This window comes from Mycobacterium senriense, assembly GCF_019668465.1.
GTDB classification, from domain to species: Bacteria; Actinomycetota; Actinomycetes; order Mycobacteriales; family Mycobacteriaceae; genus Mycobacterium; species Mycobacterium senriense.
The window spans coordinates 5,536,766-5,764,818 of the sequence record NZ_AP024828.1 but is presented as its reverse complement, the minus strand read 5'-3'; the positions used below and the strand labels follow the sequence as shown (position 1 = coordinate 5,764,818).

The window sequence follows — 228,053 nt, the reverse complement described above, 5'->3', positions numbered from 1 at the left end:
GGCGTTGTTCAGCGGATCGGGGTGACCCTCGGGCGTCGGATCGGCGAGCACGTCGGCGCCCAGCTCGGTGGCCGCGGCCGCCGCGGCTTCGTCGGGCGTGATCACGGTGATCGAGCCAAGCGATCGGACGCGTCCGGCGGCGGCCAGCGTGTCCATCAACATCGCGAGCACCACGCTTTCCCGGGTGCGTGCCGAGAAGACCGGCGCCAGCCTGGTCTTGGCCGCGGCCAACCTCTTGACGGCGATGATCAACGCCACGTCGCCTGCGCCGTCGGCCGCGCGGTCGGCCCGTATGCCGCTCATGAGATGTCATCCTGCCAGCGCCGCGCCGCGGATCGCTCGCGAGCCGGGGCCGGCCCGCCCCCGCGCGCGGGACATGCCGGCTCGCGTGACGCCCGGTCCGTCGCTGATCTAGGGTGTAGCGGCTGCGCGTGCCGCGTGAGCAACACCGACCGCGGACAGGGGGTGGTAGATGACCAGCGCATCGTCGGGTGCCGTCGCGGTCATGGGTGCCGGGGCGTGGGGGACGGCGCTGGCCAAGGTGCTGGTCGAGGCCGGGGGACCGGAGGCCAGGGTCACGCTGTGGACCCGCAGGCCCGAGCTCGCCGAGCAGATCAATTCCACCCGGTCCAACCCCGACTACCTGCCCGGCACGGCGCTGCCGCCGGGCATCCGCGCCACCGCCGACGCCGCCGAAGCGCTGCGCGACGCCTCGACGGTGTTGCTGGGCGTGCCGGCGCAGACAATGCGCGGCAACCTCGAGCGCTGGGCGCCGCTGCTTCGCCAGGGCGCGACCCTGGTCAGCCTGGCCAAGGGCATCGAGCTGGGCACGCTGATGCGGATGAGCCAGGTCATCGTCTCGGTCACCGGCGTCGACCCGTCTCAGGTCGCGGTGATCTCGGGGCCGAACCTGGCCAGCGAGATCGCCGCATGCCAGCCCGCCGCCACCGTCATCGCGTGCAGCGACTCCGGCCGGGCCGTCGCCCTGCAGCGCATGCTGAACAGCGGATACTTCCGCCCGTACACCAACAGCGACGTGGTCGGCACCGAGATCGGCGGGGCCTGCAAGAACGTCATCGCCCTCGCGTGCGGCATGGCCGTCGGCGTCGGACTCGGGGAGAACACCGCGGCGGCGATCATCACCCGCGGCCTGGCCGAGATCATGCGGCTGGGCATTGCGCTCGGCGCCAAGGGCGCGACACTGGCCGGGCTGGCCGGCGTGGGCGACCTGGTGGCCACCTGCAGCTCACCGCGTTCCCGCAACCGCTCCCTGGGCGAACGGCTCGGCCGGGGCGCGACCATTCAGTCGCTGCTGGGCGGCACTCCCGACGGCGGTGACGGGCACGTCGTCGAGGGTGTGACGTCCTGCGAGTCGGTGCTGGCACTGGCCGCCAGTTACGACGTCGAGATGCCCCTCACCGACGCCGTGCACCGCGTGTGCCACAAAGGGCTGTCGGTCGACGAGGCGGTGGCCCTGCTCCTGGGCCGCAGCACCAAGCCCGAATAAAAGGCCGCGCAAAGGCCCGCCACCCGACCGGACCGAGTGTCACCCGGTAGCCTCTTGACATTGTGAATGCCAGCGAGCGGTCGACGCCGCACCCCGGCTCACGGGGTGTCGATCGGGTACGCGTCGCCGTCGTCTTCGGCGGCCGCAGCAGCGAGCACGCGATCTCGTGCGTCTCGGCGGGCAGCATTCTGCGCAACCTGGACCCGGCGCGGTTCGACGTGGTCGCGATCGGCATCACCCCGGAAGGCTCGTGGGTGCTCACCGACGGCGACCCCGCCGCGCTGGCGATCACCAACCGCCAACTGCCCGAGGTGACCGCCGAATCCGGCACCGAATTGGCGCTGCCGGCCGATCCCCGGCGCGGCGGCCAGCTGGTGTCGCTGGCACCGGGCGCCAGTGAGGTGCTGACGTCGGTCGACGTGGTCTTTCCGGTGCTGCATGGTCCCTACGGCGAGGACGGCACCATTCAGGGTCTGCTGGAACTCGCCGGTGTGCCGTACGTGGGGGCCGGCGTGCTGGCCAGCGCCGCCGGCATGGACAAGGAGTTCACCAAGAAGCTTTTCACCGCCGAAGGTTTGCCGGTCGGCGACTACGCCGTGCTGCGCCCGTCGCGGTCGAGGCTGCGCCCCGAGGAGTGCAAGCGGCTGGGCCTGCCGGTGTTCGTCAAACCCGCGCGGGGCGGCTCCTCGATCGGTGTGAGCCGGGTATCGAGCTGGGATCAGCTGGACGGCGCGATCGCCGCCGCACGCCACCACGACCCCAAGGTCATTGTCGAGGCCGCGATCGTCGGCCGCGAGCTGGAATGCGGTGTGCTCGAAATGCCAAACGGCACAGTCGAACCCAGCACGCTGGGCGAGATCCGGGTGGCCGGGGTGCGCGGTCGCGAGGATTCGTTCTACGACTTCTCCACCAAATACCTCGACGACGCGGCCGAATTGGATGTGCCCGCCAAGGTGGACGACGAAATCGCCGACACGATACGCCAATTGGCGGTCCGGGCGTTCCGGGCCATCGACTGCCAGGGGCTGGCCCGGGTGGACTTCTTCCTCACCGACGGCGGGCCGGTGCTCAACGAGATCAACACCATGCCGGGATTCACCACGATCTCGATGTACCCGAGGATGTGGGCGGCCAGCGGCGTGGATTATGCGACCCTGCTGGCGACGATGGTCGAGACCGCACTGGCCCGCGGCGTCGGCCTGCGCTAACGGGGCTGGCCCGGGTCGATGGGCGCCGCCGGGATGCTGTGGTCGATCACCTCGGACAGCCGCTGGATCGGCGTCGGGCCCGATCCGGTCGGCAGCGTAAGCGCCACATAGGTTCCGCGGTCCACCGCGTACCAGGTGGATCGGCCCACGTCGCCGGCGGACTGCTGTTCGGCACGCACCTGGAACCACTGCACCCGGTCGACGACCTGAATCGGGGAGCCGAGGACGAACTCGGCCGGGCGGTCCAGCCCGCAGCGCAACACCACCGGGTCACTGTCCGGCCCGCTGCGCCAGGCGGCGGCGCCCGGCGGGGCCGGCTGCTCGAGGGGCGCACGCTGGTAGTCCCCGAGCCGCTGGGGCAGCGCGCCCATCAGCGCCCGGCACGCGGAGCCGTCGGCCTGCGGCGCCGGGACCGCGGGAACGGCCACCGCACGCGGGGGGGCCTCGCGGGTGGCCGCGATGGCCAGGATCACGCCGATGGTCACGACGGCCACTGCGATCGCGGCGATGATCAGCGCGCGCGGCGGCCCGGCATCGGCGTCCGATTCGGCTGCCACCGCGCGTACCTCCTTTATCCCGCTAACCACTATCGCCTTCGTTTACCCGGGTGCCAATTTATTCTCGGGACGAAACCGGCCCGATGGGCGGCCGGCGCCCGCCGGCGCGGTGCGCGCCGCGAAGAGCCCTATCGTGGGTGGCGTGCAAGACGAATCGGGCGAGTCGCTGCGGCAACTCGGCGAGTTCGCCGTGATCGATCGCCTGGTGCGGGGCCGCGAGCAGCCCGCCGCGGTCGTGCTCGGGCCGGGGGACGACGCGGCGCTGGTGTCGTCGGGTGACGGCGGCGTCCTGGTGTCGACCGACATGCTGGTGCAGGACCGGCACTTCCGGCTGGACTGGTCGACGCCGCACGACATCGGGCGCAAGGCGATCGCGCAGAACGCCGCGGATATCGAGGCGATGGGCGGGCGGCCGACGGCCTTCGTGGTTGCCTTCGGCGCGCCCGGGGACACGCCGGCGGCGCAGGTGGACGCCCTGGTCGACGGGATGTGGGACGAGGCGCGGCGGATCGGTGCCGGGATCGCCGGTGGTGACCTGGTCCATTGCCCGCAATGGGTCGTCTCGGTCACGGTGCTGGGTGACCCGGAAGGGCGCGCACCGGTGCGGCGCTCGGGCGCGAAGGCTGGTGCGTTGATCGCCGTCAGCGGGGAGCTGGGCCGCTCGGCCGCGGGATTCGACCTGTGGGGCAACGGCATTGACGGCTTCGATGAGCTGCGGCGCCGGCACGCGGTGCCTCGGCCGCCCTACGGTCAGGGCGCGGTGGCCGCGGCCGGGGGTGCGCAGGCGATGATCGACATCTCCGACGGCCTGATCGCCGACCTGCGTCATGTCGCCGAGGCATCGGAGGTGGGCATGGATCTGTCCACGGCGGCGCTGGCCGCGGACCGCGACGCGCTTGCCGCCGCCGCGGCCGCCGTCGGCGCCGATCCCTGGCATTGGGTGCTCGGCGGCGGGGAGGACCACGCCCTGGTGGCGTGTTTCGCCGGTCCGGCCCCGGCCGGATGGCGCATCATCGGGCGGGTTCTCGACGGGCCGGCCCGGGTGCTGGTCGACGATCAGGAGTGGAGCGGCTACGCCGGCTGGCAGTCGTATTAGGGTGACGCGGTGACCGTTTTCGCGATCGCGCAGAGCCGATGATGACCGCGCGTCCGTTGGGTGAACTGGTCGAGCCGGGCTGGGCGAGTGCGCTGCAGCCGGTGGCCGACCAGGTGGCCGAGATGGGGCAATTCCTGCGGGCCGAGATCGCGGCCGGGCGCAGGTATCTGCCGGCGGGGCCGAATGTGTTGCGCGCCTTCACCTATCCCTTCGACGACGTCAGGGTGTTGATTGTCGGGCAAGACCCGTATCCGACGCCCGGACACGCTGTGGGGCTGAGCTTTTCGGTGGCACCCGAGGTACGGCCGCTGCCGCGCAGTCTGGCCAACATCTTTCAGGAGTACACCGCGGACCTGGGCCATCCGCCGCCCTCGTGCGGTGACCTGACACCCTGGGCGCAGCGCGGCGTGCTGCTGCTGAACAGGGTGCTCACGGTGCGACCCAGTAATCCCGCCTCGCATCGCGGCAAGGGCTGGGAGGCGGTGACCGAATGCGCCATCCGGGCGCTGACGGAGCGATCGCGTCCGCTGGTGGCGATCCTGTGGGGTCGCGACGCATCGACACTCAAACCGATTCTCGCCCAAGGAAATTGCGTAGCCATCGAGTCGCCGCATCCGTCGCCGCTGTCGGCGTCGCGCGGGTTCTTCGGTTCGCGCCCGTTCAGCCGCGCCAACGAACTGCTGACCGGGATGGGCGCCGACGCGATCGATTGGCGCCTGCCGTGACCGAGATGACCGCGCTGCGGGCGCACCGGCGGGGCGGCCCGGAGCAGCTGGTGCTCGAGCGGGCGCCGATCCCGGTGCCGGCAGCGGGCGAGGTGTTGGTGGCCGTGCACGCGGCCGGGATCACCTTCGACGAGCTGACGTGGGACGAGACCTGGATCCGCGACGGGGCCAGCCGTGTCCCGGTGATCCCGTCACACGAGATGTCGGGCGTCGTCAAGTCGGTTGCCGCCGACGTCACGGACTTCGCGCCCGGCGCCGAGGTGTACGGCTTGATCGGGTTCGATCGAGACGGTGCCGCGGCCGATTTCGTCGCGGTGCCCGCGGCCGACCTGGCCACCAAGCCGTCGACGGTGTCGCACGCCGTCGCGGCCGCGCTGCCGCTGGCCGGCCTGACCGCCGTGCAGGCGTTGGTCGACCACGCCGAGGTGCAACCGGGAGAGACCGTCCTGGTGACCGGAGGCGCCGGGGGAGTGGGGCTGCTGACGGTTCAGCTGGCCGCGCTGCTGGGTGCCCGGGTCACCGCGACCGTGCGCAGCGACACCGCCAATCTGCTGCGCGGGTGCGGCGCGCAGCGCGTGATCGACGTGCGCACCGAGGCATTCGACGAAACCGGCGCCGGTTACGACGTCGTCATCGACACGGTGGGCGGCCAGACGTTGGAGCGGTCGTTCGGCGTGCTGCGGCGCGGCGGCCGGCTGGTCACCTTGTCGGCACCGCCGCCGGCCGGCAGGGCCGACGAGTTGGGCGTCACCGCAACCTTCTTCGTCGTCACGCCGAATCGCGATCAGCTCGACGAACTCGCCGCGCTGGTGGACAACGACCGGCTGCACGTCGCGATCGCCCAGACGTTCGGCCTCGACGACGGCCGGGCAGCTTATGAAAGCCGCGACCACGGCAGGCGCGCCGGCAAGACGGTCCTCATCGTGCGGGACTGACAACCGCCGCGGAGTCGGCCGGTAAGCGGCGTCATGAGTCCGGGAAATTGACGTCCTTGGTGACCGACTTCCACTCCTCGATCGACGCCGACATCGCGGTGATCTTGTCCCGCATGGCCTTCAGCACGTCACGGCCGAGCAGCAGCCGCAGCGGCGGCTCGTCGAGCGTGGTCACCATGAGCACCGCGTCGGCCACCTTCTTCGGGTCGCCGGGCAGGTGATCGGCGAACTGCTTGATCAGGTCCTTGCGCGCGGCCACGTCGGCGTAATCGGGGATCGGGCTGCCGGATTCCTTCATCGATCGCGTCGCCCAATCCGTGCGGAACGCGCCCGGCTCGATCGCGGTCACCTTGATGCCCAGCGGGCGCACCTCGGCGGCCAGCGCTTCGGTCACCGCCTCCAGCGCGAACTTGGTCGACGAGTAGTAGGCGTTGGGCGGGTTGGCCACCAGACCGGTCATCGAGGAGATGTTGATGATGTGGCCCGACCCGCGGGCGCGCATGGCCGGCAGCACCGCCTTGATCATGTCGATGGCCCCGAAGTAGTTGACATCGAACAACTTTCGGACCTCGGCGTCCTCGCCCTCTTCAACCGAGGACAGGTAGCCGTGGCCGGCGTTGTTGACCAGGACGTCGATTCCGCCGAATGCCCGGTCGGCCGCCGACACCGCCGCCGCGACCTGGGCGGCATCGGTCACGTCGAGGGCCACCGCGACGGCCCGATCCCCGAACTCGTCGGCGATGTCGGCCACCGCCTCGGCCCGCCGCGCGGTCACCACCACGCTGTGGCCGGCATGCAGCGCGGCGCGGGCGATCTCGCGTCCAAAGCCGGTGGAGCAGCCCGTGATCAGCCAGCGCGCCATCGTCAGATCGTCCCTTCCGGCAGGCGCCGTAGATAGGCCTTGCGTCGCTGCGCCAATTGAGTCGCGCGCTCCTGGCCGCTCACCCGGGGCAGGTGCGGCACCTCGGCGTCGAGCCGGTCCAGCGTGACCACCCGCCCACGCGCGCCGAGATTTTCGTTTGGGCCCCCCGCGCCGAACTCGGCCATGCGCAGGGTCAAGATGGCCTCTCGCAGACCGTCGGAGTCAATCCAGTTCGCGACGCCGGGATCGACGGGTGAGATCACATAGGTGTACGAGCCGTCCTCGTTGGGCACCGACTGGGCCTTGTTGAGGCTGCCGGTGCGGTCGACGAGATCGAGCGTGGTGCCCCAGATGTTGCTCAGCGGCACCGTGAAGTATTCGGCGCCACCGTCGTTCAAGTCGACGACGAAAGCCTCGTCGGGGGCGAGGTCGAACCGGCCCATGACGTAAACCTGGTTGCGCATTGCGCCGACCTTGTCGGCCGACCAGGCCAGGTTGAAGTGGTTGGCCGGCATCTTGTAGACGCCGTGGCTGAGCTTGCCGGTGAAGTTCGCGAAGTAGCCCATCATCGCCGCGGTGGCCTCGGCCTGCTCGTCGAGCGTGCGCGCCGGGGTGGCCGGAGGACCGCCGAGCCGTTGCACCTCAATGTGATTGGGGTCGTCGCGGCCCCAGTCCAGCAGCACGTCGCGGATGTAGAACTCGTGGGCTTCCGCCGTGGTCTGCACGTGGTTGGGCCGGCCGTTGGCGGGGTCGGCGTCGACCGTGATGGTGTAGCCGCCATCGGAGTCGACCTGCATGGTGCGGCCGTTGAGCAAGGCGACGGTGCCCATCTGCGCGTCCCACAGCGTGAAGTAGTTCTCGGTCATGCGGTTTTCACCCACCCGGCCGCGGATCTCGTAGCGCTCGTCGCCCGAGATCGGGATAACCCGGTACACGCTGTCGGGATTGTCGATGCCCCAACGCGATCCCGGGATGCGGCGCCCGTCCACCGGGTGCGCAAGCCGGGTGATGCAGCTGACCTTCGGCCGCAGCTTGTCCTGATTGGACGACCACACCGCCGCCGAGAACATCACCTCGGCGAACGCGTCGTCGAACCGTTCGCGCATCGCGTCCGACGCCTTGGCCCGGCCCAGCCAGGTCTCGGCGACGGTGCGGTAGGCGGCCTTGACGGTCGGGTGCTCGATCAGGTCGAGGGCCGCCAGCTCCTGTTCGTGCTGGGACGCCGTCGCGACGGGGTCATCAGGCATGTGCTGTTCCTCCGATGTGCTGTCCGAAACGCCTGTTGTACAACATGAATCGCTCGTCGACCTGCTCGGGCCGCAGGCCGTAGTTCTCCAGCCCATAGGGCGGGCGCGGCATTTCCCGCGGGCGGTGCGCCAGCCAGCGCCGCATCGCGTCCTCGGCGTCTGCCGTCAGCGCCACCCCGATGGCGTCGTAGACACGCGCCACCTGACCGATCGGGTCGGTCACCGCCTCGTCGAATCCGATGTCGGTGACCACGGCACCCTCATCGGTCCAGCCGTCGCGGACTGCCATGGCCCGATCATTGGTCCAGCCCATCCGCTGCAGCCATTGCGCGCCGACCCGGCCCGCGTCGACGGTATCGGCGTGCATCGCGTGCAGGGTCGCGTTGAGGCCGGCCCCCGAGGCAATCGTGGTGCGCGGGTCGCGATGCATGTGCACGATGTGCAGGTCGGGAAACCGCGCCCGCAGCAGATCCAGATAACCCAGGTGCGCAGGCGATTTGAGCACCCAGCGCAGGCCGTGCACGCCACGCTGGCGTTTCTGCCACTGCAGGAACTGCAGCATGCGGTGCAGATAGCCGTAGGCGGGGGAGAAGTCCTGCTCGTCGAGCCAGGCTCGGTACCGCGGCAGGTGCGCACCCGATTCCGGGACGTGCGACAGGAATGCGTCGGCCAGAAAGACGATCTCCTCCTCGGCCTCCCGCGCGTACATCGGGTGGATGGCGAACAACTCGGGCGCAAGTTCGCGTGTCTTCGCTTCGCGCGCTTCGCTGATCGCGATCCGTGGATCGGCGGCCTGGGTGAACCGATGGTCCAGCCGCGGCGCGACCTCGACCACCTCCCAGCCGTAGGCGCAGACGAAGCGCGGGTCGGCGGCCAGCAGCCGCTGCAACAACGTGGTGCCGCTGCGCATCATTCCGACGACGACGATCGGCGCGGCCACGCGCTCGTCGAGGATCTCCGGGTGCCCGCGGATCCACTCCTGCGCGCGCAGCCGCATCCGCAGGCTGTGCAGCAGGCCCGACCGCAGGATGTGCACGCCGATGGCGTTGAGGTCGGCGCGGGCATAGTCGGCCAGCAACACGGCCACCGGGCCCTCGAATTCGCCGGGGCCCCAATCGGTGAGGCCTTCTTTGCGTTGCGCATCGGCCAGCACGGCGGCCGGGTCGAACGGGCCGTCGGACGCGCTCGGGGCTGCCACGGATCAGAACTTCAGATGCCGGCTGACGTCGCCGACCTGGTCGACGAACATGGTGCGGCTTTCGAAGCACCAGGCCCCGTCGACGCGGTGAAACGTGTCCTGGTAATGCCCGGTCACGATGACCTGCAGCGGCAGCTCCGGGGTGGCCTGCGTGACGCAGTAATACGAGGTGCTCCGCGCGGTCCCGGCCGCCTCGTCGATGTAGAGCTGCACGTTGGTCGTGTTGTGTTTGGTCTTCGGGGTGCCGTCTTCGTAGATCCGAGTGGCCATGTCATACATCTCCCGCACCCGCGCGGAACCCGCGAACACCGTCTCAGGCGGGCCGTTCTCCATGCCACAGATGCGGCCGTGCTCGAAGAGCCGGGCCACCCCGTCCAGGTCGCCGCCGTCGAGAAGCTGCGCATAGGTGTAGATGAGGTTGGTGATCTCGGTGGCGCTGTCACTCATCGTCGAACCGCCTCGGGGGTCTGCCGCTGTGTTCCGCAACAATGTTGGCAGAACCGGTCCAACTTACATAGAACCGACCATTACTCTTGATCGCCGTGACCTCACCGTGGACGCCGAGCAGACTCGGCAACCTCACCGGCAAACGCGTGATCGTGACCGGAGCGACCAACGGCGTCGGGCTCGGCACCGCGCGTGCGCTCGCCAAAGCCGGTGCGCACGTGATCCTGGCCGTGCGCAACACCCAACTCGGCGAGCAACGCGCCACCGAAATTGCTGCGATGGGCGGCTCAACCGCCGTGGTCAAGCTGGACCTCGCCGACCTGTCGTCGGTGCGCGCGTTCGCGGGCCTGATCGACGAGCCGGTGGACATCCTGGTCAACAACGCGGGGGCCCTGACCGACCGGCGCACCGAGACGGTCGACGGCTTCGAGATGACGCTCGGCACCAACCTGCTCGGGCCCTTCGCCCTGACCAATCTGCTGCTCGGAAGGGTGCGCTCGCAGATCATCAACGTCGGCTCCGATGCGCACCGTTCGGCGACGCTGCGGCTCGACGACCCGCACCTGCGTCAGCACAAGTGGACGCGGTTGGGCGCGTACGCGCAGTCCAAGCTCGCGGTCATGCTGTGGGGGCTGGAGTTGGACCGCAGGCTGCGCGCGGCCGGATCGCCGATCGTCACGCAGCTCACCCACCCCGGCTGGGTGGCCTCCAACCTGTCGAACCTGGGCGACTCGCCGCTGATGTCGCTGGCCCACAAGGGGGTCAAGGCGGTGGCCGACCGGTTGGCCAACGACATCGACGAAGGTGCGGCGCCCACGCTCTACTGCATCAGCGAGCCGATTCCGCCGGGCAGCTACGTCGGGGTCAGCGGCAGGTTCGGGCTGCGCGGCGGCCCGGTGCTCACCGGCCGCACGGCGCTGGCGTGCGATTACGACACCGCCGGACGCTTGGTGGCCTTCGCCGAGCGCGAGACCGGCACGACGATGGAGGTGTAGTCATGGGCGAATTCGACAACACGGTTGCCGTGATCACCGGCGCCGCGCGCGGCCAGGGCCGCAGCCACGCCGTGGCGCTGGCCGAGCAGGGCGCCGACATCATCGCCGTCGACATCTGCGCCGATCTCGAGGCGATTCCGTACTCGTTGGGAACCAAGGCCGATCTCGACGAGACCGTACGACTGGTCGAAGCCGCCGGGCGCAAAGCCGTGCCCGTCGTCGCCGACGTCCGCGACCTGGCACAGCTGGAGGCCGGGGTGCAGGGCGCGATCGATGCCATCGGAGAGGTGGACATCGTCATCGCCAACGCGGGAGTGGTCGCGATCGGTGACACCGACGCCCATTCCGAGCCGGTGTTCAACTCGATCGTGGATACGAATCTCAAGGGGGTCTGGCACACGCTGCTCGCGACGGTGCCGTCGATCATCCGCAAGGGCCGGGGCGGCTCGATCGTGATGATCAGCTCGTCGCAGGGTCTGACTGGGCGCGGCGGCGACGGCAGTTCCGCGATGTTCGCCTACGCCGCATCCAAGCACGGCGTGGTGGGGTTGATGCGTTCGGCCGCCAATGCCTATGCGCCGCACAAGATCCGGGTCAACGCTATCCACCCGGCCGGTGTCACGACGCCGATGATCCTCAACGACTTCGTCGTCAACCGAATGCTGGAGAACCCGAATCCTGCCGTCTCCCAGATGCTGCTGCCGGACGTGCCGCTGGTCGAACCGCAGGACGTGACTGAGGCGGTGCTGTGGCTGGCCGGCCCGAAAGCACGTTATGTGACGGGCGTGTCGGTGCCCGTCGACGCCGGCCACGTCGTCATGTGAACGACGGCTGCTCTGCGCCCCAATGGCGGCGACCCGCTTCGACCGGTCCCCCGCCCTTGCGATCGGCGCTAGCCTGAATGGCGGCGACCCGCTTCGCCCGGCTACGCCGCCCTCGCGATCGCCGCTAGCCCCGGACGACCTTGCCGGCCTTGATGCAGGACGTGCAGACGTTCAGGCGCTGCTTGTTGCCGCCCGGACGGGTGACGACGTGCACGGTCTGGACGTTGGGGTCCCACCGGCGGCTGGTGCGGCGGTGGGAGTGTGACACCGACTTACCGAAGCCGGGGCCTTTCCCGCAGATCTCGCACACAGCGGCCATTGTTCAAGCTCCTCAAATCTCGGGGGTCCGGCAATCTGGCCGGGACAGCCCGGGTTCGCCCGGGCTCAACCAGAATACCGACTGTGGTGGCAACCACCAAAACGGTCGCCAACGGTCTGACCCTGCGGCTATGTGGGGTCACGCCGGGTCAACTGTGTGCTGGAACCCCCCGCGCCGTCGACATGTAGTCGATCACAGTTGCCGGTCGCATCGGGGTTGCCGGGCGAACCGCCGCTAGGATGGCGTCGCCGCCGATGGTCGGTGCGGTCCCGTGTCAGGCGTGGACGGCGCGCCGCCCGTGGCTGAAGTCTTCTTCCCGGTGGTGCCGGCCCGCGCGGAGCTGCGGATGGGGCTGGGAAGCAATATCGGCAGGCTTTGAGGGGAGTGCGCGGAGTGGTTGCGCGCGCCGAAAACACCGCTGGTTCCGCCCGCGTCGAAAACCGACGCGGCTGTCCGGCGGGCGTACGACGGTTGGCATCGCGGTTGCGACGGGTCGCGGCGGCTTATCTGGTGGTCACGGCGCTGGGCAGCGTCGCTATGGGTGGTACCTCGGGCAACAGCCCGGCCGGCGGCTTCGGGCCGGGCCCGAAAGCGTCGTGGTCCGGCCGGGCCGGTGCCGCAGCTCTTTGGTGGCAGCCCGACGGCGCTCGTGCCGCGGTGCACGAGCCTGCCGCCGCCCCGCGCGGGATAGACCTGAGGCAGGTTGTTTTCGACGGTCGGGGAGCCTGGCCGGACGGACCGGACGCTGTCCGCGGCTACCTGGAAGAGGCGCTGACGCGGATAGGCATCACCGAGGCGCCGGCCCGCGGCCATTGGATCGAGGGAATGATGACCATCGCCGATCACGAAGCCCAGTTCCACTCGAATGCCATCAACCTGTCGGACAGCAATGCCTACGGGCCGCCCCAGCTCGACGGAGGCCCGCTGCACGCGACCCGGGGCCCGTGGCAGGTGATGCCCGATACCTTCGCGGCTTTTCACCAGGCGGGGACGTCGAACTCGGCATGGGATCCGGTGGCCGCCGCATGCGCGTCGATCAACTATCAGATGAGTCGCTACGGGGTGAGCCGCGACGGCAGCAATCAGCGCATGCTCGTGGGGCAGGCCAATCCCGGTATCAGGCAGGGCTATTAGGTCGGGCCGCGGTTTATTCTTGCGATGGTGAATGGCGTCGAGGACCACCTCGATCAGATGGATCTGGTGCTCGCTGCTCGGGCTTTCGCAACGGCGGCGAGCAACTGAACGCAGCGGCTCCATCGCACGGCTACGCTGGCGCCCACCCCAAAATTGGTGCGGAGGAGGTGGGTCACCCTGGGCACTGCTGACACGTCGCAGGATCGTCTCCTGGACGCGATCACCCTGCGCGACTGGGCGCACACCGCCGTCAGCGACCTGATCACGCACATCGACGAGATCAACCGGCTCAACGTCTTCCCCGTCGCCGACTCCGACACCGGCGCCAACATGCTGTTCACCATGCGTTCGGCCTTGGCCGAAGCCAAGGCGTGTGCCGTCGCCGAGGGCTCGACCTGCGCGGCGCGGGCCGCGGCGGCGCTGTCGACCGGCGCGCTGAACGGCGCGCGCGGCAATTCCGGGGTGATCCTGTCGCAGATCCTGCGCGGCATCGCCGACGCCACCGCGACGGCCGCGGCCGACGCCGGGGGCGAACTGGCCCACATCGACGCCGTCGTCCTCGGCGGGGCGCTGCAGCGCGGCGTGGAGCTGGTGATCAGCTCGATGGGCGGTGAGGAGGTCCCCGGGACCGTCGTGTCTGTGCTGCGGGCGGCCGCCGGTGCGGTTGCGCGGTGCGCCGAGGCCGGGGACGGGCTGGTGCCGGCGGTCATCGCCGCCGGTGACGCGGCGGTGGTGGCGCTGGAAAAGACCCCCGAACAGCTTGACGTACTGGCCGACGCCGGCGCCGTGGACGCCGGCGGGCGCGGTCTGCTGGTTCTGCTGGACGCGTTGCGATCCACCATCACCGGGCAAGCGCCCGCCCGCACGGTGTACGAGCTGTCGCCGCGAGCGCCGCAGCCGGAGGCGGCCGCGCAGCGCCCGGCATTCCAGTTCGAGGTGATGTACCGGCTGGACGGCTGCGAGCCCGCGGCGGCGGACACGCTGCGCGACCGGCTGGAGGAGCTGGGTGATTCGGTGGGCATCGCCTCGGCGCCGTCGTCGGCGCAGCGCACGTACTCGGTGCACGTGCACACCGACGACGCCGGCGCCGCCGTGGAGGCGGGGCTGGCGACCGGGCGGCTCAGCCGGATCGTCATCTCGGCGCTGAGCTCCGGCACGCCCGGCCTCCCCGCCGGGGGCTGGACGCGGGAGCGGGCGGTGCTTGCCGTGGTCGACGGCGACGGCGCGGCCGACCTGTTCGCCGGCGAGGGCGCCTGCGTGTTGCAGCGCGACCCGGCCGGGCACGATCCCGTCACCAACATCAGCGCGCACCAGCTGATGCGGGCCGTCGTCGACACCGGCGCCGCCCAGGTGATGGTGCTGCCGAACGGCTACGTGGCGGCCGAGGAACTGGTGGCCGGCTGCACCGCGGCCATCGGCTGGGGGATCGACGTGGTGCCGATCCCGACCGGGTCGATGGTGCAGGGGCTGGCCGCGCTGGCCGTGCACGAAACCGACCGGCAGGCGGTGGACGACGGCTACACCATGGCCCGCGCCGCCGGTGCGGCACGGCACGGCTCGGTGCGCATCGCCACCGAGAGCGCGTTGACCTGGGCGGGGCGCTGCCGCCCCGGCGACGGCCTGGGCATCGCGGGCGACGAGGTGCTGATCGTGGCCGCCGACGCGGTCGGGGCCGCGATCGGCCTGCTCGACCTTCTGCTGGCCTCCGGCGGCGACCTTGTGACGGTGCTGCTGGGCGCCGGCATCGACACCGACGGCGACGCCGGCGCCGTCGGCGACATCCTGGAAGAGCACATGCACGACCACCACCCCGGAACCGAACTGGTCACCTACCGCACCGGCCACCACGGCGACGCGCTGCTGATCGGGGTCGAGTAGCGATGGTGTCGCTGAGCGACCGGCTGGACTTCGTCGTGGGCGCCAAGGCCGCCGACTCCCTCGACGAGGTGTTCGGCATCCGGACCGTCGACGACCTGCTGCGCCACTACCCGCGCAGCTACACGGAGGGCGCCAGTCGCTGGGAAGCCGACGGCGAGCGACCCGAAACGGGCGAGCACATCACCATCATCGACACGATCGCCGAAACCAAGACGTTCCCGATGAAGAAGACCCCGAAGAAACTGTGCCACCGCATCACGCTGGGCGCCGGGCGCAGCAAGGTGACCGCGACGTTCTTCAACGCGAATTACTTGAAGAAGGACCTGGTTAAGGGCGCCAAGGTGATGCTTTCCGGCGAGGTCGGATTCTTCAACAACGTGATGCAGTTGACGCACCCGGCGTTCCTCATCCTCGACTCCCCGGACGGACGCAACCGCGGAACCCGATCCCTGAAGAACATCGCCGACGCCTCGGGCGCGACCAGCGGCGAAGAATTGCTGGACGTCTACGAACGCCACTTCTTCCCGATCTATCCGGCGAGCACCAAACTGCAGAGCTGGGACATCTTTTCGTGCGTGCGCCAGGTGCTCGATGTGCTCGATCCGGTGCCGGATCCACTGCCCGAGGGGCTGCGCGCGAAGCTCGGCCTGGTCTCCGAGGACGAGGCGTTGCGCGACATCCACCTGGCCGAGAGCGAGCCGCGGCGGCAGCGGGCCCGGGAGCGCCTCACCTTCGACGAAGCCGTCGGCCTGCAGTGGGCGTTGGTGGCCCGCCGGCACGGCGAGCTGTCGGAGTCGGGTCCGCCGGCACCGCCGCGTCCGGACGGTTTGGCCGCAGAACTGTTGGGGCGCTTACCCTTCGAGCTCACCGCGGGGCAGCGCGAAGTGCTCGGCGTGCTGTCCGACGGGCTCGCGGCGACCCGGCCGCTGAACCGCCTGCTGCAGGGCGAGGTGGGTTCGGGTAAGACAATCGTCTCGGTGCTGGCGATGCTGCAGATGGTCGACGCCGGCTACCAGTGTGCGCTGCTGGCGCCGACGGAAGTGCTTGCCGCGCAACATCTCCGGTCGATTCGTGACGTGCTCGGTCCGTTGGCGATGGCGGGGCAGCTCGGTGGCGCCGACAACGGGACCCGGCTGGCGCTGCTGACCGGTTCGATGACGGCCGCGCAGAAGAAGCAGATCCGCGCCGAGATCGCCGGCGGCGAGGTCGGCATCGTCATCGGCACCCATGCGCTGCTGCAGGACGCGGTGGAATTCGACAACCTGGGCATGGTGGTGGTCGACGAACAGCACCGCTTCGGCGTCGAGCAGCGAGATCAGTTGCGCGCCAAGGCCCGTCCCGGCGTGACACCGCACCTGCTGGTGATGACGGCGACGCCGATCCCGCGCACCGTCGCGCTCACCGTGTACGGCGATCTGGAAACCTCGACGCTGCGCGAACTTCCGCGCGGCCGCCAACCCATCACCAGCAACGTCATTTTCGTCAAGGACAAGCCCGCGTGGCTGGACCGGGCCTGGCAGCGCATCACCGAGGAGGTCGCGGCCGGCCGCCAGGCCTACGTGGTGGCGCCGCGCATCGACGAGAGCGACGACCCGGGTAACGAGGAGCAGAACGCCAAGGCCCCGGAGACCGCCGAGGGACTGTATGCCCGGCTGCGCTCGGGGGTGCTGGCCAGCCTGCGGCTGGGCCTGATGCACGGGAGGCTGTCGCCCGAGGAGAAGGACGCCGCGATGGCGGCCTTTCGGGCCGGCGAGGTCGACGTGCTGGTGTGCACCACCGTCATCGAGGTGGGCGTCGATGTGCCCAACGCCACCCTCATGCTGGTGATGGACGCCGACCGGTTCGGGATCAGTCAATTGCATCAGCTGCGCGGCCGGATCGGTCGCGGCCGGCACCCGAGCCTGTGCCTGTTCGCCAGCTGGTCCGCGCCGGGTTCGTCGGCCGGCCGGCGGCTGACCGCGGTGGCCGGGACGCTGGACGGGTTCGCCCTGGCCGACCTCGACCTCAAGGAGCGTCGCGAGGGAGATGTGTTGGGCCGCAACCAGTCCGGCAAGGCGATCACACTGCGGCTGCTGTCCCTGGCCGACCATCAGGAATTCATCGAGGCGGCCCGGGACTTCTGCGTTCAGGCCTACACCGACGACCGCTCCAACCGCGGCTTGGCCGTCCTGGCGGCGCGATTCACGGACACCGACCGCATCGAGTATCTGGACAAAGCGTGAACCGCAAAGTGCTGCTGTGGCTGGCCGCGGCGGCGGCGCTCGCACTGCTGGTGGCCTACCAGACCGTGGGCTCCTCGACGGACCGGCGTTCGGCCGAATACGCCGCGCGCGCCGACGTTCCGACGGTGCAGCCCGGCACCGACGTGCTCGCGGGCGTCGCCGTCGTGCCGCTGCGCCAACACCGCTACGACTACCTGCGGTCGGCGTTCGGCGACGCCTGGGACGACGACAACGATGCGCCGATGGGGCACAACGGATGCGACACCCGCGACGATATCCTCAACCGCGATCTCGTCGACAAGACCTACGTCTCGATCAAGCGGTGTCCGGACGCGGTGGCCACCGGCACGCTGCACGACCCGTACACCAACAAGACCATCGCGTTTGCGCGCGGGCCCAAAGTCGGCGAATCCGTCCAGATCGACCACATCGTCCCGCTGGCCTACGCCTGGGACATGGGCGCCAGCGGCTGGCCCGCCCCCGAGCGGCGGCGTTTCGCCAACGACCCGGCCAACCTGCTGGCCGTCGACGGGCAGGCCAATCAGGACAAGGGCGATTCGCCGCCGGCGCAATGGATGCCGCCGAACGCGGCGTTCGCTTGCCAGTACGCCATGCAGTTCATCGCGGTGCTGCGCGGCTATGCGCTGCCGGTGGACCTGGCGTCGACCGGCGTGCTGCGGCAGGCCGCGACGACCTGCCCGACGGGATAGCGGGCTACGAGCCCGTGTAGGTCTCCGGGTCCGGGCGCAGCCGGGTGCCGTCGTTGAGCGCGTTGAGCGCATCCATGTGCTCGGCGGCCAGCTCGAAGTCGAACACGTCCAAGTTGGAGGCGATGTGCTCGGCGTTGGCTGACCGGAAGACGACCGCGTTGCCCAGCTGCAGGTTCCACCGCAGCAGCACCTGCGAGGCGGTCTTGCCGTATTCATCGGCGACCGAATTCACCGTCGCGTTGTCGTTCAATTTGCCCAGCGCCAGCGGCGTGTAGGACTGCGTGAGCACGTTGTGCTCGGCGTTCGTCTTGCGCAGCGCTTCCTGGTTGAGCAGCGGGTGCAGCTCGATCTGGTTGACCGCGGGGGTGACGAAGGTGAGGTCGATGACTGTCGTCAGGTGCTCGTCGGTGAAGTTGGAGACCCCGATCGAGCGGGCCTGACCGTTGCCGCGCGACTGGATCAGGCCGCCGAAGGAGTTGACGTAGGTCCCCAGGCTCGGGGCGGGCCAGTGGATCAGGTAGAGGTCGACGTAGTCCAGGCCGAGGCGCTCGAGGCTGGCGCTGCAGGCGTCCATCGCTTTCTGGAAACCCTGGTCGGCCGTCGCCAGTTTGGTGGTGACGAACAACTCGGCGCGGGGAATGCCGGAAGCGGCGATGGCGCGTCCGACGGCGGCTTCGTTCCCGTAGGCCGCGGCGGTGTCGATCAGCCGGCAGCCGATTTCCAGCGCCGCGGACACTGCGCGTTCGGTCTCGTCATCCGACAATTCCGCGACGCCAAGGCCCAGGGCCGGGATCGTGTTTTCGTCGTTGAGAGCAATGGAGGGTAAGGCGGAGCCCGACTCGCCGGCCAAATTCATTCACCTGCCTGTGAAATTGAAGGTTCGAGATTGTGCACCGAGCCGGGTTCCGTCATCAACGAGAGACCAACGCCGTTCGGCGCCGAGTTCGAGGCGCTCAGTTCGATATCGAACACGTCGAAGTTGCTCGCAGTCTGATGACAGCTCACCGACTTGGGGATCACGATATTACCGAGCCAGTAAAAGCAACCTAATCAACACCTGGGCAGGTGTCCATCCGCGCCTTCTGCATCGAGTACGCCACCCCGTACAGTTAGTCGCGCGGCACACCGGAATCGGCAGCCGTTCGGCCGGTCCTGCGTAGGACGCGGGGGCGGCGGCGATGTCGATTTGCCGGTAACCGACGACGGCGGCGCTGATCGCGCGTTTGGTGGCCGCCGGGGCCGGCAAGCCTTGAGGCGATTGGGTAGCGGTAACCGAATCACCGTTCGTCGTCGAGCGTTAGCACGTGTTGTTTAAGGGGGTTGCCCATGACCAGGCCTCTGTCAGGCGCACCGGAGCTCGAGTTCGGCGCCGCCCGCGCCTCGATGCCGCTGGCCAGTCGCATCCAGGGCGCCGTCACCGGCGTCGGGGCCAAGGTCATCCCGTGGATCCCGACCGCCATCAGACGAGGGCTGGTCCGTGGCCGTTCGGTCATCATCGACGGCAACACGCTGGATCCGACGTTGCAGCTGATGCTTTCGGGCCTGCGCGCCGTCGGCATCGACGGGCTGGTCGTGGATGACGACGCGCAGGCGTCGCGCGCGCAGATGCGCGAGTCGACCGTCGGGTTCCCCGGCCCGCAGATCCACGTCGACGTGGACGAGCTGTCGCTGCCCGGCCCGGCCGGCGACATCCCGGCCCGCCACTACCGCCCGGCGGGCGGGGAGGCGGCGCCGCTGCTGGTCTTCTATCACGGCGGGGGTTGGTCGATCGGCGACCTGGACACCCACGACGCCCTGTGCCGGCTGACCTGCCGCGACGCCGGCATCCACGTCTTGTCGATCGACTACCGGCTGGCCCCCGAGCACCCGGCGCCGGCCGCCATCGAGGACGCCTACGCGGCCTTCACCTGGGCCTACCGGCACGCCGGCGAGCTGGGTGCGACGCCGGGTCGCGTCGCGGTCGGCGGCGACAGTGCCGGCGGCAACCTGGCCGCGGTCGTCAGCCAGATGGCGCGCGACGAGGGCGCCCCGGCACCGGTGCTGCAATGGCTGATCTATCCGCGCACCGACTTCACCGCGCAGAACCGGTCGCTGACCTTGTTCTCGCGCGGCTTCCTGCTGACCAAGCGGGACATCGACTGGTTCGAATCGCAGTACCTGCGGCGCTCGGAACTCGACCGCACCGATCCGCGGGTATCCCCGGCGCTGGCCGAATCGCTGACCGGCCTGGCTCCCGCGCTGATCGCGGTCGCCGGCTTCGACCCGCTGCGCGACGAGGGCGAGAGCTACGCCGAGGCGCTGCGGGCCGCCGGGGTCGCGGTGGACCTGCGGTACCTGGGTTCGCTGACCCACGGCTTCGCCAATCTCTTCCCTCTGGGAGGCGACAGCATGGTCGCGACCAGCGAGCTGATTTCGGCCCTGCGCGCACACCTGAGCCGGGTCTGATTCCTCGAGCGGCCGGCGCCGGTAATCTAGAGGCGCTTTGTCCGATCGCTTTGTCCGCAACCGGGCAGACCGACAACTCGTACCGAAAGATCAGGGAACCTGTGGCCGACAAACCCAAACGTCCCCCTCGATTCGACATGAAGTCGGCATCCGGCGGTAAGTCGAACCGGCTGGTTCAAATCGGCGGCACCGCATTCGTGGTGATCTTCGCGGTCGCCCTCGTCTTCTACATCGTGACGTCGCACCACAAGAAGACCGGTCCCACCGGCGCCGGCGACACCGTCCGGGTGACGTCGAGCAAGCTGGTCACCCAGCCGGGCAGCAGCAACCCCAAGGCCGTGGTGACGTTCTACGAGGACTTCCTGTGCCCGGCGTGCGGCAACTTCGAGCGCACCTTCGGCCCGACGGTGTCCAGGCTCATCGACCTCGGCGCCATCGCCGCCGACTACTCCATGGTGTCGATCCTGGACAGTTCGCGGAACCAGAACTATTCGTCGCGCGCGGGGGCCGCGGCCCTGTGCGTCGCCGACGAGTCCCAGGACGCGTTCCGGCGCTTCCACTCCGCGTTGTTCAGCACCGACATCCAGCCGAGTGAAACCGCCAAGACGTTCCCGGACAACGCGCGGCTCATCGAACTCGCCCGCGAGGCCGGAGCGGCGGGCAAGGTTCCGGACTGCATCAACAGCGGCAAGTACCTGTCCAAGGTCACCGGCGAAGCGGCGACCGCGCACATCAACGCGACGCCGACCATCAAGATCAACGGTGACGACTACGACCCGTCGACGCCCGATGCGCTGGTCAACAAGATCAAAGAGATCGTGGGCAACATCCCGGGCATCGACGGCGCGGTCGCGCCGGCATCCATGTGACCGGTGCGGTGTCCACGGCAGCCGCTGACCCCACGGGCGACCTGACCGCGGATATGTCGCCGGCGCCGCGAGTGCCGGCGCTCAGCGCCTGGTGGGTGCTGATCGCCGGTCTGATCGGCCTGGCGGCGTCGATGACGCTGACGATCGAGAAGATCGACATCCTGGAAAACCCGTCGTACGTGCCGTCGTGCAACATCAACCCGATCCTGTCCTGCGGCTCGGTGATGATCACGCCGCAGGCGTCGCTGCTGGGCTTCCCCAACCCGCTGCTGGGTCTGGTGGCCTTCACCGTCGTGGTCGTCACCGGGCTGCTGGCGCTGACGAAAGTGGCTCTGCCGCAATGGTATTGGGTGGGGTTGACGGTCGGGGTGCTGGTCGGTGCGGTGTTCGTGCACTGGCTGATCTTCCAGAGCCTGTACCGCATCAACGCGCTGTGCCCGTACTGCATGGTGGTCTGGGCGGTCACCATGTCGCTGCTGGTGGTGGTCGCCTCCATCGCCTATCGCCCGGCGCTGCAAGACCGCCAGACCGGTCCGGCGTGGGTCCTCTTCCAATGGCGGTGGTCGGTCGCCGCGCTCTGGTTCACCGCGGTGTTCCTGCTGATCATGGCGCGGTTCTGGGACTACTGGTCGACGCTGCTGTAGGTAGCTGCAGGTGACCCGGATCATTGGCGGCGCGGCCGGGGGCCGTCGCATCGCGGTCCCGCCGCGCGGCACCAGGCCCACCACCGACCGGGTGCGCGAGTCGCTGTTCAACATCCTGACCGCGCGCCTGGAGCTGACCGGGCTCAGCGTGCTGGATCTCTACGCCGGCTCGGGCGCACTGGGATTGGAGGCGCTTTCCCGCGGCGCCGCCGCCGCGCTCTTCGTGGAGTCCGACTCGCGCACCGGCTCCGTCATCGCGCGCAACATCGAAACCCTGGGCCTGCCCGGCGCGACGCTGCGCCGGGGAGCGGTGGCGACCGTGCTGGCGGCCGGGACCGCGGCCGCATTCGATCTGGTGTTGGCCGACCCGCCCTACGACGTCGACGCCGCCGAGGTCGAGGCCGTACTGGCCGCGTTGGCCGCACACGGCTGGGTGCGTGCGGGCAGCGTCGCGGTGGTGGAGCGGGCGGCCGGCGGCGCGCCACTGAATTGGCCGGCCGGGTGGTCGGTGTGGCCGCATCGGGTTTACGGCGACACCCGTCTGGAGCTGGCCGAGCGTCAGTGAGGCGGGCGTGTACCGTCATTCGTCATGATCGCCGATGGACGGAGACCACCCCTTCACATCGGAGCGCCCGCATGACCGGCGCGGTGTGCCCGGGTTCGTTCGACCCGGTGACGTTGGGCCACATCGACGTATTCGAGCGCGCGTCGGCTCAGTTCGACGAGGTGGTGGTGGCGATCCTCACCAACCCCGCCAAAAAGGGCATGTTCGACCTGGACGAGCGGATCGCGATGATCAACGAATCGACGACGCACCTGGCCAACCTGCGGGTGGAAGCCGGGCAGGGCCTGGTGGTGGACTTCGTCCGGTCGCTCGGCATGACCGCCATCGTGAAGGGGCTGCGCACCGGCACCGACTTCGAATACGAGCTGCAGATGGCGCAGATGAACAAGCACGTCGCCGGCGTGGACACCTTCTTCGTCGCCACCGCCCCGCGCTATTCGTTTGTGTCGTCCTCGCTGGCCAAAGAGGTTGCGATGCTTGGCGGTGACGTGTCGGAACTGCTGCCCGAACCGGTCAATCGTCGCCTGCGCCAAAGGATTTCGGATAAGTCCTGACGCTGTTGCCCGACGCCGAAAGCCCTGCGCGGCAATTGGATTGACGGGCCGGGCCGAGGGGCTGGAGTACCCGGGCGCGCAGCGGGTACCCGATGGTTTCGAGTTCTCCGTCGATTACCCACGAGTCCCTCGCAAGGGGCAGTCGACGGGTTCGAGCGCGCCACGCGGTCGCCGACGTCGATAGGAGAACGGCAGCCATGACGGTAGACAATCCATTCGACGTACCCGAGGCCGCGGCCGATCTGATCGCGCTGCTCGCCGACGAGGGAGTCGCGCACTTCTTCATCAACCCCGGAACGGATTCCGCGCCGATCCAGGAGGCACTGGCGGCGGCGCGCGCCGCAGGCACGCCGAGCCCGCAGGCGGTGTTGTGCGTGCACGAGAGCATCGCGCTGGCGGCGGCCATCGGCCATCACATGGCCAGCGGCCGCCCGCAGGCGGTCATGGTCCACGTCGACGCCGGGACGCTGAACCTGGGCTGCCAGCTGCACAACGCGCAGCGCAACGGAACTCCGGTGGTGATGTTCGCCGGGCGCACCCCCTACAGTTCGGCGCCGCAGGTGCGCGGTCATCGCGATACCTACATCCATTGGCAGCAGGAGCAACTCGACCAGCCGGGCGTGGTGCGCAACTACGTCAAGTGGCACATGGAGGTGCCCCGCGGCCGCGAGCTGGCCCCGATCGTGCGTCGGGCGTTTCAGGTCGCCCAATCCTGCCCGTCCGGTCCCGCCTACGTCATGCTGCCGCGAGAAGCGTTGATGGAACCCGGCATCGGTGCGTTGCCGCGCCGGTTGCCGCCGGCCGTACCGCCCGGTCCTGAGCCGGGCGCGCTCGGACGGTTGGCGGGAATCCTGGTGGCGGGCAAGCGGGTTGTCATCGTCACGTCTCGGACCGCCGCCGACCCGGGGACTGCGACCGTGCTGGGCCGCATCGCCGAGCTGCTCGGCGCGCCGGTGATCGATCAGGGTGACCGCGCCAACCTGCCGCCGGGGCATCCGCTGCACGTGGTGGGCGAGGCCGCCCCGCTCGAAAGCGCCGACACCGTGCTGGTGTTGGACTCCGAGGTGCCCTGGGTGCCGTCGGAGCTGGCGCCGCCCGCGGACGCCCGCGTGGTGCAGATCGACGGGGATCCGGTCAAACCGAGCATGCCGCTGTGGTCGTATCCGGTCGAGGTCGCGTTGACCGCCGACACCCGCGTGGCGTTGCTGCTGCTCGAGCAGACCCTGCTGCGGTTGGCCACCGACGAGATGCGGGAGAAGTGGGCCGCGCGTCGGCAGGCGGCGGAGGCCGAGACCGCCGAACGCGGCCGCGAAGCGATCCGCCGGGCCGCTTCCGACCAGCCCGCGGATGTCCCCGATGCGATGCTGGCCGCGCTGGGTCGCGCCCTACCCGACGACGCGGTGGTGGTCCAGGAGGCCGTGACCAACCGGGCCGCCGTGGCCCGGCAGGTGCGCCGGGCGCCCGGGCACCTGTTCGATACGGGCGCACCGGCTTTGGGGTGGGCGCTGGGCGGCGCCTTCGGGGTCAAACTCGCCCGGCCGGAGGCGCCCGTCGTCGCCATCTGTGGTGACGGATCGTTTCACTTCGGCGTGCCCACGGCCGCGTTGTGGTCGGCGCATCGCCACGGTGCGCCGTTCGTGACGGTCGTCTTGAACAATCGGTCTTATCTGGCTTCCAGACTGCCGGTGATGGGGTTGTACCCGGGCGGAGTATCGGTGCGGGAGAACAACTTCGACGAAACGTGGCTCACCCCGGACACCGATTATGCCGCCCTCGCCAGGGCATGCGGCGGCAGCGGACGCAGCGTGCACACGCCGGCGGAGATGAGCGAGGCCATCGGCTGGGCGCTCGGCGAGGCCGACCAAGGGCGTTGCGTGGTGCTCGACGTGCGGTTGCCAGAACAATGACCCCGGTCAGTGGTGATGTTGGGATTCGCCGGCGTCGGGGGAACCGCCCATCATGCGCACCATCGGCAGGCCCCCGGAGGTGAGGAACCGGGCGACCAGGATGGCCGCGAGCGCCAGGAACGCGATGTTGAGCCAGGTCGTGTAGTTCCACGAGATCGAGGCTTCAATTACCGTCGCGTTGCGTTGCGGGGGAATGAGATGGGTTGTGCCGAAGATCAATTCGACCAGATACCCGGCGGCGACCATCGCGGCGTAGAAGGTGCCCAGCAGGGTCAGCATCATCTTGGTGCCGTAGTACTTGCGGTAGATGTTGAGGATCGGAAGGATCAGCAGGTCGGCGTAGATGAACGCGATGACGCCGCCGAAGCTGATGCCGCCGTTCCACAGCACCGCGGCCAGCGGGACATTGCCGATGGAGCATACGAAGGACACGATCGCCGCGACGGGCCCCACGATCGGCCCCCATATCGCGGAGAGGCCCGGGTGGTCGGCCAAAAAGAAGACCTGCCAGAACTTTTCGGGCACCCAGGCCCCGATGGCGCCCGCGATCAGCAGGCCCAGGACGAGGTCGCGCAGGATCGCCAGCCACTCCATCACGAACACGTGCGAGACCGAGGTCAGGCCCGCGGGGGAGAACAGCCGTCGCCAGAACGAGCCTTCCCCCTGGATGGACATGTCCATGGCGGCGTGGCCTTCCATGGAGCCGGCGATTCCCCGCTCGGCCTGCTCGCGGGCGGCGTCGACGAGGCGCGCCCGGATGAACAGCCGGAACAACACGGCCAGCACCACGATCATCAGCGGGCCGCCGACGAACTCGGCGGCGGTGAACTGCCAGCCCATCAGCAGCGCCAGGATGATGCCCAACTCCACCACCAGGTTGGTGGATCCGATTTCGAACGCCATCGCGGCGGTGAAGTCGGCGCCCTTGCGGAACAGCGATCGCGCCAACGCCACCGCGGCGTACGAGCACGACGACGACGCCGCTCCCAGTCCGGCCGCGACGGCCAGGGTGCGCGGTCGGTCGTCACCCATCAGCGACACGATCGTGGCGCGGCGCACGACGGCCTGCACCACCGCGGAGAGCGCAAAGCCCAGGATCAGCGCCCACAGGATTTCCCACGTCATCGAGCCCGCGAGCGTCAGGGCGTGCCCGACCGCTGATAGCACCGTCACTGTGTCCTCCTGCCGGAAACGAGTCGCTTCGAGGGCCGCCGCGCCCAACGTGGAGTATACCCCTCGGGGGTATAGGTCACGGGCGGGATGTCGCCATGTTTGCCGTCCGCGACCTAGAATCGCTGCACATAGCCGGGCCCCGGCGCGTCGACGCAACTGCCGGGACAGTGGTCCACCCGCATCACCGGGACCCGGCAACGAATATGGATGAATCACCCCGCGCGGCCGTGACGGCCGCGCAAACAGCGTGAATGGGCGCTTCCTGATGACACTGACTTCCCACCGCCGGGCCGGAAACACCGGACCAGGGCGTTTGAGGCGCACCGAACGGGCTAATACCCGACACACCGGTGTCGCCACCGCAGTCACAGGGACAACACCAGGCACACTAGTAACAACAGGATCTTTGCAGACGCCAGGAGGGTGTGGCCGTGTATCGAGTCTTTGAGGCGCTGGACGAACTCAGCGCCATCGTGGAAGAAGCCCGTGGCGTTCCGATGACGGCCGGCTGCGTGGTGCCTCGCGGCGACGTGCTGGAGTTGATCGACGACATCAAGGATGCGATCCCGGGCGAACTGGACGACGCCCAGGACGTCCTGGATGCGCGCGACTCGATGCTGCAGGACGCCAAGGCACACTCCGAGTCCATGGTGTCCTCGGCGACCACCGAGTCCGAGTCGATGCTCAACCACGCCCGCTCGGAGGCCGACCGGCTGCTGTCCGACGCCAAGGCGCAGGCCGACCGGATGGTGAGCGAAGCGCGCCAGCACAGCGAGCGGATGGTCGGCGAGGCCCGCGAAGAGTCGATGCGCATCGCCACGGCGGCCAAGCGCGAGTACGAGGCCAGCGTCGGGCGCGCCCAGGCCGAAGCCGACCGGTTGCTCGAAAACGGCAACATTTCCTACGAGAAGGCCGTGCAAGAGGGCATCAAGGAGCAGCAGCGCCTGGTCTCGCAGAACAGCGTGGTGGAGGCGGCCAACGCCGAGGCCACCCGGCTCATCGACTCGGCGCACGCCGAGGCCGACCGGCTGCGCGGCGAATGCGACATCTATGTCGACAACAAGCTCGCCGAGTTCGAGGAATTCCTCAACGGCACCCTGCGGTCGGTGGGGCGCGGGCGTCACCAACTGCGGACGGCCGCCGGGACCCACGACTACGCGGTGCGCTAGCCCTTCGCGGCCGTTTGCTGGGCGGGCGGGCCCTGGAAATATGCGGTCAGCGCCGTAGGATTTCCGATATGACGCGGCAGCACAGCACACCATCGACTCGGTCACGCCTGGCCGCACCGATGGTGTTCGACATCATCCGGCTCGGGCGCCGCCCCGGGGCGATGGTGACGTGGCAGAAAACCGTGCCCAGTCCGTCGCGCATCGGGCTGGACATGATCGCGATCGAGGCGGACGCCCCACTCGAGCTGGATTTACAGATCCAATCGGTGTCCGAGGGCGTCCTGGTGACCGGGACGGTCACCGCGCCCACCGCCGGCGAGTGTTCGCGCTGCCTGACCAAGCTCGAGGGGCAGGTGCACGTGCGGCTCACCGAGCTGTTCGCCTACCCGGACAGCACCACCGAGGCGACCACCGAGGAAGACGAGGTGGGCCACATCGTCGACGACACCATCGACCTCGAGCAGGCGATCGTCGACGCCGTCGGACTGGAACTTCCGTTCTCGCCCGTCTGCACGCCGGACTGCCCCGGGCTGTGTCCCGAGTGCGGTGTTTCGCTGGCCGCCGAGCCGGACCATCAGCACGATCGCATCGATCCGCGCTGGGCCAAGCTCGCGGGCATGTTCACCGCGGAGTCGGACGAGCCGCGGGGTGAGCGGTGAGTTCACGCCAACAGCTGCTCGACGCCCTCGGGGTTGAGCTGTCCGAGGAACTGCTGTCCCTGGCCCTCACGCATCGCAGTTATGCCTACGAACACGGCGGCCTGCCGACCAACGAACGCCTGGAATTCCTGGGCGATGCCGTGCTGGGACTGACCGTCACCGACGAGCTGTACCACCGGCACCCCGACCGCACCGAGGGTGATCTGGCCAAATTGCGCGCCAGCGTGGTCAACACCCAGGCGCTGGCCGACGTCGCGCGCAAGCTGTGCGACGGGGGCCTCGGCGTCCACCTGATGCTGGGGCGCGGGGAAGCCAACACCGGCGGCGCCGACAAATCCAGCATCCTGGCCGACGGCATGGAATCGCTGCTGGGCGCGATCTACCTCGATCACGGCATCGACGTTGCGCGCGAGGTGATTCTGCGGTTGTTCGGCCCGCTGCTGGACGCCGCGCCGACGCTGGGGGCCGGCCTGGACTGGAAGACCAGCCTGCAGGAACTGACTGCGGCCCGCGGCATGGGTGCGCCCTCCTACGTCGTCACCTCCACCGGGCCCGACCACGACAAGGAATTCACCGCGGTCGTCGTCGTGGCGGAGATCGAATACGGCACAGGGGTGGGCCGTTCCAAGAAGGAAGCCGAGCAGAAGGCCGCGGCGGCCACCTGGAAGACGCTCGACGTGCTGGACCCCGCGGGGAAAACCAGCGTCTAGATGCCCGAACTGCCCGAAGTCGAGGTGGTGCGCCGCGGCCTGCACGCCCACGTCGTCGGCAAGACGATGACGGCCGTGCGAGTGCATCACCCGCGCGCGGTGCGTCGTCACGAAGCCGGGCCCGCGGACCTCACCGCACGGCTGCTGAACGCGCGGATCACCGGCACCGATCGGCGCGGCAAGTACCTGTGGTTGCTGCTCGACACGGAACCCGCTGGGCAGGAATCGGATACGGCGCTGGTGGTGCACCTCGGCATGAGTGGGCAGATGCTACTGGGCGAGGTGCCGCGCGCCGACCACGTCCGGATCTCCGCGCTGCTCGACGACGGGACCGTGCTGAGCTTCGCCGATCAGCGCACCTTCGGTGGGTGGATGCTCGCCGATCTGGTCGAGGTGGACGGCAGCGTGCTGCCGGAGCCCGTCGCACATCTGGCGCGTGACCCGCTGGACCCGCGTTTCGATGCGGATGCGGTAGTAAAAGTGTTGCGGCGCAAGCATTCCGAGATCAAGCGGCAGCTTCTCGATCAGCAGGTGGTGTCCGGCATCGGCAACATCTACGCCGACGAGGCGCTGTGGCGCGCCAAGCTGAACGGCGCCCGGATCGCCGACACGCTGAGCCGCAAGCAGTTGATCGCCGTGCTGGACGCGGCGGCCGAGGTGATGCGCGATGCGCTGGCCCAGGGCGGGACCTCGTTCGATTCGCTGTACGTCAACGTCAACGGCGAATCCGGATACTTCGACCGATCGCTGGACGCCTACGGCCGCGATGGCCAAGCCTGCCGTCGTTGCGGAACGGTGATGCGCCGGGAGAAGTTCATGAACCGCTCCTCGTTCTACTGCCCGAAATGCCAACCGCGACCTCGTGTTTGAGTGTGTCCCCTCAATCGAAGATGTCGCGGCGCAGCGTCCCAGTGGGCAACGCCGGGTCCACGAACCACTCGTGGCTGAACAGCGCACCGAACACCGGGGGCGGCAACCGGAGCAGCAGCCCGAACACCTTCGCGGCCAGGCGCGAAGCGCCGATCTGAGAGCGGTGCGCGGCGAATGCGTCGCGCTTCTGGCGCGCGAAGCGAAAGACGTTGACGCGATGGGTGATTGCTGCGCGTGGCGCGTACGCACCACGAACGATGTCACGCTCGTACGGCCCGGGCAGCCGCAACAGGTGGGCGACATCGCTGACGCGGAGCAGCATTTCGCGCGGCATGGTCACCTCGAGCACCCGCTGGATGGCGGCGAGTTCGGCGGCCCGCTTGCCGACGTGGTGCACCTGAACGTGGTCGCGGTGGCCGTAGCCGCCGTTGGGCTGGTAGCTGAGCAGCAGATCGGCACGTTCGTCGCGCAGGATGCCGGCCAGCCGCCCGGCGGCCTCGTCGAGATCGGCCCGCCCGAACCGGGTGCGCCCGGGCGGATCCGGATAGAACAACGGGCCGTAGCCGCTGTCGGCGTACCCGAGGCACTCCACCCGGTGCGCCCCGAGAATGTTTGCGCTTCGGCGTAATTCGTCGAGCCGGTAGTTGCCGTCCTCGTTGTGGACGCGCCCGTCGGTGGCCGTGACCACGACCACCCGGTGCCCGGCCGCGGCCGCCCGCGCCAGGGTGCCGCCGGTGAGCACGACCTCGTCGTCGGGGTGGGCGTGGAAAGCGACGACGGTGGCCATGCTTAGCAGTATGCCCGCGCATCCGAGTTCGGCGCGCCCGGTAGAAATAGGCCATGGCCGAACTATGGGTGGAACGCAGCGGAACTCGCCGCTACACCGGGTACAGCTCGCGCGGCGCGCAGGTGCTGATCGGTTCCGAGGACGTCGAGGGCGTGTTCACGCCCGGTGAGCTGCTCAAGATCGCGCTCGCGGCGTGCAGCGGGATGTCCAGCGACCTGCCGCTGGCCCGCCGGCTGGGCGACGACTACATGGCGGTGATCAGGGTCTCCGGTGCCGCCGACCGCGAGCAGGAGCGCTATCCGCTGCTGGAGGAGTCCCTGGAACTGGACCTGTCGAGCCTGGCCGACGACGAGAAGGAGCGCCTGCTGGTCGTGGTCAACCGGGCCATCGATCAGATCTGCACCGTCGGTCGCACGCTCAAGTCCGGTACCACGGTCAACTTCGAGGTCAGCTCCGAGGCGAAAGATGCCGGAGCCTGACACCCAACTCACCGCCTGGGTGCACGGCCGGGTCCAGGGGGTGGGTTTCCGCTGGTGGACGCGCTGCCGTGCGCTGGAGCTGGGCCTCACCGGTTACGCGGCCAACCAGGCCGACGGCCGCGTCCTGGTGGTCGCCCAGGGTCCGCGGGCGGCCGGCGAGCGGCTGCTGCACCTGCTGGAAGGCGGCACGGCCTGGCCGTCGCGGCCCGGTCACGTCGACAAGGTGGTCGCAGAGTGGTCGCAGCCGCAGGAGCGATTCGAGGGTTTCGTCGAGCGCTGACGACACGTCCGGGCCCGCGGCGGCCTTCCGTCCGTCACATCTGTCACACCGGCACCACCTGGAGCACCGATGGTCGAGTGTGAAACGCGCTAGCGCCGGCGCTAGCGTGATTCGGAAGGTCATAATCACCCGCTCTCCGTGGCGGATGTGACCACTGTGACCAGTGCGCCGACCGCTCGAAGCGCGACGATATTTCGGACCCTGCCGACACCCTCGGTGCAGCCGTCCGGGGTGATTTGAGCGGTAGTCTGGCTCGCCGTGTACCTCAAGAGTCTGACGCTGAAGGGCTTCAAGTCCTTCGCCTCGCCGACGACTCTGCGCTTCGAGCCGGGCATCACCGCCGTCGTCGGGCCCAACGGCTCCGGCAAATCCAACGTCGTCGACGCGCTGGCCTGGGTCATGGGGGAGCAGGGCGCAAAGACGCTGCGCGGCGGGAAGATGGAAGACGTCATCTTCGCCGGGACCTCGTCGCGAGCCCCGCTGGGCCGCGCCGAGGTCACCGTCACCATCGATAACTCCGACAACGCGCTGCCCATCGAATACTCCGAGGTGTCGATCACGCGGCGGATGTTCCGCGACGGCGCCAGCGAGTACGAAATCAACGGCAGCAGTTGCCGTTTGATGGATGTTCAGGAATTGCTGAGCGACTCCGGGATCGGCCGGGAGATGCACGTCATCGTCGGGCAGGGCAAGCTCGACGAGATCCTGCAGTCGCGGCCGGAGGACCGTCGCGCGTTCATCGAAGAGGCCGCCGGTGTGCTCAAGCACCGCAAGCGCAAGGAAAAGGCGCTCCGCAAACTCGACGCGATGTCGGCGAACCTGGCCCGCCTCACCGACCTGACCACCGAACTGCGCCGCCAGCTCAAGCCGCTGGGCCGCCAGGCCGAGGTGGCCCGTCGCGCCCAGACCATCCAGGCCGACCTGCGTGACGCCCGGCTGCGGCTGGCCGCCGACGACCTGGTCAACCGGCAGGGCGAGCGCGAGGCCATCTTCGAGGCCGAGGCCGCCATGCGCCGCGACTACGACCAGGCCTCGTCGCGGCTGGCCGTGGCGTCCGAGGAGCTGACCACCCACGAGGCCGCCGTCGGCGAACTGTCGAGCCGGGCCGAGTCGGTGCAGCACACCTGGTTCGCGCTGTCCGCGCTGGCCGAGCGGGTCGCCGCGACGGTGCGCATCGCCAGCGAGCGGGCCCACCACCTCGATGTGGAGCCGATCGCCCCCAGCGACACCGACCCCGACGCGCTGGAAGCCGAGGCCGAGCAGGTCGCGGTCGCCGAGCGGCAGCTGCTCGCCGAACTGGCCGGGGCGCGCACCCGTCTGGACGGCGCCCGTGCCGAATTGGCCGAGCGCGAGCGCGAAGCCGCCGAGGCCGACCGGGCCCACATGGCGGCGGTGCGCGCCGAGGCGGATCGCCGAGAAGGCTTGGCGCGCTTGGCCGGTCAGGTGGAGACGATGCGGGCGCGCGTCGAATCGATCGACGACAGCGTGGCGCGCCTGTCCGAACGCATCGAACAGGCCGCCGCCCGCGCGCAGCAGGCCAAGGTGGAATTCGAGACCGTGCAGGGCCGGGTCGGTGAACTTGATCAGGGCGAGGTCGGTCTGGACGAACACCACGAGCGCACCGTCGCCGCGCTGCGGCTGGCCGACGAGCGGGTGGCCGAGCTGCAGTCCGCCGAGCGGGACGCCGAACGCCAGGTGGCGTCGTTGCGGGCCCGCATCGACGCGCTCGCGATCGGGCTCGACCGCAAGGACGGCGCGGCGTGGCTCACCCAAAACCACGGCGGCACAGGGCTTTTGGGGCCGATGGCCAAGCTGGTCAAGGTTCGCCCCGGCTACGAGGCGGCGCTGGCCGCGGTGCTGGGATCGGCGGCCGACGCGCTGGCCGCCGAAAGCTTCGGCGCGGCCCGTTCGGCCGTCGCCGCCCTCAAGGAGGCGGACGGTGGCCGCGCCGCACTGGTGCTGGGCGACTGGCCCGCCGATCAGCCCCCGCCGCAGCCCGCCCCGGCGGGCGCGCGGTGGGCGCTCGACCTCATCGACGCTCCGGCGCGGCTGCGCGGCGCGATCACTGCCATGCTCTCCGGCGTCGCGGTGGTCGACGACCTGGACCAGGCGCTGGCCCTGGTGGCGGCGCACCCCCGGCTGCGCGCCGTCACGCTCGACGGTGACCTGGTGGGCGCCGGCTGGGTGACCGGCGGCTCGGACCGCAAGCTGTCCACGCTCGAGGTGACCTCGGAGATCGACAAGGCCGGCGACGAGCTGACCGCCGCGGAGGCCCGGGTCGCCCAGCTGACCGCGGCGCTGTCCGGGGCGCTGACCGAGCAGGCTGCCCGTCAGGACTCGGCCGAGCAGGCGCTGGCCGCGCTCAACGAGTCCGACAGCGAGATCTCCGGGATGTACGAGCAGCTGGGCCGGCTCGGCCAGGAGGCCCGGAGGTCCGAGGACGAGTGGAGCAGGCTGCTGCGGCAGCGGGAAGAGCTCGAGGCGGGCCGGACCCAGACCGTCGCCGAAGTCACCGAGCTGGAAACCCGGCTGCGCAACGCTCAGGAGAGCCAGGACGCGCCGACCGAAGAACCCGTGAACCGTCAGGAGATCGCTGCGGCGACCGAAACCGCCCGCAGCGTCGAGGTGGAGGCCCGGCTGGCGGTGCGGACCGCCGAGGAGCGTGCGAATGCGGTTCGCGGGCGGGCGGATTCGTTGCGCCGCGCGGCCGCGGCCGAACGCGACGCCCGGTTGCGGGCCCAGCAGGCGAGGGAGGCACGGCTGCGTGCCGCCGCGGTGGCGGCGGCGGTGGCCGACTCGGGGCGGCAGCTGGCGCAGCGCCTGAACGGGGTCGTCGATGCCGCCTCCAAGATCCGCGACGCCCTGACCGCCGAACGCCAGCAGCGGGCGACCGCGATGGCCGCGGTGCGCGACGAGGTGAACGCGTTGAACGCCCGGGTGGCCGCCCTGACCGATTCGCTGCACCGCGACGAGGTGGCCAACGCCCAGGCGGCCATGCGGATCGAGCAGCTCGAACAGATGGTGCTCGAGCAGTTCGGCATGGCGCCGGCCGACCTGATCGCCGAGTACGGCCCGGAGAATCAGCTGCCGCCCTCCGAGCTGGAGATGGCCGAATACGAGCAGGCCAAGGACCGCGGCGAACAGGTATTCGCTCCCGCGCCGATTCCCTACGACCGGCCCACCCAGGAGCGGCGGGCCAAGCGGGCCGAGCGTGAGCTGGCCGAACTGGGCCGGGTCAACCCACTGGCGCTGGAGGAGTTCGCCGCGCTCGAGGAGCGCTACAACTTCCTGTCCACCCAGCTCGAAGACGTCAAGGCCGCCCGCAGGGACCTGCTCGGGGTGGTCGACGAGGTCGATGCCCGCATCCTGCAGGTGTTCAGCGAGGCCTACACCGACGTCGAACGCGAGTTCACCGAGGTCTTCACCGTGCTGTTCCCCGGCGGTGAGGGCCGACTGCGGCTGACCAACCCCGACGACATGCTCACCACCGGCATCGAGGTCGAGGCCCGCCCGCCGGGCAAGAAGGTCACCCGGCTGTCGCTGCTGTCCGGCGGCGAGAAGGCGCTGACGGCGGTGGCGATGCTGGTCGCGATCTTCCGCGCCCGCCCGTCGCCGTTCTACATCATGGACGAGGTGGAGGCCGCCCTCGACGACACCAACCTGCGGCGACTGATCTCGCTGTTCGAGCTGTTGCGGGCGCGCTCGCAGCTCCTCATCATCACGCACCAGAAGCCGACGATGGAGGTCGCGGACGCGCTCTACGGCGTGACCATGCAGGGCGATGGCATCACCGCCGTCATCTCGCAGCGGATGCGTGGCCAGCAGGTGGACCAGCTGGTCACCAGTTCGTCGTAGCCGCGCGACGCGGGCCGGCGCCATCCGATTAGCGCGCCCGAGGTGGTGGCTGCCGGGCGGCCACGCTGCCCCTGAAACAATGTCAGCGTGTCACAAGGTCTTTGGATCGCCATCGCGGTCGTCGCTGCCCTGGTCGTCATCACCGCGCTGGTCCTGGGCCTGCTGCGGTATCGGCGGCGCCGCATCAGCTTCTCGACCCGGACCGAGCCCGGGGCGATCGACCGGTCCGGCGGCTACACCGCGTCCTCGGGCATCACCTTCAGCCAGACCACGACGGCCGACCGGCTCGACACCACCGGTCTGCCCTCAGTAGGCGACGACGCGGCCATTCCGCGCGACGCGCCGCGGCGGACCATCTCCGAGGTCGAACTCCCCGAACCCGCGCCCGCGCCCGAGGCCCCGGCTGCCCCGCCACCACCGACCGTTCAGGCCCCGCCCGCGCCGGAGGCCCCGCCCGCCCCGGAGGCACCGGCGCCCGAAGCCCCGGCGGGCCCCCAGATCGAGGAGATCGCGCCCACCGAGGGCCGGCTGGAGCGGCTGCGCGGCCGGCTGGCCAGGTCGCAGAACGCGCTCGGCCGCAGCATGCTGGGCCTGATCGGCGGCGGCGACCTCGACGAAGACGCCTGGCAGGACGTCGAGGACACGCTGCTGGTCGCCGACCTGGGCCCGGTGGTTGCCGAATCGGTGATCTCCCAGCTGCGCAGCCGGCTGGCCAGCAGCGACGTGCGCACCGAGGCCGACGCCAAGGCCGTGCTGCGCGACGTGCTGATCAAGGAGTTGCAGCCCGGCATGGACCGGTCGATCCGGGCGCTGCCGCACGACGACCATCCCTCGGTGTTACTGATCGTGGGCGTGAACGGCACCGGAAAGACCACGACCGTCGGCAAGCTGGCCCGGGTCCTGGTGGCCGACGGGCGGCGCGTCGTGCTGGGCGCCGCCGACACGTTCCGCGCCGCCGCCGCCGATCAGCTGCAGACCTGGGCGTCGCGGGTGGGCGCGGAAGTGGTGCGCGGGCCCGAAGGCGCCGACCCGGCCTCGGTGGCCTTCGACGCCGTCGACAAGGGCATCGTCGCGGGCGCCGACGTGGTGCTCATCGACACCGCAGGGCGGCTGCACACCAAGGTTGGGCTGATGGACGAGCTCGACAAAGTTAAGCGGGTCGTAACCCGGCGTGCCGCGGTCGACGAGGTGCTGCTGGTGCTCGACGCCACCATCGGGCAGAACGGGCTGGCCCAGGCCCGGGTGTTCGCCGAGGTGGTCGAGATCACCGGTGCGGTGCTGACCAAGCTGGACGGAACGGCCAAGGGCGGCATCGTCTTTCGGGTTCAGCAGGAACTCGGCGTGCCGGTCAAACTCGTCGGGCTCGGGGAAGGCCCGGACGATCTCGCGCCGTTCGAACCGGCCGCTTTCGTCGACGCGCTGCTGGGCTGAAACCCCTTACACCGGGAGCGGGACGTTAATCCCGCTGAAACACGGCGGCACCATCGCCGAAACAACAATCTCGCAATGTTCTGGACAGGTCATCAGACGCATGTCTGGCGGCCAGTTTGTGGGCCGACCGGAGGAGATTGCGAGTGACATACCCGATACTGGGCCAGCCCAATACCGGCGATACCGCCTGGATGTTGGCCAGTTCCGCGCTGGTGCTGTTGATGACGCCGGGCCTGGCGTTTTTCTACGGCGGTATGGTGCGCGCCCGAAGCGTGCTGAACATGCTCATGATGAGCATCAGCGCGATGGGCGTGGTCACCGTGCTGTGGGTGCTCTATGGCTATTCGCTCGCCTTCGGCGACGACGCCGGCGGCGTCGTAGGAAAGCCGACCTCTTTTTGGGGCCTCAAGGGCCTCATCGGGGTCAACGCGGTGGCCGCCGACCCGAGCAAAGGCGTTGCGGCAACGGATATCCCGCTGGCGGGCACCCTGCCCGCCACCGTGTTCGTGGCGTTCCAGCTGATGTTCGCGATCATCACCGTCGCCCTGATCTCGGGTGCGGTGTCCGATCGGCTGAAGTTCGGTGCGTGGCTGGTGTTCGCCGGCCTGTGGGCGACGTTCGTCTATTTCCCGGTCGCCCACTGGGTTTTCGCGTTCGACGGCTTCGCCTCCGAGAAGGGTGGCTGGATCGCGAACAAGCTGCACGCCATCGACTTCGCCGGGGGCACCGCGGTCCACATCAATTCCGGTGTGGCGGGCCTGATGCTGGCGATCGTGCTGGGCAAGCGGCGCGGTTGGCCCACCACCTTGTTCCGGCCGCACAACCTGCCGTTCGTGATGCTCGGTGCCGGACTGCTGTGGTTCGGTTGGTACGGGTTCAACGCCGGATCGGCCACCAGCTCAAACGGTGTCGCCGGGTCGACCTTCATCACCACCACGGTCGCGACGGCCACCGCGATGCTCGGCTGGATGCTCACCGAGCGCATCCGCGACGGAAAGGCGACGACGCTGGGCGCGGCGTCCGGCATCGTCGCGGGCCTGGTCGCCATAACCCCGTCGTGCTCGTCGGTCAACGTGCTGGGCGCGCTGGTGGTGGGCCTGGTGGCGGGCGTGGTGTGCGCGCTGGCTGTCGGCCTGAAGTTCAAGCTGGGCTTCGACGACTCGCTCGACGTGGTCGGGGTGCACCTGGTCGGCGGTCTGGCCGGCACCCTGCTGGTGGGGCTGCTCGCCGCTCCGGAGAGCCCGGCCATCAACGGCGTCACCGGGGTGTCCAAGGGACTGTTCTACGGCGGCGGCTGGGCCCAGCTCGAACGGCAGGCAGTCGGCGCGTTCAGTGTTCTCATCTACTCTGGGGTGGTTACGCTGATCCTGGCGTTGATCCTGAAGTACACCATCGGGCTTCGTCTCAACCCAGAAGCGGAAGCCACGGGTATCGATGAGGCCGAGCATGCCGAGAGTGGATACGATTTCGCCGTGGCTACCGGTTCGGTTCTCCCGCCCCGGGTCGCGGTGGCGGATACCCGCAACGGCCTGGAGGAGGAGCGAGTGGGCGACAAAGTGGAGGCAGAGCAGTCATGAAGCTGATCACCGCGATCGTAAAGCCGTTCACGCTCGATGACGTGAAGACCAGTCTCGAGGACGCGGGCGTCCTGGGGATGACGGTCAGCGAAATCCAGGGCTACGGACGGCAGAAGGGCCACACCGAGGTCTACCGGGGCGCCGAATACTCGGTCGACTTCGTGCCCAAGGTGCGCATCGAGGTCGTCGTCGACGACTCCATTGTCGACAAGGTCGTGGACAGCATCGTCCGGGCCGCGCGCACCGGCAAGATCGGCGACGGCAAAGTGTGGGTAAGCCCCGTGGAGACCATTGTGCGGGTGCGCACCGGCGAGCGTGGGACCGATGCGCTATGACATCCGCTGTCAATTGCTGATTCAACCCGGGCGGGCCGGGAGGGCATGACCCCGAACGACCCTGACTCGTCCGGGTACCTGAGCGGGACAGAAAGCGCCTGCGGGGCAGTCGATCTGGCTGCCTCGCGGCGCCAACTGCTGTCTGAGGGCAGCAAGCTGCATGCCGCCGAACTGCGGCATGCCTGGCTGGATCTGCACGAATCATGGTTGATGGCCAAGGCCGCCGAGATCGGGATCACCGACGGCAGCGGCTTTGCGGTCGTCGGGATCGGCGGCCTGGGTCGCCATGAGCTGTTGCCGTATTCCGACCTTGATTTAATGCTGTTGCACGACAACAAGTCCGACGACGTGCTGGGCAAGGTCGCCGACAAGTTGTGGTATCCGTTGTGGGACGCCAACGTTCGGCTCGACCACAGCGTGCGAACCGTGTCCGGGGCCCTCGGCGTCGCCAATGCCGACATGATCGCGGCGCTGGGCATGCTGGACGCCCGCCACATCGCCGGCGACGCGCGGCTGTCCGATGAGTTGATCGCCGGCGCACGCCGCCAGTGGCGCAGCGCAATTCGCTCCCGCATGAACGAGCTCGTCGAAATGACGCAGGCCCGCTGGGACCGGTGTGGCCGCATCGCGCAGCGCGCCGAGCCGGACCTGAAGTCGGGTCGCGGCGGCCTTCGCGATGTCCAACTGCTCGACGCGCTGGGCGTGGCTCAGCTGATCGACCGCCACGGCATGGCGCGCCCGGAATCGCCCGGGGGGTCCCTCGACGATGCCCACCTGACAATGCTCGACGTGCGCACCGAGCTGCACCGGGTGTCGGGACGCGGACGTGATCAGCTGCAGGCCCAATACGCCGACGAGATCAGCGCCGCCCTGCACAGCGGGGACCGATTTGACTTGGCGCGCAAGCTATCTGATGCCGGGCGCACCATCGCCTACCACACCGAGACGGGCATTCGGACCGCCGAGAACGCCCTACCGCGCCGCGGGGTGACGGCCCTGGTGCGGCGCCCCAAGCGGCGTCCGCTGGACGAGGGCGTCGTCGAATATGCCGGAGAGATCGTGCTTGCCCGCGACGCACGCCCCGATACCGACGTGGGTCTGGTGTTGCGGGTGGCAGCCGCATCGGCCGATACCGGGTTGCCGATCGGCGCCGCCACGTTGAGCCGGCTGGCCGCCAACGCGCCCGAGATGCCGGTGCCGTGGCCGCGAGAGGCGTTGGACGACTTGCTGGTTGTGCTGTCCGCCGGCCCGACCACGGTGGCGACGATCGAGGCGCTGGACCGCACCGGGCTGTGGGGCCGGCTGCTACCCGAATGGGATGCCATCCGCGACCTGCCGCCCCGCGACGTCGCGCACAAGTGGACGGTGGACCGCCACGTCATCGAGACGGCCGTCAACGCCGCACCGCTGTCCACCCGGGTGGCGCGACCCGACCTGCTCGCGCTGGGCGCGCTGCTGCACGACATCGGCAAGGGCCGCGGCGTCGATCACAGCGTGCTCGGTGCGGGCCTGGCGCTCGAGATCGGGCCCAGGCTGGGCATGCCGCCGGTCGAGGTCGAGCTGCTGGCACAACTGGTCCGCCACCATTTGCTGCTGCCGATTGTGGCCACCCGCAGCGACCTCAATGACCCCAAAACCATTGAGCGCGTGGTGAAATCGCTGAGCGGGGACGCGCTGCTGCTCGAAGTTCTGCACGCGCTGACCGAGGCGGATTCGAAGGCCACCGGTCCCGGGGTGTGGAGCGAATGGAAGGCGTCGCTGATCGAGGACCTGGTCCGGCGCTGCCGGCTGGTGATGGCGGGGGAGTCACTTCCCGAGGTAGAACCCGCTGCACCGCAATATCTTTCGCTGACCGGCGATCGCGGGGTGCAGGTAAACATCACGCCCAGCGGTGGTGAGCGCCTCGATGTGGTGATGGCGGCACCGGACCAGCGGGGGCTGGTATCGAAGGCCGCCGCGGTGCTGGCGTTGAACTCGCTGCGCATCCATTCGGCCTCGGCCAGCACCCACGAGGGGTTCGCGATCGTCGAATTCGTGGTGTCGCCGCTGTTCGGTTCGCCGCCCGAAGCGGGCCTGCTGCGCCAGCAGTTCACCGGCGCGCTGGCCGGCGACGTCGACGTGCTGGGCACGCTGGAGAAGCGTGACAGCGACGCCGTCAGCGCGGCGACCAGCCGGGCCGGCGAGGTTCAGGTCGGGGTGCCCGTCACCCGGTCCAGCGCGCCGCCTCGCATCCTGTGGGTCGACTCGGCCTCGCCCGACCAGTTGATCGTCGAGGTCCGCGCCATGGACCGGCTCGGACTGCTCGCGCTGCTGACCCGCGCGCTGGAACGGGCGGGCACCGACATCGTCTGGGCGAAGGTCAACACCTTCGGGTCGACGGCGGCCGACGTGTTCTGCGTGACGGTGTCGGCCGAGGCGGCCGACGCGGCCGGCGACGCCGAGCACGGCGCGCGGGACGTGGTCGAGCAGAGCCTGCTGGCGGTGCTGGGTGGGCCCGCGGTCGAGGTGCTCGAGGAACCCGTCGGCGACTAGGCCTGCTTACTTGCGGGCGGTCACGAATGCTCGGCGATGAGCTGCCGCACGGCGTCGATGCGCGCGCGCAGCTGTTCGCGGGTCGCCGCGGCGATCGGGGGGCCGCCGCAGCGGCGCCGCAGTTCGTTGTGGATCCAGCCGTGCGGCTTGCCGGTGCGGTGATGGGCGATCGACACGAGCGTGTTCAGCTCGCGGCGCAGTTCCCGGAGCTGGCCGTGCACGGTGGCCGGCGGAGCCTCGACCGCCGACAGCCTCCCGCCTTCCTTTTGCAGTTGGGCCCGCTTCTGCAGTTGCTCCTCCTGGCGCTGGTGCAGCAGCGCGCGCATCTGGTCGGCATCGAGCAGGCCCGGGATGCCGAGGTAGTCGGCCTCCTCGTCGCTGCCGGCCGCAGCGGCGGTGCCGAACGATGATCCGTCGAAGATGAGTTGATCGAGTTCGGCGTCGGCACCCAACGAGGTGAACCCCTTGTCGAGGTCGCTCTTCTCGTCCTGTGTCTTGGTGGCGGGATCGTCCTCCAGCGGGTCGCCCTCGGAGACGCGGTGCGGCTCGCCGAGCACGTGGTTGCGCTGGGCCTCCAGCTCGCTGGCCAGCTGCAGCAGGTTGGGGACCGACGGCACGAAGATGCTGGCGATCTCGCCCGGGCGGCGCGACCGCACGAACCGGCCGATGGCCTGGGCGAAGAACAGCGGTGTCGAGGCGCTGGTGGCGTAGATCCCGACCGACAGCCGCGGCACGTCGACACCCTCGGAGACCATGCGCACCGCGACCAGCCAGCGGCTGGTGCTCGCGGCGAAGTCGCTGATGCGCGCCGACGAGCCGGGGTCATCGGAGAGCACCAGCGTCGGCGCCTCGCCGGCCAGCTTGGTCAGCAGGACGGCGTAGGCGCGGGCCGCGGTCTGATCCGAGGCGATGATCATGCCGCCCGCATCGGGTATGTGCGTGCGCAGCTGGCGCAGCCGCAGATCCGCGGCGGTGATCACCGCAGGCATCCATTCGCCGGCGGGGTCGAGCGCCGTACGCCAGGCGCGGGCGGTCTGCTCGGCCGACAGCGGCTCGCCGAGGCGGGCCGCGTGCTCCTCGCCGGCGCTGTCGCGCCACCGGGCCTCCCCGGAGTAGGCGAGGAAGACCACCGGCCGGACCACGCCGTCGGCGAGAGCGTCGGTATAGCCGTAGGTGTGGTCGGCCTGCGAACGCCGTATCCCGTCGGGACCGGCCTCGTACGTCACGAACGGGATCGGGCTGTCATCGCTGCGAAAGGGCGTCCCCGTCAGGGCGAGCCGGCGGGTCGCGTCGCCGAACGCCTCGCGGATCGCGTCGCCCCACGTCTTGGCGTCGCCGCCGTGGTGGATCTCGTCGAAGATGACCAGGGTCTTGCGCTGCTCGGTGCGCACCCGGTGCAACGTCGGATGCGCGGCGACCTGGGCGTAGGTGACCATCACGCCGTGATACTCCGGGGCGATCCGCGCGTTGCTGTTGGAGAACTTCGGATCCAGGGCGAGGCCGTAGCGCTGCGCGGCCTGCGCCCACTGCACCTTCAGGTGCTCGGTGGGCACCACGACGGTGATGTGCTCGACGGCGCGCTGGCCGAGCAGTTCGGCCGCCACCCGCAGGGCGAAGGTCGTTTTCCCCGAGCCCGGGGTGGCCACCGCCAGGAAATCGCGCGGCCGGGCGGCGAGGTACTTGACCAGCGCCCTGCGCTGCCAACCACGCAGCACGCCGGTGTCGCTGGTGTCGCTGGGTGCGCTGTCGGCCTGCGCCTGGATGCTGCTGAGCGGCACCGACACAGGCCCCCCGTTCGTTACTCGTCGACGCGGCTGACTCGATTGAGTCGCGGCTGTGAAATCTAGCACGCCAACGCTTTTCGGCGCAGTAACGACTCGACTGGCTATCGTGTCGGGCTCTTCGTCTCGCGGGTCTGCAGCCATTCATGGATGCGTCCGGCAACGTCGGCCCAGCCCGGTTCGAGCATCATGTTGTGGCCCATCGAAAAGAATTCCGGTTCGGTCCGGTAGGCGCGCGCCGTGTTGCGCACCTCGCGGACGCTGACGAAGCCGTCGTACTCGGCGCCCAGCACCAGCATCGGCGTGGTCACCCGTCTGGTCCGCACGCGGCGGACGATCGGGTCGGTCATGGCGGCGCGAACGCTCTCGGCCCCGGCGCGCTGCCGGCAGGATTCGACGACGGCCTCGGGCGTGTCGGCGCAGAACAGGTACTCGCGGGCCAGCGCGGGCGTGGCGAGGAATCTCAGCAGCGTGGGATCGCTCCACGATTCCACCGTCATCGACGGCCGGCGGCGCCACACCCGCAACGCCAGGGTGAGCACGCCCTGCGGCGGCACCGAGCCCACCAGCACTGCGGCCGGAGCGCGGCGGTCTTCGAGGTAGCGCTGAATCACGAAGCCGCCCAGGGAATGGCCGACCAGCACCGGCGCGCCGCCCAGGTCGTCGGCCACCGAACGGACGTCGTCGATGTAGTCGGCGATCGACACCTTCGGCAGCGGCTTGGCCGTGGGGCTGGCGCCGTGCCCGCGCAGGCTCATCGCGACCGCGCGGTAGCCGGCGTCGGCGAAGAAGTCCAGGAAGTGTTCCCAGCACCATGCGCCATGCCAGCCGCCGTGCACGAAGAGCAGCGGCACCGGATGCTCGGCGGTGCAGGACCCCTTGTCGATCACCTCGAGCATCAGCCTGGCCCCTTCGTCATCTTCTTGGCGAAACATAAGCCACGGCGACGTTGCCCGGCCGGTCTTCTGCTTGATTTATGTGTCGCGGAGCCTGCGCCCGGCAAGCAGCCTGCGAACGACCACTAGGCTGGCGGGGTGTTTGAATCGCTGTCCGACCGTTTGACCGGTGCCCTTGCCGGGCTGCGCGGCAAGGGTCGATTGACCGACGCCGATATCGAGGCCACCACCCGCGAGATCCGGCTGGCGCTGCTGGAAGCCGACGTATCGCTGCCCGTGGTGCGGGCCTTCGTCACCCGGATCAAGGACCGCGCCAAGGGCGCCGAGGTCTCTGGGGCCCTCAACCCGGCGCAGCAGGTCGTCAAGATCGTCAACGAAGAACTCATCGGCATCCTGGGCGGACAGACCCGGCAGCTGGCGTTCGCCAAGACGCCGCCGACCGTGGTGATGCTCGCCGGTCTGCAGGGTTCCGGTAAGACGTCGCTGGCCGGCAAGTTGGCCTCCTGGCTGCGCGGCCAGGGGCACACCCCGCTGCTGGTGGCGTGTGACCTGCAGCGCCCGGCCGCGGTGAACCAGCTGCAGGTCGTCGGTGAGCGCGCCGGCGTATCGGTGTTCGCGCCGCATCCCGGCGAGTCGCCCGGATCCGGGCCCGGCGACCCGGTCGCGGTCGCGGCGGCCGGCCTCGCCGAGGCCCGGGCCAAGCACTTCGACGTCGTGATCGTCGACACCGCCGGCCGGCTGGGCATCGACGACGAGCTGATGTCGCAGGCCGCGGCGATCCGTGACGCGATCAATCCCGACGAAGTCCTGTTCGTGCTGGACGCGATGATCGGTCAGGACGCCGTCATCACCGCGGAGGCGTTCCGCGAGGGCGTCGGCTTCACCGGTGTGGTGCTGACCAAGCTGGACGGTGACGCCCGCGGTGGCGCGGCGCTCTCGGTTCGCGAGGTGACCGGCGTCCCAATCCTTTTCGCCTCCACCGGCGAGAAGCTGGAGGACTTCGACGTCTTCCACCCCGACCGGATGTCCAGCCGCATCCTGGGCATGGGCGACGTGCTGAGCCTGATCGAGCAGGCCGAGCAGGTCTTCGACGCCGAACAGGCCGAGGCCGCCGCCGTCAAGATCGGCAGCGGCGAGCTCACGCTCGAGGACTTCCTGGAACAGATGCTGGCCATCCGCAAGATGGGCCCGATCGGCAATCTGTTGGGCATGCTGCCCGGCGCCGGGCAGATGAAGGACGCGCTGGCCCAGGTCGACGACCGCCAGCTCGACCGCCTGCAGGCCATCATCCGCGGCATGACCCCCGCCGAGCGCGCCGACCCGAAGATCATCAACGCGTCGCGGCGGCTGCGCATCGCCAACGGGTCGGGCGTCACGGTGTCGGAGGTCAACCAGCTGGTGGACCGCTTCTTCGAGGCCCGCAAGATGATGTCGTCGATGCTGGGCGGCATGGGCATCCCCGGTCTGGGCCGCAAGTCGGCGACGCGAAAGTCCAAGGCGGCGAAGGGTAAGGCGGGCAAGAAGGGCAAGAAGGGCGGACGCGGCCCCACGCCGCCGAAGGCCCGCAACCCGCTCATGCAGGGCATGCCGGGCGGGTTCCCGGACCTGTCGCAGATGCCCGAAGGTCTCAACGAGCTGCCGCCCGGTCTGGCCGACTTCGATCTGTCCAAGCTGAAGTTCCCGGGCAAGTCGTGACGATCGCGAGCGCGGCGGAGCCGGGCGAAGCGGGTCGTCACCATTGGACCGGAAGCCGGTAGCCGCCCGGTGCGCATGCACGTACGGGGCGTTGGCCTGCCCGACGAAACCGAGATCGAACTGTGGATCGTCGACGGCCGCATCAGCGCCGAACCGGTCGCAGGCGCCGACACCGTCTTCGACGGCGGCTGGATCGTGCCCGGGCTGGTCGACGCGCATTGCCACGTCGGCCTCGGCGATCACGGCGAGATCCCACTGGACGAGGCGATCGCCCAGGCCGAGATCGAGCGCGATGTCGGCGCGCTGTTGTTGCGCGACTGCGGCTCGCCCACCGACACCCGCAGCCTCGACGACCGCGACGATCTGCCCCGCATCATCCGCGCCGGAAAGCATCTGGCCAGGCCCAAACGGTATGCGGCGGGCTTCTCGCGTGAGCTGGAAGACGAATGGCAACTGCCTGACGCGGTCGCGCAGGAGGCCAAGCGCGGCGACGGCTGGATCAAGCTGGTCGGCGACTGGATCGACCGCAGCGTGGGCGATCTGGCCCCGTTGTGGTCCGACGACGTGCTCAAGGCCGCGATCGAGACCGCGCACGCCCACGGTGCCCGGGTCACCGCGCACGTCTTCAGCGAGGACGCGCTGCCCGGCCTGATCAACGCCGGCATCGACTGCATCGAACACGGCACCGGACTTACCGACGACACCATCGAGCTGATGGTCGAGCACGGCACCGTGCTGGTTCCGACGCTGGTCAACATCGTGGAGAACTTCCCCGGGATCGCCGACGCCGCCGCGAAGTATCCGGCATATTCGGCGCACATGCGCGACCTGCACGCGCGCGGCCTGTCCCGCATCGCCGCGGCCCGCGACGCGGGCGTGCCGATCTACGCCGGCAGCGACGCCGGCACCATGGTGGCGCCCGGCCGCATCGCCGACGAGGTCGAGGCGCTCAAGAGCATCGGGATGAGTCCAACCGAGGCGCTGGGCGCGGCGTGCTGGGACGCGCGTCGCTGGCTCGGCCGGCCCGGGCTCGATCACGGCGCCTCGGCGGACTTGCTGTGCTACTCGCAGGACCCTCGCACGGGTTCGGCCGTGCTGAATCGACCCGATCTGGTGATCCTGCGCGGCAAGACGTTTCGCCCGGCCGCTTAGCCGCGCGCCGCTGCGCGCGGACGGATAGGATCGCCGAATGTCGTTGCCCAGCGGCGCGAGCTTCGCCGGCTACCTGGTGTCGCGAGGGCTGGGTTCAGGAGTGACGGGTGAGGTCTACCTCGTCCAGGAGCCCCGGTCGATGCGCCGGCAGGCGTTGAAGGTGCTGTCCCGCGAACTGTCGGCGGACGGCGACTTCACCGCGCGGTTCCGGGAGGAAACCCCGATCGTCGCCAACCTGCGCTACCGCAACATCGTCGAGGTGCACGAGCGCGGCCAGTTCGACGGCCGGCTCTACATCGCGATGGAATACATCGAAGGCACCAGCGCGGCTCAGCTCATCACCGACCGGTTCCCGGCCGTTTCGCCGGCGGTCGAGGTGCTGGCCATGCTCACGGCGATCGCCGGCGCCCTCGACTACGCCCACCTACGCGGGCTGGTGCATGGCGATGTGAAACCGGCCAACATCCTGCTGACCGATCGTGACGGCGGGAAAGAACGAATCCTGTTGACCGACTTCGGCATAGCCCGGCAACGCGCGCAGGCAGCTGAGCACGCGACGCACGTCACTGTTGCGTACGCGGCACCGGAACAGTTGAGCGGCGACGACGTCGACGGGCGCGCCGACCAATACGCGTTGGCGGCCACCGCATTTCACCTGTTGACCGGCGCGCCGCCGGTTGCGCTTGCCGACCCCGTGGCCGCGCTGCGCCGGCACCGCGACGGCAAGCTGGCGCGGCTGAGCGACCAGCGTCCCGAGCTGGCGCACCTGGACAGCGTCTTCGCCAAGGCGCTCGCCGAACGACCCGAGGATCGATTCGAAACCTGTCACGACTTCGCCTTGGCGGCAAGCGAACTGGCGGGCCTGTCGACGGGTGAACGCCCCGAATCCGAACCCGATCGTGAGCCCGGCCCCGATCCCGAGCCCGACGCCGACGTGCAGGACACGGCGGCAGGGCCGCAGGACGTCGCGGCCACGACAGAGGACGAACCGGACGTGCCCCGCAAACGCAGGCCGCGAAAGGTCTTGTTGGGCGCCGCGGCGGTGGCCCTCGTCGCCGGGGCGCTGGTTGCGGGCTTCGCCATCGGGCGCCACACTGGCACCACACCGAACCAGGTCGCCGCTCCGACGCCGACCACCCCGGCGCCCCCGCCGGCCCCACTCGACGGCAGCTACCGCATCGAGGCCGAGCGCACCAGGCAGACCTATAACTACGCCGCCGATCCGCAGCCGCCGGACGTCAGAACGTGGTGGGCGTTCCGGTCGTCGTGCAAGCCGGAAGGCTGCTCCGCCGCTGCGATGCAGCTCGACGACGACGACCACACGCAGGGGATGTCACCCGGCGGAGGATCCCTCTTCATGAAATTCACGGACGGCGAGTGGCAGTCCGCGCCGGTGGATCTCAACTTCCCGTGCGTCGGGCCGGACGGATCGCAGTCCACGCAGGGCACCACCATGGTGCTCGCGCTGCGGCCGCAGCCCAACGGCGAGTTCGTCGGCGAGCAGGTCGTCACCGTGCGAACGGATGAGTGCGGCCAGCAGTCGGCCGTGATCAGGGTGCCCACGGTGGCGAGCCGAATGGGCGAGGTGCCGCCGGCCGTGGCGGTGCCGGAGCCCGGCTCGGGTCCGCAGAGCCCGGCGCGGCACGCGCCCAGCGCCGCGCCGACGGCGGCGCCGTTTCGGCCGCAGAGCTGATTCGTTGACCTGGAGTAGCCAGCAGCGTTAATGCGTCGGCGTGTCTCCCGCGAAAAGATTGTGAGTGATCGCTATCTATGTTAGCGTTCCGGGCATCGACGACATGGAGGAAACCATGGCCTACGACGTGATCATTCGCGACGGATTGTGGTTCGACGGCACCGGCAGCGCCCCGCTGACGCGCACGCTCGGCATCCGCGACGGCGTCGTGGCCACGGTCTCCACCGAGCCGCTGGACGAGACGGGGTGCCCCGAGGTGATCGACGCGGCCGGCAAATGGGTGGTGCCCGGCTTCCTCGACGTGCACACCCACTACGACGCCGAGGTGCTGCTGGATCCCGGGCTGCGCGAGTCGGTACGCCACGGTGTCACCACGGTGCTGCTGGGCAACTGTTCGTTGTCGACGGTCTATGCCGATTCCCAGGATGCCGCCGACCTGTTCAGCCGGGTGGAGGCGGTGCCGCGCGAATACGTTTTCGGCGCGCTGGATTCCAACCGGACCTGGTCGACGGCCGCGGAATACGTCAAGGCGATCGACGCCCTGCCGCTGGGGCCCAATATCGGTTCGCTGCTTGGTCATTCGGACCTGCGGACCGCGGTGCTCGGACTGGATCGGGCCACCGACGCCATGGCGCGGCCCACCGAGGCCGAGCTGGCGAAGATGGCCGACCTGCTGGACGAGGCCCTCGACGCCGGTGTGCTCGGCATGTCCGGGATGGACGCGCCCATCGACAAACTCGACGGCGACCGGTTCCGCTCGCGCGCCCTGCCGTCCACTTTCGCGACATGGCGGGAACGGCGCCGGCTGATCAAGGTGCTGCGCAAGCGCGCCCGGATTCTGCAGAGCGCCCCCAACGTGGCCAAGCCGTCAACCGGAATGCTCTTCTTCCTGGCCAGCAGCCGGATACTCAACTGGGGCAAGGGCGTTCGGATGAGCATGCTGGTGTCCGCCGACGCCAAGTCGATGCCGCTGTCGGTATACGTGTTCGGCCCGGGCACTCGACTGCTGAACAAGCTCCTGGGTGCCAGCGTGAAATTCCAGCACCTGCCGGTGCCCTTCGAGTTGTACTCGGACGGAATCGACCTGCCGGTCTTCGAGGAGTTCGGAGCCGGAACGGCGGCCCTGCACCTGCGGGACCAGTTGGAGCGCAACGAGTTACTGGCGGACAAGGAATACCGCCGCAAATTCCGGCGCGAGTTCGATCGCATCAAGCTGGGACCGTCGCTGTGGCACCGTGACTTCCACGACGCGGTCATCGTCGAATGCCCCGATAACTCGTTGATCGGCAAGAGCTTCGGCGCCATCGCCGACGAGCGCAAGCTGCACCCGCTCGACGCGTTCCTGGACGTGCTCGTCGAAAACGGTGAGCGCAACGTCCGGTGGACGACCGTCGTCGCCAACCACCGCCCCAAGCTGCTGGATGCGCTCGCCACCGAAGACAGCGTGCACATGGGTTTCTCGGATGCCGGTGCGCACCTGCGCAACATGGCCTTCTACAACTTCGGGCTGCGGATGCTCAAGCGCACCCGGGACGCCTACCGGGCCGGCGCGCCGTTCATGTCGATCGAGCACGCCGTGCACCGGCTCACCGGTGAACTGGCCGAGTGGTTCGGCATCGACGCCGGCACGCTACGGCAGGGCGACCGCGCGGACTTCGTGGTGATCGACCCGGCCGGACTCAACGAATCCGTCGACGGCTACCACGAGGAGGCGGTGCCGTTCTACGGTGGCCTGCGGCGCATGGTCAACCGCAACGACGACGCCGTGGTCGCCACCGGTGTGGGTGGCGTGGTCGTCTTCGGCGGAAACCACGCCAAAGGCGAATTCCGGGACGGCTACGGCAAATCCGTGCGGTCGGGCCGCTACCTGCGGGCGGGGGAGCGCGCCCGCCGGGGGCGCAGCGCGATGAGCGTCACCCTCTGACATGGCCAGAACCCAGCAGCAGCGCCGCGAGGAGACCGTAGGGCGGCTCATCGACGCCTGCATCGCCACCATCATCGAGGTCGGCTACGCCCGGGCGTCGGCTGCGGTCATTGCCAAGCGGGCCGGGGTGTCGGTGGGTGCGCTGTTCCGGCACTTCGACACCATGGGCGATTTCATGGCCGCGACGGCCTCGGAGGTGTTGCGCCGTCAGCTGGAGTCGTTCACCAAGGGAGTCGCCGAAATACCGGCCGACCGCCCGGCGCTCGAAGCGGTGCTGGGGATCCTGGGGGACGTCACCAGCGGCCCGACCAACGCCGTGATCTACGAATTGACGGTCGCCGCTCGCACCGACGAAAAGCTCAGGGAGACTTTGCAACACGAGCTGGCACAGTACGCCGCGAAGATCGACGACGTGGCCCGCGCGCTGCCCGGCATCGAGGTGTTCCCCGAGGACACCTTCCCGGTCCTTGTGGCGCTGATGCGCAACGTCTTCGACGGAGCCGCGGTGGTGGAAGGCGTTCTGCCGCAACCGGAAATCGCGGCCCAGCGGATCCCGGTGCTGATGGCGCTGCTGACCGCGGCGCTGCCGGAATCCTGACGAACAGTTACAACGAGCCGATGCTGGACTGCGGGCTCTGCGCGAATCCCCAGTCGAACAGCGTCGCCGCCTGATCCCAGTACGTCGGCCCGCCCGCTTTGATCAGCCCGTACATCATGGCGATCACCAGCCGGCGGCCCCCGCGCGCGGCGGCCCCGACGAAGGTCTTGCGGGCGGCGTCGGTGAAGCCGGTCTTGCCGCCGATCGCGCCGGGATAGCGCTGCAACAGCTCGTCCTGATTTTCGATCGGGTGATCGCCGTTGTCGCCGGGGAACATCGCCGACGGCTCGGCGGTGATCTGCGCGAACACCGGGTTGGCCATCGCCGCGCGGAAGATGACCGCCAGGTCGTGCGCCGTCGACGCGCCCGAACCGCCGGGCCCGTCCAGACCGGACGGTGTCGCGGCGTGCGTGTTCGTGGCGCCCAGCGAGGCCGCCTTGGCGTTCATCTTGGCCACCGTGACGTCCGGGCCGCCCAGCATGTGCGCCAGCGTGTTGGCGGCGTCGTTACCCGAGACCAGCAGCAGGCCGTCCAGCAGTTGGCGCGCGGTGTAGGTGCGGCCCGGTTTGATCCCGACGCAGTTGCACTCCACCTGGGTGTCGGCGACGTCGGCGACCACGGTCGAGTCCAGGCTCACCGAGTCCAGCACCACCTGGGCCAGCAGCGTCTTGATGGTGCTCGCCGGCGGGTGGGCGACATCCTGGTCGCGGCCGGCCAGTACCTGACCGCTGTCGAGGTCGGCGATGATCCAGGTTCGGGCCGGCCCGTCGGGAATGGGGATCGAGCCGACCGGTTGCGAGTTATCCGCCCAGGCGGTGGACATGGTGACGGTGGCGGTGCAGGTACCGAGCGCGAGCAGGGTAGCGGCTGCGGCCGTGAGCTTCCGCATGGCCGCAAAGTCTAACTTCCGACTCTGTTCACGGCGGATCTTCAGTACTGTCCGATGCATGTTGAGCCTGGAAGAGATCTCGGATCGACTCGAGATCCAGCAGCTTCTGGTGGATTACTCCACCGCCATCGACAACCGGCGATTCGACGACCTGGACAAGGTCTTCACTCCGGACGCCTACATCGACTACACGGCGTTGGGCGGCATCGAGGGTCAGTACCCGGAGGTGAAGAAGTGGCTGGCCGAGGTGCTGCCCAACTTCCCGGTGTACGCACACATGCTGGGTAACTTCTCGGTCCGGATCGACGGGGACAAGGCCGCGTCACGGGTCATCTGCTTCAACCCGATGGTGCTGGGCGGTGACAAGGACCAGGTGCTGTTCTGCGGATTGTGGTACGACGACGAGTTCGTGCGCACGCCCGACGGCTGGCGCATGACCCGGCGGGCGGAGACCAAGGTCTTTCAGAAAGTGATGTGATCCCCGCGTGTCCGATGGCGGCGACCCGCCGCGCCCGGCTGCGCCGCGCTTGCGATCCCCGCGTGTCCGATGGCGGCGACCCGCCGCGCCCGGCTGCGCCGCGCTTGCGATCCCCGCGTCGCGCGATTTCTGATGATCGCGCCCGTTCTGGCACAATAGGCGGCTGTCCGCCGAGCGATCACGCGTCGCCGACCGGTCATACACGCGAGGCAAAACCGGATCCGGGCATCCCGCCCCGATCGCTGAATTGCAGCGTGACACACACAGGAGAATTCGCTTAACCATGGCTGTCAAGATCAAGCTCACCCGGCTTGGCAAGATCCGCAACCCCCAGTACCGCATCTCCGTCGCCGACGCCCGCACCCGCCGCGACGGCCGCTCCATCGAGGTCATCGGCCGCTACCACCCGAAGGAAGACCCGAGCCTCATCGAGATCGACTCCGAGCGCGCCCAGTACTGGCTGTCCGTGGGGGCTCAGCCCACCGAGCCGGTCCGCAAGCTGCTGCAGATCACCGGTGACTGGCAGAAGTTCAAGGGCCTGCCCGGCGCCGAGGGCCGCCTGAAGACCGCCCCGGCCAAGCCCAGCAAGCTGGAGCTGTTCAACGCCGCGCTGGCCGACGCCGAGGGCGGACCCACCACCGAGGCCGCGAAGCCGAAGAAGAAGGCCCCGGCCAAGAAGGCCGCCAAGGGCGCTGATGAGGCCGCCGAGCCGGAGGCCGCCGCCGAGACTCCGGCGGAGACCGCCGCTGCGGCCGAGGCGCCCGCCGAGGGCGGCGAGCAGGCCGAGCCGACCACCGAAAGCTGACCGCGGCGATGAGTACGGTTGTCGTTGACGCAGTTGAGCACCTGGTTCGCGGGATTGTCGACAACCCCGACGACGTCCGGGTCGACATGGTGACCAGCCGCCGCGGGCGGACGGTCGAGGTCCACGTCCATCCCGACGACCTGGGCAAGGTGATCGGTCGCGGCGGTCGCACCGCGACCGCGCTGCGCACCCTGGTCGCCGGCATCGGCGGTCGCGGCATCCGCGTCGACGTGGTGGACACCGACCAGTAGGCCAACGCTGCTCATGGAACTCCCTTGGAGTTGACCGTCGGGCGCGTGGTGAAAGCCCACGGCGTCACCGGCGAGGTCGTCGTCGAGGTTCGCACCGACGACCCCGACGCCCGCTTCGCAGCGGGTAACGCGTTGCGCGCCAAGCATTCCCGTGCCGGGTGGGAGCGTGAGCTCACCGTCGAGAGCGCGCGCGAACACGGCGGGCGGCTGCTGGTGCGGCTGGCCGGCGTCACCGACCGTGACGCGGCCGACGCGCTGCGCGGCACCCTGTTCGTCGTCGATTCCGGGGACTTGCCCGACATCGACGAGGCGGACACCTACTACGACCATCAGCTCGAAGGCCTGCGCGTGCGTACCACCGCGGGCGAGCAGATCGGTGTGGTGGCCGAGGTGTTGCACACCGCGGCCGGTGAACTGCTGGCGGTGCTGCGCGAGGAGGGCGACGAGAAGCGGGAAGTGTTGGTGCCGTTCGTGTCTGCGATCGTCACGTCGGTGTCGCTGGACGACGGCACCGTCGAGATCGATCCGCCCGAAGGCCTGCTGGACCTGTAGGCCTTCGAAATGAGAATCGACGTCGTCACGATCTTTCCGGCCTATCTGGACCCGCTGCGGCAATCGTTGCCCGGCAAGGCGATCCAGTCCGGCCTGGTCGATCTGCGGGTGCACGACCTGCGGCGCTGGACGTACGACGTGCACCGCTCGGTCGACGATTCCCCCTACGGCGGCGGCCCCGGGATGGTGATGAAGGCGCCGGTGTGGGGTGAGGCGCTGGATGAGATCGCCTCCGAGGAAACACTTTTGGTTGTCCCGACCCCCGCCGGGCGGTTGTTCACGCAGGCGACGGCCGCGCGCTGGAGCGCCGAGGCCCACCTGGTGTTCGCGTGCGGCCGCTACGAGGGCATCGACCAGCGGGTCATCGAGGACGCCGCGGGGCGGATGCGGGTCGAGGAGGTCTCGATCGGCGACTACGTGCTGCCGGGCGGCGAGTCGGCGGCCGTGGTGATGATCGAGGCCGTGCTGCGCCTGCTCGACGGGGTGCTCGGCAATCCCGCGTCGCACCGCGAGGATTCGCACTCGCCGGAGCTGGACCGGCGCCTGGAGGGGCCCAGCTACACCCGGCCGCCGAGTTGGCGCGGCCTCGACGTGCCCGAGGTGCTGCTGTCGGGTGACCACGCGCGAATCGCCGCCTGGCGCCGGGAGATCTCGCTGCAGCGCACCCGCGAACGCCGACCCGAACTGCTTGAGCCCGAAGGGGATTGAGCCCGTCAGAGCCCGCGACGGGGCGCCTCGATGCGGCCCTCGGGAAATATCGTCTTGACCGCCCGGGTGATGGTGTCGCGGGCGGTGGCGTCATCGGCGGGCTGCAGGGACTGGACCACCATGATGTAGCGGTGGTCGGCCCCGATCACGCCGGTGGACAGATGCATCCAGTCGCTGCCGATGCAGCACATCCAGCCCTGCTTGACCGCGACCGGCTCGGCGTACAGACCGTCCGGGATGCCGAACCGCTGCGGGTAGCCGTCGAGTCCGTTGGGGGTGGACTGCGCCAGGTCGTTCACGATGAGCTTGGCGTCATCGGCCGGCAGGCCGCCCGATCCGTCCAGCAGCATCTCGTAGTAGCGGATCAGGTCGGTCACCGAGCTCATCGTGTTCCACCACCGCCCGTCGCTGGGCGGGGTGGTGGAGGACAGGCCGTAGCGGGACGCGACCTCGGTGATGATCGCGGCTCCGCCGCCCTGCCCCCAGAACCTCTCGGCCGCGCCGTCGTCGGATGACTGCAGCATGATGTCCAGGGCCTGACGGTCGTCAGCGCTCAGCGGCGCCTTGCCTTCGGACTCGTGCAGCAGCAGATCGTCGGCGATGAACAGCTTGGCCACCGACGCGGTGCCGATGACCTGGCTGTTGCCGTTGGAGATCAGCTGATGGGTGGCGCGATCGAGGATGGCCACCGACAGGGCGGCGCCGCTGCCGGCGGCATCGTCGGCGGCCTGCTGGATGCGGGCCTGCAACTGGCCGAACCCCGGGCCCGGTAGCGCCTGGGCCGGCTGCGGGGGTGTGGCCGCCTCGAGCATCAGCGTGGTCGACTGTGCGGGAGTGGAGGTCGGCGGCGCGGGGACGACCCGGACGGGGGCGGTGACCGGCAGGCTGTAGACCTTCGCCTGGACCAGCGCCTCGGAACCGGCGGCAACCACCAACGTCACCGCCGCGGTGGCGGTGAGCAGCGTCAGGGGACGTACCCGCATGCCTCTCCTCCGGCGTGACCTCGACACAGCGCAACAGCGGGATCCTCGCGCCACCTGCACCGGCCATCACGCTCCCGCGCGGGCAGCGCGTTCTGACCCCAGTCATATGTACCATTTACCAGGGCGTTTGGCGCGTTACGAACCGCCGACGCGCTGTGATTTTCGCAGCACGCGCCCCGTCTGGCACAATTGACCAGTTGTCTCCAGCGGTTGCAGGCCGGTTGGGCCGATTTCCGCCCGCTGCGAGATACGCCAGAAAGCCCGAAACCATCGGCTGGGCGGCCGCCTCACACCTCGCGTGTGGGTAGCTGCCGTCGGCCGCGACCGCAAGGAAGTGTCTCGCATGAACCGGCTGGACTTCGTCGATCAGGCGTCGCTGCGCGACGATATCCCGGTGTTCGGCCCGGGCGACACCATCAACGTGCACGTCAAGGTCATCGAAGGCGCCAAGGAGCGTATCCAGGTGTTCAAGGGTGTGGTGATCCGTCGTCAGGGCGGCGGCATCCGCGAGACCTTCACCGTGCGCAAGGAAAGCTATGGCGTCGGCGTCGAGCGGACCTTCCCGGTGCACTCGCCCAACATCGACCACATCCAGGTGGTGACCCGCGGTGACGTCCGCCGCGCGAAGCTGTACTACCTGCGTGAGCTGCGCGGCAAGAAGGCCAAGATCAAGGAGAAGCGCTGAGCCGGGACGCCTTGGTGGCGCTGCAGATTCGTCCCGCCGTTTCTCCGGTGCGCCGGTTTGGGCGGCCCCAACGGGCGCTGGCTACGCTGATCTCGTGACCGATACCGCGGATTCATCGAAGCCCGAGCCCCACGCCGGCGAGTCAGATCCGAAGGTCTCTACCCGCAACCCGGAGACGCGCCCCGAGGACGCCGCGACGACGGCCGGAGCGGACCCCGAACCGGGGCCGGTGGCCGAGGCGCCCGACGAGGGCGAGCCGGAGGACCCCAAGCGGTCGACCTTGCGCGAATTCGCGCTCCTGGCGGTGATCGCCGTCGTCCTCTACTACGTCATGTTGACGTTCGTGGCGCGGCCCTACCTGATCCCGTCGGAATCCATGGAGCCCACGCTGCACGGCTGCACGGGCTGCGTCGGCGACCGGATCATGGTCGACAAGGTCAGCTACCGCTTCAGCACGCCGCACCCCGGTGACGTCATCGTCTTCAAGGGCCCGCCGCCGTGGAACCTCGGCTACAAGTCGATCCGGTCCAACAACACCGTGCTGCGCTGGGTGCAGAACGCGCTGTCCTTCGTCGGCTTCGTGCCGCCCGACGAGAACGACCTGGTCAAGCGGGTCATCGCGGTCGGCGGGCAGACGGTGCAGTGCCGGGCCGATACCGGGCTGACGGTCGACGGCAAGCCGCTGAAGGAGCCGTACCTGGATCGCAACACGATGGCCGCCGACCCGTCGGTGTACCCCTGCCTGGGCAGCGAGTTCGGGCCGGTTCACGTCCCGGCCGGACGGCTGTGGGTGATGGGCGACAACCGCACACACTCGGCGGACTCCCGCGCCCACTGCACCAGCGTGCCGACCGAGGCGCTCAAGGGTGTGCTGTGCACCGGCGACCCCACGTCGGGAACCGTGCCGGTGTCCAACGTGATCGGAAAAGCCAGGTTCATCGTGTGGCCGCCGTCCCGCTGGGGCGGCGTGGGATCGGTGAACCCGCAGCAGAATCGGTAGCCATGGCCACGACGTGGCCGCCGCGGACGGTGATCCGTAAAGCTGGAGGTCCGCGGGGACTGCGCACCTTCGAATCGGCGCTGTACCGCAACGGGTTGGGGCCGGTGGCCGGCGTCGACGAGGTGGGCCGCGGCGCCTGCGCCGGACCGCTGGTGGTGGCGGCCTGCGTACTCGGCCCGGGGCGAATGGAAAGCCTTGCCGCACTTGATGATTCCAAGAAGCTCACCGAGGCCGCCCGGGAGAAGTTGTTCCCGCTGATCCGCCGTTACGCGCTGGCCTACCACGTGGTGTTCATCCCGCCGGCCGAGGTGGACCGGCGCGGCGTACACGTCGCCAACATCGAGGGGATGCGCCGCGCCGTCGCCGGGCTGTCGGTGCGGCCCGGCTACGTGCTGAGCGACGGCTTCCGGGTGCCCGGGCTGGCCGTCCCGTCGCTGCCGGTCATCGGGGGCGACGCGGTCGCGGCGTGCATCGCGGCGGCCAGCGTGCTGGCGAAGGTCAGCCGGGACCGGTTGATGGTCGCCATGGAGGCCGACCATCCCGGCTACGGCTTCGCCCTGCACAAGGGCTACAGCACGCCAGCGCACAGCACGGCGCTGGCGCAGCTGGGCCCGTGTCCCGAGCATCGCTATTCGTTCATCAACGTGCGGCGCGTGGCCAACGGGTCGGGCAGCCGGCTGGTGGCCGACTGCCAACCGGACCCACCGCTGCAGCGCGACGGATACCGGTGAGGAAAGATGGGATCAGGATTCCCGCCCCGGCGAACGGCAGCTAGCGCCGGGATGCCCGGGGAAAGCTGTCTGGGAGAAGGACGTCTGAGCAGATGAGTGCAGAAGATCTCGAAAAGTATGAAACCGAGATGGAGCTCTCGCTGTACCGCGAATACAAGGACATCGTCGGCCAGTTCAGCTACGTCGTGGAGACCGAACGCCGCTTCTACCTGGCCAACAGCGTGGAGATGACGCCGCGCAACGCCGAGGGCGAGGTCTACTTCGAGCTGCGGCTGTCCGACGCCTGGGTGTGGGACATGTACCGGCCGGCGCGGTTCGTCAAGCAGGTCCGGGTGGTCACCTTCAAGGACGTCAACATCGAAGAGGTCGAGAAGCCGGAGCTGCGGCTTCCCGAGTAGCCTCCGCTACGTGTTCGGCGGAAGCTGGTTGTTGTCGCCGGGCACGGGCAGCTGACCGCGCTGCTCGATGACCTCGCGTGCGACGTCGGCCAGCTTGATGTTTACCGCCTGGGAGTGGCGCCGCAACAGGTCGAACGCGTCGTCCTCGCTCATCTCGTGCAGCATCATCAGCATGCCGACGGCCTTGCCGATTTCACGGTTGCTTATCAGCCCGCGGCGCAGGCTCGCCGCGTCCTCGCCCTTGTTGACGGCGTTGATCGCCACGCTGGCGAACGCGGCCAGCACCGCCGCCCGCCCGGCGGACTCAGCGTCGAACATGTTCGGCGCGTCGCTGAACAGGTTCAGCGCGGCCCCTTTGCGTTTGTCGACGAGCAGCCGAAATCCCATCGCGCCACGCACCGGGGTCTCGGCGACCAGGACGGCGGCCAGCTTGGGCCACAGCGACGGCGTGGTCAGGTCGGTGTCGATCTGTGGCGTCTCTTCCTCGATGGCGTCGATGCACGGGCCGTCGCCGGCGCGCCGTTCGAGCTCGTCGATGGCCTGGGCCAGCCGGTCACTGGCGCCGACGGTGACGTATTTATCGTTCTCGCGCACCAACAGGCTGGCGTGGTCGCAGCCGCGGACGGTGAGGGTTGCGGCGACGCAGATGGCGGCATACATCTGGTTGGCGTCCGAGCCCTGATAGATGATCTCGGCGAGGGCGGCGAAAACCGTCCCGGGGTCGGCCTTCTCCCCGCCAGTCGCGGACGCGGCCGCGCCGGTCCTCGATTCGTCGCCCATGTTGCGCCTCGTTTTCCTGCGGTGTCGGCGGTGTGACCGCTTCGATCGCCGTAGATTATCGGTCGCCGAGACCAGCCTTACACCCGGTTTCGTCTGGTTGCGGCTAATCAGCGGGCATCTGGCTGGTCACCGTCGACCGCCAAGCTACCGCTGACGAAGCGGGATGCCCGCACGTCCAGCCGCTCACGAATCGCGAGACGCTGGAAAGATGGTTCTATTATGCGGCGATCGCGCGCGCCGGGGGACTCGGTGAGGTTCGCACGCCGGGGTTTCGGCAGGCCGCGGGAGGGAAGGACGTTCTGATGGGAGTGACCGTCGCGGTGACCGGACCGACCGGGGAGATCGGCCTCTCCGCGGTGACGTCGCTGGAACGCGAACCCGCCGTCGACGCGATCATCGGGATGGCTCGCCGGCCGTTTGACCCGCCGTCACGCGGCTGGCTGAAGACCACCTATCAGCAGGGCGACATCCTGGACCGCGACGCCGTCGACGCCCTGGTCGCGCAGGCCGACGTGGTGATCCACCTGGCCTTCATGATCATGGGTTCGCGCGACGAGAGCGCCCGGGTGAATCTCGAAGGCTCCCGCAACGTGTTCGAGGCGACGGTGGCCGCCGAGCGGCCCCGGCGCCTGGTCTACACCTCGTCGGTGGCGGCATACGGCTACCACTCCGACAACCCCTCCCCGCTGACCGAGGACGTGCCGGCCCGCGGGTCCGCCGAGCACTACTACTCGGCGCAGAACGCGGCGTCCGAGGCGCTGCTCGCCGAGATCACCACGGACTCGCCGCTCGAGGTGTTCGTACTGCGGCCCTGCATCGTCGCCGGGCCCAAAGCCACCGCGCTGGCCGACGCGATGCCGTGGAATCAGCTACCCGGCCCGATGCGTGCCGTGGTCAAAGCCGTCCCGGCGCTGAAGCCGGTTGTGCCGGATCCGGGCTTTCCGCTGCAACTGGTTCACCACGACGACGTCGCGGCGGCGATCGCGCTGGCGGCCACCGCCCCGGCCCCGCCGGGGGTGTACAACATCGCCGGCGACGGGGTCGTGACGGTGGGCGACGTGGCCAGGGCGCTGGGCGGGCGCCCGGTGCGGGTTCCCGCCGTCGCCGCCACAGCGGCCTCCGCGGCAATCTCGCGGGTACCGCTGGTGCCGTCCATGCTGGAGTGGCTGCACACCGCGCGGACGTCGATGGTGATGGATACCACCAAGGCCAAGACCCAGCTGGGCTGGCGTCCGCTGCACTCGTCGGCCGAGACGCTGGAAGCGCTGGCCGAGGGACTGTGAGAGCGTTGTCCTGCTCGGCGGCCGGGCGCCGGCCGGGGTAGTTTGATCCGGTGGGTCTCCAGCGTTCCGCAACTTCTCGCGACGTCTCCGCCGGCGGTGAAATCGCCTAGTGGGGCACGTAACGTCGCGCCGGCGGGTCACGCATCTGACCGCCGAGAAGGCGATCACCCGACCGGAGACCCTGGTCGTCGAGGAACCGTTGGAGATCCGGGTCGACGGCTCGGCGATCACGGTGACGATGCGCACGCCGGGGTCGGATATCGAACTCGCCCAGGGCTTTCTGCTCACCGAAGGCGTCATCGCGGGCCGCGACGACGTGCACAGCATCCGGTACTGCGCCGGGCGCGACGACGAGGGCGCGAACACCTACAACGTGCTGGACGTGACGCTGGCCCCGGGCGTGGAGAAACCCGGCCTCGACGTCACCCGCAACTTCTACACCACATCGTCGTGCGGGGTCTGCGGCAAGGCGTCGCTGGATGCGGTGCGGCTGATCAGCCGCTTTTCGCCGGGCACCGATCACGCGACCGTCGCGGCCGCCACCCTCAAGGCGATGCCCGGCCAATTGCGTTCGGCGCAAAAGGTTTTCGACAGCACCGGCGGCCTGCATGCCGCCGCGCTGTTCGGGATGGACGGCGCGATGCTGGTGGTGCGTGAGGACGTCGGGCGACACAACGCGGTCGACAAAGTGATCGGCTGGGCGCTGGAACACGGGCGGATACCGCTACAGGCCTCGGTGTTGCTGGTCAGTGGGCGGGCATCGTTCGAGCTGACGCAGAAAGCCGTGATGGCCGGCACCCCGGTGCTGGCGGCGGTGTCCGCGCCGTCGTCGCTGGCGGTGTCGCTGGCCGAGGAGTCCGGCATCACGCTGGTGGCGTTCTTGCGCGAGGACTCGATGAACATCTACACCCGGGCAGACCGGATCACCTAGCCCGATGGCGGCGACCCGCCGCGCCCGGCCGCCGCGCTTGCGATCGCCGCAGCCCGAGGGCGGCGACTCGCCGGCTGTGGAGGGGCGCCGCACTGGGGATAGCCGGCCGTTGCGGGTGGCCGCGGGCCGCGATGGTGGCCCGTCCCGTCGGGGGCGCCGGGCACGGTGCCCCCATGACGACCGAAACGACGATGACCCGGATCCAGCTCGGGGCGATGGGCGAGGCGCTCGCCGTGGATTACCTGATGCGGATGGGATTGCGGATCCTGCAGCGCAACTGGCGCTGCCGCTATGGCGAACTCGACATCATCGCCCGCGACGACGCCACCTCGACGGTGGTGTTCGTGGAGGTGAAGACCCGGACCGGCGACGGATACGGGGGACTGGCCCATGCCGTCACCCCGCGCAAGGTGCTGCGGCTGCGCAGGCTGGCCGGCCTGTGGCTGGCAGGCCAGGAGCAGCGCTGCGCGGCGATCCGCATCGACGTGATCGGCGTGCGGGTCGGGCGCCGCCGCACCCCCGAGATCACCCACCTGCAAGGGGTCGGCTGATGGCGCTGGGACGGGCGTTCTCCGTCGCGGTGCGCGGTGTGGACGGACAGAGCGTGGAGATCGAGGCCGACATCACCTCCGGACTCCCCGGCGTGCACCTGGTCGGCCTACCCGACGCGGCCCTGCAGGAGTCGCGCGACCGCGTCCGTGCTGCAGTCACCAACTGCGGCAACACCTGGCCCATGGCGCGGCTCACCCTGGCGCTGTCGCCGGCGACGCTGCCCAAGATGGGGTCGGTCTACGACATCGCCCTGGCCGCCGCGGTGTTGTCGGCGCAGCGCAGGAACCCGTGGGACCGGCTGGAGAAAACGGTGCTGCTGGGTGAGCTGTCCCTGGACGGGCGGGTCCGGCCGGTGCGCGGGGTGCTGCCGGCCGTGCTGGCCGCCAAGCGCGACGGCTGGCCTGCCGTGGTGGTGCCGGTGGACAACCTCGCCGAGGCCAGCCTGGTCGACGGGATCGACGTGTGGGGAGTGCGCACCCTGGGGCAACTGCAGAAGTGGCTCAGCGGCTCCGGCGCCCTGGACGGCAGGATCGACGCGAAACCCCCCGACGGGGAGCCCGAGGCGGATCTGGTCGACGTGGTGGGGCAGACGCAGGCGCGGTTCGCGGTGGAAGTGGCCGCCGCCGGAGCGCACCACCTCATGCTGACCGGGCCGCCGGGGGTGGGTAAAACGATGCTCGCGCAACGCCTTCCGGCGTTGCTGCCGCCGTTGACGGATGCCGAGTCCCTGGAAGTCACCGCGATCCACTCGGTTGCCGGGTTGCTGTCGGGCGACACGCCCCTGATCACCAGACCGCCGTTCGTGGCGCCCCATCACAGCTCGAGCGTCGCCGCGCTGGTCGGCGGCGGGTCGGGGATGGCGCGCCCCGGCGCCGTCAGCCGGGCGCATCGCGGGGTGCTCTTCCTCGACGAGTGCGCCGAGATCCGGGTCAGCGCGCTGGAAGCGCTACGAACACCGTTGGAGGACGGCGAGATTCGGCTTGCCCGTCGCGACGGGGTGGCGTGCTATCCCGCCCGGTTCCAGCTGGTGCTGGCCGCCAACCTGTGCCCGTGCGCGCCGGCCGACCCGCAGGACTGTATCTGCGCGGCGGCCGCCAAACGCCGCTACCTGGGCAAGCTGTCCGGCCCGCTGCTGGACCGCGTGGACCTGCGCGTGCAGATGCATCAGGTCAAGGCCGGGGCGTTCGCGGGCCGAGCCGGTGAATCGACGGCGCAGGTCCGCCAGCGGGTGGCGCGGGCCCGCGCGGCCGCCGCCGAGCGCTGGTCATCGCACGGATTTCACACCAACGGCGAGGTCAGCGGGACACTGCTGCGCCGAAAGTTCCGTCCGAGCAACGCGGCGATGGAGCCGCTACAACGGGCGCTGGACGGCGGCCTGCTCAGCATCCGCGGCCTCGACCGCACGTTGCGGGTCGCGTGGAGCCTGGCCGACTTGGCCGGTCGCACCTCGCCCGGGACCGACGAAGTCGCCGCAGCACTCAGCTTCCGCCAGCCCGGGGCGCAGCGATGAGCGACGCAACGGAGCTGCCGGGCGCGCTACCGGCGCGCCATGGTCAGCCAATCGGTGTGCCCGCCCCGCACCGCTATCGCGACGGTCACCAGGATCGCGAACGCGCGTGCGAATTGGGCCAGGGCCCGGCCGCTTTCACCCCGCTGTTCCATCTCGCGCAACCCGATGCAGGCAAGGCCGATGCTGATGATCGGGATGGGAAACCCGATCCAGCTGACCAGGCTGAGCGCGAACGCCGCGACGGCCCACGGGTTCTTGGGACGCTCGGACACGCTGTCCACCATCGGCAGGTCGAGGATCATGGGTCGTTCCGTTCGTTGCGGGCCGGCGTGCGGCGGGCGGCTGACAACACCACGTTCGCGCGCGGGGCTGGAAGGATCCTTGGTGGCTTCTTGAAGCCGGGGGCACGGCGATGACGACGGCGCTCGACGATCCCGCGCTGCGCGCGTGGGCCTATCTGTCCCGGGTGGCCGAGCCGCCCTGCGCCGAACTCGCCGCCCTGGTGCGGCACGTCGGTCCGGTGGAGGCGGCGGAGCGGGTCCGCCGCGGACTGGTCGATGGCGACGTGGCGCGGCGCACCGAGGCCCGGCGCGAGATCGACCGCGGTGCGGCCGATCTCGAGATGCTCGCCCGTCGTGGCGGGAGGTTGATCACCCCGGACGACGACGAGTGGCCACGGCTGGCGTTCGCGGCCTTTCGCGGTGCCGCACCGCGACCCGGCGGCGGTGCGGCGATGGTTGCGCCGATGGCGTTGTGGGCGCACGGGCCCGTGCGGCTCGACGAGATCGCGCACCGGGCGGCCGCCGTGGTGGGGACGCGCGCGTCGACCACGTATGGCGAACACGTCGCCGGCGAACTGGCGGCCGGGCTGGCGCAGCGCGACGTCGCGGTGGTCTCGGGCGGCGCCTACGGCATCGACGGCGCGGCGCACCGCGCCGTGCTGGACTGCGACGGCGTCACCGTGGCCGTCCTGGCCGGCGGGCTCGACGTTCCCTACCCGAGCGGTCACACCGCGCTGCTGCACCGCATCGGCCAGCAGGGGCTGCTGTTCACCGAATACGCTCCGGGCATTCGCCCGGCCCGCCACCGGTTCCTGACCCGCAACCGGCTGGTGGCCGCCGTAGTGGGGGCCGCCGTCGTGGTGGAAGCCGGTCTGCGCAGCGGCGCGGCCAACACCGCGGCCTGGGCGCGGGCGTTGGGGCGGGTGGTGGCCGCGGTGCCCGGGCCCGTCACGTCGTCGGCGTCGGCGGGCTGCCACGCCCTGCTGCGCAACGGCGCCGAACTGGTCACCCGCGCCGACCACGTCATCGAGCTCGTCGGCCACATCGGCGAACTGGCGCGCGACGAGCCGCACCCGGCGACGCCGCTCGACGGTCTCAGCGACGCCGAACGCCGGATCTACGAGGCCTTGCCGGGCCGCGGCGCCGCCACGGTCGACGAGATCGCCGTCGCATCGGGCATGGTGCCCGAGCTCGCGCTGGGCCCGCTGGCGATGCTCGAGCTGGCCGGGTTGGTACAGCGACAGGACGGGCGGTGGCGAATCGTCCGCGCTAGCCGGGCTGTGACGGCGCCGCCGCCTCCGTGAACAGGATCAGGCGGAGAGCCGCTCACGGCCCCGGGGAAGGCGCAACGGAGGCGCGCGGTCACTATGCGCGATGGTCCGGCCGATTGCCGATCAGACCGCGGGAACGCTGCGGCTCGTGTGGTCGACGGGGGCCGGGAGTCGGCAGAAGAATAACTGTCTACCGGTCAAGCCGCCTGTTCAACCATTCGGTGCGGGAGGCGACGCTGAACGGTCTCGTCGACGCTGACGGTGAAGAGATACCAGCCCAGCTTGTCCAACCGAAGTACCGGAACGTTGACTGCCAAGGCAACTGACTGGGTTTCGTCGGCCTCATGACGGCCCAACTTGCCAATGTTGAATTTAAATTGAGCGCGGAACGGTTCACGTTTGCTCAACCGCTTCTGAACCTCAACCGCACGCCCGTCCGAGTCCAGTAGTTCAATGTCGACCGTGTGCTCTTGGTCGACCAGCCGTCCGCGGCACTTCGACGATAATTCCGAGGTCCACCGAGACGGTACATGGCTCCGAGTGTCCGGCCGGAATGATGACCTGATCTATGCCTCCCGCCGCGAGGTACAACAAGTTGTTTTGCGCCTCCGCGTGGTTACACAAAATTGCCGTCAACTGCATGTCGAGGCCAGTACGCAGAAAGCCTTACGGCAGTGAGTATTTGGCAGAACCGATCGCTATGCCGCCCCAGGACTGAACGAAGATGGGACTCAACGGAGTTCGCTGATTGGTCCTTTTCCGCTGCTCAGAAGTCTGTTGCCGATCCGCGGTCAAGGTTGACTGCGGCAGTGGTGATTGGGGCGGGCGGCGCCGCACCGGCGCGTTTGGCTCACTGACCGTAACGCGGCGAAAGACGTTTGAATGCATCGACTTCCGCCGATGTCTCATGCCACCCGGTAGTGCGGCGAGGTCGGGCCCGGCGCTTAGCTGGACCTCTTCGCCGATCAGGACAAAAGCCGAGCTGGCCCCGAAGTCCCGGCAGCCGTCGCGCGTTGGCAGTTCACCGAACGTCCGCCTCCGGTCACTTTGCGATACCGGTTTGCTTCCCGCAGCTAGTCCGCGAAACAAATCGCGCGGTTGACGCGCCAGCAAAATTTTGTTAAAGCTTAGGGAAACTATGCTACACGCGCACAATAGGAGCCATTGAGGTCAAAGGTCGAACCGGCGCAGTTGCAATCTTCTGACTTTGGGTCGTCACCCAATTAACTCAGTGAGAGAAGGCTATGGACTTTGCCGTGCAGCCCCCAGAAGTCAATTCCGCGCGCATGTACAGCGGCCCTGGGTCAGGGCCGCTTCTGGCGGCCGCGGCTGCTTGGGACGTGCTGGCCGCCTCGCTGGCCTCCACCGCCAGCGGCTACGCCACGGTGCTCTCGGAGCTGACCGGTCAGGCGTGGCTGGGTCCGGCTTCGCTGGCGATGCTGGCCGCGGCGGCCCCCTATGTTGAGTGGCTGGCTGCCACTGGCAGTCAGGCCGCGCAGACCGCCGCCCAGGCGTATGCGGCGGCGGCGGCCTACGAGGCGGCGTTTGTCGCCACGGTGCCCCCGCCGGCGATCGCCGAGAATCGGGCGCAGCTGGCGGCGTTGGTAGCGACAAATTTTCTGGGTCAGAACACTCCGGCGATCATGGCCACCGAAGCCCTCTACATGGAGATGTGGGCTCAAGACGCCGCCGCCATGTATGGATATGAGGCTGCTTCGACGGCTGCCAGTACCCTGACGCCGTTCGCCGAGCCTCCCCGCACGACCAACCCCGCCGGGCAGGGGGCTCGCGCGGGCGCGCTGGCTCGGGCCGCCGGCGACTCCACCAGCGCTCGAATCCAATCTCTGACGAAACTCAGCTCGCATCCATTCACGCAGCAGCTGGGCTCGCCGACCGCGTCTCAGCAACTGAACTCGACGACGGCCTCCCAGCAATTGGCCTCGGCCGCGGTGTCTCAGCAGCTCAGTTCGCCTGCCGCCACTCAGCAGCTGGCCTCAACGACGGCCTCCCAGCAGTTGACCTCGGCCGCGGTGTCTCAGCAGGTCGGTTCGCCTGCGACCACTCAGCAGCTGGCCTCCACGACGGCCTCCCAGCAGGTCGGTTCGAGCGCGGTGTCGCAGCAGGTCGGCTCTAGCGCGGTGTCACAGCCGGTTGGTTCGTCCGCTGTCTCGCCGCAGTCGAGCTCCACCACGGCCTACCAGGCGGCCGCGCCCGCCGCGTCCCACCAGCCGGTAATGACCGCCGCCTCTCAGCAGCTCGGCTCTACCACCGCGTCCCAACAGTTGGCCTCGCCCGCCGTGTCGCAGCAGTCGGCGTCGACGGCGGTCACTCAACAATCCGCGTCGGCGGCGGTGTCGCAGCAGTCCGCATCGACCGCAGTCTCCGAACAGGTCAGCACGACCGCCGCCTCCCAAGGGCTCACCGAAACCCACGTCATCATCAACGGCGTCGATCCGATTGCCCTTTCCGGTGACGTCACCGGCACCACGCATCTCACGGCCGGCAACAGCTACGTCGTCCTCGCCGGCAACACCGTCACTATCGACCCGGGCGCCAGCCTGATCGCCGACTCGGGCAGCACCCTCACCGTGGACGGCACCATCACCATCGACGGCGGAACGCTCGGCTCCGGCGGCACCCTGGTCGACAGCGGCGCCATCACCGTCGCGAACGGCGGGGCCGTCACCATCAACGGCGGAGCGCTTCTCGCCGACGGCGGCACTCTCACCGTCAGCAACGCCTTCACCGTCGCGAGCGGCGGTTCTGTCACCGTCAACGGCGGAGCTGTTGCCGGAGCAGGCGGCAGCGTGACAGTCGGCTCCGGCGGCGTCCTCACCGACGCCGGCAGCATCACCGTCAGCAGCGGAGGAGTTCTCGGCGCGGGTGGCACCGTGACCGACGGCGGCACGTTGACCGTCAGTGCCGGCGGAGTGCTCGCCGACGGCGGCACCGTAACCGTGAGCTCGGGTGGCACGTTGGCCGATGGTGGCACCGTGACCATCAGCTCCGGAAGCACGTTGACCGTCAGCTCGGGTGGCGCGTTGACCGACGGCGGCGCCTTGACCATCAGCTCGGGTGGCACGCTGACCGATGGCGGCACCGTCACCGTCACCGGGGGCGGCGTGCTCACCGACGGCGGCACTCTGACGAACGCGGGCGGGACCGTCATTGTCAGCACCGGTGGCGCTGATAGCGGCACGTTGACGGTCGGCTCCGGCGTGACCTTCACCGACAGTGGCACCGTGACCGTCGGTTCGGGTGGCACCCTGACCGACGGGGGGACTGTGTCCGTCGCCGGCGGTGGCACATTGACTGACGGCGGCACGGTCACCGTCGCCAGCGGTGCCACGTTGACGGATTCTGGTGCACTGACTGTCAATTCGGGTGGCGTGTTCACGGATAGCGGCTCGTTCACCGTGGGCGCCGGTGTCACGGTTGTCGATAACGGCACGCTCAACCTCAACAACGCTGTCACCCTCACCGGCAGCGCGATCAACGTGGGCCCCACTGGCGCGCTCAACGTGAATAGCGGCGGCACGCTCGCCACCAATCTGGGTGGCACGTTGACCGATAGCGGTGCTGTCACCATCAATTCGGGTGGCACCCTGACGGACGGCGGCACCGTGACCATCACTGGCGGTGGCACATTGACCGACGGTGGCACCCTGACCAATACGGGCGGGACCGTCATTGTCAGTACTGGCGGTACCGATAGCGGCACCCTGACCGTGAGCTCCGGCGTGACCTTCACCGACAGCGGCACCGTGACCGTCAACACCGGGGGCAACCTGACTGTCAACGGAGCGCTCACCGTCGGTCCGACTGGCACGTTGACCGACGGCGGTGCGGTCACGGTGAATTCGGGTGGCACTCTGACTGATAGCGGTGCGTTGACCGTCAATTCCGCTGGCACTCTGACTGATAGCGGCACCCTGGCCGTCAGCTCGGGCCATACCCTCACCGACAGCGGCACCGTGACCGTCAGCTCGGGTGGCACCCTTGCCGATAGCGGAACCCTCGCCGTGAACACCGGTGGCAGCCTGACGGACAGCGGGACCGTCACCATCGCCAGCGGTGGCACGTTGACCGACAGCGGAACGGTCACGGTGAATTCGGGTGGCGTGCTGACGGATAGCGGTGGGCTGACGGTGAATTCGGGCGGGGTGTTGACGGATAGCGGCTCGTTCACGATGAATTCCGGTGTCACCGTGGTCGATAACGGCACGCTGAATATCAACAGTGGTGTGAGTCTGACGGGCAGCACGATCAACGTGGGCTCCACTGGCGCGCTCAACGTCGATAACGGCGGGACGCTGACTGTGGGTGCCTCCGGCACGTTGACCGACGGCGGTGCGGTCACGATCAATGCGGGTGGCGCGTTGACGGATAGCGGCACCGTCACCGTCAACGGGGGAGCGGTTCTCGGCTCCGGCGCCACACTGACGGACAGCGGCACTGTCACCGTGGCGAACGGCGGTACCCTCTCCGTCAGCGGTGGAACGGTTCTCGGCTCCGGCGGCCTCCTCACTGACAGCGGCAGTCTCACCGTGGCGAACGGCGGCACCTTGTCCGCCAACGGGGGAGCGGTTGTCGGCTCCGGGGGCACCGTGACGATCAGTTCCGGTGGCACGTTGACCGATGGCGGCACCGTCACTGTCAGCAGCGGAGGGCTTCTCGGCTCAGGCGGAACCCTGACTGACGGCGGGACTGTGACGGTCAGCGCCGGTGGCACCCTGACGGACGGCGGCACCGTGACAGTCAGCGCCGGCGGCACCCTTACCGACAGCGGCACCGTGACCGTGGGCTCCAGCGCCACCCTGACCGACAGCGGCACGGTGACCCTCAGCTCGGGTGGCGCGCTGACCGATAGTGGCGCGATGACCGTTGGTTCGAGTGGCGTGTTCACCGATAGCGGTTCGTTCACGGTGGGTTCCGGTGTCACGGTGGTGGACAACGGGACGCTCAATATCAACAGCGGCGTGAGCCTGACCGGCAGCACGATCAACGTGGGTTCCACTGGTGCCCTCAACGTCAATAGTGGTGGCACGCTGAGCGTTGGTTCCTCCGGCACGTTGACCGATGGTGGTGTGGTTACGGTCAATGCGGGTGGGGTGTTGGCGGATAATGGTGCGCTGACGGTTGATTCGGGTGGGGTGTTGACGAATAGTGGTTCGTTGACTGTGGGTTCTGGTGTGACCCTTGTCGATGACGGCACGCTTGATATCAACAGCGGCGCCAGTGTCGCGGGGACGCTCGATGTGAGTTCCACGGGTGCGGTGAATGTCAATAGTGGCACGTTGACTGTGGGTGCCTCTGGCACGTTGACCGACGGCGGTGCGGTCACGGTCAATGCGGGTGGTGCGTTGAGTGATAGCGGTAGTGTCGCGGTCAACGGCGGTGCGGTGCTGGGTTCTGGTGGCACGCTGACTGACAGCGGCACCGTGACGGTGGCGAACGGTGGCACTCTTTCCGTGGACGGCGGAACGGTTCTCGGGTCCGGCGGCCTTCTCACGGATAGCGGCACACTGACCGTGGCGGATGGCGGTGCCCTTTCGGTCGACGGGGGGTCGGTTGTCGGTTCTGGTGGCACCGTGACGGTCAGTTCCGGTGGTGTGCTCACCGATGGCGGCACGGTGACCGTCAGCGGTGGAGGGGTTCTGGGGTCGGGTGGCACCCTGACCGATGGCGGGACTCTGACCATCAGCTCCACCGGGACGTTGACGGATGGCGGGACCGTGACCGTTACTGGCGGCGGCGCGTTGACCGATGGTGGCACCCTGACCAATACGGGTGGGTCCCTGGTGGTCAGTGCTGGTGGTAGCGATAGCGGCACCTTGACCGTGAGTCCTGGCGTGACCTTCACCGACAGCGGCGCGGTGACCGTCAACACCGGTGGCACCCTGTCGGATAGCGGAACCGTCACTGTCTCCAGTGGTGGGACGTTGACCGACGGCGGTGCGGTGACGGTGAATTCGGGTGGCGTGCTGACGGATAGTGGTGCGCTGACGGTGAATTCGGGTGGCACTGTGACCGACGGCGGCACGTTGACTGTCGACTCTGGGATCACGCTCACCGATAGCGGCACGGTGACGGTCGGGCAGGGCGGTGCTGTGACGGACAGCGGGACGCTGACCGTGAGCTCGGGTGGCAGCTTGTCGGACAGCGGGACGGTGACGGTCGCCAGTGGCGGCACGTTGACCGATGGTGGTGTGGTTACGGTCAATGCGGGTGGGGTGATGGCGGATAATGGTGCGCTGACGGTTGATTCGGGTGGGGTGTTGACGAATAGTGGTTCGTTGACTGTGGGTTCTGGTGTGACCCTTGTCGATGACGGCACGCTTGATATCAACAGCGGCGCCAGTGTCGCGGGGACGCTCGATGTGAGTTCCACGGGTGCGGTGAATGTCAATAGTGGCACGTTGACTGTGGGTGCCTCTGGCACGTTGACCGACGGCGGTGCGGTCACGGTCAATGCGGGTGGTGCGTTGAGTGATAGCGGTAGTGTCACGGTCAACGGCGGTGCGGTGCTGGGTTCTGGTGGCACGCTGACTGACAGCGGCACCGTGACGGTGGCGAACGGTGGCACTCTTTCCGTGGACGGCGGGTCGGTGCTGGGCTCGGGTGGTGTCGTCACGGACAGCGGCAGTCTCACCGTGGCGAATGGCGGTGCCCTTTCGGTCGACGGGGGGTCGGTTGTCGGTTCTGGTGGCACCGTGACGGTCAGTTCCGGTGGTGTGCTCACCGATGGCGGCACGGTGACCGTCAGCGGTGGAGGGGTTCTGGGGTCGGGTGGCACCCTGACCGATGGCGGGACCGTGACGGTCAGCGCCGGTGGCACTTTGACGGATAGCGGCGCGGTGACCATCCGTTCCACCGGCACTTTGACCGATGGCGGGACCGTCACGGTCGGCTCGGGTGGCACTTTGTCGGATAGCGGCGCGGTGACCATCGGTTCCACCGGCACTTTGGCAGACGGCGGGACTGTGACCGTTACCGGCGGCGGTACGTTGACCGATGGTGGCGCCCTGACCAATACGGGTGGGTCCCTGGTGGTCAGTGCTGGTGGTAGCGATAGCGGCACCTTGACGGTGAGTCCTGGCGTCACGTTCACCGACAGCGGCACGCTGACTGTCAATGCTGGTGGCGCCTTGTCGGATAGTGGAACCGTCACTGTCTCCAGCGGGGGGACGTTGACCGACAGCGGTGCGGTGACGGTGAATTCGGGTGGCGTGTTGACGGATAGTGGTGCGTTGACGGTGAATTCGGGTGGCACTGTGACCGACGGCGGCACGTTGACTGTCGACTCTGGGATCACGCTCACCGATAGCGGCACGGTGACGGTCGGGCAGGGCGGTGCTGTGACGGACAGCGGGACGCTGACCGTGAGCTCGGGTGGCAGCTTGTCGGACAGCGGGACGGTGACGGTCGCCAGTGGTGGCACGTTGACCGACGGCGGTGCGGTCACGGTCAATGCGGGTGGTGCGTTGAGTGATAGCGGTAGTGTCACGGTCAACGGCGGTGCGGTGCTGGGTTCCGGTGGCACCCTCACTAACAGCGGCAGTCTCACCGTGGCGAACGGCGGCGCCCTCAACGTCGATGCCGGAACGGTTCTCGGCTCCGGCGGAACGCTCAGTAACAGCGGCACCCTCACCGTCGGCAACGGCGCTACCCTCTCCGCAAACGGCGGCACAATCCTCGGCTCCGGCGGCGCCATCACCGACAGCGGCACCCTCACCGTCGCGAACGGCGGCGCCGTCTCCGTCAACGGCGGGGCGGTTGTCGGTTCCGGTGGCACCGTGACCATCAGCTCCGGCGGCACCCTCACCGATGGGGGCACCCTGACCGTCGGCAGCGGAGGGATTCTCGGCTCGGGCGGCACCCTGACCGACAGCGGCACTCTGACGATCAGCGCCAGTGGCACCTTGGCCGACGGCGGCACGTTGACCGTGGGCTCGGGTGGCACGCTGACCGACGGCGGCGCCCTGACCGTGGGCTCCGGCGGCGCCCTGACCGTCGACACCGGTGGCGCCCTGACGGACAGCGGCGCATTGACTGTGAGCTCGGGTGGCACCCTGACGGACGCTGGGACCGTCACCGTCACCGGGGGCGGGATGCTTACCGACGGCGGCACTGTGACCAATACGGGCGGGACCATCATTGTCAGTACCGGTGGCACCGATAGCGGCACGTTGACCGTCGGCTCCGGTGGCACCCTCACCGATAGCGGCACAGTGGCCGTGGGTTCGGGTGGCACCCTGACGGACAGCGGGACCGTCACCGTTGCCAGCGGGGGGACGTTGACCGACAGCGGGACCGTGACGGTCACCAGCGGCGGCACGTTGGCGGATAGTGGTGCGCTGACGATCAATTCGGGCGGCACGTTGACTGATGGCGGGACGCTCACCGTCGGTTCCGGTGTCACTCTGACAGACGACGGCACGCTCGACATCAACAGCGGCGTCAGCCTCAGTGGCACGATCGACGTGGGTTCCACAGGTTCGCTCAACGTGAATAGCGGCGGGGCCCTGGCCGTCGGCCCGGGCGCCACGCTCACTGACAGCGGCACCGTCACGATCAATTCGGGTGGCACGCTGACGGATAGCGGCACTGTCACCGTCGCCAACGGTGGCAGCCTGACTGATAGTGGTGCGCTGACGGTTGATTCGGGTGGGGTGTTGACGGACAGTGGCTCGTTTACTGTGGATTCTGGTGTGACTGTGGTGGATAACGGCACGCTGAATGTCAATGGTGGTGCCGTAGTTGCGGGCACGATTGATGTGGGTTCCACGGGTGTGGTGAACGTGAACGGCGGGGGCACGCTGAGTGTGGGTTCTACGGGTGTGTTGACCGATGGTGGTGTGGTGACGGTCCATTCGGGTGGCGCGTTGACCGATGGTGGGACTGTCACCGTCAACGGTGGGTCGGTTCTGGGGTCCGGTGGCACCTTCACGGACGGCGGCGCCGTCAGCGTCACGAATGGCGGAACTCTTTCCGTTGACGGGGGTTCGGTCCTGGGATCGGGCGGGATCCTCACTGACAGTGGCGATCTCACCGTGGCGAACGGCGGTGCTCTTTCTGTCAATGGTGGGTCGGTCCTCGGGTCTGGGGGGACGGTGACGGTGGGTTCGGGTGGCACGTTGACCGATGGCGGTACCGTGACGGTCGGCGGTGGAGGGCTTCTGGGCTCGGGTGGCAGCCTGACTGATGGCGGCACCGTGACGGTCAGCGCCGGTGGCACGTTGACCGATGGCGGGACGGTGACGGTCAGCTCGGGTGGCTTGTTGACTGACGGCGGGACGGTGACGGTCAGCTCGGGTGGCACGTTGACCGATAGCGGCGCCGTGGCGGTCAGCCCCAGTGGCATCCTGACCGATGGCGGCACGCTGACCATCAATGCCGGCAACACGCTGACGGATAGCGGGACCGTCACTGTCACCAGTGGCGGCGTCTTGACCGATGGCGGCACGTTCACGGTCAGCGCGGGCGGCACGCTCACGGACAGCGGCACGTTCACGGTCAGTTCGGGCGGCGCGCTGACCAACGGTGGCACCGTCACGGTCGGGGCCACCCTGGCCGACAGCGGCATCGTCACCGTCGGCTCTGGCAGCACCTTCACCGTCGATCCCGGCGGCGTCGTCCCCATCCTCACTGGCGGAAGCATCACCGTCGGACCCGGCGAGGTCATCACCATTGGCCCCGGCGGGAGTTACACCTCCACCGGCGTGATCGGCCCGGTCACCATCGCCCCCGGTGCGCCGGTGCCGCCCGTGCCGCCGGTCCCGTCGCCTGTGGTGGTCGGCATCTCTCCGAGCGGGCTTGCCGCCCCGGGCCTGTCGGGTCTCGCGGGGCTCTCCGGAATCCAAGGCCCGCAAGATGATTCGACGTTGGCCGCGTCTGGATCGGACGGTAGATCTTGTTGTCGATATATAGAGCTCAATGGAGGTCGGTGCTGCTGGGATCTCGACACGTCTGAGGTTGACTGATGGGTCCGGTTCACACAGGCGAGATCGCGGAAAGTGTTGGGCGAGGCGACGACTGGAACCCCAGGGCACCCGAGCCGGTGCAGTCCCCGTCGGGCGAGGCCTCCGGACGGCGCGGCAAGGCGATCTCGCGCGGGCCGTTATCGGTGCCGCTGAGCTGGTCCACGGCGGCCCCGCGGATCGAGACGGCTTCGCTGTTGTCCGTTGCTGCCAGCCGTAACGCCACCGCTCGGCACACCGCAGCGATCCCGATGGCAAGCACGTTCCTCAAGGGACTGATGGCAATGCTTGCCGGGCCGGGTGCGGTAACCGCAGCGACCCGTTCACCGGACTACCACAAGAGTGATGGAGAAAACGCCGAAGTTCGGCACGCCGAAACACGGGTCCAAGACGACGCCACCGCGGAAGCGGACGGCGCTGCCGTTGATTCCGCGTCCACGAGCGCCCCGATCCTGGGCGGCGAACCATCGCAGACCAATGATGCCCACGGGCAGGGCGCCCTTGCTCGTGCGGTGGCCCGGGCCGCAGCCAACACCACCGTCCGGAATGCAGGCCCCGCCATCGGCATCCGCATCCTGCAAGGTCAAACCGTCACCCTCCCGTATGGCAGCACCATCGCTCTCGCCGAAGGCACCAGCATGCTCGTCAACAGCGGCTCCATCACCGTGGAAGGCGCCGGGACCTGCGTAATGAACGTCCCCGTCACCATCAACGACGGCAGCACTGTCACCACCCTTGGTAGGTGTTACGCGGGCGGCGCCGTAATCCCTTCCAACACTCGACTACACGCCGGCAGCTACGGTCCGTTCACCCTCACCCAGTACCGCCGCGCCAAGGTCGAAATCGAGCTCTTCAGCGGCTCCGCCACCACGGGTGCCGGCCCACACGTGGGTGAGGTCATAACCCCCGCGCACCGAACCGCCACCGCCACCGTCGGCGCAGAGGGCGCCACCATCACCAACACCGAAGGTGCGATCACCGTCACCACCCGTCGGTATCCGCAACTCGGGTACTGCAACGGCGCGTCTTCGTCGGGTCGCGTACGCGCATAGCGCGGGGCGTGCTTCGACGCCTGGATGGCTCGCACCGGGCCGGGTGGCAGTCACGCGGATAGGGCATTGGCGCCGCCGCGTCGCCGCAGGCCAAGCCGCATCCACGACGCGACTCGTATAGTCGACCGGGGGTCGGGGTTTGACGAGGAGGACAAGTGGCAGGTCGACCACTGCAATGCTTCGAAGTTGTAGGTACCGAACAACTCACACCGCACATGGTGCGGATAGTGCTCGGGAGCAAGGACTTTGACGCTTTCGTGCCCAGCAAGTTCACCGACTCCTACGTCAAGCTGGTGTTCGTCGCCGACGACGTGGACGTGGCCGGCTTGCCCGAGCCGCTGACCCTCGACAGCTTCGCCGACCTGCCCCCGGAGAAAAAGCCCTCGGTGCGGACCCTCACCGTTCGCCACGTCGACATCGAGAATCGCCGCATCACGCTGGACATCGTCGTGCACGGTGAGCACGGCATGGCGGGTCAGTGGGCCTCGACCGCCCAACCCGGCCAAACGATCCACCTGATGGGCCCCGGCGGCGCCTACACGCCCGACCCGGCCGCCGACTGGCACCTGCTGGCCGGCGACGAATCGGCGCTGCCGGCCATCGCCGCGGCGCTCGAGGCGCTGCCCCCCAGCGCGGTCGGCAAGGCGTTCATCGAGGTCGCGGGCCCAGAGGACGAGCTCCCGCTGACCGCACCCGACGGCGTCGAGGTGCACTGGGTCTACCGCGGCGGCCGCGCCGACCTGGTTCCCGAGGATCGCGCCGGCGACCACGCGCCGCTGATCGAGGCCGTCACCAGCGCGCCCTGGCTGCCGGGACGGGTGCACGTCTTCATCCACGGCGAGGCCCAGGCCGTCATGCACAATCTGCGCCCCTACATCCGCAAGGAGCGGGGCGTGGACGCCAAATGGGCGTCGTCGATCTCGGGGTATTGGCGCCGCGGCCGCACCGAAGAGACCTTCCGGCAATGGAAGAAAGAACTGGCGCAGGCGGAGTCGGCGAACTCGTCAGCCTGACGGCCGCCTGGCATTGTCTATCGCATGGCTTTCGGCGACTACCAGAACGAGATCTACTTCAAGGGCCTGGGCGGGGTGGCGCCCGCGCTGCCGATGGCCTTCGCGGAGCTGGAGGCACGCGCCGAGCGGGCCATGTCGCCGTCGGTGTGGTCCTACGTCACCGGTGGCGCCGGAGACGAACGCACGCAGCGGGCCAACCGGGAGGCATTCGATCGCTGGGGCCTGATACCGCGCATGTTCGTCGGCGCCGCCGCCCGCGACCTGTCGGTGCAGATGTTCGGCCTGACGCTGCCGTCGCCGGTGTTCATGGCCCCGATCGGCGTCATCGGCATCTGCGCCCAAGACGGCCACGGCGACCTGGCCACCGCGCGTGCGGCCGCGGCCACCGGCGTCCCGATGGTCGTGTCCACCCTGACCGCCGACCCGATGGAAGACGTCGCCGCGCAATTCGGTGACACCCCCGGCTTCTTCCAGCTGTACACGCCGAGGGATCGCGACCTGGCCGCCAGCCTCGTCCAGCGGGCCGAAGCCGCCGGCTACCAGGGCATCGTCGTCACCCTCGACACCTGGATTCCCGGGTGGCGTCCGCGCGACCTCAGCACGGCCAACTTCCCCCAGCTACGGGGGCTCTGCCTGAGCAACTACACCAGCGATCCGGTCTTCCGCGCCAAACTGCAACGCCCTCCGGAGGAGGACCCGCGGGGCACCGTGCTGCAGTGGGTGACGACGTTCGGAAATCCCCTGACCTGGGACGATCTGGCCTGGCTGCGATCGCTGACCGACCTGCCGCTGATCATCAAGGGCATCTGCCACCCCGACGACGCGCGGCGCGCCAGGGACGGCGGCGTCGACGGCATCTACTGCTCCACCCATGGCGGCCGTCAGGCCAACGGGGGCCTGCCCGCCCTCGCGTGCCTGCCCGGAGTCGTCGAGGCGGCCGACGGGCTGCCGGTCCTGTTCGATTCGGGGATCCGCAGCGGCGCCGACATCGTCAAGGCGCTCGCGCTGGGCGCCACCGCCGTGGGCATCGGCCGGCCGTACGCCTACGGCCTGGCGCTCGGCGGCGCCGACGGCATCGTGCACGTGCTGCGCTCGATCCTGGCCGAAGCCGACCTCATCATGGCCGTCGACGGCTACCCGACGCTCAAAGATCTCACCCCGGACACGCTTCGGCGCGTCGACTAGAGCGCGCCGGGCCGTGCCTGCGACCGTGGGGGAGTGCAGGCGATCCTCGACGAGTTCGACGAGTACCTGGACTTGCAGTGCGGCCGTTCCGCGCACACCCGTCGGGCCTACCTCAGCGACCTGCGCTCGCTGCTCGCCTTCCTCGCCGACCGCGGCGTCGGCCTGGACGGGCTGAGCCTGCCCCTGCTGCGCTCCTGGCTGTCCACGGCGGCCGCGGCCGGTGTCGCCCGCACGACGCTGGCCCGCCGCACCTCGGCGGTCAAGGCCTTCACCGCCTGGGCGGTGCGGCGCGGCCTGCTCACCGCAGACCCGGCCGCGCGGCTGCAGGTTCCCAAGGCGCACCGCATCCTGCCCGCGGTGCTGCGCCAGGACCAGGCCGCCAATGCCATGGCCGCCGCCAAATCCGGTGCGCAGCAGGGTGACCCGATGGCGTTGCGGGACCGGCTGATCGTGGAGATGTTGTATGCCACCGGGATCCGGGTCAGCGAGCTGTGCGGCCTGGACATCGACGACGTCGACACCCATCACCGGCTCGTCAGAGTTCTCGGCAAGGGCAACAAGCAGCGCAGCGTGCCGTTCGGCCGGCCCGCCGGCGAGGCGCTCGGCGCGTGGCTGGCCGACGGGCGCCCGGCGCTGGTGAACGCCGAGTCGGGCCCGGCGCTGCTGCTGGGCGCGCGGGGCCGCCGGCTCGACGTCCGGCAGGCGCGCACGGTGGTGCATCAGACCGTCGCCGCGGTGGACGGCGCGCCGGACATGGGGCCGCACGGCCTGCGGCACAGCGCGGCGACACACCTGCTCGAAGGCGGCGCTGACCTGCGCATTGTCCAGGAGCTGCTCGGGCATTCCAGCCTGGCGACCACCCAGCTCTACACCCACGTCGCGGTGTCCCGGTTGCGCGCGGTGCACGACCAGGCCCACCCGAGGGCCTGACGCCCGCTCAGCGGTTCAGCGGTTTGAGCCGCACCGGCGTGGACTGCAGCAGGCCCAGCGGATCGACATAGTCCGCACCCGACGCCGGCCCCCACATCGCGCCCCAGTGCAAACACGCAACGGCCGGGCAGCCGCCATGCCCGCGCATCAACCCGCCGATCACGGTCGAAGCCGTCACGTGCTGGCCGACCCGGACGGTCGCCCGGACCGGCTCGTAACTGGTGTGCAAGCCACCGGGATGGGCCAGCGACACCACCGGCCGCCCGGCCAGCAGCCCGGCGAACACGACGGTCCCGTCGCCCGCCGCATACACCGACTGACCGGCGGCTCCGGCCAGGTCCACGCCCCGATGTCCGGGATTCCAGTTGGGCGACGGGGCGTCGAACCCCCGGGCGACGGCCGGCGGCGGGCGCAGCGGCCACTCCAGCCGATCCTCGGCGGCGCCCGCCGGCACCGCGCTGACCAGGCCCGCACACAACAGCAGCGCTGTCCACCGCATCCCGGCAGTTCAGCGCGCCGGCGGCCGGCCCCGCCAGCCGGTCGCGCCGGTTTTGTGGACGCGCGGCCCTGTTGGGGAAGCATGGCAAAAACCACCTGCTGAGTCGGTGTAAACTGCTGGTCGCAGCTCGTTCGCGGGCTGACTTCGCGCGTCTGCATCGCGTCTCCGGTTCCACCAGGAGAACGCAATCGCATGCCGGGCGGTCCCGTCCACGACGGGTCCGGCATCGCAGCAGCCGCCAGGGCCCGGCCTCAACCCGATGCCAGGCGACAACCGACACAGGTAAGGCACAACCATGGCCGTCGTAACCATGAAGCAGCTGCTCGACAGCGGCACCCACTTCGGGCACCAGACCCGTCGCTGGAATCCCAAGATGAAGCGGTTCATCTTCACCGACCGCAACGGCATCTACATCATCGACCTGCAGCAGACCCTGACCTTCATCGATCAGGCGTATGAGTTCGTCAAGGAGACCGTCGCCCACGGCGGCAGCGTGCTGTTCGTCGGCACCAAGAAGCAGGCGCAGGAGTCCGTCGCTGCCGAGGCGACCCGCGTCGGCATGCCGTACGTGAACCAGCGCTGGCTGGGCGGCATGCTGACCAACTTCTCCACCGTGCACAAGCGCCTGCAGCGCCTCAAGGAGCTCGAGGCGATGGAGCAGACCGGTGGCTTCGAGGGCCGCACCAAGAAGGAAATCTTGATGCTGACCCGCGAGAAGAACAAGCTCGAGCGCAGCCTCGGCGGTATCCGCGACATGGCCAAGGTGCCGTCGGCCATCTGGGTCGTCGACACCAACAAGGAGCACCTCGCGGTCGCGGAGGCGCGCAAACTGAACATCCCGATCATCGCGATCCTGGACACCAACTGCGACCCCGACGAGGTCGACTACCCGATCCCGGGCAACGACGACGCGATCCGTTCGGCCGCGTTGCTCACCAAGGTGATCGCCTCGGCGGTCGCCGAGGGCCTGCAGGCCCGCGCCGGAGTCGGCCGCGGCGACAAGCCCGAGGCCGAGGCCGCCGAGCCGCTCGCCGAATGGGAGCAGGAGCTGTTGGCCTCCGCTACCGCCACCGCCCCCACCGAAGCCGCTGCGGGCACCCCCGAACCAACCCCCACGGAAGGCTGATATGGCGAACTTCACCGCTGCCGACGTCAAGCGGCTTCGGGAACTCACCGGTGCCGGCATGCTCGACTGCAAGAACGCGCTGGCCGAGAACGACGGCGACTTCGACAAGGCCGTCGAGGCGCTGCGCATCAAAGGCGCCAAGGATGTCGGCAAGCGCGCCGAGCGCGCGACGGCCGAAGGTCTGGTTGCGGCCCAGGGCGGCGCGCTGATCGAGCTGAACAGCGAGACCGACTTCGTCGCGAAGAACGCCGAGTTCCAGGCGCTGGCCGACCAGATCGTGGCCGCGGCCGTGTCGTCGAAGGCCAAGGACGTCGACGAGCTCAAGGGCGCCAGCGTCGGTGACAAGACCGTCGAGCAGGCGATCGCGGAGCTGTCGGCCAAGATCGGCGAGAAGTTGGAGTTGCGCCGCGTCGCGAACTTCGACGGCACCGTCGAGACCTACCTGCACCGGCGAGCGGCCGACCTGCCCCCCGCGGTCGGCGTGCTGGTCGAGTACCAGGGCTCGGACACCGAGGCGGCCCACGCGGTCGCGCTGCAGATCGCCGCGCTCAAGGCTCGCTACCTGTCCCGCGACGACGTGCCCGAGGACGTGGTGGCCAGCGAGCGCCGCATCGCCGAGGAGACCGCCAAGGCGGAGGGCAAGCCGGAGCAGGCGCTGCCCAAGATCGTCGAGGGCCGGCTGAACGGCTTCTTCAAGGACGCGGTGCTGCTCGAGCAGCCGTCGGTGTCCGACAGCAAGAAGACGGTCAAGGCGCTGCTCGACGACGCCGGCGTCACCGTGACGCGGTTCGTCCGCTTCGAGGTGGGTCAGGCCTGATTCAGGCCTGACCGCCCGGCGCCGATGCGGCCCGGGCCGCGCACGAGGCGGGAAACCTCCCGGTGGCAGGCGTCCGCGGGTTAGCGTCAGTGCCATGCGACACGTGCACGCGTTCGGCGACGACGCCCTTGGCGACCTGGACGCGGTCGGCCTGGCCGATGCGCTGAAGTCGGGCCGGATCGGCAGGGCCGAGGTGGTCGAGGCCGCGATCGCCCGCACCGAGGCCGTCGACCCGCTGCTGAACGGGTTGGCGTACGCCGCCTTCGAGCAAGCGCGGGCGGCCGCGGCGGCCCCTTCGGGCGGTTACTTCGCCGGCGTCCCCACGTTCATCAAGGACAACGTCGACGTCGCCGGGCAGCCCACCATGCACGGCACCGACGCGTGGACGAGCTGGAATGCCGTCGCGGACAGCGTCTTCACCGAGCTGTTCCTGGCGACGGGGCTGACGTCGGTGGGCAAGACGCAGTTGTCCGAGTTCGGGTTCAGCGCGGCGGCCGAGCATCCGCGGTTGGGCCCGGTCCGCAACCCGTGGGACACCGACTACACCGCCGGTGCGTCGTCGTCGGGGTCGGGCGCTTTCGTCGCCGCCGGTGTGGTGCCCATGGCGCACGCCAACGACGGCGGCGGTTCAATCCGGATTCCGGCCGCCTGCAACGGGTTGGTCGGGCTCAAACCCTCGCGGGGGCGGCTGCCGCTGGACCCGACGCTGCGCCGGATGCCGGTCGGCGTGGTCGCCAACGGGGTGGTGAGCCGTTCGGTGCGCGACACCGCGGCCTTCTACCGCGAGGCCGAGCGGATCTGGCGCAACCCCAAACTGGCGCCCGTCGGGGACGTCACCGCGCCCGGCCGGCAGCGGCTGCGGATCGCGGTGCTGACCAGGTCGATACAACGCGAAAGCAGTCCTCAGACGCGGGAGTTGACGCTGAAGTCCGCCGGCCTGCTCGAGGAGCTGGGCCACCGCGTCGAACACCTCGACGAGCCCCCGGTCGCGGCCAGTTTCGTCGACGACTTCGTCATGTACTGGGGATTTCTGGCGCTGGCCCAGGTGCGCGGCGGGCGGCACATGTTCGGCGCCACGTTCGATCGCAGCAAGCTGGACAGCCTGACCCTGGGCCTGCTGCGGCACACCAGCCGCAACCTCCACCGCCTTCCGACGGCGATCGTGCGCCTGCGCCGCGCGCGCGGGCGCACCGCGCGGTTCTTCCGCACCTACGATGCCGTGCTCACCCCGACCGTCGCCGACGAGACGCCCCGCATCGGAGTCCTGGCGCCCACCGATTACCAGCAGGTGATCAGCCGGCTGATCGACTGGGTCTCGTTCACTCCGCTGCACAACGTCACCGGCGAGCCCGCCATCTCGCTGCCGCTGGCGCAGTCCGCCGACGGCATGCCGGTGGGCATGATGCTGTCGGCCGATGTGGGCCAGGAGACGCTGCTGCTCGAATTGGCCTATGAGCTCGAAGAAGCCCAGCCGTGGCCGCGCATCCACACCGCCGGGTGATCAGACTGATCGCGGCACGCGCGCTCGCGGCTAGTCGGAGCCGAGTTTCTCGAGCATCCTTTTGAATTCGCGCTGCTGAGGTTCGGTGAGCTTGGCCAGGATGCGGGCGTCGGCGCCGCGGACCGCTCCTTCGGCGCGCTTGAGCAGGGCGCGGCCCTGGCCGGTCAGGTTGGCCGGGAGCGCGCGCCCCGAGGACACCGACGACGGGCGTGCCACCGCCCCGACCTCTTCCAGCTTGCGCAGCACCGTGTTCATCGCCTGCGGGGTGACGTTGGTGTGGCGGGACAATTCCGCGCTCGACATCCCCGGGAACATCGAAAGTATGCGCAGGCAAACGAATTCGGGCAGCGTCAGGCCCAGCGGGCCCAGCGCGGCGGCAACTTCCGGGCGCAGCACCGCCCCCACCCGATAGAGCAGGTAACCCAGCGGAGCATCGTCGGCCTGAATCATGTCAACGATATTGACATATTTCCGCCGGGCCGTTGCGCACATCGTTCAGACGATTGTCCGCGCCGCGACGGGGTAACCGACCGGTTACCCGCCGCGTTTGCGGCACACGAGGAGGTTCGATGCCGAAGACGACGAAAGGCGGCGCGGCGAAGAAGAGCGAATTGCCCAGCACTCTGCAACGTTCCAGCGCCAAGGCCCAACGCACGTTCGCGAAAGCGCACGACGCCGCCGCCGAAGAGTACGGCAGCGAGGAGCGCGCCCACCGGGTGGCGTACGCCGCCGTCAAGCACAGTTTCGAAAAGGTCGGCGACCATTGGGAGGCCAAGGACGAGAAGGGCCCATCCGATGAGCGGGCCGAGCGCGGCGGCCTGCGGCCGACCGGGGAGTCGGCCGAGGGCGTCGACGCCAACGCCAGCAAGAAGCACCTGCTGGACCTGGCCCGCCGCCTCGACATCGCCGGCCGGTCCACCATGAACAAGGCGGAGTTGGTCGACGCGATCAAGAAGCACAACCGCCGGGTGCGGGGTCGCTGAGGCCATAGCACGACGAAACCGCTGCCGGCCGCGCAGCTTTCGGCTCGCCGGCCGCTTTCGTTACAGGATCGGTCGTCCGCCGGTCACCGCGACCCGTGCCCCGGAGATGTAACTCGCGTCGTCGGAGGCCAACAGCACGTAGATCGGCGCGAGTTCGGCCGGCTGCCCGGCGCGTCCCAGCGGCACGTTGTCGCCGAAGGATTCCACGCTATCGGGCGGCATGGTCGACGGGATCAACGGCGTCCATATCGGCCCGGGTGCCACGCTGTTGACGCGAATACCCTTGTCGCCCAACAGCTGGGCCAGGCTGGCCGAGAAATTGGCGATGGCCGCCTTCGTCGCCGCATACGGCGCCAGGGTCGGATTGGGCGTGTCGGAGTTGACCGACGAGCTGCCGATGATCGACGAGCCGGGTCCCATGTGCGGCACGGCAGCCTTCGCGAGGTAGAAGTACGCGCCGATGTTGAGGCGGAAGGTGTACTCCCACTCCTCGTCGCTGATCTCGTCGAGGCTTTTGCGCATCATCTGGTAGGCGGAGTTGCTGACCAGGATGTCCAGCCCACCCAAGTCCTGCACCGCCCGGTCGACGACCGCGCGGCAGTGCGCAGGCTCGGAAAGGTCGCCGGGCACGAGTACGCATTTGCGGCCGGCATTGGTGACGTAGCGGGCGACCTCGCGTGCGTCGTCGTCCTCGTTGAGATACGCGATCAGGACATCGGCGCCCTCCCGTGCGAACGCGATCGCGACCGCGCGCCCGATGCCGCTGTCCCCGCCGGTGATGATCGCCTTTTTGCCCAGCAGTTTTCCCGAGCCCTGGTAACTGTTTTCGCCACAGTCCGGAATCGGGTCCATCTGCGCCTGCACGCCGGGGACGGATTGTTGTTGCGCCACAAAGCCCATGCGATTTCCTCTACGGATTGTTCGGGTAATTCATAATCCGGACGAGCCGGGCAAGTGGCCCGCTTTTACCGGCCACCGCTTTACGATTCGCGCGGTGCCGGGCCGGCCGTCGGGACATCCGGGTCGTCGTCGGCGGGCGGTTCCGGGTCGCGCCATTCCTCGCTGCGGCTGGAACGATTACCGCGAATCGTGCCTTCCAATTCTTCCTTGAGAGCGTCGTCCTCGCGCGCCCCGTGCTTGGAGTTTCCGCGTTCCACCTGACTGCCCCCTTTTTTGCGGCTGTCTCGGTTTGCCCACGCTGACATGTCGATTGCCAGCTGAAGGCCTCAGCGCACCGATTACCCGTCAGCGCACGACCTAATCGCGATGGGCCACTGTGAGTATTGGTGCAATTGTTATCCACTGTTGCGAAAGATGCTGTCCAAGAATGCAACCCATTTCCGGTGGCTAACCGGGCGATATGCGCCTGACGAGGGCGCAGATGTTTAAAGCGGTAGTCGGATGGCTATTTGCTGCGTATATCCGCATGCCCTTCTGGGGGGCAATTGTTCGACACGAAAGGAATGAACAATGAGGGTCACCAAGATTGCTGCGACAGCTGCCGCTGCCGGGGGTATTGCGGCGGCAAGCGTTTTCGCGGCGACGCCCGCTTCCGCCGCGCCCAACATTCAGGGCTTCGGCACCAGCGAACAGCTGGTCGACGGGCCGCTCATCACCAACTACACGGTGAGCAACCTGCAGCCCAGCAACGTCGCCATCCCCGGCTACACGCCGAAGGGAACGCTGTACCAGGCTGACATCAGCGCCAGGTCGGACGGCGGGCTTGTCACCCCGATGGTCAACGACTTCATCGCCCGCGGGCCCAACGGCCAGAACTACCGGGTGATTGACAAGGTGGGCGTCCCGAACGGGCTGAACCCGGCGCCCATCGCCCAGGGCAACGAGTCGACCGGCACGCTGTACTTCGACGTGACGGGCGCGCCGCCTAACGGTGTCGTCTATAACGACGGGACGCAGGACGTCTTGATGTGGACGTCCAACGTGCAGGGTGGTTCGGCGCCGGCCGCGCCGAACAGCCCGGCGCCGGGCGCTCCGCCTGCGCCTGCCCCGGCTCACACCTAAGTCGGTTGTGAAATCTCCCCGCGCCACGCCACGTGACGCGGGGAGATTTGCGTCTGGGCGAATCGTGGGCGCCCGAATCGGGTATGCGATAAATCATGAGTAATCCGGATCACCGGCCGGCGCCGGTACGCGCCCAAGCGCAGCGGCACGCCGAAGAGGCCCGCGAGGCAATGGAAGAACGCCGCAGCAAGCAGAGCGGCGGGTTGAGCGGCTGGGTGGCCGAGCGCGCCGCCAGGTGGGATCTCTCCGGCCAGGACGAGACCGCCCTGCAGCGACAGAAGTATCTGTGGAATGTGCTGGTGGACTACTGGTTTCGGATGGAGATCGACGGCTGGGAGAACATCCCGGAGTCACCACCCGCGCTGCTGGTGGGGATCCACTCCGGGGCTCCGTTCGTCTGGGATGCCTGGACCGTCGGCCTGCAATGGTGGCGTCGGTTCGGCCAGGAGCGCACGTTGCACGGCACCGCGCACGATGCGCTGATGGCAATTCCGTTGTTCGGAAGGTACTTCCGGTCGATGGGGGTGCTGCCGGCGGCCCCCGACGCGATTGCCACCGCGCTGGCCGAAGGGCGTGACGTGGCGCTGTGGCCCGGTGGGGAAGTGGACTCTCTGCGCCCGTGGATGGAGCGGGATCAGGCCAACCTGGCGGGGCGGACCGGTTTCGTCAAGATGGCGATTCGTGCCGGCGTGCCGATCGTGCCGATCGCCACGGTCGGCGGCGCCGACGCGATGCCGGTGTTGATCCGCGGCGACCGGCTGTCGAAAGCGCTACGCCTGGACCGCATCCTGCGGCTCAAGGTGTTTCCGTTGGCTGTTTCGTTGCCGTGGGGGATCGCACCGGCGGCGCTGCCGCAGCTGCCCCTGCCGGCCAAGATCAGAACCCGGTTCATGCCCCCCGTCGAACTCGACAACGATCCCGCGCGGGCCGACGACGACCAATACATCGACCGCAAATACCACGAGGTGCAAGACGCCATCCAGGAAGGAATGGATGCGCTCGCCCGCAAGCGCGCGTTCCCGCTCTTCGGCTAGCGGCCCACCAAAACGATGCCGCTAAAAGCGTTAGGGCTCCAAGACCTCCGGGTTCGGGCGCCTTGGCGCGGACGCGGTGGTCGAGGTCCAGATCGGAGTCAGCGTCGAGCCGGCAACGACCCATTCCGGTTGCGGCGGCGTCGCCGCCCGGTAGCCGACGCCCCGGACGGTGTCGACCAGGAACTGGTGGCGGGTGCCCAGCTTGGCGCGTAGCCGCCGGATGTGCACGTCGACCGTACGGACCTTGCCGGTGCTGTCGTAACCCCACGCCTCCCGCATCAATCGCGTCCGGGTGAACGCCTGACCGGCATGCTGCACAAGGAAATTCAGCAATCTGAACTCGGTGAGGGTCAGGCCCAGGTCGTGGCCGTCCAGCGTCGCGGTGAAGCTGGCCGGGTGCAGCAGCAGGTCACCGAACTTCAGCGTGCCGTCGACCGCGCTGCGCCGGCGGCCGACGGCAAGGCGCATCCGTGCCTGCAATTCTTCGGCACCGGTGCCGGGCAGCATCACGTCGTCGAAGTTGCTGTCGACGTCGACGGCCGCACAATCCGCCGGGGCAACCAGGGCCACCACCGCGGTGCCGGGATTGTCGGTCGTCAGTCGATGGCTGACGGCCTGGGCCACGGCCATATTGCTGCGCGCGTCGATGATCGCGATGTCGGCCGTGGCGAAACGCCCGTCGGTTTCGGCCGCCAGGGTGATGCGGCGCATCGGCCGCGCGAACGTCGCCAGATCCGGTAGGGCCGATTCGAAATCGTCCTCATCGGTGAGCACCACCACGTCCAACGACCATCTCCAAAACTCGTGACGTCCCGGCTTCCCCCCGGTCCGTAGGCACCTCTGCGGAGATGTCTTACAGCGCTACGCCTGAATACCCGCCCCGCTTAAAACTAAGCAATCTCGTGCCGACGCGGCCCCTGAAAAACCTGAGAAAAGCGATGGGCCCGGCCCGTTTCCACGGACCGGGCCCATCGACTGAACAGCGTGCTACTGGTTCTTCTTCTGGCGCTCCTCGGCCGCCTCCGCGCCGCCGCGCGCGGCTTCGGCTTCGGCTTCCTTCTTTGCCGCGTCGCGCTGCGCCTCGGCCTTGTCCTGCTGCGCCTGGCCTTCGCGGGTGAGGTCATCACGACCGGCCACCGCGCCTACGGCCTCCTTCGCCTTACCTTTGGCGTCCTCGACGACGCCCTTGACGGCTTCGGCAGGTCCCGACTTGTTTTCTTCAGCCATGGAAATAGTCCTCCTCGTTGGCGTACTGCGAGCGATTTACGCTCGACGACGGCGATCGCGATCGATCGTCCGCTCATACGGCGAGGCTGGTCCTTATTGCTTAAGACCGCATGTTTCTGCCGCGTTGGTGCGGGTTCCCATGGCACCCGCCGCTCAAACGCCCGCCCGGCGAAACCACACAGGCGCCGGCCCATTCCGGTACCACGAGACTCGAAAATGGTCCGGTCGCCAACTATGCGCATAATGCACCCCGCCGACGCCGCATTGTGCTGCGATGAGGCAGGATGTGAAATGCCGTTCCGGGATAGAGATCGCCCGGGATGGCACTCTCATGCGAGGAGTCTGATGACGGAGTCCAGGGAGCCCCACGTCGCCGGCTCGGCGGCTCCGAGCCCGGAGCCGACACCCACCACCAGCAACGGCGTACCCGGCCAGGCACCGAGCCGGGCCAGGTATTCGCGAGTGTTGCTCAAGCTGGGCGGCGAGATGTTCGGCGGCGGCCAGGTCGGCCTGGATCCCGACGTCGTGTCGCGGGTAGCCCGGCAGATCGCCGAGGTGGTCCGCGGCGGTGTCCAGGTCGCCGTGGTGATCGGCGGGGGCAACTTCTTCCGGGGCGCGCAGCTTCAGCAGCGCGGCATGGAACGCACCCGGTCGGACTACATGGGCATGCTGGGCACCGTGATGAACAGCCTCGCGCTGCAAGACTTTCTGGAGAAGGAAGGCATCGTCACCCGGGTCCAGACCGCGATCACCATGGGCCAGGTCGCCGAGCCCTACCTGCCGTTGCGCGCCGTGCGCCACCTGGAGAAGGGCCGGGTGGTGATCTTCGGGGCCGGCATGGGGCTGCCCTACTTCTCCACCGACACCACCGCCGCGCAGCGCGCCCTGGAGATCGGTGCCGAGGTGGTCTTGATGGCCAAGGCGGTCGACGGCGTGTTCGACGCGGATCCGCGGCAGCACCCCGACGCGGAATTGATCGCCGCGATCAGTCACCGTGAGGTGATCGACCGCGGACTACGAGTGGCCGATGCCACCGCGTTCAGCCTGTGCATGGACAATGGCATGCCGATCCTGGTCTTCAACCTACTGACCAATGGCAATATCGCCCGGGCGGTCGCTGGTGAGAAGATCGGGACTCTGGTCACCACCTGAGGGGAAAACGCGATGACTTGCGCGTGCGAGGATGCGCAGCACAAGAGCAATGTGGGGGTACATCCCGCTTGCGGGGGAGAGGAGCGGCGCACATGATCGACGAGGCTCTCTTCGACGCAGAAGAGAAAATGGAGAAGGCCGTGGCGGTCGCCCGCGACGACTTGTCGACCATCCGGACCGGGCGCGCCAACCCCGGCATGTTCTCGCGGATCGTGATCGACTACTACGGCACGGCCACGCCCATCACGCAGCTGGCCAGCATCAACGTGCCCGAGGCGCGCCTTGTCGTCATCAAGCCCTACGAAGCCAGCCAGGTGGGCGCGATCGAGACGGCAATCCGCAACTCCGACCTCGGCGTCAACCCCACCAACGACGGCACCCTGATCCGCGTGGCCGTGCCGCAGCTCACCGAGGAACGCCGCCGGGAGCTGGTCAAGCAGGCCAAGAGCAAGGGTGAGGACGCCAAGGTCTCGGTGCGCAACATCCGCCGCAAGGCGATGGAGGAGCTGCATCGCATCCGCAAGGACGGCGAGGCCGGCGAGGACGAGGTCGGCCGGGCCGAAAAGGACCTGGACAAGACCACGCATCAATACACCACCCAGATCGAAGAGCTGGTCAAGCACAAAGAAGGCGAACTGCTGGAGGTCTAGCGACCTCAGCAGCTAAGTCCATTCAGGCCAGTGGCAACTCCAGAACCCGGCGCAGGCGATCCGCCTGACAATCCGCCGCGCGCCGCCAAGGGGACGATCCAGCAGCCGGCCAAGAAGACCTCGCGCGCCGGACGTAACCTGGGCGCCGCCATCGCGGTGGGGGCCGGTATCGGCGGCGTCCTGGTCGTGACGCTGGTGTTCGCGCCGCGCTTCTGGGTTCCCATCGTCGCCCTGGCCATCGTGGTGGCCACCCACGAAGTGGTCCGGCGGTTGCGCGAAGCCGGCTACGTCATCCCCGTCATCCCGCTGTTGGCCGGGGGCCAGCTCACCGTCTGGCTGACCTGGCCGTTCCACGCCGCGGGCGCACTGGCCGGGTTCGGCGTCACCGTGGTGGTCTGCAACATGTGGCGGCTGTTCATGCAGGACAACAGCAAAAGGCCCGAGCCGTTCGACGGCTCGCCGTCGGCCAACTACCTCCGGGACGCCTCGGCCACTGTGTTCCTGGCCGCGTGGGTACCGCTGTTCGCGTCCTTCGGCGTGCTGCTGGTCTACCCGCACGACGGCGCCGGGCGGGTGTTCTGCCTGATGATCACCGTCGTCGCCTCCGATACCGGCGGATATGCGGTGGGGGCGCTGCTCGGCAAGCACCCGATGGTCCCGGCAATCAGTCCGAAGAAGTCCTGGGAGGGCTTCGCCGGGTCCCTGGTGTTGGGAATCACCGCGGCGACGCTGACGGCGACCTTCCTGGCCCACAAGCCGTGGTGGATCGGCGCGCTGCTGGGCGTCGTCCTGGTGCTGACCAGCACGCTCGGCGACCTGGTGGAATCCCAGGTCAAGCGTGACCTCGGGATCAAGGACATGGGCAGGCTGCTGCCCGGCCATGGCGGCCTGATGGATCGGCTCGACGGCGTCCTGCCGTCGGCGGTCGCGGCCTGGACGGTGCTGACACTCGTTCCCTAGGTTCACCCCAACGTGACCGATACTGGACAGGTCATGGTTCAACAATTGGTGTTCTCCGAGCCGCGGCCCGGCAAGCCGCCGCGGCACCTGGCTGACCTCGATGAGGACGGCCGGGCGTCGGCCGTCGCGGAGCTGGGCCTGCCGGCGTTTCGCGCCAAGCAGCTGGCGCAGCAGTACTACGGCCGGCTGATCGCCGATCCGCGGCAGATGACCGACCTGCCGGCCGGCTTGCGCGAAGCCATCGCCGAGACGATGTTCCCGATCCTGCTCACCGCGGCCTCCGACGTGACCTGCGATGCGGGCCAGACCCGAAAGACGTTGTGGCGCGCGCTCGATGGGGTCACCGTCGAGTCGGTGCTGATGCGCTATCCGCAACGCAACACCGTGTGCATCTCGTCGCAGGCGGGCTGCGGCATGGCCTGTCCGTTCTGCGCGACGGGCCAGGGCGGGCTGACCCGCAACCTGTCGACGGCCGAGATCCTCGAGCAGGTGCGCGCCGGCGCCGCGGCCCTGCGCGACGACTTCGGGGACCGGCTGTCCAACGTGGTGTTCATGGGCATGGGGGAGCCGCTGGCCAACTACGCCCGGGTGGTCGCCGCGGTGCGGCGCATCATCGCCGCGCCGCCACACGGTTTCGGCATCTCGGCCCGTTCGGTGACGGTGTCGACGGTGGGCCTTGCCCCCGCCATCCGCAAACTCGCCGACGAACGGCTCGGCGTCACACTCGCGCTGTCGCTGCACGCGCCCGACGACGAAGTGCGCGACACGCTGGTGCCGGTCAACAATCGGTGGAAGATCACCGAGGCCCTCGGCGCCGCACGGTATTACGCCGACGTCACCGGGCGGCGGGTGTCGGTGGAGTACGCATTGATCCGTGATGTCAACGATCAGCCTTGGCGCGCAGACCTTTTGGGGCAGCGGCTGCATCGTGCGCTCGGGCCGCTGGTGCATGTCAACCTTATTCCGCTCAACCCGACCCCGGGCAGTGAGTGGGACGCCAGCCCCAAGGCGGTCGAGCGCGAGTTCGTCCGGCGGGTCCGCGGCAAGGGGGTGTCCTGCACGGTGCGCGACACCCGCGGCCGCGAGATCAGCGCCGCCTGCGGTCAGCTGGCCGCCGAGCGTGGCTGAACCGGGCGGCCGACGCGCACGTCTTTAAGGCATAACGCCAGCAAACGGGGGTGCGCCATGATTCGCTTGTTCTCTCCGCTCAGGTTGGTTGCCGCGGCGGTTTTGGCCGTGGCACTGATCGTCGTGCTGGGCGGCGCGCCACGCGCGCAGGCCGCCGACGACCGGCTGCAATTCACCGGGACGACGCTCAGCGGTGCGCCGTTCAACGGCGCCGGTTTGCAGGGCAAGCCCGCGGTGCTGTGGTTCTGGGCGCCGTTCTGCCCGTTCTGCAACGCCGAAGCCCCCGGCGTCAGCCGGGTGGCGGCGGCCAATCCCGGCGTCACCTTCGTCGGGGTGGCCGGGCACTCGGACGTCGGCGCGGAACAGACCTTCGTCGCCAAATACGGCCTGAACTTCACCAACCTCAACGACGCCGACGGATCCATCTGGGCCCGTTACAACGTCCCCTGGCAGCCCGCGTACGTGTTCTACCGCGCGGACGGCAGCTCGACGTTCGTCAACAACCCGACCTCGGCGATGTCGCAGCAGGAGCTCGCCGACCGGGTCTCCGCCCTGAGGTCCTGACTTGGCGGACCAGGGTCTGGTCGGTCTGGCCTTCGCCGCCGGGCTGGTGGCCGCGCTGAACCCATGCGGCTTCGCCATGCTGCCCGCCTACCTGCTGCTGGTGGTGCGCGGCCAGCGCGCCGGGGCCTCGTCGGGTGTGACGGCGGCCGGGCGGGCGCTGGCGGCCACCGTCGGGATGGCGCTGGGCTTCCTGACGGTGTTCGGCGTGTTCGGTGCGCTGACCGTCTCGGCGGCCACGACCGTACAGCGATATCTGCCGTACGCCACCGTGGTCGTGGGCGTGGTGCTGATCGGGCTCGGGGTGTGGCTCCTGTCGGGCCGGGCGCTGTCGGCCCTGACCCCGCGGCCGCTGGGGCCACGGTGGGCCCCCACCGCCCGGCTGGGCTCCATGTACGGGTATGGCGTCAGCTACGCGATCGCCTCGTTGTCGTGCACCGTCGGGCCGTTTCTGGCCGTCACCGCCGCCGGTCTGCGCGGGGGATCGATCGCCACCGGCGTGGCGATCTACCTCGCCTACAGCGCGGGGCTGACCCTGGTGGTCGGGGTGCTGGCGGTCGCGGCGGCGACGGCGAGCTCGGCGATGGTGGACCGGTTGCGCCGCATGCTGCCGTTCGTCAACCGGATCTGCGGCGCGTTGCTGGTGCTGGTCGGCCTGTACGTGGCCTATTACGGCGGCTATGAGGTGCGCCTGTTCGGCGCGAACGGCAACCCGCAGGACGCGGTGATCAGCGCGGCCGGGCGGCTGCAGGGCACGGTGGCCGGCTGGGTGCATCAGCACGGCGGGTGGCCGTGGGTGATCGCGGTGGTCGGGCTGGCGGTGGTCGTGATCGGCGGCGCCTGGCATCGCCGGGCGCATCGCTAGGGCGAACGGGGTGGCCGCTACCTGATCCAGCCGCGGCGGCGGCCCCACAGGTCGCGGATCAGCGCGACGAGGATCAGCGCCGCGAACGCGATCAGGAACCAGTTCTCGATGTGGCCGACGTGGTTGCCGCGCAGCATCGCCAGCAGGAATCCGAAGCCGATCAGGCCGGCAATGTGCCAGGTGCGGTGGTTGATCCTGCTCCAACCCCACGCTGCCGACGGCACCTCCACGTCGTCGACGCCGTTGAAGCGCTCCACCTCGGTACTGGCCACGGCAATCCCCTTCGGATCGGATTGGCTTGTCGAACCCAAATTCTGGCATACCCGCCGGCGGGCCTGCGGGGCGTGGCCCGCGTGGGCGCCGGGCGGCACAATGAATGGGTGACCAACCCGACGACCGATGGGCAAACGCGGGACCGCCTGCGTGTGCTGGTGCTGGGCAGCACCGGCTCCATCGGCACCCAGGCGCTGGACGTCATCGCCGCCAACCCGGACCGCTTCGAGGTGGTCGGTCTGGCCGCGGGCGGCGCCCACCTGGACACGCTGTTGCGGCAGCGCGCCGAGACCGGTGTGACCAACATCGCGGTCGCCGACGAGGGCGCGGCACAGCGGGCCGGCGACATCCCGTTCTCCGGCCCCGAAGCGGCAACCCGGCTGGTGCAGGAGACCGAGGCCGATGTCGTGCTCAACGCGCTGGTGGGGGCGTTGGGGCTGCGGCCCACGCTGGCCGCGCTGGAATCGGGCGCCCGGCTGGCGCTGGCCAACAAGGAATCGCTGATCGCCGGCGGTCCGCTGGTGCTGCGGGCCGCCCAGCCGGGGCAGATCGTGCCGGTGGACTCCGAACATTCCGCGCTGGCGCAGTGCCTGCGCGGCGGGGGCCCCGACGAAGTCGCCAAGCTGGTGCTGACCGCCTCCGGCGGCCCGTTCCGTGGCTGGACGGCCGCCCAGCTCGAGGACGTCACTCCGGAGCAGGCGGGCGCCCATCCGACGTGGTCCATGGGCCCGATGAACACGCTGAACTCGGCCTCGCTGGTCAACAAGGGGCTGGAGCTGATCGAGACCCACCTGCTGTTCGGCATCCCGTACGACCGGATCGAGGTGGTCGTGCACCCTCAGTCGATTGTTCATTCGATGGTCACGTTCGTGGACGGCTCGACGCTTGCCCAGGCCAGCCCGCCGGACATGAAACTGCCGATCTCGCTGGCCCTGGGCTGGCCGCAGCGGGTCCCCGGCGCGGCCGCCAGCTGTGACTTCAGCACGGCGTCTAGCTGGGAATTCGAGCCGCTGGACGAGGACGTTTTCCCGGCCGTCGAGCTGGCCCGGCACGCCGGGCAGACCGGTGGCTGCATGACCGCCGTCTACAACGCGGCCAACGAGGAGGCGGCGGAGGCCTTCCTCGCGGGCCGGGTCGGGTTCCCCGCGATTGTCAAAACCATCGCCGACGTGCTGCACGCCGCCGACCAATGGGCCGTTTCACCCGCTAACGTGGATGAGGTACTCGACGCGCAGCGCTGGGCACGGGAGAAGGCGCGGCGTGCCGTCGCGCAAGCCCAGCCCGCCAAGGTGTCAGCAAAAGCCTCCGGAGTGGCGTGAGAAAGGTCCTCGCAGCCAAATGATGTTCGTCATCGGCATTGTGTTGTTCGCACTGGCCATCCTGATCTCGGTGGCCCTGCACGAGTGCGGGCACATGTGGGTTGCGCGCGCGACCGGCATGAAGGTGCGGCGCTACTTCGTCGGCTTCGGTCCCACCCTGTGGTCGACCCGGCGCGGTGAAACCGAGTACGGCCTCAAGGCGGTTCCGCTGGGCGGCTTCTGCGACATCGCCGGCATGACCTCGGTGGAGGAGCTGGCGCCCGACGAGACCGACCGCGCCATGTTCAAGCAGAAGGTCTGGAAGCGAGTCGCGGTGCTGTTCGCCGGGCCCGCCGCCAACTTCATCATCTGCCTGGTGCTGCTCTACGTCATCGCGCTGATCTGGGGGCTGCCGAACCTGCATCCGCCGACCCAGGCGGTCGTCGGCGAAACCGCTTGTGTGGCGCCGGAAGTGGCGCCCGGCAAGATCGCGAACTGCACCGGGCCCGGGCCGGCGGCGCTCGCCGGAATCCGGCCCGGCGACGTCATCGTCAAGGTGGGCGACACCCCGGTGTCGACCTTCGACGACATGGCCGCCGCCATCCGCAAGGCGCACGGCAATGTCCCGATCGTCGCCGAGCGCAACGGCACCCCGATCACCACCTACGTGGACGTCACCACCACCCAGCGCTACCTGCCCACCGGGACCAACGGGCAGGGCGGCCAGCAGCAGCCCTCGACGGTCGGCGCCATCGGCGTCGGCGCCGTCAAGGTCGCGCCCACGCACTACGGGGTGTTCACGGCGATCCCGGCCACCGTCGCCTTCGCCGGTGACCTCACCGGCGAGGTGGGCAAGGCGCTGGTCGCGATCCCCACCAAGGTCGGCGCGCTGGTGCATGCCATCGGCGGCGGGCAGCGCGACCCGCAGACGCCGATGAGTGTCGTCGGGGCCAGCATCATCGGCGGCGACACCGTCGACCACGGGTTGTGGGTGGCGTTCTGGTTCTTCCTGGCCCAGCTGAACCTCATCCTGGGCGCGATCAACCTGGTGCCGCTGCTGCCGTTCGACGGCGGCCACATCGCCATCGCGGTGTTCGAGAAGGTCCGCAACCTGGTCCGGTCGGCCCGCGGCATGGTCGCGGCCGCGCCGGTGAACTACCTCAAACTCATGCCCGCGACGTACGTCGTGCTGGTGTTCGTGGTCGGCTACATGCTGCTGACCGTGACCGCCGATCTGGTCAACCCGATCAGGCTTTTCCAATAACGAAACCGAAGGAATCAACACAGTGACCACTGGCCTGGGCATGCCGCAGACTCCGGCGCCCACGCTCGCTCCCCGGCGTCCCACGCGCCAATTGATGGTCCGTGACGTCGGGGTCGGCAGCGACTATCCGATTTCGGTGCAGTCGATGTGCACCACGAAGACGCATGACGTCAACACGACGCTGCAGCAGATCGCCGAACTGACCGCGGCCGGCTGCGACATCGTCCGGGTCGCCTGCCCGCGTCAGGAGGACGCCGACGCGCTGGCCGAGATCGCCCGGCACAGCCAGATCCCGGTCATCGCCGACATCCACTTCCAGCCCAAGTACATCTTCGCCGCCATCGACGCGGGGTGCGCCGCGGTACGGGTGAACCCCGGCAACATCAAGGAATTCGACGGCCGGGTCGGCGAGGTCGCCAAAGCGGCTGCAGCGGCGAACATCCCGATCCGCATCGGCGTCAACGCCGGCTCGCTGGACAGGCGGTTCATGGAGAAGTACGGCAAGGCCACCCCCGAGGCGCTGGTCGAGTCCGCGCTGTGGGAGGCCTCGTTGTTCGAGGAGCACGGCTTTGGCGACATCAAGATCAGCGTCAAGCACAACGACCCCGTGGTGATGGTCGCCGCCTACGAGCAGCTGGCCGAGCAGTGCGATTACCCGCTGCATCTCGGGGTCACCGAGGCCGGACCGGCCTTCCAGGGCACCATCAAGTCCGCGGTCGCCTTCGGCGCGCTGCTGTCGCGCGGCATCGGCGACACCATCCGGGTGTCGCTGTCGGCGCCCCCGGTCGAGGAGGTCAAGGTCGGCATCCAGATCCTCGAGTCGCTGAACCTGCGGCCGCGGGGGCTGGAGATCGTGTCGTGCCCGTCCTGCGGTCGAGCCCAGGTCGACGTGTACACGTTGGCCAACGCGGTGAGCGCCGGCCTGGACGGTCTGGACGTGCCGCTGCGCGTCGCAGTGATGGGCTGCGTCGTCAACGGCCCGGGCGAGGCCCGCGAGGCCGACCTCGGCGTCGCGTCGGGAAATGGCAAGGGCCAGATCTTCGTTCGCGGCGAAGTCATCAAGACCGTGCCGGAAGCGCAGATTGTCGAGACGTTGATTGAAGAGGCAATGCGGATCGCCTCGGAGATGAACAGCGGTGACGATCCGGAAACAACATCCAGCGGTTCACCTGTCGTCACCGTAAGCTGATAACGCCAGCGCCGGTCTAAGAGTTCGCACCACGGAGAGTTCGCCCCATGTCGGCTCCGCCCCTGTTCCGCCTTGTCGGTGAGCGACGGGTGGCCCTGGTGCGCGACGCGGCCGCGGTCTGGCGGGTGCTCGACGATGATCCCGTCGCGTCGTGCATGGTCGCGGCCCGGGTGGCCGACCACGGCATCGACCCCAATTCGATCGGCGGCGAACTGTGGACGCTGCGTGGTGCCGACGAATCCCTGTGCTTCGCCGGCGCCAACCTGATCCCGCTGCGCGGCGCGCCCGCCGACCTGAGCGCGTTCGCCGACGAGGCCATGCGCGGAACGCGGCGCTGCTCGTCGCTGGTCGGCAGGGCCGATTTGGTGATGCCGATGTGGGAGCGGCTCGAGGCGGCCTGGGGCCCGGCCCGTGATGTGCGCGACCACCAGCCGCTGCTGGCCTTGTCCAACCACCCCAGCTGCGAGCTGGATCCCGGTGTGCGGCAGGTCCGGCCCGAGGAGCTGGACGCCTACCTGGTGGCCGCCGTCGACATGTTCATCGGCGAAGTGGGCGTCGACCCGCGGCTCGGCGATGGCGGCCGCGGCTACCGGCGGCGGGTGGCCAGTCTGATCACGGCCGGGCGGGCCTGGGCGCGGTTCGAGCACGGCCAGGTCGTCTTCAAGGCCGAGGTGGGCTCGCAGTCCCCGGGGGTGGGCCAGATCCAGGGGGTGTGGGTGCACCCGGAGTGGCGCGGGCTGGGCCTGGGCACCGCCGGTACCGCGACGGTCGCCGCGGTGATCGTCGGCACCGGGCGCACGGCCAGCCTCTACGTCAACGACTTCAACACGGTGGCCCGCGCCGCCTACGCCCGAGTGGGCTTCGCCGAGATCGGCACCTTCGCGACGGTGCTGCTCGACTAGCCGCCGCCTGGCGGAGCACGGCGGGGCCGCCCTCAATCCACGCATAACGGTTGGGTCTCGGTGTGTCGGCGCCCCTGTTCAGGCCGCAGTTCATAACATTTGCACCGATGGCAACTAGAACAACAATGGCCTCATCCGCCTCAGGCTTGCTGCTGCTGGCGGTCATCGTCCTGTCCGGATGCACGCCCCGGCCCGACGGCCCGGGGCCGGCGGCGGAGAAGTTCTTCCGCGCCCTGGCCGTCGGCGACACCGCGACCGCGGCGCAGCTCAGCGACAGCCCCAACGAGGCCCGCGAGGCGCTCAACGCGGCCTGGTCCGGCCTGCAGGCATCACACCTCGACGCGCAGATCCTCAACGCCAAGTACGCCGAGGACAGCGGCACCGTCGGCTACCGCTTCACCTGGCACCTACCCAAGAACCGGACCTGGACCTACGACGGCCAGCTACGGATGGCGCGCGACGAGGGGCACTGGGCGGTCCGGTGGACCACCACCGCGCTGCACGCCAAGCTGGGCGAGCACCAGACGTTCGCGCTGCGGGCCGACCGGCCGCATCGCGCCTCGGTGAACGAGCTCGGCGGCAGCGACGTGCTGGTGCCCGGCTACCTGTACCACTACACGCTGGACGCCACCCAGGCCGGACCCGCACTGTCCGGCACGGCCCACGCGATCGTCGACGTGCTGCACCCCTTCAACGGGGCCCTCAACGACCCGCAGCTGCTCGCCGAGCAGGCCAGCTCGACGCCACACCCGGTGGACCTGGGCGTCACGCTGCACCCCGACGACAACGACAAGGTGTCCCCGCTGGTCGGGCATCTGCCCGGCGTCGTGGTCACCCCCCAACCCGAAATGCTGCCCACCGACCCGCATTTCGCGCCCGCGGTCATCTCCGCGGTGAAGAAGGCCGTGGTCGACCAACTCGACGGCCAGGCGGGCTGGCGGGTGGTCAGCGTCAACCAGAACGGCGTCGAGGTCGAGGTGCTGCACGAGGTCGAAGGATCGCCGGCGCCGTCGGTGTCGATCACCCTGGACCGGGTCGTACAGAACGCCGCCCAGCGCGCGGTCGACAACAAGGGCGGCAAGGCGATGATCGTGGTGATCAAGCCGTCGACGGGGGAGATCCTCGCGATCGCGCAGAACGGCGGGGCCGACGCGGACGGTCTGCCCGCCACCAACGGCCTGTACCCGCCGGGCTCGACGTTCAAGATGATCACCGCCGGCGCGGCCGTCGACCGCGACATGGCCACGCCCAACTCGATGCTCGGCTGCCCGGGCCACCTCGACATCGGGCACCGCACGGTGCCCAACTACGGCGGCTTCGACCTCGGCGTGGTGTCGCTGTCGCGCGCGTTCGCCAGCTCGTGCAACACCACCTTCGCGGAGTTGAGCAGCCGGATGCCCCCGCGCGGCCTGACCCAGACGGCCGCCCAGTATGGGATCGGCCTCGACTACGCGGTGGACGGCGTCACCACCGTGACGGGGTCGGTGCCCCCGACGGTGGACCTGGCCGAACGCACGGAGGACGGTTTCGGCCAGGGCAAGGTGCTGGCCAGCCCGTTCGGCATGGCCCTGGTGGCGGCCACGGTCGCCGCCGGCAAGACACCCGTGCCCCAACTGATCGCGGGTCGGCAGACGGCGGTCCAGGGGGACACCACGCCGATCAGCCCGAAGATGATCGATGCGCTGCGGCCGATGATGCGTCTGGTGGTGACCAACGGGACCGCCAAGGAGATCGCCGGCTGCGGCGAGATCTACGGAAAGACCGGTGAGGCCGAGTTCCCGGGTGGGTCGCATTCATGGTTCGCCGGGTACCGGGGCGACCTGGCCTTCGCCTCGCTGATCGTGGGAGGCGGCAGCTCCGAGTGGGCGGTTCGGATGACCAAGTTCATGTTCGAAGCGCTGCCGCCGAACTTCCTGGCCTAGCGCCGGTCGCAAGGCGCGGCGCGAGCGCCGGGCGCAGCGGGGCGGCGCCATCTTGCCTAGCACCGGTCGCAAGCCGCGGCGCGAGCGCCGGGCGCAGCCGGGCGGCGCCATCTTGCCTAGCGCCCCCGGGCCGCATCAGCGGTAAATTGCGAACATGACCGATACCGGCGGCGACATGGTGGCCCTGCGGGTCTCCGACGCCGACCGCAACGGCACGATGCGGCGACTGCACAACGCCGTCGCGCTCGGGCTGATCGACATCGACGAGTTCGAGCAGCGCTCGTCGCAGGTGTCCTACGCGCGCACCCGCGGCGAGCTGGACGGTCTGGTCGGCGACCTGCCGGGACCGGGCGCCATCGTCACCTCCGCGGCCGACCGGGTGGAACTGCGCGGCTGGGCGGGTTCGCTGCGGCGTCACGGCGAATGGACGGTGCCCACCCGCCTGGCCCTGGTCCGTCGGCTGGGTTCGGTGGAACTCGACCTCACCAAGGCGCGGTTCGCGGGCCCAGTGGTGGTCATCGAACTCGACATGAGGTTCGGCTCGGTGGAGATTCGGCTGCCCGACGGGGCCAGCGCGTCGATCGACGACGTCGAGGTCTACGTGGGCAGCGCCAGCGACCGGCGCAAAGACCCGCCCGGTGAGGGCAGGCCGCACGTGGTGCTGACCGGTCGGGTGGTGTGCGGCTCGGTGAACATCCGGGGACCGCGCCGTTCGCTGCTGCGCCGCCCGCGGCCCTGATCGCTAAGCCCGTCGCCGAGCCGCGCCCGTCGAGTGTGCGTCGCGGGCGGGAAAACCTGCGAATTCCCGCCCGACGGACACACTCACGGCCGCTGGAGCGCACTCAATGCCGGGCCGCCCTGCCATTAAGCTGGTCGCATGCCTGCTCGCACCGCGCTTTCCCCCGGAGAGTCGTCCCCGACTCTGCCGGTGCCCGGCCGTATCCCGCGCCCCGAATACGTCGGCAAGCCCACGGCCCAAGAGGGCAGCGAACCGTGGGTGCAGACACCCGAGGTGATCGAGAAGATGCGCGTCGCCGGCCAGATCGCGGCCGCGGCGCTGGTCGAGGCGGGCAAGACCGTCGCACCCGGGGTGACCACCGACGAACTGGACCGCATCGCCCACGAGTACATGGTCGACCACGGCGCCTACCCCTCCACGCTGGGCTACAAAGGCTACCCGAAGTCGTGCTGCACGTCGCTCAACGAGGTGATCTGCCACGGGATCCCCGACTCGACGGTGATCGAGGACGGTGACATCGTCAACATCGACGTCACCGCCTACATCGACGGCGTGCACGGCGACACCAACGCGACCTTTCTGGCCGGCGATGTCTCCGAGGAACACCGGCTGCTGGTGGAGCGCACCCGGGAGGCGACGATGCGCGCCATCAACGCCGTCAAGCCCGGACGTGCGCTCTCGGTCGTCGGCCGAGTCATCGAGTCGTACGCAAACCGGTTCGGCTACAACGTCGTTCGTGACTTCACCGGCCACGGCATCGGCACCACGTTCCACAACGGCCTGGTCGTCCTGCACTACGACCAGCCGTCGGTGTCCACCGTCATGCAACCGGGGATGACGTTCACCATCGAACCGATGATCAACCTCGGCGGCCTGGACTACGAGATCTGGGACGACGGCTGGACCGTGGTCACCCGCGACCGCAAGTGGACCGCGCAGTTCGAGCACACCCTGCTGGTCACCGACACCGGCGTCGAAATCCTCACCCTGCCATGACGTTTGCCGGATGACCGGAGCGCTGCTGGTCGCGGGCACCAGCTCCGACGCCGGGAAATCGGTGGTGGTGGCGGGCCTGTGCCGGTTGTTGGCCCGCCGCGGGGTGCGGGTCGCCCCGTTCAAGGCGCAGAACATGTCCAACAACTCGGTGGTGACCGTCGAGGGCGGTGAGATCGGCCGCGCCCAAGCGATCCAGGCGCGCGCGGCCGGGCTGGAGCCCAGCGTGCGGTTCAACCCGATCCTGCTCAAGCCGGGCAGTGACCGCACCTCGCAGCTGGTGATCAAGGGTCAGGTCGCCGACTCGGTCAGCGCCAAAAGCTATGTGCGACATCGTGATCGGCTGGCCTCCGTAGTACTCGACGAATTGACCTGTCTGCGTGACGAATTCGATGCGGTGATCTGCGAGGGGGCCGGCTCACCGGCCGAGATCAATCTGCGCGCCACCGATCTGGCCAACATGGGACTGGCCCGGGCCGCGCAGTTGCCGGTGCTCCTGGTCGGCGACATCGACCGCGGCGGCCTGCTGGCACACCTGTTCGGGACGGTCGCGGTGCTCGAGCCCGACGACCAGGCCCTGATCGCCGGCTTCATCGTCAACAAATTCCGCGGCGACCCCGCGCTGCTCGAGCCCGGGTTGCGCCAGCTGCATGACATGACGGGTCGCCCGACCTACGGGGTGCTGCCGTATGCCGACCAGCTGTGGCTGGACGCCGAGGACTCGCTGTCGGTGGTCGCGCACCGTGCCATCGGCACGCCGGCACCTCCGCTCGGCGAACAGTGGCTGCGGGTGGCCGCCATCCGGCTACCCCGGATCTCCAACTCCACCGACGTCGAGGCACTCGCCTGCGAGCCCGGTGTGCTGGTGCGCTGGGTCGCCGACCCCGCCGACGTCACCGACGCCGATCTGATCGTCATCCCCGGCAGCAAAGCCACTGTCTCCGACCTGTCTTGGCTGCGCGATCGGGGCCTGGCCGACGCGATCAGCGCGCACGCCGGCGCCGGCAAGCCGGTGCTGGGAATCTGCGGGGGATTTCAAATGCTGTGCAGTCGCCTGGACGATCCGGTGGAATCCGGGGCCGCGGGCGTGCCCGGCCTGGGTCTGCTCGACGTCGACATCACCTTTGCTCCCGAGAAGACTTTGCGCCGCTGGCAGCGGCCCCTCACCGGCTACGAGATCCATCACGGGCGGGTCGCCCGCTGTGCCGAGCAGGGCTGGTTCGCGGTCGATGCGGACCAGGGTCCGCAGGGTGTAGTGCGCGGCGCGGTCTTCGGGACCCATTGGCACGGCCTGCTCGACAACGACGATTTCCGGCGCGGGTGGCTGCGCCGGGTCGCCGATGCGGCCGGGCGCGGCGGTTTCGTGGTCGGCGATGTCAACGTCGCCGCGCGCCGCGATACCCAGCTCGATCTCGCCGCCGACCTGCTGGCGTCTCATCTGGACGTCGGGGGTGTTCTCAGCCTGCTTGATGGTCCGCCGCGGCGGCCGGTGCTCTCAAGTCGCTTGTCGCCGTAGGGCATTCGCTGAACCAGCGGCATGAGCGCTGCTATTGACGGCATGGTAAAAATACCTCATTTGCGTACCAGATGCCCAGAATCGTCGCGCTCGCATGCCGATTGGCTGTAGCGTGCTTGGGTGTCCTCGATGATGACCACTCTGGACGGGTTCCCCGTCCCGGTGGTCGTGGGCGGTCCGGAGAACGGCGTCGTCGTCGTCATATTGGGCGACGAGGACCGCGTCCCGGCGGCCTACGATGCCGTGTGCGAGCGGCTGCACACCGCGTCGCTTCGAACGGTCGTGGTCGGTTTCGATCCGCGCCTGACCCCCAAGTCGGTGATCGGCATCCTCGATGCGCTGGGCATCGGGTGGGCCGTGGTGATGGGTGATCGCGCCGGCGGCGAACTCGCCTGGGAACTGACCGCGACCCGGCTGGGCCGGTTCGTCGGGCTGGTGGTGATCGATCGCGGCCATCCGCGGGCCGCCAATTACGAGGGCGCCATCACCGACGGGCACTGCCCGCCGGTCGAGATCGGCACCACCGTGTTGGTCAGCTCGCCGGCCACCCGGGCGGTGGCCCAGGAGAGCCAGCGCTACGTCTACGCCGACTACCGGGTGGTGCACCTGGGGCGGCGGACCGTGCAGGAGTCGACGGCGCAGCTGGCGGCCGAGATCATTTTGCGCACCAGCGGCTGGTAGCGCCTGGTTGACTGACGGTCATGGCCAGTGAAGAAAGTGCTGTGACCGACCCGAACGCCGCCAGGTTGCCGTTGGCCGCGCTCGAACGACTCGTGGGCACCGGCGAGGTGGACACCGTCATCGTGGCATTCGCCGACATGCAGGGCCGGCTGGTCGGGAAGCGGATCGACGCGCGGCTGTTCGTCGACGACGTGGCCGCCCACGGCGCCGAGTGCTGCGGCTACCTGCTCGCCGTCGACGTCGACATGAACACCGTGGGCGGGTATGCGATGTCGAGCTGGGACACCGGGTACGGCGACACGGTGGCCAGGCCCGACCTGTCCACCATGCGCCGCATTCCCTGGCTGCCCGGTACGGCCTTGGTGATCGCCGACGTGGGCTGGGCCGACGGCAGCCCGGTCGCCGTGGCGCCGCGGGCAATCCTGCGCCGCCAGCTGGACCGGCTGGCCGACCGGGGCCTGGCCGCCAACGTCGCCACCGAGCTGGAATTCATCGTGTTCGACGAGACCTACCGCCAGGCCTGGGCCAACGGCTACCGCGGGCTGACCCCGGCCAGCGACTACAACATCGACTACGCGATCTCGGCGTCGTCGCGCATGGAGCCGCTGCTGCGCGACATCCGCCAGGGAATGATCGGCGCCGGCCTGCGATTCGAGGCCGTCAAGGGCGAATGCAACAGGGGGCAGCAGGAAATCGGCTTCCGGTACGCCGATGCCCTGGTCACCTGCGACAACCACGTCATCTACAAGAACGGTGCCAAGGAGATCGCCGACCAGCACGGAAAGAGTCTGACGTTCATGGCCAAATACGATGAGCGAGAAGGGAACAGCTGTCACGTTCACCTCTCGCTGCGCGATCCACAGGGCGGCGCGGTGTTCGCCGACCCCAGCCGCCCGCGCGGCATGTCGTCGGTGTTCTGCGGTTTTCTGGCCGGCCTGCTGGCCACCCTGCGCGACCTCACACTCTTTTATGCGCCGAACATCAACTCCTACAAGCGATTCGCCGACGGTAGTTTCGCGCCCACCGCGCTGGCGTGGGGATTGGACAATCGCACCTGTGCGCTGCGGGTGGTCGGCCACGGGCCCAACACCCGGGTCGAGTGCCGGGTCCCCGGCGGCGACGTCAACCCGTATCTGGCGGTGGCGGCGATGGTCGCCGGCGGGCTGTACGGTATCGAACGGGGCCTCGAGCTACCGGAGCCCTGCGCGGGAAACGCTTACCAGGCTCCCGGCGTCGAGCGGTTGCCCGTCACGCTGGCCGAGGCGGCCTCGGTGTTCGAGCACTCGACGCTCGCGCGGGACGTGTTCGGCGACGACGTGGTCGCCCACTACCTGAACAACGCCCGGGTGGAGCTGGCGGCGTTCAACGCGGCGGTCACCGACTGGGAGAGGATACGTGGGTTTGAACGCCTCTAGACCGCTGATCGGCCTGACGACGTATCTGGAACAGGTGCAGACCGGCATCTGGGACATCCGCGCCGGGTACCTACCGTCCGACTACTTCGAAGGCGTCCTGCTGGCCGGCGGGATCGCGGTGCTGCTGCCGCCGCAGCCGGTGGACGCCGAGATCGTCGACGCGGTACTGGACGGCCTGCACGGACTGGTGATCACCGGGGGATACGATCTGGACCCCGCGAGCTACGGCCAGCAACCGCACCCGACCACGGACGCGCCCCGCACCGACCGCGACGCCTGGGAATTCGCGCTGTTGCAGGGCGCCCTGCGGCGGGGCCTGCCGGTGCTGGGAATCTGCCGCGGCGCACAGGTGCTCAACGTCGCGCTGGGCGGCACGCTGCACCAGCACCTGCCCGACGTGCTCGGGCACAGCGGGCACCGGGCGGGCAACGGGGTGTTCACCAGGCTGCCGGTGCGCACGGTGGCGGGCACCCGGCTGGCCGCGCTGGTCGGGGAGTCCGCCGATGCGCCGAGCTATCACCACCAGGCCGTCGACCGGGTGGGGGACGGCCTGGTGGTCAGCGCGCGGGACGCCGACGGCGTCGTCGAGGCGCTGGAGCTGCCGGGCGACAGGTTTGTGCTTGCGGTGCAATGGCATCCCGAACAGTCGCTGGAAGACCTGCGGTTGTTCGCCGCGATCGTCGACGCGGCCCGGTCCTACGCGGGGCGCGCGAGTTGAGCGCCGCGCGGCTGATCAACCCCGCGACCGAGGAAGTGCTGCGCTCGGTCGAACACGCCGACGCCGCCGCGGTCGACGACGCGGTGGACCGGGCGCGGGCGGCCCAGCGACGGTGGGCGCGGGTGTCCCCGGCCGAGCGGGCCGCCGGCCTGCGGGACTTCGCCGGCGCCGTCGACGCCCATCTCGGCGAGCTGGCCGCACTCGAGGTCGCCAACTCCGGGCATCCCATCGCGTCCGCCGAATGGGAGGCCGGTCACGTCCGCGACGTGTTGAACTTCTACGCGGCCAGCCCGGAACGCTTGTCCGGCAAGCAAATTCCCGTTGCCGGTGGCCTGGACGTCACGTTCAACGAGCCGATGGGCGTCGTCGGTGTGATCACGCCGTGGAACTTCCCGATGCCCATCGCGTCGTGGGGTTTCGCACCGGCGTTGGCCGCGGGCAACGCCGTGCTGATCAAACCCGCCGAGGCGACGCCGCTGACCACCATCCGGCTCGGTGAGCTCGCGGTGCAGGCCGGACTCGACGCGGACCTGCTCCAGGTGCTGCCGGGCCGGGGCGCGGTGGTCGGGGAGCGGTTCGTCACCCACCCCGGCATCCGCAAGATCGTGTTCACCGGGTCCACCGACGTCGGCAAGCGGGTAATGTCCGGCGCGGCCGCTCACGTGAAGCGGGTGACCCTGGAACTGGGCGGCAAGAGCGCCAACATCGTGTTCGCCGACTGCGACCTCGAGCGCGCCGCGGCGACCGCACCGGCCGGGGTGTTCGACAACGCGGGACAGGACTGCTGCGCGCGGAGCCGAATGCTGGTGCAGCGCAGCGTCTATGACCGGTTCATGGAGCTGCTCGAGCCCGCCGTCACCGGCGTCGTCGTCGGCGATCCGGCGTCCCGGGACACCGAAATGGGTCCGCTGGTGTCGGCCGCACACCGCGACAAGGTCGCGTCGTATGTGCCCGACGACGCCCCCGTCGCGTTCCGCGGCACCGCGCCGGCTGGCCGCGGATTCTGGTTCCCGCCAACGGTTCTGACTCCGCAGCGCACCGACCGCAGCGTCACCGACGAGATCTTCGGCCCGGTCGTTACGGTGCTGGCCTTCGACGACGAGCAGGACGCCGTCGGGTTGGCCAACGACACCAGCTACGGACTGTCCGGATCGATCTGGACCAACGACCTGTCCCGCGCGCTGCGCGTGTCCCGGGCGATCGAATCCGGCAATCTGTCCGTGAATTCGCACTCGTCGGTGCGGTACAGCACGCCGTTCGGCGGATTCAAGCAGTCCGGGCTGGGCCGTGAGCTGGGCCCGGACGCGCCGCTGCACTTCACCGAGACCAAGAACGTGTTCATCGCGATCAGAGAGGACTAGGCGGTGGCGGTCGATCTCACCCGACGATTGGCGGGCCGCGTGGCCGTCGTCACCGGCGCCGGCGGCGGCATCGGGCTGGCCGCGGCGCGGCGGATGCATGCCGAGGGCGCGACCATCGTGGTCGCTGACATCGATGCCGACGCGGGCGGCGCGGCGGCGGACGAACTGTCCGGCTTGTTCGTGCCCACCGACGTCTCCGACGAGGCCGCGGTCAACGGGCTCTTCGACACCGCGGCGCGCGCCCACGGGCGCATCGACATCGCGTTCAACAACGCCGGCATCTCGCCCCCCGACGACGACGTCATCGAGGACACCGAACTGCCCGCGTGGCAACGCGTCCAGGACGTCAACCTGAAGTCGGTGTACCTGTGCTGCCGGGCGGCGTTGCGGCACATGGTTCCCGCGCAGCAGGGCTCCATCATCAACACGGCGTCATTCGTCGCCGTCCTGGGGTCGGCGACCTCGCAGATCTCCTACACCGCCGCCAAGGGCGGGGTGCTGGCCATGTCGCGCGAACTGGGTGTGCAGTTCGCCCGGCAGGGCATCCGGGTCAACGCGCTGTGCCCCGGGCCCGTGAACACCCCGCTGCTGCAAGAGCTTTTCGCCAAGGATCCCGAGCGGGCCGCCCGCCGGCTGGTGCACGTCCCGGTGGGCCGGTTCGCCCACCCCGACGAAATCGCCGCGGCGGTAGCCTTTTTGGCCAGCGATGACGCGTCATTCATCACCGCTTCGACGTTCATGGTCGACGGCGGCATCAGCGCCGCCTATGTCACCCCGCTGTAACCGCCGCGATCGTCGGCGGCATGTCACCCGGGATGCTCGCTGATCGCGACCAGGCGGATGGGCTCGCGGACCCGGTCCTCGCGCAGCCGCTCCGTCATGGGGGCGGCGGCCGCCCAGGCGCGCGGCACCGACAGCACACCGACCGGCGTCCCGCGGCCCAGGCCCGCATTCACGCCGTTGCTGACAGCGGGCTTGGGGAACAGCGATTGCAGGGCCGCCGTCTTGTTCATCGAATTGAGGTGGCCGATCGCGAAGTCCGACGGCGCGGTCACCGAATTCAATTTCGAGAGCGACGGGGTGACCGCGGCGAGGGACGCTTCGAGCGTGGTCAGCGGCGACGAGGACAGCCCTTTGAGGGCGTCGGGTATCGCCGACATCAGTTCGCAGCCGGCGGTTATGACGTCCGGCGCCGACTGCAGGGCCCAATGACGTTTCGTCACAGCGGGATTGCCCGGCGGGGCGGGGAACGGGGTCATCGCCACGGCACCGGCCGCGGCCTCGGCGTAGGCGTGCATGGCGTCGGCGTTTCGCGCCCACATCGCGTCGTACTCGGCATCGGCGTTCGCGATCGCCGCGCTGCGCTGGCCCAGACAATTCGCCGAAACCAGTGACATTCGGTGCGTCCGGTTGCGGGCGATCTCCGCTGGCGGCACCGTCGCCGTGAAGGCCGACTGATGCGCGCCGGCCGCCGCCGTGAGCTGGGTGGCCGCATGCTCGCTGCCGGCCGCGACGGCGTCGAGCCAGTCGACGTACCGTGCCGCGGCTTGGCGCAGCGCCGCGCCATCGCCGTTGGTCGCCAGCCGCGCGGTCACCGTCCGGTAGTCGGCCGCGGCGCTGAAGAGCCGTGCGGCCAACGCTTCCCACGCCGCCGCGGCGCGCATCATCGATCCCGCGCCGGGACCCGAATACATCAGCCCGGAGCTGATCTCCGGAGGTAGCGTCGCAAAATTCATTACAACCTCCGCCTGCCTGTGGCGGTACAAGTGGTGCCCGAGAACATGAGGGTCTTCTTTCACGAGATAGACACGGGGGTTACAAGCCGCGGGGCGCTCACGTGTCGCGCGCACACACCTGCGTCGGCGAAACACGCCTGGCCCGGGCGCAACGATCAGCGGCGGGCGATGCAGATCCGGGTCAAGATATCTCGGTCGGGCGCGGTGGCCGCGGGTGCGCGGGGCTGGGTGCCGGCGCACGTAAACCCTGTGGGGGTCAACGACAATGGCGCCGGCATCAGCACCGATTGCGGTGACAACCGATTCCACGTCAGGGGCCGTTCTTTCGTCATCCATGCGCTGCGGAACGGCTTGTGGTTGGTCTTGTTCGCCGGTGCCGAAGACCGCTCAGCGGTCAGGGCGACCCGGCTGAGGGCGACGGGATGCTGATGCATCGGCCCGGGGTGCGGGGTGACGGTCGCCGCTGACCACGCCGCCGGCTCCGGCGGCGCCGCGGCGGCGAAATTGGGCCGCACCCACGAGCCCGTGACCAGGGCGATGAACACCCCTAGCGCCGCGGTAATCGCGATGGCCGACTGCCATCGCCGAGTTACGCCAACGCCCCGGAAAACCACAGTGCACCGAATGTACCGCGCGAAGATTTCCTGAACGGTTCCAGCGAGCTGTGAACTCGATCCGAGTCCGATGTGTGTTTGCCCAGGTGGTGCGGCTGGCACCGACCCGTCAGCGATCGGACCCGCGGGGATCGATGAGCTCGTTGAAGTCGGCGACGCTGTGGATGCCGTCGACATACTCGAACGAGCCGTGGTCGAGCACTTCCCGTGCGGCACGGACGACTGCGGTAAGGCCGGTGCGGCAGAAGGAGGTGCCGATCGACACCCTGCGCACCCCGAATTCCTTGAGCTGGACGAGCGTGAAACGGGCCGGCCCGAACCCGGCGACGTAGTTGAACGGCCGGGTGACGCTGCCGCACACCCGGCGCAGCGCCGCCTCGTCGGGCAGGCCGGGTGCGTACAAGACATCGGCGCCGGCCGCCTCGAATGCCTGCAGCCGCGACACCGTGTCGTCGAGGTCCGGACGGCCGCGGATGAAATTCTCCGAGCGCGCGGTCAGGGTGAACGGATGCCGCAGCGCCCGCGCGGCCTCGACGGCGGCGTGGATGCGCTCGATTGCCAGCGCGCGGGGAAAGATCGGCGCGTCGGCGTCATACGTGGCGTCCTCGATCGAGGCCCCGGCCAGCCCGGCCTCGCCCGCCAGGCGCACCGTTTCGGCCACCGTCTCGGGGGCGTCGCCGAACCCGTTCTCCAGATCCGCGGTCACCGGAAGCGGGGTTGCCCCGACGATGGCGCGCGCGTGTCCGAGGGCTTCGTCCCTGCTGACCGCGCCGTCGCCATCGCGGCGGCCCAACGAGAACGCCAGGCCGGCGCTGGTGGTCGCCAATGCGCGATACCCGAGGTTGGCGAACAACCGGGCGGTGCCGATGTCCCAGGGATTGGGGAGCACGAGAATCTCGTCGCCGGTGTGCAGGCGGCGGAATTCGTCGCCACGACGGGTCCGTTCGGTGTCATCCATGGCCGGTCCGATCGGGGGGGTCTGCATGCAGGTGTAGCACCGGCCACCGACACACGCTACGGCCGGAAAGCGAGGAGCGGGATCGCCATCTCCGCCACGGTGGCTCCGCCGTGAAAGCCGATCAGGCGAGCCGTTTCCGGGGGTTCGTGTGCGCTGGCCAGCACCGCGGCTTCGCCGGAACAGACGACCACCACGTCGCCGAGCCGCTCGGTGTGTGGCGCGGCGACCGGCCCGAACATGCCGGTGGCCACCGCCTGCTCGCGGCTGTACACGGTGGCGCAGCCGTCCAGCAGCTCGCCCCACACGGCCTGCACGTCGGCGGCGGCGCCCGGCTCGGTGTGCAGATACCGCACCCGCGGCTCGCCGGCCACCACCCGGATTCCCGCGGCCAACCGGGGGTCGGCGTCGAGATCGATGCGCGCCTCGGGCGGGACGTTGATGCCGCCGTGGTCGGCGGTCACCAGCACCGCCGCGTTCGCCGGCAGCGCGTCGAGCAGGCGAGACAGCAGCGCGTCGATGTCGCTCGCCGCGGCATGCCACTGTTCGGAGCCGATGCCGAAGACGTGGGCGGCGGTGTCGAGCTGCGCGGTGTAGCCGTAGACCAGCCCGGGCCCCGCGCGCAGCTCGTCGGCCACCAGCCACGCGTAATCGTCGGCGGGACCGGCCGGGTGGAATTCGGCGCCGCGATACGCGGCCTGGGTCAGTCCGCTGTCCATGAACGCGGCCGGCAGCGCCACGCGTGCGCTCACGCCGGCGTTTTTGAGCCGTTCGAACCAGGTCGGCACCGGCTGCCAGATGGTGGGGGGCGGGTCGTCGCGCCACCGGACGTGGTTGAGCACCCGGTCGGTGCCGGGCACCCTGAGCGTGAAGCCCAGGATTCCGTGTTCGCCCGGGAGCACACCGGTGCCCAGTGACACCAGGCTGGTCGGCGTGGTCGACGGGAACGTGCAGTCCAGCCGGGTCAGCCGGCCGGTGGCACCGGCCAGCACGGACGCGAGCAGCGGCGCGCTGCCGGCCAGCTGCGGAAGCAGGTGCCAGCCCAGCCCGTCGACCAGCACGACGAGCACCCGGTCGATCCGGTCGGCGCCCGCCCAGTCCGCCACCGCCAGGTTGTCAACCGCATCCGGGACCTCGAGCAGGGCGGCCGCGGCGGGCAGCACATCGCACAGAGAACCGGGCACGGGGCCAGTCTGGCGATGAAGTCAGACGCGCGCCAGTCGCAGGCCGGTCGCCAGCAGCTGCCGATTCGTGCTGTCGGTCAGCGCACAGAGCTGCGCCGGCGACAGCCGGCCGCACAACCGCCCCCAGTGCACCGCCACCACATCACCGGCGGCCACGTCGGGCACGGCGCTGTACCCGTCGGCCCACACCTCGAGCACGCGCGCCGCCGGTTCCGACAGCGCCAGCGCCCGACCGTCCCAGGCCAGCCTGCGGCACAACACCTCGACTCGGTCGGCGTCGCGGGAAAGCACTGTCCCAGAGGTGATTCGGCAGTTATCCAGCACGCTCAGCGGCTGCTCGTCGGTACCCCGACCCAAGAACCGCGTCCACGGATACACCCCGAACACGTGGAAGCAGTGGTTGCCGGCGGCCTCGCACGCCAGATCCGCGGTCAGGTGCGACCAGTAGTGGCCTGCCTGCGGGCCGATGATCGCGAGCAGCGCGTCGAAGAATTCCTGCGGGTCCAGGCCGGCTGCGACGCCACCGCCGAGCCAATACGACTCGACCAGACGGTAATCCAGTGGGTCGGCGATGCCGGTCAGTCTCGACAGCACCCGCAGATACGGCCACGCGCCGGAGAACTTGGTCGCCGCCCTGCGCACGTCGGCGACCGACCCGTCGCGCAGGGTGGCCCCCAACGGCGGCCCGCAATAGCCGAGCGCGTTGGGCGCGTAGGCGTAGCGGGCGAACATTTCGGCGCCCTCGTCGCGGCTGTCCGGATCGGCCAACGATCACCCCCGACCGGCCTGGCCCACCAGCTTGACGGCGTCGCGGTGCATGCGGCCGAAGTTGTAGTAGGCCGCGCAGGCGCCCTCCGGGGACACCATGCACGTACCGATCGGTGTCTCCGGTGTGCAGGCGGTGCCGAAAACCTTGCATTCCCAAGGCTTGAGCACCCCCTTGAGCACCTCACCGCACTGGCAGGCCTTCGGGTCGGCGACCCGCACGCCGGGCATCGCGAACCGCAGCTCGGCGTCGAACTCGGCGAAATCGTCGTGCAGCCGCAGCGCGCTCTGCGAGATGAAGCCCAGGCCGCGCCATTCGAAGTGCGGACGCAGCGCGAACACCTTGCCCATCAACGCCAGCGCCGCGGGGTTGCCGTGCTCGGGTACCACGCGCTTGTACTGGTTCTCCACCTCGCAGCGTCCCTCACGGATCTGACGCAGCAGCATCGCGACCGATGCCAGGATGTCCAGCGGCTCGAAACCGGCTACCACCAACGGCTTTCGATACACCTCCGGGACGAACCGGTAGGGGCGGTTGCCCACCACGGTGGACACGTGCCCGGGGCCGATGAAACCCGACAGTCGCAGGTCCGGTGATTCCAGGATGGCCCTGATCGGGGGCACGATGGTGACGTGGTTGCAGAAGACACTGAAGTTGGGCAGGCCCAATTCGCGGGCCCGCACCAGCGTCACCGCGGTCGAGGGCGCGGTGGTCTCGAAACCGATGGCGAAGAACACCACTTGCTTGCCGGGGTTGTCGACCGCGATCTTCAGCGCGTCCAGCGGCGAATAGACGAACCGCACGTCGGCCCCGCGGGCCTTGGCGTCGAGCAGGCTGCCGTGCGAGCCGGGCACCCGCATCATGTCCCCGAAGCAGGTGAAGATCACGTCGGGTTGGCCGGCCAGCCACATCGCGTCGTCGATGCGGCCCATCGGGATCACGCAGACCGGGCAGCCCGGGCCGTGCACCAACTCGACGTTGTCGGGCAACAGGTGTTCGATGCCGTGCCGGTAGATGGTGTGCGTGTGCCCGCCGCACACCTCCATGAACTTGAAGTCCTCGCCGCCGGTCCCGGCCAGGTGCTCGATGGCCGTCAGCAGCTTGCGCGCCGCGGCCGGGTCGCGGAACTCGTCAACGAATTTCATTGCCGCTCCTTGGGTCAGATGATGGCCGACGAATCGAAGGCCTGCATTTCGACTGCGTAGGTGTCGCCGAGCTTCTTGATGGCGGCCAGGGTCAGCAGCGCCTCGGTCTCGTCGATCTTGGCCATCGCGAACCCGACGTGCACCAGCACCCAGTCGTCCGGTGCGGGCATGTCGTTCTCCAGCAGCCGGACGCTGATGGCCCGCTGCACGCCGCTGACGTCAACCTTGGCCAGACAATTGGCGGGATCGGTGATCTCCACGATCCGGCCCGGAATTCCCAGACACATGTCGGCGCATCTCCTTTCTGATCAGCAGATCCGGGGCAGTGGGTCGCCGACCAGCATGTCGACGATCCGGGTTCCGCCGAATCCGGTGCGCAGGACCACGCTTTCCGCGGGTTCGGTGACGATTTCCCCGACCTCGGCCGCCTGCGAGCCCAGGGGGTGCGACCTTAGGGCGGCCAGTCCGGCCTCGGCCTCCTCCGGTGCGACGACGGCGACGAACTTGCCCTCGTTGGCGACATAGAGCGGGTCGATGCCGAGCAATTCGCAGGCGCCATTCACCATGGGCGCCACCGGAAGTCGTTCCTCTTCGAGCAGCACCCCGAGGCCGCAGGCCTGGGCCAACTCGTTGCACACCGTGCCGACCCCGCCGCGGGTCGCGTCGCGCATCCACCGGGTGGACGGGGCGGCGGCCATCAACAACTCCACCAACGGGCTGACCGACGCGGTGTCGGAGGCGATGTCGGCCTCGATGGCCAGATCGCCCCGGGCGAGCATCACCGCCATGCCGTGATCGCCCATCGACCCGGACAGCAGCACCTTGTCTCCGGCGCGGACCGACTGCGCCGACAGCGCGCGGCCCGCGGGGATGACGCCGGTTCCTGCGGTGGTGATGAACAGGCCGTCGGCCGCGCCCTTGGGTACCACCTTGGTGTCACCGGTGACGACCTGCACGCCGGCGGCCGCGGCCGCGGCGGCCATGTCGGCGACGATCTCTTTCAATTCGGCGATTCCGAAGCCCTCTTCGAGCACGAACGCCGCCGAGATCCAGGACGGCACAGCGCCGGACACCGCGAGGTCGTTGCAGGTGCCGTGGATCGCGAGTTGGCCGATGGAGCCGCCGGGGAACCGGCGAGGTTGCACCACAAAGGAATCCGTCGACATCGCGACCCGCTCGCCGCTGGGTAGAGCCAAGACGGCGCCGTCGCCCAGCGACTCGAGCAGCGGGTTGCGGAACGCCTCCACGAACACGGCGTCCACCAGCGCCGCCGACGCCTTGCCGCCCGCCCCGTGCGCCAGGGTCACATGATCGTCGAGCAGCCTGGGGCGACGCCGGCGGAACGACTCGATCCGTTCGATCACGTCGCCTTCGCCGAACCGCGGGCCCGACGACAGATAGTCGCCGGCTGACTTGTTTGTCATGCCGCCCCCCGATCTTGAGCTAGGCCATCGTGGACGGCCAGCCACAACTGGTAGCCGACCAGCGCCTGGGATTCCTGAATGCGGTGCACGCTCTGCGAACGAACGACGATGCAGGCGTCCACGTTCGGGTTGTTCACGAAGGCGCCACCGTCGTAGCCGGCGAAACCGATGGTGTACAGGCCGCGCTTGTGCGCTTCGGCCAGCGCCGCCAGCAGGTTGGGCGAATTGCCGCTGGTCGACATCGCGATCGCGATGTCGCCGTCGCGCGCGCGGGCGATCAGCTGCCGGGCGAACACCAGCTCGAATCCGACGTCGTTGCCCAGTGCGGTCAGGATCGCCTGGTCGGCGGTCAGCGACCACGCCGGCAGGGGATTGCCGAGCGGCGGGCGCGCGAACAGTCCGGCCAGCGTGGTGCAGTCGGTGCAGCTGCCGCCGTTGCCGAAGGTGAACATCCTTCCGCCGGCGGCGAATCGGCGCGCCAGCTCGGCGCCGGCGGCCGCCAGCAGGTCGGCGTTGGCTTCCAGCGTGGAGCGGCGCAGCGCGAGGCTTTCGGACGCCTTGGCCTGCGCGGAGGCGGCGAGGTCGGCGAGCAGCGCGGCGGGGTCGTCCTCTTCGGCGTCGATGAACGGGTACAAGAAGTTGGTGGGCTCGTCGGTGGGACTCATGAATCGTCCTCCTCATCCACGCGGCTGATCGCCGTTCCGGCGTGCACCAGGACCAACTCGCCGGGAGCGACCGGGTCGACGAGCGTGGTGACCACGTCCTCGGTCCCCCGCGCGGTGCGCACCCTGGCCTGCCCGTTGACCGACGCGCTCACCACTTCCCCGAGCCGGCCCTCGTCGCTGCACGTGACACAGACCTCGTCGTCGGGTTCGGGTTTGAGCAGCCCGGAGTGTTCAAAGCACACGTGGGTCAGCTCCCACAGCAGGTGATAGAACAGCACGAAGCCACCGGTGGCGGGCACGCGCGGGTCGGGATCGTCGAGCCACAGCACGTGATCGGCCGCGGCGGCCGGGGGTGCGTCGCTGCTGCCGATCCAGATCGTGGTGGCGCCCCAGGCCGGGGCGCGGCGCATCACCGAGCGCACGTCCGCGTTGTCCGCACCGGAGATCGCGACCACGATGTCGCCGGGGCGCACCGACACCCGCACCAGGTCCACCAGATCGGAGCCGGTCAACGCCACGGCAGGCAAGGCGCGCTTGCCCATGATCACCGGGTGGACGAATTCGACCGCGATGTGCAGCGCATGGGGTTCCCACGACGGCGCGATGGACCACATGGTGGCGCCCGCGGCGAATCGCTTGGCCAGTGTCAGGGCGGTGGCGGCGAGGTCTTCGGCCAGTTCGGCGCTCAGCCCACGATCGATTGCGGTGGTGATCATCGCATCAACCCCTCCTCCTGCGCGGTCAGCACCGAGACCGCGGCCTGTCCAAGGGCCAGCCCGCCGTCGTTCGGCGGCACGATGTGATGCGTGAGGACTTCAAACCCGTTCTGTCGCAACCGCGTACGGCAGGCGTCCAGCAACAGGACGTTCTGGAACACCCCGCCGGTGAGGCCCACCAGCGTGGTGCCGCCCGCCACCTGGGTGACGACTTGGGCGACGCCGTCGGCGACGGCCTGGTGAAACGCCGCGGCCAGCAACGCCGGTCGCGTTCCGGCGTACAGCGCCGCCACGATGGTCTGCACCATCGGGGCCGGATCGATCACCCCGTCCGGTCCCACGGTCAGAGGCAACGACGGCCGCATGCAGGTTTCGCCGGCCGACTGCGCCAGCGCCTCGAGTTCGATCGCGGCTTGTCCTTCGTAGTCGATGCGGTGCCGCACCCCGAGCAGGGAGGCGACCGCGTCGAACAGGCGGCCCATGCTTGAACAGGGCACGCAGCCCGCTCCGGTCTCCAATTGCGAACGGGTGAGCCGCAGTTCGTCGGCGGACGCGGCCGCCACCGGCGCCAGGTCGGGGGTCCAGTCGATGTCGGCCGTCCACAGCTGGGACAGCGCCATCCGGCACGGATTGCGCACCGCCGCGTCGCCACCGGGCAGCGGCACCGCCGACAGGTGGCCGGCCCGAACGAAACGATGGCTCCGGGCGTCGAGGGTGAGAATCTCGCCGCCCCAGATGGTTTCGTCGCAGCCATAACCGGTGCCGTCGAACGAGACCCCCACGATGGGTTCGCCGAGGCGCCCGTGTTCGGCCAGCAGCGACACCACATGGGCGTGATGGTGCTGGACCAGGTCCAGCGGGCGCTCGTCCGCATGACGCTCCGCCCAGCTCCGCGTGTGGTAGCCGGGATGCAGGTCGGCGGCCAGACGCCCCGGCCTGCCCCGGATTTCGCTGAGCTGGCTGACCGCCCGCTCGAACGCGCGCAGCGTCTCCCAGGTGGCCATGTCGCCGATGTGTCCGGACAGGTAGGCCCGGCGGCCGTCGGTGAGACAGAACGTGTTCTTCAATTCGCCGCCCACGGCCAGCACGGCCGGGCCCTCGAGCTTCAAGTCGATCGGCAGCGGCGCGTAGCCGCGGGATCGACGGATCGGCAGCTCGTGGGCCCCCCGTTCGTCGTGGACGACACGCACCACCGAGTCGTCGCACGGCACGTGGATCGGCCGGTCGTGATCCAGCACCGCATCGCACAGCGACGGAAGTCGTTGTGCGGAATCGTCGTCGGTGAAGCAGATGGGCTCATCGGAGCGGTTGGCACTGGTCAGCACCAGCGCGTCGGGTGCCGGTCCGGGGCTGCCGGGTGCCGGCGCCAGCAGCAGGTGATGAATGGGGGAGTACGGCAGCATCAGCCCCAGCAGCGGGCTGCCGGGCGCGACGGTCCCGGCGACCGGTGCGCCGGCGCGCCGCCGCAGCAACACGATCGGACGGGCCGGACTGCACAGCACCGCGGCCTCGGCGGTGTCGAGGTGGGCGTAGCGGCGCGCCACGTCGAGGTCACGCACCAGCATGGCAAAGGGCTTGGCGCCGCGCGCTTTCCGTGTCCGCAACGCCCCGACCGCCGTCGCGTCGTCGACGGCGCAGGCCAGGTGGTAGCCGCCGACTCCCTTGATGGCCACCACGGCGCCGGATGCCAGGGCGTCCTGGGCGGCGGTCAGCGCCGCGTCCGAGCCGCTCACCCGCCCGGCCGGCGATGCGAACCACAGGCTCGGCCCGCAGTCCGGGCACGCGATCGGCTGCGCGTGGAATCGGCGATCCGCCGGGTCATGGTATTCGGTGGCGCAGCGCGCACACATGTCGAATCGCGACATCGTGGTGGCCGGCCGGTCGTAGGGCAGCCCGGTGATGATGGTGAACCGCGGCCCGCAGTTGGTGCACGTCACGAACGGGTGCCGGTAACGCCGGTCGAGCGGGTCGAACAGTTCGGTGACGCAGTCGTCGCACACCGCGATGTCGGGCGGTATGGGGGTGCTCGTGCCGGCCGCCAATCGGCTTGGCACGATGCGGAATTCGGGCGGGCACGTGGGATCGGCGGCGACGTCGGCGAACCGTACCTCGGCGATCCGCGCCAGGGGCGGCGCCTCGGCGCACAGCCGGCGCCCGAATTCCGCCACCGGGCCGGGCCGGCCCTGCACCTCGAGGAAGACCGCACCCGAGTCGTTACCGACGAATCCGGCCAGTCCCAGCTCGGTTGCGATCCGATGCACGAACGGACGGAAGCCGACCCCCTGTACCACCCCGGTCACCGTGACACGCTGCCGCACCTGGGTGTCAGGGGGGCCGGGGCGCAACAGCAGGGAGGTGTCGGTCATGTCAGCCGGCCTCCGGGTGAGGTGTCAGGTCAGTGCGGCCGCGTCCCATCAACTCCAGGCCGGCCATGGCCTGTTCGGCCCCGGCCTGATCCGTCTTCTCGACGACGAAGCCCATGTGGATGATCACCCAGTCGCCGGGGGCGAACGTCTCCTCCGGCAACATGCCGACGTTGACCTTGCGTTGTTCACCGGTGACGTCGACGAGTGCGAGCTGGCCCTCGTAACCGTCCAGCATTGTGATGACCTGGCCCGGTATACCCAAACACATGGTTCAGCACCCCTTTTCGGTTGCCGAGGGTGTGACGCCGTGCAACACCGCGACGATCTCCTCCACCGCGCGTGCCGCCCGTGGGACGGCCTGTGCGACGGGTTCGGTCAGCCCAATGCCCTCCTGGACGCTGCCCGCCTCGCACCCGACGACCACGGTGTAGGGCGGATGGCCGCCCAGCGCCCGCAGGCTGGCGAAGACCGCGGCGGGATCCATGCTGTGTCCGTCGAGGCCGTTCGACTCGGGCGACGAATCGTGGTCGGCCTGAAAGACGTGCAACGTGCCGGGATGGCCCCGGCTGGGCACGGCGTCGACCAGCACCAGCGTGTCCCACTCTTCGAGCAGGTCGTAGGCCAGGTGCATGCCCCGGATTCCGTAGTCGATGACCTGGACCGTCGGATCGTCCTGGGGCAGTTCGGCGTTGCGGACCACCTCGGAGCCGAACCCGTCGTCGCCCAGGAAGATGTTGCCGATCCCGGCTACCAGGATGCGCGTCGTCATGGTGGCACTCGCGTCGGCTACATCCGCCTCAACTTGAGGTAGCGGCGGGCGTCCGGCACCGATATCGCGCCGAGCACCAGCCCGATCACGGCCACCAGCGCGACGAGGGCGATGAAGATCCAACCTAGGACTTCCATGGTGAACTCCTCTCAGAGATTTGTGCTGTGCTGTGCTGCGATTGCAGCGGTTCGACTTCGTCGGGGGAGAAGTACAGGTAGCGGCCGTACCAGTCGTGCAGCTCCGCGGCCGGGTCGTCGTCGACGACGACGCCGACGTGCTTGTTGCCCTCGACGTCCTCGTGCACCGAGGTGACGCGAGCGGTCTTGCCGGCGACGAAGATGTCCTGCGCGTCGGCGTTGCGCCGCGGCCGCAGCCGGACCTTGCTGCCCCGCGCTAACCGGACCCCGTTGACCAGCACCGCGTCGATCTCGGGCCGGACGGCGTTGTCGGCCAGTGGATCCCACCAATCCACGCCGTCGGGGATCTCGGGCACCAGGCCGGCGGAGACGTTGAGCCCGTGCGGGTCGCGCAGCACGCCGTGCAGTCGTGCCATGGCCTCGGGCGACATGGCGTCGCATTCGTCGATGATTCGCGCGGCCCGCGGGTCGGTCGCCCGGGCCTGCGCCTTCTCGTCGTCGGTCATGGTCATTACACGCAGGGTGAGGATCTCGTCGATCTCCGTGCAGTCGTACATTGCGGTGTCGCTCTGTTCGGCGACATCGGGGTGGTCGTAGAGGATGATCGGTGAGATCAGCAGTATGTCGTCGGTGCCCGGGGGCCCGGCCAGCACCGGGAAGCAGCGGTGCCGTGCGCAGCGGGACGCCGCGTCGGTCGCGGCCTGCGGCGGCTCGAGCAACGAGATGAACCGGCCGCCAACCACTTCGGCTATGAGGTGCGTTCCGATCATGGATCGCGCGATCGCGTCGCCCTTGTCGCTTGCGGGTGCACCGGTGTTGGTGACCCGCACCGAGACCCGGCGCAGGTCGCCGTCGGGCTCGCTGCTGACGGTCAGTTCGCCCCGAATCTCGTGTCGTTCGCGAACCAGCCTGCCGCCGTCCAGGGTTTCGATGTCGGTTGCCGCGCCGGCCGTCACCGGCAGCGACCAAGGTTGATCGCCGAACGCCAGGGGGCCGAAGGAGATTTCGCATTCCACGGCTTCGTCCCAGGTCAGCCACGACCCGGCCGGGGTGCGGAGCTCGTCGACCGCAATCAAATCGCCGTCGCCGGTGGCCCGTTCGGCCCGCCGGTGCTGCAACTGCAGGAAGCGCACCACCAGGGTCAGCGCCCGGGCGTCGTCGACCAGGAACTCCGCGGACAGAGTGTCGTCTTCGCCCAGGCCGGCCTCCGCCGCGCCGGTCGGGCCCAAAACACCGAACTGCCAACGTGATTGGTTCTTGCTCGACGTCCCCCGATACGGGTACAGCAGATAGCCCTCGTACAGCACCGCGTCGGCGACGGCGCGGGCCCGATCCCAGCTCGATGTCATCGCGTCACCTCCTGATCGACGGTGGCATCCAGCAACGAGGTGACCGCGTGGTCGAAGTCGAGCATTCCGTGGGCCGACTTGTAACCGGCCAGTTCCGCGATGGTCTCGTGGCTCAGCCGAATCCACCCGCTGTTGGGGTAGTGCTGTGCGATCAGGTCGCGCCAGACCGTGACCGGCATGGCGTAGTTGTCCTCGCAGTCCCACGACACCTGCTGAACCGAGAACCCGCGCTCGGAGTTGACGAAAATCGTTCCGCTGAACAGGAACTGCAGGGGTACCGCCCCGTCGCGCAGCGCATGCAGATATTTGGCGGCGGCGACCTCGAAGTCGTAGGTGCAATCCAGCGGCAGGGTCGCCGTCGTGTGGCCGGTGAAGCCCGGCACCATCGCGGTGCAGTGCTGCCACAGGAAGGTGCGTTGGGTGCTGGCCCAGCGTTCGCGGCCGCCGAACAAATCCGTCAGCCCGGCCGCTTCGTCGTCGGAGTAGGCACGGCGCAGCGGCTCGATGCGGACCTGGCAGCGCAGAGCGATCGCGTGCACCGGGTCGTGGCGGTCGGCGGTGACGCCGACGCGGGCGGTGAGCACCGGGCTGACGGTGTACGGTTCGGCGGTCACGTCCAGGACCTCGAAGCTCACGTTCATCGGCGGGGCGTTCATCGCGGTGTCTTGGTGGCGCGGGTGGCGAGCCGGTTGAAGAAGTCGTCGATGAATTCGCGGGCCTGCTGGCCCCCGTCGAAGCCGCGCCACACCATCCGCAGGTGTCCGACGAATTCGTAGCAGGTGTCGATGGGCACCAGATAGGTTTGCGGCTGCGACAATTCGCCGTCCTGGGTGCTGTCGACCACCCGGACGAGCAGCGCCTCCACGTCGTCGGCCAGCAGGCTCACCCGCGGGTCGGCGCCGCGAATGGTGTCCCAGACCTCCATGTCCAGCTCGGATTCGCATGCCCCGGCCGGCCCCGGGTAGAAGGCGACGGTATGGCCGAGGGCGGAGTTGGTGAAGAAGAAGGCGACCCCCACCGGGATCTGCAGCGCCTCCCACACCAGGCGGTCCAGTGCGAAGTCGGGAAACGCCAGATACCGGTCCGGCACCGCGCGGTATCGCAGGTCGGCTTCGGTGTCGGTGAACAGCAGATAGCAGGCGCGGCAGACGCACATGAGCTGGCGGCCGGCCACATTGACCACGTGCTGGTGCTCGTCGGCGATCGACTCCGCGCACATCTCGCAGCGCTCACCCGCCGGCTCGGGGGCGCGACGGTCGCTCCTGATACGGGCCAGGACATCGAACGGGGTGCTCATGCCGTCGCCCCCAGCGCGTCGGCCCGCAACGCCACCGACAGCACGCCGTCGCGGGTCAGCAGCGGCATCGGATCCAGATGGCCGGCCGAACCCTCGGCCGCGGCGGCTCCGGCACCGACGACGTCGAAATCCGTGCGGCAGACCGCGCAGCGCAACATTCGGCCGTGCAGGTGCGAACCCGCCAGCGAGTCGTCACACACCGGGCAGTGATCCCGGTACGCGAAGGTCTCGTCGCCGACCCGGCAGGCCAGCACCCTCACCCCGTCGATCATGAATCCCGCGACCTCGCCCGGTGTCAACTCGCCCAGCTCGGGCGCCGGGTGCCAGGCGGTCGGCCCGTGGTCGTTCGAATGCAGGTGCGCCAGAAGTGATTCCGCCGGAATGACGCTCGCCGGAGCGGTCGTCGCCTCGGCCGTCACCACCTCGATCGAGGAGATCTCCGGTGCGGCCGCGCGGACCGCGTCCTGCACGGCCAGTTCCAGCGTCACCGCGGACGACGGGCAGCTCTTGCAGCTGCCGGTGAAGGCCAGCCGGGCGGTGAGTTCTTCCGGGTGCCCGCCCGGAACGACCTCGAGCAGGTCGACGTCTCCGCCGTGCGAACCCAGGTAGGGCCGAACCCGATCCAGGGCGTCGGAGACCCTGCGGTGCACGCCGTGCGGATGCAGGCCGTGCACCAGGAGCAGGCTGGCCACCAGGTCGTCGGTGGCCAGCCGCTCGACCAGCCCCCCATCCGGTTCGGGATCGCCGGCCATCCGCATGATCCGCTCCAGCCCGGCGCCGTAGAGCCCGACCACCTCGCGAACCAGTTGCTGCGCACGGTCATACGCGGCGGTCCCACTTGCTGCGCAGGAATCGAGCAGTGTCTGGATCCGATCGCCCGCCTCACGCCACTGCGCGTCGTTCGCGGACTTGCCCGGGCGATCCGCCATGTGTCACTCCCCGGCGGGTGACTGGGTTGGCGTGTGCAGTCTGTCCAGGGATTTGCCCTTCCCCAGGTACATGTGCACGCCACACGGCAGGCACGGATCGAAGCTGCGCACCGTGCGCATGACGTCGATGCCCTTGAAGTTGTCCCGGCCGTTCTCCTCGAAGATCGGCTGGCCCTGCACCGCGTCCTCGTAGGGACCCGGTGTGCCATAGCTGTCGCGCGGGTTGGCATTCCACGGCGTCGGCGGGTACGGGTGATAGTTGGCGATCTTGCCGTCCCGGATCACCATGTGGTGGCTGAGCACGCCGCGCACCGCCTCGGTGAAGCCACAGCCGATGGCCTCGTCGGGCACGTCGAACTTCTCCCACGTCTTGGTGCGCCCGGCGCGAATCTCCTCGAGCGCCTTCTCGGCGAAGTGCAGGGCGCACGCCGCCGCGTAGGCCTGGAAGTAGGTGCGCGCCCGGTCGCGTTCGAGCGTGTTGCTGCCGTACGTCGGGATCTTCCACTCCAGCTCGACGGGTCCCTTCAGGGCCGTCTTGGGCAGGTTGATCTTCACGCTCGAACCGGTCGCCTTGACGTAGCCGATGTCGACCAGGCCGGCCAGCGCGGTCGACCACAGACGGGCCAGCGGGCCACCGCCGGTGTCCAGCGCCAGGTGGTCCTTGCCGTCGAACCAGCGTGGCGACATCACCCAGCTGTACTTGCCGCCCTCGATGTCCCGCTTCTGCGGGTGCGGGTTGGTGTGCTGGTTCCACGGGTGGCGCCGGTCGATTGCGTTGCCCAGCGGATCGGTCTTGACGAACATCTCCTGGTCGGTCCAGTCGTCGTAATACGAACTGCCCAGAAGAATTCGGATGCCGAGGTTGATGTCCACCAGCGAGTGGGTGACCAGCTTGCCGTCGACCACCACGCCCGGGGTGACGAACATCGCGTTACCCCAGCGCTCCATGTCCTTGTATTCGAAGTTGCACACCTCGGGATCCTGGAAGGAGCCCCAGCAGCCCAGCAGGGTGCGGCGCAGTCCGACGTTCTCGTAGCCGGGCAGCGCGGTGTAGAAGAAGTCGAACAGGTCGTCGTGCATGGGCACGACCTTCTTCATGAACTCGACGTAGCGCATCAACCGCGTCATGTAGTCGGTCATCAGCTGGATGGTCGCCACGGTGCCGACCCCGCCGGGGTACAGCGTGGAGGGGTGCACGTGGCGTCCCTCCATGAGGCAGAACATCTCTCGCGTCCACCGGCTGACCACGAGCGCCTCGCGGTAGAACTCACCGCTGAACGGGTTGAGCGAGCGCATGATGTCCGCGACCGTCTTGTACCCGTGGGCGTCCGCGTGCGGGGCGGGCGTCTTCTCGGCCAGCGAGAGCACACTCGGGTTGGTCTCGGCGACCATCTTCTCGCAGAAGTCCACGCCGACCAGGTTCTCCTGGAAGATGTTGTGGTCGAACATGTATTCCGCGGCCTCGCCGAGGTTGACGATCCACTCGCCCAGGTGCGGCGGCTTGACGCCGTAGGCCATGTTCTGCGTGTAGCACGAACAGGTGGCGTGGTTGTCGCCGCAGATTCCGCAGATGCGGCTGGTGATGAAGTGGGCGTCGCGGGGATCCTTGCCCTTCATGAAGATCGAGTAGCCGCGGAAGATCGACGAGGTGCTGTGGCACTCGACGACCTCTCGGTTCTCGAAGTCGATCTTGGTGTAGATGCCCAGGCTGCCCACGATCCTGGTGATGGGATCCCAGGCCATGTCGACCAGTTGGCCGGGCTCCCGCTGCGCATGGGTGGGTTCAGGAATGATGGTTGTCATCGCGCTACTTCTTCCCGCTTAGGCTGCTGTCAGCATTGGCTGATGCGGCGACGGCTCTTCGTCTTTGACTGTGCGAGGGAGTGCGCCGACCGGGTAGGTGACCTACCAGGTGCGGCGCGCTCCAGTGGTGAGTTGGTCGCCGTTGTGGCGCCACCGCGGTTCTTTGTCGACGGTGCGTTCCGTGATACCCCTCAGACTGCGAATCACGGCTCCGTACAGACCCGACGCGGTGCTCGAGATCTTGCCGCCCGGCGGCTCGTCCATGAACGGCATGAACTTGTCCGGGAACCCCGGCATCGTGCAACCAATGCAGATCCCACCGACGTTGGGGCAGCCCCCGACGCCGTTGATCCACCCGCGCTTGGGCACGTTGCATTTGACGACGGGCCCCCAGCAGCCGAGTTTCACAATGCATTTCGGCGACCCGTACTCGGTGGCGAAGTCACCCTGCTCGTAGTAGCCGGCCCGGTCGCAACCCTCGTGCACGGTCTTGCCGAACAGCCACTGTGGGCGCAGCGCGTCGTCGAGCGGGATCATCGGTGCCTGGCCGGTCGCCATGTAGAGCAGGTAGGTCAGTGTCTCCGACAGGTTGTCCGGCTGGATCGGGCAGCCGGGCACGCACACGATCGGGATGCCCGCCTTGCTCTGCCAGTCCCAGCCCAGGTAGTCCGGCACGCCCATGGCCCCCGTCGGGTTGCCGGCCATCGCGTGGATTCCGCCGTAGGTGGCACAGGTCCCGACCGCCACGATGGCGGTGGCCTTGGGCGCCAACCGGTCGAGCCACTCACTGGTGGTCATCGGCTGCCCGGTGGCCGGGTTGTTCCCGAAACCGCACCAGTAGCCCTCGTCCTTGATCTTCTCGTTCGGAATCGACCCCTCGACCACGAGCACGAACGGTTCCAACTCGCCGCGGTCGGCTTTGAAGAACCACTCCAAGAAGTCGTCGGCCCCTCCGTTCGGGCCGCATTCGAAGTCGATCAGGGGCCAGTGCACGGCGACCTGGGGGAGTCCGGGCAGGGCTCCCAGGGCGATCTCCTCGACGCTGGGCTGGGTGGCAGCAGTCAACGCCACCGAATCACCGTCACAACTGAGGCCCGCGTTAATCCATAGAACATGGATCAATGTTTGTTCTGCCTTGACTGCTGCTTCTGTTGGCATGCTGCAGCTTTCCGGAGCCGGGCTGGGGCTCCTGCGCCGCCGGAGTCGACCGTCGGCCCACTTGCGCAGCGCTATTTTTTGGGTCTACTCCCGCTATCGAGCGTTGTCAACGGTTCGCCATCGCTCGCTGGTACACACGTGTTGCATAACGCCGAAGGCCATGGCGCGCCTTGATGATTCGTCGAGTCCGTTAACCATCGCGCGCCGGCGTCATCCTGCGAATCTTTCGCAGGACCGTGGCCGCCGTCGGGCAGGATTCAGGCGCCGTCGGTGGCGAAGCGACGCAGCCAGCCGAACCAGGCCGCCATCCCGTCGCCGGTGCGCGCACTGACCGGCAAAATCGTGGCTGCCGCATTGACTTCGCGGACGTGGCCGATGTAGGTGTCGACGTCCACGTCGAGGTGGGGCACCAGGTCGATCTTGTTGAGCAGCACCACATCGACCGACCGGAACATCACCGGATACTTCAGCGGCTTGTCCTCGCCCTCGGTCACCGAATACACCATGGCCTTGGCGTGCTCGCCGACGTCGAACTCGGCCGGACAGACCAGATTTCCGACGTTCTCGATAATGACCAGGTCCAGCGCGGTGAGGTCGAGCCCGGGCAGCGCGCGATTGATCATGGGCGCGTCGAGGTGGCATTCGCCGCCAAATCCGTTGCTGGTATTGAGCAGCGACACCTGGGCGCCTCGGCCGCTGAGCTTGGCCGCGTCCAGGTCGGTGGCGATATCGCCCTCGATCACCCCGATTCCCAGCTCCCCGGCGAGTTCGTCCAGCGTTGCCTGCAGGATGGTGGTCTTGCCCGAGCCCGGCGAGCTCATCAGGTTGAGGGTGCGCACCCCGTTGGTCTCGAAGGCCGCCCGGTTGGCGTCGGCGAGCAGGTCGTTCTCGGCGAAGATCGCCTCCAGCACGTCGATGCGCTGGCTGCCGGTCCGATAGCGGCTGTGATCGCCGTGGTCATGATCGTGGGCGTGATCGTGCGGAAGGTGATCGTGGGAGTGGGTGTGCACGGTTCCGTCGTCGTGCCGATGAAATCTACCCATCGCCAACGCCTTTCACGAGACATCCAATGACGTCACCAAGAATTCGTTGCCGTGCAGCACTTCGACGTCGGAGCTGTCGCAGCGGGGACACCAGATCGACCACGGCGAGGTGATCTCGGACTGCCCGCCACACGCACGGCACCGGACCTCGGCGTCGACGCACTCGAGTTCCAGCTCGGCATCCGGCATGTCCTCGGCGTCACGGACCAGCGTCCAGCAGAAGGACAGCGACTCGGGCACCACCTGACGCAGCGCGCCCACCCGCACCCGCACCACGTCGACGTGCCTGCCGTCGGCGTGATCCTTGACCACACCGGCGATCGCTTCGCACAGCGACAGCTCATGCACCGCCGATCACCGCCGATCCGCGAGCTGGGCGCAGGCCGAAAAGCCCATGAGCACTGTTCTACACCCGAACGGCCGGTTGCGGTCAGTCTCGTGCCGCTCGGCTCAGGAGGTCCACTTCTCCTCGATGCGCCCGTAGCGCCAGACGAGCAGGGCCACCGCCCACGTGACGACGAACATGCCGACGACGAGGTAGCCGATCGTGTTCAGGTCCAGCCCGCCGATCCAGCTCCAGAACGCGCCGCGCCAACCGAACTGGTCTGCGAACAGGGCGAGGAGTTCGATGCTGCCGATCAGCAGCGCGACAGCCACCGACAGCGCGGTGATGGTGAGGTTGTAGTAGATCTTGCGCACCGGGTTGGAAAAGGCCCAGCCGTAGGCGAAATTCATGAACGAGCCGTCGATGGTGTCCAGCAGGCACATGCCGGCGGTGAACAGCACCGGCAGGCACATGATGGCGTACCAGGGCAGCCCGGCAGCGGCGCTCGTACCGGCCAGCACCAGCAGCGCGATCTCGGTGGCGGTGTCGAAGCCGAGCCCGAACAACAATCCGACGGGATAGCAGTGCCAGGACTTGGTGATCGACTTGGTGACGCGGCCGAGTAACCGGTTCATCAATCCGCGGTTGCCCAGGTGCCGCTCCAGTTCGGCGGCGTCGGTGTCGGGATCGTATTCCCCGCGGCGCAGCCGGGCGAAGACGCGCAGGATGCCGACCAGGACCATGACGTTGAGAAGCGCGATCGCGTAGAGGAAGACACCCGAGACGCTGGTGCCGATCAGTCCGGTGTAGTGGTGCAGCGTCGAGGAGTCGTCGCGGACCGGTCCCACCGCCGCTTTCACCCCGCATGCCAGCAGCACCGCCAGCCCGAAGACCACCGTGGAGTGGCCCAGCGAGAAGAAGAAGCCCACGGCCAGCGGGCGCCGGCCGTCGTTCATCAGCTTGCGGGTGGTGTTGTCGATGGCGGCGATGTGGTCGGCGTCGAAGGCGTGACGCATGCCCAGGGTGTAGGCCGTCAATCCGACACCGACGCCAAACGCTTTGCCGCCCAAGCTGTATTGGGCCGGAGCGACGAAGAGGACCATGGTGAACCAGCCGAGCAGGTGCAGCGCGATGATCACCGCCAGCATCGATCCCAGTCGCCACCACTCCGCCGGCGATAGGGCGCCGAGAAACCTCGTCGTGCGTGACGGCCGGCAGTCGATCTCGGTGCTGGCCACTGGGGTCCTTCCGGCGCGTCCTTGCGGTATCGGCTGAGAACAACCGGCACGACTGTAAGTACCGCGCCTCGCCAGATGCAAGTGAGTCGCAGGAATCAAGGTGTCTTGATCGCGCCGAAGACTGGCGATCCCGCCGCTGCGGCGCGACACTGAACCGGTGGCACCCAAGCCGCCGGTACTCGATGCGTCGGTCACCGAGAGGATCGGCGATTTTCTGCGCGCCCGCGGGTTGCGGCGGATGGCCTCGCGGATCCAGGTGCTGGCGGTGCTCGAGCCCGTCAACGGTCACCTGCCGGTCGCCGAGATCGACAAGCGGCTGCGGGAGTGCCTGCCGCCCGGCACTCACGCACCGGATGTGGCGACCGTCTATCGCACGGTGACGACGCTGGTCGATCAGGGGGTGTTGCATGCGTTGACGCTCGACGGCGGCGTGACGACCTACGGTCTGGCCACCGCGCCGCACCATCACGCCGTATGTACGAGATGTTCCACCATCATCGAGGTGCCCGCCCGCAAGCTGAGTTCGGCGCTCGAACACGCGATGGCGGGCAGTTCGTTCGCGCTGTCGGAGGCGGCCGGGCTGACGCTGCACGGTCTGTGCCCGCGGTGCCAGGAGGACAAGCCCGGGCCGCGGCCACGCCGGCGCTGAGGTCAGCGCAGGCCCAGTAGCGCGTTCTCCACCACCTCGGGCAGCGCCGGGTGGATCCAGTACTGCCCACGGGCCATCTGGGGGGCGGTGAGGCCGAAACTCATTGCCTGGATCAGCGGCTGGATGATCGACGAGGCCTGATGGCCCATGATGTGCGCGCCCAGCAGCCGCCCGGTGCCGCGCTCGGCGATCAGTTTCACGATTCCGGTGGTGTCCTCCATCGCCCAGCCGTAGGCGACGTCGCCGTAGTCCTGAATCTTCACCGAGATTTTGAAACCTTGTGCGATGGCTTCGTTTTCGGTCAAACCGACGAATGCTATCTGCGGATCGGTGAACACCGCCGACGGTACGTAGCGATGATCGGTGACGGCCATCCCCTCGGTGTCGTCCCAGTCGCAGAGCAGATTGTGTTGCACGACGCGCGCCTCGTGGTTGGCGACGTGCTTGAGCTGATACGGCGAGGAAACGTCGCCGAGGGCGAAAACCCCACGCGCCGTGGTGCGTTGGTACTCGTCGACGGCCACCAGGCCGTCTTCGACCGCGATACCGGCCTGCTCGAGGTCGAGTTGATCGGCGTTGGACACCCGGCCGGTCGCCACCAGCATCGCGTCGGCGTGCACCGTGTGGCCGTTGTCGAGTTGCACCGCGACGCAAGAACCCCGGTTCTCGGCGCCCACCACATTGCAGTGGTTATGCAGTTCCCACTTGCTCGACGCGATGCGGGTAAAGCGTTCGCCGATGATGTCGTCGCAGTGCCGTAACAGTGTGGCGCCCCGAATCACCAGGGTGACCCGGCAGCCCAGCGCGGAGAAGATGTGCGCGAATTCGGCCGACACGAAACCGCCCCCGACGATCACCAGATGTTCCGGTAGCTCGGGGATCCGCATGATCGTGTCGCTGGTGTAGTAGCGGGCGCCGCATTCGAGGATCGCCGGGGGCACCACGGCCCGGGCCCCCGCGGCGATCACCACCTGGTCGGCCGAAAACTCGTCGCCCGCATCGGTGCGCAGCAGATAGCGCCCGTCGGCCTGGACCGGGCCGAATCGAGTGTGCTGCTTGTACACGTCGATGTTGGGGGCGGCGCAGCGATAGTCCTCACCGCCGACGCCGATCGGATCGATGCGCCCGAAGACGCGTGAGACGATGTCGTCCCAGCGCACCCGGTCGATGCGCGCGTCGATGCCGTAGCGCGCCGCGCTCCGGATCGAATCGGCGACCCCGGCGGCGTAGACGAACATCTTGGTCGGGACGCACCCGACGTTGAGGCAGGTGCCGCCGAATGTGCCCTGTTCGCAGATCGCCACCCGCTTGTCGGCAAAGCTGTCGTCGAGAATGCTGTTGCCCGAACCGGTTCCGATGATCGCGACGTCGTAGGTCTCCAAGCCGTCACCCCTTCCGCAGCGATGCCGAAGCATCATCGTCGGCGCGCAGGTAGCCGTCCAGCCAGAGATCCAGTTCCCGATAGGCGACTTCGCGCGGCCCCGGCAGCGATAAGAACACGTCGTGCTTGGCGTCGGCCACCGGAACCACGGCGGTGCGGTTGCCGATGCAGCCCGCCCAGCGGGCGATCTGGGTGACGTCGAGAACCGCGTCGCCGCACTGCATCGACGCGGAATCGGCGCTTTCGGGCACGCTGTGATCCGATCGCAGAATCAGATTCGGCACGCCGACGTCGAGACCGCGATGCAGCCGGGCCTGGCCGCGGCGGATGGCGTGCAGCCAGCCGAAGGTGATGGGGAAGCCGCCCACCGGTTTCCACTGCAGGTCGTAGTCGAAGTCGCCGCCATAGTCGCGGTGCAGGGTGGTGCCGTAGCCGCCCTCACCCGGTGACCGGGCCACGCCCTTGGACCGCACCCGGGACAGGCCCGCGATCAGCGCCACGGTCACGGAATGCCGCAGGACGGGTGGGCCGGGCACCTCCAGGAACGGGCTGTTGAGCACCAGCCCGCCAACGCGGGCGTGCGCGGCCGGATTTCGCCGGCGCAACCGGTCCAACCACAGCGACACGATGAGCCCGCCTGCGGAATGCGCGTACAGCAGCACCTTGCCGCGTTCCGGGATGCCGGCCAGCGCCTGGTCGAGTTCGGCCTCGTAGTTGGTGAGGTCGGTGATGAAGTGCGGCGTCTGGCCGTCGCGCCGTGACCGGCCGCACTTATGGAGGTCCAGCGCGTAGAAGGTGAAGCCGCGGGCGGCGAAACGATCGGCCAGCTCGGTGTGGAAGAAGTAGTCGGTGTAGCCGTGCACCGCCAGCACCGCGGGCCCGGCGGGCGCCGTTTCGCGGTGCGCCTGGTGCGGTTCGGCTCCGCGCCGTATCAGCGTCGCGACGATGTCGCCCTCACCAGCGGGATCGGACCCGAGCGCGATGGTGCGCTGCTGATAACCGGGGAGGACGTCGGGCACCCAGCCGGTCGTGTCGCCGGTCACCCTGCCAGTCACGTGGCCAGCTTAGAGCTTTTGCTGGGCACCGGGTGGCGCACGTCGTTCGCGGCCATTTTGCCTCGGGATAACCTGGGATCGGCCCAGTCGAGGGAAGGACCAGCAAGCCGGTGTCATCGCTAGCCAGAACCACGTCGACGGACGTCGTGCTGGTGGGCGCGGGCATCATGAGCGCGACGCTGGGAGCGTTGCTGCGTCGGTTGCAGCCGGACTGGTCGATGACCTTCGTGGAGCGTCTGGACGCCGTTGCCGCGGAGAGCAGCAGCCCGTGGAACAACGCGGGCACCGGCCATTCGGCGCTGTGCGAGCTGAACTACACCCCGCAGCGCGCCGACGGCTCGATCGACATCGCCAAAGCGGTGCGCATCAACGAGCAATTCCAGGTGACCCGCCAGTTCTGGGCCTACGCCGTGGAGAACGGGATCCTGACCGATCGCCGCTTCCTCACCGCGATCCCGCACGCGAGCTTCGTGCGTGGCGCGCAAGGCGTCGACTATCTGCGGCGCCGGCAGCGGGCCCTGGCGCCCAATCCGCTGTTCGCCGGCATCGAATTGATCGAGGACGCGGGGGAGTTCGCCCGCCGATTGCCGTTCATGGCGGCCGGGCGCGACTTCTCCGAACCGACCGCGCTCAACTGGGCCCCCCACGGCACCGACGTCGACTTCGGCGCCCTGACTCGACAGCTCGTCGGGTTCTGCGTGCGCGGCGGCGCGACGGCACTGTTCGGCCACGAGGTGCGCAACCTGTCCCGGCAGTCCGACGGCGGCTGGACGTTGTCGATCCGCAACCGACGCACCGGCGAAAAGCGCCGTCTGAAGACCAAATTCGTGTTCGTCGGGGCCGGCGGTGATGCGCTGCCGCTGTTGCAGAAGTCCGGCATCGGCGAGGTCAGGGGTTTCGCCGGATTCCCGATCGGCGGCCGGTTCCTGCGCGCCGCCAACCCGGCGCTCACCGCCGCCCACCGGGCCAAGGTCTACGGCGCGCCGGCGCCGGGCGCGCCGCCGCTGGGCGCGCTGCATCTGGATCTGCGCTACGTCAACGGCAAGCCGTGGCTGGTGTTCGGTCCCTACGCCGGCTGGTCACCGAAGTTCTTGAAACATGGGCACGTCACCGATCTGCCCCGCTCGGTGCGGCCGGACAACCTGGCCTCGCTGCTCGGTGTCGGTGTCAGCCAGCTGAAGCTGCTCGGATACCTGCTGGGTCAACTGCGGCTGTCCGAACCGGACCGACTGCGCATGCTGCGCGAATTCGCGCCCACCGCAACGAGTTCGGACTGGGAATTGACGGTGGCCGGTCAGCGGGTGCAGGTGATCCGGCGCGACAAGCGCAAGGGCGGGGTGCTCGACTTCGACACCACCGTGGTGGGCGACGCCGATGGAAGCATCGCGGGGCTGCTCGGCGGCTCCCCGGGGGCGTCGACGGCGGTGCCGATCATGCTCGGGGTGCTGGAACGCTGCTTTGCCAACCGCTTTCCATCGTGGCTGCCCGCGCTCAAGGAGATGGTTCCGTCGCTGGGGGCGACGCTGTCGGATGAGCCGGCGCTCTACGACGAAATTTTTTCCTGGGGAACGAAGGCGCTGGGGTTGGACGTCTCATGACCCGCACCGACAAGGGGAGCGATGTGGAGGAGCGGCGCCAGTGACCGAAGCACTGCGACGTACTTGGGCCAAAGATCTTGACGCCCAGACACTGTACGAGCTACTCAAGCTGCGGGTGGAGGTGTTCGTCGTCGAACAGGCGATTCCGTATCCGGAGCTGGACGGGCGCGACCTGCTCGCCGAGACCCGGCACTTCTGGCTGGAAACGCCCGGCGGCGAGGTGATCTCGACGCTGCGGCTGATGGAGGAGCACGCAGGCGGCGAGAAGGTTTTCCGGATCGGGCGGCTGTGCACCAAACGCAATGCGCGCGGCCAGGGTCACACCACCCGGCTGTTGCGCGCGGCGCTGGCCGAGGTGGGTGACTACCCGTGCCGGATCAACGCGCAGACCTATCTGGCGGACATGTACGCCCAGCACGGATTCGTTCGCGACGGCGACGATTTCCTGGACGACGGCGTTCCGCACGTGCCTATGCTGCGCCCCGGATCGGGTTTGGCGGGGAAGCCGTGAAGCCGTACCCGTTCAGCGCCATCGTCGGGCACGACCAGCTGCGCCTGGCGCTGCTGCTGTGTGCCGTGCGCCCGGAGATCGGCGGCGCGCTCATCCGCGGCGAGAAGGGCACCGCGAAGTCGACGGCCGTGCGCGGCCTTGCGGCGTTGTTGTCCGAGGCCACCGGCAGCGACGCCGGCCTGGTCGAAATGCCGCTCGGGGCAACCGAAGACCGGGTGATCGGCTCGCTGGACCTGCAGCGGGTGTTGCGCGACGGCGAGCACGCGTTCTCGCCGGGCCTGCTGGCCCGCGCGCACGGCGGTGTGCTCTACGTCGACGAGGTCAACCTGCTGCACGATCACCTGGTCGATGTGTTGCTCGACGCCGCAGCGATGGGACGGGTGCACATCGAACGCGACGGCATCTCGCACTCGCACGAGGCCCGGTTCGTATTGATCGGCACCATGAATCCCGAAGAGGGCGAACTGCGTCCGCAGCTGCTGGACCGGTTCGGGCTCACCGTCGACGTCCACGCGTCGCGCGACGTAGACGTGCGGGTGCAGGTGATCCGGCAGCGGATGGCATACGAGGCCGATCCGGATGGTTTCGCCGAGCGCTATGCGGACGCCGACGCTGAGCTGGCCCGGCGGATCGCCACCGCGCGTGCGCTGATCGGCGATGTGGTGTTGCCCGACAACGAATTACGCCGGATCGCGGCGCTGTGCGCGGCGTTCGACGTCGATGGCATGCGCGCCGACCTGGTGGTGGCCCGCACCGCGGTCGCGCACGCAGCCTGGCGCGGCGCACACACCGTCGAGGAAGAAGACATCAGGGTGGCCGCCGAACTGGCGCTGCCGCACCGGCGCCGCCGCGATCCGTTTGACGACCCGGGCATCGACCGCGATCAGCTCGACGAGGCCTTGGCGCAGGCGGGTAACGACCCGGACCCCGATCCCGACCCGCCCGGTGGTGGCGAGAACGCCCACACCGAACAGGATGCGCCGCAACAGAATTCATCCGAAGGCGCTGCGCCGCAGCCGCCGAAGACCAGGCCCAGCGCGCCGCCGGCGAAAACCTTCCGCACCCGCGCGCTGCGGGTTCCGGGGGTCGGGGAAGGCGCGCCCGGACGGCGGTCGCGGGCCCGCAACGCCGGCGGCAGCGTCATCGCCGCCGCCGACGCGGACGACACGGGTTGCGCCGGGCACGGACTGCACCTGTTCGCCACCCTGCTGTCGGCCGCGGAGCGCGCCGGCGCCGGGCCGTTGCGGCCGCAGCCCGACGACGTGCGCCGCGCCGTGCGCGAAGGGCGCGAGGGCAATCTGGTGATCTTCGTGGTGGACGCGTCGGGTTCGATGGCCGCACGCGATCGCATGTCCGCGGTCAGCGGCGCGGCGCTGTCGCTGCTGCGCGACGCATACCAGCGGCGCGACAAGGTCGCCGTGATCACGTTCCGGCAACAGGAGGCGCGGTTGTTGTTGCCGCCGACGTCGTCGGCGCACATCGCCGGTCGGCGGCTGGCGCGGTTCGACACCGGCGGCAAAACCCCGCTGGCCGAAGGCCTACTGGCCGCGCGAGAACTCATCGTGCGGGAGAAGGCGCGTGACCGGGCGCGGCGTTCGCTGGTGGTGGTGCTGACCGACGGCCGGGCCACCGGCGGTCCGGATCCGTTGGGCCGCACTCGAACCGCGGCGGCCCGGCTGGTCGCCGAGGGTGCCGCCGCGGTGGTCGTCGACTGCGAAACGTCCTTTGTGCGGCTGGGCCTGGCAGGGCAACTCGCCCGCCAGCTCGGCGCCCCGGCGATCCGGCTCGAGCAGCTGCACGCGGACTCCTTGACGCGTGCGGTGCGCGACGCGGCCTGAGTGGAAAGGGTAGACGCTGATGCCACAGGGCGTTCCACTGCAAGTTCCCGACGACGGCCTGACGACGCGGGCTCGTCGGCACACGCCGGTGCTGGCCGTGCACACCGGGCCCGGAAAAGGTAAGTCCACGGCGGCATTCGGCATGGCGCTGCGCGCGTGGAATGCTGGACTGTCCGTCGCGGTGTTCCAGTTCGTCAAGAGCGCCAAGTGGAAGGTGGGCGAGGAGGCGGTCTTCGCCCAGCTGGGCCGCCTGCACGACCAGCACCAGGTCGGCGCCCCCGTCGAATGGCACAAGATGGGCGCGGGCTGGTCGTGGACCCGCAAGTCAGGCAGCGACGTCGATCACGCGGCGGCCGCGGCCGACGGCTGGGCGGAGATCGCGCACCGGCTGGCCGATCAGCGTCACGACTTCTACGTGCTGGACGAGTTCACCTATCCGCTGAAGTGGGGTTGGGTGGACGTCGACGACGTGGTAGCTGCGTTGGCCGCCCGACCCGGTCATCAGCACGTGGTCATCACCGGACGCGACGCGCCGCAGCGCCTGATCGACGCGGCCGACCTGGTGACCGAGATGGCCAAGGTCAAGCACCCGATGGACGCCGGGCGTAAGGGACAGAAGGGCATCGAGTGGTGAGCGTTCCCGCCGTCGTCGTCGCCGCTCCCGCATCCGGCAGCGGAAAGACCACGGTGGCAACGGGTTTGATCGGCGCTCTGCGGCAGGCGGGCCACACCGTCGCGCCGTTCAAGGTCGGCCCGGACTTCATCGATCCCGGCTACCACGGCCTGGCCGCCGGCCGGCCGGGCCGCAACCTCGATCCGGTGTTGGTGGGGGAGAACCTGATCGGCCCGCTGTACGCCCACGGCGCCAGCGGCGCCGACATCGCCGTGGTCGAAGGGGTGATGGGGTTGTTCGACGGGCGGATCGGGCCCGCCGCCACGACTCCCGCTGCCGGATCGACGGCCCATGTCGCCGGCCTGCTGGGCGCCCCGGTCGTCCTGGTCGTCGATGCGCGCGGGCAGAGCCAGAGCATCGCCGCACTGCTGCATGGCTTTTCGACGTTCGATACCGCGACCCGCGTCGCCGGTGCGATCCTCAACCGGGTCGGGTCGGCCCGGCACGAGCAGGTGCTGCGCCAAGCCTGTGAACAGGCCGGTGTCCCGGTGTTGGGCGCGATCCCACGGGTGGCTGAATTAGAGTTGCCGACAAGGTATTTGGGGCTGGTCACCGCAGTGGAGTATGGGCAGCGGGCGCGGCTGGCGGTGCAGGCGATGACCGAATTGGTTGCCCGGCACGTCGACTTGTCGGCGTTCGTCGCGGTGGCCGGCGCCCGGGTCGCGGAGCCGGCGTGGGATCCGGCGGCGGCAGTGGGGGAGGCGCCCGGGCGCGCCGGCGCGACCGTCGCGGTGGCGGCCGGCAAGGCATTCAGTTTCGGTTACGCCGAACACGCGGAGCTGCTGGCGGTCGCCGGCGCCGACGTCGTCGAATTCGATCCGCTCGTCGACGCCTTGCCCGACGGCACCGATGCGGTGTTGCTGCCCGGCGGGTTTCCCGAACAGTTCACCGCGGAGCTCTCGGCGAATGCGGTCGTGCGCCGGCAGATCAGCGAACTGGCCGCCGCCGGGGCGCCGATTCACGCCGAGTGCGCCGGACTGATCTATCTGGTGTCCGAGCTCGACGGCCATCCGATGTGCGGTGTGCTGGCGGGTCAGGCGCGGTTCACGCCGCACCTGACCCTGGCGTATCGCGACGCCGTCGCCGTCGCGGATTCGTCGTTGTATGCCGCCGGCCAGCGCGCGGTGGGGCATGAATTCCACCGCACCACAGTCACATTCACCGAGGAATATCAGCCCGCCTGGATGTATTCGGCCCACGACGGCGGCGGGCAGGGCCGCCCCGTGCGCGACGGCGTCGTGCACGCCGGTGTGCATGCGTCGTATCTGCACACCCATCCTGTCGCGGCGCCGGAGGCGGTGGCGCGCTTCGTCGCACACGCGATCACCCGGCGAGCCGGTCTGCGAGCGTAACGCCACGGCGAAAAATCCGGCTGGAAGTCGCCGTGGCGTTACGCTCGCGGCACCAACAGCGACCCGCGGCGCCCGGCTCCGCCGCGCCGGCGGTCGCCACTAGGCTTGCCGGGTGACCGAGAGCGCCTACCTCGCTGGGCTGCGGCTGACCGGCAAAAAGGTCGTCGTGGTCGGCGGCGGCACCGTCGCCCAGCGCCGGCTGCCATTGCTCATCGCCAGCGGCGCCGACGTCCACGTCATCTCCCGCAGCGCCACGCGGTCGGTCGAGGCGATGACGGGAATCACCCTGGCATTGCGCGAATACCGCGACGGCGACCTCGACGGAGCCTGGTACGCGATCGCGGCCACCGACGACGCGCAAGTCAACGAGGCGGTGGTCGCCGAGGCCGAGAGCCGCCGCATCTTCTGCGTCCGGGCGGACATCGCTGTCGAGGGGACCGCGGTCACCCCAGCGTCTTTCGACTACGCGGGGCTGTCCGTCGGAGTCCTGGCCGGCGGCGAGCACCGCCGCTCGGCGGCGATCCGCTCGGCGATCCGCGAGGCGCTGCAGACCGGACTCATCACGCCCGACAGTCCGGTGAGCTCCGACGTCGTCAAGGGCGGCGTCGCACTGGTCGGCGGAGGGCCCGGTGACCCGGAACTGATCACCGTGCGCGGCCGGCGCCTGCTGGCCCAGGCCGACGTCGTGGTCGCCGACCGTCTCGCACCACCGGAACTCCTCGCCGAGCTGCCCCCGCACGTCGAGGTCATCGACGCCGCAAAGATCCCGTACGGGCGGGCCATGGCCCAGGACGCCATCAACGACGTCATGATCGAACGTGCCCGCGCCGGCAGCTTCGTGGTGCGCCTCAAGGGCGGCGACCCCTTCGTGTTCGCCCGCGGCTACGAAGAGGTGCAGGCGTGCGTCGAGGCCGGGATACCCGTGACGGTGGTGCCAGGTGTGACAAGTGCCATAGGAGTGCCCGCTTTGGCGGGCGTTCCGGTCACGCATCGGGCGATAAATCACGAGTTTGTGGTGGTCAGCGGCCATCTGCCACCCGGCCATCCCGAATCGTTAGTGAATTGGGATGCGCTGGCCGCAATGTCGGGCACGATTGTTTTGCTGATGGCGGTCGAGCGCATCGAGCTTTTCGCCGAAGCACTGCTTAAAGGCGGCCGACCTGCGGATACCCCGGTGCTGGTGGTTCAGCATGGAACGACCGCCGCTCAACACACTTTGCGGGCCACCCTCGCCGACACGCCCGAAAAGATTCGCGCCGAGGGTATCCGAGCTCCCGCGATCATCGTGATCGGCGCCGTGGCGGGCTTCGGGCTTTAAACGATTCTTAAGATTACTGTAAGGTAACCCTTTATGACGGCTCTCAACGATGCAGAGCGCGCGGTGCAGCAACTGGCCTCGGCGCGCCCCGATCGTCCGGCCCCGGTGAGCGCTGCGCTTCCGGCGGAGACCGCCTCCGAGCCCGCGGCGGAGACCGCCTTGAAGCGCACCAGCAAGTACTACCCGGCGTGGATGCCCTCCCGACGCTTCATCGCGGCCGTGATCGCCATCGGCGGTATGCAGCTGCTCGCAACCATGGACAGCACCGTCGCCATCGTCGCGCTCCCCAAGATCCAGAACGATCTCAGCTTGTCCGACGCCGGACGCAGCTGGGTCATCACCGCCTACGTGCTGACGTTCGGCGGCCTGATGCTGCTGGGCGGTCGCCTCGGCGACACGATCGGGCGCAAGCGCACCTTCATCGTCGGTGTCGCGCTGTTCACCATCTCTTCCGTGCTGTGCGCGGTCGCCTGGGACGAGGCCACCATGGTGATCGCCCGGCTGTCGCAGGGCGTCGGCTCGGCCATCGCCTCGCCGACCGGTCTGGCCCTGGTGGCGACCACCTTCCCCAAGGGCCCGGCCCGCAACTTCGCGACGGCGGTGTTCGCCGCGATGACGGCGGTCGGTTCGGTGATGGGCCTCGTCGTCGGCGGAGCGCTCACCGAGGTGTCGTGGCGGCTGGCGTTCTTGGTGAACGTGCCGATCGGCCTGGTGATGATGTACCTGGCCCGCACCGCGCTGCGCGAGACCAACCGCGAGCGGATGAAGCTCGACGCGACCGGGGCCATGCTGGCCACATTGACCTGCACTGCGGCCGTGTTCGCGTTCTCGATGGGCCCGGAAAGGGGCTGGGTGTCGATCACCACCATCGGCTCGGGCGTGGTGGCTATGGGTGCCGCTCTTGCCTTCATCATCGTGGAGCGCACCGCCGAGAATCCCGTCGTCCCTTTTGAACTGTTCCGCGACCGCAACCGGCTGGTCACCTTCGCCGCGGTCTTGCTGGCCGGCGGACTCATGTTCAGCCTGACGGTCTGCATCGGTCTGTACGTGCAGGACATCCTGGGCTACAGCGCACTGCGCGCAGGTGTCGGCTTCATCCCGTTCGTGATCGGGGTGGGCATCGGCCTCGGGGTCTCCTCGCAACTGGTGTCACGGTTCTCGCCGCGGGTGCTGACCATCGGCGGCGGCTGGCTGCTGCTGGGCGCGATGCTGTACGGCTCGGCGTACATGCACCGGGGCGTGTCTTACTTCCCCAACCTGGTGATGCCGATCGTCATCGGCGGCATCGGCATCGGCATCGTCGGTGTGCCGCTGACCCTGTCGGCGATCGCCGGGGTGGGTTTCGATCAGATCGGTCCGGTGTCGGCGATCGCCCTGATGCTGCAGAGCCTGGGTGGGCCGCTGGTGCTGGCCGTGATCCAGGCCGTGATCACCTCGCGCACGCTGTATCTGGGCGGCACCACCGGTCCGGTGAAGTTCATGAACGACGCGCAGTTGTCCGCGCTGGACCACGGCTACACCTACGGGCTGCTGTGGGTGGCCGGCGTGGCCGTCATCGTCGGCGCCGCGGCGCTGTTGATCGGCTACACGCCCGAGCAAGTCGCGCACGCGCAAGAGGTCAAGGAAGCGATCGACGCCGGGGAGCTTTAGCTCACTGCGGACCCGGCGCGGCCCGCATCGTCGCCAGGCCCCTGGTCACCGCTAGGCTGGCCCGCTGTGATCACCCGGATGTCCCAGTTGTTTTTGCGCACCTTGCGCGACGATCCCGCCGACGCCGAAGTCGCCAGCCACAAGCTTTTGATCCGGGCCGGCTACATCCGCCCCGTCGCGCCCGGGCTGTACAGCTGGCTGCCGCTGGGATTGCGGGTGCTGCGCCGCATCGAGCGGATCGTCCGCGAGGAGATGAACGCCATTGGCGGGCAAGAGATCTTGTTGCCCGCGTTGCTCCCGCGCGCACCGTACGAGACGACGAACCGGTGGACCGAATACGGCGACTCGGTGTTCCGGCTGCAGGACCGCCGCGGCAACGACTACCTGCTGGGCCCCACCCACGAAGAACTGTTCACCCTGACCGTCAAGGGCGAATACAGCTCGTACAAGGACTTCCCGGTCCTGCTGTATCAGATCCAGAACAAATACCGTGACGAGGCGCGGCCGCGGGCCGGCATCCTGCGCGTGCGGGAGTTTGTGATGAAGGACTCCTACTCGTTCGACATCGACGACGCCGGACTCAAGGCCGCCTACCACGCGCATCGCGAGGCCTATCAGCGCATCTTCGCGCGCCTGCAGGTGCGCTACGTCATCGTGTCCGCGGTGTCGGGCGCCATGGGCGGCAGCGCCTCCGAGGAGTTCCTGGCCGAGAGCGCGGTCGGAGAGGACACCTTCGTGCGGTGCCTGGAATCCGGCTACGCGGCCAACGTCGAGGCCGTCGTCACCGCCCGCCCGGAGGCGCAGCCCACCGAGGGGCTGCCCGAAGCGGTGGTCCACGACACCGGCAACACCCCGACCATCGCCACCCTGGTGGACTGGGCCAACCAGGCGAACCTGGGCCGCACCGTCACCGCGGCCGACACGTTGAAGAACGTCCTGCTCAAGGTGCGCCAGCCCGGCGGGGAGTGGGAGCTGCTGGCCATCGGGGTGCCGGGGGACCGCGAGGTCGACGACAAACGGCTGGGTGCGGCGCTGGAACCGGCCGAATACGCCCTGCTCGATGACGCCGACTTCGCCAAGTACCCCTTCTTGGTGAAGGGGTACATCGGACCGAAAGCGTTGCAGGGCAACGGTATTCGCTACCTGGTCGATCCGCGGGTGGTGGACGGCACCAGCTGGATCACCGGGGCCGACGAGGCCGGGCGGCACGTCGTCGGGCTGGTCGCCGGCCGGGACTTCACCGCAGACGGCACCATCGAGGCCGCCGAGGTGCGCGACGGTGACCCCGCACCGGATGGCGCGGGCCCGCTGGTCTCGGCGCGCGGTATCGAAGTCGCGCACATCTTCCAGCTCGGCCGCAAATACACCGACGCCTTCACGGTCGACGTGCTCGGTGAGGACGGCAAGCCGGTGCGCCTGACCATGGGCTCCTACGGCCTCGGGGTGTCGCGGATGGTGGCCGTCATCGCCGAGCAGCACCACGACGAGCTCGGGCTGCGCTGGCCGTCCGCGGTCGCGCCGTTCGACGTCCATCTGGTGATCGCCAACAAGGACGCGCAAGCCCGCACCGGGGCCGTCGAGCTGGCCGGCGAGCTGGACCGGCTGGGCGTCGAAGTGCTGCTCGACGACCGCCAAGCCTCACCCGGCGTGAAGTTCAAGGACGCCGAGTTGCTCGGTGTGCCCTGGATCGTCGTGGTGGGACGGGGCTGGGCGGACGGCGTGGTGGAGCTGCGCGACCGGTTCGGCGGGCAAACCCGCGAACTGGCGACCGGGCCGTCGCTGGCCGCCGACGTCGCGGCCGCCCTGCGCTAGGCCGATGGTGGCGACCCGCTTCGCCCGGCTACGCCGCGCTTGCGATCGCCACGGGTTAGTCGTTGCCGCCGGGGAAGCTCGTCGTGATGGGCCACGCGCCCAGCACCCGGCTCCACCGGGCGGCCATCACCGCGCTCTGCACCAGGGCCGTCGCGGCGAACGCGCGGTCCGCGCCTGTCTCCGCGTGCTCGGCGACCACCCGCCAAGCGCCGGCGCCATCGTTCTCCATCCGTGCGGCCAGCCGCGCCGCGTCGGCCGGGCCGCCGACCACCAGGGGCAGCTGGTAGCCGGCCGCGGCGACCGGGGCGGTCACCTTGCGGGCGGTCAGCATCGCGATGACGTCGTCGCGGCGCTGGCGATGCTGCGCGAGCGCCTCCACCACCATGTCGTTCACGCTGGGCGGCGACAGCGCGGACACGATGCCGTAGCCGTAGATCGTCGAGTGCTCGATGGCCAGCGCGTCGCACAGCGCCTGGTTGTCGGCGTCCTTGCCGGAGGTCATATGGACGGACCCCCGGGCACCAGCGCAACCGTGTACGACGCCGTGCAGGACGCCGCGATCGAGGCGAGCAGCCCGGCCCGGTAACCCGATTCGGTGCCCACCAGCCGGCTCGCGCTGTCGGCCGAGGCGCGCAGGGCATCGATCACGTCGGACACCGGCGGCGGGGGCGGCGGCGGGCCGGCCGGTTGGGCCTGGCCCGGGCTGGGCGCTTCGCTCGTCGGCGACGTGGCGAGCTTGCCCGTCGCGCGCGAAATCTCCGCGGCCAGCGCGCGGGCATGTGCGGCGCGCTGGCTGGCCACCACCGTCAGCGCGGCGGCGACCTGCGGTGGGTTCCCGACGGCCGCGGCGGCGGCGGCCGCCAGCGTGCTGTCGTGCCGCGCCTGATCCAACGGCCCCAGCAGTTGCTCGACGGGCGGGGGCTTGGGCGCGGGCTTGCTACAGGCGGTCACGACCGCCCCGAGCGCAGCGAAAGCCACACCACCGGCGAGGACATCTCGCCTGTTGACGAACGGAACTGCGCTAGCCACAAAGACATCCTGCCATCGGCGCGAAGGCGGGCACGATGCCAGGACGCGATCACGCCGTCAGAGGCGAATCCTGGCGTATCGTGGATAGCTGGTTCTCGCAGAGGGCAGCCACCGACAGCAACTGTCGACACGGATGTTTCTTTGCCGGGACGCCGGAAGTCGCCTGCGAAGTTATCGGGGTGCCGACATCCGCCAGATGACCGGACAACTCAAGATGAGGAGCTCGCCGTGACCACCGGGCTACCGTCGCAGACGCAGGTGATCGCGCTACTCGGTGGAGAGTTTGCGCGCGCCGGATTCGAGATCGAAGACGTGGTCATCGACGCCCGGACCCGCCCACCGCGAATCCTGGTGATCGCCGACGGCGACAACGGCCTCGATCTGGACACGGCGGCCACGCTGTCCCGCTCGGCATCGGCACTGCTCGACGGCCTGGACACGATCGGCGACCACTACGTGCTCGAGGTTTCCTCGCCCGGCGTCGACCGCCCGCTGACCAGCGCGAAGCACTTCCGTCGGGCCCGCGGCCGCAAGGTCGACGTCGTCCTGTTGGACGGATCGAAGCTGACCGGCCGGGTCGGCGAGACGACCGACGACGCGGTCGCGCTGGTGGTCCGCGCCGGCCGGGACTGGTCGGTGCGCGAGATCCCACTCGGTGACATCGCGAAAGCGGTTGTGCAGGTAGAGTTTTCGCCCCCTAACCAAGCGGAGCTGGAACTGGCGAGTATGGGTCAGGCCCGGAGGACGGAGACCGGAGCATGAACATCGACATGGCCGCGCTGCACGCCATCGAGGTGGATCGGGGCATCTCGGTCAACGAGCTGCTCGACACCATCAAGTCGGCGCTGCTCACCGCCTACCGGCACACCGAAGGCCACCAGAACGACGCGCGGATCGAGATCGACCGCAAGACCGGTGTCGTGCGGGTGATGGCCCGGGAGACCGACGAAGACGACAACGTCATCAGTGAATGGGACGACACCCCCGAGGGTTTCGGCCGCATCGCCGCCACCACCGCGCGCCAGGTCATGCTGCAGCGCTTCCGGGACGCCGAAAACGAGCGGACCTACGGCGAGTTCTCCACCCGCGAGGGCGAGATCGTGGCGGGCGTCATCCAGCGGGACAGCCGGGCCAACGCGCGGGGACTGGTCGTGGTCCGGATGGGCACCGAGACGAAGGCCTCCGAGGGCGTGATCCCGGCGGCCGAGCAGGTTCCCGGCGAAAGCTACGAGCACGGCAACCGCGTGCGCTGCTACGTGATCGGGGTGACCCGCGGCGCCCGGGAACCGCTGATCACCCTGTCCAGGACCCACCCCAACCTGGTCCGCAGGTTGTTCTCGCTGGAAGTCCCCGAGATCGCCGACGAATCGGTGGAGATCGTCGCCGTAGCCCGCGAGGCCGGCCATCGCTCCAAGATCGCGGTGAAGTCCAACCTTCCCGGCCTCAACGCCAAAGGCGCCTGCATCGGCCCGATGGGGCAGCGGGTCCGCAACGTGATGAGCGAGCTCTCCGGCGAGAAAATCGACATCATCGACTACGACGAGGACCCCGCGCGCTTCGTCGCCAACGCGCTGTCACCGGCGAAGGTGGTATCGGTCTCGATCATCGACCAGGCGGCCCGCGCCGCCCGCGTGGTGGTGCCCGACTTCCAGTTGTCGCTGGCCATCGGCAAGGAAGGCCAGAACGCGCGCCTGGCCGCCCGGCTCACCGGGTGGCGCATCGACATCCGCGGGGACTCGCCCGGCGGCTCCGGTGGCCATTCGGAGAGCCAGTCCGAACACGGTGCCAGCCACGGAATGGCCCACGACCGCTAGGCGGCGCCCGCACATCCTCGGGTGGTTCTGACCATCTATTCGGTAACGCTAGACTGAGCCGTGATCCAGCGCGATCTTTCGGCTCCCGAAACCAGAGAGTCGCCCCGTCATGCGGGTGGACCCGTACGGACATGTGTCGGGTGCCGGAAGCGAGAGCTGGCCGTCGAGCTGCTTCGAGTGGTGGCTGTGCCGAACGGGAACGGCGAATACGCCGTGATCGTTGACACAGGCAATAGCCTGCCGGGGCGGGGTGCGTGGCTGCATCCCGGACCGCAGTGCGCGCAACAGGCAATCCGGCGGCGGGCTTTCACCAAAGCGCTGCGCATCACCGGTTCACCGGACACATCCGCGGTGATCGAGCACATAGAGTCTCTCTGTGCGCCCGAGCGCCCGGCAACAGAACAGGTAGCAAAGAACATGAGCACACCGTGAAGTCCCGATGACAATGCGTCATAGCTAAACCCGAGGCGCGGCCCCACGACTGTCGCCTCATAGACAGGAGATGTAGTGGCAGGTAAGGCCCGCGTACACGAGTTGGCTAAGGAACTCGGTGTCACCAGCAAGGAAGTCCTCGCCCGACTGAATGATCAGGGCGAATTCGTTAAATCCGCATCGTCGACGGTAGAAGCGCCGGTGGCTCGCCGGCTGCGCGAGTCCTTCGGCGGCGGCAAGGCCGTCGCGAAGGCCCCCGCGAAGGCCGCTGCACAAGGAGGGGCCAAGGCGCCCGCCGCCAAGGCCCCTGACAAATCGCTCGACCAGGCCCTCGACAACGCCATCGGCAGCGCCGGCGGCAACGGCGAGGCCACGGCGGCGCCCCCCACGCCCGCCGCCCCGCAGGTCTCCGCCGCGGCGCCCGCCGAGGCCCCGGCCCGCCCCGGCCCGGATCCCGCCCAGCCAGCCGCGCCGTCCCCCCGGCCAGCCGAAACCGCCCGCACCCGGGCAGGCGCCCGGCCAGGCGCCGCGCCCCGGCGTGACGCCCGGCCCGCGTCCGGGCCCGATGCCCAAGCCCCGCGCCCCGCGCGTCGGCAACAACCCCTTCTCGTCGGCGCAGCCCGTCGACCGGCCCATCCCGCGTCCGCAGGCGCCGCGTCCCGGAGCGCCCCGCCCGGGCGCCCCGCGTCCCGGCGGCGCTTCGCCGGGCAACATGCCGCCCCGGCCCGCCGGTGCCGGTGGGCCCGGTCGCCCGGCCCGGCCCGGCGCTCCGCGTCCCGGCGGCGGCCGTCCCGGCGGTCCCGGCGGCCGCGACGGAGGCGGCGGCAACTACCGCGGCGGCGGTGGCGGCGGAGTCGGCGCCCCCGCCCGGGGGTGGCGGCGGTTTCCGTGGCCGTCCCGGTGGTGGTGGCGGCGGTGGCCGTCCCGGCCAGCGCGGCGGTGCGGCCGGCGCGTTCGGCCGTCCCGGCGGTGCGCCGCGACGCGGTCGCAAGTCGAAGCGGGCGAAACGCGCCGAATACGAGAACATGCAGGCGCCCGTCGTCGGTGGCGTGCGGTTGCCGCACGGCAACGGCGAGACGATCCGGCTGGCCCGCGGCGCGTCGCTCTCCGACTTCGCCGACAAGATCAACGCCAACCCGGCCTCGTTGGTGCAGGCGCTGTTCAACCTCGGTGAGATGGTCACCGCCACCCAGTCGGTCGGCGACGAGACGCTCGAGTTGCTCGGCAGCGAGATGAACTACGTCGTCCAGGTCGTCAGCCCCGAGGACGAGGACCGCGAGCTGCTGGAGTCCTTCGACCTGACCTACGGCGAGGACGAGGGCGGCGAGGAAGACCTGCAGACCCGTCCGCCGGTGGTGACCGTGATGGGTCACGTCGACCACGGTAAGACCCGACTGCTGGACACCATCCGGAACGCCAGCGTCCGCGAGGCCGAGGCGGGCGGCATCACCCAGCACATCGGTGCCTACCAGGTGACCGTGGAACACGACGGACAAGAACGTCCGATCACCTTCATCGACACCCCGGGTCACGAGGCGTTCACCGCCATGCGTGCCCGCGGTGCGAAGGCCACCGACATCGCCATCCTGGTGGTTGCCGCCGACGACGGCGTGATGCCGCAGACGGTGGAGGCCGTCAACCACGCCCAGGCGGCCGACGTGCCGATTGTGGTGGCGGTCAACAAGATTGACGTCGAGGGTGCCGACCCGGCCAAGATCCGCGGCCAGCTCACCGAATACGGTTTGGTGGCAGAGGATTTCGGTGGCGACACCATGTTCGTCGACATCTCCGCCAAGCAGGGCACCAACATCGAGCAACTGCTCGAGGCGGTGCTGCTGACCGCTGATGCGGCCCTGGACCTGCGGGCCAACCCCGACATGGAGGCCCAGGGTGTGGCGATCGAGGCGCACCTGGACCGCGGTCGCGGGCCGGTCGCAACGGTCCTGGTGCAGCGCGGCACGCTGCGCGTCGGCGACTCGGTGGTGGCCGGCGACGCCTATGGTCGCGTCCGCCGCATGGTCGACGAGCACGGCGAGGACGTCGAAGAGGCGCTGCCGTCGCGGCCGGTTCAGGTCATCGGTTTCACCTCGGTGCCCGGCGCCGGCGACAACCTGCTGGTCGTCGACGAGGACCGCATCGCCCGCCAGATCGCCGACAAGCGCAGCGCCCGCAAGCGCAACGCGCTGGCGGCCCGGTCCCGCAAGCGGATCAGCCTGGAGGACCTGGACTCGGCGCTGAAGGAAACCAGCCAGCTGAACCTGATCCTCAAGGGCGACAACGCCGGTACGGTCGAGGCCCTCGAAGAGGCCCTGATGGGCATCCAGATCGACGACGAGGTGGAGCTGCGCGTGATCGACCGCGGTGTCGGTGGCATCACCGAAACCAACGTCAACCTGGCGTCGGCCTCGGACGCGGTGATCATCGGCTTCAACGTGCGCGCCGAAGGCAAGGCCACCGAGCTGGCCAACCGCGAGGGTGTGGAGATCCGCTACTACTCGGTGATCTACCAGGCGATCGACGAGATCGAGAAGGCCCTGCGCGGCATGCTCAAGCCGATCTACGAGGAGAACACGCTCGGTCGCGCCGAGATCCGGGCGATCTTCCGGTCCTCCAAGGTCGGCATCATCGCGGGCTGCATGATCAGCAGTGGCATCGTGCGCCGCAACGCCAAGGCGCGGTTGCTGCGGGACAACATCGTGGTCACCGACAACCTCTCGATCACCTCGCTGCGACGGGAGAAGGACGACGTGACCGAGGTCCGCGAGGGCTTCGAGTGCGGTATGACGCTGGGGTACTCCGACCTCAAGGAAGGCGACATCATCGAGTCCTACGAGTTGGTCCAGAAGGAACGCACCTGATGGCCGACCCGGCTCGGGCGCGCCGTCTGGCCAAGCGGATCAACACGATCGTCGCCTCGGCGATCGAGTTCGAGATCAAGGACCCCGGGTTGGACGGGGTCACCATCGTCGACGCGAAGGTGACCGCCGATCTGCACGATGCGACGGTGTTCTACACGGTGATGGGACGCACGCTGGACGACGAGCCGGATTACGCGGTCGCCGCGGCCGCCCTGGAACGGGCCAAGGGCGCGCTGCGCACCCTGGTCGGGGCCGGCACCGGCGTGCGTTTCACGCCCACGCTGACGTTCACGCGCGACACCACGTCGGACAACGTGCAGCGGATGGAAGAGTTGCTGGCGCGGGCACGCGCCGCGGACGCTGATCTGGCCCGGGTTCGTTCGGGCGCCAAGCCGGCTGGGGAGGCCGATCCATACCGGGATAGCGGAACGGGCGCGGAGCCCGGCCTCGACGGGAGCATCGGTGACGACGACCAACACGAATACTGACCTGGATGGCCCCCGGGTGGGGGCACGCGTCGACGCCGCGGGTGCGGTCGGTCTGCTGTCGGACGCCGACACGGTCGCGGTGATCGCGCACGTGCACCCCGACGCCGACACCATCGGCGCCGGGCTGGCGCTGGGGCTGGTGCTGGACAAGTGCGGCAAGCGGGTCGAGGTCGGTTTCGCCGAGCCGGCGGCGTTGCCCGAGTCGCTGGCGTCGCTGCCCGGCTGCCGGCTGCTGGTAAGCCCGGATGCGATGCGCCGTGACGTCGATCTGGTTGTCACCGTTGATGTTCCGAGCGTTAAACGGTTGGGCGCGTTGAGCGACTTGGCCGTCGAGGCCGACGAGGTGTTGGTCATCGATCACCACGCCTCCAACGACGTGTTCGGTACCGCCAATTTCGTTGACGTGACGGCCGATTCGACCACGATGATGGTCGCCGACATCCTGGACGCCTGGGGCAAGCCCATCGATCCCGACGTCGCGCACTGCATCTACGCCGGCCTGACGACCGACACCGGATCGTTCCGCTGGGCCAGCGCGCGCGCCCTGCGGCTGGCGGCACGGCTGGTCGACAGCGGCGTGGACAACGCCGCGATCAGCCGCACCCTGATGGACAGCCACCCCTTTGGCTGGCTCCCGCTGCTGTCGCGGGTGCTGGCGTCGGCCCGGCTGCTGCCGGACGCCGCGGGCGGCCGGGGGCTGGTGTATGCCGTTGTCGGCAACCAGGATTGGGACAGTTCCCGCCCCGAGGAAGTCGAGAGCATCGTCGACATCGTGCGGACCACGCAGCAGGCCGAGGTGGCCGCGGTGTTCAAGGAGATCGCGCCGCAACAGTGGTCGGTGTCGATGCGGGCCAAGGCCGCGGTGGACCTGGCATCGGTCGCGTCCGTGTTCGGCGGCGGTGGCCACCGGCTGGCGGCCGGCTACTCGACCACCGGAACGATCGACGACGCGGTGGCGTCGCTGCGCACCGCCCTGGACTAGAACGCCCAGCTTCCCGAGCGCTGCAGCACGAATCCGTGGTCGCCGCTGGTGGTGTCCAGGCAAGCGACCAGGTTGTCGGCTCCCACCGCGCAGGTGACGTTGAGATAGGTCAGCTTCTGGCCCGACTCCAGCGCTTTGCCGCCGGTCGGCAGCGGGGGCGCGTTGCCGTCGCAGCCGCCGTAGGACATCCGGCTCAACTGATACCCCGGTCCCTTGAAGTCCACCGAACCCACCACGCAGTCCCCGGGCCGTGGGCGGCCGCCGGGGAAGGGCACGTCGTCCATCCCGAGCATGTCGCCCTTGCACTTGATGTCCTGCGACGGTTGCGGCACCGGCGGCGGCCCGCCGTAGAAGTCGCAGACCAGGGCGGAACCGGCGGAGAAACCGACCCGCGGCGGGCCGCCCGGCGCGCCAGCGCCCTGATAGCCGTCGGCCGGGACGGCGGTGAAGGCGTCCAGGTTGGGAAACCCCGGCGGCGGCAGCGCGGCCGCGTGCGGCGCGGACACCGCGATCGCCGACGCGGCAGCCAGCGTCAGGCCGCCGAGCATCCGCACGATGACACCGCCGACCGCGTTCATCAGCTGATCGTATGGCGTGGGCCCGATCGGGGGGAACGGACCGGCGCAGATCGCGACGTCAGCGCACCTGCGAGCGCCCGCGTTGCAGCACGGCCTCCCGGTTGGCGGCGATGTCGTCGCCGCTGGTCCGGAACTGCCGGGCCGCCGTCGCCTCCTGCCACAGCGCCGCGCTGGTCTGCGCGTCGTCGATGCGGTGATAGGACGCCAGCAGTGCCCGCACCGCGTCCTGATTGTTCCCGACGATCGACGCCGCGACGGCGCGGGCAGCGGGAAGCAGCTGGTCGTGCGGCACCACCTCGGTCACCAGCCCGGCGCGCAGCGCGTCGGCGGCGGACAGATAATCCCCGGTCATGCTCATCCGCCGGGCCAGCCCGACCCCCACCTTCTGCGGCAACCGCACGCTCAGGCCCCAGGTGGGCAGCAGCCCCACCCGGGCGTGCGTGTCGGCGAAGCGGCCGTTCTCCGACGCGATCAGGATGTCGCAATACAGCGCGAGCTCCAGCCCGCCGGTCACCGCGGCGCCGTTGATCGCGCCGATCACCGGCTTGGTCAGCGCCGGCCACCGCGGCGAGATGTCCGGGAGCGCCGTCGAGCCGCCCAGCTCCTTGAGGTCCAGCCCCGCGCAGAACACCGGGTCGGCGCCCGTGACGATGATGACGTCGACGTCATCGTCGGTTTCGGCGTCGGCCAGCGCGCCGAAGAAGCGGTCCCGCAACGCCGACGACAGCGCGTTGCGCGACTGGGGTCGGTTGAGGGTCAGCGTGCGCACGCGCTCGTCGGTGTCGATCAGCAGGATCTCGTCGGTCATGACATCACCGTAGCCAGTCGCCCGGCGCGGCCGGTCGGCCGCCTTGCCGCCGGCCCATCCGTCGAAAAGCGGCGGCGCCCAGCAGCGCTTATCGTGGGAAAGATGTGCCGGAACATCACCGAACTACGCGGCCTGCAGCCCGCGGCCACCGCCGAGGAGATCGCTGCGGCCGCCCGGCAGTACGTGCGCAAAGTCAGCGGCATCACCCACCCCTCGGCGGCCAATGTCGACGCGTTCGAGGCGGCGGTTGCCGAGGTCACCGAGACGACGACGCGGTTGCTGGGGCTGCTGCCGCCGCGGCGCCAGCCACCCAAGACGGTCCCGCCGCTGCGGCGGCCCGAGGTGATCGCGCGGATGGCGGGCGCGAAATGACCGTCACCACAACGATGCCCGCGCTCAAGGAGTGGAGCGCGGCGGTGCACGCCCTGCTGGACGGCCGCCAGCGGGTTCTGCTGCGCAAGGGCGGCATCGGGGAGAAGCGATTCGAACTGGCCGCCCGCGAATTCCTGTTGTTCCCGACGGTCGCGCACAGCCACGCCGAGCGGGTGCGTCCCGAGCATCAAGACCTGCTGGCACCCGCCGCCGCCGACAGCACCGACGACGAGCTGGTGATTCGGGCCGCCGCGAAAGTCGTTGCGGCGGTGCCGGTTGAGCGCCCGGACGGCCTTTCGGCCATCGAGGACCTGCACATCTGGACGCCGGAGTCGGTGCGCGCCGACCGGCTCGACTTTCGTCCCAAGCACAAGCTGGCCGTGCTGGTGGTGTCGGTGACCCTGCTGGTCGAGCCGGTGCGCCTGAATCGGACTGCGGAGTATGGCGGCTGCAAGAGCTGGGTGGAGTTGCCGGTGCGGGCGCCGGTGCACGACCCCGTTCATGACCAAGCGGCGCTAGCCGCGGTGGCCGCCCGGGTCCGCGCCGCCGTTGGCTGACAGCTCGGCCGGCCCGACCGGCAACAGCAGCCGGGAGCGCCCGTAGCGCACGGTATGGGTGACCGGCGTCGACTGCCGGCCGGTCAGCACCGGTTCGCCGGAGCCGAGGTTGTGCGCGTAGCGCGGGGACCAGCTGCCGGCGATCAGCACCCGGATGCGTGAGCCGGCCCGGAAGCGGTGGGCCATGCCGTCGAGGTCGAGGCGAACGATCTTCTCCGACTTGGGTTTTGCCGCGGCGTGCAGCCGGCGATACGCCTCGCTGACGTTGCGCGACCGGCCCTTGGTGTCGACCTCGCTCACCCGCACGAACAGGTCGGCGTGCCGACCGTCCGCGCCGTGGGCGAGCTCGACGACCGGGCTGCCGTAGACGTACACGTCCTCGGTGAGGGTCGCGCTGGTGAACGCCAGCACGTCGTCACGCGATGCCAACCGGCTGTCGTCGCGGTAGCCGCCGTTGGCGGACAGCAACGGGCCGCCGGTCGTCGGCGTCGGATTGGCCGGGTCGTGACGAAAGGTGGCCGGGGCCAACCCCTTCAGGGCCGGTGCGGTCTCGCCCAGGTAGCCGCCGGGCCGCAGGTACAGGGCGCGTTCGGTGGTGGCAGGCGGCCAGTCGGGCAGGCTGCGCCAGCCCCCGCCCGCGCCACCGCCGGTGACGTAGACCCGGACCCGGCTGGGCCGGCGCGACGTGGTCGCATCGCCCAGATGGGTGCCCAGCCAATCCAGCGCCTCCCGGGCGCAGGTGGCGAACCCGGTGGTGAGCAACTGGGTGTGCGTCCAGGGACCGACGGTGAGCGCGACGTCGATGCCGCGGCCGCGCAGGTGTGCGTACTGCTGCAGCGTCTGCCTGATGAAGATGTCTTGCCAGCCGCCCACCAACAGCACCGGTACCTGCACGCGGTCCAACGCGTCGTTGCACCGCAACGCATCCCAGAACGGGTCGTCGGGTTCGCTGTGCTCGACCCAGGATTCGAACCAGGGGGCACCCGTGCCGAGTAGGCTGCGCGCGGCGTCGCCCAGCGGCACCGCGGCCGCCGCCCGCGCCAGCCTGCGGCGGGTCTGCAGCTGGCGCAGCGCGGCGCGGACACGCACCGGGTCCTCCTGGTGCGCCACCATGTCGCTCCAGCCCAGAAAGTCGTTGACCGCGAACGCTCCTGTGCCCCAGGTTGATTCGTTGAAATCGTGCGGGCCCACCATGATGACGGCGGTGGCCAGCTCCGGTGAGGGATCCTGCAGCAGCGCCCACTGGGTGAACCCCAGGTAGGACATGCCGATGGTGGCGAACCGGCCGGTGAACCATGGCTGCTCGCGCAACCAGGCGACGGTGTCGGCGCCGTCGTCGGCCTCGTTGGCCATCGGCTCGAACACCCCGCCCGATCCGAACGTGCCGCGCACGCTCTGCAGCACCACGTGGTAGCCGCGCGAGGCGTACAACGCGCCGAAGATCAGCGTGAACGGGAATCCGCGCCCGTAGGGCCCGCGGACCAGCAAGATACCCCTGGCCGACGCGGTGGTCGGCGCGTAGTGGTCGGCCACCAGCTGCACGCCGTCGCGCATCGGCACAACGACGCGCTCCACGGTGTAGTCGGTGGTCAACGGCGGCAGGCCGAGCAGGCGGCCGGCGGCTTTGCCGCCCAAGTGTCGCAGGGCGTGCAGCGCCGGCTGCGCGGGTTGGATCGAGGTGGTACTCACGGTCCTCACATTAAGACCCGGTCAACCGCCGGCGACTCAACCCCGCTGAAAATCAGAACTTGTAATACGGTGCGAGGTCGTTGGCGCGCTGCAGATTGGTCTGCATGCAATCGACCTCGGGATTGGAGTAGACGGTCGAGTAGTACAGCGCCTGCTGCAGCACGCCGTAGCTGGTCTTGAACACGACCATGCAGGAGTAGAACCAGTAGCTGTTGTGGTAGGTCGGCTTGAGCACCCAGTACTGCGCGGCGCGGTGGCCCGCGATCGTCGTCTCGACGGCGTCGGCGGGCAGCGACTGCTCGTAGGTGCGCCAGATGATCGGCTCGACGGCGACCTGATAGTTCCCGGCGTCGAAGTGGCAGCGCAGCCCGTCTTCGTGTTCGGGCGGTGTGAAGCCCAAACCGAGCCCCTGGATGACGTCGAACGGGATGTCCTCGCACGCGTCGAAGGGGCGCGGATCGGTGGTCGCCACGATCGGGCTCTTCATGGTGGTTTCCATCGGCTGGGCGGTCGACCTCAGCTCGACGGACCGGTCGCCGCCACCCGGCGCGGCCGGGGCGGTCAACAAGCCCACCGTGCCCCCGATGGCCGCTGTGAGCAGCGCACCCAGCGCCCCCATCAGACGAACATTGGCGAACACGACACCCCCCGACGCCTCAGCGGTCCTTTGGGGGGAGTGTACAAGTCCCCCGCGCGGCGTCACAGGCAAACCTGAACTTGTTCTAACTCGCCCGCTCCAGGGCCGAAATGACGCCCGCGAACGGGTCTTGCCGGGTTCGGGTCGTTAGGGTGGTTAATCGTGGCTGGGCATTCAGCAGGGCAGGAATCGACCAACGGTGGGCAACCGACGCTGTGGGCGGTGTCCGACCTGCACACCGGTCACTTGGGCAACAAGCCGGTCACCGAGTCGCTGCACCCTTCCTCGCCGGATGACTGGCTGATCGTGGCCGGCGACGTCGCCGAACGCACCGACGAGATCCGTTGGGCCCTCGACCTGCTGCGACGGCGCTTCGCCAAGGTGATCTGGGTGCCGGGCAACCACGAGCTGTGGACCACCACCCGCGATCCGGTGCAGATCTTCGGTAAGGCGCGCTACGAGTACCTGGTCAACATGTGCGACGAGATGGGCGTGGTCACGCCCGAGCATCCGTTCCCGGTCTGGACCGAGCGCGGTGGCCCGGCCACGATCGTCCCGATGTTCCTGCTCTACGACTACAGCTTCTTGCCCGATGGTGCCACGAGCAAAGCCGAAGGCCTGACCATCGCACGCGAGCGCAACGTGGTGGCCACCGACGAGTTCCTGCTCTCCCCGGAGCCCTACGCCACCCGTGAGGCGTGGTGCCGCGAGCGCCTGCAGATCACCCGTGCCCGCCTCGAAGAGCTGGACTGGATGACCCCGACGGTTCTGGTGAATCACTTCCCGCTGGTCCGCGACCCCTGCGACGCGCTGTTCTACCCGGAGTTCTCGCTGTGGTGCGGAACCACCAAGACGGCCGACTGGCATACCCGCTACAACGCCGTGTGTTCGGTCTACGGCCACCTGCACATCCCGCGGACCACCTGGTACGACGACGTGCGCTTCGAGGAAGTGTCGGTGGGCTATCCGCGGGAGTGGCGCCGCCGCAAGCCGCCCAGCTGGCTGCGCCAGGTGCTGCCGGATCCGCAGTACGCGCCGGGCGACCTCAATGACTTCGGCGGCCACTTCGAGATCACCCCCGAGATGAAGGCGCAGGCCGCGCAGTTCCGGGAACGGTTGCGGCAGCGGCAATCACGATGACCGGGGACATGCTGGTTTCCTTGGTGCTGCCGGTGGCCGACGGCCTGGCCTACTCGGAGGTGTATAACGATCCGCCCGATCTCGCGCCGCTGCCCGAAGAGGAGCCGCTGATCGCCCGGTCGGTGGCCAAGCGGCGCAACGAGTTCATCACCGTCCGGCACTGCGCCCGGATCGCGCTGGGCGAGCTCGGCCTGCCGCCGGTGCCGATCCTCAAGGGCGAGAAGGGTGAACCCTGCTGGCCCGACGGCGTGGTGGGCAGCCTCACCCACTGCACGGGCTACCGGGGTGCGGTGGTGGGCCGCTCCGACGCGGTGCGCTCGGTGGGCATCGACGCCGAACCGCACGACGTGCTGCCCGACGGCGTGCTCAACGCGATCAGCCTGCCGGCCGAACGCGACGAAATCCCCGCCATCCTGACGGGGGATCTGCATTGGGACCGAATCCTGTTCTGCGCCAAGGAGGCGACGTACAAGGCCTGGTTCCCGCTGACCAAACGGTGGCTGGGCTTCGAGGACGCGCACATCGTGTTCGAGGCCGACGGCCCCGGGGCGGCGACGGGCGGGTTCGTGTCGCGGATCCTGATCGATCCCGAAGCGCTGTCCGGTCCGCCGCTGACCGAGCTGCGCGGCCGGTGGTCGGTCGAGCGCGGGCTGGTGCTGACCGCCATCGTGCTATGAGCCAAAGCCCCACCGGGCCAGGGATAGTCGTCGTCGACAAGCCGCCCGGAATGACCAGTCACGACGTGGTCGGTCGCTGCCGGCGGATCTTCTCCACCCGCAGGGTGGGGCACGCGGGGACGCTGGACCCGATGGCCACCGGTGTGCTGGTGATCGGCGTCGAGCGCGCCACCAAGATCCTCGGCCTGCTGACGGCGACCGCCAAGTCCTACACGGCCACCATCCGGCTGGGCCAGAGCACGTCCACCGACGACGCCGACGGCGAACCGGTGCACAGCGTCTCGGCGCGGCACCTGACCGGCGAGGTGATCGAATCCGCCGTGGCCGGCCTGCGCGGCGACATCGAACAGGTGCCGTCGACGGTCAGCGCCATCAAGGTCGACGGCAAGCGCGCCTACCGGTTGGCGCGCGAGGGCCAGACCGTCGAGCTGAAGGCCCGCCCGGTGCGCATCGACCGGTTCGAGGTGTACGACATCCGGCCCGGACCCGGCGGCCACGACGTCGTCGACCTGGACGTCGAGGTCGACTGCTCGTCGGGAACCTACATCCGCGCCCTGGCCCGCGACCTCGGCGACGCCCTGGGGGTGGGCGGGCACCTGACGGCGTTGCGGCGCACCAGCGTCGGGTGCTTCGGGCTGGATCAGGCCTACCCGCTCGACGAGCTGGCGGAGCATCCGCGGCTCAGCTACAGCCTGGACGAGGCCTGCCTGCTGATCTTCCCGCGCCGCGACCTGTCCGGCGAGGAGGCCGAGGCGACCGGCAACGGCCGGTCGCTCGAGCCGGCGGGCATCGGCGGCATCTACGCCGCCTGCGATGCCGACGGCCGGGTGATGGCGCTGCTGCGCGACGAGGGCTCGCGGACCAAGCCGGTGGTGGTGATCCGCCCGGCGACGCTGTAACGGCCCCGGCCGAACGGTTGGTTGGGCTACGTTGCACACTGAAGGCCTAGACCGCCCACGGTTCGGAAGGGGACAACGATGTCCAGCAAGGTTTATGTCGTCGGCGTCGGGATGACGAAATTCGAGAAGCCGGGCCGCCGCGAGGGCTGGGACTATCCGGACATGGCCCGCGAATCGGGAACCAACGCCCTGACGGATGCCGGCATCGACTACCGCGAGGTGCAGCAGGGCTACGTCGGCTACTGCTCGGGCGACTCCACCTCCGGGCAGCGCGCCCTCTACGAGCTCGGCATGACCGGCATTCCGATCGTCAACGTCAACAACAACTGCTCCACCGGCTCGACGGCGCTGTTCCTGGCCGCCCAGGCCATCCGCGGCGGCATCGTCGACTGCGCGATCGCGCTCGGCTTCGAGAAGATGCAGCCGGGTTCGCTGGGCGGCGGCGCCCAGGACCGCGAATCGCCGATGGGCAAGCACGTCAAGGCGATGGCCGCGATCGACGAGTTCGCGATGCCCGTCGCGCCGTGGATGTTCGGCGCCGCCGGACGCGAGCACATGAAGCAATACGGCAGCACCGCAGAGCATTTCGCCAAGATCGGCTACAAGAACCACAAGCACTCGGTCAACAACCCTTTTGCCCAGTTCCAGGAGTCCTACACGCTCGACGACATCCTGGCGGCGCGGATGATCTCCGACCCGCTGACCAAGCTGCAGTGTTCGCCCACCTCGGACGGCTCGGGTGCGGCCATCCTGGCCTCGGAAAGCTTCGTCGACAGCCACGGTCTGGCCGGCCAGGCGGTGGAGATCGTCGGGCAGGCCATGACCACCGACTTCGCGTCGACGTTCGACGGGAGCGCGAAGAACCTGATCGGCTACGACATGAATGTCCAAGCCGCGCAACAGGTCTACGACCAGTCCGGGCTGGGGCCGCAAGACTTCCAGGTGATCGAGCTGCACGACTGCTTCTCGGCCAACGAACTGCTGCTGTATGAGGCGCTCGGCTTGTGCGGTCCCGGTGAGGCACCGAAGCTGATCGACAACAACGACACCACCTACGGCGGCCGCTGGGTGGTCAACCCGTCCGGCGGCCTGATCTCCAAGGGGCACCCGCTGGGCGCGACCGGCCTGGCGCAATGCGCGGAGCTGACCTGGCAGCTGCGCGGGACCGCCGACAAGCGTCAGGTCGACAACGTCAGCGCCGCACTGCAACACAACATCGGACTGGGCGGCGCCGCCGTCGTCACCGCCTACCAGCGCGCCGAGCGTTAAGGACGCCATGATCGAGTGGTCCGACACCGACCTGATGGTCCGGGATGCGGTTCGCCAGTTCGTCGACAAAGAGATCCGCCCGCACGTCGACGAACTGGAGACCGGCGAAATGTCGCCGTATCCGATCGCGCGCAAGCTGTTCAGCCAGTTCGGCCTCGACGCCATGGCCGCCGAGTCGGTCAAGAAGATGCTGGACCGGGAGCGGGCCAGGCTCGACGGCGCCCGGGCGCCTGTGGATGAAAAGCCCGACGAGTCAGGCGGTTTCGGCGGTGGCGCGCAGGGGTCGATGATCGCGGTGCTGGTGTCCGAAATCGCGAGGGTCAGCATCGGGTTGCTCAGCACCGCGTCGGTTAGCCTCGGCCTGGGCGCGGCGACGATCATGAGCCGCGGCACACTGGCGCAGAAGGAACGCTGGCTGCCCGAGCTGATGACGCTGGAAAAGATTGCGGCATGGGCGATTACCGAGCCAGACTCGGGCTCGGACGCGTTCGGCGGCATGAAGACCTACGTCAAGCGCGACGGCCAGGACTACATCCTCAACGGGCAGAAGACCTTCATCACCAACGGGCCCTGTGCCGACGTCCTGGTCGTGTACGCCAAACTCGACGAGGGCGATGCGAGCGCGGACAAGCGCAACCGGCCGGTGCTGGTCTTCGTGCTCGACGCGGGCATGCCGGGCCTCACGCAGGGCAAGCCGTTCAAGAAGATGGGCATGATGTCCTCGCCGACCGGCGAGCTGTTCTTCGACAACGTGCGGCTGAGCCCGGACCGGCTGCTCGGCGAGAGCGAACAGCACACCGACGGCGACGGCCGCGACAGCGCCCGCGCCAACTTCGCCGCCGAGCGGATCGGGATCGCGATGATGGCGTTGGGCATCATCGACGAATGCCACCGGCTGTGCGTGGATTACGCCAAGAGCCGGACCTTGTGGGGCAAGAACATCGGGCAATTCCAGCTGATCCAGCTCAAGCTGGCCAAGATGGAGATCGCCCGAATGAACGTGCAGAACATGGTCTTTCACACCATCGAGCGCCAGCAGGCGGGTAAGCCGCTGACGCTGGCCGAGGCGTCGGCGATCAAGCTGTACTCGTCGGAGGCGGCCACCGACGTGGCGATGGAGGCCGTACAGCTGTTCGGCGGCAACGGCTACATGGCCGAATACCGGGTGGAGCAGCTGGCCCGCGACGCCAAGTCGCTGATGATCTACGCCGGCAGCAACGAGGTTCAGGTCACCCACATCGCCAAGGGCCTGCTGGCCGACTGAGCGGCTACCCGACTGCGCGGGATGGCGGCGACCCGCTGCGCCCGGCTGCGCCGTGCTTGCGATCGCCGCTAGGCCGTCACCCAGATGGCGCGGGCGGCCGGGCTGCCCAGGTCGACGGTCGTCTCGGCGCCGGCGCCGGAGTCGATCGCGACCGAGATCATGCCGGCGAATTCACGTCGGGTCAGGACCCGCAGCCGGGAGTCGAGGTTGATGCCGACGTCGGTGAAGTAGCGCAGCATCTCGGGGTCGGCGTCGGAGATGCGCGCCACCGTCGCGGTGTCCCCGTCGTCGCATGCCCACAGCTGGCGGGCCGGCGGGGTGGGCACCTGCCCGTCCGAGGCCGGGATCGGGTCACCGTGCGGGTCGCGCTGCGGGAACCCCAGCTTGGCGTCGATGCGCGCCACCAGCCGATCGGACACCGCGTGCTCGAGCACCTCGGCCTCGTCGTGCACCTCGTCCCAGGCGTAGCCGAGTTCGTTGACCAGGAAGGTCTCCAGCAGCCGGTGCCGGCGCACCATCTCCAGCGCTGCGCGCCGGCCCGCCTCGGTCAGCGTCACCGCACCGTACTTCTCGTGGTCGACGAGCCCCTGCTCGGCGAGCTTGCGGATGGACTCCGAGGCCGTGCTGGCCGACACCCCGATCTTTTCGGCCAGCATCTTGGTGCTGACCTTCTGTAGCGCGTCTTTGGGGGACCATTCCTGGGCATTCCAGATGGCCTTGAGGTAGTCCTGGCCGACCGCGGTGATGCCGCCACGCTCTTCGTCAGCCTTCACACCGAGAAAGTTTAGGCAACCCACGCCTGATTCGGGGTGTTCCCCGACACCATGGCGGGGGTTTGCCCCTCTGGATCTCCCGGCAGACCACTCGGCGCCGTAGGCTTGCGGGCGTGCAGCGGTGGCGCGGCCAAGACGAGATTCCCACGGACTGGGGCAGGTGTGTACTCACCATCGGTGTATTCGACGGTGTGCATCGCGGTCACGCCGAGCTGATCGCGCATGCGGTCAAGGCGGCGCGGGCCCGCAACGTCCCGACGGTGCTGATGACGTTCGACCCGCACCCGATGGAAGTGGTCTTCCCCGGCAGCCATCCCGCCCAGCTGACGACGCTGACCCGGCGCGCCGAGCTGGTCGAGGAGCTGGGCATCGACGTCTTCCTGGTGATGCCGTTCACCACCGACTTCATGAAGCTCACCCCGGAGCGCTACGTGCACGAACTTCTGGTGGAGAACCTGCACGTCGTCGAGGTCGTGGTGGGGGAGAACTTCACCTTCGGCAAGAAGGCGGCCGGCACCGTCGACACCCTGCGCAAGGCGGGGGAGCGGTTCGGCTTCTCGGTCGAGTCGATGTCGCTGCTGTCCGAGCATCACAGCAACGAGACCGTGACGTTCTCGTCCACCTACATCCGGTCCTGCGTGGACGCCGGCGACATGGTGGCGGCCACCGAGGCGCTGGGCCGCCCACACCGCGTCGAGGGTGTGGTGGTGCGCGGCCACGGGCGCGGCATCGAGCTGGGCTACCCGACCGCCAACGTGGCGCCGCCGATGTACTCGGCCATCCCGGCCGACGGCGTGTACGCCGCATGGTTCACCGTGCTCGGGCACGGACCGGCCACCGGCAGCGTCATCCCCGGCGAGCGCTATCAGGCGGCGGTGTCCGTCGGCACCAACCCGACCTTCTCCGGGCGCACCCGCACCGTCGAGGCGTTCGTCCTGGACACCACCGCCGACCTCTACGGTCAGCACGTCGCCCTCGATTTCGTCGCCCGCATCCGCGGTCAGCACAAGTTCGACTCGGTCAAGGAACTCGTCGTCGCGATGGGCAAGGACACCGAGAAGGCGCGCAGCCTGCTCTCTGCGGGTTGAGCACCTGGTGACAAAGCGCGAGCCTCGGCGTTTAGGCCCGCGATCACAGCGCTGCTAAACTGCCGGACGACATCGGCGCGTGCTGCGGTTCGCGGTGGCCGCGCCTTGAACATTCACCTTTCGCGGACCGATTGATGGAGATAGTTTCGTGGCGCTGACAGCCGAGCAGAAAAAAGAAATCCTGGGCAACTACGGCCTGCATGGCACCGACACCGGTTCCCCCGAGGCGCAGGTCGCGCTGCTGACCAAGCGGATCGCCGACCTGACCGAGCACCTGAAGGTGCACAAGCACGACCACCACTCGCGGCGCGGGCTGCTGCTGCTGGTCGGACGCCGTCGCCGGCTGCTCAAGTACGTCGCGCAGATCGATGTCGAGCGGTACCGCTCGCTGGTCGAGCGGCTGGGCCTGCGTCGCTGACGCCACCCCCACCGGGGCGGTAGCCGCCCCGCAAACTCCGAGCAATATGGCGGGCAGAGGTCGCCCGTGTAGAGTGAGGACGTTCTGGGCCGGTTCGGCCCGAGCAAACGGTGCGGTCACGCAGATCCGCGTGTGCCGTTCCAGCGTGTCACTACGCACGTTCGAGGGAGCAGCCAGTCTGCATCGGGCGGTCTTCGGTAGTGGCTGCCGGGCTCTCCGGATCTGGGGCAGGTCGGCCGCTTCGATCGATGGCCGTAGCCGTATTCAGACTCAGCGCCTCCCGCGGGTGACCCGCGGCCGTCAGGCCTGCGGTTCGCGCGTGGCCACGCGAAAAAGCTGAATACAAGAGAGGCCGTACGGACGTCCATGTCTGTCGCTGAAATTGAAGAGGGCGTGTTCGAGGCGACCGCCACCATCGACAACGGGAGCTTCGGCACCCGCACCATCCGTTTCGAGACCGGCCGGTTGGCCCAGCAGGCAGCTGGCGCCGTGGTCGCGTACCTCGATGACGAGAACATGCTGTTGTCGGCGACCACCGCCAGCAAGAGCCCCAAGGAGCATTTCGACTTCTTCCCGCTGACCGTCGACGTCGAGGAGCGGATGTATGCCGCCGGTCGCATCCCCGGTTCGTTCTTCCGCCGCGAGGGCCGTCCCTCCACGGACGCGATCCTGACCTGCCGGCTCATCGACCGGCCGCTGCGCCCGTCGTTCGTCTCCGGGCTGCGCAACGAGATTCAGGTCGTGGTCACGGTCATGAGCCTGGATCCCAACGACCTGTACGACGTGCTGGCGATCAACGCCGCATCGGCGTCCACCCAGCTGAGCGGGTTGCCGTTCTCGGGTCCGATCGGGGGCGTGCGGGTCGCGCTCATCGACGGCCAGTGGGTGGCGTTCCCGACCGTCGAGCAGCTCGAGCGCGCCGTGTTCGACATGGTCATCGCCGGCCGCAAGGTCGAGGGTGACGTGGCCATCATGATGGTCGAGGCCGAGGCCACCGAGAAGGTCATCGAGCTCGTCGAGGGCGGCGCCCAGGCGCCGACGGAAACCGTTGTGGCCGAAGGACTCGAGGCCGCCAAGCCGTTCATCGCCGCGCTGTGCACCGCACAGGAGGAGCTGGCCGGGGCCGCCGCCAAGCCGGTCGGCGAGTTCCCGACGTTCCCGGACTACCAGGAAGACGTCTACTACTCGGTCGCCTCGCTGGCCACCGACGAGCTGGCCAAGGCGCTGACCATCGGCGGCAAGGCCGAGCGCGACGCGCGCACCGACGAGCTGAAAGCGGAAGTGTTGGCGCGGCTCACGGGGAACTCTGCGACCTACGAGGGCCGCGAGAAGGAGGTCAGCGCCGCCTACCGGTCGCTGACCAAGAAGCTGGTGCGTCAGCGGATCCTGACCGATCACTTCCGCATCGACGGCCGCGGCATCACCGACATCCGCGCGTTGTCGGCCGAGGTCGCCGTGGTGCCGCGGGCGCACGGCAGCGCGCTGTTCCAGCGCGGCGAGACCCAGATCCTGGGTGTCACCACGCTCGACATGGTCAAGATGGCCCAGCAGATCGACTCGCTGGGACCCGAGACCTCCAAGCGCTACATGCACCACTACAACTTCCCGCCGTTCTCCACCGGCGAGACCGGCCGCGTGGGCTCGCCCAAGCGGCGCGAGATCGGGCACGGCGCGCTCGCCGAGCGCGCGCTGATCCCGGTGCTGCCGGGCGTCGAGGAGTTCCCTTACGCCATCCGTCAGGTCTCCGAGGCGCTGAGCTCCAACGGCTCGACGTCGATGGGTTCGGTCTGTGCTTCCACCCTTTCGCTGCTGAACGCCGGTGTGCCGCTCAAGGCGCCGGTGGCCGGCATCGCGATGGGCCTGGTCTCCGATGACGTCGAGGTCGACGGCAAGACCGAGCGCCGCTTCGTCACCCTGACCGACATCCTGGGCGCCGAGGACGCGTTCGGCGACATGGACTTCAAGTGCGCCGGCACCAAGGACTTCGTCACCGCGCTGCAGCTGGACACCAAGCTCGACGGCATTCCGTCGCAGGTGCTGGCGGGCGCGCTGGGGCAGGCCAAGGACGCGCGGCTGACCATCCTGGAGGTCATGGCCGAGGCGATCGACGAGCCCGACGAGATGAGCCCGTATGCGCCTCGGGTCACCACCATCAAGGTTCCGGTGGACAAGATCGGTGAGGTGATCGGGCCCAAGGGCAAGGTCATCAACGCGATCACCGAGGAGACCGGCGCGCAGATCTCCATCGAGGACGACGGCACCGTGTTCGTCGGCGCCACCGACGGACCCTCGGCGCAGGCCGCGATCGACCGGATCAACGCCATCGCCAACCCGCAGTTGCCGACCGTCGGCGAGCGGTTCCTCGGAACCGTGGTCAAGACAACGGATTTCGGTGCGTTCGTGTCGCTGCTGCCCGGCCGTGACGGCCTGGTGCACATCTCCAAGCTCGGCAAGGGCAAGCGGATCGCGAAGGTCGAGGACGTGGTCAACGTCGGCGACAAGCTGCGCGTCGAGATCGCCGACATCGACAAGCGGGGCAAGATCTCGCTGGTTCTGGTGGAGGAAGACAACTCGGCTCCTGCCGATGCCCCGGCGGCCGCTCCTGCCGATGCCGCGACGGCGAGCAGCTGACTCATCGACCGGGACGCGTCCCGGTCGGTCCGGCGCGCTGCGCCGGAGCAAGGTCGCTGACGAATCGGCACCCGAAGCCGCGTTGCGGCGCACCACGCTGCCAGGCGGCTTGCGGGTGGTCACCGAGTACCTGCCCGCGGTGCGTTCCGCCTCGGTCGGGGTCTGGGTCGGGGTCGGCTCGCGCGACGAGGGTGCCACCGTGGCCGGCGCCGCGCACTTCCTCGAGCATCTGCTGTTCAAGTCGACGCCCAGTCGCACGGCGGTGGACATCGCGCAGGCGATGGACGCCGTCGGGGGAGAGCTGAACGCGTTCACCGCGAAGGAGCACACCTGCTACTACGCGCACGTGCTCGACAGCGATCTGGCGCTGGCCGTCGACCTGGTCGCCGACGTGGTGCTCAACGGGTGCTGCGCGGCCAACGACGTCGAGCTGGAACGCGACGTGGTCCTCGAAGAGATCGCGATGCGCGACGACGACCCCGAGGACGCACTCGGCGACATGTTCCTGAGCGCGCTCTTCGGTGACCACCCGGTGGGTCGCCCCGTCATCGGCACCGCGCGGTCGGTGACGTCGATGACGCGCAACCAGCTGCACTCGTTTCACGTTCGGCGCTACACGCCGGAGCGGATGGTGGTGGCGGTGGCCGGCAACGTCGACCACGACGAGGTGGTCGCGTTGGTGCGCCGGCACTTCGGGCCGCATCTGGTCCGCGGCCGCGAGCCGATCGCGCCGCGCAAGGGCGCCGGACGGGTCGGCGGCCGGCCCGGTCTGCTGCTGGGCACCCGGGACGCCGAGCAGGCGCACGTGTCGCTGGGCGTCCGCACGCCGGGGCGCGGCTGGGACCATCGCTGGGCGCTGTCGGTGCTCAACACCGCGCTGGGCGGCGGCCTGAGCTCCCGGTTGTTTCAGCAGGTTCGAGAACTGCGCGGGCTGGCCTACTCGGTGTACTCGACTGTCGACGTCTTCGCCGACAGTGGCGCGCTGTCGGTGTATGCCGCATGCCAGCCCGAACGCTTCGCCGAGGTGATGGCGGTGACCAGCGACGTGCTCGAGTCGGTGGCGCGCGACGGCATCACCGAGTCGGAATGCCGCATCGCCAAGGGATCGTTGCGCGGCGGTCTGGTGCTCGGCCTGGAGGATTCCAGCTCGCGGATGAGCCGGCTGGGCCGCAGCGAGCTCAACTACGGCATGCACCGCAGCATCGAGCACACCCTGCAGCAGATCGACGAGGTGACCCTCGACGAGGTCAACGCCGTGGCGCACCGGTTGCTCGGGCAGCGGTACGGCGCCGCGGTTCTGGGTCCCTACGCCGCCAAACGGTCACTGCCCCAACAACTTCGGGCGATGGTAAATTAGCCGAATGGTACTGGGCTTCTGGGACATCATGGTGCCCATCGTGGGCGCACCCATGGCCGGAGGGCCCGGGACTCCCGCGTTGGCCGCGGCGGTGTCCAATGCGGGTGGGCTCGGTTTCGTCCCCGGCGGGCACCGCAGCGCCGAGCAGTTCGCCGACGACATCGCCGCGGCGCGCAAGGCCACCACCGGCCCGCTCGGGGTCAACTTGTTTGTGCCCCAACCCAGCGTCGCCGACTGGGTGGCCCTGCACTATTACGCGGCCGAACTCGAGGAAATCGCCGAGCATTACCAGGTCGAGGTCGGTCACCCGCAGCACGGCGACGACGACGAGTGGGAGCGGAAGCTCGAGGTGGTGGCCGACGTCCGGCCCGAGCTGGTGTCCTTCACCTTCGGCGTGCCGCCGCCCGATGTGATCCGGCGGCTGGGCGCGCTGGGCCTGTTGGTGATGGTCACCGTCACCTCGGCCTACGAGGCGGGAATCGCCGTCGCGGCCGGTGCCGACAGCCTGGTGGTCCAGGGGCCCGCCGCCGGCGGGCACCGCGGCACCTTCGCGCCGGACATGGAGCCCGCCAACGAGTCGCTGCACCAGCTCATCGACCGCATCCGCAACGCGCATGACGTCCCGATCATCGCGGCGGGCGGGTTGGGCACCGCCGACGAGGTCGGGGCCGCGCTGCGCAGGGGAGCGGTGGCGGCCCAGGTCGGCACCGCGCTGCTGCTGGCCGACGAGGCGGGTACCAACTCCGCGCACCGCGTCGCGCTGAAGAACCCGTTGTTCGCCACGACCGTTGTGACGCGGGCGTTCTCGGGCCGCTACGCGCGGGGTCTAGAGAACGACTTCACCCGGACGCTCGACCACGTCGCGCCGCTGGGCTACCCCGAGGTCAACCAGATGACCTCGCCGATCCGGGAGGCCGCCGCCGCCATCGAGGATCCCAACGGTATGCCGCTGTGGGCCGGGACGTCGTTCAAGAACGCGTGCGCCGGCCCCGCGGCCGACATCATCGCCAATCTCGCGGCCACCAGTTAGCCGCGCGCACCGTCAGCCCAGAACAGCGGCCGGGTCGGTGAACTGCAAGCCGAGGTCGGTAGCCACCTGCTCGGACAGCAGCCCGCCGTCGTGGGTCGAAAGGCCTTTGGCCAGAGCATGATCCGAGCGGCATGCCGCCTGCCAGCCGCGATCGGCGAGCGCGAGCACGTACGGCATGGTCGCGTTGGTCAGCGCCACCGTCGACGTCTTGGGCACCGCACTGGGCATGTTCGCCACGCAGTAGAACACGGTGTCGTGCACCGCGAAGGTGGGATCGTCATGCGTGGTGGGCCGCGAGTCCTCGAAGCAACCGCCCTGATCGATGGAGATGTCTACCAGCACGGCGCCCGGTTTCATCTGCGAGACAAGGGAATTCGAGACCAAGTTGGGCGCCTTCGCGCCCGGCAGCAACACCGCGCCGATCACCAGGTCGGCGCGCTTGACGGTGCCCTCCAGGTCGTAGGCCGACGAGTAGCGGGTGCGCACCTGGCCGCCGAACTCCGCGTCGAGCAGCCGAAGCTTGGTGATGTTGACGTCGAGCACCGTGACCGAGGCCCCCATGCCGCCGGCGACCCGGGCCGCGTTGTAGCCGGCCGTCCCCGCACCCACCACCACCACGTCGGCGGGTTTGACGCCCGGCACCCCGCCCATCAACACGCCGCGCCCACCGTGGGTGCGCATCAGGTGGTAGGCGCCCACCTGAGCCGACAGCCGGCCGGCGACCTCACTCATCGGGGCTAGCAACGGCAGTGTGCCGTCGGCGCCCTGGACCGTCTCGTACGCGATCGACGTCGTTCCGGACGCCAGCAGCGCCTCGGTGCACGCACGTGAGGCGGCCAGATGCAGATAGGTGAACAGGATCTGGTTGCGCCGCAACAGGTTGTACTCGGCCGGCATCGGTTCTTTGACCTTGAGCAGCAGGTCCGCGTCGGCCCAGACCTGGTCGGCGGTGTCGGCCAGCTGGGCGCCCGCCGCTTTGAACTCCGAATCGGTGATCGCCGACCCTTCCCCGGCGCCGGCCTGCACGAACACGTCATGGCCGCGGCGGGTCAGCTCGGCGACGCCGGCCGGGGTGATGGCAACCCGGAACTCGTTGGTCTTGGTCTCGGTCGGTACGCCGACTCGCATGATCGCCCCTTGATTGCCGGTTCGCCTTCAAGTGTGAAGAAAGTTCGCGAGGGCCGCAAAAGCTCAGTGTTTGCTGGCTATGATCGGCGGATGACCGACCGGTGCGTGCAGGCCACCGTGCAGATCGACGCCCGGCCCGACGTGGTGTACCGGCTCATCACCGACCTGCCCACGCTGGCAGAACTGGCCGAGGAGGCGGTGGCGATGGAGTGGCGAAAGGGCGACGCGGTGAGCCCGGGCGCGGTGTTCACCGGCCACAACCGCAGCGGCAGCCGGCGCTGGAGCACCAAGTGCACGGTCACCGACGCCGAACCGGGCCGTCGGTTCGCGTTCGACGTGAGCCACACCATGATTCCGGTGGCCCGCTGGCAATACGACATCGCCGCGGCCGGCGGCGGGTGCGAGGTCACCGAAAGCACCTGGGACCGCAGGCCCGGCTGGTTCCGCAAGGTCGCCGGCAAAGCCACCGGCATCAGCGACCGGGCCACCGCCAACACCGAGCACATCCGGCTCACCCTGCAGCGCCTCAAGCAGCGCGCCGAGACCGAGTAGCCGAAGAACCGGGAGTTCCGATGACGCGACGCGATCCCGCCGTAGCCGTCATTGGAGCCGGCATGTCGGGGCTGTGCGTCGCAATTGCCTTGCTGCGCAGCGGTATCCGCGATGTGACGGTGTACGAGAAGGCCGACGAGGTGGGCGGCACCTGGCGGGACAACACGTATCCCGGGCTGGTCTGCGACATCCCGTCGCGCATCTATCAGTACAGCTTCGCCCGAAACCCGGACTGGTCGCACCTGTTCTCGCCCGGCGGCGAAATTCAGGCCTATTTCCGCGACATCGCCGACCGCTACGCGCTGCGCGACCGGATTCGTTTCGGCACCGAGATCTCCCATGCGCGCTTCGAGGACGGCCGCTGGGTGCTGCGCACCGCTGCCGGGGAGGAATCGACGGTCGACTTCTTGATCTCGGCCACCGGCGTGCTGCATCACCCGCGAGTGCCGTCGATCCCGGGCCTGGATGACTTCGGGGGCAACGTTTTTCACTCGGCGCGCTGGGATCACGGCGTCGACGTGCGGGGGCGGCGCGTCGCCGTCGTCGGCAACGGGTCGACGGGCGTGCAGCTGGTGTGCGGTCTGGCCGGGGTGGCCGGCCACGTCGCGCTGTTCCAGCGCACCGCGCAGTGGGTGCTGCGCCTGGCGAATCCGCGGTACAGCGGCTTCACCGGGATCACCCGGCGCAAGTTGCCGTGGCTGGACGGGTTGGCGTATCGCATCTACAGCCTCGGATACGACTATTTTGCGGTCGGCCTGACCAAGCCGGGCCTGCGCCGCAAGATCATGGCGGCGCTGTGCCGGGCCAGCCTCTGGGAGATCCACGAACCCGAGTTGCGGCGGTCCCTGACTCCCGACTACACGCCGGCGTGCAAACGCCTGGTGATGTCGAACGGTTTTTACCGGGCGATGCAGCGCGACGACGTCGACCTGGTGACCGCGAGCATCGACCATGTGGAACGGCGCGGCATCGTCACGGCCGACGGCGTCCTGCACGACATGGACATCATCGTGCTCGCGACCGGATTCGACACGCACGCGTTCTTCCGGCCGATGGAGCTGATCGGCCGCGACGGCATCTGCGCCAACGACGTCTGGCGTGACGGACCGCGCGCCTACCAAACCGTCGCGCTGTCCGGCTTCCCCAATTTCTTCATGATGCTGGGGCCGCACAGCCCGGTGGGGAACCTGGCGCTGACGACGGTGGCGGAATCGCAGGCCGACCACATCGTGGGCTGGATCGAGCGCTGGCGCCGCCACGAGTTCGACACGATCGAGCCGACGGCCGCGGCGACCGAGCGGTTCAACGCGAAGCTGCGCGCCGCGATGCCGGACACCGTGTGGACCACCGGCTGTAACAGCTGGTACCTCAACAAGGACGGCGTGCCGGAGGTGTGGCCCCTCACGCCGGCCGAACACCGCCGGATGCTGGCGAACCCTGACCCCGGCCAGTACGACCTGCGCCGGCACGTCACCGCCGGCTGACGGCAATCGCGGAAGAACCCGGTACCGGCGGTTTCGCATATCTGGCCGACGTACCTATACTTGGGACGCGCGACGACCAGCCCGAAACCTTGATCGAGGGCTGAATGCAGAGGTAGGGGGCATGATGCTGACCGTCGACAACCAGGCAGCGGGTCCACACGACGCCTCGCTGGACCACGAGCGACTGGTGCTCGAGGCCCGCGATGTGGACTTCGACTGGACGCGGCTGCCGTTCCACTACGTGCCCGGTGAGCCGTTTGCCACCCACGTCCTCAACGTGCTGCACCTGCTGCTGCCCGCCGGGGAAGAGTTCTTCGTCGAGGTGTTCAAGCAAACCCTGCCGCTGATCAAGGACGACCAGCTGCGCCTGGACGTCCAGGGCTTCATCGGCCAGGAGGCCGTGCATTCGCAGGCACACGCGAACGTGCTCGCGCACTTCGCCGCCCGCGACATCGACCTGACCCCCTACACCGGCCAGATCAAGTGGCTGTTCGACAAGCTGCTCGGGCCCCGGCCCGATTGGAGCCGGCGTCGCCAGCAGGGCTGGCTTCTCGAGCAGGTTTCGATCGTCTCCGCGATCGAGCACTACACCGCCATTCTCGGGGAGTGGATTCTCGACTCGCCGGCCCACGACACGATCGGCACCGATCCGGTGATGCTGGACATGCTGCGCTGGCACGGCGCCGAAGAGGTCGAGCACAAGGCGGTGGCCTTCGACACCATGAAGCATCTGCAGGCCGGCTACTGGCGGCAGGTGCGCGCCCAGCTGGTGGTGACGCCCGCCATGCTGCTGTTGTGGATCCGCGGCGTGCGGTTCATGTACTCGTTGGATCCCCACCTGCCGCCGCGCACCAAGCCACGCTGGCGCGACTACTTCTCCGCCGCGCGCCGCGGCCTGGTGCCCGGGCCGCTGCGCTTCATCCGGGCGATCGGCAACTACTACCGGCCGGGCTTTCACCCCTCGCAGCTCGGTGGACTGGAACGAGCCGTCGACTACCTGGCCATCTCACCCGCCGCGCGCGCCTCGCACTGATGACCGTCACTTCAACCATCACCGCCAGCGACGGCGTCACGCTGGCCGTGCACCGGTACACCGACATCGACCCGGCGCGCCCAACCATCTTGGCAATTCACGGCTTTCCGGATAATCACCACGTCTGGGACGGCCTGGCCGACGAGCTGACCGGCAAGCCCTACAACGTCGTCGCGTACGACGTGCGCGGCGCCGGTGAATCCACCCGTCCCGCAAAAAGATCCGGGTACCTCTTCGCGCAGCTGGTCTCCGACATCGGTGCGGTGATCGATAGCCTGGGCGTCGGGCGGGTGCACCTGCTGGCCCACGACTGGGGATCGATTCAGGCATGGGCGGCGGTCACCGACGACTCGGTGATGAACAAGGTCGCGTCGTTCACCTCGATCTCGGGCCCGCACCTGAACTACGCCGGTGCGTTTCTGCGGTCGGCGCGCACGCCGCGGGCGGTGGCGCAGGTCATCAGGCAACTGATCTCGTCGGGCTACATCAGCTTCTTTCTGTGCCCGGGCGTGCCGGAACTGTCGTTTCGCTCGCACGTCGGTGTGAAAGTCGTCGAGGCGCTTGAGCGCATCGGCCGGTCGAGCACGCGCAGCCAGCGTCACGACACCCTGCGCTCGGTCACCGACTATGTGTACGGGCTCAACCTGTACCGGCAGAACATGCCCGCCCCAATGCTGGCGCCGGGACGCCAACTCCCCGAGACCACCGTCGCGGTGCAGACCCTGGTGCCACGCCGCGACATCTTCGTCACGCCCGCGCTGCAACGGTTCGCCGGCGCAATTCCGAACGGCGGCAGGGTGATCGAGATCGAGGGCGGCCACTGGGTGGTGACGTCGCGTCCCGACGTCATCGCCCGGCTGACCGCCGAGTGGGTCGACCGCAACGTCGCCGGCGTGCCCCCCGCCGGGGCGGCCGAGGTGCGCGGCGAGCGCCGCGAGGTGCGCGGCAAACTCGCCCTGGTCACCGGCGCCGGCGCCGGGATCGGCCGGGCCACCGCGGTGGAGCTGGCCCGGCACGGCGCCCGCAAGGTCGTGCTTGTCGATCGTGACCTGGCCGCCGCCAACGACACCGCCGACGCAGTGCGCGCCGCGTGCGCCGAGGCCGCGGCCTACCAGGTCGACGTGAGCGACGAGGCCGCCATGAACGAGCTTGCGGCGCAGGTGCGCGACGAGCACGGCGTGGTCGACATCCTGGTGAACAACGCCGGCATCGGGATGGCGGGCCGGTTCCTGGAGACGAGCTCGGCGAACTGGGAAGACATCATGGGTGTCAACGTCGGCGGCGTCATCTCGGGCAGCCGGGCGTTCGGGGCGCAGATGGTCGAGCGCGGCGAGGGCGGAACGATCATCAACGTGGCGTCGGCGTCGGCGTTCCTGCCGTCGAAGTCCATGGTCGCCTACAGCACCACCAAGGCGGCCGTGCTGGCGCTCAGCGAATCGCTGCGGGCCGACTTCGCCGACGAGGGCATCGGCGTGACGGCGGTGTGCCCGGGATTCGTCAACACCAACATCGCGAAGAACACAATCTACGCCGGGATGAGCGCGGATCAGCAGGAGCGGGCGCGGGGCAAGGCCGACGCCGCCTACCGGCGCCGCAACTTCACCCCCGAAGCCACCGCCAAGGCGATCGTCAAGGCCGTCAAGACCGGTCCGGCCGTGTTGCCGATCGCCGCGGAGTCGCGGATCGGCTATGCAATGCGGCGCATCAGCCCGGGGATGGTCCGGCTGTTCGCGCGCCTGGACATTCGTCAGAAGTAGGAGGCGGATTCGGTGCCGGAGAGCATTTGGGCCAGCAGACCCGCCGACCTGTACGGACGGCGCGACCACGACCGCTTCGGGTCGCTGCTGTGGGGCGTTCGGGCGGTGTTCGAGGGCTTCGCCACGGTGTCACGATGGTCACCGGCGCGGGTGAAGCCGGTGCAGCGCAAGCTGACCGCGGTGGTGACCAATCGTGAGCTCGTCGCCCCGGACGTCGTCGCGCTGACCCTGGCCGACCCCGACGGCGGGTTGCTTCCGTCCTGGACGCCCGGCGGCCACATCGATGTCCTGTTGCCCTCGGGCCGGCGCCGGCAGTATTCGCTGTGCGGTGCGCCCGGGCGGCGCACCGACTACCGCATCGCCGTTCGCCGGATCGCCGACGGCGGAGGCGGATCCATCGAAATGCATGAGACGTTCGCGGTGGGCGACACGCTCCAGTTGGAAGGTCCACGCAACGCGTTCTACCTCGGCACCGCCGAGCGCGAGGTGCTGTTCGTCATCGGCGGCATCGGGGTGACACCCATCCTGCCGATGATCCAGGTAGCCGCGCAGCGCGGAATCGATTGGCGTGCAATCTATACGGGGCGCAGCCGCGAATACATGCCGCTACTCGACGAGGTCGTGTCGCTGGGTCCGGACCGGGTGACGGTATGGGCCGACGACGAGCGAGGCCGCTTCGCCACCGTGACGGAACTCCTGGACGGAGCGGGACCGTCGACCGCCGTCTACGTATGCGGGCCGAGCTCGATGCTGGAGGCCGTCCGCATCGCCCGCAACGAGCATTCCGGTGCGCCACTGCATTACGAACGGTTCAGCCCGGCGCCCGTCGTCGACGGTGCGCCGTTCGAGTTGGAGCTCGCGCGATCACGGCAGGTGCTCGCGGTGCCGGCGAATCGGACCGCACTCGAGGTCATGCTCGACCGGGACCCGACCACGCCGTACTCGTGCCGGCAGGGATTCTGCGGAACGTGCAGGGTCAAAGTGCTTGCCGGACAGGTGGATCACCGCGGCCGCGCCGCGCCGGGCTCGAAAGATACCCAGGACGGCATGCTGGTGTGTGTCTCGCGCGCCGACGGCGAGCGAGTCGTCATCGACGCCTGAGGCGATAGCCCAGGTGGGGCACCTTCACGCCCGGCACCGGCTCCCAGTCGAGGGTGCGACCGTCGGGGTGAAAGTCGTTCTTCTCGTAGAAGCTTCGCGCCACGCTATTGGCCTGCGCGCACCACAACACGACGTCACCGCGCGGGTCGGAGTTCAGGGCCTTCGCGAGAAGCAGGCCGCCGACGCCATGCCGCTGGCTCGCCCGCGAGATGTAGAGCGCATCGAGTTCGAGTCGCTCGGGGTCGTCGGGGTCCGGCCCGAACATCGTCATGCCGAGCAGCTGCCCGCCTGCCTCGGCGACCCACATCCGCCAGCCGGGCCGGCTGAGGTCGCGAGGATACCGCAGCACGGCCCAGCGCTTCGGCGACGTGAGCGTGTCGAGTACCGCATCCGGCAGCACGCCGGACCAGGACTGCCGCCAGACCGGATAGTGCATCGCGGCCACATCGGCGAAATCGCTTGGCGTGGCTTCGCGGATCGTGATGTCGGCCATTACGGCCGGGACTGCTCGAGGTAGGCGGCCAGAGCGTTGGTCAGGCCGCGGCGCGCCATGTCCAGGTCGGCGTAGGAACCCAGCTGTCGCTCCGACACTAGGCCGCGCATCGCGCCGGGGATCAGGGCCGCGACCTCGCGGACCCGGTCCGGATCGACGGCCAGACCGGCGAACGCGTGCTGGCAGGTCTCCAGCCAGCTTTTGCCCCAGGAGAACAGCTCGGCCGCGGTGCGCGGGTAGAGCCGCTCGAGCTCGTCGGGATCGCGCGGCAGCGCGGCCCGCAGGTTTTCGATCGCCCGCGAGTCCGGGGACGCCAGGCCGCGGTAGAGGGTTTCGATGATCGCGCCGACCCGCTCGCGCAGCGGCGCGTCCGGCGAGATGGGCGTCGACAGCGTGGAGAACGTCGCTGCGCGCCGCTCGGCGGTGCGGTGCAGCACCGCTGCCCAGAATCCGTCGGTGTCACCAAACTGGTACTGCACCGCGCCCCACGTGGCACCGATGTCCTTGGCGATGCGGTTGGCCGATACCGAGCCCGGCTCGCCGGAGGCCAGCGAGCGCAACGCCGCCTCGAGCATGCTTTCGCGTGTCGCATTGCCCCGCCGATTCGGGCGCCGGCCCGCGACGCCGGCCGCGCTGCTCTGACGGGTCATTCGCCGATCTTATCCATTGGCGGCCGGCCGAACGATTGTTTTCATAGAGGGTACTTTGATTTCATGACGGCGGGGCCTATTATTCGTACGCGAAGGAGGGCAGCTCACATGGCAGGGCTCGATGGCTAAGCCACCGTTGTCGATGAAACCGACCGGCTGGTTCCAGGTCGCCTGGTCCGACGAGATCGGCGTCGGCGACGTGCACAGGATGAAGTACTTCGACCAAGAGCTGGTCGCCTGGCGCGCCGAATCGGGCGAGCTGACCGTGATGAACGCCTATTGCGAGCACCTGGGCGCGCACCTGGGGTATGGCGGCAAGGTCGTCGGCGAGGTGCTGCAGTGCCCGTTCCACGGGTGGCAGTGGAGCCAGGAAGGCCGCAACGTCTGCATCCCGTACCAGGATCGACCCAACCGCGGCCGCCGCATCCGCACCTACCCGGTGGTCGAGCGCAACGCGTCGGTGTACATCTGGCACGACCTGGACGGCCGCGAACCCTACTTCGACGCGCCAGATGTGTTCGCCGCGTTCGGGGACGGCAGCAGCGCCGACGACTACTACCCGCAGCAGCGGCTGTACCGCGAGACCCTGGAACTGCACCCGCAATACGTGCTGGAAAACGGGGTGGACTTCGCGCACTTCAAGTTCGTGCACAACACCCCGATCGTGCCGGTGTTCACCCGCCACGACTTCGCCGAGCCGGTGTCCTACGTCGACTTCACCATCACCTTCGAAGGCGACGACGGGCAGAAGATCGAGGACGTCAACAGCGGCGTGCAGGCCATCAACGGCGGTCTGGGCATCGCGGTGACCAAGAGCTGGGGCATGATCGACAACCGGACCATCTCGGCGATCACGCCGATCGACGAGTTCACCTCCGATGTGCGCTTCATGGTCTACATCGGCCGGACGCCGCACAAAGACACCGACCGCGCCGCCGCCAAGGCGGACGAATTCGGGCGCGAAGTCATCCGCCAGTTCGAACAGGACATCGAGATCTGGCAGCACCAGCGCTATTCGGATCCGCCGGCCCTGGCCCCTGACGAGTACGAAGGCTTCACCGCAATTCGCAAGTGGGCCAAGCAGTTCTATCCCGAGGCGCTCGCATCGCAGGAAGGCTCAAGGCAATGAGTACAGCACCGGTTCGCGTCTTTCAGGTCGGAAGCGGAAACGTCGGCACCGAGATGATCAAGCGGATCGCCACCCAGCCCGACATCGAACTCATTGGCGTGCATTGTTATTCGCCGGAGAAGGTCGGCAAGGACACCGGGGAGTTCGCCGGCGTGGGGCCCAACGGGGTGGCCTTCACCGGGACGATCGAGGAGATCATCGCCGCCAAGCCGGACGTGCTGACGTTCCACGGCGTGTTTCCCGACGAGGACCTTTACTTACAGGTGCTCGAGGCGGGCATCAACATCGTCACCACCGCGGACTGGATCACCGGCTGGCACCGCGACAAGAACCACCCGCACCCGTCGGGCAGGCCGGTCAGCCAGCTGTTGGCCGAGGCCGCCGAGTTGGGTGGCGCGACGTTCTACGGCACCGGGATGAACCCAGGGCTGAACCAGATCCTGGGCGTGGTGTGCTCGGCCGACGTCGCCGACATCGAGAACGTCACCACCATCGAATCGGTCGACGTGTCGTGCCACCATTCCAAGGACACCTGGATCGAGGTGGGTTACGGCCAGCCCGTCGACGACCCCGAAATCCCCGCGAAGCTCGAGAAGTACACCCGCGTCTTCGCCGACAGCGTGTACATGATGGCCGACTGCTTCGACCTGCGCCTCGATGAGGTCAAGTTCAGCTACGAGCTGGGCGCGTGCACCAAGGATGTCGACCTGGGCTGGTACACCCTGCCCAAAGGTTCGCTGGGCGGTAACTACATCAAGTACCAGGGCATGGTCGACGGCGTGCCGCGGGTCGAGACGCACCTGGAATGGCAGATGACCCCGCACACCGACCCCAGCTGGAACATCAAGGGCTGCTACATCACTCAGATCCAGGGCGACCCCTGCATCTACAACAAGCACATGATCTTCCCCAAGCCCGGCGTGGATTTGTCCAACCCGGACAACTTCGCCTCGATCGGCATGACCGTCACCGGCATGCCCGCGCTCGCCTCGATCAAGTCGGTGGTCGCCGCGCCGCCGGGACTCATCACCAGCGCCGACCTACCGCTGCGTGGATTCGCCGGGCGGTTCAAGACCTAGACGTTCGGGGTGGTGAAAGTCGTTGGTGCGCGCGCCGCGGTTTAACTGCGGCGGCGGTATCCACTCGGTGTCGCCCTGGCGCGTTTTCCTCGTCCGCCAGCCCTTTTCGGTCAGCTTATGGTGTGGCACGCAGGCGAAGGTGAGATTATCCGCGTCGGTCGCGCCGCCGGCCGCCCACTCGTCGAGGTGGTGCACCTCGCACCAGTAGCCGGGTGCGTCGCAGCCGGGGTGAGTGCAGCCGCGGTCGTGCGCGTACAACACGATGCGTTGATCCGGTGTGGCAATTCTCCGCGACCGGCCGAGATACAGTGGGCGGCTGGTGTGCTCGTCGAACACGGCGAGGTAGTGGTAGGCGTGGCGGGCCATCCGGATCACATCGCGTATCGGCAGCAGCGTTCCGCCGCCGGTCACCGCGCGCCCTATGCCTGACGTCAATTCCTGCAGCGTCGTCGACACGATGACCGTGACCGGTAACCCGTTGTGCCGGCCGAGTTTCGGGTCGCCCAGCTGACCGCGCACCAGGGCGTTGAGTGCGTCGTGCTGGCGCTGGGCGGGGCTGCGCCGATCGCCGCGCGCGAGCTCATCGTCGGGTTCGCCCCCAGCACAGGGTGTTTGATCGTCGGGATTGCACATCCCGGGGGCCGCGAACCGGGAGAGCCAGGCGTCGAGGTTGGCGCGCAGCTCCGGGGAGGCGATCAGCTTCGCGACGCTCATCCCGTCGGGCCGTTGACCGCACCAGGTGAAGCCGCGCTGGCGCGCACGGTCGGCGTCAGAGAACTTTCCGTCGGGATTGATCCGCAGCGCGCACTGGTGCGCGAGCTTCTGCAACTGATCCGGCCGCAACGTCCGCGCCTGCTGGGCCAGGAATTGCTCGGCGTTTTCCACCGTCGCGGCCGATACGGACTCCGGGAGATCCCGGACGAAGGCCTGGATCACGCGCAGGTGGTGACCGTCGAGGGCACCTTCGCGCCACGCCACCGCGGTGGCGGGCAACTGCGGCGCCAGCTCCTGGCCGGTGAGGGTCAGGCGCGCAGACAACTCTTTGGCGTCGCGAAGCCGGCGGCAAGCCTCGGCACAACTGATCCGCAGCCAGTCGGCGACGACCTTGTGCACCGGGCCGCCGATGTCGGCGGGATCCTCCGCCGCCAGGCCGGCGATGACGTCGTGGCTCACCGCGATCTGTCGCCGGCGCGAGGCCTCCATCCGTTCGAGCACGTGCAGCCGGACGACGGGGCTCAGCGCATCGAAGTTCAGGGCTTGGATCGCCGCGTCGGCGGCGTCCTGCGCGGCCAGGGCGGCGGACACCTCCGCCGGAACCTCGATCGAATACATGTTCGAATCTTAGGCCTGCGGCACGACGAAGTGAGACGGACCGAGCCGCAGCTGTGCATAAACCCCGAACTGTGCACAACGCAAATGCGGCCCAGGGGTGACTCATGCGGTCCCGTCGGGCACCGCGACGCTGATCGCGAAGCCGCCAAAAGGGTTGCTGCTCAACCCCCGATGCCAACGAACTGTTCGTCACGGTGCGCGCCGAAGTCAAGGACTACCCCGACGATCGGCGGCGCTGGCACCGGCTGGCCCGCGCGTATGACTAGGCGGCGAATCGCCTCGCGCCCGCGAGGTGAGTAAGACGGTGGCCATCCTGCAGGGCCAATTTTTAGCGCGATTCGGGTTCAGCCGCAACGGGATTCGCTGTTCGACGTCCAACCCGGCACCACCGGAGGCGGCAGGCCGCCTCGCTGAACGTGCTGCTGCCACTTCAGCAAATGGGCCACGCCAGGAGCGGCTTGACGCGGGCATCAGACAGTCCCGCGTTTTCCGTGGCAGCGCTGCGGGTAACCTCCCGTGGTGCGCGCGGGATTTGTAATTGCCGCAGCCGCGGTCGCCGTGGTCATTGCCGCATGCTCGTGTCCCACCGGCTTGGCCGACTCCACGCCGGAGAATCCACCGTTCCCGATCGGTCAAATCGGCGTGCCCGTGCATGCCCAGGCGGCCAGCGGGGCGACGGCCGACATCACTGTCAACAGTGCAACGTGGTCACCGCCGGGGTGCGCCTCTCATTTTGCGAATCCGACGCCTGGCTCCTCATGCAACGTGGTGGAACTGACTGTCACCGCGACGTCCCACCGATTCTTCAAGTTCGACTACCGCTATACATTCGCCGGATACGGCGGCGGCAGTCAGCCATGGACCCATCCCGACGACGCGCCCCAGCCTGCAACGCTTGCGGTCGACTTCAAGAGGCTCGACAAGATGCCCCCGCTGCAATCGGGCGGCCTTCACGACGGGCAGACCGCACATGGATTCGTCGGCTACGTTATGCCGACCGCAGGCGACCTGTACATCACGATTAACGATCCCGAGCAGCACGCTCCCTACGCCGAAGCGGGCTTTATCGTCCACACCTGATCGGCGAAAACCCACGCTCGAGTCGTCATGAAATAACTCGACGCACGCCGCGGCGCAGAATCGGCCCGGTCTAGGGTGAAGGCCATGCGGGTAGGAGTGCTGGGAGCCAAGGGCAAGGTCGGATCGGCGATGGTGGCGGGGGTGCAGGCCGCCGAGGATCTGAGCCTGTCGGCCGAAGTGGACGCCGGCGACCCGATGAGCCTGCTGACCGAGGGCAACACCGAGGTCGTCATCGACTTCACCCATCCCGACGTGGTGATGGACAACCTGAAGTTCGTCATCCACAACGGAATTCACGCCGTCGTGGGGACCACGGGCTTCACCGCCGAGCGGCTGCAACAGGTGCAGGATTGGCTCGCCGGCGGCGCAGCCACGTCGGTGCTGATCGCGCCGAACTTCGCCATCGGGGCGGTGCTGTCGATGCACTTCGCCAAGCAGGCCGCGCCCTTCTTCGACTCGGCGGAAGTGATCGAGCTGCATCACCCGCACAAGGCCGACGCCCCGTCGGGCACCGCGACGCGCACCGCGAAGCTGATCGCCGAGTCGCGAAAAGGCTCGCCGCCCAACCCCGATGCCACCAGTACCAGCCTGCCCGGCGCCCGCGGCGCCGACGTCGACGGCATCCCGGTGCACTCGGTGCGGCTGGCCGGGCTGGTCGCCCATCAAGAGATCCTGTTCGGCACGGAGGGGGAGACGCTGACCATCCGGCACGACAGCATCGACCGGACCTCGTTTGTGCCCGGCGTGCTGCTGGCCGTGCGCCGGATCAAGGAACACCCCGGCCTGACGGTGGGTCTCGAGGCGCTGCTCAACCTGCAATGACCAAAGCGCTGCGCACCCAACTGCTCGTCGCCTTCATGTGCGTCGCGCTGTTGGTGTACTTCGTGCTGCTGGGGCACGTGGCCGTCGCGATGATCGGCTCCGGCCGGGCCGCCGCCGTCGGCCTCGGACTCGCGGTGCTGATCCTGCCCGTGATCGGGCTGTGGGCGATGATCGCCACCCTGCGCGCCGGATTCGCGCACCAGAAGCTGGCCCGGCTGATCGCGTCCGACGGAATGGAACTGGACACCAGCGCGCTGCCGCGCCGCCCGTCAGGTCGCATCCAGCGCGACGCGGCCGACGAACTGTTCGCCACGGTGCGTGCCGAGGTGGAGGACCACCCCGACGACTGGCGGCGCTGGTACCGGCTGGCCCGCGCCTATGACTACGCGGGCGATCGCCGCCGCGCCCGCGAGGCCATGAAGACCGCCGTCAACCTGCAGGGCCGCCCGTGAGCAAGACGCTGCTGATCGTGCATCACACGCCGTCGCCGCACACCCACGAGATGTTCGAGGCCGTGGTCTCCGGCGCCACCGATCCCGACATCGAGGGTGTGGAGGTGCTGCGGCGCCCGGCGCTGACGGTCTCGCCGGCCGAGATGCTGGCCGCCGACGGCTATTTGCTGGGCACGCCGGCCAACCTCGGCTACATCTCGGGGGCTCTCAAGCACGCGTTCGACTGCGCCTACTACCAGCTGCTCGACTCCACTCGCGGGCGACCATTCGGGCTGTACCTGCACGGCAACGAGGGCACCGAGGGCGCCGAGCGCGCCGTCGACACCATCACGACGGGCCTGGGCTGGGCGAAAGTCGCAGAGACCGTGGTGGTTTCGGGCAAGCCGAGCAAGGGCGACGTCGAGGCATGCTGGAACCTCGGGGCGACGGTCGCCGCGCAGCTGATGGAGTGAGTTCGTCCAAAACCGGTCAGGGCGAGTGTGTTTCACCGTGTTCGAGGAAGCTTGTCGAAGCGCCCGGGGTGGAGAACAGCGATCTCGGCTCGACCTGCGGCACTGCAGTGGGCTCGACGTGAGACATTGTGCTGAGAAAGGCCGAACCCACTTCGGGGTGCGCGGCTCCTTCCGAAATGGGGTGCGAGGTTATGGGCCGAGCCGCTAAGACGGCCGGGTCCGCCATCTGGAATGGCAAGCCGGGACTGCTGATTCGCTCGCCGGGACGGTCGAACGGAGTTGCCAGCGGGTCGAGCTTGGGCGCGGCGATTTGGCTCTGGCCAGGTATGACGGGCGGCCGGTCGATCACCTTCGGCGGTATCGCGTCCGATCTGCTGGTGTCGTCGCTCTGGGGCACGCCCGTTCTCGCGCCGGGGGTTTCGGGTGGATTCGGCCCGTTCGGCGGGCGGTTCGGACCGCTGTCGCCGCCGTCGCCGGCAGGACCCGCGGTCGATGGCTGCGGCCACGCCGTACTCGCGCCCGTCGCCTGCTCGAGGTACCGTCGCCACGCCTGGAGGTAGCTGAACAGCTGCTGGGTGTAGTCGGCCGGCGCGGGCGGCGCCGGTGACCCCGCAGCGGTGGGCGGCCCCAACGGCATCGGCGGCATGAACGGCATGAAGGGCATGAAGGGCATGAAGGGTGCCATGTTCTGCCCTCCCGCCGGCGCGGTGGGCAGCACAGGCGGCGCGGTCAGGAATGGTGACCCGGCCGCCATGGCCGCCCACTGCTCCAGGAGCTGTCGCCAATTCTGCAGATAGCAGAGCAACTGCTGGTTGTAATCCGTTGCGGGCATGGACATTTGTTGACCTCCAGCTAGTGCGGGACAGGGGACGGAGGGGTGCCGAACGAAAGCCCGGCCGGTGCGTCCAACGGATGCGGTAGCGAGCGCTCGCAGAAACTCGCGTCGAGCATGCGCAGCGCGCGGGTGTCGGCCGGCTCGCGGTTTTCGATGTCGAACACGTAGCAGTAGTCACCGGCCGGCGTCGGCATCCGAATCGGACTCGACAGACCTTGATCGAGGAAGCCGTACGGGAACTCCCAGTAGAGCGCCGGGCTCTTCTCGCGGCGATCGCGACCACCCGATTCGACCCAGATGTAGTGGTCGAGAATGGCATTGACGGCATGTCGCCCCGACTCGCACGCAGACTCCATCGACGTCACCCGGGTGAACGTCTTGTTCCACGTGCCCGCGAAGACCACCGAATTGTTGTGCACCTGGTAGCCACCATGGCGGGCCTGCCAGACATTGTGCTGCGTGAGATCTTCGAGCCACCCGTCCTCATCCGGGGTGGTCGTCCACGACGTTCCGTGCGGGTTCCACGGGTCGCTGCCGGGCCGGTTGTTCCAGTCTCCGACGATGGGAACGAGGTACGGTGACTCGTTGCGAATTACGCGGCCCCGGCCCTGGCCGGGTCCGGTTGCCATGACCAGCCCGCGATCGAGCGCATACCACGCGGGCCACGGCATCACCTCTTCCCCGGCGGATCCCGGGCAGCTGGTGAGCGCGGAGATGATCTGGCGCCACACCTCCGCGGCGATTTCGTCGGGTGTGCAGTCGCGGGCCGCCTTACCCCGCCCGGCTGCGTCGACCAGGTGAGAAGAGGGGGTGTTGAAATCCCCGATGTCGACCGAGAGCACCGAGACGCAGCCGTCGCGGTCAAGAATCGGTCGCTTCTCCCACAATCCAGACTGGTTGATCGACGACAGCGCCCACTCCGTGCCGGTGAGCAGGATGTGCCCGCGGAGCAACTGAAATTGCGTGTCGAAGTAGTACTGGATGCCGCACAGCGTTTGGAACCGATCCCATGGCACCCGTCCCATCTCGTCCATCGAGTACGGATTCCGTCGGTGCTGCGGCCTCGTGGTCCGGGGCTGCAGCGGACCGTCGGGTGGGGGAGGGATGGTGGTGAAACCGTCCAGCCTGGCCACGGTTCCGCCGGTGCCCGCCGAGCGCAGCGCTGTGGTGATGTATTCGGCTGCCGGGGCGTCGACGGCGACGACCGTGTAATCGGGAGCCACCCCGGTGCCGTCGGCGAACGTGATCCGCGCGCGGGGCCGCAGATGGGGTGGCTGAGCCGGGTCGAAGGCCGGAGGGTCGAGGCGATTGGCCGTGTTGTGGACGAAGCTCACGCCGAGTGTGACGAGGTGGCGGTACCAGTGGTCCAGCCACGACTCGGTGGTGGGACCGTTGAGCACCCCGTCGGCCTTGTTGTCGCGGCGGTCCATATTCAGGTAGAGCTGCAGATAGGTGCTCATGTTGGTGCGCGCGTCGCCCCAGACTGAATCGAGAGCGACCAGGATCCTTGGCATTTGACGCAGCAGCATGTCGCAAGTCGGCGAATAGGAGTACTTGTTGATCCCGGTCGCGGGGTCGTGTCCGACCAGGAAGTCGTAGGCGGACACGTTCTGCAGTTCCCGCCCGCGACGCAAAGGGCTGGTGGACAGGTAGTGGAGCAGCCTGCCCAGGTAAGTCCCGACGTCGCTGGGGGTGAAGCCCAATGTTGCGAGTTCGCAGAGGATTCCGAGAAACTCGGCGGGGCTGCGTGGGAGTTCGCTCGGGAAGACGAGGGACGGCCGGTCATGCACAGTCGTGCCCTTGGTGATGACCCGCCGAACGTTGTCGTAGACAGTGCGTGAAGTCGGTGTCCAGCTGGCCTGGCCGCGGGCCGTCGGCGTGAGCTGATAGAGCGGGATGCGCTGGAACAGGTCCCAGATATGTAGGTAGAACGCCGGGAAGAAGCGAAAGCCATGTTCGCCCGCAACCGCTCGCTGCGGGTTGCGCGGCCGACCCCGGCGGCCCGGGAAGGGACGCAGCTCGGCCTGGCTCCCGTCTTGCGTGCCCACCGTCGAATATTGAGAGGCGGCGAGACCGCCGAGCTTGACGGGTGGGTAGGTTCCTGCCGGCTCGGATCCCAGTCCGTTGCGTTCATCCTGTCGGGACTCGTACACCGTGACGACGAAACCGCGCTCGGCGAGTTCGTGAGCGGCGGTCAGGCCGGCGATGCCGGCACCGAGTACCGCCACCGTGGGGCGTCGGTGCTGTGACGCCGGCGTCGTTATGCGCTCGGACATGGTGCCCCCGCGCGAAGTTCGGACAGGAGTGTGGGCTGCGAGGGGGCCCGGACCGCGGCGTGGACGTACGCCAGCAGCGAGTCGTGCGCACGCTGGACGTCATCGAGCGGACCGCGTACGCGCACCCTGCCGTTCTCCACGGCCTGGCCAAGCCCCACCCTGGCATCGAGCAGGTCGAGGATGGTGACTCGCGAGGTGGCGATCCGGGCGCCGGCCGGCTGCGCCGCCCCGTCCGACACCCGAAGTCGAGGACCACCGCTCAGCGAAAACGTCTCGCCGTCGACGTCGAGTTCGACCGCCATCGGGCCGAGCGCTGCGACCAGCAATCGGTAGCTGTCGGGCACCTCGTCCTCCAGGTGCTCGAGTGAGCGCCGCAATAGCGCCGAAATCCGTTCAGCCATAGAGGAACTCGAATACACCGGTGCCGATGAAGTCGAAGGGCTCGCCGTTGATCGTGCCGCTGGCCCGGGTGGTGCCGCCCGTTTCACAGAGCACGGTCGATCGGTCGAGGAACGCCTCGCTCGGCTGCGCCAGGCGGGCATAGGAAAGCGAGCGGAACTCGGCATGCACCCGGTCGCCCGCCCGTGTCGCGGTGATATCCATCCGTGCCGGAACGGCCGGAACCTCTCCGTCCAGCAGCATCCGCATCGGGGGCGGCAGGGTGCAATCGGCCGCGCGGGCGAGCCTGCCGTCCGAGCGCGTCCGCACCGCCGCGTGCCGGAATATCGCGGCGGGCTCGTCGTGGTGCCAGACGTACAGCGCTTGGGACAGACAGCGCAGCCGGCTCCGGTCGGTCGTCTGCAGGAACACCATCGACCACGGGTTCCCGGGTTCGGTGGGCAAAATGGTGCCCCACGTCCAGCCGAAGTCGTCGCCCCACCGGAACCGGCCCCAGTTGTGGTCGTGATAGGCGAGGTCGCCGTCCACCCGGTGTTCGCGACCGCTGATACATAGCGATCCGTCTGCGCGCAGCCGCGGGACGAAGAGCCAGTTGATCCGGCCGTCGCCGAGCGGTTGGTTGCGGACCACGAACGGGCGGCTCGCCGAGGTGAAGCGCAATTCACCCCGAATGTCCTTGTCGGGCAGGTTGATTGTCACGCGGTAGCCATCGGGTAGCACGGTCATCCGGTTGTCGCCGATGGTCAGTTCACCCAGATCGGCCGAGACGTTCAGGGCGCGCTCGTCGAACCGCTCGATGGCGCCGGTCCAGTTCTCGTCGTGAGCGATCACGATGACGCGCGGCGCAAGCCGGACCTCATTCGCGCCGAACTCTTCATTGTTGAGGCTGAAGTTGATCAAGAGCCGCCAGTCGCGTCCGTGGACCACGAAGTGGTGCCACTCCTTGAAACCTGTGGGGCGGGCGGCGGCGAGCACCGGCGCGCGGAGGAAGTCGTTGCGGCCCAGGAGCGCGGTCATCGTAGCCACCGCGTGGTCGGTATGACCGGTGAGACAGCCGGATTCTGCTGTGCCACGGTCGGATTGGCGATCCGCTCGATCGCCGCACCGAGGCTGGCCAGCCCGAGCAGGACGTGCACGAAGTCATCTGGGCCGCGGCACGTGTCGGATCGGCGGTCGTCGTCGGCCAGGGTGTGGACCATCCGGGCCACGCCGACGAGGCCGACCAGGTAGCCGATGAAATTGCTCTGGTCGGCGAGAGCCTCGCGAGGATCGGTGAGCGTCATGCGAACCCCTCGGGCCGCAGGCGGGCCAGGATGGAGTCGTCGAGGTCATGCCCGATGACAACGTCGGCCAGCAGATCCGCCCAGGCATCTGGCGCGGCGTTGGGTGCGGCGGGGCCGTCAAGAACGTTGAGGCTCACCACCTCCCAGACCCGTCGCAGGTTTTCGACGGCTTCGGAGGCGACCAATGCGTCGCGCAGCCGCGCCCCTCGCGGGGTGGCTGCGTAGCGGCGGCCTTCGGCGACGAGTAGGTCGTGCAGCCTGCGGGCGGCCGCGGGGTTGCCCAGCACCGCGCGGCGCGCGCCGACCAGCAACTCGAACGCGGTCCGCTCCGTCCCGCCGGCGTCCTCCGGCGGCGCCGGGCGCAATTGCGGTGCCTCCCGGTCGATGAGGTCGAGAGTGAGCTCACGGATCCGTTCGAGCTCCGCGAGCATGCCGATCATGGATTCGGGGTTCATCGGGTCCGCCCGTGCACGTAGTCCACCAGGTCGGCCAGCATGTCTCGATGGCGGCTGCGGGGGAACCAGTCGAGACCGGCAAGCACTGCTGCCGCCTCCTTGGCATGCTCGGCGGCGACATTCCGGGCGTGTTTAAGCGAACCGGTTCGGTGCATCAGCTCGTAGACCCATCGAATGTCGTTGAGGCTCTTCGCCTCCGAGGGCTGGCGCACCTGCAGCCGAGCCTGGATTTGGGCCCGGCCCGACTGAGACAGTTGCCCGCAGACGGTAAGTCGATCCAGCAACTGGGCCAGCTCCAGCTCGCCGTCGGGTCCCGGTCGGCGCTTGGCCAGGATCGCCACGGCGCGTTCCTGGTCTTTCGGCTCGGCGGATCGCAAGGTGTGCAACAGCATCAGGGTCCGCTTGCCCTCCCAGATGTCGCCGCCGATCTCCTTGCCGTACTCCTCGGGATCCGCTCGCAAGTTCAGTAGGTCGTCGGTGATCTGAAAGGCCGCGCCGAGGTGCCGGCCGAGGGACTCCAGGGGGGCCATTCGCTCGGGTCCGGCGCCGGCCGCGATCGCACCCGCCTGCAGCGGGGTGATGAACGTATACCAGCTGGTCTTGAGCTCCACCATGGTGAGGTAGTCGGCGTCGTCGAGCCGCCAGGTGTTGGACCGTACCCACTCGAGTTCCAGCCCCTGGCCGTCGACGGTCATTCGGGTCATCTTGGCGACGGCTCGCAGGATGCGCAGGGCGGGCCCGAGCCCGACCCGCTCGACGTTGTCCAGCAGCGGTTGCAGCGACAGCGACAACATCGCGTCGCCGACGTTGACGGCGATCGGCACCCCGTGGTCGATGTGCAGCGTGGGTTTTCCGCGCCGCCACCATGATTCGTCCTCGATGTCGTCGTGGATGAGGAACGCGTTGTGGTACAGCTCGAGCGTCGCGGCGGTGGGAAGTATTGCCTCGAGATGGCCGCCGAGGCCGAGGCAGGTGGCGATGCTCAGCGCTGGCCGCAGCGCCTTCCCGCCGCGCAGCGGGTAGTCGAGGATCAGGTCGTAGAGGCCGTTGGATCCGCGCTCCCCGGGGCCGTACAGCCGGTCGATCTCGCCGTCACAGGCCTCCTTGCACAGGGCGAGATAGTCGTCGAGCGGGTTGCAGGCTATCGGGTAGGTGCCGCTGTCACGTGATTCACCCTTTGAGAGCGACGAGGCCTGTGGCATCGGTGATCCTTGTCGCGTAACGGATCCGGGGGGAGAGCTGGATTGCGCCCCCGCTGGTTTCGCCGTCGACCTCCGCGCTGGGGAGGACACTGAATGCAAGGTCGACCGGCTCCTCGCCGGGCGACGCCTCCGGCGCCGCGCCTTGCGCGATCCGCCGGCGACGGCCGATCAAGACCATCCGGGCCGTCGTCTGGGCAGTGCCGTCGAGCGGCTCGAATCGGTACAGCGAGTTGATGTTCGCCGCGGCCAGTATCTGCTCGGCGATGTTGTAATAGCCACTGACCAACTGGTTGAGCTTTTGGAACCCCACGGTATTGGTGACCAGGCAGGACGGCGCCCGATACCCCGCGTTCTCGACGAGGACGCGGGCGCCAATCAGCGAGTCCTGTAGGTCCTGGACGCCGGTTGTTGGGAAGGTGATGATATTGGGCGCTTTTGCGGCCCCAAAGCACTGCTTGAGGACATCGGTGTCGAAGAGGTTGGCGAGGGTCTTGGTCGCTGCCATCGCTGCAGTGAGCAGCGCATCGGGGGTCGGCGCAATCGCCTCCGCGACTGTCAGCTGGATCGTTGGCGGCCCCGCAGCCGGAGGCGGTGGTGGGGCGAGGGGCAGAAAGCCCGCGTTCGTACCCAGCAGGCCATTGGCGACATTGATCTGACCCGGGTCACGGGTATCCCAGTGCGGAATCGCTTGCCAGGCAATGCTGCACTGCCCGAACGCCTCTTTGACTGCTTGGTTGGCATGGGCCAACCGCTCTGCACTCAGGTACATGGCTAGTGCTCCTTGACCGCCCCGGCTGTCGGTACAAATCATGAGACAATTACCACACTCGCGCAATCACTTCAGCAAAGTTTTAAAAGTGGAGTAGTGCACTACTTGTTCAGGAGTGCTACCTCTTGACCGGGGGTCATCTCACCGCGCGCCACCGCGTCACAGTGCGCCAGATGCAGCGGTGCCACGGGGTCGTCGGGCAGCAGCTCGCGGCATCGTTCGAAGGCCGCACGTGCCCCATCGACGTCGCCCGCGTCGAAAAGTGCAAAGGCCTCGTCGAACGCGGGCTGGGCCGCGCGCTTCGCGGCGCGAAGCGGAGCCGAATCCTCGTCGTACACTTCATAAATCGTCACCGGCCGACGTCGATTGACCACCATGACCCGTTCCATGCGCCGCACGTTGAACCGCTCCGACGCAGCGAGGCGCTTGTACGTGTTGTCGGAGATGAGCAAGGCGGATCCGTAGCGCTTGTTGGTGCTCTCGATGCGCGCGGCCAAGTTCACCGCGTCGCCGATGATGGTGAGCACCATGCGGTTCACCCCGCCGACGAGCCCAACTCCGACCATCCCGGTATTGATGCCGATTCCCGCCCGCAGTTCTTCGGATCCGGCCGCTGTTCGCTCCCGGTTGTGTGCGCGCAAAGAGCGCAGCATCGCCAGTCCCGCCCGCACGGCGTCGGGCTCCGACTCGAAGACGGCGACGATCTCGTCCCCGCGTACGTCTTGAATCATGCCGTTGTAGCCGATGATTGGGAGCTCGACGGCACGTAGAAAACCCATCGCCAGGTTGCTCGCCTCGCCGACATTCATGTCCTCGATCATGGTCGTGTAGCCACGGATGTCGCTGATGAGCACCGTCATCTCGCGCTCGACCCGGTAGCCGTTGCGGACGCGGCGAAGGTCGTCGATGTCGAGGATGCGCAGCAGTTCGTTGGGAACGAATCTCGATTGCGCGTCCATCAGGGACTGTCGGTGCTCGTCGGCGGCCCGTAGTCGCGCCTCGAGTTGGAAGTTCCACAGGGGAGCGGCGGCCTGGGCGCACAGGAAGGTGGCCGCCTGCTCGTGGTCGGCGCCGAAGTGTCTGCCGGGCTCGTCCTGCTCGGCGTAGATGACGCCAATTGTCCTGTTATGCACCCTGATCGGAGCGGCGAGTATGGACGGCGCCTGATGCTCGGCGGCGACGATGACCGGCGAGGCGCCATCCAGCACGCGACGCACAACGTCCCTGTCGTAGGCAACCTCGGTCCACGGGCCCTCGACGATCGAGATGTCGCCGTGATCCTGGATGGCCCGGACCGACAGATTCTCGGCTTCGCCGGTGAGGAGCAGGACGCGGCCCGCCCCCGTGGTGTCCGCGACCGACCCCAGAATGATGTTGGCCAAGCCTTCCTGATTCGGCGCCCCCGACAGCGCGCGCACCAGCTGATGCGCGCCGACCGGGTCGATCCCGGTCGAACCCGTCGTAAGGTCGCGTCTGAGTAGCCAAGGGTGCTCCCGCGCGAGCCGGTCCGTACGCACCGCGAAACCCAAATTCAGCCAACGCTGGAACGCCGACCGCAGCATGTGTTCGCGCAGCCTCGTTCGCCCGAGGTCGGAGTAGAGCGCGGCGGCCTCCTCATGAGCGTATGCACTGATCATGGGAAGCTGGCTTTCCTCGGCGAGCTCGATCGCCTGGTGCAGGTAGCGCTCGGCCTTGACGTGTTGTCCGCGCGCTCGTGCCCACGCTCCCTGGATCAGTTCGTGCGGCGCCGCGTAATTTTCCGGTGCGCCCGCGGCCCACTTGCGATGCAGCGCCAACGCCTGGTGTACGAAGTGGGCGGTCGCGCGATCCCGGGGTGCCTGGTGGATCATGCTCAGCGCGCCGATCAGGTAGATCAATTGTGAGATCGCGGTGCCGGCGAGACCGCCGAGATGCTCGATCGCCTCTGGCGTGGCGGCGAGCGCGCCGGCGTAGTCGCCGCACCAGAAGTGCAGGCCCTGCCTCCTGGCCGCGGCCGCGCTCAGCGCCACCTCGTCGCCCTCACGGCGGGCGGCCTCCAGCACGACTCGCTCGTCGTAACCGCTCTCGCCCGCGAGGAGAAAGGGATCGGCGCTGCGGCCCAGCAGGTTGAGGCAGAACTGATGCGTGGCCTGGCACAGGGCACTGGGCACGGGCTGGGAACGGACGTGCGGGATCAGCGAGCTGGCAAGGGCGTCGATCTCCGCGAGCGGACGGCCGGCCCAGAATGACTGGGAGAGCAGGACCGCGACCAGGTATCCGGCGTATTCCTGGTCGCCCTGGTCGAGTGCCTCTACCGCGCTGTCGCGAAGCTCGCCCAAGCCGTCGCGGAGGGGGTGTCGCCAGTGGTGGATGTAGCCCAGGTGCATGAAGACCGTTTGCGGCCGGGTCTCCCTGAACTCCGGGCGCTCGGCGAGCAGCATGCCTACCTCGCCGAAGCGCTGCCCGCCCGCGTGGTCACCGGCCAGCACGAGAACAATCCCATAAGCGGCAACGACCAGCGGCGAGGACAGTGTGTGCCCGTGGGCCAACGTGAGATCGAGCTGCTTGCGCACCAGCAAGGGCAAGAGGTTGGGCCGAACGAGGACCGCCATGCTGCACAGTTCGACAAGAATCCGGTGCAGTGCGATGACCTTCTGGTCATCGCACTGCGGCAATGCCAGCAGCCGCTCGGTACTCCAGCGGCGCATCGTCAGCCTCATCCGGACGATCGCGTTGCCCATGCGTGGCTTGCCTGCGTCCGTCGGCACCCGTTCGCCGAGCTCGGCGAGCGCTTGCAGACCGATCTCGAGCGCCTCCTGCAGACGGTTCTCCGCGACGCGCCCTTTGAGCCGGAGATAAGCGATGCGCGCACGGTCCGGCGGGTCGCGCAGTACCTCCTCGGCCTCGTCGAGTAGCGAATTCAGCGCCGGCACGTCACCCACCAGCAGCGCGGCGTCAGCGGCGTCGAGCTGCAGCTGCCGGGTCAGCTCGAAGTGAGCGGTCCAACGCTGCCCGCCGAGCAGGTTCAGCGCGTCCCGGCAGTAGTCGAGCGCCAAGGGGAACGAAGCCTGGGCCCTTGCTTTTTGTGCCGCACGCCGCAGTACGTCGACATAGCTGACGCGCTCGGCGCTGTCGGTCAGCAGACGCCCGCCGATGCCGAGGTGGCGCGCGGCCTCGAACAACCGGTCGTCCTTCTGCTCGACCAGCCAGCGACCGATTCGCAGGTGTGTCTCGCGGATCTCGTCGTCGGACAGGCCGACTCGCGCCGCCTCGGTCACCCGGTCATGGCTGAAGCGGTACCGGGCGTCGCGGCTGATCGCGTTGGTGATCCGTCTGCCGCCGCTGTCGATTGCCTCGAGCAGACGAAGCTCGAGGCACGCCCAGAGCGCCCTGGCCACCACATCGGGGGGCTGCGCGGCCGCCGCCGTGGCGTCGTTCAGGTCGAACTCGCCACCGAAGCATGACAGCGAACTCAACACCGACCGATCCTGCGGACTCAGCTGACCGAGGTAGCGGCCGAGGAACTCGGCGGCGGTCGCGGTGACCTCGAGCGATGCCAGGACGCGCAGGTCCCAACCGGGGCGCCCGCCCGGCCCCACCGGGAGCAGCGCGCCTTCGCGTTGGGCGCGGTACAGCAGCTGACGGACCTGCAGTGGGTTGCCGCCGGTGCGATGGTGGAACTCGGCGGCCACGTCGCCCAACTCCACGCTCTGGCCGCACACGTCGGCCAGCAGCTCCTTGACGTCTTCGGGGGCCAGCGGTTGAAGTTCGATGGTGCTGAGATTTTCCGACTTGATCCCCCCGGCGTCCGGGTCGAACTCACCCGCGCGGTGCCCGCCGACAACCAGGACGTTGCGAAGCGACACCGTCAACAGTTCGGACAACAGCAGGAGCGTGTCTCGGTCGGCCCACTGCAGGTCATCGATCGCCAGCACCACCGGACGGTAGGACGCGGTGGTCGACACCAGCAGGATGGCAGCGCGGTGCAAACGATGGCGAGCGTCCGCCGCGTCGAGATCGGCATGGCTCGAGGACTCGCCGAGCACCGCCGCCAATCCGGGCACGAGTGGCGAGAGCACGCCCGCAAATCCCGACATCTCGCTGACGAGGTCGGCACGCCAACGATCACGCTCGGCCGGGCCGGTGGCCTCCATGGTGCGGACAACTGAGCTCAGTGCGTCGGCCAACGCCGAGTAGGGAGCCGGCCCGCCGTCTCGACACCTTCCGTAGGCAAATACGCAGTTGCGACGGGAGATTTCGACGCCGAACGCCTGGATGAGCGTCGACTTTCCCACCCCTGGGACCCCGCTGAGCAGGACGCACCCTCCGCTGACCCGTTCGGACGTCGCCACTGCGGTCCGGAGTTCACTGAGCTCCTGCCGTCGGTCGGCCACCCGGCCGTCGAGATCCAGTACCGGAGTCGTCACGGTCCGGGGCACTCCGTGCTGAGCGCCGTCCGCCGGATGGCGCTGCTAGGGGATCGCGAGTCGGAGCGCATATGCATGGCGGTTCCCCTCCACGGGAAATGTCCACGGCGGGTAGTGCAGAGCAGCATAGCCCAATACCAGGCGCTTTCCGAGATAACAGCCTGACGGCAGGGGCGCCGCCCAGCAAATGGAGTGACCGCCTAGGCCTAGGTCGGCTTGAAGGCGTCCGCGGGTTGGGCCAGCGCCAGCGCCGAGCTGGTGCCCAGCGGTCCGTGCCGGTCGAACAGCGTCGCGGCGCCGGTGGCGACCCCGGCTGTGCTGTAGTGGCTCTGGGCGGCCAGACCGAGAAATTCACCGTCGGGCAACCGGCTCGCGGTGACGGTGTAGTCGGCGTTGATGTAGCGCAATCCGCCGGTGCCCCAATGGGTGAGCGAGCTGGTGATGTCGCCGACGAAGGCCAGGCGGGTGAACGGCGTGAGTGGGTGGCCGTGCACCATCGGGCGAAACAGCCGGGCCCAGGCGAACTTCTGGGAATGGGTCTGTGCCCATTCGCCGGCGGCGATTCCGGGGCTGCCTTCCAGTGTGGCGCCATACCCCCAGATGAGAAACGGCATCTCGGCTGCGAAGCCGTCCGAGGACGTTGGGAGCGGCGGCATCTGCGCGGGCGACGACCACACCCGCCCGTCGGGATGATCACCGCGGCGCAGGAACAGCGCGCTGGCCCGTGCGACGAGGATGCCGTTCTGCACCATGCTGCCGTCGACCAGCTTGATGCGCCGGCCCTCCCGCTGCACCGAGGTCTGGATCTGCACCGGCTCCATCAGGGCCGGGCGCAACAGGTCGACGGTGAACCGGGCCGGCTGCAGGTCCGCGTCGATGCCGGATTGCTCTATGCCCCAACCCAACAGGCCGCCGACGATCTGGCCGCCCATGGCCGCGCCCCACGGGCCCCGCGTCATCTGGCCCGGAACGTAGGAGTCGCCGTCTACAGTGAAAAACGCCTCGGGCATGATGGCGGAATCCTCGATCGTCACCGCTATCACGATAGGGCAGCAGGATAGTAAGGACCGGGCATGCCTCCAGTGATCGAAATTCCGCGCGGCCACAACCCGTTCCCGCTGACCGGAGTCTCACGCGGCTGCGATGGCATTCCGCGCTATGACGAGCTGCCCGCCACCCTGCTGGACATGCTCGCCGAACAGGTTGACGCTCGTCCGGACGCCGAAGCCCTGGTCGAGCTGGGCGCGGACCGGCTGACGTACCGGCAGCTCTGGGACCGGGCGGCGCGCGTGGCCGGCGGGCTGCGCGCCGGCGGCCTGAAGCCGGGCGACCGCGTCGCGGTGCGTTATCCCGCCGGAATCGACTGGGCGCTGGCGTTCTGGGGCATCGTGATGGCCGGTGGCGTTGTGGTGGCGGTCAATACGCGATCGGCGCAACCCGAGGTCGAGTTCGTCCTGTCCGACTCCGGTGCGCAGGTGGATCTGGCGCCCGGCGCTGCGCTGCCCGACGGGCAGCCCTACGTCACCGAGCAACTCGGTCGCAACGACACGGCCGCGCTCTTCTACACCTCGGGCACCACCGGCCATCCCAAGGGCGTGCCTACCACGCACGAGGCATTCCTGACCAACACCGAGAACGCGATTCGCTGTCTGCAGCAGCCGCGGGATCTCGGTGAGGCGATGCGCACGCTCATCTCGGTTCCGCTGTTCCATGTGACCGGTTGCAACACGCAGCTGCTGGCCGCGGCCCGGCTCGGCGGAGCCTCGGTCATCATGCCCACGCTCAACCTGGACGCGGTGCTCACCGCGCTGACCGCCGAGCGCGTTTCGGTGATGGTCACCGTCCCGGCGATCTACTCGTTGCTGTTGCGGCACAGCGGTTTTGCCGAACTCGATGTGTCGAACGTGCGGTGGGTGGGCTACGGCGGTGCCCCGATCGCCCCGTCGCTGGTGCGCTCGGTGAAGGACGCGTTCGGCCACGCCACGGTGTTCAACGGCTATGGCATGACGGAGACGGCATCGCTGATGACGGTGCTGCCCGACCGCGAGGCCGTCGAGCACGCCGACTCGGTCGGTTACGCCGTCCCGTCGGTGGACCTCGGGGTAATCCCGTTCGGGGATGATCCCGGAGTGGGTGAGTTGGTGGCGCGGGGCGCCAATGTGACTGCCGGCTACTGGAATCGGCCGGAGGCCACCGCCGGCACCTTCGCGGACGGCTGGCTGCACACCGGTGACGTGGTGCGCGTCGACGACGCCGGCCGGGTGCACATCGTCGACCGGCTCAAGGACATCATCAACCGCGGTGGCGAGAACGTCTCCAGCGTCGAGGTGGAGGCCGTGCTGCTGGCGGCGCCCCACGTGGCTGACGCCTGCGTGCTCGGGGTTCCCGACGACATCATGGGGGAGAAGGTAGGGGCGGTGTTGTTCGGCGGTGACGATGAGATCGACGTGCCCGCGGTGCTCGACCACTGCCGCGGCCAGCTGGCCGACTTCAAAGTGCCGCAATACGTCACGGTGGTCGACCGCGCCCTGCCGCGCAACGCCGGCGGCAAACTGCTCAAGGCCAGGCTCCGCGAGCAGGTCCAATGGGGCGAGCCGCTGCGATGAACGCGAGCCTGCTGGTCGCCAACCGCGGCGAGATCGCACTTCGAATCATCCGCACCGCAATCGAATTGGGCATGCGGACGGTCGCGGTCTACGCCGAGGACGATGCGGACAGCCCGCATGTGCACGCGGCCGACGAGGCGATCGGCCTGCCGGGCGGGGGCCCGCGGGCCTACCTGGACCAGGCCGCCGTGCTGGCGGCGGCGAAAAGCTCCGGCGCGAGCCTGATCCACCCCGGTTACGGGTTCCTCAGCGAGAACGCCGAATTCGCCGACGCCTGCGCGGCGGGCGGTTACACATTCGTGGGTCCCGACGCCCGGGTGCTCGAGCTGCTCGGCAACAAGACGTCGGCCCGGGGCGCCGCGATGGCCGCCGGGGTGCCGGTGCTGCCCGCGACCGAGGGACCGAGCAGCGTCGAGGACATCAAGGCATTCTTCGCCGCGCACGCCGGCGGCATCATGATCAAGGCCCTCGCCGGCGGCGGCGGGCGTGGAATGCGCAAGGTGCACAGCGCCGATCAGGTCGACGATGCCTACCAGCGCTGCGCCGCCGAAGCGCAGCTGGGCTTCGGCGACCCCGCGCTGTTCGCCGAGGCGCTGCTGACCGACGCCCGCCACATCGAGGTGCAGGTCGTCGCCGCGCCGGCCGGCCATCAGACGCACGCACACGCCGTCGGCGACCGCGACTGCAGCATCCAGCGGCGCTACCAGAAACTGATCGAAACCGCTCCCGCCCAAGGCCTTTCGGGCGAGCTGCGGCGTGCCCTGCACCGTGCGGCGGTGCGGCTGTGCGCCCGCGTCGGCCTGCGCGGGCTGGCCACCGTCGAATTCCTGGTCACCGGCGAGGAATTCGTCTTCCTCGAGGTCAACCCACGCATCCAGGTCGAGCACACCGTCACCGAGGAAACCACCGGGCTCGACCTGGTGGCCGTCCAGCTGGCCATCGCCGGCGGTGCGTCCTTCTACCAGCTGGGGCTGGCGTCCGGAATCGCCTCCGACGGTATGGAAGTCATCGGCGAGCCGGCCGCTCGCCGCGGCGTCGCCATTCAGCTCAGGGTCAACACGGAGACCTTCGGGCCCGACTTCTCCGTCGTCGGATCGGCGGGCACGCTCACGGCGTTCTCCCCGCCCAGCGGACCCGGCGTGCGCGTCGACACGTACGGCCGGGCGGGACTGGTGATAAGTCCCCAGTACGATTCGCTGCTGGCCAAGCTCATTGTGAGCGTGCACGGCTCATCGTGGCAGGCGGCGGTGCGCAAGGCGCGCACCGCGCTGGCCGAATTCGACATCGAGGGCGTCCACACCAACATCGGATTCCTGCGCGCGCTGCTGACCGATGACCGGATCGAATCCGGTTGGGTGAGCACAGGTTTCCTCGATGAGAGGCTGCCCGAACTGGCCCGGGCCGCGCAGTCTCACGAGCAAGGACCGCGGGTGGCGGCGGTCGAGCTCTATCCCGGCGAGGACGCGCTGCGCGCGCAGATGGCCGGCACCGTGGTCGAGGTGGCGGCCGAGGGAGCCGAATACGCCGCGGGCGGTCAGCTGGTTGTCCTGGAAGCGATGAAAATGCAGCACGTGCTCGTCGCGCCGGACGAGCTGCGAACCGTCCGGGTTCTGGTCAGGCCCGGGCAGGTGGTCGGGACCGGAGACCCGCTGCTGGTCTTCACCCGGACGGAGGCGGCCGGGGACGACGAGTCCGTCTCGGCCGCAATGGATCTCGACCGCCCGCGCGCCGATCTGGACGAGGTCGTGCACCGGCATTCCCTGACCCTGGACGAGGGCCGCCAGGCCGCGGTCGCCAAGCGGCACAGCCGAGGTCGGCGCACCGCGCGGGAGAACATCGCCGACCTCATCGATCCCGACAGCTTCGTCGAATACGGTGCGCTGGCCATTGCGGCGCAGCGCAGCCGCCGCTCCGACGAGGACCTGATCGCCAACACCCCGGCCGACGGACTGGTCGCCGGCCTGGCCACCATCGGCGCGGACCGGTTCGGGCGGGCCGCGGCGCAGGCCGTCGTGGCGTCCTACGACTACACCGTGCTGGCCGGTACGCAGGGCATGCGCAACCACGCCAAGACCGACCGCGTGTTCGACCTCGCCGCGCGAAAGCGGTTGCCGGTTGTGCTGTTCGCCGAGGGCGGCGGGGGCAGGCCGGGGGACACCGACGTCGGCGGTGCCGCCGGGCTGGACGTTCCGACCTTCCGGATGCTGGCGGCACTGAGTGGGAAGGTGCCGCTGGTGTCGGTCGTGTCGGGCCGGTGCTTCGCCGGCAACGCCGCGCTGGCCGGCGTGTGCGACGTGATCATCGCAACACCGGACGCGAACATCGGGATGGGCGGCCCGGCGATGATCGAGGGTGGCGGGCTGGGCGTGTATCCGCCGGAGGCGATCGGGCCGATCGGGGTGCAGCGCCGCAACGGCGTGGTCGGCCTGGTCGCCAGGGACGAGTCGCACGCGGTCGCGCTGGCCAAGCAATACCTCTCGTATTTTCAGGGCACTTTGAGCGACTGGACGGTGCCCGACCCGCGGCTGGCCCGGCATGTGGTGCCGCAGAACCGGTTACGCGCCTACGACGTGCATCGGGCCATCGAGGCGATCGTCGACGTCGGTTCCGTGCTGGAACTGCGGGCGGACTACGGCGTAGGCATCGTCACCGCGCTGGTGCGCGTCGAGGGAGTGCCGTACGGGTTGATCGCCAACAGCACCGACCATTTGGGCGGCGCGATCGATGCCGAGGCGGCCGACAAGACGGGCGACTTCCTCACCCTCTGCGAATCGTTTGGGCTGCCGGTGATCTCGTTGTGCGACACCCCGGGATTCATGGTCGGGCCCGACGCAGAGATCCAGGCGGCGGTTCGCCGGTTCGGCCGGATGTTCGTCCTGGGTGCCCGGCTGACGGTGCCGCTGGGAATGATCATCTTGCGCAAAGGTTATGGGCTCGGCGCGATGGCGATGGCCGGCGGTTCATTCCGCGCGCCGCACTTCACCGTGGCGTGGCCCACGGGCGAGATCGGTGGCATGGGCCTGGAGGGCGCTGTGCGCCTCGGGTTCAGCAAAGAGCTGGCCGCGGTTGAGGATCCCGCCGAGCGGCAGGCCCTGTTCGATCGCCTGGTGGCCGCGGCATACGAGCACGGCAAGGCGCTGCGGGCGGCCACCACGTTCGAACTGGACGACGTCATAGACCCAGCAGCCTCCCGGGCCTGGATCACCAGGCTCCCGGGTGGCTGAAGGGTTCAGCGATTATGCGTGGCCGGAGCCGCAGCCGACGCCCGGCAGACAGCCCTGCCCGCCCGGAATGCCGCCGGGGCCCGCGTTCTGCCCGCCGGAGCCGCAGCCGACGCCCGGCACGCAGCCCTGGCCGCCCGGACCGCCGCCGGGACCGTTGAACTGGCCACCGGACCCGCAGTTTCCATTGGGGTCGCAGCCGCCGCCGCCCGGGTCGTCCTTGAAGATCACGTGGGTAGGCGCGGGGGAGTTGGCGGCCGGTCCCGCGACGTAGACATCAGCAGCCGCAGCAGGCGCGGCAGCGATGGCCGCAGCGACAGCCCCGGCAACAACCAGCGGTTTCATGAGTGTCAATTTCGATAGCATGCGCGTGGCATACCACCTCAACACATGTTCAAAACATCGCGAATAAAATTCGACGGCAAACAATGTTCCCGCTGCTCAACGGCGGCTCTCAGCGCGACGGAAGGCCCAACACCATGACCTCACAAGATCTGACCGGCCGCACCGCGATCATCACCGGCGCGTCGCGCGGAATCGGGCTGTCGATCGCCCAGCAGCTGGCGGCCGCGGGGGCCAACGTGGTGCTCACCGCGCGCAAGCAGGAGGCCGCCGACGAGGCCGCCGCCCAGGTGGGGAAGCAGGCCCTCGGGGTGGGCGCCCACGCGGTTGACGAGGACGCGGCGCGCCGCTGCGTCGAGCTCACGCTGCAGCGCTTCGGCAGCGTCGACATCCTGATCAACAACGCCGGAACCAACCCGGCATACGGTCCGCTGATCGACCAGGATCACGCCCGCTTCACCAAGATCTTCGACGTCAACCTGTGGGCACCGCTGCTGTGGACCTCGCTCGTGGTCAGGTCGTGGATGGGTGAGCACGGCGGGACGATCGTCAACACGGCCTCCATCGGCGGCATGCATCAATCGCCGGCGATGGGCATGTACAACGCCACCAAGGCCGCGCTGATCCACGTCACCAAGCAACTGGCGCTGGAACTTTCGCCGCGCATCAGGGTCAATGCGATATGCCCGGGTGTGGTCCGCACCAGGCTCGCCGAGGCGCTGTGGAAGGACCACGAGGACCCGCTGGCGTCGTCGATCGCGCTGGGCCGCATCGGGGAGCCGATCGACGTGGCCGCGGCCGTCGCCTTTCTGGTGTCCGACGCCGCGAGCTGGATCACCGGCGAGACCATGGTGATCGACGGTGGCCTGCTGCTGGGTGCCGCACAGGGATTTCAGTCCGCACCGGGCGGCGGGCAATGACCGCCGTCGATACGACCGACCTGGACGCACGGGTGCAGGCCCTGCTCGACGAGCACGACCCGGTGACCAGCGACCCACGCGATTTCCTTGGCGCACAATACGATGCGGGGCTGGCGTGGGTGCATCTACCGCACGGTTTCGGCGGCCTGGATCTGCCGCGCACCGCTCAGGAGCGCGTCAATGCGCGGCTGGCCGCCGCCGGCGCGCCGGTGGGCGGCACCCGCAAGAACTACATCGGCATGGGCATGGCGGCGCCGACGATCGCGGCCTTCGGCACGGACGAACAGAAGCGAAAGTTCCTGCGCCCGTTGTTCACCGGTGAACAGATCTACTGCCAGCTGTTCAGCGAGCCAGGCGCCGGATCCGACCTGGCCGGGGTGGCCACCCGTGCGGTGCGAGACGGCGACGACTGGATTGTCAACGGCCAGAAGGTGTGGACCTCGCAGGCGCAGCACGCGCAAATGGCCATCCTGGTCGCGCGGACCGATCCGGCCGTGCCGAAGCATCACGGTCTGACCTACTTTCTCTGCGACCTGACCCAACCGGGGGTCGATATCCGGCCGCTGCGCCAGATCACCGGCGAGGCGGAATTCAACGAGGTGTTCCTCACCGACGTCCGGGTGCCCGATGCCAATCGGCTCGGCCCGGAGGGCGGCGGCTGGCGGGTCGCGACCACCACGCTCAACAACGAACGCGTCGCCATCGGGTCGCGTGCCGGCGTCCCGCGGGAAGGCGGCCACATCGGCAAGGTCACCGCGGCCTGGCGCGACGAGCCCGCACTGCGCAACCCCGCGATGCACGACCAGTTGATGCGGCTGTGGGTCGAGGCGGAGGTTCTTCGGCTCGCCGGTGAACGGTTGCGGCAACAGGCGGCCACCGGCCAGCCCGGCCCCGAGGGCGCCGGCATGAAGGTGGCTTTCGCCAAACTGGCGCAAGCGATTTCGGGATTCGAGATCGAATTGCACGGCGAATCCGGGTTGTACTACGACGACTGGACCATGCGCAGGCCCGAGACGGTCGACCTGGTCGGTCGCGGGCCCGGCTACCGCTACCTGCGGGCGCGCGGCAACTCGATCGAGGGCGGCACGTCAGAAATCCTGCGCAACACCATCTCCGAGCGCATCCTCGGCCTGCCGGGTGAACATCGTGTCGACAAGGACGTCGCGTGGAAGGACCTGCCGCGATGAGCGAGCACACCGCCGACCTGCTGTACTCCGACACCGAAGAGGCATTGCGGTCCGGCGTCCGTCAGCTGTTCGCCGAGCGGTGCCCGCCCGAAACGGTCACGCGCGCCTATGACCCTCAACCGCAAGACTTTTCGGGAGTGTGGCGCACGCTGGCCACCGAGCTGGGCGTGGCCGGCCTGCTGGTTCCGGAGTCGCTGGGCGGCGCCGACGCCAGCGCCCGCGAGGCCGCCGTGGTCATGGAGGAGATCGGCCGGGCCGTCGCCCCGGTGCCGTTCCTGTCCAGCGCGGTCCTCGCCACGATCGCGCTGCTGCGTGCCGGTGACACCGAGACCGTCTCGGCGCTGGCCCAGGGCGAGCTGACGGCGGCGTTGGTGGTGCCGCTGTCGAGCGCACCGGGCGACCCGATCACGTGCGTCAGCGGCGGCGCCGACGGGCTGAGCGGGTCGGTCACCAGCGTGGCCGGGGCCGACGCGGCCGACGTGCTGGTGGTCCCGGTCGCCGGGAGCGACGGGCTCCAGCTGCACACCGTCGCCCGCGACGCTGCGGGCGTGCAGATCTCCCCGGCGCTCACGCTGGACATGACCAGACCCCTTGCCGCCGTGTCGTTTTCTGGATCTCCGTCGTCCCAGGTCGGGGCGGGCGGCGCGCCGATCACCGAAGCCATCCGGACCGGGGCGGCCCTGCTGGCGTCCGAGCAACTCGGGGTCGCCCAATGGTGCTTCGAGACCACGCTGGAGTACGCCAGGCAGCGCAGGCAGTTCGGCCGCACAATCGGCTCCTACCAGGCGATCAAGCACCGGCTGGCCGACCTGTGGTTCGAGGTCGGTGCGGCGACGGCCGCGGGCCGCTACGCGGCCGACGCCTGCGCCGGAGGCGGCACCGACGCGGACGCGGCGGCGGCCATCGCCCAGGCCTACTGCAGCGATGTCGCCGTGCACGCCGCCGAGGAGTGCGTGCAACTGCATGGCGGCATTGGGATGACCTGGGAATATCCGGCCCACCTGTACCTCAAGCGGGCCAAGAGCGACCAGTTGGCATTCGGCACCGCCTACCGTCACCGCGCCCGCCTGGCCGAATTGGTGGACCTGCCGGCGTTCTGAGGTTCGGCGCCGCCGCATGCTTGAGCTCGCGGTGATTTTTACGCGTGCGCTGGCGAAAGCCGGCCGCGGCGCCGGAATTTGCTGCGAGGCTCGCGCCCCGGCGCCCGGCCGGCGATAGGGTTTGCCGACCAGGCAGGTGGGAGTGGCGCGAATGCGGGTGTTGCTGTCGGCGTACGACTCGCGCGGCGGCGTCGAGCCGCTCGCCGCGCTCGCGGTGCAGCTGCGGGCTCTCGGCGTCGACGCGCGGGTGAGCGCGCCGCCGGACGCCGAATTCGTCGAGCTACTGGGCCGTGTCGGGGTGCCGCTGCTGCCGTTCGGCGATTCACTGCGGGCGATGAAGACCGGGGCGATGCCGTCGGAGGCGGACCTGCGCCGGCACCTGGACGGGCTGATCGCCGTGCAATTCGACGCCGTGGCCGCCGCGGCCGAGGGCTGCGACGCGCTGGTGGTGGCCGGCTTCCCGCCGGCCGCCGCGGCCGCCCGATCGGTCGCCGAGAGCCTGGGGATCCGCTACATCTACGTCAGTTACCAGCCCACCATCCTGCCGTCGCCGCACCACCCCCCGCCGACGTACGCCAACGGGCCCTTCCCGCCGGGCACGGTCGACAACCGGCTGCTGTGGCAACTCGACGCCCTGCACATGCAGGAGCCGTTCGGCGCGACGCTCAACGGTCACCGGGCGGCTATCGGACTGCCCGCGCTGGACAACCTGCGCGACTATGCGCTGACCGACCGCCCTTGGCTGGCGACCGATCCGATCCTCGACCCGTGGCAGCCCGCCGACCTCGACGTCGTCCAGACCGGCGCCTGGCTGCTGCGCGACGAACGCCCGCTGCCGGCCGAGTTGGTCCAATTCCTCGACGCCGGCGCACCGCCGGTCTATGTGGGCTTCGGCAGCATGCCGATGCGCGCCTCGCGAGACGTCGCGCGGACGGCCATCGAGGCGATCCGCGCGCAGGGCCGCCGGGCCGTGGTCTCGCGCGGCTGGGCCGACCTGGCCCCGGTCGACGACCGGGACGACTGCCTGGCCGTCGGCGAGGTCAACCACCAGGCGCTGTTCGGGAGGGTCGCCGCCGTCGTGCACCACGGCGGGGCGGGCACCACGACGACGGCCGCCCGCGCCGGCGCGCCGCAGGTGGTGGTGCCCCAGGGGGCCGACCAGCCCTACTGGGCGACCCGCGTGCGCGACCTGGGCATCGGCACCGCCCATGACGGCCCCGCCCCGACCACCGAGTCGCTGTCGGCCGCGCTCGAGGCGGTCCTGACCGACCAGACCTGCGCGCGGGCGAGATCCGTGGCCGCCACGATCCGCACCGACGGCACCGCGGTGGCCGCGACGCTGCTGATGACCGCGCTAACGCGGTAGCGCCGACGCGAACAGCTCCGTCATCGCGTCCCAATGCCGCTCGGCCGCGGCGGCGTTGTACGGCGCGTTATCCGGAACCGCGAACCCGTGGCCGGCCGAATACCACTCGATGGTGTGCTCGACACCGGCCGCCGTCAGCGCCTTGTCGAGCTGCTCGGCGTGACCGGCGGTGAACGACGCGTCGTTCTCTGCGCCGCCCACGTACACCGTGGCGCTCATCCGGTCGGCCAGCAGGTGCGGGGTGTCCTCGGTGTCGGTCACCAGGCCGCCGCCGTGGAAGGACGCCGCCGCGGCCACCCGGTCGGGCAGCCGCCCGGCCACCATCAGCGACGTCCGGCCGCCCATGCAGTAGCCGCACACCCCGAATCGCTCGCCGACCACCTCCGGGCGCGCGGCCAGATAGTCGAAGAACGCGCCGGCGTCGGCGGCCATCCGGTCGGGGGTCACGCTGCCGATCATCGAGAACAGGCGCCCGCGCTCCTTCTTGTCGCTGAAGACGGTCGCCATGTCGAACGGCGCCCAGTCCGCGGTGCGGTAGTAGACGTCGGGAAGCAGCACGGCGTAGCCGAAGCCGGCCAGCTTGGCGGCCATCTGCTGGAACGTGTCGCGCACGCCGCCGGCGTCGGGATACATGACCACACCGGGCCACGGGACTTGGGATTCCGGGCCGTCGGGGGTGAACAAGTGCACCGTGCAGGTGCCATCGGGGGTGGTGACGACGTCGATGATCTTCGGCATGGCACCCGTTCTACTCCGTGGGCCCAGACCCGAATTAATCGGCGCCGACCCGCCGCGCCCGGCCATGCCGCGCTTGCGATCGCCGCTAAGCTTGCGGCGTGCCGATCCCGACCCCCTACGAGGACCTGCTCCGCCTGGTGCTCGATCAGGGCACGGCCAAGTCCGACCGCACCGGCACCGGGACCCGCAGCCTGTTCGGTCAGCAGCTGCGTTATGACCTGGCGGCCGGCTTCCCGCTGCTCACCACCAAGAAGGTGCACCTCAAGTCGGTGATCTACGAATTGCTGTGGTTTCTGCGCGGCGACTCCAACGTCGCCTGGCTGCACGAGCATGGCGTCACCATCTGGGACGAATGGGCAAGCAGCACAGGCGATCTCGGGCCGATCTACGGTGTGCAGTGGCGGTCCTGGCCGACCCCGTCGGGCGAGCACGTCGATCAGATCAGCGCTGCCCTCGACCTGCTGCGCACCGACCCCGACTCGCGGCGCATCATCGTGTCGGCCTGGAACGTCGGCGAAATCCCGCGGATGGCGCTGCCGCCGTGTCACGCGTTCTTCCAGTTCTACGTGGCCGACGGGCGGCTGAGCTGCCAGCTCTACCAGCGCAGCGCCGACCTGTTCTTGGGTGTGCCGTTCAACATCGCCAGCTATGCGCTGCTGACGCACATGATGGCCGCCCAGTCCGGTCTCGCGGTCGGCGAGTTCGTGTGGACGGGCGGGGACTGCCACATCTACGACAACCACGTCGAGCAGGTGCGGCTGCAGCTGAGCCGCGACCCCCGGCCGTACCCGGAACTCGTTCTGGGCGAACGGGATTCGATCTTCGATTACACCTACGACGACGTCGTCGTAAAGAGCTACGACCCACATCCGGCGATCAAAGCCCCAGTCGCGGTATGAAGCGCGCCGGCCACGAGGCCGGCTCGGGCGGCTCGCAAGCCGGGATCAAGGAGTAGCGCGTATGACCGAGGTGGGCCTGGTGTGGGCTCAGTCGACCTCCGGCGTCATCGGGCGTGGTGGCGACATCCCCTGGAACGTGCCGGAAGACCTTTCCAGGTTCAAAGAGGTGACAGTGGGACACCCGGTGATCATGGGCCGGCGGACCTGGGACTCGTTACCGGCGAAGGTGCGCCCCCTGCCGGGCCGGCACAATGTCGTCCTGTCCCGCGACACCGGCTTCGTCGCCGACGGCGCGCAGGTGGCCGGCACCCTGGAGGAGGCCCTCGCCCACGGCGCGGGCGGCGCCGAGACGTGGGTGATCGGCGGCGAGCAGATTTATTTGCTGGCGCTGCCGTACGCCACCCGCTGCGAGGTCACCGAGATCGAAATCGATTTGCGACGCGACGACGACGATGCGCTGGCGCCGACGCTGGACGACACTTGGGTGGGTGAAACGGGGCAGTGGCTGGCCAGCCGCTCGGGGCTGCGGTATCGCTTCCACAGCTATCGGCGGCCCTCCGCGCACCCGTTCGCGCCCACGGCCTGACCTGACATACTCGGACTCGGGGGCCGGGTCGCACAGCGTCAACCACGCGTTTGGAGAGAAGGGGGAATTGGCAGTGAAAACCGAACCCGTGAAGACGTTCTCTCGAAAATTCATGGGCTACGACGCCGCCGCGGTTGATGCCCACATCGAGATGCTCACCACCAAGCAGCAGCTGCTGCTCGACGACGTCGAGAGCCTACGGGCGCGGCTGCAGGAAGCCGGCGATCAGACCGCCGCGCTGCGCAAAGAGGTGGCCGTGCTCACGGACACCTCGCCGTCGCCGCACGCGGTGCAGCAGCGGATGGCGAAAATGCTGAGCCGCGCGGTCGACGAGGTGGCCGAGATGCAGGCCGAGGCGCGGGCCGAAGCCGATGCGCTGATCGCGGCGGCCGAGGCCGAGGCCGAAGCCGCGGAGCGAAAGCGCGACGAGGTGCTCGCCGACATGGCCGCGCAGCAGAAGGCTCTGGAATCCGAGTACGAGGAGACCAAGGAGAAGCTGGACGCCGAGCTGGCCGAGATGCGCGCCGAAACGCAATCGGCGATCGAGAAGGCGCGCCAGGACGCCGAGCGGGAGTGCGAGCAGCTCCTCGGCGACGCGAAAAAGGGTGCCGACCACTACCGGGACAAGGCCCGGCGTGCGGTGGACGAGGCGACGGCCCAGCGCATCAAGATCCTCGAGCAGCTGATGGGCGTGTACCGCGACCTCGACGAGGTTCCCAAGGCCCTCGAGGCGGCCTACGAGGAACGAAACGACTCGGACGACGAGGGTGTGTTGAAGCCGCTGGACCGCAAGGTCGCCGCGGGCTGAGCCCACGCCGGCCCGCCCGCCACGGGTTGTCGCACCCACGAGGTATTCTCGGCGCCGTGACAACCCGCAGGCTGTCGGCCGCCCAAGCCCGGCGGATAGCCGTTGCGGCCCAAGGATTTACCGATCCCCGGCCCGGTGGCGAGATCACCCGCGCGCACCTGAAGCGGCTGATCTCCAGAATCCAAGTGCTGCAATTGGATTCGGTCTCGGTGGCGGTGCGCGCGCACTATGCCCCGGTGTTCAGCCGGCTTGGCCCCTACGATCGGGACGTGCTCGACCGCGCCGCCTGGGGCCCGCGGTCGTCGCGGCTGCTGGCGGAGTACTGGGCGCACGAGGCCGCGCTGATGGCCGTCAAGGACTGGCCGCTGTTGCGCTGGCGGATGCGCCAGTACCGGCACGGCCGGTGGGGCACCCACATCGTCAAGGCCAACCCGCGGCTGGCCGACGAGATCGTCGCCGCCATCGCCGAGCTCGGACCCAGCACGGCGGGGCAGATCGAAGCGCATCTGGCCGCCGAGCCACGCCGGAAGAAGGGCACCTGGTGGACGCGCAGCGACACCAAGTGGGTGGCCGAGGCGCTGTTTTCCGCCGGAGTGCTCACCACGGCCACCCGGGTGGGCTTCGCTCGCCACTACGACCTGGTGGAGCGGGTGCTGCCGGCCGCCGTGCTGGCCCGCGAGGTCGACGACGACGAGGCGATCCGCGAACTCACGCTGCGGGCCGCCACCGCGCTGGGCGTGGGGACCCAGGCCGACATCCGCGACTACTTTCGGCTGTCGGCCCAGCAGGTCAAGCCTGCGATCGCCGCGTTGATGGCCGCCGGCGACATCGAGCCCGTCGAGGTCGACGGGTGGTCGGCACCGGCCTACCTGCGGGCGGGCCGCACCGTGCCCCGCGCCGACCGCGGCACCGCGCTGCTGTGCCCGTTCGACCCGCTCATCTTCTTCCGCCCGCGTGTCGAGAGATTGTTCGAATTCCATTACCGCATAGAGATTTACACCCCCGCCGCCAAGCGGCAGTACGGCTACTACGTGTGGCCGCTGCTGATGGACGGGCGGCTGGTGGCGCGGGTCGATCTCAAGGCCGACCGCGCCACCAACTCGCTGCGGGTCCTCGGCGCGTTCGGCGAGCCCGACGCGCCTGCGCCCCGGGTCGCCGCGGCGCTGGCCGGTGAACTCGAGTCCATGGCGTCCTGGCTCGGCCTGGGCAGATTCAGCGTCGCCGGGCGCGGCGATCTGTCGGGCGATTTGCGCGTGGCGGCCAAGCGGGTCAGCTGATGCCGGCGTCGACGTCCAAGGAGCTCAGGGCCACGCTGTGGAAGGCGGCCGAGAAGCTGCGGGGCGCGCTGTCGGCCGGCGAGTACAAGGATGTGATCCTGGGGTTGGTGTTCCTCGAGCACACCTCCGAACCGCACTGGAAAGCGTTGGTGGACAACGTCACATTTGATGGCCTCGGCCGCTTGGCCGACGACGCGATGGACGCCGTCATGACGGCGAACCCGGCGCTGGCCGGGACGCTGCCCCGGCTGTACGAAAACCTCGACCCGCGTCGCCTCGCCGAGCTGGTGACCGTGCTCGACGGCGCACGAATCGGCGACGACGGCGGGCGGGCCGGGGACCTGATGGGCGAGGTGTACGAGTACTTCCTGGGCAATTTCGCCCGGGCGGAAGGGCGCCGGGGCGGCGAATTCTTCACCCCGCCCAGCGTGGTGCGGCTGCTCGTCGAGGTGCTCGAACCGACCGGCGGGCGGGTCTATGACCCGTGCTGCGGCTCGGGCGGGATGTTCGTGCAGACCGAACACTTCATCGCCGAACGCGACGGCGATCCCGCGAAAGTCGCCGTCTACGGGCAGGAAAGCGTCGAGCAGACCTGGCGGATGGCGAAGATGAACCTCGCCGTGCACGGCATCGACAACTCGGGCCTGGGCGTGCGGTGCGCCGACACGCTCGCCACCGATCTGCACGCCGGCGTGCAGATGGACTACGTGCTGGCCAATCCGCCCTTCAACATCAAGGATTGGGCCCGCGATGAAAACGACCCGCGCTGGCGCTTCGGCGTTCCGCCCGCGACCAACGCGAATTACGCCTGGATTCAGCACGTTCTGTCCAAGCTGGCCCCGGGCGGCACGGCCGGCGTGGTGATGGTCAACGGCTCGATGTCGTCCAACGCGATGGGCGAGGGCGACATCCGAGCCCGGATCATCGATGCGGACCTGGTGTCGTGCATGGTAGCGCTGCCCACGCAGCTGTTCCGCAGCACCGGAATACCGGTGTGCCTGTGGTTTTTCGCCATGGACAAGGCGCACCGGTCGGGGCAGGTGCTGTTCATCGATGCACGCGGCCTGGGCTACCTGGTGGATCGGACCGAGCGCGCCCTGACCCGCGAGGAGATCACCCGGATCGCTGACACCTACCACGCGTGGTCGGGCGCGGCGTCCGCAAACATCAAAGGTATTGCCTACCAAGATGTTCCGGGCTTTTGCCAGTCCGTGCCGCCGGATGTCATCAGGGCCGCGGGCTACCCGCTGACGCCGGGACGCTACGTGCAGGCACCCACCACTCCGGGCGACGGAGAACCCGTCGACGCCAAGATCGCGCGGTTGACCGACGACCTGCTGGCCGCGCTGGACGAGTCGGCCCGCGCGGAAAACGTGGTGCGTCAACAGGTGAAGCGGCTGCGGTGAAGACCGTCCTGGGTGAGCACCTCGATTTCAGCACCGGAAGCAGCGCCCCGCCGCGAGACTCCGACGGGCGCGTCCCCGTCTATGGCGCCAACGGCGCGATCGGTTACGCCGCCGCCCACAACGCCACCGGTCCCTTGATCGTGCTCGGCCGCGTCGGCTCGTACTGCGGCAGCCTGCGCTACTGCGAGTCCGATGTCTGGGTCACCGAGAACGCGCTGGTGTGCCGCGCCAAAGACCGGCAAGAGACCCGGTATTGGTATTACGCCCTGCAGACCTGCCGGCTGGCCGATCATCGATCCGGATCGGGGCAACCCCTGCTCAACCAGAGAATCCTGAACGAGGTTCCGGTGTGGACCGTACCCGCGCGCGATCGGCGGCGGATCGCCGAACTGCTGGGCGCGTTCGACGACAAGATCGCCGCCAACGACCGGGTGATCGAGGCGTCCGAGCGCCTGATGGTCGCCGTCGCCGAATCGGCACCGGATCGGGTGCGGCTGTCGAGCCTGGCCACCCGGTCGACGGCGACCCGCAACGTCAGCGACTTCGACGCCCGCATCGCCCACTTCAGCCTCCCCGCGTTCGACGACGGGGCGAAACCCCGCCTGGTCGGCGCGGCGCAAGTGCGCAGCGCCAAGCTGCTCCTCACCCAGCCGTGCGTCCTGTTCGCCAAGCTGAACCCGCGGATCCCGCGGATCTGGCACGTGGTGGGCCTGCCGTCGGACATGGCGGTGGCCAGCACGGAGTTCGTCGTGCTGCTGCCGGTCGGCATCGATTCCTCCGCCCTGTGGTCGGCGCTGCGGCAACCCGGCGTCTCACAACGGCTGCAGCGGTGCGCCGCGGGAACCTCGGGCAGCCATCAGCGAATTCAGCCCCGCGATCTGCTGGACGTGTCGGTCCCCGACGTGCGCCGGTTGAGCCCCGAGGCGCTGCGGACGCTCACCGGCCTGGGTGCGCTGTGTCACGCGCGCCGCACCGAAAGCGCGCGGCTGGCGGGGCTCCGCGACGCGCTGCTGCCGTCGCTGGTGTCCGGCACGGTGCGGATCCAGTAAGGCCAGCTAAGGTGAGCGCCGTGGCCGAGATCGCGCCGCTGCGCGTGCAACTGATCGCCAAGACCGACTTCTTGGCGCCCCCGGACGTGCCGTGGAGCACCGACGCCGACGGCGGCCCCGCGCTGGTCGAGTTCGCCGGCCGGGCCTGCTATCAAAGCTGGTCGAAACCCAACCCCAAGACCGCGACCAACGCCGGCTACATCAAGCACATCATCGACGTCGGCCACTTTTCGGTGCTCGAACACGCGAGCGTGTCGTTCTACATCACCGGCATCTCGCGATCGTGCACCCACGAGCTGATCCGGCACCGGCACTTCTCCTATTCGCAGCTGTCCCAGCGCTACGTCCCCGAGAAGGACTCGCACGTGGTCGTGCCGCCGGGGATGGAAGACGATCCGGAATTGCGGCAGATCCTGGCCGCGGCCGCCGACGCCGGCCGCGCCACCTACACCGAATTGCTGGCGAAACTCGAAGCGAAATTCGCCGACCAACCGAATGCGGTGCTGCGGCGCAAGCAGGCGCGCCAGGCCGCCCGCGCCGTGCTGCCCAACGCGACCGAAGCCCGCATCGTCGTGACCGGCAACTACCGGGCCTGGCGCCACTTCATCGCCATGCGCGCCAGCGAGCACGCCGACGTGGAAATCCGGCGGCTCGCGATCGAGTGCCTGCGCCAGCTGGCGGGTGTGGCACCCGCGGTGTTCGCCGACTTCGAGATCTCCACGCTGGCCGACGGCACGGAGGTCGCGACCAGCCCATTGGTGACCGAAGCCTGACGCGTCGACGCGCAACGGCGCGCGTCCACGCGGGTGCTAAATACCTTGCCGGCGCCAGGTAACCTGAACACCGTGAGCACGGTCGGATTTGACGCCCCAGCGCGGTTGGGAACCGTGCTGACCGCGATGGTCACACCGTTTCGCCCCGACGGCTCCGTTGACACCGCCGCGGCCGCCCAGCTGGCCAATCACCTGGTCGACGCGGGCTGCGACGGGCTGGTGATCTCCGGAACCACCGGCGAGTCCCCGACCACCACGGACGACGAGAAGCGGGAGCTGCTGCGCGTCGTGCTGGAGGCGGTCGGCGACCGGGCCCGCGTCATCGCCGGCGCGGGCACCTATGACACCGCCCACAGCGTCCGGCTGGCCAAGGCCGCCGCGGCCGAGGGCGCGCACGGGCTGCTGGTGGTCACCCCGTATTACTCGAAGCCGCCGCAGAGCGGGCTGATCGCCCACTTCACCACCGTCGCCGACGCGACCGCGTTGCCGGTGCTGCTCTACGACATACCGCCGCGTTCGGTGATACCGATCCAGCCCGAAACCATCCGCGCGCTGGCCGCTCACCCGAACATCGTCGGAATCAAGGACGCGAAGGCCGACCTGCACAGCGGTGGCCAGATCATCGCCGAGACCGGCCTGGTCTACTACTCCGGCGACGACGCGCTGAACCTGCCGTGGCTGGCCATGGGCGCCACCGGATTCATCAGCGTTATCTCTCACGTGGCGGCGGGGCAGCTGCGGGAAATGTTGTCCGCCTTCAGCTCCGGAGACATCGCCACCGCCCGCAAGATCAACGCCACCGTCGCCCCGCTGTGCGACGCGATGGCCCGCCTGGGCGGCGTGACGATGTCCAAGGCGGGCCTGCGCCTGCAGGGCATCGACGTCGGCGATCCACGGTTGCCGCAAATGCCCGCAACGCCAGAACAACTCGACGCGTTGGCCGCCGATATGCGCGCGGCCTCGGTGCTGCGTTGACCCGAGGAGTTTCCGAGAAGTGGACGTAGACCTCGCCCCGCCAGGCCCCTTGGCCGTGGGAGGGTTGCGGGTCACCGCTCTCGGCGGCATCAGCGAAATCGGCCGCAACATGACGGTTTTCGAACACCTGGGCCGGCTGTTGATCATCGACTGCGGCGTGATGTTCCCCACCCACGACGAGCCCGGCGTCGACCTGATCCTGCCGGATCTGCGCCACATCTCCGACCGGCTCGACGACATCGAGGCCCTGGTGCTCACCCACGCGCACGAGGACCACATCGGGGGCATCCCGTTTCTGCTCAAGCTGCGCCCCGACATCCCGGTGGTCGGTTCGAAGTTCACCCTCGCACTGGTCGCCGCGAAGTGCCGCGAACACCGCCTCAAGCCGGTCTTCGTCGAGGTGGCCGAGGGGCAGAAGAGCACACACGGCGTATTTGAATGCCAGTACTTCGCCGTCAACCACTCCATCCCCGACGCGCTGGCGATCGCCGTGCACACCGGCGCGGGAACCATCCTGCACACCGGCGATATCAAGCTCGACCAGCTTCCGCTGGACGGCCGGCCGACCGACCTGCCCGGCATGTCCCGGCTCGGCGACGCGGGTGTGGACCTGTTCCTATGCGACTCAACCAATTCCGAGCACCCAGGCGTCGGGCCATCGGAAAGCGAAGTGGGCCCGACGTTGCACCGCCTGATTCGCGGCGCCGACGGCCGCGTCATCGTGGCGTGTTTCGCCTCCAACGTGGACCGGGTTCAGCAAATCATCGATGCCGCAGTAGCTTTGGGTCGGCGGGTATCGTTCGTCGGCCGATCCATGGTGCGCAACATGGGCATTGCCCGCGAACTCGGTTTCCTGCGGGTTGCCGACTCGGACGTGATCGACATCGGCGCCGCCGAGATGATGCCGGCGGACCGGGTGGTGCTGATCACCACCGGCACCCAGGGCGAACCGATGTCGGCGCTGTCGCGGATGTCGCGCGGCGAGCACCGCAGCATCACGCTGACCGCGGGTGACCTGGTGGTTTTGGCGTCTTCGCTGATCCCGGGCAACGAGGAAGCGGTCTACGGCGTCATCGACGAGCTCGCCAAGATCGGGGCCCGCGTCGTCACCAACGCCCAAGCGCGCGTGCATGTTTCGGGCCACGCGTACGCCGGGGAACTGTTGTTCCTGTACAACGGGATTCGGCCGCGCAACGTCATGCCCGTGCACGGGACGTGGCGCATGCTGCGCGCCAACGCCAAACTGGCGGCCCGCACCGGCGTGCCGGAGGAGTCGATCCTGCTGGCCGAGAACGGGGTGAGCGTCGACCTGGTCGCGGGTAAGGCCTCGATCGCCGGCGCGGTGCCGGTCGGCAAGATGTTCGTCGACGGCCTGATCGACGGCGACGTCGGCGATATCACCTTGGGCGAGCGGCTCATTCTGTCGTCGGGTTTCGTGGCGGTGACCGTGGTGGTCGCGCGCGGCACCGGGCGTCCGGTCTCCCCGCCGCACCTGCAGTCGCGCGGATTCTCCGAGGATCCCAAGGCGCTCGAGCCCGCCGTGCGCAGGGTGGAGGCCGAGCTGGAAGCGCTGCTGGCCGAGAACATCACCGATCCGAGCCGCATCGCCCAGGGCGTGCGGCGCACCGTCGGCAAATGGGTGGGCGAAACCTACCGCCGGCAGCCGATGATCGTGCCGACCGTCATCGAAGTCTGACCGGCTAGATCTTTTCGGCGTAGGCCGACCACTCCAATTGCGAGGTTTTGAGTTTGCGGCCGGTGGGCTCGACGTAGCGCTGCGCGAGCTCGTCGGGGCCGGCCTGCTCCACCAGCCGCCAGCCGTACTCGCCGAGGAAGGTGGCGACCTCGTCGGGCTGCAGGCCGAAATGCCACAGCTGCCGCCGCTGGCGCACGGTGCGGTACAGCGTGCGGGTGCCATACCGGTTGGTGCCGTCGATGAAATCCCTACGGATGTAGGTGAACACGAAACGGCTGCCGGGTGCGGTCGCGCGCAGGCCGTCCAGCGTGCGCCGCACCGTCGCCTCGGTGAGGTATTGGGTGACGCCTTCGCAGATGAAGAACACCCGGTAGTCGGTGCGATAACCGTGTTCGGCGAGCGCGGTGAGCAGGTCGTCATGCTCGAGGTTCAACGCCACCAACCGCACCGACAGTGGCGGCTCGCCGAGCACCCGGCGCACCGTCTTGAACTTCCTGGCTACGTTCACCGGCAGATCGACCTCGAACACCGGGATGCGCACCCGCCGCGTCAAAAGGTAGGCGCGGGTGTCCAGCCCCGCCCCGAGGATGACGACGGCGTTGATGTCGTCGAGCGACTCCTTGAGCTTGTCGGCGATAAAGCGCTTGCGGCAGGCCAGATTCGCCCACAATCCCGGACCGGTGAACTCCGAGCCGCGAATCATCAGCCGGCGAACCGGCGCGAACCGGGTCGCGTTGACGAGCCACCGCAGCGGCCCGGGCAGGAAGAGCTCGGCGAAGTCGTCGTCGACCAGGCGGCGTCCGGGCGGCTCGTTCTGCTCGACGGCGGCCAGCACCATCGGGCCAAATGCAGTCTGCGCAACCGGGTTTCGTGCCATGGCGGCTACTTGTTCAGGAATCCCGCGTCGACCGGCAAGGTCACACCGGTGATGTAACGCGCCTGGTCGGACACCAGCCACGCCACCGCGTTCGCGATATCCTCGACGTCCAGCACCTCCACCGGCATGGCGTTGCCCATGGCTCCCGGCGTGTCCGTCGCGGCGGCCATCTTGGCCAGCCACTCGCGGGTGAACTCGTTGTTGATCATCGGCGTCTCGACGCCGGACGGATGGATGGAGTTGACCCGGATCATCTGCCCGGCAAGCAGATTCGCGTAGATCCGCATCAGCCCGACCACCCCGTGCTTGGCTGCGGCGTAGCCGACGGAACCGGCGTCCGGGCTGCCGACCCCGGCCAGCCCCGCGCTCGAACTGATCAGCACGATCGACCCGCCGGTGCCCTGCTTGACCATCGTGGGTATCGCGACCTTGATGGTGTGGTAGACGCCGGTCAGGTTGACGTTGATGACGTCGTGCCAGCCGTCGTCGCCGGATTGCATGGGGGCGATCCCGGCGTTGGCCACCACGATGTCCAGGCGGCCGAACTCGTCCAGCCCCGCCTGCAGCGCCGCAGCGAGCGAGTCGCGGTCGCGGACGTCGCCCTGCCGGGCCACGATGCGGGCGCCGGTGTCTTCCACCAGCTTGACGGTGGCCGCCAGGTCGTCGGCGGTGGCCAGCGAGTAGGGGACGCTGGCGATCTGGTCGCACAGGTCGACGGCGATGATGTCCGCGCCGTCGGCGGCCAGCCGCACCGCGTGCGCGCGGCCCTGGCCGCGCGCCGCGCCGGTGATGAAGGCGACCTTGCCCTTCAGGGGCCCTTGCGACGAGTGGGCCATCAGGGCCGCAACTGTCCTTTGGCCGGGTCGCCCGCCGGGACCGGCTGCAGCATCTTGATGTCGGGGGGGCCGTCCAGGTGCTCGCCGGCCGCGGTGAACATCTTGGTGACCGCGGGCGCGGTGCTGTGCGCCTTGAGCGCCTCGGCGTCGGCCCACTGCTCGACGAAGACGAAGGTCTCGCCCGACTGGTGCAGCGAGTAGATCTGGCAGCCCGGCTCGTCGTGCACTTCTTCGACCGCCCGCGTCAGGATGTCGCGAACGGTGTCGACCGACTCAGGCTTGACAGTCATGGTGGCGACGACGACAACGGGCATTGATGGCCTCCTGGGGCGCGGTGAGGGTAGGTGACGAGCACGACTTCTCGCAACCGAATGTCACCCTACTCACGCGATTTGACGGCCGATTGGCCCCATGCCCGACAAGCCGGATCGTTACCAGTGTGGCGGGTGGTGTAGATGATGCCGTTGCGACTACGCTTGCCGTCATGCCCAGTAAGACCGCCGCCCGCTCCGGAAGCCGAACGAGCAGGTCAAAGGCCACTTCGCGCGCCAGCGGGTCCCGGGGTGGGCGTCCGGCGGCGCCCCGCAAGAAGGTCAGCAAGCCCGCCAGACGGCGTAATCACGCGCCGCTGGTCGGCGCCGGGCTGACCTGCGGCCGCGCCGCGCGCGCCGTCTGGTTGATGGCCGCCCGGGGTACCGGCACCGCGGCCCGGTCGATCGGTCGCGCGCACGACATCGATCCCGGGCATCGCCGCGACGGCATCGCGCTGCTGTTGCTGGGATTTTCCGTGGTGGTCGCAGCGAGCTCGTGGTTCCACGCCGCAGGCCCGGTCGGCACATGGGTCGACACGCTGCTGCGGACCTTCATCGGTGCGGGCGTGCTGGCGTTGCCGGTCGCCACCGCCGCGGTGGCGGTGACCCTGATGCGCACCGAGCCCAACCCGGACGTGCGTCCCCGGCTGATCCTGGGCGCCAGCCTGATCACGCTGTCGGTGCTCGGTTTGCGCCACCTGTGGTCCGGCTCGCCGGGAGACCCCGAAGCGCGCCGCCGCGCGGCCGGTTTCATCGGCTTCGCGATCGGCGGGCCGCTTTCGGACGGGCTGACGCCCTGGATCGCCGCGCCGTTGTTGTTCATCGGCTTCATGTTCGGCCTGTTGCTGCTGACCGGCACCACCATCCGAGAGCTGCCCGTGGTGATGCGCAACCTGTTCCACACCCGCTTCGTCGACGAGGACTACGACGACGAGCCCTACGACTACGCGGACGAGTTCGACGACGACGCCGAGGCGGAGCCCGCCGGCTATCACGACGACGCGTCCTCCGTCCCGGACGAGGCGCCACCGGCATGGTCGCCGGACGACGATGCCCAGGCCGCGCTGCAGGACGACATTCCCACCGTGCCCGAGCCCGCAATCCAGCCCGCCGCGACGCGGGGCCGCAAGCGCGGGCGGTCGGCGGACAAGCACGACACCGTCGAACTGGACCGGGTCGTCGAGGGCCCCTACACGCTGCCCTCGCTGAGCCTGCTGGTGGCGGGGGATCCGCCCAAGAAGCGCAGCGCCGCCAACAACGTGATGGCCGACGCCATCACCGAGGTGCTGACCCAGTTCAAGGTGGACGCCGCCGTCACCGGCTGCACCCGCGGGCCGACCGTCACCCGCTACGAGGTCGAGCTGGGGCCGGGCGTGAAGGTCGAGAAGATCACCGCGCTGCAGAAGAACATCGCGTACGCGGTGGCCACTGAGAGCGTGCGCATGCTGGCCCCGATCCCGGGCAAGTCGGCCGTGGGCATCGAGGTGCCCAACACCGACCGGGAAATGGTGCGGCTGGCCGATGTGCTCACCGCCCCGTCGACCCGGCGCGACCACCACCCGCTGATCATCGGGCTCGGCAAGGACATCGAGGGCGACTTCATCTCGGCCAACCTGGCCAAGATGCCGCACCTGCTGGTCGCCGGCTCGACCGGATCCGGTAAGTCCAGCTTCGTCAACTCGATGCTGGTGTCGCTGCTGGCGCGGGCCACCCCGGAAGAGGTCAGGATGATCCTGATCGACCCGAAGATGGTGGAACTCACACCGTACGAAGGCATTCCGCATCTGATCACCCCGATCATCACCCAGCCCAAGAAGGCGGCGGCCGCGCTGGCGTGGTTGGTGGAGGAGATGGAGCAGCGCTACCAGGACATGCAGGCGTCCCGGGTGCGTCACATCGACGACTTCAACGAGAAGGTCCGCTCCGGTGCCATCACCGCGCCGCTGGGCAGCCAGCGCGAGTACCGCCCCTACCCGTATGTGGTGGCGATCGTCGACGAGTTGGCCGACCTGATGATGACGGCGCCGCGCGATGTCGAGGACGCCATCGTGCGGATCACCCAGAAGGCGCGCGCCGCGGGCATTCACCTGGTGCTGGCCACCCAGCGCCCGTCGGTGGACGTGGTCACCGGTCTGATCAAGACCAACGTGCCGTCGCGGCTGGCGTTCGCCACGTCGTCGCTGACCGACAGCCGCGTCATCCTGGACCAGGCCGGCGCCGAGAAGCTGATCGGCATGGGCGACGGCCTGTTCCTGCCGATGGGCGCGGGCAAGCCGATCCGGCTGCAGGGCGCCTACATCACCGACGAGGAGATTCAGGCCGTCGTGGCCGCCTGCAAGGACCAGGCCGAGCCCGAGTACACCGAGGGCGTCACCACCGCCAAGCCCACCGGCGAGCGCACTGACGTCGACCCGGACATCGGCGACGACATGGACGTGTTCCTGCAGGCCGTGGAGCTGGTGGTGTCCAGCCAGTTCGGGTCGACGTCGATGCTGCAGCGCAAGCTGCGCGTCGGCTTCGCCAAGGCCGGCCGGCTGATGGACCTGATGGAGACCCGCGGCATCGTCGGGCCGTCGGAGGGCTCGAAGGCGCGCGAGGTGCTGGTCAAGCCCGACGAGCTGGCCGGCACGCTGGCGCTGATCCGCGGTGGCGCCAACGCCGACGGGGGAGACCCCGAGGACTAGCGCGCGCGGTCGTCGCTACTCCGATGGCGGCGACCCGCTGCGCCCGGCTACGCCGCGCTTGCGATCGCCGCTACTCCGATGGCGGCGACCCGCTGCGCCCGGCTACGCCGCGCTTGCGATCGCCGCTACTCCGATGGCGGCGACCCGCTGCGCCCGGCTACGCCGCGCTTGCGATCGCCGCTAGAGCCTCAGCAGCATCCGTGAGTTGCCGAGGATGTTCGGCTTGACGTAGCTCAGGTCCAGGAACTCCGCGACGCCGATGTCGTAGGAGCGGCACATCTCCTCGAACACCTCGGCGGTGACCGGCGTGCCCTCGATCTCGGTGAATCCATGCCGTGCGAAGAACTCGGTCTCGAACGTCAGCACGAACAGCCGCTTCAACTGCAGCTCGCGGGCGACCTCGAGCAGCCGGTCGACGATCGCGTGGCCGATGCCGTGTCCGGTCAGCGCCGGGGTGACCGCCACGGTGCGGACCTCGCCCAGGTCCGACCACATCACGTGCAGCGCGCCGCAACCGACCACCTGGCCCGGAACATCCGGGTGCTCGGCCACCCAAAACTCCTGGACAGCCTCGTAGAGCGTCACGAGGTTCTTCTCCAGCAGGATCTTTCCCGCGTACGTGTCGACCAGGTGCTTGATCGCCGGCACGTCGGACGTTCGCGCGCGCCGAACCAGCGGCCGAGGGCGCTGCGGACTTCTGCTCACGGCTAACAGTATCGACATCTCGGACGGGCGCGCTGGTCAACCGTTATTCTGTTGCCGTGTCGGGGCAGCCGCAGACGGGTCCGCTAACTGGACCGCCAGGCCGCGCGAACATCGCCAATCTCGCCAACACGCTGACCCTGTTGCGGCTCGTGCTGGTGCCCATCTTCCTGCTCGCCCTCTTCGGCGGCGACGGCCACCAAAACGGTTTCCGCGTCGTGGCTTTCGTCATCTTCGCGGCCGCCTGCATCACCGATCGGCTGGACGGCCTGCTGGCCCGCAACTACGGCATGGCGACCGAGTTCGGCGCGTTCGTCGATCCGATCGCGGACAAGACCCTGGTGGGGTCGGCGCTGATCGGGCTCTCGATGCTCGGTGAACTGCCGTGGTGGGTCACGGTGCTGATCCTGACCCGCGAGTTCGGGGTCACCGTGCTGCGGCTGGCCGTGATCCGCCGCGGCGTCATTCCGGCCAGCTGGGGCGGCAAGGTCAAGACCGTGGTGCAGGTGCTGGCAATCGGATTGTTCGTGCTGCCCTGGGCGGCAACACCGGGGCCGTTCCGGGTGATCGCGGCGGTGGTGATGGGCGCGGCGATCGTGCTGACGGTGATCACCGGGATCGACTACGTCGTGTCGACCGTCCGGGAAGTGCGCCGCACGCCCGGCTGATTTCGGCGGCACCCGGCGGGAACCAGACCCCCGCCGTCGGCGTTCACCTAATGAGCACCTGCCGGAGGCAAGCTGAGTACGTGCCGCGCAGGGCCGACTGGACGAAGGAGGGCGGGATGCCGCCATTGGTGCGAGAGGTCATCGGCGACGTGCTGCGCGAGGCCCGCACGACACAAGGCCGGACGCTGCGTGAGGTGTCCGATTCGGCGCGGGTGAGCCTCGGTTACCTGTCCGAGGTGGAGCGCGGCCGCAAGGAGCCGTCCAGCGAGCTGCTGAACGCGATCTGCGACGCGCTGGACATCCCGCTGTCGTCGGTTCTCACCCATGCAGGCGAGCGGATGGCCAGCGAGGAGCAGGCGGCCGTCGGCGCTGCCGCGGACGGGGCGAGCGGCACCAGCATCAAGGTCGTCATCCCGCCGGTGGCGTCGTTGGCGCTGGCCTGAGTGCCGGTACCGATCCCGCGTAAGGGGTGGGGCGATCGGCGCCGACCCATTAAATTGAGCGACAGGCGCGGAGCCCCTCAGGCCCCTCCGGGGACCATCCGGATCCTCAAGTAGCGAAGGTGGAGCTAACTCATGGCCAATCCGTTCGTCAAGGCGTGGAAGTACCTCACGGCGCTGTTCAACGCCAAGATCGACGAGCACGCAGACCCCAAGGTGCAGATCCAGCAGGCCATCGAGGAAGCGCAACGCGCGCACCAGGCGCTGACCCAGCAGGCCGCCCAGGTGATCGGCAACCAGCGCCAACTCGAGATGCGGCTCAATCGCCAGCTGGCGGACGTGGAGAAGCTGCAGGTCAACGTGCGTCAGGCGGTGACGCTGGCCGACCAGGCCACCGCGGCCGGTGACGCCGCGAAGGCCACCGAGTACAACAACGCCGCCGAGGCGTTCGCCGCCCAGCTGGTGACCGCCGAGCAGAGCGTCGAAGACCTCAAGACGCTGCACGACCAGGCGCTGGGCGCGGCCGCGCAGGCCAAGAAGGCCGTCGAGCAGAACGCGATGGTGCTGCAGCAGAAGATCGCCGAGCGCACCAAGCTGCTCAGCCAGCTCGAGCAGGCCAAGATGCAGGAGCAGGTGAGCGCCTCGCTGCGGTCGATGAGCGATCTGGCCGCCCCCGGCAACGTCCCCAGCCTCGACGAGGTGCGCGACAAGATCGAGCGGCGATACGCCAACGCGATCGGGGCCGCCGAGCTCGCGCAGGGTTCGGTGCAGGGCCGGATGCTCGAGGTCGAGCAGGCCGGCGTGCAGATGGCCGGCCACTCCCGCCTGGAGCAGATTCGCGCCTCGATGCGTGGTGAGGCCCTGCCGACGGGCGGGACGCCGGCCGCCGGGACGACGTCCGCCGAGAGCGCCGGCGCCCCGGTCCCCGAGAAGCCACTTGGTCAGTAACCGAAGTGTCATGGCGCTGAACGCAACCCAGCACGGGCCTTGGCGCGCGTTGCTGCACCACGGATTGGCCACCGCTGCTGACCTTTCTGACCTGGTGGCCCGCAAGATCAGCGCGGCCGCAGACCCCCGCGCACGGCAGCTGCGCCGCCGTCGCCGTGCACTGCGCTGGGGCGTGATATTTGCAGCCGGGTGTTTGTTCTGGGCTGTGGTGACGATGCTGCTGGCGGCCTGGGGCTGGTTCGCGTTGCTGCTGGAGATCACCGGCGCCATCGCGGTCGCACAGGCCTTTTTGGGAACGCTGTTGCTGGCTCGCTACCTGAGTCTGCGGTCGGAGCCGCTGCCGGCGAGCCGGCCCGCCAATGTCCGCCGGCTGCCGCCGCCGGGTTCGGCCGCGCGACCCGCGATGTATGCGCTGGGCGCCTCGGAACGAGGATTTTCTTCGTTGATGGCCGTGATGGAGCGGGGGGCGATGTTGCCGGCCGCAGAGCTCCGTGACTTGACCGCGGCCGCCAGCAAGTCCTCGGCGGCGATGGCGTCCACCGCCGCGCAGGTGGTGTCGCTGGAGCGGGCGGCACAGACCGCCGAAGCATCGCGATCGTATCTGGTGCCCACCATCAACGCGTTCACCGCTCAGCTTGGTGAAGGCGTCCGTCAGTACAACGAAATGGTCACCGCGGCAGCGCAACTGGTGTCGTCGGCGAATGGTGACGGATCGGCCGCAGCGCAGCACTACCGCACCGAGCTGGCCGGGGCGACCGATCGCCTGGTCGGTTGGGCGCAGGCGTTCGACGAACTCGGCGGATTGCGCGGGACCGGGTAGGCGCCGGGGTCAGAAGGTCGCCTTGAGCGACGGCAGCACCAGCGCCGCCAGGCCGCGCGCGGTGGCTTTGAGCATGTCGAAGAAGTCGAAGTAGTCCCGCCACAACGTGATTCGCCCGTTCTGGACCTCGAACACGCCGCACACCCAGAACTGCAGCCGCAGCGGGCCGAAGATCAGCGCGTCGGTGCGTTCGGTGAGCACCGCGCCGCCGTCGGCCGCGATGCGGTGGATCTTCACCTCGAAGGCGGCGCGGCCCTCCATCTGGCGAAACAGCTTGATGGCCCTGGCCCGGCCGTGGATGGTGGGCAGGCCGACGTTTTCGTAGACGAGATCGTCGGCCAGCGCGGCGTCGGCGGCGTCGTAATCCGCGTCCTGCAGGGCGTTCAGAAATCCTTCGACCGTGCGGGTGTTCGCAACGGTTGTCCCAGTCAGCTCGGTCATCTTGCCAGCGTAGGCGCGTGGCAACCGGGCGCTGTGGCAGGGTAAGCACGATGCGCGTCGCCGTGGTCGCCGGGCCGGATCCCGGGCACTCGTTCCCGGCGATCGCGCTGTGCCGGCGCTTCGCCGAAGCCGGCGACGAGCCAATCCTGTTCACCGGCGCCGAATGGCTGGACACCGCCCGCGGCGCCGGGATCGACGCCGCCGCGCTGGACGGGTTGGCGGCCACCGACGACGACGTCGACGCCGGGGCCAGGATCCACCGCCGCGCCGCGCGGATGGCCGTGCTCAACGTGCCCGCGCTGCGCGAGTTGGCGCCTGACCTGGTGGTGTCCGACGTCATCACCGCAGGCGGCGGCATGGCCGCCGAGCTGCTGGGCATCCCGTGGATCGAACTCAACCCGCACCCGCTCTACCTGCCGTCGAAAGGACTGCCGCCGATCGGCAGCGGGCTGGCGCCGGGCACCGGCATCCGGGGCCGGCTGCGCGACGCCATGATGCGGGCGCTGACCGCGCGATCCGTGCGCACCGGCCTGCAGCAGCGGGCGAACTCGCGCGTCGAGATCGGCTTGCCGGCGCGCGATCCCGGGCCGTTGCGCCGGCTGATCGCGACGCTGCCCGCGCTGGAGGTTCCCCGCCCGGACTGGCCCGCCGAGGCCGTCGTCGTCGGGCCGTTGCACTTCGAACCGACCGACCGGATCCTCGAGATCCCGGCCGGCTCCGGGCCGGTGGTGGTCATCGCGCCGTCGACCGCCTTGATCGGCACCGAGGGCCTCGCCGAGGTCGCACTCGGGTGCCTGACGCCGGGGAAGACCCTGCCGGTCCAGTCGCGGCTGCTGGTGTCGCGGCTGGACGGACCGGAACTGACGGTGCCGCCGTGGGCGACGGTCGGGCTGGGACGCCAGGACGAGCTGTTGGCGCATGCCGACCTGGTCATCTGCGGCGGCGGCCACGGCATGGTGGCCAAGACGCTGCTGGCCGGCGTGCCGTTGGTGGTGGTGCCCGGCGGCGGCGACCAATGGGAGATCGCCAATCGGGTGCAGCGCCAGGGCAGCGCTCGGCTGATCCGGCCGCTGACCGCCGACGCGCTGGTGGCCGCGGTCGACGAGGTGCTGTCGTCGCCGGGCTACCGCGCGTCGGCGCAGGGGGCGGCCGCCGGCATCGCCGACGTCGCCGACCCGGTCCGGGTGTGCCACGACGCGCTGGCGGTGGCCGGATGATCCGCAGCGCGCCGCCCGGGTCGCCTTATGCTTCGGCGGGAGGCACCCGATGAGGATCACCACGACAATCGCCGCCGGCGCCCTGCTGGCGGGCGCGCTGGCCGGCGCGGCCGTCGCGCACGCCGACAGTCCCGAGGAACAGCAGGCCTGCCAGCTGATGGACGATCCGGCCGCCACCCAACAGGGACTCGCGCCGGCCGAATACGCCTTCATGCAGTTGCGCGCCACCATGTCGGCCCAACGCGCGCGCGACGTGATGTCCATTGCGGTCCAAGAGGACTGCCCGAACCACATCATCGATCTGCCGGCCAGCTGGCGGTAGCGCTTCGCGCTCAGGTGTCCGATGCCTGTGGGCTGGGTATGTTGACTGGCGTGCGGCTAACGGAGTTTCACGAGCGGGTAGTCCTGCGCTTTGGCACCACCTACGGGTCCTCGGTCCTGGTGGATCACGTGCTGACCGGCTTCGACGGACGCACGGCGGCCCAGGCCATCGAGGCCGGGATCGAGCCCCGCGACGTCTGGCGGGCGTTGTGCGTGGACTTCGACGTGCCTGCCGAACAGTGGTGATCCCGGCGCACTATTCGTATGCGGGGTACGTGTTCTGCCGCAACACCGTGGCCAGGTGTACGGCGTTGCGGACCGCATTGCCGGTGGCGGATGCGACAGCTTCCGGCACGTCGTCGAGGTCGGTGTAGTCCGTGCCCTGCATGGCCTCGCCGTTCCAATAGGTGCAGCCCTGCGCGGCGATCGAGAATCCAATGTCATTGAGCGCCTGAAACAGGTCGGCGACGATCTTGTGCGCGCCGTCCTCGTTGCCCACGACCGCGGCCAGGGCCACCTTGCCCACCATCGCCGGCCGTCCCGCGTCGTCAGTGTCGGACAGTTCGGCGTCGAGGCGCTCCAGGACGCGCTGCGCCACGCTGGACATGTGACCGACCCAGGTGGGTGTTGACAGGACGAGGATGTCGGCCGCCTTGATCTTGTTCAACAGCGCCGGCCACTCATCGCCCGGCCCCATGTCGGCTTCGACGCCGGGCAGCAGGGTCAGGTCGACGCATCGCACCGTCTCACCCTCGACGCCCGCGCTTCGCAGCTGGTCGAGCACCTGCTCGGCGAGCAGTTCGCTGCTGGACGGCGCCGGGCGCTTCTTCAACGAGCAGACCAGGGCGATGGCGCGCAAAGGTTGCGCTGCGGCTGAGGACATGTGGGCCAGATACCCTGACGCGCCGACGGCAAACGACGCCCGCTTCGTCTGCCCTACCACCGTGTCCGATGCAGCCCGCAGTCGCCGCACAGCGAGCCCGCGGGCAGCCGGTAAAAAAGGCAGCAGCTGCGACGCCGGAAGACCAGCTGCGGCCCGCGCAGGACACCGGATCCGGCCATCATCCCGGTGTCCAGCAGCAACCGGGTCGTCTGCACAATCGCCGACCGCAGGTCGGGCCGCGCCGAAAGCAGCGCCTGCGCGGCTCCGACCAGCGCGGATGCGATGTTGCCCGCGAGCAGGGCGGGTGCCAGCCTGACCGGTAGGCCGGCGGCGAGCGGCCGCATGTGTTCGGTCACCACGATGCGATACAGCACCTCGGGCGCGGGCGAGGTGATGGATTCTCCGAGCGGTTGGGGCAGCCGTAGCTGTGCGCCGCCATCGGCGCGTTGCAGGTTTTCGAGGTCGGGCACGACGCCGTGACCGATCGCGCATGCGAGCACCGGTGACCACAGCCGGGTGGCGTGGCCGAGGTGAACCAGTGAGGCGCCGATCCGCAGGTCGTTCGTGCGGTAGCGCCGGACGGTGGCGTCGATCAGGTCGGCGCAGCCATCGGTGTAGGACCGTCCAACCGGATGCCATCCCGTCGCGTCACCACCCACGGTTAGCGCGAAAAAGCCCCCATAGGAAGCGATTTCGGCTAGCTCGGCGGAGATGTCCATTGTTTTGCGACCGCCTCTTGACCGAAATCCGCCCCGATTGCCGTGAGGACGCGTCGGTGGCGCCTTGCGGTAGCCGATGCTGCCACAGAGGTTGCGCATCCGGCGTGTCGAACTTGAATCGAACACCTGTTCGGCTACTGTGGGGAACGTTCGGCCAGTCAACTTGTCGGTGGGCTTCTCTAGTGTCACCGACAACCGACCGATACCGGTCAGACGAATACCGACTATAGGAGAGACACCATGGCGCAAGCCCCCGACCGCGAGAAGGCTCTCGAACTGGCGATGGCCCAGATCGAAAAGAGCTACGGAAAAGGCTCGGTGATGCGTCTCGGCGACGAGACGCGTCAGCCGATTTCGATCATCCCGACCGGGTCCATCGCACTGGACGTGGCCTTGGGCATCGGCGGGCTGCCCCGCGGCCGGGTCGTGGAGATCTACGGCCCGGAATCCTCGGGTAAGACCACCGTCGCCCTGCACGCGGTGGCCAACGCCCAGGCCGCCGGCGGCGTCGCCGCCTTCATCGACGCCGAGCACGCCCTGGACCCCGACTACGCCAAGAAGCTCGGGGTGGACACCGATTCCCTGCTGGTCAGCCAGCCCGACACGGGGGAGCAGGCCCTCGAGATCGCCGACATGCTGATCCGCTCCGGCGCCCTGGACATCCTGGTCATCGACTCGGTGGCCGCGCTGGTGCCGCGCGCCGAGCTCGAAGGCGAGATGGGCGACAGCCACGTCGGGCTGCAGGCCCGGCTGATGAGCCAGGCCCTGCGGAAAATGACTGGCGCGCTGAACAATTCGGGCACCACCGCGATCTTCATCAACCAGCTGCGCGAGAAGATCGGCGTGATGTTCGGCAGCCCCGAAACCACCACGGGTGGAAAGGCTTTGAAGTTCTACGCGTCGGTGCGCATGGACGTGCGCCGGATCGAGACGCTCAAGGACGGCACCAACGCGGTCGGTAACCGCACCCGGGTCAAGATCGTCAAGAACAAGGTGGCGCCGCCCTTCAAGCAGGCCGAGTTCGACATCCTCTACGGCCACGGGGTCAGCCGGGAAGGCTCGCTGATCGACATGGGTGTGGAGCAGGGCTTCATCCGCAAGTCCGGCTCCTGGTTCACCTATGAGGGCGAGCAGCTCGGCCAGGGCAAAGAGAACGCCCGCACCTTCCTGAAGGAAAACGACGAAGTCGCCAACGAGATCGAGAAGAAGATCAAGGAAAAGCTCGGCATTGGCGCGGTCGTGACCGATGACGACGTCCTGCCCGCCCCCGTCGACTTCTGAGCCCTCCCGCGAAGAGCAGGCACGGGCGCTGTGCCTGCGCCTGCTCACCGCGA

213 protein-coding genes and 5 pseudogenes (2 of these 218 running past the window's edge) are annotated in these 228,053 nt (G+C 69.0%); 140 read left to right on the top strand and 78 right to left on the bottom strand.

Going from position 1 to position 228,053, the window contains the following annotated elements; genetic code table 11:
* Positions 1 to 303, bottom strand: the beginning of a protein-coding gene (gene cofC / locus MTY59_RS26915; RefSeq protein WP_221043846.1) for a 2-phospho-L-lactate guanylyltransferase. 360 nt of this gene lie to the left of the window's left edge; 303 of the gene's 663 nt are visible here — the first part of the coding sequence; its start codon is at positions 301 to 303; the stop codon falls past the left edge of the window.
* Positions 304 to 472: 169 nt separating this feature from the next.
* On the opposite strand from cofC, the gene MTY59_RS26910 reads away from it, so the two are divergent.
* Positions 473 to 1,507 carry an NAD(P)H-dependent glycerol-3-phosphate dehydrogenase gene (locus MTY59_RS26910; protein ID WP_221043845.1) on the top strand — a complete coding sequence of 345 codons (1,035 nt, stop codon included), beginning with the start codon at positions 473 to 475 and terminating at the stop codon, positions 1,505 to 1,507.
* Positions 1,508 to 1,569: 62 nt separating this feature from the next.
* Positions 1,570 to 2,715, top strand: a complete 1,146-nt coding sequence (locus MTY59_RS26905) for a D-alanine--D-alanine ligase family protein (RefSeq protein WP_221043844.1) — start codon at positions 1,570 to 1,572, stop codon at positions 2,713 to 2,715.
* Here MTY59_RS26905 and MTY59_RS26900 read toward each other — a convergent pair.
* The gene (locus tag MTY59_RS26900; RefSeq protein WP_221043843.1) at positions 2,712 to 3,272 is read right to left on the bottom strand and encodes a DUF3515 domain-containing protein; all 561 of its coding nucleotides are present in this window, start codon (positions 3,270 to 3,272) and stop codon (positions 2,712 to 2,714) included. The genes MTY59_RS26905 and MTY59_RS26900 overlap by 4 nt on opposite strands.
* A 142-nt stretch (positions 3,273 to 3,414) precedes the next feature.
* Here MTY59_RS26900 and MTY59_RS26895 point away from each other — a divergent pair, with 142 nt between their 5' ends.
* From MTY59_RS26895 to MTY59_RS26885, 3 genes are read left to right on the top strand one after another with little or no spacing between them, the layout of a single operon-like run.
* Positions 3,415 to 4,368 (top strand): thiamine-phosphate kinase, encoded by a 954-nt coding sequence (locus MTY59_RS26895; RefSeq protein WP_415823128.1) that lies wholly within the window; start codon positions 3,415 to 3,417, stop codon positions 4,366 to 4,368.
* Between the two features lie 41 nt (positions 4,369 to 4,409).
* Positions 4,410 to 5,093: a uracil-DNA glycosylase gene (locus MTY59_RS26890; protein WP_221046681.1), complete on the top strand. Its 684-nt coding sequence runs from the start codon at positions 4,410 to 4,412 to the stop codon at positions 5,091 to 5,093.
* Positions 5,094 to 5,098: 5 nt separating this feature from the next.
* The gene (locus MTY59_RS26885; protein WP_221046682.1) at positions 5,099 to 6,028 is read left to right on the top strand and encodes an NADP-dependent oxidoreductase; all 930 of its coding nucleotides are present in this window, start codon (positions 5,099 to 5,101) and stop codon (positions 6,026 to 6,028) included.
* A 31-nt stretch (positions 6,029 to 6,059) separates the two neighbouring features.
* Here MTY59_RS26885 and MTY59_RS26880 read toward each other — a convergent pair whose 3' ends face one another.
* Genes MTY59_RS26880 through MTY59_RS26865 form a run of 4 tightly spaced genes read right to left on the bottom strand, consistent with a single transcriptional unit; the run spans position 6,060 to position 9,782 of the window.
* Entirely contained in the window at positions 6,060 to 6,890 is an 831-nt protein-coding gene (locus MTY59_RS26880; RefSeq protein ID WP_221043841.1) for an oxidoreductase, read from the bottom strand.
* A 2-nt stretch (positions 6,891 to 6,892) separates the two neighbouring features.
* Complete coding sequence (locus MTY59_RS26875; RefSeq protein WP_221043840.1) at positions 6,893 to 8,137, bottom strand: hypothetical protein; 1,245 nt, start codon at positions 8,135 to 8,137, stop codon at positions 6,893 to 6,895.
* Positions 8,130 to 9,335: a sulfotransferase family protein gene (locus MTY59_RS26870; protein WP_221043839.1), complete on the bottom strand. Its 1,206-nt coding sequence runs from the start codon at positions 9,333 to 9,335 to the stop codon at positions 8,130 to 8,132. The genes MTY59_RS26875 and MTY59_RS26870 overlap by 8 nt, the downstream gene beginning before the upstream one ends.
* Before the next feature lie 3 nt (positions 9,336 to 9,338).
* Positions 9,339 to 9,782, bottom strand: coding sequence for a nuclear transport factor 2 family protein (locus tag MTY59_RS26865; protein ID WP_221043838.1), 444 nt, complete (start codon positions 9,780 to 9,782; stop codon positions 9,339 to 9,341).
* A 95-nt stretch (positions 9,783 to 9,877) separates the two neighbouring features.
* On the opposite strand from MTY59_RS26865, the gene MTY59_RS26860 reads away from it, so the two are divergent.
* Positions 9,878 to 10,777, top strand: a complete 900-nt coding sequence (locus MTY59_RS26860; protein ID WP_221043837.1) for an SDR family NAD(P)-dependent oxidoreductase — start codon at positions 9,878 to 9,880, stop codon at positions 10,775 to 10,777.
* A 2-nt stretch (positions 10,778 to 10,779) separates the two neighbouring features.
* The gene (locus MTY59_RS26855; RefSeq protein WP_221043836.1) at positions 10,780 to 11,601 is read left to right on the top strand and encodes a mycofactocin-coupled SDR family oxidoreductase; all 822 of its coding nucleotides are present in this window, start codon (positions 10,780 to 10,782) and stop codon (positions 11,599 to 11,601) included.
* Positions 11,602 to 11,725: 124 nt separating this feature from the next.
* Here the strand turns inward: MTY59_RS26855 and rpmB are convergent, their stop codons facing one another.
* Positions 11,726 to 11,920: a 50S ribosomal protein L28 gene (gene rpmB, locus MTY59_RS26850; protein ID WP_007775450.1), complete on the bottom strand. Its 195-nt coding sequence runs from the start codon at positions 11,918 to 11,920 to the stop codon at positions 11,726 to 11,728.
* A 471-nt stretch (positions 11,921 to 12,391) separates the two neighbouring features.
* Between rpmB and MTY59_RS26845 the strand changes: the two genes are divergently transcribed.
* The 4 genes from MTY59_RS26845 (at position 12,392) to MTY59_RS26830 (ending at position 17,864) form a co-directional block, all read left to right on the top strand.
* The gene (locus MTY59_RS26845; RefSeq protein ID WP_347881605.1) at positions 12,392 to 13,054 is read left to right on the top strand and encodes a hypothetical protein; all 663 of its coding nucleotides are present in this window, start codon (positions 12,392 to 12,394) and stop codon (positions 13,052 to 13,054) included.
* A gap of 177 nt (positions 13,055 to 13,231) precedes the next feature.
* Complete coding sequence (locus tag MTY59_RS26840) at positions 13,232 to 14,932, top strand: DAK2 domain-containing protein (RefSeq protein WP_221046679.1); 1,701 nt, start codon at positions 13,232 to 13,234, stop codon at positions 14,930 to 14,932.
* 2 nt (positions 14,933 to 14,934) lie between these two features.
* The gene (gene recG, locus MTY59_RS26835; protein WP_221043835.1) at positions 14,935 to 17,154 is read left to right on the top strand and encodes an ATP-dependent DNA helicase RecG; all 2,220 of its coding nucleotides are present in this window, start codon (positions 14,935 to 14,937) and stop codon (positions 17,152 to 17,154) included.
* Entirely contained in the window at positions 17,151 to 17,864 is a 714-nt protein-coding gene (locus MTY59_RS26830; RefSeq protein WP_221043834.1) for an HNH endonuclease family protein, read from the top strand. The genes recG and MTY59_RS26830 overlap by 4 nt, the downstream gene beginning before the upstream one ends.
* A gap of 4 nt (positions 17,865 to 17,868) precedes the next feature.
* Here MTY59_RS26830 and MTY59_RS26825 read toward each other — a convergent pair whose 3' ends face one another.
* Complete coding sequence (locus MTY59_RS26825) at positions 17,869 to 18,714, bottom strand: aldo/keto reductase (protein ID WP_221046678.1); 846 nt, start codon at positions 18,712 to 18,714, stop codon at positions 17,869 to 17,871.
* Positions 18,715 to 19,190: 476 nt separating this feature from the next.
* On the opposite strand from MTY59_RS26825, the gene MTY59_RS26820 reads away from it, so the two are divergent.
* The 6 genes from MTY59_RS26820 to MTY59_RS26795 all read left to right on the top strand — a co-directional run bounded on the left by MTY59_RS26820 (position 19,191) and on the right by MTY59_RS26795 (position 24,848).
* Entirely contained in the window at positions 19,191 to 20,309 is a 1,119-nt protein-coding gene (locus MTY59_RS26820) for an alpha/beta hydrolase (RefSeq protein WP_221043833.1), read from the top strand.
* Positions 20,310 to 20,410: 101 nt separating this feature from the next.
* Positions 20,411 to 21,178, top strand: coding sequence for a DsbA family protein (locus MTY59_RS26815; RefSeq protein WP_221043832.1), 768 nt, complete (start codon positions 20,411 to 20,413; stop codon positions 21,176 to 21,178).
* On the top strand, positions 21,175 to 21,822 hold the full coding sequence (locus tag MTY59_RS26810; protein WP_221043831.1) for a vitamin K epoxide reductase family protein: 648 nt from the start codon (positions 21,175 to 21,177) through the stop codon (positions 21,820 to 21,822). The genes MTY59_RS26815 and MTY59_RS26810 overlap by 4 nt, the downstream gene beginning before the upstream one ends.
* A 10-nt stretch (positions 21,823 to 21,832) precedes the next feature.
* The gene (rsmD, locus tag MTY59_RS26805; protein ID WP_221043830.1) at positions 21,833 to 22,387 is read left to right on the top strand and encodes a 16S rRNA (guanine(966)-N(2))-methyltransferase RsmD; all 555 of its coding nucleotides are present in this window, start codon (positions 21,833 to 21,835) and stop codon (positions 22,385 to 22,387) included.
* A 71-nt stretch (positions 22,388 to 22,458) separates the two neighbouring features.
* A complete protein-coding gene (gene coaD, locus MTY59_RS26800; RefSeq protein WP_221043829.1) occupies positions 22,459 to 22,941 on the top strand; it encodes a pantetheine-phosphate adenylyltransferase in 483 nt (160 codons plus the stop codon).
* A gap of 197 nt (positions 22,942 to 23,138) precedes the next feature.
* Positions 23,139 to 24,848: a thiamine pyrophosphate-requiring protein gene (locus MTY59_RS26795; protein WP_221043828.1), complete on the top strand. Its 1,710-nt coding sequence runs from the start codon at positions 23,139 to 23,141 to the stop codon at positions 24,846 to 24,848.
* 6 nt (positions 24,849 to 24,854) lie between these two features.
* Here MTY59_RS26795 and MTY59_RS26790 read toward each other — a convergent pair whose 3' ends face one another.
* Positions 24,855 to 26,069, bottom strand: coding sequence for a permease (locus MTY59_RS26790; protein WP_431190727.1), 1,215 nt, complete (start codon positions 26,067 to 26,069; stop codon positions 24,855 to 24,857).
* A gap of 383 nt (positions 26,070 to 26,452) precedes the next feature.
* On the opposite strand from MTY59_RS26790, the gene sepIVA reads away from it, so the two are divergent.
* From sepIVA to mutM, 4 genes are all read left to right on the top strand, one after another.
* The gene (gene sepIVA, locus MTY59_RS26785) at positions 26,453 to 27,190 is read left to right on the top strand and encodes a cell division protein SepIVA (protein WP_067347989.1); all 738 of its coding nucleotides are present in this window, start codon (positions 26,453 to 26,455) and stop codon (positions 27,188 to 27,190) included.
* 68 nt (positions 27,191 to 27,258) lie between these two features.
* The gene (locus MTY59_RS26780) at positions 27,259 to 27,849 is read left to right on the top strand and encodes a YceD family protein (protein WP_221043826.1); all 591 of its coding nucleotides are present in this window, start codon (positions 27,259 to 27,261) and stop codon (positions 27,847 to 27,849) included.
* The gene (rnc, locus tag MTY59_RS26775; RefSeq protein ID WP_221043825.1) at positions 27,846 to 28,559 is read left to right on the top strand and encodes a ribonuclease III; all 714 of its coding nucleotides are present in this window, start codon (positions 27,846 to 27,848) and stop codon (positions 28,557 to 28,559) included. The genes MTY59_RS26780 and rnc overlap by 4 nt, the downstream gene beginning before the upstream one ends.
* Positions 28,560 to 29,429, top strand: a complete 870-nt coding sequence (mutM, locus tag MTY59_RS26770; RefSeq protein WP_221043824.1) for a DNA-formamidopyrimidine glycosylase — start codon at positions 28,560 to 28,562, stop codon at positions 29,427 to 29,429.
* Positions 29,430 to 29,439: 10 nt separating this feature from the next.
* Here mutM and MTY59_RS26765 read toward each other — a convergent pair whose 3' ends face one another.
* Positions 29,440 to 30,216, bottom strand: coding sequence for a PIG-L deacetylase family protein (locus MTY59_RS26765; protein WP_221043823.1), 777 nt, complete (start codon positions 30,214 to 30,216; stop codon positions 29,440 to 29,442).
* A gap of 53 nt (positions 30,217 to 30,269) precedes the next feature.
* Between MTY59_RS26765 and MTY59_RS26760 the strand changes: the two genes are divergently transcribed.
* From MTY59_RS26760 to MTY59_RS26730, 7 genes are all read left to right on the top strand, one after another.
* Positions 30,270 to 30,695, top strand: a complete 426-nt coding sequence (locus MTY59_RS26760) for an OsmC family protein (RefSeq protein ID WP_221043822.1) — start codon at positions 30,270 to 30,272, stop codon at positions 30,693 to 30,695.
* Entirely contained in the window at positions 30,682 to 30,975 is a 294-nt protein-coding gene (locus MTY59_RS26755; protein ID WP_221043821.1) for an acylphosphatase, read from the top strand. The genes MTY59_RS26760 and MTY59_RS26755 overlap by 14 nt, the downstream gene beginning before the upstream one ends.
* A gap of 258 nt (positions 30,976 to 31,233) precedes the next feature.
* Positions 31,234 to 34,830 carry a chromosome segregation protein SMC gene (gene smc / locus MTY59_RS26750; protein ID WP_221043820.1) on the top strand — a complete coding sequence of 1,199 codons (3,597 nt, stop codon included), beginning with the start codon at positions 31,234 to 31,236 and terminating at the stop codon, positions 34,828 to 34,830.
* A gap of 87 nt (positions 34,831 to 34,917) precedes the next feature.
* Positions 34,918 to 36,261: a signal recognition particle-docking protein FtsY gene (gene ftsY, locus MTY59_RS26745; protein WP_221043819.1), complete on the top strand. Its 1,344-nt coding sequence runs from the start codon at positions 34,918 to 34,920 to the stop codon at positions 36,259 to 36,261.
* A gap of 191 nt (positions 36,262 to 36,452) precedes the next feature.
* Complete coding sequence (locus MTY59_RS26740; RefSeq protein WP_221046677.1) at positions 36,453 to 37,838, top strand: ammonium transporter; 1,386 nt, start codon at positions 36,453 to 36,455, stop codon at positions 37,836 to 37,838.
* Positions 37,835 to 38,173 (top strand): nitrogen regulatory protein P-II, encoded by a 339-nt coding sequence (gene glnB, locus MTY59_RS26735; protein ID WP_003878721.1) that lies wholly within the window; start codon positions 37,835 to 37,837, stop codon positions 38,171 to 38,173. Before MTY59_RS26740 ends, glnB begins: the two co-directional genes overlap by 4 nt.
* Before the next feature lie 45 nt (positions 38,174 to 38,218).
* Positions 38,219 to 40,705, top strand: coding sequence for a [protein-PII] uridylyltransferase (locus tag MTY59_RS26730; RefSeq protein WP_221043818.1), 2,487 nt, complete (start codon positions 38,219 to 38,221; stop codon positions 40,703 to 40,705).
* Between the two features lie 20 nt (positions 40,706 to 40,725).
* Here MTY59_RS26730 and MTY59_RS26725 read toward each other — a convergent pair whose 3' ends face one another.
* Both MTY59_RS26725 and MTY59_RS26720 read right to left on the bottom strand, forming a co-directional pair.
* Positions 40,726 to 42,489, bottom strand: coding sequence for a DEAD/DEAH box helicase (locus tag MTY59_RS26725; RefSeq protein WP_221043817.1), 1,764 nt, complete (start codon positions 42,487 to 42,489; stop codon positions 40,726 to 40,728).
* A 101-nt stretch (positions 42,490 to 42,590) separates the two neighbouring features.
* On the bottom strand, positions 42,591 to 43,385 hold the full coding sequence (locus MTY59_RS26720; RefSeq protein WP_221043816.1) for an alpha/beta hydrolase: 795 nt from the start codon (positions 43,383 to 43,385) through the stop codon (positions 42,591 to 42,593).
* 135 nt (positions 43,386 to 43,520) lie between these two features.
* Here MTY59_RS26720 and ffh point away from each other — a divergent pair, with 135 nt between their 5' ends.
* The 5 genes and pseudogenes from ffh (at position 43,521) to MTY59_RS26695 (ending at position 50,444) form a co-directional block, all read left to right on the top strand.
* Entirely contained in the window at positions 43,521 to 45,077 is a 1,557-nt protein-coding gene (ffh, locus tag MTY59_RS26715; protein ID WP_221043815.1) for a signal recognition particle protein, read from the top strand.
* 75 nt (positions 45,078 to 45,152) lie between these two features.
* Positions 45,153 to 46,229, top strand: coding sequence for a metal-dependent hydrolase family protein (locus tag MTY59_RS26710; protein WP_221043814.1), 1,077 nt, complete (start codon positions 45,153 to 45,155; stop codon positions 46,227 to 46,229).
* Between the two features lie 37 nt (positions 46,230 to 46,266).
* On the top strand, positions 46,267 to 47,922 hold the full coding sequence (locus MTY59_RS26705) for a serine/threonine-protein kinase (RefSeq protein ID WP_221043813.1): 1,656 nt from the start codon (positions 46,267 to 46,269) through the stop codon (positions 47,920 to 47,922).
* A gap of 77 nt (positions 47,923 to 47,999) precedes the next feature.
* Positions 48,000 to 49,846: pseudogene (locus MTY59_RS26700) on the top strand (N-acyl-D-amino-acid deacylase family protein).
* Between the two features lies 1 nt (position 49,847).
* Complete coding sequence (locus MTY59_RS26695; RefSeq protein WP_221043812.1) at positions 49,848 to 50,444, top strand: TetR/AcrR family transcriptional regulator; 597 nt, start codon at positions 49,848 to 49,850, stop codon at positions 50,442 to 50,444.
* Between the two features lie 7 nt (positions 50,445 to 50,451).
* On the opposite strand, the gene MTY59_RS26690 is transcribed toward MTY59_RS26695, so the two are convergent.
* Positions 50,452 to 51,333 (bottom strand): D-alanyl-D-alanine carboxypeptidase family protein, encoded by an 882-nt coding sequence (locus MTY59_RS26690; protein WP_221043811.1) that lies wholly within the window; start codon positions 51,331 to 51,333, stop codon positions 50,452 to 50,454.
* A 58-nt stretch (positions 51,334 to 51,391) separates the two neighbouring features.
* On the opposite strand from MTY59_RS26690, the gene MTY59_RS26685 reads away from it, so the two are divergent.
* From MTY59_RS26685 to trmD, 5 genes are all read left to right on the top strand, one after another.
* Positions 51,392 to 51,811 (top strand): nuclear transport factor 2 family protein, encoded by a 420-nt coding sequence (locus tag MTY59_RS26685; RefSeq protein ID WP_064877838.1) that lies wholly within the window; start codon positions 51,392 to 51,394, stop codon positions 51,809 to 51,811.
* Positions 51,812 to 52,094: 283 nt separating this feature from the next.
* The gene (gene rpsP, locus MTY59_RS26680) at positions 52,095 to 52,616 is read left to right on the top strand and encodes a 30S ribosomal protein S16 (RefSeq protein ID WP_221043810.1); all 522 of its coding nucleotides are present in this window, start codon (positions 52,095 to 52,097) and stop codon (positions 52,614 to 52,616) included.
* Positions 52,617 to 52,624: 8 nt separating this feature from the next.
* Entirely contained in the window at positions 52,625 to 52,867 is a 243-nt protein-coding gene (locus tag MTY59_RS26675; RefSeq protein WP_003878715.1) for an RNA-binding protein, read from the top strand.
* A gap of 24 nt (positions 52,868 to 52,891) precedes the next feature.
* Complete coding sequence (gene rimM / locus MTY59_RS26670) at positions 52,892 to 53,419, top strand: ribosome maturation factor RimM (RefSeq protein ID WP_221043809.1); 528 nt, start codon at positions 52,892 to 52,894, stop codon at positions 53,417 to 53,419.
* 9 nt (positions 53,420 to 53,428) lie between these two features.
* Positions 53,429 to 54,127 carry a tRNA (guanosine(37)-N1)-methyltransferase TrmD gene (gene trmD, locus MTY59_RS26665; RefSeq protein ID WP_221043808.1) on the top strand — a complete coding sequence of 233 codons (699 nt, stop codon included), beginning with the start codon at positions 53,429 to 53,431 and terminating at the stop codon, positions 54,125 to 54,127.
* Positions 54,128 to 54,132: 5 nt separating this feature from the next.
* On the opposite strand, the gene MTY59_RS26660 is transcribed toward trmD, so the two are convergent.
* The gene (locus tag MTY59_RS26660) at positions 54,133 to 55,110 is read right to left on the bottom strand and encodes a serine hydrolase (protein ID WP_221043807.1); all 978 of its coding nucleotides are present in this window, start codon (positions 55,108 to 55,110) and stop codon (positions 54,133 to 54,135) included.
* 343 nt (positions 55,111 to 55,453) lie between these two features.
* Between MTY59_RS26660 and rplS the strand changes: the two genes are divergently transcribed.
* From rplS to MTY59_RS26640, 4 genes and pseudogenes are all read left to right on the top strand, one after another.
* Positions 55,454 to 55,795 carry a 50S ribosomal protein L19 gene (gene rplS, locus MTY59_RS26655; protein WP_064877853.1) on the top strand — a complete coding sequence of 114 codons (342 nt, stop codon included), beginning with the start codon at positions 55,454 to 55,456 and terminating at the stop codon, positions 55,793 to 55,795.
* A gap of 94 nt (positions 55,796 to 55,889) precedes the next feature.
* Positions 55,890 to 56,795, top strand: a complete 906-nt coding sequence (gene lepB / locus MTY59_RS26650) for a signal peptidase I (RefSeq protein WP_221043806.1) — start codon at positions 55,890 to 55,892, stop codon at positions 56,793 to 56,795.
* A gap of 2 nt (positions 56,796 to 56,797) precedes the next feature.
* Positions 56,798 to 57,614: pseudogene (locus MTY59_RS26645) on the top strand (ribonuclease HII).
* 4 nt (positions 57,615 to 57,618) lie between these two features.
* Positions 57,619 to 57,924, top strand: a complete 306-nt coding sequence (locus tag MTY59_RS26640) for a DUF2469 domain-containing protein (protein ID WP_221043804.1) — start codon at positions 57,619 to 57,621, stop codon at positions 57,922 to 57,924.
* A gap of 6 nt (positions 57,925 to 57,930) precedes the next feature.
* Here MTY59_RS26640 and MTY59_RS26635 read toward each other — a convergent pair whose 3' ends face one another.
* A complete protein-coding gene (locus MTY59_RS26635; RefSeq protein WP_221043803.1) occupies positions 57,931 to 58,704 on the bottom strand; it encodes a GAF and ANTAR domain-containing protein in 774 nt (257 codons plus the stop codon).
* A gap of 302 nt (positions 58,705 to 59,006) precedes the next feature.
* On the opposite strand from MTY59_RS26635, the gene MTY59_RS26630 reads away from it, so the two are divergent.
* The 4 genes from MTY59_RS26630 (at position 59,007) to MTY59_RS26615 (ending at position 62,980) form a co-directional block, all read left to right on the top strand.
* Positions 59,007 to 59,987, top strand: a complete 981-nt coding sequence (locus MTY59_RS26630; RefSeq protein WP_221043802.1) for an NAD-dependent epimerase/dehydratase family protein — start codon at positions 59,007 to 59,009, stop codon at positions 59,985 to 59,987.
* 109 nt (positions 59,988 to 60,096) lie between these two features.
* Entirely contained in the window at positions 60,097 to 60,918 is an 822-nt protein-coding gene (gene fdhD, locus MTY59_RS26625; RefSeq protein ID WP_221043801.1) for a formate dehydrogenase accessory sulfurtransferase FdhD, read from the top strand.
* Between the two features lie 173 nt (positions 60,919 to 61,091).
* A complete protein-coding gene (locus MTY59_RS26620) occupies positions 61,092 to 61,469 on the top strand; it encodes a YraN family protein (protein ID WP_221043800.1) in 378 nt (125 codons plus the stop codon).
* Positions 61,469 to 62,980 carry a YifB family Mg chelatase-like AAA ATPase gene (locus MTY59_RS26615; RefSeq protein ID WP_221043799.1) on the top strand — a complete coding sequence of 504 codons (1,512 nt, stop codon included), beginning with the start codon at positions 61,469 to 61,471 and terminating at the stop codon, positions 62,978 to 62,980. The genes MTY59_RS26620 and MTY59_RS26615 overlap by 1 nt, the downstream gene beginning before the upstream one ends.
* Positions 62,981 to 63,006: 26 nt before the next feature.
* Here MTY59_RS26615 and MTY59_RS26610 read toward each other — a convergent pair whose 3' ends face one another.
* Complete coding sequence (locus MTY59_RS26610; protein ID WP_221043798.1) at positions 63,007 to 63,282, bottom strand: DUF4190 domain-containing protein; 276 nt, start codon at positions 63,280 to 63,282, stop codon at positions 63,007 to 63,009.
* A 110-nt stretch (positions 63,283 to 63,392) separates the two neighbouring features.
* Between MTY59_RS26610 and dprA the strand changes: the two genes are divergently transcribed.
* Entirely contained in the window at positions 63,393 to 64,565 is a 1,173-nt protein-coding gene (gene dprA / locus MTY59_RS26605; protein WP_221043797.1) for a DNA-processing protein DprA, read from the top strand.
* A gap of 164 nt (positions 64,566 to 64,729) precedes the next feature.
* On the opposite strand, the gene MTY59_RS27585 is transcribed toward dprA, so the two are convergent.
* On the bottom strand, positions 64,730 to 64,978 hold the full coding sequence (locus MTY59_RS27585) for a hypothetical protein (RefSeq protein WP_415822701.1): 249 nt from the start codon (positions 64,976 to 64,978) through the stop codon (positions 64,730 to 64,732).
* 798 nt (positions 64,979 to 65,776) lie between these two features.
* Between MTY59_RS27585 and MTY59_RS26595 the strand changes: the two genes are divergently transcribed.
* From MTY59_RS26595 to MTY59_RS26575, 5 genes are all read left to right on the top strand, one after another.
* Positions 65,777 to 74,515, top strand: coding sequence for a PPE domain-containing protein (locus tag MTY59_RS26595; RefSeq protein ID WP_221043796.1), 8,739 nt, complete (start codon positions 65,777 to 65,779; stop codon positions 74,513 to 74,515).
* Positions 74,515 to 75,564: a hypothetical protein gene (locus MTY59_RS26590; protein ID WP_221043795.1), complete on the top strand. Its 1,050-nt coding sequence runs from the start codon at positions 74,515 to 74,517 to the stop codon at positions 75,562 to 75,564. Before MTY59_RS26595 ends, MTY59_RS26590 begins: the two co-directional genes overlap by 1 nt.
* Before the next feature lie 155 nt (positions 75,565 to 75,719).
* Entirely contained in the window at positions 75,720 to 76,577 is an 858-nt protein-coding gene (locus MTY59_RS26585) for a siderophore-interacting protein (RefSeq protein ID WP_221043794.1), read from the top strand.
* A gap of 24 nt (positions 76,578 to 76,601) precedes the next feature.
* Positions 76,602 to 77,762 carry a lactate 2-monooxygenase gene (locus tag MTY59_RS26580; RefSeq protein WP_221043793.1) on the top strand — a complete coding sequence of 387 codons (1,161 nt, stop codon included), beginning with the start codon at positions 76,602 to 76,604 and terminating at the stop codon, positions 77,760 to 77,762.
* Between the two features lie 33 nt (positions 77,763 to 77,795).
* Positions 77,796 to 78,692, top strand: coding sequence for a tyrosine recombinase XerC (locus MTY59_RS26575; protein WP_221043792.1), 897 nt, complete (start codon positions 77,796 to 77,798; stop codon positions 78,690 to 78,692).
* 13 nt (positions 78,693 to 78,705) lie between these two features.
* Here the strand turns inward: MTY59_RS26575 and MTY59_RS26570 are convergent.
* Positions 78,706 to 79,191, bottom strand: a pseudogene (locus MTY59_RS26570) (M23 family metallopeptidase); the annotation flags it as partial.
* A gap of 295 nt (positions 79,192 to 79,486) precedes the next feature.
* On the opposite strand from MTY59_RS26570, the gene rpsB reads away from it, so the two are divergent.
* The 3 genes from rpsB to MTY59_RS26555 all read left to right on the top strand — a co-directional run bounded on the left by rpsB (position 79,487) and on the right by MTY59_RS26555 (position 82,635).
* Complete coding sequence (gene rpsB, locus MTY59_RS26565; RefSeq protein ID WP_221043790.1) at positions 79,487 to 80,317, top strand: 30S ribosomal protein S2; 831 nt, start codon at positions 79,487 to 79,489, stop codon at positions 80,315 to 80,317.
* 1 nt (position 80,318) lies between these two features.
* Entirely contained in the window at positions 80,319 to 81,134 is an 816-nt protein-coding gene (gene tsf, locus MTY59_RS26560) for a translation elongation factor Ts (RefSeq protein ID WP_221043789.1), read from the top strand.
* A 94-nt stretch (positions 81,135 to 81,228) separates the two neighbouring features.
* Positions 81,229 to 82,635 carry an amidase gene (locus tag MTY59_RS26555; RefSeq protein ID WP_221043788.1) on the top strand — a complete coding sequence of 469 codons (1,407 nt, stop codon included), beginning with the start codon at positions 81,229 to 81,231 and terminating at the stop codon, positions 82,633 to 82,635.
* Between the two features lie 30 nt (positions 82,636 to 82,665).
* Here the strand turns inward: MTY59_RS26555 and MTY59_RS26550 are convergent, their stop codons facing one another.
* Positions 82,666 to 83,085 (bottom strand): MarR family winged helix-turn-helix transcriptional regulator, encoded by a 420-nt coding sequence (locus tag MTY59_RS26550; RefSeq protein ID WP_221043787.1) that lies wholly within the window; start codon positions 83,083 to 83,085, stop codon positions 82,666 to 82,668.
* Positions 83,086 to 83,204: 119 nt separating this feature from the next.
* Between MTY59_RS26550 and MTY59_RS26545 the strand changes: the two genes are divergently transcribed.
* The gene (locus tag MTY59_RS26545; protein WP_221043786.1) at positions 83,205 to 83,618 is read left to right on the top strand and encodes a ChaB family protein; all 414 of its coding nucleotides are present in this window, start codon (positions 83,205 to 83,207) and stop codon (positions 83,616 to 83,618) included.
* 60 nt (positions 83,619 to 83,678) lie between these two features.
* Here MTY59_RS26545 and MTY59_RS26540 read toward each other — a convergent pair whose 3' ends face one another.
* On the bottom strand, positions 83,679 to 84,518 hold the full coding sequence (locus tag MTY59_RS26540; RefSeq protein ID WP_221043785.1) for an SDR family oxidoreductase: 840 nt from the start codon (positions 84,516 to 84,518) through the stop codon (positions 83,679 to 83,681).
* Between the two features lie 80 nt (positions 84,519 to 84,598).
* Positions 84,599 to 84,775, bottom strand: a complete 177-nt coding sequence (locus MTY59_RS26535) for a hypothetical protein (RefSeq protein ID WP_221043784.1) — start codon at positions 84,773 to 84,775, stop codon at positions 84,599 to 84,601.
* 313 nt (positions 84,776 to 85,088) lie between these two features.
* On the opposite strand from MTY59_RS26535, the gene MTY59_RS26530 reads away from it, so the two are divergent.
* Complete coding sequence (locus tag MTY59_RS26530) at positions 85,089 to 85,640, top strand: MPT63 family protein (protein WP_221043783.1); 552 nt, start codon at positions 85,089 to 85,091, stop codon at positions 85,638 to 85,640.
* A 95-nt stretch (positions 85,641 to 85,735) separates the two neighbouring features.
* Positions 85,736 to 86,674 (top strand): lysophospholipid acyltransferase family protein, encoded by a 939-nt coding sequence (locus tag MTY59_RS26525; protein WP_221043782.1) that lies wholly within the window; start codon positions 85,736 to 85,738, stop codon positions 86,672 to 86,674.
* 30 nt (positions 86,675 to 86,704) lie between these two features.
* Here the strand turns inward: MTY59_RS26525 and MTY59_RS26520 are convergent, their stop codons facing one another.
* Positions 86,705 to 87,460 (bottom strand): winged helix-turn-helix domain-containing protein, encoded by a 756-nt coding sequence (locus MTY59_RS26520; RefSeq protein ID WP_221043781.1) that lies wholly within the window; start codon positions 87,458 to 87,460, stop codon positions 86,705 to 86,707.
* A 201-nt stretch (positions 87,461 to 87,661) separates the two neighbouring features.
* The gene (gene mbp1 / locus MTY59_RS26515) at positions 87,662 to 87,901 is read right to left on the bottom strand and encodes a microaggregate-binding protein 1 (protein WP_221043780.1); all 240 of its coding nucleotides are present in this window, start codon (positions 87,899 to 87,901) and stop codon (positions 87,662 to 87,664) included.
* 345 nt (positions 87,902 to 88,246) lie between these two features.
* Here mbp1 and pyrH point away from each other — a divergent pair, with 345 nt between their 5' ends.
* The 6 genes from pyrH (at position 88,247) to MTY59_RS26485 (ending at position 93,217) form a co-directional block, all read left to right on the top strand.
* Positions 88,247 to 89,053 (top strand): UMP kinase, encoded by an 807-nt coding sequence (pyrH, locus tag MTY59_RS26510; RefSeq protein WP_221043779.1) that lies wholly within the window; start codon positions 88,247 to 88,249, stop codon positions 89,051 to 89,053.
* 92 nt (positions 89,054 to 89,145) lie between these two features.
* Positions 89,146 to 89,703: a ribosome recycling factor gene (frr, locus tag MTY59_RS26505; protein ID WP_007775283.1), complete on the top strand. Its 558-nt coding sequence runs from the start codon at positions 89,146 to 89,148 to the stop codon at positions 89,701 to 89,703.
* Between the two features lie 30 nt (positions 89,704 to 89,733).
* Entirely contained in the window at positions 89,734 to 90,663 is a 930-nt protein-coding gene (locus tag MTY59_RS26500; protein WP_221043778.1) for a phosphatidate cytidylyltransferase, read from the top strand.
* 33 nt (positions 90,664 to 90,696) lie between these two features.
* Entirely contained in the window at positions 90,697 to 91,791 is a 1,095-nt protein-coding gene (gene rlmN, locus MTY59_RS26495) for a dual-specificity RNA methyltransferase RlmN (RefSeq protein WP_221046675.1), read from the top strand.
* A 57-nt stretch (positions 91,792 to 91,848) separates the two neighbouring features.
* Positions 91,849 to 92,355 carry a disulfide bond-forming protein DsbE gene (gene dsbE / locus MTY59_RS26490; RefSeq protein ID WP_221043777.1) on the top strand — a complete coding sequence of 169 codons (507 nt, stop codon included), beginning with the start codon at positions 91,849 to 91,851 and terminating at the stop codon, positions 92,353 to 92,355.
* A 1-nt stretch (position 92,356) separates the two neighbouring features.
* Positions 92,357 to 93,217 (top strand): cytochrome c biogenesis CcdA family protein, encoded by an 861-nt coding sequence (locus MTY59_RS26485; RefSeq protein WP_221043776.1) that lies wholly within the window; start codon positions 92,357 to 92,359, stop codon positions 93,215 to 93,217.
* 17 nt (positions 93,218 to 93,234) lie between these two features.
* Here MTY59_RS26485 and MTY59_RS26480 read toward each other — a convergent pair whose 3' ends face one another.
* The gene (locus MTY59_RS26480; protein WP_221043775.1) at positions 93,235 to 93,489 is read right to left on the bottom strand and encodes a DUF2631 domain-containing protein; all 255 of its coding nucleotides are present in this window, start codon (positions 93,487 to 93,489) and stop codon (positions 93,235 to 93,237) included.
* A gap of 108 nt (positions 93,490 to 93,597) precedes the next feature.
* Here MTY59_RS26480 and dxr point away from each other — a divergent pair, with 108 nt between their 5' ends.
* From dxr to MTY59_RS26415, 13 genes are all read left to right on the top strand, one after another.
* Positions 93,598 to 94,809, top strand: a complete 1,212-nt coding sequence (dxr, locus tag MTY59_RS26475) for a 1-deoxy-D-xylulose-5-phosphate reductoisomerase (RefSeq protein WP_221043774.1) — start codon at positions 93,598 to 93,600, stop codon at positions 94,807 to 94,809.
* Positions 94,810 to 94,828: 19 nt separating this feature from the next.
* The gene (locus MTY59_RS26470) at positions 94,829 to 96,052 is read left to right on the top strand and encodes a M50 family metallopeptidase (RefSeq protein ID WP_221043773.1); all 1,224 of its coding nucleotides are present in this window, start codon (positions 94,829 to 94,831) and stop codon (positions 96,050 to 96,052) included.
* Positions 96,053 to 96,074: 22 nt separating this feature from the next.
* Positions 96,075 to 97,241 (top strand): flavodoxin-dependent (E)-4-hydroxy-3-methylbut-2-enyl-diphosphate synthase, encoded by a 1,167-nt coding sequence (ispG, locus tag MTY59_RS26465; RefSeq protein WP_221043772.1) that lies wholly within the window; start codon positions 96,075 to 96,077, stop codon positions 97,239 to 97,241.
* Between the two features lie 47 nt (positions 97,242 to 97,288).
* Entirely contained in the window at positions 97,289 to 98,143 is an 855-nt protein-coding gene (locus MTY59_RS26460) for a GNAT family N-acetyltransferase (protein ID WP_221043771.1), read from the top strand.
* A gap of 107 nt (positions 98,144 to 98,250) precedes the next feature.
* Positions 98,251 to 100,065, top strand: coding sequence for a penicillin-binding transpeptidase domain-containing protein (locus tag MTY59_RS26455; protein WP_221043770.1), 1,815 nt, complete (start codon positions 98,251 to 98,253; stop codon positions 100,063 to 100,065).
* A gap of 154 nt (positions 100,066 to 100,219) precedes the next feature.
* Positions 100,220 to 100,804, top strand: coding sequence for a DUF1707 SHOCT-like domain-containing protein (locus MTY59_RS26450; protein WP_064954439.1), 585 nt, complete (start codon positions 100,220 to 100,222; stop codon positions 100,802 to 100,804).
* Between the two features lie 138 nt (positions 100,805 to 100,942).
* Positions 100,943 to 101,800 (top strand): type I methionyl aminopeptidase, encoded by an 858-nt coding sequence (map, locus tag MTY59_RS26445; RefSeq protein WP_221043769.1) that lies wholly within the window; start codon positions 100,943 to 100,945, stop codon positions 101,798 to 101,800.
* A 10-nt stretch (positions 101,801 to 101,810) separates the two neighbouring features.
* Positions 101,811 to 103,313 carry a cobyric acid synthase gene (locus tag MTY59_RS26440; protein ID WP_221043768.1) on the top strand — a complete coding sequence of 501 codons (1,503 nt, stop codon included), beginning with the start codon at positions 101,811 to 101,813 and terminating at the stop codon, positions 103,311 to 103,313.
* A 129-nt stretch (positions 103,314 to 103,442) separates the two neighbouring features.
* On the top strand, positions 103,443 to 103,994 hold the full coding sequence (locus MTY59_RS26435; RefSeq protein WP_221043767.1) for an alpha/beta hydrolase: 552 nt from the start codon (positions 103,443 to 103,445) through the stop codon (positions 103,992 to 103,994).
* 20 nt (positions 103,995 to 104,014) lie between these two features.
* A complete protein-coding gene (locus tag MTY59_RS26430) occupies positions 104,015 to 105,409 on the top strand; it encodes a glutamine synthetase family protein (protein ID WP_221043766.1) in 1,395 nt (464 codons plus the stop codon).
* On the top strand, positions 105,390 to 106,127 hold the full coding sequence (locus MTY59_RS26425) for a gamma-glutamyl-gamma-aminobutyrate hydrolase family protein (protein ID WP_250160675.1): 738 nt from the start codon (positions 105,390 to 105,392) through the stop codon (positions 106,125 to 106,127). The genes MTY59_RS26430 and MTY59_RS26425 overlap by 20 nt, the downstream gene beginning before the upstream one ends.
* A complete protein-coding gene (locus tag MTY59_RS26420; protein ID WP_221043765.1) occupies positions 106,124 to 107,488 on the top strand; it encodes an aldehyde dehydrogenase family protein in 1,365 nt (454 codons plus the stop codon). The genes MTY59_RS26425 and MTY59_RS26420 overlap by 4 nt, the downstream gene beginning before the upstream one ends.
* A gap of 3 nt (positions 107,489 to 107,491) precedes the next feature.
* Positions 107,492 to 108,271: a 3-oxoacyl-ACP reductase gene (locus tag MTY59_RS26415; RefSeq protein WP_221043764.1), complete on the top strand. Its 780-nt coding sequence runs from the start codon at positions 107,492 to 107,494 to the stop codon at positions 108,269 to 108,271.
* 23 nt (positions 108,272 to 108,294) lie between these two features.
* On the opposite strand, the gene MTY59_RS26410 is transcribed toward MTY59_RS26415, so the two are convergent.
* From MTY59_RS26410 to nicT, 23 genes are all read right to left on the bottom strand, one after another.
* Complete coding sequence (locus tag MTY59_RS26410; protein ID WP_221043763.1) at positions 108,295 to 109,224, bottom strand: PPE family protein; 930 nt, start codon at positions 109,222 to 109,224, stop codon at positions 108,295 to 108,297.
* Between the two features lie 155 nt (positions 109,225 to 109,379).
* On the bottom strand, positions 109,380 to 109,769 hold the full coding sequence (locus tag MTY59_RS26405; protein WP_250160674.1) for a hypothetical protein: 390 nt from the start codon (positions 109,767 to 109,769) through the stop codon (positions 109,380 to 109,382).
* Positions 109,770 to 109,947: 178 nt separating this feature from the next.
* Positions 109,948 to 110,796, bottom strand: a complete 849-nt coding sequence (locus MTY59_RS26400) for an isocitrate lyase/PEP mutase family protein (protein WP_221043761.1) — start codon at positions 110,794 to 110,796, stop codon at positions 109,948 to 109,950.
* A 56-nt stretch (positions 110,797 to 110,852) separates the two neighbouring features.
* Entirely contained in the window at positions 110,853 to 111,977 is a 1,125-nt protein-coding gene (locus tag MTY59_RS26395) for an alkaline phosphatase family protein (protein WP_221043760.1), read from the bottom strand.
* Between the two features lie 21 nt (positions 111,978 to 111,998).
* On the bottom strand, positions 111,999 to 112,745 hold the full coding sequence (locus MTY59_RS26390) for a DUF6390 family protein (protein WP_284145251.1): 747 nt from the start codon (positions 112,743 to 112,745) through the stop codon (positions 111,999 to 112,001).
* A gap of 3 nt (positions 112,746 to 112,748) precedes the next feature.
* Positions 112,749 to 113,888, bottom strand: coding sequence for a hydrogenase formation protein HypD (hypD, locus tag MTY59_RS26385; RefSeq protein ID WP_064877938.1), 1,140 nt, complete (start codon positions 113,886 to 113,888; stop codon positions 112,749 to 112,751).
* A gap of 14 nt (positions 113,889 to 113,902) precedes the next feature.
* A complete protein-coding gene (locus tag MTY59_RS26380) occupies positions 113,903 to 114,175 on the bottom strand; it encodes a HypC/HybG/HupF family hydrogenase formation chaperone (RefSeq protein WP_064877940.1) in 273 nt (90 codons plus the stop codon).
* Positions 114,176 to 114,196: 21 nt separating this feature from the next.
* Positions 114,197 to 115,312, bottom strand: a complete 1,116-nt coding sequence (gene hypE, locus MTY59_RS26375) for a hydrogenase expression/formation protein HypE (protein WP_250160673.1) — start codon at positions 115,310 to 115,312, stop codon at positions 114,197 to 114,199.
* Positions 115,309 to 115,977, bottom strand: coding sequence for a D-sedoheptulose-7-phosphate isomerase (locus tag MTY59_RS26370; protein WP_221043759.1), 669 nt, complete (start codon positions 115,975 to 115,977; stop codon positions 115,309 to 115,311). The genes hypE and MTY59_RS26370 overlap by 4 nt, the downstream gene beginning before the upstream one ends.
* Positions 115,974 to 116,693 carry a HypC/HybG/HupF family hydrogenase formation chaperone gene (locus MTY59_RS26365; RefSeq protein WP_221043758.1) on the bottom strand — a complete coding sequence of 240 codons (720 nt, stop codon included), beginning with the start codon at positions 116,691 to 116,693 and terminating at the stop codon, positions 115,974 to 115,976. The genes MTY59_RS26370 and MTY59_RS26365 overlap by 4 nt, the downstream gene beginning before the upstream one ends.
* Positions 116,690 to 119,059, bottom strand: coding sequence for a carbamoyltransferase HypF (gene hypF, locus MTY59_RS26360; RefSeq protein WP_221043757.1), 2,370 nt, complete (start codon positions 119,057 to 119,059; stop codon positions 116,690 to 116,692). Before hypF ends, MTY59_RS26365 begins: the two co-directional genes overlap by 4 nt.
* A gap of 1 nt (position 119,060) precedes the next feature.
* On the bottom strand, positions 119,061 to 119,327 hold the full coding sequence (locus MTY59_RS26355; protein ID WP_065074752.1) for a HypC/HybG/HupF family hydrogenase formation chaperone: 267 nt from the start codon (positions 119,325 to 119,327) through the stop codon (positions 119,061 to 119,063).
* 3 nt (positions 119,328 to 119,330) lie between these two features.
* Positions 119,331 to 119,828: a hydrogenase maturation protease gene (locus MTY59_RS26350; RefSeq protein WP_221043756.1), complete on the bottom strand. Its 498-nt coding sequence runs from the start codon at positions 119,826 to 119,828 to the stop codon at positions 119,331 to 119,333.
* Positions 119,829 to 119,845: 17 nt separating this feature from the next.
* Complete coding sequence (locus MTY59_RS28050) at positions 119,846 to 119,965, bottom strand: DUF6893 family small protein (RefSeq protein ID WP_415822683.1); 120 nt, start codon at positions 119,963 to 119,965, stop codon at positions 119,846 to 119,848.
* Positions 119,953 to 121,314: a hypothetical protein gene (locus MTY59_RS26345; protein ID WP_221043755.1), complete on the bottom strand. Its 1,362-nt coding sequence runs from the start codon at positions 121,312 to 121,314 to the stop codon at positions 119,953 to 119,955. The genes MTY59_RS28050 and MTY59_RS26345 overlap by 13 nt, the downstream gene beginning before the upstream one ends.
* A complete protein-coding gene (locus MTY59_RS26340) occupies positions 121,311 to 121,970 on the bottom strand; it encodes a DUF6084 family protein (RefSeq protein WP_221043754.1) in 660 nt (219 codons plus the stop codon). The genes MTY59_RS26345 and MTY59_RS26340 overlap by 4 nt, the downstream gene beginning before the upstream one ends.
* On the bottom strand, positions 121,967 to 122,611 hold the full coding sequence (locus MTY59_RS26335) for a DUF5947 family protein (RefSeq protein ID WP_221043753.1): 645 nt from the start codon (positions 122,609 to 122,611) through the stop codon (positions 121,967 to 121,969). The genes MTY59_RS26340 and MTY59_RS26335 overlap by 4 nt, the downstream gene beginning before the upstream one ends.
* Entirely contained in the window at positions 122,608 to 123,540 is a 933-nt protein-coding gene (locus MTY59_RS26330) for a NifU family protein (RefSeq protein ID WP_221043752.1), read from the bottom strand. Before MTY59_RS26330 ends, MTY59_RS26335 begins: the two co-directional genes overlap by 4 nt.
* Before the next feature lie 3 nt (positions 123,541 to 123,543).
* On the bottom strand, positions 123,544 to 125,343 hold the full coding sequence (locus MTY59_RS26325) for a nickel-dependent hydrogenase large subunit (RefSeq protein ID WP_221043751.1): 1,800 nt from the start codon (positions 125,341 to 125,343) through the stop codon (positions 123,544 to 123,546).
* Positions 125,344 to 125,445: 102 nt separating this feature from the next.
* Positions 125,446 to 126,501: an NADH-quinone oxidoreductase subunit B family protein gene (locus MTY59_RS26320; RefSeq protein ID WP_221043750.1), complete on the bottom strand. Its 1,056-nt coding sequence runs from the start codon at positions 126,499 to 126,501 to the stop codon at positions 125,446 to 125,448.
* 257 nt (positions 126,502 to 126,758) lie between these two features.
* Complete coding sequence (hypB, locus tag MTY59_RS26315; protein WP_221043749.1) at positions 126,759 to 127,544, bottom strand: hydrogenase nickel incorporation protein HypB; 786 nt, start codon at positions 127,542 to 127,544, stop codon at positions 126,759 to 126,761.
* Between the two features lie 12 nt (positions 127,545 to 127,556).
* Positions 127,557 to 127,892 (bottom strand): hydrogenase maturation nickel metallochaperone HypA, encoded by a 336-nt coding sequence (locus tag MTY59_RS26310; RefSeq protein ID WP_221043748.1) that lies wholly within the window; start codon positions 127,890 to 127,892, stop codon positions 127,557 to 127,559.
* 102 nt (positions 127,893 to 127,994) lie between these two features.
* Entirely contained in the window at positions 127,995 to 129,107 is a 1,113-nt protein-coding gene (nicT, locus tag MTY59_RS26305; protein WP_221043747.1) for a Nickel transporter NicT, read from the bottom strand.
* Positions 129,108 to 129,264: 157 nt separating this feature from the next.
* Between nicT and MTY59_RS26300 the strand changes: the two genes are divergently transcribed.
* Positions 129,265 to 129,756, top strand: a complete 492-nt coding sequence (locus MTY59_RS26300) for a Fur family transcriptional regulator (RefSeq protein WP_221043746.1) — start codon at positions 129,265 to 129,267, stop codon at positions 129,754 to 129,756.
* A gap of 2 nt (positions 129,757 to 129,758) precedes the next feature.
* On the opposite strand, the gene mtr is transcribed toward MTY59_RS26300, so the two are convergent.
* Positions 129,759 to 131,138 (bottom strand): mycothione reductase, encoded by a 1,380-nt coding sequence (gene mtr, locus MTY59_RS26295; protein WP_221043745.1) that lies wholly within the window; start codon positions 131,136 to 131,138, stop codon positions 129,759 to 129,761.
* Between the two features lie 4 nt (positions 131,139 to 131,142).
* The gene (locus MTY59_RS26290; protein WP_221046671.1) at positions 131,143 to 132,156 is read right to left on the bottom strand and encodes an alpha/beta hydrolase; all 1,014 of its coding nucleotides are present in this window, start codon (positions 132,154 to 132,156) and stop codon (positions 131,143 to 131,145) included.
* A 146-nt stretch (positions 132,157 to 132,302) separates the two neighbouring features.
* Here MTY59_RS26290 and mqo point away from each other — a divergent pair, with 146 nt between their 5' ends.
* The 8 genes from mqo (at position 132,303) to MTY59_RS26250 (ending at position 142,944) form a co-directional block, all read left to right on the top strand.
* Positions 132,303 to 133,790 (top strand): malate dehydrogenase (quinone), encoded by a 1,488-nt coding sequence (gene mqo / locus MTY59_RS26285; RefSeq protein WP_221043744.1) that lies wholly within the window; start codon positions 132,303 to 132,305, stop codon positions 133,788 to 133,790.
* A gap of 40 nt (positions 133,791 to 133,830) precedes the next feature.
* Positions 133,831 to 134,301, top strand: coding sequence for a GNAT family N-acetyltransferase (locus MTY59_RS26280; protein WP_221043743.1), 471 nt, complete (start codon positions 133,831 to 133,833; stop codon positions 134,299 to 134,301).
* Positions 134,298 to 136,139, top strand: coding sequence for a magnesium chelatase subunit D family protein (locus tag MTY59_RS26275; RefSeq protein WP_221043742.1), 1,842 nt, complete (start codon positions 134,298 to 134,300; stop codon positions 136,137 to 136,139). The genes MTY59_RS26280 and MTY59_RS26275 overlap by 4 nt, the downstream gene beginning before the upstream one ends.
* Positions 136,140 to 136,158: 19 nt before the next feature.
* Positions 136,159 to 136,773: a cob(I)yrinic acid a,c-diamide adenosyltransferase gene (gene cobO, locus MTY59_RS26270; protein WP_221043741.1), complete on the top strand. Its 615-nt coding sequence runs from the start codon at positions 136,159 to 136,161 to the stop codon at positions 136,771 to 136,773.
* A complete protein-coding gene (locus MTY59_RS26265) occupies positions 136,770 to 138,164 on the top strand; it encodes a cobyrinic acid a,c-diamide synthase CobB (protein ID WP_221043740.1) in 1,395 nt (464 codons plus the stop codon). The genes cobO and MTY59_RS26265 overlap by 4 nt, the downstream gene beginning before the upstream one ends.
* A gap of 112 nt (positions 138,165 to 138,276) precedes the next feature.
* Positions 138,277 to 139,482, top strand: a complete 1,206-nt coding sequence (gene cobA / locus MTY59_RS26260) for a uroporphyrinogen-III C-methyltransferase (protein WP_221043739.1) — start codon at positions 138,277 to 138,279, stop codon at positions 139,480 to 139,482.
* A 33-nt stretch (positions 139,483 to 139,515) separates the two neighbouring features.
* Positions 139,516 to 141,132 carry an MFS transporter gene (locus MTY59_RS26255; protein WP_221043738.1) on the top strand — a complete coding sequence of 539 codons (1,617 nt, stop codon included), beginning with the start codon at positions 139,516 to 139,518 and terminating at the stop codon, positions 141,130 to 141,132.
* A 66-nt stretch (positions 141,133 to 141,198) separates the two neighbouring features.
* The gene (locus MTY59_RS26250) at positions 141,199 to 142,944 is read left to right on the top strand and encodes a proline--tRNA ligase (RefSeq protein ID WP_221043737.1); all 1,746 of its coding nucleotides are present in this window, start codon (positions 141,199 to 141,201) and stop codon (positions 142,942 to 142,944) included.
* Positions 142,945 to 142,999: 55 nt separating this feature from the next.
* Here the strand turns inward: MTY59_RS26250 and MTY59_RS26245 are convergent, their stop codons facing one another.
* Together MTY59_RS26245 and MTY59_RS26240 are read right to left on the bottom strand one after the other, a co-directional pair.
* Complete coding sequence (locus MTY59_RS26245) at positions 143,000 to 143,446, bottom strand: ferritin-like domain-containing protein (RefSeq protein WP_221043736.1); 447 nt, start codon at positions 143,444 to 143,446, stop codon at positions 143,000 to 143,002.
* A complete protein-coding gene (locus MTY59_RS26240) occupies positions 143,443 to 143,973 on the bottom strand; it encodes a hypothetical protein (RefSeq protein ID WP_221043735.1) in 531 nt (176 codons plus the stop codon). Before MTY59_RS26240 ends, MTY59_RS26245 begins: the two co-directional genes overlap by 4 nt.
* A 228-nt stretch (positions 143,974 to 144,201) precedes the next feature.
* Here MTY59_RS26240 and rimP point away from each other — a divergent pair, with 228 nt between their 5' ends.
* The 6 genes and pseudogenes from rimP (at position 144,202) to MTY59_RS26210 (ending at position 150,547) form a co-directional block, all read left to right on the top strand.
* Positions 144,202 to 144,735: a ribosome maturation factor RimP gene (gene rimP / locus MTY59_RS26235; protein WP_221043734.1), complete on the top strand. Its 534-nt coding sequence runs from the start codon at positions 144,202 to 144,204 to the stop codon at positions 144,733 to 144,735.
* The gene (nusA, locus tag MTY59_RS26230) at positions 144,732 to 145,787 is read left to right on the top strand and encodes a transcription termination factor NusA (RefSeq protein ID WP_221043733.1); all 1,056 of its coding nucleotides are present in this window, start codon (positions 144,732 to 144,734) and stop codon (positions 145,785 to 145,787) included. The genes rimP and nusA overlap by 4 nt, the downstream gene beginning before the upstream one ends.
* Before the next feature lie 60 nt (positions 145,788 to 145,847).
* On the top strand, positions 145,848 to 146,219 hold the full coding sequence (locus MTY59_RS26225) for a YlxR family protein (RefSeq protein WP_221043732.1): 372 nt from the start codon (positions 145,848 to 145,850) through the stop codon (positions 146,217 to 146,219).
* 75 nt (positions 146,220 to 146,294) lie between these two features.
* Positions 146,295 to 149,077 (top strand): annotated as a pseudogene (gene infB, locus MTY59_RS26220) (translation initiation factor IF-2).
* Positions 149,077 to 149,565 carry a 30S ribosome-binding factor RbfA gene (rbfA, locus tag MTY59_RS26215; RefSeq protein ID WP_221043731.1) on the top strand — a complete coding sequence of 163 codons (489 nt, stop codon included), beginning with the start codon at positions 149,077 to 149,079 and terminating at the stop codon, positions 149,563 to 149,565. The pseudogene infB and the gene rbfA overlap by 1 nt, the downstream one beginning before the upstream one ends.
* The gene (locus tag MTY59_RS26210; protein ID WP_221043730.1) at positions 149,540 to 150,547 is read left to right on the top strand and encodes a DHH family phosphoesterase; all 1,008 of its coding nucleotides are present in this window, start codon (positions 149,540 to 149,542) and stop codon (positions 150,545 to 150,547) included. Before rbfA ends, MTY59_RS26210 begins: the two co-directional genes overlap by 26 nt.
* Here the strand turns inward: MTY59_RS26210 and MTY59_RS26205 are convergent.
* Both MTY59_RS26205 and MTY59_RS26200 read right to left on the bottom strand, forming a co-directional pair.
* A complete protein-coding gene (locus MTY59_RS26205) occupies positions 150,544 to 151,125 on the bottom strand; it encodes a hypothetical protein (RefSeq protein WP_221043729.1) in 582 nt (193 codons plus the stop codon). The two genes, MTY59_RS26210 and MTY59_RS26205, sit on opposite strands and share 4 nt — an antisense overlap.
* Before the next feature lie 58 nt (positions 151,126 to 151,183).
* Positions 151,184 to 151,933, bottom strand: a complete 750-nt coding sequence (locus tag MTY59_RS26200) for an enoyl-CoA hydratase (protein ID WP_221043728.1) — start codon at positions 151,931 to 151,933, stop codon at positions 151,184 to 151,186.
* A 102-nt stretch (positions 151,934 to 152,035) separates the two neighbouring features.
* Here MTY59_RS26200 and MTY59_RS26195 point away from each other — a divergent pair, with 102 nt between their 5' ends.
* A complete protein-coding gene (locus MTY59_RS26195) occupies positions 152,036 to 152,305 on the top strand; it encodes a DUF2277 domain-containing protein (RefSeq protein WP_221043727.1) in 270 nt (89 codons plus the stop codon).
* Complete coding sequence (locus MTY59_RS26190) at positions 152,302 to 152,862, top strand: DUF1802 family protein (RefSeq protein ID WP_221043726.1); 561 nt, start codon at positions 152,302 to 152,304, stop codon at positions 152,860 to 152,862. Before MTY59_RS26195 ends, MTY59_RS26190 begins: the two co-directional genes overlap by 4 nt.
* Here the strand turns inward: MTY59_RS26190 and MTY59_RS26185 are convergent.
* Complete coding sequence (locus tag MTY59_RS26185; RefSeq protein WP_221043725.1) at positions 152,821 to 154,551, bottom strand: CocE/NonD family hydrolase; 1,731 nt, start codon at positions 154,549 to 154,551, stop codon at positions 152,821 to 152,823. The genes MTY59_RS26190 and MTY59_RS26185 overlap by 42 nt on opposite strands.
* A 52-nt stretch (positions 154,552 to 154,603) precedes the next feature.
* A complete protein-coding gene (locus MTY59_RS26180) occupies positions 154,604 to 155,191 on the bottom strand; it encodes a DUF3558 domain-containing protein (protein WP_221043724.1) in 588 nt (195 codons plus the stop codon).
* A gap of 159 nt (positions 155,192 to 155,350) precedes the next feature.
* Between MTY59_RS26180 and MTY59_RS26175 the strand changes: the two genes are divergently transcribed.
* The 5 genes from MTY59_RS26175 to MTY59_RS26155 all read left to right on the top strand — a co-directional run bounded on the left by MTY59_RS26175 (position 155,351) and on the right by MTY59_RS26155 (position 160,437).
* Complete coding sequence (locus MTY59_RS26175) at positions 155,351 to 156,328, top strand: metallophosphoesterase family protein (RefSeq protein WP_221043723.1); 978 nt, start codon at positions 155,351 to 155,353, stop codon at positions 156,326 to 156,328.
* Positions 156,325 to 157,005, top strand: a complete 681-nt coding sequence (pptT, locus tag MTY59_RS26170; RefSeq protein ID WP_221043722.1) for a 4'-phosphopantetheinyl transferase PptT — start codon at positions 156,325 to 156,327, stop codon at positions 157,003 to 157,005. Before MTY59_RS26175 ends, pptT begins: the two co-directional genes overlap by 4 nt.
* Positions 157,002 to 157,904, top strand: coding sequence for a tRNA pseudouridine(55) synthase TruB (gene truB / locus MTY59_RS26165; protein ID WP_221043721.1), 903 nt, complete (start codon positions 157,002 to 157,004; stop codon positions 157,902 to 157,904). The genes pptT and truB overlap by 4 nt, the downstream gene beginning before the upstream one ends.
* Positions 157,905 to 157,982: 78 nt before the next feature.
* A complete protein-coding gene (locus MTY59_RS26160; protein ID WP_007775094.1) occupies positions 157,983 to 159,173 on the top strand; it encodes a lipid-transfer protein in 1,191 nt (396 codons plus the stop codon).
* Positions 159,174 to 159,180: 7 nt separating this feature from the next.
* Complete coding sequence (locus tag MTY59_RS26155) at positions 159,181 to 160,437, top strand: acyl-CoA dehydrogenase family protein (RefSeq protein WP_221043720.1); 1,257 nt, start codon at positions 159,181 to 159,183, stop codon at positions 160,435 to 160,437.
* 68 nt (positions 160,438 to 160,505) lie between these two features.
* Here the strand turns inward: MTY59_RS26155 and mntR are convergent, their stop codons facing one another.
* Positions 160,506 to 161,210 (bottom strand): manganese-binding transcriptional regulator MntR, encoded by a 705-nt coding sequence (gene mntR / locus MTY59_RS26150; RefSeq protein ID WP_221043719.1) that lies wholly within the window; start codon positions 161,208 to 161,210, stop codon positions 160,506 to 160,508.
* Between the two features lie 113 nt (positions 161,211 to 161,323).
* Between mntR and MTY59_RS26145 the strand changes: the two genes are divergently transcribed.
* The 5 genes from MTY59_RS26145 to MTY59_RS26125 all read left to right on the top strand — a co-directional run bounded on the left by MTY59_RS26145 (position 161,324) and on the right by MTY59_RS26125 (position 167,734).
* A complete protein-coding gene (locus MTY59_RS26145) occupies positions 161,324 to 162,298 on the top strand; it encodes a bifunctional riboflavin kinase/FAD synthetase (protein ID WP_221043718.1) in 975 nt (324 codons plus the stop codon).
* A gap of 148 nt (positions 162,299 to 162,446) precedes the next feature.
* Positions 162,447 to 162,716, top strand: coding sequence for a 30S ribosomal protein S15 (gene rpsO / locus MTY59_RS26140; protein WP_007775081.1), 270 nt, complete (start codon positions 162,447 to 162,449; stop codon positions 162,714 to 162,716).
* Between the two features lie 366 nt (positions 162,717 to 163,082).
* Positions 163,083 to 165,347: a polyribonucleotide nucleotidyltransferase gene (locus MTY59_RS26135; RefSeq protein ID WP_221043717.1), complete on the top strand. Its 2,265-nt coding sequence runs from the start codon at positions 163,083 to 163,085 to the stop codon at positions 165,345 to 165,347.
* A complete protein-coding gene (locus tag MTY59_RS26130; RefSeq protein ID WP_250160672.1) occupies positions 165,325 to 166,704 on the top strand; it encodes a M16 family metallopeptidase in 1,380 nt (459 codons plus the stop codon). Before MTY59_RS26135 ends, MTY59_RS26130 begins: the two co-directional genes overlap by 23 nt.
* A gap of 4 nt (positions 166,705 to 166,708) precedes the next feature.
* Positions 166,709 to 167,734: a nitronate monooxygenase gene (locus MTY59_RS26125; RefSeq protein ID WP_221043716.1), complete on the top strand. Its 1,026-nt coding sequence runs from the start codon at positions 166,709 to 166,711 to the stop codon at positions 167,732 to 167,734.
* Between the two features lie 12 nt (positions 167,735 to 167,746).
* Here MTY59_RS26125 and ald read toward each other — a convergent pair whose 3' ends face one another.
* A complete protein-coding gene (gene ald, locus MTY59_RS26120) occupies positions 167,747 to 168,862 on the bottom strand; it encodes an alanine dehydrogenase (RefSeq protein ID WP_221043715.1) in 1,116 nt (371 codons plus the stop codon).
* Positions 168,863 to 168,952: 90 nt separating this feature from the next.
* Between ald and MTY59_RS26115 the strand changes: the two genes are divergently transcribed.
* The 5 genes from MTY59_RS26115 to MTY59_RS26095 all read left to right on the top strand — a co-directional run bounded on the left by MTY59_RS26115 (position 168,953) and on the right by MTY59_RS26095 (position 174,789).
* Positions 168,953 to 169,414 (top strand): SRPBCC family protein, encoded by a 462-nt coding sequence (locus MTY59_RS26115; RefSeq protein ID WP_221043714.1) that lies wholly within the window; start codon positions 168,953 to 168,955, stop codon positions 169,412 to 169,414.
* 20 nt (positions 169,415 to 169,434) lie between these two features.
* Entirely contained in the window at positions 169,435 to 170,898 is a 1,464-nt protein-coding gene (locus tag MTY59_RS26110; protein WP_221043713.1) for a flavin-containing monooxygenase, read from the top strand.
* A 121-nt stretch (positions 170,899 to 171,019) separates the two neighbouring features.
* A complete protein-coding gene (locus tag MTY59_RS26105; RefSeq protein ID WP_415823032.1) occupies positions 171,020 to 171,931 on the top strand; it encodes a metal-dependent hydrolase in 912 nt (303 codons plus the stop codon).
* Entirely contained in the window at positions 171,931 to 173,688 is a 1,758-nt protein-coding gene (locus MTY59_RS26100; RefSeq protein ID WP_221043712.1) for an SDR family oxidoreductase, read from the top strand. The genes MTY59_RS26105 and MTY59_RS26100 overlap by 1 nt, the downstream gene beginning before the upstream one ends.
* Positions 173,689 to 173,700: 12 nt before the next feature.
* Entirely contained in the window at positions 173,701 to 174,789 is a 1,089-nt protein-coding gene (locus MTY59_RS26095; RefSeq protein ID WP_221043711.1) for a PDR/VanB family oxidoreductase, read from the top strand.
* On the opposite strand, the gene MTY59_RS26090 is transcribed toward MTY59_RS26095, so the two are convergent.
* Both MTY59_RS26090 and MTY59_RS26085 read right to left on the bottom strand, forming a co-directional pair.
* Positions 174,776 to 175,282 carry a GNAT family N-acetyltransferase gene (locus MTY59_RS26090; protein WP_221043710.1) on the bottom strand — a complete coding sequence of 169 codons (507 nt, stop codon included), beginning with the start codon at positions 175,280 to 175,282 and terminating at the stop codon, positions 174,776 to 174,778. The genes MTY59_RS26095 and MTY59_RS26090 overlap by 14 nt on opposite strands.
* Positions 175,282 to 175,932, bottom strand: coding sequence for a TetR/AcrR family transcriptional regulator (locus tag MTY59_RS26085; protein WP_221043709.1), 651 nt, complete (start codon positions 175,930 to 175,932; stop codon positions 175,282 to 175,284). The genes MTY59_RS26090 and MTY59_RS26085 overlap by 1 nt, the downstream gene beginning before the upstream one ends.
* Positions 175,933 to 176,053: 121 nt before the next feature.
* Here MTY59_RS26085 and MTY59_RS26080 point away from each other — a divergent pair, with 121 nt between their 5' ends.
* Both MTY59_RS26080 and MTY59_RS26075 read left to right on the top strand, forming a co-directional pair.
* A complete protein-coding gene (locus tag MTY59_RS26080) occupies positions 176,054 to 177,061 on the top strand; it encodes an aromatic ring-hydroxylating dioxygenase subunit alpha (RefSeq protein WP_221043708.1) in 1,008 nt (335 codons plus the stop codon).
* Positions 177,058 to 178,140, top strand: a complete 1,083-nt coding sequence (locus MTY59_RS26075; protein WP_221043707.1) for an NAD(P)H-dependent amine dehydrogenase family protein — start codon at positions 177,058 to 177,060, stop codon at positions 178,138 to 178,140. The genes MTY59_RS26080 and MTY59_RS26075 overlap by 4 nt, the downstream gene beginning before the upstream one ends.
* On the opposite strand, the gene MTY59_RS26070 is transcribed toward MTY59_RS26075, so the two are convergent.
* Positions 178,102 to 179,472: an HNH endonuclease signature motif containing protein gene (locus MTY59_RS26070; RefSeq protein ID WP_221043706.1), complete on the bottom strand. Its 1,371-nt coding sequence runs from the start codon at positions 179,470 to 179,472 to the stop codon at positions 178,102 to 178,104. The two genes, MTY59_RS26075 and MTY59_RS26070, sit on opposite strands and share 39 nt — an antisense overlap.
* Positions 179,473 to 179,991: 519 nt before the next feature.
* Here MTY59_RS26070 and MTY59_RS26065 point away from each other — a divergent pair.
* The 4 genes from MTY59_RS26065 (at position 179,992) to MTY59_RS26050 (ending at position 182,278) form a co-directional block, all read left to right on the top strand.
* Positions 179,992 to 180,552: a hypothetical protein gene (locus MTY59_RS26065; protein WP_221046668.1), complete on the top strand. Its 561-nt coding sequence runs from the start codon at positions 179,992 to 179,994 to the stop codon at positions 180,550 to 180,552.
* 84 nt (positions 180,553 to 180,636) lie between these two features.
* Complete coding sequence (gene dapB, locus MTY59_RS26060) at positions 180,637 to 181,374, top strand: 4-hydroxy-tetrahydrodipicolinate reductase (protein ID WP_221043705.1); 738 nt, start codon at positions 180,637 to 180,639, stop codon at positions 181,372 to 181,374.
* On the top strand, positions 181,371 to 181,826 hold the full coding sequence (locus MTY59_RS26055) for a tetratricopeptide repeat protein (RefSeq protein ID WP_221043704.1): 456 nt from the start codon (positions 181,371 to 181,373) through the stop codon (positions 181,824 to 181,826). The genes dapB and MTY59_RS26055 overlap by 4 nt, the downstream gene beginning before the upstream one ends.
* Positions 181,827 to 181,876: 50 nt before the next feature.
* Positions 181,877 to 182,278 (top strand): flavodoxin family protein, encoded by a 402-nt coding sequence (locus tag MTY59_RS26050; RefSeq protein ID WP_221046667.1) that lies wholly within the window; start codon positions 181,877 to 181,879, stop codon positions 182,276 to 182,278.
* 16 nt (positions 182,279 to 182,294) lie between these two features.
* Here MTY59_RS26050 and MTY59_RS26045 read toward each other — a convergent pair.
* The 9 genes and pseudogenes from MTY59_RS26045 to MTY59_RS26005 form a co-directional block, all read right to left on the bottom strand.
* Positions 182,295 to 185,389, bottom strand: a pseudogene (locus MTY59_RS26045) (FAD-dependent oxidoreductase).
* On the bottom strand, positions 185,374 to 185,790 hold the full coding sequence (locus MTY59_RS26040; protein ID WP_221043703.1) for an SCP-2 sterol transfer family protein: 417 nt from the start codon (positions 185,788 to 185,790) through the stop codon (positions 185,374 to 185,376). Before MTY59_RS26040 ends, MTY59_RS26045 begins: the two are co-directional and overlap by 16 nt.
* Entirely contained in the window at positions 185,783 to 186,805 is a 1,023-nt protein-coding gene (locus MTY59_RS26035) for a hypothetical protein (protein WP_221043702.1), read from the bottom strand. Before MTY59_RS26035 ends, MTY59_RS26040 begins: the two co-directional genes overlap by 8 nt.
* Positions 186,802 to 187,071 (bottom strand): hypothetical protein, encoded by a 270-nt coding sequence (locus tag MTY59_RS26030; protein WP_221043701.1) that lies wholly within the window; start codon positions 187,069 to 187,071, stop codon positions 186,802 to 186,804. The genes MTY59_RS26035 and MTY59_RS26030 overlap by 4 nt, the downstream gene beginning before the upstream one ends.
* Positions 187,068 to 187,526 carry a hypothetical protein gene (locus tag MTY59_RS26025; protein WP_221043700.1) on the bottom strand — a complete coding sequence of 153 codons (459 nt, stop codon included), beginning with the start codon at positions 187,524 to 187,526 and terminating at the stop codon, positions 187,068 to 187,070. Before MTY59_RS26025 ends, MTY59_RS26030 begins: the two co-directional genes overlap by 4 nt.
* Positions 187,523 to 188,728 (bottom strand): polyprenyl synthetase family protein, encoded by a 1,206-nt coding sequence (locus MTY59_RS26020; protein ID WP_221043699.1) that lies wholly within the window; start codon positions 188,726 to 188,728, stop codon positions 187,523 to 187,525. The genes MTY59_RS26025 and MTY59_RS26020 overlap by 4 nt, the downstream gene beginning before the upstream one ends.
* Positions 188,697 to 189,497, bottom strand: a complete 801-nt coding sequence (locus MTY59_RS26015) for a hypothetical protein (protein ID WP_221043698.1) — start codon at positions 189,495 to 189,497, stop codon at positions 188,697 to 188,699. Before MTY59_RS26015 ends, MTY59_RS26020 begins: the two co-directional genes overlap by 32 nt.
* A gap of 101 nt (positions 189,498 to 189,598) precedes the next feature.
* Positions 189,599 to 193,903 carry an AAA family ATPase gene (locus MTY59_RS26010; RefSeq protein WP_221043697.1) on the bottom strand — a complete coding sequence of 1,435 codons (4,305 nt, stop codon included), beginning with the start codon at positions 193,901 to 193,903 and terminating at the stop codon, positions 189,599 to 189,601.
* A 206-nt stretch (positions 193,904 to 194,109) separates the two neighbouring features.
* The gene (locus MTY59_RS26005; RefSeq protein WP_221043696.1) at positions 194,110 to 194,937 is read right to left on the bottom strand and encodes a thioesterase family protein; all 828 of its coding nucleotides are present in this window, start codon (positions 194,935 to 194,937) and stop codon (positions 194,110 to 194,112) included.
* A 39-nt stretch (positions 194,938 to 194,976) separates the two neighbouring features.
* On the opposite strand from MTY59_RS26005, the gene MTY59_RS26000 reads away from it, so the two are divergent.
* Positions 194,977 to 196,509 (top strand): class I adenylate-forming enzyme family protein, encoded by a 1,533-nt coding sequence (locus MTY59_RS26000; protein ID WP_221043695.1) that lies wholly within the window; start codon positions 194,977 to 194,979, stop codon positions 196,507 to 196,509.
* Entirely contained in the window at positions 196,506 to 199,733 is a 3,228-nt protein-coding gene (locus MTY59_RS25995) for a carboxyl transferase domain-containing protein (protein ID WP_221046666.1), read from the top strand. Before MTY59_RS26000 ends, MTY59_RS25995 begins: the two co-directional genes overlap by 4 nt.
* 12 nt (positions 199,734 to 199,745) lie before the next feature.
* Here MTY59_RS25995 and MTY59_RS25990 read toward each other — a convergent pair whose 3' ends face one another.
* Positions 199,746 to 200,075: a PE-PGRS family protein gene (locus MTY59_RS25990; RefSeq protein WP_221046665.1), complete on the bottom strand. Its 330-nt coding sequence runs from the start codon at positions 200,073 to 200,075 to the stop codon at positions 199,746 to 199,748.
* 134 nt (positions 200,076 to 200,209) lie between these two features.
* Between MTY59_RS25990 and MTY59_RS25985 the strand changes: the two genes are divergently transcribed.
* From MTY59_RS25985 to MTY59_RS25970, 4 genes are all read left to right on the top strand, one after another.
* Positions 200,210 to 200,992 (top strand): SDR family oxidoreductase, encoded by a 783-nt coding sequence (locus MTY59_RS25985; RefSeq protein ID WP_221043694.1) that lies wholly within the window; start codon positions 200,210 to 200,212, stop codon positions 200,990 to 200,992.
* Positions 200,989 to 202,179: an acyl-CoA dehydrogenase family protein gene (locus MTY59_RS25980; protein WP_221043693.1), complete on the top strand. Its 1,191-nt coding sequence runs from the start codon at positions 200,989 to 200,991 to the stop codon at positions 202,177 to 202,179. Before MTY59_RS25985 ends, MTY59_RS25980 begins: the two co-directional genes overlap by 4 nt.
* Positions 202,176 to 203,279 carry an acyl-CoA dehydrogenase family protein gene (locus MTY59_RS25975; RefSeq protein ID WP_221043692.1) on the top strand — a complete coding sequence of 368 codons (1,104 nt, stop codon included), beginning with the start codon at positions 202,176 to 202,178 and terminating at the stop codon, positions 203,277 to 203,279. The genes MTY59_RS25980 and MTY59_RS25975 overlap by 4 nt, the downstream gene beginning before the upstream one ends.
* A gap of 151 nt (positions 203,280 to 203,430) precedes the next feature.
* A complete protein-coding gene (locus MTY59_RS25970; protein ID WP_221043691.1) occupies positions 203,431 to 204,645 on the top strand; it encodes a glycosyltransferase in 1,215 nt (404 codons plus the stop codon).
* On the opposite strand, the gene MTY59_RS25965 is transcribed toward MTY59_RS25970, so the two are convergent.
* Positions 204,634 to 205,383, bottom strand: coding sequence for a dienelactone hydrolase family protein (locus MTY59_RS25965; protein ID WP_221043690.1), 750 nt, complete (start codon positions 205,381 to 205,383; stop codon positions 204,634 to 204,636). The two genes, MTY59_RS25970 and MTY59_RS25965, sit on opposite strands and share 12 nt — an antisense overlap.
* A gap of 98 nt (positions 205,384 to 205,481) precedes the next feature.
* Here MTY59_RS25965 and MTY59_RS25960 point away from each other — a divergent pair, with 98 nt between their 5' ends.
* The 9 genes from MTY59_RS25960 (at position 205,482) to MTY59_RS25920 (ending at position 214,852) form a co-directional block, all read left to right on the top strand.
* Entirely contained in the window at positions 205,482 to 206,282 is an 801-nt protein-coding gene (locus MTY59_RS25960) for a thymidylate synthase (protein ID WP_221043689.1), read from the top strand.
* A gap of 61 nt (positions 206,283 to 206,343) precedes the next feature.
* Positions 206,344 to 206,868, top strand: a complete 525-nt coding sequence (locus MTY59_RS25955) for a dihydrofolate reductase (protein ID WP_221043688.1) — start codon at positions 206,344 to 206,346, stop codon at positions 206,866 to 206,868.
* 73 nt (positions 206,869 to 206,941) lie between these two features.
* Positions 206,942 to 207,676, top strand: a complete 735-nt coding sequence (locus MTY59_RS25950) for a cell division protein DivIVA (protein ID WP_221043687.1) — start codon at positions 206,942 to 206,944, stop codon at positions 207,674 to 207,676.
* Positions 207,677 to 207,702: 26 nt separating this feature from the next.
* On the top strand, positions 207,703 to 208,953 hold the full coding sequence (locus MTY59_RS25945) for a winged helix-turn-helix domain-containing protein (protein WP_221043686.1): 1,251 nt from the start codon (positions 207,703 to 207,705) through the stop codon (positions 208,951 to 208,953).
* Positions 208,953 to 210,359, top strand: coding sequence for a class I SAM-dependent DNA methyltransferase (locus MTY59_RS25940; protein ID WP_221043685.1), 1,407 nt, complete (start codon positions 208,953 to 208,955; stop codon positions 210,357 to 210,359). The genes MTY59_RS25945 and MTY59_RS25940 overlap by 1 nt, the downstream gene beginning before the upstream one ends.
* Positions 210,356 to 211,408, top strand: coding sequence for a restriction endonuclease subunit S (locus MTY59_RS25935; RefSeq protein WP_221043684.1), 1,053 nt, complete (start codon positions 210,356 to 210,358; stop codon positions 211,406 to 211,408). The genes MTY59_RS25940 and MTY59_RS25935 overlap by 4 nt, the downstream gene beginning before the upstream one ends.
* A gap of 20 nt (positions 211,409 to 211,428) precedes the next feature.
* Positions 211,429 to 212,181 (top strand): FAD-dependent thymidylate synthase, encoded by a 753-nt coding sequence (gene thyX, locus MTY59_RS25930; RefSeq protein ID WP_221043683.1) that lies wholly within the window; start codon positions 211,429 to 211,431, stop codon positions 212,179 to 212,181.
* A 72-nt stretch (positions 212,182 to 212,253) separates the two neighbouring features.
* Complete coding sequence (gene dapA, locus MTY59_RS25925) at positions 212,254 to 213,156, top strand: 4-hydroxy-tetrahydrodipicolinate synthase (RefSeq protein ID WP_221043682.1); 903 nt, start codon at positions 212,254 to 212,256, stop codon at positions 213,154 to 213,156.
* A 19-nt stretch (positions 213,157 to 213,175) separates the two neighbouring features.
* A complete protein-coding gene (locus MTY59_RS25920) occupies positions 213,176 to 214,852 on the top strand; it encodes a ribonuclease J (protein ID WP_221043681.1) in 1,677 nt (558 codons plus the stop codon).
* A 4-nt stretch (positions 214,853 to 214,856) separates the two neighbouring features.
* Here the strand turns inward: MTY59_RS25920 and MTY59_RS25915 are convergent, their stop codons facing one another.
* Genes MTY59_RS25915 through MTY59_RS25905 form a run of 3 tightly spaced genes read right to left on the bottom strand, consistent with a single transcriptional unit; the run spans position 214,857 to position 216,879 of the window.
* On the bottom strand, positions 214,857 to 215,729 hold the full coding sequence (locus MTY59_RS25915; RefSeq protein WP_221043680.1) for an SAM-dependent methyltransferase: 873 nt from the start codon (positions 215,727 to 215,729) through the stop codon (positions 214,857 to 214,859).
* A 5-nt stretch (positions 215,730 to 215,734) separates the two neighbouring features.
* Positions 215,735 to 216,565, bottom strand: coding sequence for a mycofactocin-coupled SDR family oxidoreductase (locus tag MTY59_RS25910; RefSeq protein WP_221043679.1), 831 nt, complete (start codon positions 216,563 to 216,565; stop codon positions 215,735 to 215,737).
* Complete coding sequence (locus tag MTY59_RS25905; protein ID WP_221043678.1) at positions 216,565 to 216,879, bottom strand: putative quinol monooxygenase; 315 nt, start codon at positions 216,877 to 216,879, stop codon at positions 216,565 to 216,567. The genes MTY59_RS25910 and MTY59_RS25905 overlap by 1 nt, the downstream gene beginning before the upstream one ends.
* A 170-nt stretch (positions 216,880 to 217,049) precedes the next feature.
* Here MTY59_RS25905 and MTY59_RS25900 point away from each other — a divergent pair, with 170 nt between their 5' ends.
* Positions 217,050 to 219,560 carry an FtsK/SpoIIIE family DNA translocase gene (locus MTY59_RS25900; RefSeq protein WP_415823020.1) on the top strand — a complete coding sequence of 837 codons (2,511 nt, stop codon included), beginning with the start codon at positions 217,050 to 217,052 and terminating at the stop codon, positions 219,558 to 219,560.
* A 180-nt stretch (positions 219,561 to 219,740) separates the two neighbouring features.
* Here the strand turns inward: MTY59_RS25900 and MTY59_RS25895 are convergent, their stop codons facing one another.
* A complete protein-coding gene (locus MTY59_RS25895) occupies positions 219,741 to 220,283 on the bottom strand; it encodes an amino-acid N-acetyltransferase (protein ID WP_415823019.1) in 543 nt (180 codons plus the stop codon).
* Between the two features lie 38 nt (positions 220,284 to 220,321).
* Between MTY59_RS25895 and pgsA the strand changes: the two genes are divergently transcribed.
* The 4 genes from pgsA to pspM all read left to right on the top strand — a co-directional run bounded on the left by pgsA (position 220,322) and on the right by pspM (position 223,138).
* A complete protein-coding gene (gene pgsA / locus MTY59_RS25890) occupies positions 220,322 to 220,930 on the top strand; it encodes a CDP-diacylglycerol--glycerol-3-phosphate 3-phosphatidyltransferase (protein ID WP_221043675.1) in 609 nt (202 codons plus the stop codon).
* 116 nt (positions 220,931 to 221,046) lie between these two features.
* Complete coding sequence (gene clgR / locus MTY59_RS25885) at positions 221,047 to 221,373, top strand: transcriptional regulator ClgR (protein ID WP_221043674.1); 327 nt, start codon at positions 221,047 to 221,049, stop codon at positions 221,371 to 221,373.
* A 132-nt stretch (positions 221,374 to 221,505) separates the two neighbouring features.
* The gene (gene pspA, locus MTY59_RS25880; protein WP_221043673.1) at positions 221,506 to 222,318 is read left to right on the top strand and encodes a phage shock protein PspA; all 813 of its coding nucleotides are present in this window, start codon (positions 221,506 to 221,508) and stop codon (positions 222,316 to 222,318) included.
* Positions 222,319 to 222,328: 10 nt separating this feature from the next.
* Positions 222,329 to 223,138: a phage shock envelope stress response protein PspM gene (gene pspM / locus MTY59_RS25875; RefSeq protein WP_221043672.1), complete on the top strand. Its 810-nt coding sequence runs from the start codon at positions 222,329 to 222,331 to the stop codon at positions 223,136 to 223,138.
* Between the two features lie 9 nt (positions 223,139 to 223,147).
* On the opposite strand, the gene MTY59_RS25870 is transcribed toward pspM, so the two are convergent.
* Positions 223,148 to 223,579, bottom strand: a complete 432-nt coding sequence (locus tag MTY59_RS25870; RefSeq protein WP_044485002.1) for a limonene-1,2-epoxide hydrolase family protein — start codon at positions 223,577 to 223,579, stop codon at positions 223,148 to 223,150.
* Between the two features lie 50 nt (positions 223,580 to 223,629).
* On the opposite strand from MTY59_RS25870, the gene MTY59_RS25865 reads away from it, so the two are divergent.
* Genes MTY59_RS25865 through MTY59_RS25855 form a run of 3 tightly spaced genes read left to right on the top strand, consistent with a single transcriptional unit; the run spans position 223,630 to position 225,363 of the window.
* Positions 223,630 to 224,796, top strand: a complete 1,167-nt coding sequence (locus MTY59_RS25865) for a glycosyltransferase (RefSeq protein ID WP_221043671.1) — start codon at positions 223,630 to 223,632, stop codon at positions 224,794 to 224,796.
* Between the two features lie 49 nt (positions 224,797 to 224,845).
* Positions 224,846 to 225,118 carry a hypothetical protein gene (locus tag MTY59_RS25860; protein WP_221043670.1) on the top strand — a complete coding sequence of 91 codons (273 nt, stop codon included), beginning with the start codon at positions 224,846 to 224,848 and terminating at the stop codon, positions 225,116 to 225,118.
* Positions 225,119 to 225,168: 50 nt separating this feature from the next.
* Positions 225,169 to 225,363, top strand: coding sequence for a DUF3046 domain-containing protein (locus MTY59_RS25855; RefSeq protein WP_415823016.1), 195 nt, complete (start codon positions 225,169 to 225,171; stop codon positions 225,361 to 225,363).
* Between the two features lie 10 nt (positions 225,364 to 225,373).
* On the opposite strand, the gene MTY59_RS25850 is transcribed toward MTY59_RS25855, so the two are convergent.
* Complete coding sequence (locus tag MTY59_RS25850) at positions 225,374 to 226,000, bottom strand: flavodoxin family protein (RefSeq protein WP_221043668.1); 627 nt, start codon at positions 225,998 to 226,000, stop codon at positions 225,374 to 225,376.
* Positions 226,001 to 226,053: 53 nt separating this feature from the next.
* A complete protein-coding gene (locus tag MTY59_RS25845) occupies positions 226,054 to 226,719 on the bottom strand; it encodes a (2Fe-2S)-binding protein (RefSeq protein ID WP_221043667.1) in 666 nt (221 codons plus the stop codon).
* 240 nt (positions 226,720 to 226,959) lie between these two features.
* On the opposite strand from MTY59_RS25845, the gene recA reads away from it, so the two are divergent.
* Both recA and recX read left to right on the top strand, forming a co-directional pair.
* Entirely contained in the window at positions 226,960 to 228,000 is a 1,041-nt protein-coding gene (gene recA, locus MTY59_RS25840) for a recombinase RecA (protein WP_221043666.1), read from the top strand.
* Positions 227,966 to 228,053, top strand: partial view of a recombination regulator RecX gene (gene recX / locus MTY59_RS25835; protein WP_221043665.1) — the 5' portion only. Its footprint extends 434 nt past the window's final position; only the first 88 of its 522 coding nucleotides appear in the window; its start codon is at positions 227,966 to 227,968; its stop codon lies beyond the right edge, outside the window. The genes recA and recX overlap by 35 nt, the downstream gene beginning before the upstream one ends.

Excerpts from the sequence above, each read along its gene's own strand:
- MTY59_RS26910 (WP_221043845.1), top strand. The coding sequence starts at position 473 with ATGACCAGCGCATCGTCGGGTGCCGTCGCGGTCATGGGTGCCGGGGCG.
- MTY59_RS26890 (WP_221046681.1), top strand. The coding sequence starts at position 4,410 with ATGACCGCGCGTCCGTTGGGTGAACTGGTCGAGCCGGGCTGGGCGAGT.
- MTY59_RS26885 (WP_221046682.1), top strand. The coding sequence starts at position 5,099 with ATGACCGCGCTGCGGGCGCACCGGCGGGGCGGCCCGGAGCAGCTGGTG.
- MTY59_RS26880 (WP_221043841.1), bottom strand. The coding sequence starts at position 6,890 with ATGGCGCGCTGGCTGATCACGGGCTGCTCCACCGGCTTTGGACGCGAG.
- MTY59_RS26875 (WP_221043840.1), bottom strand. The coding sequence starts at position 8,137 with ATGCCTGATGACCCCGTCGCGACGGCGTCCCAGCACGAACAGGAGCTG.
- MTY59_RS26865 (WP_221043838.1), bottom strand. The coding sequence starts at position 9,782 with ATGAGTGACAGCGCCACCGAGATCACCAACCTCATCTACACCTATGCG.
- MTY59_RS26855 (WP_221043836.1), top strand. The coding sequence starts at position 10,780 with ATGGGCGAATTCGACAACACGGTTGCCGTGATCACCGGCGCCGCGCGC.
- rpmB (WP_007775450.1), bottom strand. The coding sequence starts at position 11,920 with ATGGCCGCTGTGTGCGAGATCTGCGGGAAAGGCCCCGGCTTCGGTAAG.
- recG (WP_221043835.1), top strand. The coding sequence starts at position 14,935 with ATGGTGTCGCTGAGCGACCGGCTGGACTTCGTCGTGGGCGCCAAGGCC.
- MTY59_RS26820 (WP_221043833.1), top strand. The coding sequence starts at position 19,191 with ATGACCAGGCCTCTGTCAGGCGCACCGGAGCTCGAGTTCGGCGCCGCC.
- coaD (WP_221043829.1), top strand. The coding sequence starts at position 22,459 with ATGACCGGCGCGGTGTGCCCGGGTTCGTTCGACCCGGTGACGTTGGGC.
- MTY59_RS26795 (WP_221043828.1), top strand. The coding sequence starts at position 23,139 with ATGACGGTAGACAATCCATTCGACGTACCCGAGGCCGCGGCCGATCTG.
- MTY59_RS26780 (WP_221043826.1), top strand. The coding sequence starts at position 27,259 with ATGACGCGGCAGCACAGCACACCATCGACTCGGTCACGCCTGGCCGCA.
- mutM (WP_221043824.1), top strand. The coding sequence starts at position 28,560 with ATGCCCGAACTGCCCGAAGTCGAGGTGGTGCGCCGCGGCCTGCACGCC.
- MTY59_RS26765 (WP_221043823.1), bottom strand. The coding sequence starts at position 30,216 with ATGGCCACCGTCGTCGCTTTCCACGCCCACCCCGACGACGAGGTCGTG.
- MTY59_RS26760 (WP_221043822.1), top strand. The coding sequence starts at position 30,270 with ATGGCCGAACTATGGGTGGAACGCAGCGGAACTCGCCGCTACACCGGG.
- MTY59_RS26755 (WP_221043821.1), top strand. The coding sequence starts at position 30,682 with ATGCCGGAGCCTGACACCCAACTCACCGCCTGGGTGCACGGCCGGGTC.
- MTY59_RS26740 (WP_221046677.1), top strand. The coding sequence starts at position 36,453 with ATGTTGGCCAGTTCCGCGCTGGTGCTGTTGATGACGCCGGGCCTGGCG.
- glnB (WP_003878721.1), top strand. The coding sequence starts at position 37,835 with ATGAAGCTGATCACCGCGATCGTAAAGCCGTTCACGCTCGATGACGTG.
- MTY59_RS26730 (WP_221043818.1), top strand. The coding sequence starts at position 38,219 with ATGACCCCGAACGACCCTGACTCGTCCGGGTACCTGAGCGGGACAGAA.
- MTY59_RS26720 (WP_221043816.1), bottom strand. The coding sequence starts at position 43,385 with ATGCTCGAGGTGATCGACAAGGGGTCCTGCACCGCCGAGCATCCGGTG.
- MTY59_RS26710 (WP_221043814.1), top strand. The coding sequence starts at position 45,153 with ATGCACGTACGGGGCGTTGGCCTGCCCGACGAAACCGAGATCGAACTG.
- MTY59_RS26705 (WP_221043813.1), top strand. The coding sequence starts at position 46,267 with ATGTCGTTGCCCAGCGGCGCGAGCTTCGCCGGCTACCTGGTGTCGCGA.
- MTY59_RS26695 (WP_221043812.1), top strand. The coding sequence starts at position 49,848 with ATGGCCAGAACCCAGCAGCAGCGCCGCGAGGAGACCGTAGGGCGGCTC.
- MTY59_RS26690 (WP_221043811.1), bottom strand. The coding sequence starts at position 51,333 with ATGCGGAAGCTCACGGCCGCAGCCGCTACCCTGCTCGCGCTCGGTACC.
- MTY59_RS26685 (WP_064877838.1), top strand. The coding sequence starts at position 51,392 with ATGTTGAGCCTGGAAGAGATCTCGGATCGACTCGAGATCCAGCAGCTT.
- rpsP (WP_221043810.1), top strand. The coding sequence starts at position 52,095 with ATGGCTGTCAAGATCAAGCTCACCCGGCTTGGCAAGATCCGCAACCCC.
- MTY59_RS26675 (WP_003878715.1), top strand. The coding sequence starts at position 52,625 with ATGAGTACGGTTGTCGTTGACGCAGTTGAGCACCTGGTTCGCGGGATT.
- trmD (WP_221043808.1), top strand. The coding sequence starts at position 53,429 with ATGAGAATCGACGTCGTCACGATCTTTCCGGCCTATCTGGACCCGCTG.
- MTY59_RS26660 (WP_221043807.1), bottom strand. The coding sequence starts at position 55,110 with ATGCGGGTACGTCCCCTGACGCTGCTCACCGCCACCGCGGCGGTGACG.
- rplS (WP_064877853.1), top strand. The coding sequence starts at position 55,454 with ATGAACCGGCTGGACTTCGTCGATCAGGCGTCGCTGCGCGACGATATC.
- MTY59_RS26640 (WP_221043804.1), top strand. The coding sequence starts at position 57,619 with ATGAGTGCAGAAGATCTCGAAAAGTATGAAACCGAGATGGAGCTCTCG.
- MTY59_RS26635 (WP_221043803.1), bottom strand. The coding sequence starts at position 58,704 with ATGGGCGACGAATCGAGGACCGGCGCGGCCGCGTCCGCGACTGGCGGG.
- MTY59_RS26630 (WP_221043802.1), top strand. The coding sequence starts at position 59,007 with ATGGGAGTGACCGTCGCGGTGACCGGACCGACCGGGGAGATCGGCCTC.
- MTY59_RS26620 (WP_221043800.1), top strand. The coding sequence starts at position 61,092 with ATGACGACCGAAACGACGATGACCCGGATCCAGCTCGGGGCGATGGGC.
- MTY59_RS26615 (WP_221043799.1), top strand. The coding sequence starts at position 61,469 with ATGGCGCTGGGACGGGCGTTCTCCGTCGCGGTGCGCGGTGTGGACGGA.
- MTY59_RS26610 (WP_221043798.1), bottom strand. The coding sequence starts at position 63,282 with ATGATCCTCGACCTGCCGATGGTGGACAGCGTGTCCGAGCGTCCCAAG.
- dprA (WP_221043797.1), top strand. The coding sequence starts at position 63,393 with ATGACGACGGCGCTCGACGATCCCGCGCTGCGCGCGTGGGCCTATCTG.
- MTY59_RS26595 (WP_221043796.1), top strand. The coding sequence starts at position 65,777 with ATGGACTTTGCCGTGCAGCCCCCAGAAGTCAATTCCGCGCGCATGTAC.
- MTY59_RS26590 (WP_221043795.1), top strand. The coding sequence starts at position 74,515 with ATGGGTCCGGTTCACACAGGCGAGATCGCGGAAAGTGTTGGGCGAGGC.
- MTY59_RS26580 (WP_221043793.1), top strand. The coding sequence starts at position 76,602 with ATGGCTTTCGGCGACTACCAGAACGAGATCTACTTCAAGGGCCTGGGC.
- rpsB (WP_221043790.1), top strand. The coding sequence starts at position 79,487 with ATGGCCGTCGTAACCATGAAGCAGCTGCTCGACAGCGGCACCCACTTC.
- tsf (WP_221043789.1), top strand. The coding sequence starts at position 80,319 with ATGGCGAACTTCACCGCTGCCGACGTCAAGCGGCTTCGGGAACTCACC.
- MTY59_RS26555 (WP_221043788.1), top strand. The coding sequence starts at position 81,229 with ATGCGACACGTGCACGCGTTCGGCGACGACGCCCTTGGCGACCTGGAC.
- MTY59_RS26550 (WP_221043787.1), bottom strand. The coding sequence starts at position 83,085 with ATGATTCAGGCCGACGATGCTCCGCTGGGTTACCTGCTCTATCGGGTG.
- MTY59_RS26545 (WP_221043786.1), top strand. The coding sequence starts at position 83,205 with ATGCCGAAGACGACGAAAGGCGGCGCGGCGAAGAAGAGCGAATTGCCC.
- MTY59_RS26540 (WP_221043785.1), bottom strand. The coding sequence starts at position 84,518 with ATGGGCTTTGTGGCGCAACAACAATCCGTCCCCGGCGTGCAGGCGCAG.
- MTY59_RS26530 (WP_221043783.1), top strand. The coding sequence starts at position 85,089 with ATGAGGGTCACCAAGATTGCTGCGACAGCTGCCGCTGCCGGGGGTATT.
- MTY59_RS26525 (WP_221043782.1), top strand. The coding sequence starts at position 85,736 with ATGAGTAATCCGGATCACCGGCCGGCGCCGGTACGCGCCCAAGCGCAG.
- mbp1 (WP_221043780.1), bottom strand. The coding sequence starts at position 87,901 with ATGGCTGAAGAAAACAAGTCGGGACCTGCCGAAGCCGTCAAGGGCGTC.
- pyrH (WP_221043779.1), top strand. The coding sequence starts at position 88,247 with ATGACGGAGTCCAGGGAGCCCCACGTCGCCGGCTCGGCGGCTCCGAGC.
- frr (WP_007775283.1), top strand. The coding sequence starts at position 89,146 with ATGATCGACGAGGCTCTCTTCGACGCAGAAGAGAAAATGGAGAAGGCC.
- rlmN (WP_221046675.1), top strand. The coding sequence starts at position 90,697 with ATGGTTCAACAATTGGTGTTCTCCGAGCCGCGGCCCGGCAAGCCGCCG.
- dsbE (WP_221043777.1), top strand. The coding sequence starts at position 91,849 with ATGATTCGCTTGTTCTCTCCGCTCAGGTTGGTTGCCGCGGCGGTTTTG.
- MTY59_RS26470 (WP_221043773.1), top strand. The coding sequence starts at position 94,829 with ATGATGTTCGTCATCGGCATTGTGTTGTTCGCACTGGCCATCCTGATC.
- MTY59_RS26460 (WP_221043771.1), top strand. The coding sequence starts at position 97,289 with ATGTCGGCTCCGCCCCTGTTCCGCCTTGTCGGTGAGCGACGGGTGGCC.
- MTY59_RS26455 (WP_221043770.1), top strand. The coding sequence starts at position 98,251 with ATGGCAACTAGAACAACAATGGCCTCATCCGCCTCAGGCTTGCTGCTG.
- MTY59_RS26450 (WP_064954439.1), top strand. The coding sequence starts at position 100,220 with ATGACCGATACCGGCGGCGACATGGTGGCCCTGCGGGTCTCCGACGCC.
- map (WP_221043769.1), top strand. The coding sequence starts at position 100,943 with ATGCCTGCTCGCACCGCGCTTTCCCCCGGAGAGTCGTCCCCGACTCTG.
- MTY59_RS26440 (WP_221043768.1), top strand. The coding sequence starts at position 101,811 with ATGACCGGAGCGCTGCTGGTCGCGGGCACCAGCTCCGACGCCGGGAAA.
- MTY59_RS26435 (WP_221043767.1), top strand. The coding sequence starts at position 103,443 with ATGATGACCACTCTGGACGGGTTCCCCGTCCCGGTGGTCGTGGGCGGT.
- MTY59_RS26430 (WP_221043766.1), top strand. The coding sequence starts at position 104,015 with ATGGCCAGTGAAGAAAGTGCTGTGACCGACCCGAACGCCGCCAGGTTG.
- MTY59_RS26410 (WP_221043763.1), bottom strand. The coding sequence starts at position 109,224 with ATGAATTTTGCGACGCTACCTCCGGAGATCAGCTCCGGGCTGATGTAT.
- MTY59_RS26400 (WP_221043761.1), bottom strand. The coding sequence starts at position 110,796 with ATGGATGACACCGAACGGACCCGTCGTGGCGACGAATTCCGCCGCCTG.
- hypD (WP_064877938.1), bottom strand. The coding sequence starts at position 113,888 with ATGAAATTCGTTGACGAGTTCCGCGACCCGGCCGCGGCGCGCAAGCTG.
- MTY59_RS26380 (WP_064877940.1), bottom strand. The coding sequence starts at position 114,175 with ATGTGTCTGGGAATTCCGGGCCGGATCGTGGAGATCACCGATCCCGCC.
- hypE (WP_250160673.1), bottom strand. The coding sequence starts at position 115,312 with ATGACAAACAAGTCAGCCGGCGACTATCTGTCGTCGGGCCCGCGGTTC.
- MTY59_RS26370 (WP_221043759.1), bottom strand. The coding sequence starts at position 115,977 with ATGAGTCCCACCGACGAGCCCACCAACTTCTTGTACCCGTTCATCGAC.
- MTY59_RS26365 (WP_221043758.1), bottom strand. The coding sequence starts at position 116,693 with ATGATCACCACCGCAATCGATCGTGGGCTGAGCGCCGAACTGGCCGAA.
- hypF (WP_221043757.1), bottom strand. The coding sequence starts at position 119,059 with ATGACCGACACCTCCCTGCTGTTGCGCCCCGGCCCCCCTGACACCCAG.
- MTY59_RS26355 (WP_065074752.1), bottom strand. The coding sequence starts at position 119,327 with ATGTGTTTGGGTATACCGGGCCAGGTCATCACAATGCTGGACGGTTAC.
- MTY59_RS26350 (WP_221043756.1), bottom strand. The coding sequence starts at position 119,828 with ATGACGACGCGCATCCTGGTAGCCGGGATCGGCAACATCTTCCTGGGC.
- MTY59_RS28050 (WP_415822683.1), bottom strand. The coding sequence starts at position 119,965 with ATGGAAGTCCTAGGTTGGATCTTCATCGCCCTCGTCGCGCTGGTGGCC.
- MTY59_RS26345 (WP_221043755.1), bottom strand. The coding sequence starts at position 121,314 with ATGACATCGAGCTGGGATCGGGCCCGCGCCGTCGCCGACGCGGTGCTG.
- MTY59_RS26340 (WP_221043754.1), bottom strand. The coding sequence starts at position 121,970 with ATGAACGCCCCGCCGATGAACGTGAGCTTCGAGGTCCTGGACGTGACC.
- MTY59_RS26335 (WP_221043753.1), bottom strand. The coding sequence starts at position 122,611 with ATGAGCACCCCGTTCGATGTCCTGGCCCGTATCAGGAGCGACCGTCGC.
- MTY59_RS26330 (WP_221043752.1), bottom strand. The coding sequence starts at position 123,540 with ATGGCGGATCGCCCGGGCAAGTCCGCGAACGACGCGCAGTGGCGTGAG.
- MTY59_RS26325 (WP_221043751.1), bottom strand. The coding sequence starts at position 125,343 with ATGACAACCATCATTCCTGAACCCACCCATGCGCAGCGGGAGCCCGGC.
- MTY59_RS26320 (WP_221043750.1), bottom strand. The coding sequence starts at position 126,501 with ATGCCAACAGAAGCAGCAGTCAAGGCAGAACAAACATTGATCCATGTT.
- hypB (WP_221043749.1), bottom strand. The coding sequence starts at position 127,544 with ATGGGTAGATTTCATCGGCACGACGACGGAACCGTGCACACCCACTCC.
- cobO (WP_221043741.1), top strand. The coding sequence starts at position 136,159 with ATGCCACAGGGCGTTCCACTGCAAGTTCCCGACGACGGCCTGACGACG.
- MTY59_RS26255 (WP_221043738.1), top strand. The coding sequence starts at position 139,516 with ATGACGGCTCTCAACGATGCAGAGCGCGCGGTGCAGCAACTGGCCTCG.
- MTY59_RS26245 (WP_221043736.1), bottom strand. The coding sequence starts at position 143,446 with ATGACCTCCGGCAAGGACGCCGACAACCAGGCGCTGTGCGACGCGCTG.
- nusA (WP_221043733.1), top strand. The coding sequence starts at position 144,732 with ATGAACATCGACATGGCCGCGCTGCACGCCATCGAGGTGGATCGGGGC.
- rbfA (WP_221043731.1), top strand. The coding sequence starts at position 149,077 with ATGGCCGACCCGGCTCGGGCGCGCCGTCTGGCCAAGCGGATCAACACG.
- MTY59_RS26205 (WP_221043729.1), bottom strand. The coding sequence starts at position 151,125 with ATGAACGCGGTCGGCGGTGTCATCGTGCGGATGCTCGGCGGCCTGACG.
- MTY59_RS26200 (WP_221043728.1), bottom strand. The coding sequence starts at position 151,933 with ATGACCGACGAGATCCTGCTGATCGACACCGACGAGCGCGTGCGCACG.
- MTY59_RS26195 (WP_221043727.1), top strand. The coding sequence starts at position 152,036 with ATGTGCCGGAACATCACCGAACTACGCGGCCTGCAGCCCGCGGCCACC.
- MTY59_RS26190 (WP_221043726.1), top strand. The coding sequence starts at position 152,302 with ATGACCGTCACCACAACGATGCCCGCGCTCAAGGAGTGGAGCGCGGCG.
- pptT (WP_221043722.1), top strand. The coding sequence starts at position 156,325 with ATGACCGGGGACATGCTGGTTTCCTTGGTGCTGCCGGTGGCCGACGGC.
- truB (WP_221043721.1), top strand. The coding sequence starts at position 157,002 with ATGAGCCAAAGCCCCACCGGGCCAGGGATAGTCGTCGTCGACAAGCCG.
- MTY59_RS26160 (WP_007775094.1), top strand. The coding sequence starts at position 157,983 with ATGTCCAGCAAGGTTTATGTCGTCGGCGTCGGGATGACGAAATTCGAG.
- MTY59_RS26155 (WP_221043720.1), top strand. The coding sequence starts at position 159,181 with ATGATCGAGTGGTCCGACACCGACCTGATGGTCCGGGATGCGGTTCGC.
- MTY59_RS26135 (WP_221043717.1), top strand. The coding sequence starts at position 163,083 with ATGTCTGTCGCTGAAATTGAAGAGGGCGTGTTCGAGGCGACCGCCACC.
- MTY59_RS26130 (WP_250160672.1), top strand. The coding sequence starts at position 165,325 with ATGCCGCGACGGCGAGCAGCTGACTCATCGACCGGGACGCGTCCCGGT.
- MTY59_RS26125 (WP_221043716.1), top strand. The coding sequence starts at position 166,709 with ATGGTACTGGGCTTCTGGGACATCATGGTGCCCATCGTGGGCGCACCC.
- ald (WP_221043715.1), bottom strand. The coding sequence starts at position 168,862 with ATGCGAGTCGGCGTACCGACCGAGACCAAGACCAACGAGTTCCGGGTT.
- MTY59_RS26115 (WP_221043714.1), top strand. The coding sequence starts at position 168,953 with ATGACCGACCGGTGCGTGCAGGCCACCGTGCAGATCGACGCCCGGCCC.
- MTY59_RS26110 (WP_221043713.1), top strand. The coding sequence starts at position 169,435 with ATGACGCGACGCGATCCCGCCGTAGCCGTCATTGGAGCCGGCATGTCG.
- MTY59_RS26105 (WP_415823032.1), top strand. The coding sequence starts at position 171,020 with ATGATGCTGACCGTCGACAACCAGGCAGCGGGTCCACACGACGCCTCG.
- MTY59_RS26100 (WP_221043712.1), top strand. The coding sequence starts at position 171,931 with ATGACCGTCACTTCAACCATCACCGCCAGCGACGGCGTCACGCTGGCC.
- MTY59_RS26090 (WP_221043710.1), bottom strand. The coding sequence starts at position 175,282 with ATGGCCGACATCACGATCCGCGAAGCCACGCCAAGCGATTTCGCCGAT.
- MTY59_RS26085 (WP_221043709.1), bottom strand. The coding sequence starts at position 175,932 with ATGACCCGTCAGAGCAGCGCGGCCGGCGTCGCGGGCCGGCGCCCGAAT.
- MTY59_RS26080 (WP_221043708.1), top strand. The coding sequence starts at position 176,054 with ATGGCTAAGCCACCGTTGTCGATGAAACCGACCGGCTGGTTCCAGGTC.
- MTY59_RS26075 (WP_221043707.1), top strand. The coding sequence starts at position 177,058 with ATGAGTACAGCACCGGTTCGCGTCTTTCAGGTCGGAAGCGGAAACGTC.
- MTY59_RS26070 (WP_221043706.1), bottom strand. The coding sequence starts at position 179,472 with ATGTATTCGATCGAGGTTCCGGCGGAGGTGTCCGCCGCCCTGGCCGCG.
- dapB (WP_221043705.1), top strand. The coding sequence starts at position 180,637 with ATGCGGGTAGGAGTGCTGGGAGCCAAGGGCAAGGTCGGATCGGCGATG.
- MTY59_RS26055 (WP_221043704.1), top strand. The coding sequence starts at position 181,371 with ATGACCAAAGCGCTGCGCACCCAACTGCTCGTCGCCTTCATGTGCGTC.
- MTY59_RS26050 (WP_221046667.1), top strand. The coding sequence starts at position 181,877 with ATGTTCGAGGCCGTGGTCTCCGGCGCCACCGATCCCGACATCGAGGGT.
- MTY59_RS26040 (WP_221043703.1), bottom strand. The coding sequence starts at position 185,790 with ATGGCTGAACGGATTTCGGCGCTATTGCGGCGCTCACTCGAGCACCTG.
- MTY59_RS26035 (WP_221043702.1), bottom strand. The coding sequence starts at position 186,805 with ATGACCGCGCTCCTGGGCCGCAACGACTTCCTCCGCGCGCCGGTGCTC.
- MTY59_RS26030 (WP_221043701.1), bottom strand. The coding sequence starts at position 187,071 with ATGACGCTCACCGATCCTCGCGAGGCTCTCGCCGACCAGAGCAATTTC.
- MTY59_RS26025 (WP_221043700.1), bottom strand. The coding sequence starts at position 187,526 with ATGAACCCCGAATCCATGATCGGCATGCTCGCGGAGCTCGAACGGATC.
- MTY59_RS26020 (WP_221043699.1), bottom strand. The coding sequence starts at position 188,728 with ATGCCACAGGCCTCGTCGCTCTCAAAGGGTGAATCACGTGACAGCGGC.
- MTY59_RS26015 (WP_221043698.1), bottom strand. The coding sequence starts at position 189,497 with ATGTACCTGAGTGCAGAGCGGTTGGCCCATGCCAACCAAGCAGTCAAA.
- MTY59_RS26000 (WP_221043695.1), top strand. The coding sequence starts at position 194,977 with ATGCCTCCAGTGATCGAAATTCCGCGCGGCCACAACCCGTTCCCGCTG.
- MTY59_RS25995 (WP_221046666.1), top strand. The coding sequence starts at position 196,506 with ATGAACGCGAGCCTGCTGGTCGCCAACCGCGGCGAGATCGCACTTCGA.
- MTY59_RS25990 (WP_221046665.1), bottom strand. The coding sequence starts at position 200,075 with ATGAAACCGCTGGTTGTTGCCGGGGCTGTCGCTGCGGCCATCGCTGCC.
- MTY59_RS25985 (WP_221043694.1), top strand. The coding sequence starts at position 200,210 with ATGACCTCACAAGATCTGACCGGCCGCACCGCGATCATCACCGGCGCG.
- MTY59_RS25980 (WP_221043693.1), top strand. The coding sequence starts at position 200,989 with ATGACCGCCGTCGATACGACCGACCTGGACGCACGGGTGCAGGCCCTG.
- MTY59_RS25975 (WP_221043692.1), top strand. The coding sequence starts at position 202,176 with ATGAGCGAGCACACCGCCGACCTGCTGTACTCCGACACCGAAGAGGCA.
- MTY59_RS25970 (WP_221043691.1), top strand. The coding sequence starts at position 203,431 with ATGCGGGTGTTGCTGTCGGCGTACGACTCGCGCGGCGGCGTCGAGCCG.
- MTY59_RS25965 (WP_221043690.1), bottom strand. The coding sequence starts at position 205,383 with ATGCCGAAGATCATCGACGTCGTCACCACCCCCGATGGCACCTGCACG.
- MTY59_RS25955 (WP_221043688.1), top strand. The coding sequence starts at position 206,344 with ATGACCGAGGTGGGCCTGGTGTGGGCTCAGTCGACCTCCGGCGTCATC.
- MTY59_RS25940 (WP_221043685.1), top strand. The coding sequence starts at position 208,953 with ATGCCGGCGTCGACGTCCAAGGAGCTCAGGGCCACGCTGTGGAAGGCG.
- MTY59_RS25915 (WP_221043680.1), bottom strand. The coding sequence starts at position 215,729 with ATGGCACGAAACCCGGTTGCGCAGACTGCATTTGGCCCGATGGTGCTG.
- MTY59_RS25910 (WP_221043679.1), bottom strand. The coding sequence starts at position 216,565 with ATGGCCCACTCGTCGCAAGGGCCCCTGAAGGGCAAGGTCGCCTTCATC.
- MTY59_RS25905 (WP_221043678.1), bottom strand. The coding sequence starts at position 216,879 with ATGCCCGTTGTCGTCGTCGCCACCATGACTGTCAAGCCTGAGTCGGTC.
- MTY59_RS25900 (WP_415823020.1), top strand. The coding sequence starts at position 217,050 with ATGCCCAGTAAGACCGCCGCCCGCTCCGGAAGCCGAACGAGCAGGTCA.
- MTY59_RS25895 (WP_415823019.1), bottom strand. The coding sequence starts at position 220,283 with ATGTCGATACTGTTAGCCGTGAGCAGAAGTCCGCAGCGCCCTCGGCCG.
- clgR (WP_221043674.1), top strand. The coding sequence starts at position 221,047 with ATGCCGCCATTGGTGCGAGAGGTCATCGGCGACGTGCTGCGCGAGGCC.
- pspA (WP_221043673.1), top strand. The coding sequence starts at position 221,506 with ATGGCCAATCCGTTCGTCAAGGCGTGGAAGTACCTCACGGCGCTGTTC.
- pspM (WP_221043672.1), top strand. The coding sequence starts at position 222,329 with ATGGCGCTGAACGCAACCCAGCACGGGCCTTGGCGCGCGTTGCTGCAC.
- MTY59_RS25870 (WP_044485002.1), bottom strand. The coding sequence starts at position 223,579 with ATGACCGAGCTGACTGGGACAACCGTTGCGAACACCCGCACGGTCGAA.
- MTY59_RS25865 (WP_221043671.1), top strand. The coding sequence starts at position 223,630 with ATGCGCGTCGCCGTGGTCGCCGGGCCGGATCCCGGGCACTCGTTCCCG.
- MTY59_RS25860 (WP_221043670.1), top strand. The coding sequence starts at position 224,846 with ATGAGGATCACCACGACAATCGCCGCCGGCGCCCTGCTGGCGGGCGCG.
- MTY59_RS25850 (WP_221043668.1), bottom strand. The coding sequence starts at position 226,000 with ATGTCCTCAGCCGCAGCGCAACCTTTGCGCGCCATCGCCCTGGTCTGC.
- MTY59_RS25845 (WP_221043667.1), bottom strand. The coding sequence starts at position 226,719 with ATGGACATCTCCGCCGAGCTAGCCGAAATCGCTTCCTATGGGGGCTTT.
- recA (WP_221043666.1), top strand. The coding sequence starts at position 226,960 with ATGGCGCAAGCCCCCGACCGCGAGAAGGCTCTCGAACTGGCGATGGCC.